General features: G+C 39.4%; 180 protein-coding genes and 23 tRNA genes (2 of these 203 only partly in view). 89 read left to right on the top strand and 114 right to left on the bottom strand.

Annotated elements, in window-relative coordinates; all coding sequences use genetic code 11:
* Positions 1-1,520, bottom strand: the 5' portion of a protein-coding gene (locus R3E32_07895; protein ID MEZ4884630.1) for a CRTAC1 family protein. It extends 739 nt beyond the left edge of the window; the window shows 1,520 of its 2,259 coding nt (coding positions 1-1,520); its start codon is at positions 1,518-1,520; the stop codon falls past the left edge of the window.
* A 374-nt stretch (positions 1,521-1,894) separates the two neighbouring features.
* On the opposite strand from R3E32_07895, the gene R3E32_07890 reads away from it, so the two are divergent.
* From R3E32_07890 to R3E32_07845, 10 genes are all read left to right on the top strand, one after another.
* The gene (locus R3E32_07890; protein ID MEZ4884629.1) at positions 1,895-2,566 is read left to right on the top strand and encodes an ABC transporter ATP-binding protein; all 672 of its coding nucleotides are present in this window, start codon (positions 1,895-1,897) and stop codon (positions 2,564-2,566) included.
* Positions 2,567-2,939: 373 nt separating this feature from the next.
* A complete protein-coding gene (locus R3E32_07885; GenBank protein MEZ4884628.1) occupies positions 2,940-4,181 on the top strand; it encodes an ABC transporter permease in 1,242 nt (413 codons plus the stop codon).
* A 107-nt stretch (positions 4,182-4,288) separates the two neighbouring features.
* Complete coding sequence (locus tag R3E32_07880) at positions 4,289-5,542, top strand: ABC transporter permease (protein MEZ4884627.1); 1,254 nt, start codon at positions 4,289-4,291, stop codon at positions 5,540-5,542.
* Between the two features lie 84 nt (positions 5,543-5,626).
* Complete coding sequence (locus tag R3E32_07875; GenBank protein ID MEZ4884626.1) at positions 5,627-6,862, top strand: HlyD family efflux transporter periplasmic adaptor subunit; 1,236 nt, start codon at positions 5,627-5,629, stop codon at positions 6,860-6,862.
* A 140-nt stretch (positions 6,863-7,002) separates the two neighbouring features.
* Positions 7,003-7,734 carry a methyltransferase gene (locus R3E32_07870; GenBank protein MEZ4884625.1) on the top strand — a complete coding sequence of 244 codons (732 nt, stop codon included), beginning with the start codon at positions 7,003-7,005 and terminating at the stop codon, positions 7,732-7,734.
* 88 nt (positions 7,735-7,822) lie between these two features.
* Entirely contained in the window at positions 7,823-8,857 is a 1,035-nt protein-coding gene (locus tag R3E32_07865) for a DUF3078 domain-containing protein (GenBank protein MEZ4884624.1), read from the top strand.
* Between the two features lie 243 nt (positions 8,858-9,100).
* Positions 9,101-10,351, top strand: a complete 1,251-nt coding sequence (locus tag R3E32_07860) for a glucosaminidase domain-containing protein (GenBank protein MEZ4884623.1) — start codon at positions 9,101-9,103, stop codon at positions 10,349-10,351.
* Between the two features lie 6 nt (positions 10,352-10,357).
* Positions 10,358-10,891 (top strand): hypoxanthine phosphoribosyltransferase, encoded by a 534-nt coding sequence (hpt, locus tag R3E32_07855; protein MEZ4884622.1) that lies wholly within the window; start codon positions 10,358-10,360, stop codon positions 10,889-10,891.
* A 46-nt stretch (positions 10,892-10,937) separates the two neighbouring features.
* A complete protein-coding gene (locus tag R3E32_07850; protein ID MEZ4884621.1) occupies positions 10,938-11,729 on the top strand; it encodes a prolyl oligopeptidase family serine peptidase in 792 nt (263 codons plus the stop codon).
* A gap of 219 nt (positions 11,730-11,948) precedes the next feature.
* Positions 11,949-12,326, top strand: a complete 378-nt coding sequence (locus R3E32_07845; protein ID MEZ4884620.1) for a DoxX family membrane protein — start codon at positions 11,949-11,951, stop codon at positions 12,324-12,326.
* A gap of 88 nt (positions 12,327-12,414) precedes the next feature.
* Here R3E32_07845 and R3E32_07840 read toward each other — a convergent pair whose 3' ends face one another.
* Positions 12,415-13,830, bottom strand: coding sequence for an MBL fold metallo-hydrolase (locus R3E32_07840; GenBank protein MEZ4884619.1), 1,416 nt, complete (start codon positions 13,828-13,830; stop codon positions 12,415-12,417).
* A gap of 169 nt (positions 13,831-13,999) precedes the next feature.
* Here R3E32_07840 and R3E32_07835 point away from each other — a divergent pair, with 169 nt between their 5' ends.
* The 3 genes from R3E32_07835 (at position 14,000) to R3E32_07825 (ending at position 17,336) form a co-directional block, all read left to right on the top strand.
* Positions 14,000-14,548 carry a 3'-5' exonuclease gene (locus R3E32_07835; protein ID MEZ4884618.1) on the top strand — a complete coding sequence of 183 codons (549 nt, stop codon included), beginning with the start codon at positions 14,000-14,002 and terminating at the stop codon, positions 14,546-14,548.
* Between the two features lie 142 nt (positions 14,549-14,690).
* Positions 14,691-15,806 carry an aminotransferase class V-fold PLP-dependent enzyme gene (locus R3E32_07830; protein MEZ4884617.1) on the top strand — a complete coding sequence of 372 codons (1,116 nt, stop codon included), beginning with the start codon at positions 14,691-14,693 and terminating at the stop codon, positions 15,804-15,806.
* 198 nt (positions 15,807-16,004) lie between these two features.
* On the top strand, positions 16,005-17,336 hold the full coding sequence (locus tag R3E32_07825) for an MATE family efflux transporter (GenBank protein ID MEZ4884616.1): 1,332 nt from the start codon (positions 16,005-16,007) through the stop codon (positions 17,334-17,336).
* Positions 17,337-17,744: 408 nt separating this feature from the next.
* Here R3E32_07825 and R3E32_07820 read toward each other — a convergent pair whose 3' ends face one another.
* From R3E32_07820 to R3E32_07810, 3 genes are all read right to left on the bottom strand, one after another.
* On the bottom strand, positions 17,745-18,830 hold the full coding sequence (locus R3E32_07820) for a DUF3667 domain-containing protein (protein ID MEZ4884615.1): 1,086 nt from the start codon (positions 18,828-18,830) through the stop codon (positions 17,745-17,747).
* A 191-nt stretch (positions 18,831-19,021) separates the two neighbouring features.
* A complete protein-coding gene (locus tag R3E32_07815; GenBank protein MEZ4884614.1) occupies positions 19,022-19,735 on the bottom strand; it encodes a lytic transglycosylase domain-containing protein in 714 nt (237 codons plus the stop codon).
* Between the two features lie 449 nt (positions 19,736-20,184).
* Positions 20,185-21,243: a type III polyketide synthase gene (locus tag R3E32_07810; protein ID MEZ4884613.1), complete on the bottom strand. Its 1,059-nt coding sequence runs from the start codon at positions 21,241-21,243 to the stop codon at positions 20,185-20,187.
* 185 nt (positions 21,244-21,428) lie between these two features.
* Here R3E32_07810 and R3E32_07805 point away from each other — a divergent pair, with 185 nt between their 5' ends.
* The 3 genes from R3E32_07805 to R3E32_07795 all read left to right on the top strand — a co-directional run bounded on the left by R3E32_07805 (position 21,429) and on the right by R3E32_07795 (position 24,402).
* Positions 21,429-22,544, top strand: coding sequence for a DNA alkylation repair protein (locus tag R3E32_07805; GenBank protein ID MEZ4884612.1), 1,116 nt, complete (start codon positions 21,429-21,431; stop codon positions 22,542-22,544).
* Positions 22,545-22,624: 80 nt separating this feature from the next.
* The gene (locus R3E32_07800; protein ID MEZ4884611.1) at positions 22,625-22,930 is read left to right on the top strand and encodes a hypothetical protein; all 306 of its coding nucleotides are present in this window, start codon (positions 22,625-22,627) and stop codon (positions 22,928-22,930) included.
* A 2-nt stretch (positions 22,931-22,932) separates the two neighbouring features.
* On the top strand, positions 22,933-24,402 hold the full coding sequence (locus tag R3E32_07795) for a hypothetical protein (GenBank protein ID MEZ4884610.1): 1,470 nt from the start codon (positions 22,933-22,935) through the stop codon (positions 24,400-24,402).
* Here R3E32_07795 and R3E32_07790 read toward each other — a convergent pair.
* Complete coding sequence (locus tag R3E32_07790) at positions 24,399-24,884, bottom strand: hypothetical protein (protein ID MEZ4884609.1); 486 nt, start codon at positions 24,882-24,884, stop codon at positions 24,399-24,401. The two genes, R3E32_07795 and R3E32_07790, sit on opposite strands and share 4 nt — an antisense overlap.
* Positions 24,885-25,049: 165 nt before the next feature.
* On the opposite strand from R3E32_07790, the gene R3E32_07785 reads away from it, so the two are divergent.
* Together R3E32_07785 and R3E32_07780 are read left to right on the top strand one after the other, a co-directional pair.
* The gene (locus R3E32_07785; protein MEZ4884608.1) at positions 25,050-25,415 is read left to right on the top strand and encodes a hypothetical protein; all 366 of its coding nucleotides are present in this window, start codon (positions 25,050-25,052) and stop codon (positions 25,413-25,415) included.
* A gap of 163 nt (positions 25,416-25,578) precedes the next feature.
* Positions 25,579-26,025, top strand: coding sequence for a type I restriction enzyme HsdR N-terminal domain-containing protein (locus tag R3E32_07780; GenBank protein ID MEZ4884607.1), 447 nt, complete (start codon positions 25,579-25,581; stop codon positions 26,023-26,025).
* 75 nt (positions 26,026-26,100) lie between these two features.
* Here the strand turns inward: R3E32_07780 and R3E32_07775 are convergent, their stop codons facing one another.
* The gene (locus tag R3E32_07775) at positions 26,101-27,042 is read right to left on the bottom strand and encodes an FKBP-type peptidyl-prolyl cis-trans isomerase (GenBank protein MEZ4884606.1); all 942 of its coding nucleotides are present in this window, start codon (positions 27,040-27,042) and stop codon (positions 26,101-26,103) included.
* 35 nt (positions 27,043-27,077) lie between these two features.
* The gene (locus R3E32_07770; GenBank protein ID MEZ4884605.1) at positions 27,078-27,962 is read right to left on the bottom strand and encodes an MBL fold metallo-hydrolase; all 885 of its coding nucleotides are present in this window, start codon (positions 27,960-27,962) and stop codon (positions 27,078-27,080) included.
* Between the two features lie 215 nt (positions 27,963-28,177).
* Here R3E32_07770 and R3E32_07765 point away from each other — a divergent pair, with 215 nt between their 5' ends.
* Positions 28,178-28,552 carry a hypothetical protein gene (locus R3E32_07765; GenBank protein MEZ4884604.1) on the top strand — a complete coding sequence of 125 codons (375 nt, stop codon included), beginning with the start codon at positions 28,178-28,180 and terminating at the stop codon, positions 28,550-28,552.
* A 198-nt stretch (positions 28,553-28,750) separates the two neighbouring features.
* Here R3E32_07765 and gcvH read toward each other — a convergent pair whose 3' ends face one another.
* The 10 genes from gcvH to R3E32_07715 form a co-directional block, all read right to left on the bottom strand.
* Complete coding sequence (gene gcvH, locus R3E32_07760; protein MEZ4884603.1) at positions 28,751-29,134, bottom strand: glycine cleavage system protein GcvH; 384 nt, start codon at positions 29,132-29,134, stop codon at positions 28,751-28,753.
* A gap of 158 nt (positions 29,135-29,292) precedes the next feature.
* Entirely contained in the window at positions 29,293-29,757 is a 465-nt protein-coding gene (locus R3E32_07755) for a hypothetical protein (GenBank protein MEZ4884602.1), read from the bottom strand.
* Positions 29,758-30,071: 314 nt separating this feature from the next.
* On the bottom strand, positions 30,072-31,157 hold the full coding sequence (locus tag R3E32_07750; GenBank protein ID MEZ4884601.1) for a glycosyltransferase family 4 protein: 1,086 nt from the start codon (positions 31,155-31,157) through the stop codon (positions 30,072-30,074).
* Between the two features lie 57 nt (positions 31,158-31,214).
* Complete coding sequence (locus tag R3E32_07745) at positions 31,215-32,018, bottom strand: DUF6683 family protein (protein MEZ4884600.1); 804 nt, start codon at positions 32,016-32,018, stop codon at positions 31,215-31,217.
* A gap of 121 nt (positions 32,019-32,139) precedes the next feature.
* The gene (trpB, locus tag R3E32_07740; protein ID MEZ4884599.1) at positions 32,140-33,381 is read right to left on the bottom strand and encodes a tryptophan synthase subunit beta; all 1,242 of its coding nucleotides are present in this window, start codon (positions 33,379-33,381) and stop codon (positions 32,140-32,142) included.
* A complete protein-coding gene (locus tag R3E32_07735) occupies positions 33,382-33,987 on the bottom strand; it encodes a phosphoribosylanthranilate isomerase (protein MEZ4884598.1) in 606 nt (201 codons plus the stop codon).
* A gap of 17 nt (positions 33,988-34,004) precedes the next feature.
* The gene (locus R3E32_07730; GenBank protein MEZ4884597.1) at positions 34,005-36,149 is read right to left on the bottom strand and encodes a Tex family protein; all 2,145 of its coding nucleotides are present in this window, start codon (positions 36,147-36,149) and stop codon (positions 34,005-34,007) included.
* 346 nt (positions 36,150-36,495) lie between these two features.
* The gene (locus tag R3E32_07725; GenBank protein MEZ4884596.1) at positions 36,496-38,418 is read right to left on the bottom strand and encodes a transglycosylase SLT domain-containing protein; all 1,923 of its coding nucleotides are present in this window, start codon (positions 38,416-38,418) and stop codon (positions 36,496-36,498) included.
* Between the two features lie 69 nt (positions 38,419-38,487).
* Positions 38,488-40,491 (bottom strand): T9SS type A sorting domain-containing protein, encoded by a 2,004-nt coding sequence (locus R3E32_07720; GenBank protein MEZ4884595.1) that lies wholly within the window; start codon positions 40,489-40,491, stop codon positions 38,488-38,490.
* Positions 40,492-40,574: 83 nt separating this feature from the next.
* Positions 40,575-41,186 carry a hypothetical protein gene (locus R3E32_07715; protein MEZ4884594.1) on the bottom strand — a complete coding sequence of 204 codons (612 nt, stop codon included), beginning with the start codon at positions 41,184-41,186 and terminating at the stop codon, positions 40,575-40,577.
* A gap of 228 nt (positions 41,187-41,414) precedes the next feature.
* Here R3E32_07715 and R3E32_07710 point away from each other — a divergent pair, with 228 nt between their 5' ends.
* Positions 41,415-42,638, top strand: a complete 1,224-nt coding sequence (locus R3E32_07710; protein ID MEZ4884593.1) for a glucosaminidase domain-containing protein — start codon at positions 41,415-41,417, stop codon at positions 42,636-42,638.
* Between the two features lie 176 nt (positions 42,639-42,814).
* Here the strand turns inward: R3E32_07710 and ccsA are convergent, their stop codons facing one another.
* The 4 genes from ccsA to R3E32_07690 form a co-directional block, all read right to left on the bottom strand.
* A complete protein-coding gene (ccsA, locus tag R3E32_07705; protein ID MEZ4884592.1) occupies positions 42,815-45,343 on the bottom strand; it encodes a cytochrome c biogenesis protein CcsA in 2,529 nt (842 codons plus the stop codon).
* Between the two features lie 176 nt (positions 45,344-45,519).
* A complete protein-coding gene (locus R3E32_07700; GenBank protein ID MEZ4884591.1) occupies positions 45,520-45,942 on the bottom strand; it encodes a cytochrome c maturation protein CcmE in 423 nt (140 codons plus the stop codon).
* Between the two features lie 357 nt (positions 45,943-46,299).
* Positions 46,300-46,854: an IPTL-CTERM sorting domain-containing protein gene (locus R3E32_07695; protein MEZ4884590.1), complete on the bottom strand. Its 555-nt coding sequence runs from the start codon at positions 46,852-46,854 to the stop codon at positions 46,300-46,302.
* A gap of 460 nt (positions 46,855-47,314) precedes the next feature.
* Positions 47,315-49,336 carry an OmpA family protein gene (locus R3E32_07690; protein MEZ4884589.1) on the bottom strand — a complete coding sequence of 674 codons (2,022 nt, stop codon included), beginning with the start codon at positions 49,334-49,336 and terminating at the stop codon, positions 47,315-47,317.
* A gap of 157 nt (positions 49,337-49,493) precedes the next feature.
* On the opposite strand from R3E32_07690, the gene R3E32_07685 reads away from it, so the two are divergent.
* Complete coding sequence (locus R3E32_07685; protein ID MEZ4884588.1) at positions 49,494-49,724, top strand: PspC family transcriptional regulator; 231 nt, start codon at positions 49,494-49,496, stop codon at positions 49,722-49,724.
* Between the two features lie 115 nt (positions 49,725-49,839).
* Here the strand turns inward: R3E32_07685 and R3E32_07680 are convergent, their stop codons facing one another.
* On the bottom strand, positions 49,840-50,481 hold the full coding sequence (locus R3E32_07680; protein MEZ4884587.1) for an O-methyltransferase: 642 nt from the start codon (positions 50,479-50,481) through the stop codon (positions 49,840-49,842).
* A 43-nt stretch (positions 50,482-50,524) separates the two neighbouring features.
* Positions 50,525-51,082: a PD-(D/E)XK nuclease domain-containing protein gene (locus R3E32_07675; protein ID MEZ4884586.1), complete on the bottom strand. Its 558-nt coding sequence runs from the start codon at positions 51,080-51,082 to the stop codon at positions 50,525-50,527.
* A 58-nt stretch (positions 51,083-51,140) separates the two neighbouring features.
* On the opposite strand from R3E32_07675, the gene R3E32_07670 reads away from it, so the two are divergent.
* The 3 genes from R3E32_07670 to R3E32_07660 all read left to right on the top strand — a co-directional run bounded on the left by R3E32_07670 (position 51,141) and on the right by R3E32_07660 (position 52,378).
* On the top strand, positions 51,141-51,374 hold the full coding sequence (locus tag R3E32_07670) for a hypothetical protein (protein ID MEZ4884585.1): 234 nt from the start codon (positions 51,141-51,143) through the stop codon (positions 51,372-51,374).
* On the top strand, positions 51,364-51,897 hold the full coding sequence (locus R3E32_07665; protein ID MEZ4884584.1) for a hypothetical protein: 534 nt from the start codon (positions 51,364-51,366) through the stop codon (positions 51,895-51,897). The genes R3E32_07670 and R3E32_07665 overlap by 11 nt, the downstream gene beginning before the upstream one ends.
* A gap of 250 nt (positions 51,898-52,147) precedes the next feature.
* Entirely contained in the window at positions 52,148-52,378 is a 231-nt protein-coding gene (locus tag R3E32_07660) for a hypothetical protein (protein MEZ4884583.1), read from the top strand.
* 142 nt (positions 52,379-52,520) lie between these two features.
* On the opposite strand, the gene R3E32_07655 is transcribed toward R3E32_07660, so the two are convergent.
* From R3E32_07655 to R3E32_07645, 3 genes are read right to left on the bottom strand one after another with little or no spacing between them, the layout of a single operon-like run.
* Positions 52,521-53,180, bottom strand: coding sequence for a hypothetical protein (locus tag R3E32_07655; GenBank protein MEZ4884582.1), 660 nt, complete (start codon positions 53,178-53,180; stop codon positions 52,521-52,523).
* Positions 53,143-53,760 (bottom strand): hypothetical protein, encoded by a 618-nt coding sequence (locus tag R3E32_07650; GenBank protein ID MEZ4884581.1) that lies wholly within the window; start codon positions 53,758-53,760, stop codon positions 53,143-53,145. The genes R3E32_07655 and R3E32_07650 overlap by 38 nt, the downstream gene beginning before the upstream one ends.
* A 27-nt stretch (positions 53,761-53,787) precedes the next feature.
* On the bottom strand, positions 53,788-54,594 hold the full coding sequence (locus R3E32_07645; protein MEZ4884580.1) for an NRDE family protein: 807 nt from the start codon (positions 54,592-54,594) through the stop codon (positions 53,788-53,790).
* 890 nt (positions 54,595-55,484) lie between these two features.
* Between R3E32_07645 and R3E32_07640 the strand changes: the two genes are divergently transcribed.
* A complete protein-coding gene (locus R3E32_07640) occupies positions 55,485-56,042 on the top strand; it encodes a bifunctional nuclease family protein (GenBank protein ID MEZ4884579.1) in 558 nt (185 codons plus the stop codon).
* A 39-nt stretch (positions 56,043-56,081) separates the two neighbouring features.
* On the opposite strand, the gene R3E32_07635 is transcribed toward R3E32_07640, so the two are convergent.
* Positions 56,082-57,308: a DUF4419 domain-containing protein gene (locus tag R3E32_07635; protein MEZ4884578.1), complete on the bottom strand. Its 1,227-nt coding sequence runs from the start codon at positions 57,306-57,308 to the stop codon at positions 56,082-56,084.
* 223 nt (positions 57,309-57,531) lie between these two features.
* On the opposite strand from R3E32_07635, the gene R3E32_07630 reads away from it, so the two are divergent.
* The 5 genes from R3E32_07630 to R3E32_07610 all read left to right on the top strand — a co-directional run bounded on the left by R3E32_07630 (position 57,532) and on the right by R3E32_07610 (position 66,226).
* Positions 57,532-60,816, top strand: coding sequence for a hypothetical protein (locus R3E32_07630; GenBank protein MEZ4884577.1), 3,285 nt, complete (start codon positions 57,532-57,534; stop codon positions 60,814-60,816).
* A gap of 156 nt (positions 60,817-60,972) precedes the next feature.
* Positions 60,973-62,109 (top strand): TRAP transporter substrate-binding protein, encoded by a 1,137-nt coding sequence (locus tag R3E32_07625; protein ID MEZ4884576.1) that lies wholly within the window; start codon positions 60,973-60,975, stop codon positions 62,107-62,109.
* 67 nt (positions 62,110-62,176) lie between these two features.
* On the top strand, positions 62,177-63,292 hold the full coding sequence (locus tag R3E32_07620; protein MEZ4884575.1) for an AAA family ATPase: 1,116 nt from the start codon (positions 62,177-62,179) through the stop codon (positions 63,290-63,292).
* A 61-nt stretch (positions 63,293-63,353) separates the two neighbouring features.
* Positions 63,354-64,595, top strand: a complete 1,242-nt coding sequence (locus R3E32_07615) for a hypothetical protein (protein ID MEZ4884574.1) — start codon at positions 63,354-63,356, stop codon at positions 64,593-64,595.
* 38 nt (positions 64,596-64,633) lie between these two features.
* Complete coding sequence (locus tag R3E32_07610; protein MEZ4884573.1) at positions 64,634-66,226, top strand: GMC family oxidoreductase N-terminal domain-containing protein; 1,593 nt, start codon at positions 64,634-64,636, stop codon at positions 66,224-66,226.
* Between the two features lie 126 nt (positions 66,227-66,352).
* Here R3E32_07610 and R3E32_07605 read toward each other — a convergent pair.
* A tRNA-Met gene (locus R3E32_07605) sits at positions 66,353-66,426 on the bottom strand.
* Between the two features lie 1,149 nt (positions 66,427-67,575).
* Between R3E32_07605 and R3E32_07600 the strand changes: the two genes are divergently transcribed.
* Entirely contained in the window at positions 67,576-68,385 is an 810-nt protein-coding gene (locus tag R3E32_07600; protein ID MEZ4884572.1) for a T9SS type A sorting domain-containing protein, read from the top strand.
* A 189-nt stretch (positions 68,386-68,574) separates the two neighbouring features.
* Positions 68,575-74,367, top strand: coding sequence for a fibronectin type III domain-containing protein (locus tag R3E32_07595; GenBank protein ID MEZ4884571.1), 5,793 nt, complete (start codon positions 68,575-68,577; stop codon positions 74,365-74,367).
* A 70-nt stretch (positions 74,368-74,437) separates the two neighbouring features.
* On the opposite strand, the gene R3E32_07590 is transcribed toward R3E32_07595, so the two are convergent.
* The 5 genes from R3E32_07590 to R3E32_07570 all read right to left on the bottom strand — a co-directional run bounded on the left by R3E32_07590 (position 74,438) and on the right by R3E32_07570 (position 78,438).
* The gene (locus tag R3E32_07590) at positions 74,438-75,019 is read right to left on the bottom strand and encodes a hypothetical protein (GenBank protein MEZ4884570.1); all 582 of its coding nucleotides are present in this window, start codon (positions 75,017-75,019) and stop codon (positions 74,438-74,440) included.
* A 4-nt stretch (positions 75,020-75,023) separates the two neighbouring features.
* Positions 75,024-76,154 (bottom strand): hypothetical protein, encoded by a 1,131-nt coding sequence (locus tag R3E32_07585; protein ID MEZ4884569.1) that lies wholly within the window; start codon positions 76,152-76,154, stop codon positions 75,024-75,026.
* Positions 76,151-77,464, bottom strand: a complete 1,314-nt coding sequence (locus R3E32_07580) for a hypothetical protein (protein ID MEZ4884568.1) — start codon at positions 77,462-77,464, stop codon at positions 76,151-76,153. Before R3E32_07580 ends, R3E32_07585 begins: the two co-directional genes overlap by 4 nt.
* A 406-nt stretch (positions 77,465-77,870) precedes the next feature.
* Positions 77,871-78,236, bottom strand: a complete 366-nt coding sequence (locus tag R3E32_07575; GenBank protein ID MEZ4884567.1) for a hypothetical protein — start codon at positions 78,234-78,236, stop codon at positions 77,871-77,873.
* The gene (locus R3E32_07570) at positions 78,202-78,438 is read right to left on the bottom strand and encodes a hypothetical protein (protein ID MEZ4884566.1); all 237 of its coding nucleotides are present in this window, start codon (positions 78,436-78,438) and stop codon (positions 78,202-78,204) included. Before R3E32_07570 ends, R3E32_07575 begins: the two co-directional genes overlap by 35 nt.
* Before the next feature lie 259 nt (positions 78,439-78,697).
* On the opposite strand from R3E32_07570, the gene R3E32_07565 reads away from it, so the two are divergent.
* Both R3E32_07565 and R3E32_07560 read left to right on the top strand, forming a co-directional pair.
* Positions 78,698-78,931 (top strand): hypothetical protein, encoded by a 234-nt coding sequence (locus tag R3E32_07565; protein MEZ4884565.1) that lies wholly within the window; start codon positions 78,698-78,700, stop codon positions 78,929-78,931.
* Positions 78,932-78,936: 5 nt separating this feature from the next.
* Positions 78,937-79,344, top strand: a complete 408-nt coding sequence (locus R3E32_07560; protein MEZ4884564.1) for a putative toxin-antitoxin system toxin component, PIN family — start codon at positions 78,937-78,939, stop codon at positions 79,342-79,344.
* 150 nt (positions 79,345-79,494) lie between these two features.
* Here the strand turns inward: R3E32_07560 and R3E32_07555 are convergent, their stop codons facing one another.
* The 5 genes from R3E32_07555 to R3E32_07535 all read right to left on the bottom strand — a co-directional run bounded on the left by R3E32_07555 (position 79,495) and on the right by R3E32_07535 (position 85,305).
* Positions 79,495-80,175, bottom strand: coding sequence for a hypothetical protein (locus R3E32_07555; GenBank protein MEZ4884563.1), 681 nt, complete (start codon positions 80,173-80,175; stop codon positions 79,495-79,497).
* 148 nt (positions 80,176-80,323) lie between these two features.
* Positions 80,324-80,863: a hypothetical protein gene (locus tag R3E32_07550; GenBank protein MEZ4884562.1), complete on the bottom strand. Its 540-nt coding sequence runs from the start codon at positions 80,861-80,863 to the stop codon at positions 80,324-80,326.
* A 154-nt stretch (positions 80,864-81,017) separates the two neighbouring features.
* The gene (locus R3E32_07545; protein MEZ4884561.1) at positions 81,018-81,215 is read right to left on the bottom strand and encodes a hypothetical protein; all 198 of its coding nucleotides are present in this window, start codon (positions 81,213-81,215) and stop codon (positions 81,018-81,020) included.
* Between the two features lie 119 nt (positions 81,216-81,334).
* Positions 81,335-82,312 carry a tetratricopeptide repeat protein gene (locus R3E32_07540; protein ID MEZ4884560.1) on the bottom strand — a complete coding sequence of 326 codons (978 nt, stop codon included), beginning with the start codon at positions 82,310-82,312 and terminating at the stop codon, positions 81,335-81,337.
* Positions 82,231-85,305: a CHAT domain-containing protein gene (locus R3E32_07535; protein ID MEZ4884559.1), complete on the bottom strand. Its 3,075-nt coding sequence runs from the start codon at positions 85,303-85,305 to the stop codon at positions 82,231-82,233. Before R3E32_07535 ends, R3E32_07540 begins: the two co-directional genes overlap by 82 nt.
* Before the next feature lie 128 nt (positions 85,306-85,433).
* On the opposite strand from R3E32_07535, the gene R3E32_07530 reads away from it, so the two are divergent.
* Entirely contained in the window at positions 85,434-85,592 is a 159-nt protein-coding gene (locus R3E32_07530) for a hypothetical protein (GenBank protein ID MEZ4884558.1), read from the top strand.
* Positions 85,593-86,003: 411 nt separating this feature from the next.
* Here the strand turns inward: R3E32_07530 and R3E32_07525 are convergent, their stop codons facing one another.
* The 10 genes from R3E32_07525 to R3E32_07480 all read right to left on the bottom strand — a co-directional run bounded on the left by R3E32_07525 (position 86,004) and on the right by R3E32_07480 (position 93,452).
* The gene (locus R3E32_07525) at positions 86,004-86,816 is read right to left on the bottom strand and encodes a DUF6544 family protein (protein ID MEZ4884557.1); all 813 of its coding nucleotides are present in this window, start codon (positions 86,814-86,816) and stop codon (positions 86,004-86,006) included.
* A gap of 139 nt (positions 86,817-86,955) precedes the next feature.
* Positions 86,956-87,477, bottom strand: coding sequence for a hypothetical protein (locus R3E32_07520; protein ID MEZ4884556.1), 522 nt, complete (start codon positions 87,475-87,477; stop codon positions 86,956-86,958).
* A gap of 174 nt (positions 87,478-87,651) precedes the next feature.
* On the bottom strand, positions 87,652-88,344 hold the full coding sequence (locus R3E32_07515) for an ABC transporter ATP-binding protein (protein ID MEZ4884555.1): 693 nt from the start codon (positions 88,342-88,344) through the stop codon (positions 87,652-87,654).
* Position 88,345: 1 nt separating this feature from the next.
* A complete protein-coding gene (locus tag R3E32_07510; protein MEZ4884554.1) occupies positions 88,346-89,605 on the bottom strand; it encodes an FtsX-like permease family protein in 1,260 nt (419 codons plus the stop codon).
* Positions 89,602-90,678, bottom strand: a complete 1,077-nt coding sequence (locus tag R3E32_07505; protein MEZ4884553.1) for an efflux RND transporter periplasmic adaptor subunit — start codon at positions 90,676-90,678, stop codon at positions 89,602-89,604. The genes R3E32_07510 and R3E32_07505 overlap by 4 nt, the downstream gene beginning before the upstream one ends.
* Positions 90,679-90,859: 181 nt before the next feature.
* Entirely contained in the window at positions 90,860-91,240 is a 381-nt protein-coding gene (locus R3E32_07500) for a hypothetical protein (protein MEZ4884552.1), read from the bottom strand.
* A 471-nt stretch (positions 91,241-91,711) separates the two neighbouring features.
* A complete protein-coding gene (locus R3E32_07495; protein MEZ4884551.1) occupies positions 91,712-92,212 on the bottom strand; it encodes a hypothetical protein in 501 nt (166 codons plus the stop codon).
* Between the two features lie 68 nt (positions 92,213-92,280).
* Positions 92,281-92,568 (bottom strand): hypothetical protein, encoded by a 288-nt coding sequence (locus R3E32_07490; GenBank protein MEZ4884550.1) that lies wholly within the window; start codon positions 92,566-92,568, stop codon positions 92,281-92,283.
* A 12-nt stretch (positions 92,569-92,580) separates the two neighbouring features.
* Complete coding sequence (locus R3E32_07485) at positions 92,581-92,970, bottom strand: DUF302 domain-containing protein (protein ID MEZ4884549.1); 390 nt, start codon at positions 92,968-92,970, stop codon at positions 92,581-92,583.
* 35 nt (positions 92,971-93,005) lie between these two features.
* Complete coding sequence (locus R3E32_07480; protein MEZ4884548.1) at positions 93,006-93,452, bottom strand: ferritin family protein; 447 nt, start codon at positions 93,450-93,452, stop codon at positions 93,006-93,008.
* A gap of 598 nt (positions 93,453-94,050) precedes the next feature.
* Between R3E32_07480 and R3E32_07475 the strand changes: the two genes are divergently transcribed.
* Both R3E32_07475 and R3E32_07470 read left to right on the top strand, forming a co-directional pair.
* A complete protein-coding gene (locus R3E32_07475) occupies positions 94,051-94,236 on the top strand; it encodes a hypothetical protein (GenBank protein MEZ4884547.1) in 186 nt (61 codons plus the stop codon).
* A 38-nt stretch (positions 94,237-94,274) separates the two neighbouring features.
* On the top strand, positions 94,275-95,291 hold the full coding sequence (locus tag R3E32_07470) for a hypothetical protein (protein ID MEZ4884546.1): 1,017 nt from the start codon (positions 94,275-94,277) through the stop codon (positions 95,289-95,291).
* Between the two features lie 812 nt (positions 95,292-96,103).
* Here the strand turns inward: R3E32_07470 and R3E32_07465 are convergent.
* A complete protein-coding gene (locus tag R3E32_07465) occupies positions 96,104-96,880 on the bottom strand; it encodes a hypothetical protein (GenBank protein ID MEZ4884545.1) in 777 nt (258 codons plus the stop codon).
* A gap of 353 nt (positions 96,881-97,233) precedes the next feature.
* Here R3E32_07465 and R3E32_07460 point away from each other — a divergent pair, with 353 nt between their 5' ends.
* Positions 97,234-104,133 carry a gliding motility-associated C-terminal domain-containing protein gene (locus R3E32_07460; protein ID MEZ4884544.1) on the top strand — a complete coding sequence of 2,300 codons (6,900 nt, stop codon included), beginning with the start codon at positions 97,234-97,236 and terminating at the stop codon, positions 104,131-104,133.
* A 308-nt stretch (positions 104,134-104,441) separates the two neighbouring features.
* The gene (locus R3E32_07455; protein MEZ4884543.1) at positions 104,442-105,218 is read left to right on the top strand and encodes an IPTL-CTERM sorting domain-containing protein; all 777 of its coding nucleotides are present in this window, start codon (positions 104,442-104,444) and stop codon (positions 105,216-105,218) included.
* Between the two features lie 162 nt (positions 105,219-105,380).
* On the opposite strand, the gene R3E32_07450 is transcribed toward R3E32_07455, so the two are convergent.
* Positions 105,381-105,848: a nuclear transport factor 2 family protein gene (locus R3E32_07450; GenBank protein MEZ4884542.1), complete on the bottom strand. Its 468-nt coding sequence runs from the start codon at positions 105,846-105,848 to the stop codon at positions 105,381-105,383.
* 84 nt (positions 105,849-105,932) lie between these two features.
* Positions 105,933-108,269: an acyl-CoA dehydrogenase gene (locus tag R3E32_07445; protein ID MEZ4884541.1), complete on the bottom strand. Its 2,337-nt coding sequence runs from the start codon at positions 108,267-108,269 to the stop codon at positions 105,933-105,935.
* Between the two features lie 314 nt (positions 108,270-108,583).
* On the opposite strand from R3E32_07445, the gene R3E32_07440 reads away from it, so the two are divergent.
* Complete coding sequence (locus tag R3E32_07440) at positions 108,584-109,144, top strand: type 1 glutamine amidotransferase domain-containing protein (protein MEZ4884540.1); 561 nt, start codon at positions 108,584-108,586, stop codon at positions 109,142-109,144.
* A 244-nt stretch (positions 109,145-109,388) separates the two neighbouring features.
* On the opposite strand, the gene R3E32_07435 is transcribed toward R3E32_07440, so the two are convergent.
* From R3E32_07435 to R3E32_07425, 3 genes are read right to left on the bottom strand one after another with little or no spacing between them, the layout of a single operon-like run.
* A complete protein-coding gene (locus R3E32_07435) occupies positions 109,389-111,590 on the bottom strand; it encodes a von Willebrand factor type A domain-containing protein (protein ID MEZ4884539.1) in 2,202 nt (733 codons plus the stop codon).
* Positions 111,591-111,648: 58 nt separating this feature from the next.
* Positions 111,649-112,242 (bottom strand): carboxypeptidase-like regulatory domain-containing protein, encoded by a 594-nt coding sequence (locus R3E32_07430; protein MEZ4884538.1) that lies wholly within the window; start codon positions 112,240-112,242, stop codon positions 111,649-111,651.
* Positions 112,243-112,253: 11 nt separating this feature from the next.
* On the bottom strand, positions 112,254-112,715 hold the full coding sequence (locus tag R3E32_07425; GenBank protein MEZ4884537.1) for a carboxypeptidase-like regulatory domain-containing protein: 462 nt from the start codon (positions 112,713-112,715) through the stop codon (positions 112,254-112,256).
* Between the two features lie 305 nt (positions 112,716-113,020).
* On the opposite strand from R3E32_07425, the gene bshC reads away from it, so the two are divergent.
* Entirely contained in the window at positions 113,021-114,664 is a 1,644-nt protein-coding gene (bshC, locus tag R3E32_07420; protein ID MEZ4884536.1) for a bacillithiol biosynthesis cysteine-adding enzyme BshC, read from the top strand.
* Positions 114,665-114,931: 267 nt separating this feature from the next.
* Positions 114,932-115,354 carry a VOC family protein gene (locus tag R3E32_07415; protein ID MEZ4884535.1) on the top strand — a complete coding sequence of 141 codons (423 nt, stop codon included), beginning with the start codon at positions 114,932-114,934 and terminating at the stop codon, positions 115,352-115,354.
* A gap of 19 nt (positions 115,355-115,373) precedes the next feature.
* Here R3E32_07415 and R3E32_07410 read toward each other — a convergent pair whose 3' ends face one another.
* Positions 115,374-116,633 (bottom strand): ABC transporter permease, encoded by a 1,260-nt coding sequence (locus tag R3E32_07410; GenBank protein ID MEZ4884534.1) that lies wholly within the window; start codon positions 116,631-116,633, stop codon positions 115,374-115,376.
* A 100-nt stretch (positions 116,634-116,733) separates the two neighbouring features.
* Here R3E32_07410 and queA point away from each other — a divergent pair, with 100 nt between their 5' ends.
* A complete protein-coding gene (gene queA / locus R3E32_07405) occupies positions 116,734-117,783 on the top strand; it encodes a tRNA preQ1(34) S-adenosylmethionine ribosyltransferase-isomerase QueA (GenBank protein ID MEZ4884533.1) in 1,050 nt (349 codons plus the stop codon).
* 82 nt (positions 117,784-117,865) lie between these two features.
* Here queA and R3E32_07400 read toward each other — a convergent pair whose 3' ends face one another.
* Positions 117,866-118,405, bottom strand: a complete 540-nt coding sequence (locus R3E32_07400; GenBank protein MEZ4884532.1) for a cob(I)yrinic acid a,c-diamide adenosyltransferase — start codon at positions 118,403-118,405, stop codon at positions 117,866-117,868.
* 529 nt (positions 118,406-118,934) lie between these two features.
* Here R3E32_07400 and R3E32_07395 point away from each other — a divergent pair.
* The 8 genes from R3E32_07395 (at position 118,935) to R3E32_07360 (ending at position 133,047) form a co-directional block, all read left to right on the top strand.
* The gene (locus tag R3E32_07395) at positions 118,935-119,693 is read left to right on the top strand and encodes an SUMF1/EgtB/PvdO family nonheme iron enzyme (protein ID MEZ4884531.1); all 759 of its coding nucleotides are present in this window, start codon (positions 118,935-118,937) and stop codon (positions 119,691-119,693) included.
* 107 nt (positions 119,694-119,800) lie between these two features.
* The gene (locus R3E32_07390; protein ID MEZ4884530.1) at positions 119,801-120,550 is read left to right on the top strand and encodes an SUMF1/EgtB/PvdO family nonheme iron enzyme; all 750 of its coding nucleotides are present in this window, start codon (positions 119,801-119,803) and stop codon (positions 120,548-120,550) included.
* Between the two features lie 212 nt (positions 120,551-120,762).
* Positions 120,763-123,963: a COR domain-containing protein gene (locus tag R3E32_07385; protein MEZ4884529.1), complete on the top strand. Its 3,201-nt coding sequence runs from the start codon at positions 120,763-120,765 to the stop codon at positions 123,961-123,963.
* The gene (locus tag R3E32_07380; GenBank protein ID MEZ4884528.1) at positions 123,960-124,760 is read left to right on the top strand and encodes a hypothetical protein; all 801 of its coding nucleotides are present in this window, start codon (positions 123,960-123,962) and stop codon (positions 124,758-124,760) included. Before R3E32_07385 ends, R3E32_07380 begins: the two co-directional genes overlap by 4 nt.
* A gap of 171 nt (positions 124,761-124,931) precedes the next feature.
* Entirely contained in the window at positions 124,932-125,738 is an 807-nt protein-coding gene (locus tag R3E32_07375) for a formylglycine-generating enzyme family protein (protein ID MEZ4884527.1), read from the top strand.
* 574 nt (positions 125,739-126,312) lie between these two features.
* Entirely contained in the window at positions 126,313-128,661 is a 2,349-nt protein-coding gene (locus R3E32_07370) for a class I SAM-dependent DNA methyltransferase (protein ID MEZ4884526.1), read from the top strand.
* The gene (locus R3E32_07365) at positions 128,661-129,530 is read left to right on the top strand and encodes a restriction endonuclease subunit S (GenBank protein ID MEZ4884525.1); all 870 of its coding nucleotides are present in this window, start codon (positions 128,661-128,663) and stop codon (positions 129,528-129,530) included. The genes R3E32_07370 and R3E32_07365 overlap by 1 nt, the downstream gene beginning before the upstream one ends.
* 472 nt (positions 129,531-130,002) lie before the next feature.
* Entirely contained in the window at positions 130,003-133,047 is a 3,045-nt protein-coding gene (locus R3E32_07360; protein ID MEZ4884524.1) for a DEAD/DEAH box helicase family protein, read from the top strand.
* A gap of 390 nt (positions 133,048-133,437) precedes the next feature.
* Here R3E32_07360 and R3E32_07355 read toward each other — a convergent pair.
* Positions 133,438-133,511, bottom strand: a tRNA-Arg gene (locus R3E32_07355).
* 134 nt (positions 133,512-133,645) lie between these two features.
* On the opposite strand from R3E32_07355, the gene R3E32_07350 reads away from it, so the two are divergent.
* Positions 133,646-134,179, top strand: a complete 534-nt coding sequence (locus R3E32_07350) for an NlpC/P60 family protein (GenBank protein MEZ4884523.1) — start codon at positions 133,646-133,648, stop codon at positions 134,177-134,179.
* 5 nt (positions 134,180-134,184) lie between these two features.
* Here R3E32_07350 and floA read toward each other — a convergent pair whose 3' ends face one another.
* Together floA and R3E32_07340 are read right to left on the bottom strand one after the other, a co-directional pair.
* Positions 134,185-135,183: a flotillin-like protein FloA gene (floA, locus tag R3E32_07345; protein ID MEZ4884522.1), complete on the bottom strand. Its 999-nt coding sequence runs from the start codon at positions 135,181-135,183 to the stop codon at positions 134,185-134,187.
* 12 nt (positions 135,184-135,195) lie between these two features.
* Positions 135,196-135,744, bottom strand: coding sequence for a hypothetical protein (locus tag R3E32_07340; protein MEZ4884521.1), 549 nt, complete (start codon positions 135,742-135,744; stop codon positions 135,196-135,198).
* 95 nt (positions 135,745-135,839) lie between these two features.
* Here R3E32_07340 and rlmH point away from each other — a divergent pair, with 95 nt between their 5' ends.
* The 8 genes from rlmH to R3E32_07300 all read left to right on the top strand — a co-directional run bounded on the left by rlmH (position 135,840) and on the right by R3E32_07300 (position 148,005).
* Positions 135,840-136,313 carry a 23S rRNA (pseudouridine(1915)-N(3))-methyltransferase RlmH gene (rlmH, locus tag R3E32_07335; GenBank protein ID MEZ4884520.1) on the top strand — a complete coding sequence of 158 codons (474 nt, stop codon included), beginning with the start codon at positions 135,840-135,842 and terminating at the stop codon, positions 136,311-136,313.
* Between the two features lie 29 nt (positions 136,314-136,342).
* Positions 136,343-137,560 carry a hypothetical protein gene (locus tag R3E32_07330; protein ID MEZ4884519.1) on the top strand — a complete coding sequence of 406 codons (1,218 nt, stop codon included), beginning with the start codon at positions 136,343-136,345 and terminating at the stop codon, positions 137,558-137,560.
* Between the two features lie 236 nt (positions 137,561-137,796).
* Positions 137,797-141,066 (top strand): two-component regulator propeller domain-containing protein, encoded by a 3,270-nt coding sequence (locus R3E32_07325; protein MEZ4884518.1) that lies wholly within the window; start codon positions 137,797-137,799, stop codon positions 141,064-141,066.
* Between the two features lie 9 nt (positions 141,067-141,075).
* Positions 141,076-142,218 carry an FIST N-terminal domain-containing protein gene (locus tag R3E32_07320; protein ID MEZ4884517.1) on the top strand — a complete coding sequence of 381 codons (1,143 nt, stop codon included), beginning with the start codon at positions 141,076-141,078 and terminating at the stop codon, positions 142,216-142,218.
* Positions 142,219-142,222: 4 nt separating this feature from the next.
* Positions 142,223-144,364 (top strand): PAS domain S-box protein, encoded by a 2,142-nt coding sequence (locus R3E32_07315; protein MEZ4884516.1) that lies wholly within the window; start codon positions 142,223-142,225, stop codon positions 144,362-144,364.
* 80 nt (positions 144,365-144,444) lie between these two features.
* A complete protein-coding gene (locus R3E32_07310; GenBank protein MEZ4884515.1) occupies positions 144,445-146,247 on the top strand; it encodes a hypothetical protein in 1,803 nt (600 codons plus the stop codon).
* 139 nt (positions 146,248-146,386) lie between these two features.
* Positions 146,387-146,698: a hypothetical protein gene (locus R3E32_07305; GenBank protein MEZ4884514.1), complete on the top strand. Its 312-nt coding sequence runs from the start codon at positions 146,387-146,389 to the stop codon at positions 146,696-146,698.
* 50 nt (positions 146,699-146,748) lie between these two features.
* Positions 146,749-148,005 carry a transposase gene (locus R3E32_07300; GenBank protein MEZ4884513.1) on the top strand — a complete coding sequence of 419 codons (1,257 nt, stop codon included), beginning with the start codon at positions 146,749-146,751 and terminating at the stop codon, positions 148,003-148,005.
* 123 nt (positions 148,006-148,128) lie between these two features.
* On the opposite strand, the gene R3E32_07295 is transcribed toward R3E32_07300, so the two are convergent.
* The 41 genes from R3E32_07295 to R3E32_07095 all read right to left on the bottom strand — a co-directional run bounded on the left by R3E32_07295 (position 148,129) and on the right by R3E32_07095 (position 171,792).
* A complete protein-coding gene (locus tag R3E32_07295; GenBank protein ID MEZ4884512.1) occupies positions 148,129-149,007 on the bottom strand; it encodes a hypothetical protein in 879 nt (292 codons plus the stop codon).
* 127 nt (positions 149,008-149,134) lie between these two features.
* Positions 149,135-149,207 (bottom strand) — tRNA-Gln (locus tag R3E32_07290).
* Positions 149,208-149,258: 51 nt separating this feature from the next.
* Positions 149,259-149,331, bottom strand: a tRNA-Phe gene (locus tag R3E32_07285).
* Positions 149,332-149,456: 125 nt separating this feature from the next.
* On the bottom strand, positions 149,457-149,603 hold the full coding sequence (locus tag R3E32_07280) for a hypothetical protein (GenBank protein ID MEZ4884511.1): 147 nt from the start codon (positions 149,601-149,603) through the stop codon (positions 149,457-149,459).
* Between the two features lie 10 nt (positions 149,604-149,613).
* Positions 149,614-149,696: transfer RNA gene (locus tag R3E32_07275), tRNA-Ser, on the bottom strand.
* Between the two features lie 77 nt (positions 149,697-149,773).
* Positions 149,774-149,859, bottom strand: a tRNA-Tyr gene (locus R3E32_07270).
* Between the two features lie 98 nt (positions 149,860-149,957).
* Positions 149,958-150,953 carry a phosphotransferase gene (locus tag R3E32_07265; protein ID MEZ4884510.1) on the bottom strand — a complete coding sequence of 332 codons (996 nt, stop codon included), beginning with the start codon at positions 150,951-150,953 and terminating at the stop codon, positions 149,958-149,960.
* A gap of 80 nt (positions 150,954-151,033) precedes the next feature.
* Complete coding sequence (locus R3E32_07260) at positions 151,034-151,384, bottom strand: type II toxin-antitoxin system VapC family toxin (GenBank protein MEZ4884509.1); 351 nt, start codon at positions 151,382-151,384, stop codon at positions 151,034-151,036.
* Positions 151,381-151,629 (bottom strand): hypothetical protein, encoded by a 249-nt coding sequence (locus tag R3E32_07255; GenBank protein ID MEZ4884508.1) that lies wholly within the window; start codon positions 151,627-151,629, stop codon positions 151,381-151,383. Before R3E32_07255 ends, R3E32_07260 begins: the two co-directional genes overlap by 4 nt.
* A 126-nt stretch (positions 151,630-151,755) precedes the next feature.
* Positions 151,756-151,842: transfer RNA gene (locus R3E32_07250), tRNA-Ser, on the bottom strand.
* A gap of 165 nt (positions 151,843-152,007) precedes the next feature.
* On the bottom strand, positions 152,008-153,456 hold the full coding sequence (locus tag R3E32_07245; GenBank protein MEZ4884507.1) for a hypothetical protein: 1,449 nt from the start codon (positions 153,454-153,456) through the stop codon (positions 152,008-152,010).
* Between the two features lie 75 nt (positions 153,457-153,531).
* Positions 153,532-154,413, bottom strand: coding sequence for a VWA domain-containing protein (locus R3E32_07240; GenBank protein MEZ4884506.1), 882 nt, complete (start codon positions 154,411-154,413; stop codon positions 153,532-153,534).
* A 72-nt stretch (positions 154,414-154,485) separates the two neighbouring features.
* Positions 154,486-154,558: transfer RNA gene (locus tag R3E32_07235), tRNA-Lys, on the bottom strand.
* A gap of 67 nt (positions 154,559-154,625) precedes the next feature.
* Positions 154,626-154,701, bottom strand: a tRNA-Ile gene (locus R3E32_07230).
* 78 nt (positions 154,702-154,779) lie between these two features.
* Positions 154,780-154,853 (bottom strand) — tRNA-Leu (locus tag R3E32_07225).
* Positions 154,854-154,933: 80 nt separating this feature from the next.
* Positions 154,934-155,007: transfer RNA gene (locus R3E32_07220), tRNA-Tyr, on the bottom strand.
* Between the two features lie 52 nt (positions 155,008-155,059).
* Positions 155,060-155,133, bottom strand: a tRNA-Lys gene (locus R3E32_07215).
* A 53-nt stretch (positions 155,134-155,186) separates the two neighbouring features.
* Positions 155,187-155,259: transfer RNA gene (locus tag R3E32_07210), tRNA-Glu, on the bottom strand.
* A 57-nt stretch (positions 155,260-155,316) separates the two neighbouring features.
* Positions 155,317-155,390 (bottom strand) — tRNA-Gly (locus R3E32_07205).
* A gap of 59 nt (positions 155,391-155,449) precedes the next feature.
* A tRNA-Val gene (locus R3E32_07200) sits at positions 155,450-155,527 on the bottom strand.
* 122 nt (positions 155,528-155,649) lie between these two features.
* Positions 155,650-155,716, bottom strand: a tRNA-Pro gene (locus R3E32_07195).
* A gap of 93 nt (positions 155,717-155,809) precedes the next feature.
* A complete protein-coding gene (locus R3E32_07190) occupies positions 155,810-156,637 on the bottom strand; it encodes a hypothetical protein (protein MEZ4884505.1) in 828 nt (275 codons plus the stop codon).
* Between the two features lie 93 nt (positions 156,638-156,730).
* Complete coding sequence (locus R3E32_07185; GenBank protein MEZ4884504.1) at positions 156,731-156,895, bottom strand: hypothetical protein; 165 nt, start codon at positions 156,893-156,895, stop codon at positions 156,731-156,733.
* Positions 156,896-156,931: 36 nt separating this feature from the next.
* Positions 156,932-157,005, bottom strand: a tRNA-Pro gene (locus R3E32_07180).
* A 111-nt stretch (positions 157,006-157,116) separates the two neighbouring features.
* A tRNA-Cys gene (locus tag R3E32_07175) sits at positions 157,117-157,194 on the bottom strand.
* 45 nt (positions 157,195-157,239) lie between these two features.
* Positions 157,240-157,314, bottom strand: a tRNA-Met gene (locus R3E32_07170).
* An 88-nt stretch (positions 157,315-157,402) separates the two neighbouring features.
* A tRNA-Asp gene (locus R3E32_07165) sits at positions 157,403-157,476 on the bottom strand.
* A 430-nt stretch (positions 157,477-157,906) separates the two neighbouring features.
* A tRNA-Phe gene (locus R3E32_07160) sits at positions 157,907-157,977 on the bottom strand.
* A 312-nt stretch (positions 157,978-158,289) separates the two neighbouring features.
* Positions 158,290-158,424, bottom strand: coding sequence for a hypothetical protein (locus tag R3E32_07155; protein ID MEZ4884503.1), 135 nt, complete (start codon positions 158,422-158,424; stop codon positions 158,290-158,292).
* Positions 158,425-158,494: 70 nt separating this feature from the next.
* Positions 158,495-158,695, bottom strand: coding sequence for a hypothetical protein (locus R3E32_07150; GenBank protein MEZ4884502.1), 201 nt, complete (start codon positions 158,693-158,695; stop codon positions 158,495-158,497).
* A gap of 121 nt (positions 158,696-158,816) precedes the next feature.
* Positions 158,817-158,957: a hypothetical protein gene (locus R3E32_07145; protein MEZ4884501.1), complete on the bottom strand. Its 141-nt coding sequence runs from the start codon at positions 158,955-158,957 to the stop codon at positions 158,817-158,819.
* A 248-nt stretch (positions 158,958-159,205) separates the two neighbouring features.
* A complete protein-coding gene (locus tag R3E32_07140) occupies positions 159,206-160,294 on the bottom strand; it encodes a CaiB/BaiF CoA-transferase family protein (GenBank protein ID MEZ4884500.1) in 1,089 nt (362 codons plus the stop codon).
* A gap of 4 nt (positions 160,295-160,298) precedes the next feature.
* Positions 160,299-161,183: a tetratricopeptide repeat protein gene (locus tag R3E32_07135; GenBank protein ID MEZ4884499.1), complete on the bottom strand. Its 885-nt coding sequence runs from the start codon at positions 161,181-161,183 to the stop codon at positions 160,299-160,301.
* A gap of 104 nt (positions 161,184-161,287) precedes the next feature.
* Positions 161,288-162,424 (bottom strand): 2Fe-2S iron-sulfur cluster-binding protein, encoded by a 1,137-nt coding sequence (locus tag R3E32_07130; GenBank protein ID MEZ4884498.1) that lies wholly within the window; start codon positions 162,422-162,424, stop codon positions 161,288-161,290.
* Between the two features lie 113 nt (positions 162,425-162,537).
* Positions 162,538-163,599: a ketol-acid reductoisomerase gene (ilvC, locus tag R3E32_07125; protein MEZ4884497.1), complete on the bottom strand. Its 1,062-nt coding sequence runs from the start codon at positions 163,597-163,599 to the stop codon at positions 162,538-162,540.
* A gap of 157 nt (positions 163,600-163,756) precedes the next feature.
* The gene (locus R3E32_07120; protein ID MEZ4884496.1) at positions 163,757-164,275 is read right to left on the bottom strand and encodes an N-acetyltransferase family protein; all 519 of its coding nucleotides are present in this window, start codon (positions 164,273-164,275) and stop codon (positions 163,757-163,759) included.
* A 14-nt stretch (positions 164,276-164,289) separates the two neighbouring features.
* A complete protein-coding gene (ilvN, locus tag R3E32_07115; protein ID MEZ4884495.1) occupies positions 164,290-164,892 on the bottom strand; it encodes an acetolactate synthase small subunit in 603 nt (200 codons plus the stop codon).
* A 230-nt stretch (positions 164,893-165,122) separates the two neighbouring features.
* Entirely contained in the window at positions 165,123-166,904 is a 1,782-nt protein-coding gene (ilvB, locus tag R3E32_07110) for a biosynthetic-type acetolactate synthase large subunit (protein MEZ4884494.1), read from the bottom strand.
* 86 nt (positions 166,905-166,990) lie between these two features.
* On the bottom strand, positions 166,991-168,667 hold the full coding sequence (ilvD, locus tag R3E32_07105; protein ID MEZ4884493.1) for a dihydroxy-acid dehydratase: 1,677 nt from the start codon (positions 168,665-168,667) through the stop codon (positions 166,991-166,993).
* 112 nt (positions 168,668-168,779) lie between these two features.
* On the bottom strand, positions 168,780-169,667 hold the full coding sequence (locus tag R3E32_07100) for a branched-chain amino acid transaminase (GenBank protein ID MEZ4884492.1): 888 nt from the start codon (positions 169,665-169,667) through the stop codon (positions 168,780-168,782).
* Between the two features lie 502 nt (positions 169,668-170,169).
* Positions 170,170-171,792 (bottom strand): 3'-5' exonuclease, encoded by a 1,623-nt coding sequence (locus R3E32_07095; GenBank protein MEZ4884491.1) that lies wholly within the window; start codon positions 171,790-171,792, stop codon positions 170,170-170,172.
* A 166-nt stretch (positions 171,793-171,958) separates the two neighbouring features.
* Here R3E32_07095 and R3E32_07090 point away from each other — a divergent pair, with 166 nt between their 5' ends.
* The gene (locus R3E32_07090) at positions 171,959-172,843 is read left to right on the top strand and encodes a restriction endonuclease (GenBank protein MEZ4884490.1); all 885 of its coding nucleotides are present in this window, start codon (positions 171,959-171,961) and stop codon (positions 172,841-172,843) included.
* A gap of 10 nt (positions 172,844-172,853) precedes the next feature.
* Here R3E32_07090 and R3E32_07085 read toward each other — a convergent pair whose 3' ends face one another.
* Positions 172,854-173,777, bottom strand: coding sequence for a homoserine kinase (locus tag R3E32_07085; GenBank protein ID MEZ4884489.1), 924 nt, complete (start codon positions 173,775-173,777; stop codon positions 172,854-172,856).
* An 18-nt stretch (positions 173,778-173,795) separates the two neighbouring features.
* A complete protein-coding gene (gene thrA / locus R3E32_07080) occupies positions 173,796-176,249 on the bottom strand; it encodes a bifunctional aspartate kinase/homoserine dehydrogenase I (GenBank protein ID MEZ4884488.1) in 2,454 nt (817 codons plus the stop codon).
* Between the two features lie 366 nt (positions 176,250-176,615).
* Here thrA and R3E32_07075 point away from each other — a divergent pair, with 366 nt between their 5' ends.
* The 3 genes from R3E32_07075 to R3E32_07065 all read left to right on the top strand — a co-directional run bounded on the left by R3E32_07075 (position 176,616) and on the right by R3E32_07065 (position 179,331).
* On the top strand, positions 176,616-177,401 hold the full coding sequence (locus R3E32_07075; protein MEZ4884487.1) for a carboxypeptidase-like regulatory domain-containing protein: 786 nt from the start codon (positions 176,616-176,618) through the stop codon (positions 177,399-177,401).
* A gap of 87 nt (positions 177,402-177,488) precedes the next feature.
* Positions 177,489-179,096 (top strand): S41 family peptidase, encoded by a 1,608-nt coding sequence (locus R3E32_07070; protein ID MEZ4884486.1) that lies wholly within the window; start codon positions 177,489-177,491, stop codon positions 179,094-179,096.
* Positions 179,097-179,243: 147 nt separating this feature from the next.
* Positions 179,244-179,331, top strand: a tRNA-Ser gene (locus tag R3E32_07065).
* 157 nt (positions 179,332-179,488) lie between these two features.
* Here the strand turns inward: R3E32_07065 and R3E32_07060 are convergent.
* From R3E32_07060 to R3E32_07030, 7 genes are all read right to left on the bottom strand, one after another.
* On the bottom strand, positions 179,489-180,127 hold the full coding sequence (locus R3E32_07060; protein ID MEZ4884485.1) for a toxin-antitoxin system YwqK family antitoxin: 639 nt from the start codon (positions 180,125-180,127) through the stop codon (positions 179,489-179,491).
* Between the two features lie 198 nt (positions 180,128-180,325).
* Positions 180,326-180,793, bottom strand: coding sequence for a redoxin domain-containing protein (locus R3E32_07055; protein ID MEZ4884484.1), 468 nt, complete (start codon positions 180,791-180,793; stop codon positions 180,326-180,328).
* Positions 180,794-180,986: 193 nt separating this feature from the next.
* Entirely contained in the window at positions 180,987-181,592 is a 606-nt protein-coding gene (locus tag R3E32_07050) for a YceI family protein (GenBank protein MEZ4884483.1), read from the bottom strand.
* Between the two features lie 131 nt (positions 181,593-181,723).
* Positions 181,724-182,188: a MarR family transcriptional regulator gene (locus R3E32_07045; protein ID MEZ4884482.1), complete on the bottom strand. Its 465-nt coding sequence runs from the start codon at positions 182,186-182,188 to the stop codon at positions 181,724-181,726.
* Between the two features lie 344 nt (positions 182,189-182,532).
* Entirely contained in the window at positions 182,533-183,615 is a 1,083-nt protein-coding gene (locus tag R3E32_07040; GenBank protein ID MEZ4884481.1) for a T9SS type A sorting domain-containing protein, read from the bottom strand.
* The gene (locus tag R3E32_07035) at positions 183,612-184,364 is read right to left on the bottom strand and encodes a hypothetical protein (protein ID MEZ4884480.1); all 753 of its coding nucleotides are present in this window, start codon (positions 184,362-184,364) and stop codon (positions 183,612-183,614) included. The genes R3E32_07040 and R3E32_07035 overlap by 4 nt, the downstream gene beginning before the upstream one ends.
* 95 nt (positions 184,365-184,459) lie before the next feature.
* Positions 184,460-186,064 (bottom strand): PKD domain-containing protein, encoded by a 1,605-nt coding sequence (locus tag R3E32_07030; GenBank protein MEZ4884479.1) that lies wholly within the window; start codon positions 186,062-186,064, stop codon positions 184,460-184,462.
* Positions 186,065-186,366: 302 nt separating this feature from the next.
* Between R3E32_07030 and R3E32_07025 the strand changes: the two genes are divergently transcribed.
* From R3E32_07025 to R3E32_07005, 5 genes are all read left to right on the top strand, one after another.
* Positions 186,367-188,037, top strand: coding sequence for a serine/threonine-protein kinase (locus tag R3E32_07025; GenBank protein MEZ4884478.1), 1,671 nt, complete (start codon positions 186,367-186,369; stop codon positions 188,035-188,037).
* Complete coding sequence (locus tag R3E32_07020; protein ID MEZ4884477.1) at positions 188,018-189,148, top strand: serine/threonine-protein kinase; 1,131 nt, start codon at positions 188,018-188,020, stop codon at positions 189,146-189,148. Before R3E32_07025 ends, R3E32_07020 begins: the two co-directional genes overlap by 20 nt.
* Positions 189,149-189,318: 170 nt before the next feature.
* Positions 189,319-190,707, top strand: coding sequence for a serine/threonine-protein kinase (locus R3E32_07015; GenBank protein ID MEZ4884476.1), 1,389 nt, complete (start codon positions 189,319-189,321; stop codon positions 190,705-190,707).
* Between the two features lie 55 nt (positions 190,708-190,762).
* Positions 190,763-191,515, top strand: a complete 753-nt coding sequence (locus R3E32_07010; GenBank protein MEZ4884475.1) for an FHA domain-containing protein — start codon at positions 190,763-190,765, stop codon at positions 191,513-191,515.
* Between the two features lie 34 nt (positions 191,516-191,549).
* On the top strand, positions 191,550-192,302 hold the full coding sequence (locus tag R3E32_07005) for a MotA/TolQ/ExbB proton channel family protein (GenBank protein ID MEZ4884474.1): 753 nt from the start codon (positions 191,550-191,552) through the stop codon (positions 192,300-192,302).
* A 498-nt stretch (positions 192,303-192,800) separates the two neighbouring features.
* Here R3E32_07005 and R3E32_07000 read toward each other — a convergent pair whose 3' ends face one another.
* A complete protein-coding gene (locus tag R3E32_07000) occupies positions 192,801-193,973 on the bottom strand; it encodes a glycoside hydrolase family 3 protein (protein MEZ4884473.1) in 1,173 nt (390 codons plus the stop codon).
* A gap of 282 nt (positions 193,974-194,255) precedes the next feature.
* Here R3E32_07000 and R3E32_06995 point away from each other — a divergent pair, with 282 nt between their 5' ends.
* From R3E32_06995 to R3E32_06975, 5 genes are all read left to right on the top strand, one after another.
* Positions 194,256-195,068: a rhamnogalacturonan acetylesterase gene (locus R3E32_06995; protein ID MEZ4884472.1), complete on the top strand. Its 813-nt coding sequence runs from the start codon at positions 194,256-194,258 to the stop codon at positions 195,066-195,068.
* A gap of 633 nt (positions 195,069-195,701) precedes the next feature.
* Positions 195,702-196,436 (top strand): pyridoxine 5'-phosphate synthase, encoded by a 735-nt coding sequence (locus tag R3E32_06990; protein ID MEZ4884471.1) that lies wholly within the window; start codon positions 195,702-195,704, stop codon positions 196,434-196,436.
* A gap of 56 nt (positions 196,437-196,492) precedes the next feature.
* On the top strand, positions 196,493-197,023 hold the full coding sequence (locus R3E32_06985; GenBank protein MEZ4884470.1) for a DUF4199 domain-containing protein: 531 nt from the start codon (positions 196,493-196,495) through the stop codon (positions 197,021-197,023).
* Between the two features lie 112 nt (positions 197,024-197,135).
* Positions 197,136-198,104, top strand: coding sequence for a glycosyltransferase family 2 protein (locus R3E32_06980; protein ID MEZ4884469.1), 969 nt, complete (start codon positions 197,136-197,138; stop codon positions 198,102-198,104).
* 22 nt (positions 198,105-198,126) lie between these two features.
* Positions 198,127-198,708, top strand: a complete 582-nt coding sequence (locus R3E32_06975) for a D-sedoheptulose 7-phosphate isomerase (protein MEZ4884468.1) — start codon at positions 198,127-198,129, stop codon at positions 198,706-198,708.
* A 253-nt stretch (positions 198,709-198,961) separates the two neighbouring features.
* Here the strand turns inward: R3E32_06975 and R3E32_06970 are convergent, their stop codons facing one another.
* Positions 198,962-201,721, bottom strand: a complete 2,760-nt coding sequence (locus R3E32_06970) for a T9SS type A sorting domain-containing protein (GenBank protein MEZ4884467.1) — start codon at positions 201,719-201,721, stop codon at positions 198,962-198,964.
* Between the two features lie 431 nt (positions 201,722-202,152).
* On the opposite strand from R3E32_06970, the gene R3E32_06965 reads away from it, so the two are divergent.
* From R3E32_06965 to R3E32_06945, 5 genes are all read left to right on the top strand, one after another.
* A tRNA-Pro gene (locus R3E32_06965) sits at positions 202,153-202,228 on the top strand.
* Between the two features lie 382 nt (positions 202,229-202,610).
* Complete coding sequence (locus tag R3E32_06960; protein MEZ4884466.1) at positions 202,611-203,447, top strand: metallophosphoesterase family protein; 837 nt, start codon at positions 202,611-202,613, stop codon at positions 203,445-203,447.
* A 74-nt stretch (positions 203,448-203,521) separates the two neighbouring features.
* Positions 203,522-205,945 carry a glycoside hydrolase family 2 TIM barrel-domain containing protein gene (locus tag R3E32_06955; GenBank protein MEZ4884465.1) on the top strand — a complete coding sequence of 808 codons (2,424 nt, stop codon included), beginning with the start codon at positions 203,522-203,524 and terminating at the stop codon, positions 205,943-205,945.
* A 13-nt stretch (positions 205,946-205,958) separates the two neighbouring features.
* Positions 205,959-207,098, top strand: a complete 1,140-nt coding sequence (locus R3E32_06950; protein ID MEZ4884464.1) for a VWA domain-containing protein — start codon at positions 205,959-205,961, stop codon at positions 207,096-207,098.
* Between the two features lie 51 nt (positions 207,099-207,149).
* Positions 207,150-207,944 carry an SDR family oxidoreductase gene (locus tag R3E32_06945; protein ID MEZ4884463.1) on the top strand — a complete coding sequence of 265 codons (795 nt, stop codon included), beginning with the start codon at positions 207,150-207,152 and terminating at the stop codon, positions 207,942-207,944.
* 3 nt (positions 207,945-207,947) lie between these two features.
* Here R3E32_06945 and R3E32_06940 read toward each other — a convergent pair whose 3' ends face one another.
* Entirely contained in the window at positions 207,948-208,895 is a 948-nt protein-coding gene (locus tag R3E32_06940; GenBank protein MEZ4884462.1) for a CHAT domain-containing protein, read from the bottom strand.
* 320 nt (positions 208,896-209,215) lie between these two features.
* Here R3E32_06940 and R3E32_06935 point away from each other — a divergent pair, with 320 nt between their 5' ends.
* The 7 genes from R3E32_06935 (at position 209,216) to R3E32_06905 (ending at position 222,494) form a co-directional block, all read left to right on the top strand.
* The gene (locus R3E32_06935; GenBank protein ID MEZ4884461.1) at positions 209,216-211,132 is read left to right on the top strand and encodes a DEAD/DEAH box helicase; all 1,917 of its coding nucleotides are present in this window, start codon (positions 209,216-209,218) and stop codon (positions 211,130-211,132) included.
* A gap of 134 nt (positions 211,133-211,266) precedes the next feature.
* Complete coding sequence (locus R3E32_06930) at positions 211,267-212,796, top strand: DASS family sodium-coupled anion symporter (protein ID MEZ4884460.1); 1,530 nt, start codon at positions 211,267-211,269, stop codon at positions 212,794-212,796.
* An 86-nt stretch (positions 212,797-212,882) separates the two neighbouring features.
* Entirely contained in the window at positions 212,883-213,194 is a 312-nt protein-coding gene (locus R3E32_06925) for a DUF6660 family protein (protein MEZ4884459.1), read from the top strand.
* Positions 213,195-213,702: 508 nt separating this feature from the next.
* A complete protein-coding gene (locus R3E32_06920; GenBank protein ID MEZ4884458.1) occupies positions 213,703-218,022 on the top strand; it encodes a CusA/CzcA family heavy metal efflux RND transporter in 4,320 nt (1,439 codons plus the stop codon).
* A gap of 140 nt (positions 218,023-218,162) precedes the next feature.
* Positions 218,163-219,410: an efflux RND transporter periplasmic adaptor subunit gene (locus R3E32_06915; GenBank protein ID MEZ4884457.1), complete on the top strand. Its 1,248-nt coding sequence runs from the start codon at positions 218,163-218,165 to the stop codon at positions 219,408-219,410.
* A gap of 18 nt (positions 219,411-219,428) precedes the next feature.
* On the top strand, positions 219,429-220,388 hold the full coding sequence (locus R3E32_06910; protein MEZ4884456.1) for a metal-dependent hydrolase: 960 nt from the start codon (positions 219,429-219,431) through the stop codon (positions 220,386-220,388).
* 99 nt (positions 220,389-220,487) lie between these two features.
* Positions 220,488-222,494 (top strand): heavy metal translocating P-type ATPase, encoded by a 2,007-nt coding sequence (locus R3E32_06905; protein MEZ4884455.1) that lies wholly within the window; start codon positions 220,488-220,490, stop codon positions 222,492-222,494.
* Positions 222,495-222,624: 130 nt separating this feature from the next.
* Here R3E32_06905 and R3E32_06900 read toward each other — a convergent pair whose 3' ends face one another.
* Positions 222,625-223,047, bottom strand: a complete 423-nt coding sequence (locus R3E32_06900; protein ID MEZ4884454.1) for a hypothetical protein — start codon at positions 223,045-223,047, stop codon at positions 222,625-222,627.
* Positions 223,048-223,618: 571 nt separating this feature from the next.
* Between R3E32_06900 and R3E32_06895 the strand changes: the two genes are divergently transcribed.
* The 3 genes from R3E32_06895 to R3E32_06885 form a co-directional block, all read left to right on the top strand.
* Positions 223,619-224,101 carry a hypothetical protein gene (locus R3E32_06895; GenBank protein MEZ4884453.1) on the top strand — a complete coding sequence of 161 codons (483 nt, stop codon included), beginning with the start codon at positions 223,619-223,621 and terminating at the stop codon, positions 224,099-224,101.
* A gap of 118 nt (positions 224,102-224,219) precedes the next feature.
* Entirely contained in the window at positions 224,220-226,133 is a 1,914-nt protein-coding gene (locus R3E32_06890) for a RecQ family ATP-dependent DNA helicase (GenBank protein ID MEZ4884452.1), read from the top strand.
* Between the two features lie 26 nt (positions 226,134-226,159).
* Positions 226,160-230,686 carry the 5' portion of a gliding motility-associated C-terminal domain-containing protein gene (locus R3E32_06885; protein ID MEZ4884451.1) on the top strand. 1,389 nt of this gene lie beyond the right edge of the window, so the window shows 4,527 of its 5,916 coding nt (coding positions 1-4,527); its start codon is at positions 226,160-226,162; the stop codon falls past the right edge of the window.

Below are 230,686 nucleotides of genomic sequence, written 5' to 3'. Positions count from 1 at the left end.
GTTTTGAAGGGCACTCCCAAATAATCGGCAGCTACTTCACCTCCCTGATTTTTGTAGGCTGTCATATCAAATGGAAATACAAAAATATCTTCAAATCCATCGTTGTTGAAGTCGTAAAACCATGAGGGAAAACTGTGTATAGGATTCTGAACTCCCGCTTTCGCACCTATTTCTTCAAAACGCCAATTCTCCAAACTACTGCCTCCTTTGTTGAGATACAGTTGGTTGGCACTTGTCAATGACGAAATGTAAATATCAGGAAGACCATCTTTGTTAATGTCTGCACTGCTGACTCCTTTGGAATAAGTCACCACATCCATTCCGATTTTTGACGCAATGTCGGTGAAAGTGCCATCCCCATTGTTGGCAAACAACTCGCAGGGAAAACGGCTTTTTCCTTCAATGGATTCGTTTCCAACAAACAAATCCAACCATCCATCGGCATTGAAGTCGAGCCAAACGGCTGTTTTGCAGGGGCGAACGCTGTACATTCCTGCTACAATCGTGACATCTGTAAAAGTGCCATCGCCATTGTTTTGAATCAGTGAATTGGGTAAAATTCCCCATTCTGGTAGGTATTTCCAACCACCTCGTAATATGGCAAAATCCACAAAACCATCGTTGTTGAAGTCACCTTGTGTGAGGTTCAGTCCTCCTGTAATTCCTTTTAAGCCAGAGGTTTCGGTTTGTTCAGCAAAAGTGCCATCTCCCTTGTTTCGAAAAAACCGAATCTGATCCAACATTCCCCAAGATGAAACCATAAGGTCTATAAAACCATCATTGTCAAAATCTTCTGCAATCACTCCTCCTGCCAATGCGTCAATGTCCAAACCCAAACCCATTGCCACATTCCTAAATGCAGGAAAATTGGCGGTTTCTTTCGTAGCCAATCCAGGGACCAACCATTGTTTGGGTACTTCGTTGGGATATTTACCTAAGGTCATGTAGGCAATGTTTAGCAACCAACGGCTTTGAAGGTCATCGGGATAAACCGCCAAAATCTTTTCATAGACTTCAATCGCACTTGTTGAGCCTTCTTTTTTAAGATGAATTCCTTTACCTTGAATGGGCATAATGCAAGATTCTTCGGAGTGGTTTTCGATACAGTTTTCTTGTTCTGCTTTTCGCAGGCAGCTGATTGCCAACATTTCATACAGCTCCTTATTTTGGTCGTTTACTTCATCGGAATTGGATGTTACCTGAATCAATTTGGTGAGATTTGCCACTGCCTTCGTTGTTTCACCAGCATTCAACAAGGTTCGGGCATATTCAAAAACCTGTTGTTGTACCAATTTTCCACCTGCCGCTTTTATTTCGGCTTCAATCAATACTACTTTTTTAGCAGCCTCATAAGGATGGTTTCGAAAATCGGTGTGGGCATAAATTGCTTGTATGCTGTCTGCCATTTGCTGCGTAGAGTTGGCAGCAGTAACTGAGTGGGATTTAGAAGATGGAGCTTCGGTTTGTTGACAAGCCACGCATACTACTACTATTAGGAAGATAATCGTCCATTTAATCATTGTGTTTTTTGTTGTGTATTCTAAAAAATAAGTTGCCTTAAATGTCGCAATTAAAATAAAGTTCACAAAGCATTAACATTATTTAACACGGCTTATCTTGTCACTTTGTCTTCAAAACAATACCTTAGTAATGTGGATATTGAACGGGCAAATTCAAAAAAGATGTCATTTTACCCATAGAAAAATACCGAGTAGAAGGAATCTTTTGCGACATAAGTTCGTTATCTATTAAAATTTACGGTACTTGGTGTTGCATAGTACCTTATTGAATTCAAAATACAACTTTACCTTCAAATTAACTGTAACTTTGAGGGTGACTTAGACGACTAACACAATCAAACCCATTTTAGCTTTATCAACCACCATCACTAAACATGATTGAACTCAAAAAAATCAGCAAGTCCTATCAAATTGGTCAAAATAAATTGCAGGTTCTCAAAAGTTTAGACCTGAGTATTCAACAAGGTGAGTTTGTTTCTATTATGGGGCCTTCTGGTTCGGGAAAATCTACTTTATTGAATATCATGGGTATTTTGGATGATTACGATGAAGGAGAATACATTTTGTCGGATACCTTGATTAAAAACCTCAGTCAAAAAAAAGCTGCCTACTACCGCAATCAATTCCTCGGTTTTGTGTTTCAGAGTTTCAACCTCTTACACTTCAAAAATGCCATGGAGAACGTGGCTCTTCCACTTTATTACCAAAATGTCAATCGCAAAAAACGCAATGAAATCGCCTTGGAGTACCTCGACAAAGTGGGCTTGAAGGACTGGGCGGAGCATACTCCTTCCGAAATGTCGGGCGGTCAACAGCAGCGTGTGGCGATAGCAAGGGCATTGATATCCAAACCAAAAGTGATTTTTGCAGATGAACCTACGGGTGCTTTGGATACACAGACTTCTAATGAGGTAATGGATTTGTTTAAATCGGTACATCAAGAGGGAATTACAGTCATCATTGTGACGCATGAGGACGAAATTTCGGAAATGACGGATCGGGTGATTCGGTTGAGGGATGGGGTGATAGAGAGTTATGGATATTGAATGTTGTTTTGATGTTTTGAGGTGTTGATGTGTTAATGTGCTGGAGCGTTGAGTAATGTGTAACGTAAGTTTCTTTATATTTCAGCAGCATCGCTGCGAGACTATTTGAAGGAATAATAATAAAATAGATTCTCAAGAGGGACGTAGCCTCGACACCTTAAAAACCAGTTATTTATACGTGCCGAAGCTACGCTCATAGGTTTCTATCCTTACAGATTTTCCCTACAAATAGGGTCGGGGCTACGCCCTTATAATTGTCAAATAACTTTCTTATGAAGTTATACGATGATAAAAACCACCAAAATTTCAATACAAAAAAACATTAACACTTTAATACAATAAAAACACATACCCCTAAACACAATTAAAAGAAATGTTCGACTTCGACAAATGGCAAGAAATTATTGAAACCATCCGCAGGCACAAACTGCGAACGGCACTGACTGCCTTTGGAGTTTTCTGGGGCATCTTCATGTTGGTATTGCTATTGGGTGCGGGAAATGGACTGCAAAATGGGGTGGAATATGATTTTCGAGACGATGCAATCAACAGTATTTGGATGCGACAAGGAAGAACAAGTATGCCCTATAAAGGCATGAAACCTGGTCGTCAAATACAGTTTACCTTCGATGATTTTCAGAGTATCAATGCACAAATTGAAGGAATAGAATACAGTACGCCTCGCAACTATATTCGTGGTGATTACTCTGTTGTTTACAAGAATAAAGGGTATTCCTTCAATGTTCGTTGTACCTATCCAGGACACCGCTATGTCGAAAATACCTTGGTTTCTCAAGGACGTTTTTTGAATGACAAAGACATTGAAGAGGAGCGAAAAGTGGCGGCAATTGGGGACTTGGTGGCAGAAACGATATATGAAAAAGGAATGGATCCGCTTGGCACTTACATCGAAATAAAAGGTATTCCCTTCAAAGTAATCGGTGTTTTCAAAGATACTGGTGGACCGAACGAAATGAAGAACATTTACATTCCGTGGAGTACGGGCAATCAAGTGTTTCACCAGAAAAATTATGTGAACCAGATGATGGTCACAACAGGTGATTTGCCAATTGAAGTGACCGAAAAAATGACTCGTCAAATTGAACAACTGTTGGCAGATAGGCACCAATTTGCGATTGAAGACAAACAAGCAATTCACGTTTTCAACAACAACGAACGCTTTCAAAGTATTTTGGATCTTTTTGCAGGGATTAGAGGGCTTGTAGGGTTTGTAGGAATCGGTACTTTGTTGGCGGGAATTATTGGAGTGGGCAATATTATGTTGATTGTTGTGAGTGAACGAACTAAGGAGATTGGATTGCGAAAAGCTTTGGGAGCTACACCCAATTCGATTATCAGTATGGTGTTGATGGAGTCCATTTTTATCACGAGTATTGCAGGATACATGGGTTTGTTGTGTGGAGTAGGTTTGTTGGAATTGATGAATATGGCGATGGGCCCTGAGGGGGCGGGGATGTTTCGACAGCCCGAAATTGACATCAGTTTGGCACTCGGTGCAACGGCAATGTTGGTGGTTTTTGGCGGTTTAGCGGGTTATCTTCCTGCTCGAAAAGCAGCAGCGATTAATCCGATTGAGGCATTGCGTGAAGAATAATGATGAAATGGTGCTGATAATCAATATAAAAGTTTGTAAAAGAAACATAGGAAATAATTTTTTGGCAACTTTAACACCCTAATACAAAACACATCAACACAAAAAAGATGTTTGATATTGACAAATGGCAAGAAATATTCGCTTCGATAAGTAGGCACAAACTGAGGACGGCTCTCACCGCATTTGGCGTGTTTTGGGGTATCTTTATGTTGATGCTATTGTTGGGTGCGGGGGCAGGTCTGGAGAAAGGTGTGACGGGAATGTTTGGCGGAATGTCAAAAAATGCAGCTTTCGTTTGGACTCGAAAAACAACGGTTGCCTACAAAGGAATGCAACCTGGTCGCCGTTTTTACATCAATGAAACGGACATCCAATATTTGAAGCAAAATATTTCGAATATCGAATATATCTGTCCTCGCTTGAATCTGGTAGGTCAATTTGTGATTTCTCACAACGACAAATCGGGTAGTTTTGAAGTGACTGGCGATGCACCCGATTATATCAATGTAGAATCAAGACGATTTGTAAAAGGAAGATTTCTGAATGATTTGGACATTGTAGAAAAACGAAAAGTAGCGGTAATCGGCAAACGGGTAGCGGAATTACTTTTTGAAGAAGATGAACCGATTGTCAATCAATACATTGATATCAAGGGCAGTTATTTCAAGGTGATTGGCGTAGTGAAAAGCATGAAAACAGGTGAAGGTGTGGGGGATGATGAGCAGTCTATTCACATTCCATACACGACTACTCAACAAATGAACAATTGGGGCAACAATATCGGTTGGTTTGCTTTCACGGTGCCTGCAAATATGAATGTGGAAAACGTAGAAGGGCAAGTTCGACATCTGCTTTCTGAACGTCACAAGGTTTCTCCTGACGACAAAGATGCGATTGGCTCATGGAATACCCAAAAAGAGTTCCAACAGTTTCAAGGCGTTTTTACAGGTATCAACTTGTTCACTTGGGCAGTTGGCATCGGTACATTGATTGCTGGAATTGTGGGAGTTAGCAACATCATGCTGATAGCAGTGAAAGAACGTACGAGAGAATTTGGATTGCGGAAAGCTCTGGGAGCTACGCCTTTTTCGATTATTTCGTTGGTGATTCAAGAGTCGGTTTTGTTGACGGCCGTGGCAGGTTATATGGGCTTGGTGGTAGCCGTTGGGCTGATTGAAGGAGTAAGTTATTTGATGACTGCCTTCAATGTACAACTGGAATATTTCGGCAATCCTGAAATCAATTTCAAGGCTGCAATTGCAGCAACAAGTATTTTGATTATCACAGGCGCAATTGCAGGTTTGATTCCCGCTTCACAAGCTGCAATGATTAAACCGATTGAGGCATTGAGGGCGAAATAGGGAACGAATTAAAATGAAAATGAAAATGAAAAACGCCAACACCTTAAAAACCAACACTTCAACACAAAAAACACAAAAGAAAAAATGACTAAATACTTCGTTTTCATTGGTATCATCATAGTAGCATTTTTAGGCACTGCTTGGTTTTTGTATCAAAAAGGTCAAGAAAAACCTGTGGTGTATGAATCAGTAGCACCTGAAACTATTAACATTGTGAAAAAAACCGTTGCGACAGGTTCGATACTTCCTGTCAAGGAAGTGGCACTAAAATCGCAAGTACCAGGTGTCATCAAGGAAATATATGTGGAAGCAGGTGAACAAGTGACAGTAGGTCAAAAAATCGCTAAAATTCAATTGATTCCCTCCCCGGCAAATATTAATAACGCTCAAGCAAGTATCGAACAATTGCAAATTCGAGTGAAAGAAGCCGAACAAGAATTGAGTCGACAAAAAAGTTTGAACACCTCAGGTAATGATGTGAGAGATGCACAGGCAGCTTATGACCAGGCAATTAGAGAACGGGATCAACAGAAACCTTTGTTTGATGAAGGCATCATTTCTAAACAAGAATACGACCGACTCTCAACGGCTGTCGAACAGGCACGGGCAACCTTGGAACAGTCAAAAGTGGGTGCAAGTAGGAATGTGAACAGTTACTCTACGGACTTGGAAATTCGAAGAGCAGAACTAAAATCTGCCAAAGACAACCTTCAAATTTTGCGAGAAGGTGCGGCAAGTCGCTCCAAAGAGGTGTCGAATGTGATTACTTCAACGATGACGGGGATGGTTTTGGATATCCCATTGAAGGAAGGAAGTTTTGTGATTGAAGCCAATTCATTTAATGAGGGTTCTACAATTGCGTCTATTGCAGATATGAATGAACTGGAATTTCAAGGACAAGTAGCAGAATCTGAAGTGGGTAAATTGAAGGAGGGAATTCCTTTGGAGATTACCATTGGAGCGATTGAAGGGAAAAAATTTGATGCAGTCTTGAATTATATTTCTCCAAAAGGCATTGAAGTAGATGGCAGTATTCAGTTCGAAATCAAAGCAACTGTCCAAACTCCAAAGGATGATTTTATTCGAGCGGGTTACAGTGCCAACGCTGATATTATTCTCGATAAAAGAGATAGTGTCTTGGCCATCAATGAGCGGGATCTTTTGTTCAGTAATGATTCGACTTTTGTGGAGAAGGAAATGGGTGAACAGGAATTTGAAAAAGTGTATATCGAAACGGGCTTGTCGGATGGAATCAACATTGAAGTGAAATCGGGGATTGGTAAAACTGATAAAATCAAAAAACAGGAGCAAGGAGGTTAGTAAAGTGACTGGTGATTAGTTTTTAAAACTATTAATTGTCAGTTCTTTGCGCAAAAAAACAAGTTGTCATTTATTTGGTTTATGCTGTAATAGAAACTTCAAATCCGAAAAACAAATTCAATTAATTTTTATTCTGCAATTTGCCGAACACTTACTTCAATTTCAAGCAATTCACCATCCATCAAGAACGCTGTGCCATGAAAGTTGGCACAGACGGTGTATTGTTGGGAGCATGGACGAAAGTAGAAGACACAGCAAAACGCATTTTAGACATCGGTACAGGAACGGGACTTTTGGCATTGATGATGGCGCAAAAGTCCCCAACAGCGTTGATTGATGCCGTTGAAATAGATCATCAAGCATTTCTACAAGCAAGCGAAAACTTTGCCGCATCTCTCTGGGCAAATCGCCTCAAAATCTATCCATCTTCCATCCAAAAGTTTGCCCAAATTGTTCCTTACAAATACGATTCAATTATCACCAACCCTCCCTATTTTCATAACTCTCACAAAGCCAAAACACAAGCTCGCACACAAGCACGACATTCCGATACGCTTTCTCCCGAAGAATTGTTGGATGCAGTTCGGAAATTATTGCAGCCAAAAGGCAGTTTTCATTTAATCTTACCTCCCACAGAAGCACTTCAATTTCAGCAAATGGCAAGCCAATATGACTTTCACTGTCACCGAATCTTACACTTCAAACCCAAACCAGACAAACCCGTAAAACGCTTGTTGATGGCATTTTACCTATTTCCCAAAAAAGATGCCATTGAAGTTTCAGAACTGATAGGAAGGGGGCAAGACAACCTACATACGACTGCCTATCGACAATTGACGAGTGATTTTTATTTAGACACTGCTTTTTCATGACATTTTGATGGCGTTTAAAAAAACTCCTAACTTTGCATTTATCACTTAAATATAGGATTGTTTACATTGATAAAAAAAAGTTATTCTTATGAAAAAAATGTTGTTATTATTGCTACTGTGTATTGTAAGTAGTTGGAATGTATCGGTTTTGGCTCAGGAAAAAGTTGAAGAGGTAGAAGACGATGGTTGGAAAAGAGGTCTAAGTTTTGGGATGGATTTTGCACAATTGCTGCAAATCAATCCCAAAGTTGGAGCAGGAGAAGATAAATTGGGTATTGGTGGAACAGTAGGAGTATTTGGCAATTACAAAAAAGACAAACTGCTGTGGAACAATACAGTTTCATTGCTTTTTGGCATCCAACGACTTGGGAGTGGCCTGTCTGTCATCAATCCCACGATTGACAATCCTTTTCAAAAAAGCATTGATGAACTGCGCTTTAGTTCCAAAATTGGTACGCAAGTCAAAGATGATTCTAAGTGGGCGTATGCGGCCGAGCTGACTTTTGTGAGTCAAATAACTCCGACTTATCCCGGCAACTTTTTGACGGATGTAACCGATACGGGTGCAAGCCCTATCGCTAAATTGTTTTCTCCAGCAACTCTTACACTCTCTCCTGGTATTGATTACAAAGCCAACAAAAAATTGAGTTTCTTTTTTGCGCCATTTTCATGGAAAGCCATTTTTGTATTGGAGGATGCGATTGCTGCCTTGCCTGCTTCTACAAAGGAGGATAATACCAAAGGAATACATGGCAATGATTGGAGAAGTCCTACTGATTTTGACAATACTTTTCATCAATTGGGAGCAACGCTCAAAGGGATTTACCAAGACAAATTTTTGGAAGGCAAAGGCGCTTTCAAAAGTGAGTTGACTCTTTTTTCCAATTATTTAGAAAATCCTCAAAACTTAGATGTTGATTGGCGCAACGAAATAGCAATGAATATTTGGAAAGGATTGCAGTTAAGCCTGACCGTCAATGTGGTTTACGATCACGATGTGAAAGTACAAATCACAGATTACAGTGCATCAGGAGGAGTTCAACAAACTGAAAATGGACCTGCATTGGGTCGCAGGGCAAGCATCACCGAACAGTTGTTGATTAAATACAATGTCGTTTTTTAGCCATCAAATAAAAATTTTAAAATCTTATGACAAAAAAAAGTCAATTAGTAGATGATTTGATAATTCTTGGCATAAGGTTTGCTTATTGATTACTGGTTTTAGATTTTTATGGTTAAGTAAATTAGTGGTTAATTTTGAGGCAACGGCTGGTAACCGTTGCCTTTTTTTATTATACTACAACTCGAATAAGATAATATTCTTATTTTTGCCCATTCTTTACCAATCCATCTAAAAATCAGACCTATGCACCTTTTCAAATACCCAATCTTCCTGATTAGCCTTTTATTTGGCATCTGTCAATTGTCTTTCGCACAAGAAATAAGCATCCAAGAATACATTGATGAATACAAAGCATTGGCCGTTGCAGAAATGAAACGGGTAGGTATTCCTGCAAGTATCACGATGGCACAAGGAATTTTGGAGTCCAGAAACGGCAACAGTTATTTGGCCACAGTGGGTAACAATCATTTTGGGGTGAAATGCCACGATGATTGGACAGGTAAAAAAATTCACTTAGACGATGATGCTCCAAATGAGTGTTTCCGCAAGTACAAAAGTGTGTATGAATCGTTTATAGACCACTCCAATTTTTTGAGCCGCAGAGGTCGTTACAGTGCGCTCTACGAATTAGATCCGCTTGATTACAAAAGTTGGTCAAAAGGATTGAAGGATGCAGGTTATGCGACCGACCCACAATATGCCAACAAACTAATTACCCTCATAGAGCGATACGAACTCTTCAAATTTGACTTGCCAGGAGGCATTGATTGTGACAATATTGTACTTGATTTGCCAGCCATCACCTACTACAACCGCATCAAAACGGTTATTTTCACTTGTGATATTACCATTGCACAAGTCGCAAGGGCGTATGGAATGGAGGAAAAAAGCCTGAGAAAATACAATGATTTTGACTCAGAGGTAGTTCCTGCCAACAACAAAGTCTATTTTCAACCCAAACGAAACAAAGGCCCTTTTGGCTTGAAAACACACATTGTGCAAAGAGGAGAATCCATGGTTTCTATCTCACAACTGTATGGGATCAAACTCAAATGTCTCTATGACCGCAATCGAATGGACATGGGTAAAGAACAACAAGCTGCTGCTGGTCAAGAACTTCAATTGAGAGGTAAACGCAAATCTCCGCCTGTATTGTCCAATACTCCAATTGTGAAACCACCCGTAGGCCAACCCAATAATCCTCCTATATTCATACCAAACCCTTCAACCGATGACAGTTCTGACGAGGAAGATCTCAATGATTTTGAAATTACCCCTCCAGTAATCAATCCACCTGTGATAAAAATACCTCCTGTCAATCCTTCAACCGATGACAAAGATACGCCGACAAGCATTACACATATCGTAAAAAAAGGCGATACGCTCTACAGCATTTCTCAACAATATGGCGTTACGGTAGAAACAATAAAAGCTACCAATGGCCTGACTTCAAATGATTTGAATATTGGGCAACGTTTGAAAATCAAAAAATAAATACCAGTGATTAAGATACACGACAAGACATTTCAACTGTATATTTCCGAATCGGAGATACAAGCAGCTGTTAAGCAGTTGGCAAAAAAAATAGATGCAGACCTAAGAAATCAGAATCCGCTGTTCATTGCCATTCTAAACGGAGCATTTGTTTTTGCAGCTGATTTGATGCGTGCCATCAGTTTTGATGCACCCATTAACTTCATCAAAACTCAGTCTTATGTCGGTACAACTTCTTCTGGAACAGTACAAACTGTATTGGGATTGAATGAAAGTATTGAAGGGCGAACAGTAGTGATTGTGGAAGATATTGTAGATACAGGACATACTTTGAAGAGATTGCTGCAAATTTTGACCGAAAAAGGTGCTGATTCCATCAAAATCGCTGCTTTCCTTCAAAAACCTGAAGCACTACAACATCCTGACTTAATAGCTGATTATGTGGGTATTGAAATTCCCGATAAATTTGTGGTGGGTTATGGTTTGGATTATGATGGATTGGGAAGAGGATTGGCGGATATTTACCAGTTGCAGGAGTAAATTCTCTGCCTAAAAAATGTTATTTTTAGCTTCAAAAATTCCCACTATGAAACAGCTTTCAATGCTCTTTATGTTACTTTTCTTGACCATTACAATTTTTGCACAAGATCTAAGCGAATTTCAAAAAGAAATTTATATCAACGAAACAGAAGATTCCCTACCTTACCGAATTCTGTATCCTATTGACTACGAAAAAGATACTTCTCAAAACTATCCTTTGGTCTTATTTCTGCATGGAGCAGGTGAGCGAGGCAATGACAACGAAATACAATTGGTTCATGGTGCAAAACTATTTGCAGATAAAGCCAACCGCACAGAATATCCTGCTATTGTAGTTTTTCCACAGTGCGCCACAGACAATTATTGGGCAAGGGTTGATAGAACAGAAATAGACGGCAAACGTTCCTTCGATTTTCCGTTTTACGAACAACCCAATATTCCGATGCAAATGGTGATAGAACTTGTTGAACAACTCCTTGAAAACGAGAAGATAGACACAAGCCGATTGTATGTTGCAGGACTTTCGATGGGTGGAATGGGAACATTTGAACTTTTGGCACGAATGCCTGAAACTTTTGCAGCAGCCATACCAATTTGTGGTGGCAGCAATCCTTTGCTTGCCCCTTTGTATGCACCACATACCAGTATGTGGATTTTTCATGGCGCAGATGATAGTGTCGTACCTGTCCAATTTTCACAAAAAATGTATCATACGTTGCAGCAAGCGGGTGCAGAGGTGAAATACTCCGAATATCCTGGGGTCAATCACAATAGTTGGGACAATGCCTTTGCTGAACCTGATTTTTTGAAGTGGTTGTTTTCTTGGAAGAAACTTTAGGGAGAAATGGAAAAGGATTTTGTAAACAGGAGTAATTGCAAATCAAACTATAATCTATAACAACGTCTGTAAATTGTCATATTTGTCGTATAAATTGCAATAAAAGTGCTGACAGGAAACAATATTTTGAAAAGTCCTTTTTTTTCGTCATATTTATAGCCTCACCAATGAAGACCGATACACGGTTTTTCGTTTTTTTTCACCTAAAACAAATTGTATATGGACACATTTAATACCATTCTTAGAGTATTGTTGGGTATTGTCTTCCTTGTTTTTGGGGCCAACAAAATTGTTCCTTTTTTACCTCCACCCGAAATAAGTGGTGTGGGGGCAGATTTTTTGAGTAATATTTTGGGTAGCAACTTCAAATATGTATTGGCTACTTTTGAAATTACATGCGGGATTATGTTGTTACTCAATAAGTATGTCAATCTTGCTCTCGCCATTTTAGCTCCGATTGCCATTAATATTTTGATTTTTCACTTGCTGATAGACCAAGATATTGTGAATGGATTGCCTGGTTTCTTTGTTTTCTTTGCTACTTTTTGGCTGTTTTGGGGGCGCAAGGAAGCTTTTGAAGGCATATTGAAGCCGTAAAAGAAGTTTTAAGTTCAAAATACAAACTCAATTTCAAAGTTTACCAAAATCATCTTTTTGAGTTTGTATTTTGAATTTGCCTAATCGCTTAGTTATCTTCAAATTGAAACTCATCCTTCAATCTCGGAATCGCCACTTTTTCAAACCCCGCCTCCTTCAATGCCGATTTGAAATCCTTTTGACGAGGATAATCACCATGCACCAAAAAAACTTGCTTTAATTTTTTGCGGTCTTGATTGTCGAGGTATTCCAGCATTTCGGATTGGTCTCCATGTGCGCTGAATGAATCCATCACTTCCACCCTTGCATTCACTCTTTTCAATGCTCCAAAAATTTTGATACTTTCTGCTCCTGCTCTCAACTGCCCGCCAATGGTATGTGGTGGTGCAAAACCCACTATCAAAACTGTGCAGCGAGGGTCCTCTATGTTGTTGAATATGTGATGTTTGATGCGCCCTGCTGTAATCATGCCTGATGCACTGATGATAATACAAGGGTCCTTGCTTTCATTGAGTTTTTTGGAAATTGTTACACTTCGGATGTAGTGTAAGTCATTGAAACCAAAAGGATTTGGGTCTTCAATCATGTAGGCCAATATTTCACTGTCGAAACATTCAGGATGCCATTGAAAAATATCGGTTGCGTTGATAGCCAATGGGCTATCAACATAAACAGGGATTTTGGGGAGTTTGCCTTCGTTTTCGAGTTGATCGAGGATATAGACTATTTCTTGTGTACGCCCCACACTGAAAGCTGGGATGAGGAGTTTGCCTTGATTTTCGACACACGTTTCGTGAATGATTCGCAGCAATTTTGCTTTTTCGTCGGGATGACTATCGTGTGAACGTCCACCATAAGTAGATTCACAAATCAAATAATCGCATAGAGGCATAGGAACAGGGTCTCGCAAAATTGGTCGTTCAGGACGACCAATATCGCCTGTAAATCCGAAAGTAATGGTTTTGTATTCGTTTTTCTGGATGCGTAAAGTCACGCTGGCACTTCCCAAAATATGTCCGCTGTCTCGAAACTGTACCTCTAAGCCTTCTGCAATGGTGTTCCATTTGCCATAGCCAAATGTAGTGAAAGCATTGATACATGGCGCAACGTCTTTGGGCGTATAGAGCGGGCGGTCGGTTTTTCCGTCGTTTCGTTCGTCTTTTTGTTTGTTGAGAAATTCGGCATCTCTAACTTGAATGTAAGCACTGTCCATCAACATAATGGCGCACAAATCACGTGTGGCATCGGTGGCATAAATAGGCCCTGTGTAGCCATCTTTGACCAGTTGCGGTAGTCTTCCACTATGGTCAATGTGGGCATGTGACAAAATCACACAGTCGATATCAGATGGTTTGAAGTTCCAAGTTTGATTGAAGTCTTCGAATTTATCTTCAATTCCCTGATACAAACCACAATCTAGTAAAATTGTATAGCCATTGTTCAGCGTCAATAAATGTGAACTTCCTGTGACCGTTTGAGCTGCTCCGCAGAATTTGATTCTCATAAGCGATAATTGAATTGATGAATGAATAGTGAAAATGGAACTTTTTTAGTGAAAAAACAACTTTAAAGCAGAGATTGTGGGATTTAAACTTCAAAACTTCACTGGATTTTGAGTTTTGAAAATTAATACCCAAACATATTAACATCTCAAAACATTAACACACAAAAAAATGAGATACATTATAGTAGATTTAGAAGCGACTTGTTGGAAGACGAGGAGCGAAAACAGTCCGAATGAAATCATCGAGATTGGAGCTGTGATGGTAAATGAATCAGGTGAAAGCCTTTCCGAGTTTTGCCAATTCATCAAACCTCTGAAGCATCCGATATTGTCTGATTTCTGCAAAGAATTGACGAGTATTACACAAGCACAAGTAGATAATGCCCAACATTTTCCAGAGGTTTTGAAGGCTTTTCAGGAATGGATAGGCATAGACGAACACGAATATGTTTTGTGTTCGTGGGGTTTTTATGATGCAAGTCAGTTCAAGAAAGATTGCCAACTTTGGGGCTTGGAAAAGTCATGGCTCAAACCGCATATTAGCGTTAAGCACCAATATACGGTGGTCAAAGATTTGTCGAAGCATCAAGGCATGTCCGGAGCTTTGGATTTGGAGGAGATTCCATTGGAGGGAACGCATCACCGAGGCATTGACGATGCCAGAAACATTGCCAAGATTTTTGTGCGGTATTTGGATAAATGGCGGTTTCCAAAATAATTCTATCCTATTTTTGAGTTGAGAACTTCAAAAGTATAAGCAGTTTCCATTTTTAGTATCATTTTAAATTTCAGGTCAAATTGATTGAAATAAAAGAGAAATAGTTGGAAATTAGCTGTTTCAATTCACAAAATTCGATAGTATGCAAACTCCAAATTGGCAACAAATTCGCCAAAACTATCCTGCCTTTCAAAAAATGACCTACTTCGACACTGCCCGCTGTGGGATTTTATCGAAGCAAACAGCAGAACTGGGGCATCGTTTTTACCAACAATATTTGGAAGAAGGGCCTCCTGCTCGTGAACGGTGGATTGCTGAAATACCGATTGTGCGTCAAAAAGTAGCGGATTGTTTGGGCGCAAAACCGCATGAAATGACACTGCTTCCAAATTGTGCTACGGGCATTAATTATGCAGCACAGATGTTGCGGAGTCACCACAAGAAAGTTTTGTTATTATCTGAAGATTATCTTACGGTAAGGTTTCCATGGTTGGTGAATCATTACGAAATCTTTGATTTTCTGCAATTGCCGAATGGTTCGGTGGATATAGAGGCATTGCAAGAAAGGATATTGAAGGAAAAAATTGAAGTGGTGGCGGTAAGTTATGTGCAGTTTAGCTCGGGCTACAAGATAGATTTGAAGACTTTGGGCGCATTTTGCAGGGAAAATGGGGTGGTTTTGGTGGTAGATGCAACGCAGGCTTTTGGGGCGATGCCGATAGATGTGGAGGTATTGAAGGTAGATATTTTGGTGGCGAGTACTTTTAAGTGGGCCTGTGCGGGCTTCGGAACGGGGTTTATGTATGTGCGAGCAGTGTTTTTTGAAGTCTATGATCCACCAGTAATGGGTGCAGAAAGTCAAGGTATTGCAGTGAAAATCAAACATATTTCAGAGATTGATTTTTCGGGTTATACTTTCCAAACGGGTAATTATGACTATAAGAGTGTGATGGTTTTGGGAACGGCTATTGACCAACTCCTTGCAGTTGGCTTGGCGCAGATAAAAGAACGCATCGCAGCACTTCAAGCATATCTTTTGCTGCAATTGCAGAAAATAGATATTTCGCTCGTTTCAGATTATGGTTCGGATAATCGAGCTGGAATTACTATTATTGAAGGTAATCAAGCACTGTGGGATTTTATGAAGTCGCATGGAGTCTTGCTTTCGCTTCGTGGAAAGGGCATCCGAATCAGTCCACATTTTTACAATACTTTTGAAGAAATAGATGCTCTGTGCGACTTATTTCAGCGATTTTAAAAAAGTAACTAAAAAGAACTATTTTTGCATGGGTTATAATGGCATGAAAATAAACTATTTCCTTCTAAAAATAGTTTATTTTTTTATTGTCACCAGCCATCACTTCAACCTTCAAGATTCCAAATCGAATGAACACAAATAGTAAACTGTTTGTGCTTCGTAAAGGATTTTCAAATTAGCAATGCAAAATCGTTCTCTATGCAGTTAAAAGCAACATACGGAAGTATCTGGAACATCGCCTATCCTATTATTTTGGGAAGTTTAGCTCCCAACATTATTGGTTTGATGGATACGATTTTTTTGGGGAGAGTAGGAGAAATAGAGCAAGGGGCTTGCGGATTGATTTCGTTGTATTATTTGATTCCTGTGATGTTGGGCTTGGGCTTGTCTCGTGGTGCTCAGATATTGATTGCTCGAAGAGCGGGTGAGAAAAGGGATGAAAGAATTGGGATTGTCGCCAGCAATTTGCTTTATATGGAAATGTTTGGGGCGGTAGTTCTGTTTGTTATAGTGAACTTGTTTACACCCTATATTCTCTATATACTGATCAGTTCGCAAGCGGTTTATGATGCAAGTTTGGTTTATTTGAAGTATCGGGTATATGGCCTTCCATTCAGCTTTTTTGCTTTTGTGGCGATGGCCTTGTATATGGGAATAGGTCGTACGTATATTATTGCGTGGGTAATGGGTATTTCTTGTATTGTGAATGTGTTTTTGGACTATGCCTTGATATTTGGAACTTTTGGGTTTCCTGAAATGGGTATTGCAGGTGCGGGTTTGGCTTCAACAATTGCAGAAGTGGTGGCTACGATGTTTGCATTGGCGTATATGTTGTACGACAAAAACATTAAGAGATTCAACATTTTTGAATTTCGAAAACCGCAGTTTCCACTGATTCGACATATTGCAGTGATTTCTTCTCCTTTGATGGTGCAATATCTGATTGGTATGGGAGGATGGTTCATATTCCTTTCTCTTATCGAAAAAATGGGTGAACGTGCCTTGGCTATTTCGGTGGTTCTCAAAATTATCTATACCTTTTACAGTGCGCCTGCTTGGGGTTTTGCCTCGGCTGCCAACTCACTGGTCAGCAATATCATAGGTCAGCGAAAATACAAGCAGGTTCTTGTGGCCATCAATCGCTCTACCATTCTGAGCTTTGTCACTACGGTCGTTCCATGCGCTACCTTAGTTTTTTTCCCCGAACTTATTTTATCCATTTTTACCAAAGACCTCGAAGTGATTTTAGGAGCAAAATCTGTTATTTTGGTGTTGATAATGATTATTTTAGCTTGTTCTATCTCCAATGTTATCTTCAATGGTATTATGGGAACGGGTGCAACATTCTTTTCGCTCGTCACTGAGACTTTCTCGATGTTCGTTTATTTGGGCTATGCCTATATTATCGTCAATGCTTTGGATTTAGGTTTGAAGTTTGTTTGGGGGTCAGAATTTATCTATTGGCTGTTGTTGGTAATTATTGGAGTGGCTTATTTGAAGTCTGGAAAATGGAAGAAAGTGACGGTTTGATAAGAGGATGCATATTGTACTCAAAATGTATTTTAATTCTAATTAGTTTGTAACCTTTACTTGACTACATCGTACAATCGGAGGTAAGTTTTGTATAAAATCGTTCTTGAAAATTGGAGATATAAAGCAATGTCATACAAGCGTAAAAATAAATATTTTTTACTATATTATTTTTTTCGTGTAGTCAAGCTTAAAAAATCTTATATATTTGTATAACAAAGCTTTAAGTATCAGGACTTCAAAAAAGCAAATATTTTACCAAAGGTTCGACAGAATATTTGGTTTTACAATACAAATTTTTTGCATAAATTTACGATAGTTTTTTTCATGGCCTTAGTTTTTATGGGGACGATCAGGGAAAGGTTGTCCCCTTCTTTATGCCTACTCACTTCACAAAATAGCCTCCTTTCAAAACATCAAAAAGGCTGTAATCGCCGTCACAGATACTGCAATGGTCAAACATATTGGATAAAAAATGCAAAACATCATTCCCTTCAAAAAACTTTTGGCCCAGCCTTGTTGATAGACTTTTCGGATAGCTACCAAAAAATAAATGAATATCATACCCAATAACAAAACGATATACATCTCAGAGAGAAAATCACTGGTCCACAACAGCAAGGTCAAAACAACATAAAGGAAAGCATGAAAGTGAAGTAGAAAAACAATGTGTTCTATATAGTGGCGTTTTCGTCTGATGTAGAGTATCTTAAATATGAAGGCAAAAATTGGAATCGTCAAAAGCATCATAATCGGCAAACGGGCAAAAAAATAAGAGGCCAATTTTTCGGGACCTTGATGGTATATTCTTAGCAGTTGGCGTGTACCTTTGGTAAACAGTGTATTTCGTGTAAAAATACTGTTTTCTTTTTTCAGAGAATCTATTGTGGCTTCAATGCCGTATTTTTTGGAAAGTAAGACTATTCGCCTTATTTGTTCTTCTCGAATCAAACTCCCGTCTTCTTCTGGAAAACTAAACTGGATATTGTAATCCTTATTGGGAACCTTCAGTATTTTCCTATTGTATTCATTGGTTGTATCTTCTTCTATCACAATGTTCTTCTCCAAAAGTTCCTTTTGCAGTATCTCATTTGAAATACTATCTTTTAGATGCAAAATACTGTCCATTTTTTCTTGCTGTGTTATTTGGATTTCTCCACCATCTAAATTTTTGAATTGAGCTGCAAAAAAAGTAAAATACACAACACTCATAAAAAGGTACAGGCGAATCGGTCTAAGGTATGTGATGCGTTTGCCTTTATTGAATGCGTTGGTCAAAAAACCAGGAAAAAACAACAGACGAGGTAGCGTGCGAAATAATTTGGAATCCAACGATAAATAGTTGCTGACGAAATCGCCCAAAAGTTCGCCAAAGGAAACATTGCTATCTACATTCTCTTGTCCACAATCGGGACAAAAGTTGTTGGCTGTATTTTCTGCAAAAATATGGCCACAATTGGGGCAAATCAGATGTTTTCGTTTTTCTTTAGGCATAAAACACTCGGATTATTCCCTTTTTGGTGATAAAGCACTATTTTTAAAAACAGAATAACTGCTTGATTATAAGCACTATTCGTAGCCCATGAATTAATTCATGGGCTACGAAGGGGAATAATTTTTAGCGAAATATCGTCATAAAAGGATTAGTTTCACACCCTGCAAAATACCATTTTATAGCGTCATTCTCAACTTCCAAAAGAGTTAATTTGCAAATCCTTGGAAACCAAGGCAGATTCTTCAGCAGCACGTTTTTGTGTATCATCCACATTTATAAAGGCTTCGGGATAACGCTTCCGCAGCTTTTTTTCAATGTCGTTGATGGTCACTTTACCGTCTTGATTCAAATCCAAACCTTCATTGAGTTCATATTCTCTTGAAGGATAGGAATACAAAGCATAAGATTTGTTTTTACTTCTTTTGAGTGCTTTGGGATACAATACAGCCAGATACAAATCTGTCAAACTATTATAACCGCCAGCCAATCGTTTCATTTTGTTGAAATACTGATAGACATAATCCAATTGTTCGAGGTGGGTAGATTCTTCCAAATCTTTCGCACTAATGCCATATTCTCCAATTGTTCGAGGCATCCACTGCAATAAACCTATCGCTTCGCTACCTGCATTATTGGAGGCGCATCGGTCAAACTTGGATTCGGTGTGGATTACTGCCATTAACCATTCAGGTGCTATTTGAAGTTTTTGGCTAATTGAGCGTATTTTGGTTTCAAAGGAAGAAATATCACTAATAAAAATTTCCGCTTTGTCAATCAGATAGAGCTTTTGAGTCTTTTTTTGAGATGGAGGGATAGGAGGGGATTTACTTAGATGGGTAGATAAAAAAGTACCTACGCCGAGTGTGCAAAGTAGCAGAACAAGTAAAGAAGTTCGAGAACTCAAGATTGTATTCTGCTTACTTATTGGTTTCAATAAGTAATACATGAGTTGGTAAATGTTTGTTAAAATATGAGTTAGAGTGATTTGGGTACATTTTAACAATCATAATTTCATTTTTATTGGGTAGTGTATAGTGGTTTCTGTTCTCACCCATCAATCACTTGACATTTTTCATGTCGAATCATAGTAATAGGTGGAGGCTTCTTTTTCGTGCCGCAAAATTAGCAAACGAAAGGCAATTATTTTTTATAATCAACAAAAAAATTACATTATCTTGACTATTCAAGTTTATTTTTCTGCCTATTTTTTCATTAAAAAATTACAAAAAACAAATATCATCTCACTACTAAACAATTATTTACACAAACAATAATTTTACACTATTATCCTAAATGTCAAAATCTAAAAAATCTACATAATTTGAAACCTTTTTAGTGTTTATTCGTAATAAATCACTTCCACTCCAACAAAACCGCCTGTGCCGAAAACCCAGGCCCAAAACTCAACATCAGTCCTTTTTGTCCTGCTTCAATCTCAGTCTGCAAAATATAATCTAGCACATACAGCACCGTAGCACTCGACATATTGCCGTATTCTCGTAATATATGTTTGGTCGCATTGAGGTTTTTACCCATTTCATTGAAGAGTTGTTCTGCTATTTGGATGATTTTTTTGCCGCCAGGGTGAAAAATAAGGTGGTCAATATCTTCCATTGTCCAACCATTTCGCTCCACAAAAGGAAAAAGAATGTCGTGAAAATGTTCTTCAATTCGATTCGGCACTTTGGGGTCTAAGACCATTTTGAATCCCGAATTTTTGAGGTCAAAACCCATCATGTCCGTTTCGTCAAAAAAGTGGTACATATTAGTATCTACAATTGCAGGCGCAATTTTGGAATCATCGCTGCCCAAAATTACACAAGCCGCTCCATCTCCAAAAATAGCCGCACTCACCATATTAGTCATCGAAAAATCATCCCATTGAAAGGTACTCATCGGAGATTCTACTGCAATGATTGCCGCTTTTTTGCCAGGGTTTGCCTTCAAAAAATTGTTGGCATAAATCATGGCTGAAACACCAGCCGCACAGCCCATTTCCGTAACAGGCAGTCGCACAATGTCTTGGCGCATCTGCAAACGGTTGATTAAATAGGCATCTACCGAAGGAATCATAAATCCTGTACAACTCGTGGTGATGATATAGTCAATATCGGTCGGCTGCAAATTGGCATTGTTGAGGGCTTTTCGAAGCACTTTTTCGGAGAGTTCAATGACATTTTTGATATAATAATCGTTCTTTTCTTCAAACGATAACGAACCCAATACTCTGTCTGCATCCATAATCGAATACCTCCTGTCGACTTGTGCATACTTAAAAATTCGTGATACTTTGCGTCTAAGTCTTTCGGGCTGCTCGGCCAAATGTCCTTCAAAGTCTTCAATGATTTCATCAGTGGTCTTGGTGTATAAAGGTAATTCAATGGCGGTTGCCAACACTTTTGGTTGATGCATATTTTGAAATGTGTTTATGTTGATAGCTTGTAGAGACACTTTACTAAAACGTATCTACGTGCATGTTTTGAATCTTGGATTTTTCAATTCCCCAACTGTAAGGAACAAAGTCTATAATTTGTTTAAATTTGTTGGTCATGTTGTGCAACAAAGCTACCTTTTAATTTTGATTTCAATTAAAAACCATGTCTTACGAACTCAAAACCATCTTCTACAATCCAACATACTATAAACGTCTTTGTGATTTTATTGAAGAGGTCTATCCTTCATTTGACTCCAAAGGTTTCACCACCAAAATATTTGATGAAGCTTGGGATGAGCGTTCATTGAAGGAAAGAACCCGACATACGACTTTGACATTGAAGGATTTTTTACCTCCAATATACCCCGATGCGCTTGAAATATTGAAGCAAACGGCAACGAATTGGCTGCCCAAAAGTCAAAAAGGAGAAGACTATTCCAACACCATCTTCCCAGATTTTGTAGCCGTATTTGGTCTAGAGCATCCCGATATTTCGATTCCAGCCTTGGCGCATTTTACCCAGTTGGCAAGTTCCGAATTTGGCGTGCGCCCGTATATTGTGCGCTACCCCAAACAGATGATGAACACGATGCTCGAATGGACAAAGCATGAAAACCACCACATTCGGCGTTTGGCGAGTGAAGGCTGTCGCTCTCGATTGCCGTGGGGAATGGCACTCACTGCCTTCAAAAAAGACGCTGCTCCGATTCTTCCTATCCTTGAAGCCCTCAAAACTGACCCCGAAAGATACGTCCAAAGAAGCGTAGCCAACAACCTCAATGACATCTCTAAAGACCATCCCGAATTGGCTTTGCAGATGGCAGAACGATGGCTACAAGAACAAAATCCGATTACGGATTGGATTGTGAAACACGCTTTGAGGGGCCTCTTGAAGCGAGGAAATACGACTGCCCTGCAATTGTTCAACTTTGGCAGCCCCGAAAAGGTGGAGATTTCTAATTTGGCGATTGAAAACACAGAAATACCGATTGGAGAATTCACGTATTTTTCTTTTGACTTGAAGAACAACAGTCCCAAAGCTGCAAAAATTAGATTGGAATTTGGAGTCGACTACATGAAATCGAACGGCAAACAGAACCGCAAAATTTTCCAAATCAGTGAACGAATCTACCAACCCAATGAAACGGCGAGTTTCAGACGTAAACAACACTTCAAAAACCTGACGACTCGCAAGCATTACGCAGGTCAGCATCACTTGGCGGTTGTGGTGAATGGGGTGGAGAAGAGGAAGGTTGGGTTTGATTTGATTTTTAATTAAAAGTGTTATTTTCTTTTATGATATAACTTATTTGTTTTGTATCTTTGAAAGTGAAATAGAGAGTTGTAAAACATACACACATGAATAGTAAAAATAAAACAATAGTTATTATAGTTAATTTGATATGCTTGGCATTATCAATTTTTTGGTTATTTAATTCAAAAGCTAATTTAGAGCCATTAATATTAATTATATCTTTTATAGGAACTTTAATAATTACATTAATTTACAAACCCAAAGGAGCTACTTTTTCAATAGAAAATAAAGCAATTATAAGAGGTAATAATAACGAAATTGGTCAGTCTATTACTAACAGTGATCAAACTAAATCTAATAAATTAGAAATAGAAGGTAATGATAATAAATCAACCCAATTAAATAAATAATATTGTTTTCCACAAAAAAAATCAACTTAAATAAAATAGAGAAAAGTTCTTTAATGGATAACTATGTTAATGGTACTTCTCATGAATTAAGACAGAGGTCTCATTGTATTATTTTAAGAAACAAATCGTTTTCTATTAATGATATTGCTCTTATTTTAGAGAAAAATACTCTTGAAATTGTTTTGTATATAAAAGGGTGGAATTATTTAAAAGAAAATAGTCTCTACCTAAACCTATCTGAATTAGAAAGAGAGATTATTAATATAGAAAGAAGAAAGTTTACATTATTTTCTTTCTTTGTATGGATATTAAATTATTTCATCAATATCATTAGCTTTATTTATAAAAAAATAGAAAATGTAGTTAAAACTCTATATATAGGCATAATTAATTTGCTATATATTTTATATAAGGCATTGAATTATGTATTTGGAAAAATATTAAATACAATAATTTTTTTATCAGAAAAATTTTGGTTGTGTATTGTTGCGGTTATAGGAATTGGAATGTTTTTCGTTATTAAAATAGGGAATATACCATTTAAAAAATATTATTCCGATGCTAAGACGAAATTTTTTGCAAAAAATTTCTTAAAAATAACAAAAAGTAATAATAATATTATTTTCCAAATAATTAACTACAATTATAATAATAAGGAAAAAAACAACGAAAAAGAAGAGGTCATTGAAGATTATTCTGCAGTTTCAATGAAAGAAACTAAAGAAATATTTACAAAACTTTTTAATTCAAAGAAAGACTACCTTAACACGGATAAAATTCTTTCATTAGCTTTTGCTGTTAATGAAAAAATTCAATCAATTCAGAATGAAGAAAGACGGAAAAGATATCTAAGTATATTAGTTACATCTATTGCTTTTTATGTCTTCTATAATACATCTATAAAAAGCAGCATTCTAGCTCTTTCCATGTTAGTAACAAGTATTACATTTAGTGCTATAGATTATAATTTTAATAATAATATTGATACAACTTCCTACACCATTGACACAACAGTAATAAAAGTTGATTCCATTGCAGTTGACTCAGCAAGAATAAAGATTGATTCCATACAAAAAAAATTAATCAAAAAAGCTATTCCAGTTTTTGAAGGAGTATCTTTATGTCAAAACCTTACTGAATTAGGATATAAGCAATTAGAATATATTAATTTAGATAGGAAAAATTATTTAGAAGAGAATTATTATAAATATTATCCAGACAATAGACTATATGTTCAAGTTGCAGTATATCAAGATATTAGGCATGCTTCATTTCAAAGGTTAAATTTATTAAATGAAGGTTTTCTGAACTCAAAAATAATAAGATTTATAAAAGAAAGGATTGTATATTACTCAGTATCAATCAATGACTATAATATAGAAGAGTACAATAAAGTCTGTTCAGAAATAGATAAATGGAACTTTTCATGCCATATTGAAAAAAGTAAGGCCAGAATTTTATATAATTATTAATCATATTTTGTTTTAATCACCTCCCTCAAAACCTTCTCAATCGCCCCTTTCTCCTTCGCTCGATAAGCAATTTTGTAGGACTTCCCTGCTGCACTTATCCAACCCGAACCCATTTCCCGCTTCTCAATATGGGCAGCCGTATTTTCGATAGCTGCCTGCATTGCAGCTTGAATAGCAGCGTATTGGGTTTCGTCAATATCCTTGGTGACAGGTTCACCCCCATCATAATCTCCACTCGAACTCATCATTTTGTCAATCGGTTGGTAGTCTATGCTTGTTGGCGTAATCACATAGGTATTGTTGCTGCCATCCACATAGCGGTAGTTTGGTTTTTCGTTGTTTTTTGTGTCTATTTGTTCTTGATTCTCGTCTTTGTCTTTGTCCATTGCTGTTGTTTTTTGTTGGGTTTCTGATGTTTGTTGATTGGTGTCCGCACATTGCAGCCACAAAGAAAGCATCGCTAAAAAGAGTAGGTATTTCATTGAACCAATTTATTGAAAATGAAGTTAGTGATAATATAAATGATTTCCAAAAATATGAATTCTTCTACAAAAAAAACAGCATTGGTGATTGGCGCAACGGGTTTGATTGGTCGTCAATGTGTGGCTGCTTTGCTGCAAAATGAGTAATATGAGAAAGTAACCACTTTGGGGCGTTGCCTTAGCGGAACAACACACCCAAATCTGGACGAACAAATTATTGATTTTGAAAAATTGGAGGACTATGCCCATTTGATGAAAGCGGATGATGTATTTTGCTGTATGGGAACGACCATTAAAAAAGCTCGCAGCAAGGAACGCTTCAAAAAAGTGGACTATGAATACCCGCTTCGTGTGGCTGAAATGGCTTTGCAGCAAGGGGCGAAACAATACTTGATAGTCACTGCAATGGGCGCTGCCAAAAAATCACCTTTTTTCTACAATCAAGTGAAGGGCGAAAATGCCATTTCACAAATTCTCGTACCACACTTTTGTCCGACAACTCGTACAACTCCGCACCAACGGAATAGCTAAATTTGTCTGATAAATAATCTTGGACTACCTTGCGTTTTAGGTTTTCTGGGTACTTGCGATAGTCCTTCACTAATTTACTCTTTTTTGTCATTTTTCAATGGTTTTTTGTAAACCTGTTGTAGGACTAGTCACTTGATAAGACTTCAATTTCAAACTTCAAAAAATGCAGCTTAATTTCCCTGAATACCCCATTTCTCTCAAAACAGTAGGCAACAAAAATTATATCATGGGTCTTGTTCGCAAAAAGTATCTTTTGTGGACTCCCGAAGAATGGGTTCGACAGCATGTTCTTCACTTCATGGTCAAAGATAGAGCTTATCCGAAGAGTTTCTTGGCGGTAGAAAAGGCATTGAGAGTAAATACATTATTACGTCGAACTGATATTGTGGCGTATGATAGCAAGGGGCAGCCTGTGTTGATTGTAGAATGTAAGGCTCCAAATGTGAAAATCACTCAACAAGTTTTCGATCAAATTGCAGCCTACAATATCAGCTTGAAAGTAGAATATCTATTCGTAACCAATGGTTTAGAGCATTATTGCTGCAAAATTGACTATGAAGCCAATAGTTATGCTTTTATTGAAGATTTGCCACATTTTGAGGATTTGTAATCAAAACCACATAAAAAAGGCGAAAGAATAATTCAATTCTTTCGCCTTTCGTTTTAATTACTATTTATTAAGTCATTATTTTTCTGTGTCTTCCGGTGCTTCTGGCTTCACAATCTCCAACAACTCTACTTCAAAAACCAAAGCTTCATTTGGTCCAATATCACCACCTGCGCCACGCTCACCATAAGCCAAATCAGCAGGGATAAATAGTTTCCATTTGGAACCAACAGGCATCAATTGAAGGGCTTCTACCCATCCTCTGATTACGCCGCCAACAGGGAAAGAAGCGGGTTCGCCACGATCTACTGAACTGTCAAATACCTTACCGTCAATCAATGTACCGTGGTAGTGAACCTTCACATTGTCTTCAGCAGTAGGGATTGGCCCAGTACCTTCGGTGATGATTTCGTATTGCAAACCACTATCAGTAGTAGTCACTCCTTCACGAGCTTTGTTTGCAGTCAAAAATTCTTCGCCTTTCACCTTGTTTTCGGCACCTTTTTTAGCTTGTAAAGCCGAAAATTCTTTTTGGATAAGAGCAGTAGCATCTTCTGCGGCAATCATCAATTTGGTTTTGTCTCCTGCCATTGAAGTTTTGACAGCATTCTCAAAAGCAGCAGTATTGAAATCCGTTAAACCGCTTTTTTGAAGGTTTTTACCATAGTCAATACCGAAAGCATATGCAATTTTTTCATCGCTGATGTTTTTATCTTCAGGAGTCGCTTCTGGACTACGCATTTTGCTCACAAAATCACGAACTTGTTGAGCAACTTCCGTTTCTGATACTTCCAATTCTTTTCCTGCCAAAACATCGTTCAGTGCTTTAGAGAAAGCATCTGTATTCAGTCCTTTGATTTCTGCTCCCTCCAAACTTGCAGCATAATCAACACCCAAGCTATAAGCGAGTGAATCTTGCGAAGTTTTTAGAGCTGTTGCAGCACTACCACCTTTTCCATTGCAGGAGCTTACCAATGCTGCCACGATCAATAAAGAAAAGAGCAAATTTTTAAAAATCATTTGATTACTTTTTAAATAAATGAAAATATGTTTTTTTAAACTGTTTTTTTATGCCAATAACGCATCAGACCTGCTACACTCATCCAAGAAGGGTTGGCCGCTTCATACCTTGCACATCCTTCTGCGTCAATACCGAAATCCACCAATTGCTGATGGGCGTAGGCTTCAAAAAGTGGAGTGATTTCCGCTGCACTTTTGCCGCTTTCCCAATAGGGTTTGATCCAATTTGCCCAATCCCAAAGACAATCTACTAAGTGATTGAGGTGATTTTCAATATCCCGAACTGCACCAAAATGCACCAAATACAAGCAGTCAACATCCAAAGATTGGATGAGTTTAATCGAATCTTGCCAGTCTTCCAAATTGATATCGGGAGGAGGACAAGGAGGCACAACTTTTCCTCCTTCAATTTTCACTCCTGCCACATCTCCTGTAAACAAGTTCTTGCCCACCTGCCAAGCAATGTGATGCACCGCATGACCAGGTGTATGCCACGCTTTGAAGGTGGTGTCTCCAATGGTAAACTCATCTTCGTTTTCAACTGCTACCAACTGACTCTCGGCAATGGGTTTCATGTCTCCCCAAAGTTTTTGCATTTCATCTTGGTAAATACGCTTCGCCGAATGTAAAAGTTTCTCGGGATGAGCTAAATGGGGGTATCCAAAAGGGTGAACATAGATGGTAGCACCTTGTTCTGCAAACCACCAAGCTGCTCCAGCATGGTCTAAGTGAATGTGGGTGAGGAATACGTGTTGAATGTCTTCAAGTCGATATCCTTTGGCTGCCAGACCTTTTTGAAGGTTAGGCAATACAGAATGTGGGCCTGTTTCGATTAGTACAGGGCCTTCAGATGTCTCTACTAAGTAAGAAGCTATAGAATGACTATGCCCCAAAAAATGCAAGTCAATGGTATGAATCATGAATACAGTTTGGTTTAAGCTGTCAAAGGTACTAGCAATAAGCGTAAAATGGAAAAATGTGAGAAGGTAAGATTTTATAAAGTAGAGGAGAGTCTTGCGTTTGATAGAAGAACACAACTATAAGGTATGTTTGGATGTTCTATATAGAGTCGGAAAACCAACGAATAATTGGATGAATTAGGTTGGTTTTCAAGTGTCTAATAATTAAAAATCCTATGAAACATTTTTCTTTACATTTATACTGTTTCAGTTTTTTCATTTTCACTGCAATTTCTTGCAATGCCCAAACTTTTACTGAACCTAAGCTTCAGACACCTACTTATCATCGGCTCATAAATACTTCAAATTTTACTACCGCTGCAATTCAACTCACCTTGCTTGATTCAAGTCCTATCTCATATATGCAAGAAATTCCTTCAAAAGATGCTGGCTATGTTCCCAATTTAGATAAGAAGATGGATTTATGGAAGGTAAGTACTATTTCTCCTACACATTACGCTGATACTCACAACGCTTTCTTTTGTAGATTAGAGCGAAAAGTGAATAAAAAATTTATAATGCCTGTTAGAGTGCGTCTGGAGGGGTTTTGAATGAGAGCTTTTGGAGGTTTATATATCGGTTATTTGACAAAATCTGTGAAATGAGACTTCGGTAGTTTATCTTTTGAAAAGATAACATAGGTATTTTATTGAACCTTAATTTTTTACGAAACTATCGAGGTTTTTATAGACTCCACAAAAATTGCCAAAAAACCAACATTCATTAGACGAAGAATCCAAATAGCAATCTTATGCTCCTATTAGGTCTCTATAACTATTGGAGTCCATCATATTCTCTGTCTGCTCAGGATTGCTCATCTTTATTTTTACCATCCAACCCTCACCAAAAGGCTCATTGTTGACAAGTTCTGGGCCATCTTCCAATGCTTCATTGATTTCAACTATTTCACCACTTAGCGGTGCAAATATCTCTGATACAGCTTTGACCGATTCAACAGTACCGAGTTCATCTCCTACATCGAAAGAATCTCCTACATCAGGAAGTTCTACATATACAACCTCACCCAACTCGCTTTGAGCATGATCGGTAATGCCCACAGTAGCGATATCGCCATCAATTTTAACCCATTCATGGTCTTCTGTGTAAAGTAAATCACTAAGAATTTTGCTCATGTTGTTGTTATTTTTTCGCAATATAGTGCATTGACAGAAAAATAAATAATTTTTTGAGGCAAGGTTACAATTTAATTTCCATTACGAGGTAAAAACAAAAAACAGGTGAGAATATTACCCACCTGTTTTGTACAGAAAGTGTTTTATAAATTTGATTATCAAGGAGTTTGTATTAATTCGAGTAAGTCTTTCATTGGTGTTGTCAAGACTTCTTCTTGGCTATAAGCTATTACCTTTGCATGACGGTATCCTTTAGCTTTCAAGCTTTCACAGTGTGATTCTGCTCTTTTATATTCCCTGAAAGCTCCAATGGCATAACGTACTGTTCCTTGTGTCGTCTTTTCGATGGTTAAGTCATCCCGTACTTTTCGCAAGAAACTACATTCGATATCTAAAGGTTCGACAAAGTTTCCAATCACTACTTTAAAAATCAAATCTTTAGGTAATTCACTCCTCATTGTATTCTCCTGTGAAGTAAGATGGGTTGGTGTACCTAAAGGAATGTTTGCACAGCTTGTATTGCAGTTCGATTGTAAGGTAGTAGAATTATAATTGCTGGCATACCCTACATTCACAACAAAACAGGCAGCAATCATCCCAAAAAAAAGTGTTCGTTTTAACATGGCAATTCATAGCATTTGTCCTACACATACTCAATACAGAAATCCTGTGATTGAGAGGCTTAGGGTATAGGGGTTAAACAATTAAGAATGGGTTTCAGATAATTTTGTGGACTTGTGAATGAGTAGCAGGATACTACTAAGAGGGGCTATCAAAAGCAGGCTGATTAATATGAATCAAAATCTTTGCCAAAAAAGGTAACAAAAGAAAATTTTTATCGTATAAGCTAAATTTTCATTTGTGATTTACACTTTTTGACTTCAATTCATGCAGTCACCTGTATGTTTTGAAGATGATAAAATGAAGTAAGTATCTGTTAATTAAATACTTTCGAAAAGGCATCTAAATATTTATGTTTATTTGCTTCAATAGAGTAATAATCTTGTACTCTTTGCCTTGCTTTTACTCCAATTTCTTTTCTCAGAGATGGATTGTCTAACAATTGTTGTAAAACTTTCAGCCATTCCTCATTTTTTTGTACCAAAAAACCAGAAACACCGTCTTCTATTACCCTAAAGTTTGCACCAATTGCAGTAGCCACTGTAGGTATTCCTAAGGTCATATACTGCAAAGCCTTCAATCCGCTTTTACCATATACCCACTCTTCATCAGGAAGAGGATATACACCAATATCTATGCGTTGCAAATTTTGTACCTCTGTTGCGGACTCCCATTTGATTGCCTCCAAATCTATACCTTCCATTTCAAAATGTGGATCACCAATCACCAACAATTTGAAGGAATGTGTTTTTTGAAGTTCTAAAAACACATCTTTCAACAAGTACAAATATTTTGAAGTGCTATGACTGCCACTCCAACCAATTGTGAGTGCCTGAAGGTCATTAGAATAAGTGTTGATTGGCAGGTATGTTTGCGTATTGATTGTTGAAGAAATATCCGTTGTATTTGGGTTGTATTGCTGCACAAATTGATTGAGTAGGGGAGTGCAAACGATGATATGTTTTGCCTTTTTCATCAAATAAATAGGCTTCGCTCGCCCCTTAAATACCTCCATAAAACGATTGGCACTACTACTGTGCCGCAAAAAAACCATATCGTCAATGTCATAAATCACCTTTGCATTGAAGAAAACAAAAAGCCTTTCGAAAATCGGCGGGCCAAAAGGCGTAACCCACAAAAATATATATATACCATCATAGAATGGCAATCGAAACAAATCGCCTACACGTCGTAAGTACCCCATCAAAGTCCAAAAAACCTTTTGCAGAAAATAACCTTTTTTATAGACTATATTCCAAAAGGGGAGGGTCATAAATGGCGAAATATCAATGTCATATCCCTCCGACCGCAAATAGGTCAAATATTGCTCATACTTCAATCGCTGCCCAGGAGCTGTATCTTCAGGATGTGGGCAAATCAGCAGAATTTTTTTGCGTTTCATCCACAAAAAAAACACTTTTTATTGAAAATGGATAGGGTACAACAAAATGAATCTTTGTTACTCAAAACTCATCCCTGTATAACCTACCTTCAGTTTGTCCACATCTGCGTTTTCTCCCAGCAACATCTTCAAATTGTTATAAGCTGTTTTCTGAATTTCGGGATAAGCAGAAGTGTCTTTGGTTTTCAAATAGTCGGCATACAACATCCAAAGCATTCCCGTAGTGACCGCTAGAGATTCAGCCACTTCTTGTTTTTGGGCATTGGTCATATTTTTGAAGTGATCATTTCCTTCAATAAATTGTTGAAATTGACGGTGAATAGAGCGTTCATACGCCACATCTAGTTGGGTTTGTTGTTGCCTTGCCATTTCCCATACAACTGCCATTGGGTCGTTTGGATTGACTTCGGGTTGGTAGTATAAGTTGTGGTAAATGATGTAGTTGTGAATCAGGTAATAATTCAGTGCATATGCCATATCATTGGGTATAAAACCATCTTTGTGTGCCACATTTTCATAATTACACAATACGTGTTCATATAGCTCCTTAGTGGTTTGGTCTTGTACTTCTTTGGTGACTATGCGTTGAGTAGAGGCTTCAAAGACACTTATGGGTTTTGGAGTTGCTTTGGGTGCTGTGGAATTGATAGTACTGCCATCTTTGCGGAGCATATCGTTTGCTCTCATATTGTTAAAAACTCTATTGGAAAGCATACTGCGTTCGATGTTGTGGCGAATCACTAAGTTGGTGAAGGAGTTACTACCACCATATTGAGCTTTTGCAGAAAAAGAAAAGCAAGTCATTCCTAATAAAAGGCTAAAGGTAAAAGCTGCTAAATGATTGACTTTGAAAATGTTCATATAATAAGGATTTTGAAGTGAACAAATTACTAAGAGCGGAAGTAGCTATTGGGTTGTGAGTATTTTAACGTTTATTGTAGGTAATTATTTTTGTCATCGAGAATATGAAATCATACACAATTTACTCAGCCATCCCTCTATCAATGTAAGTCTGCAAATCTTTATCGCCCCGCCCAGATACATTCACAACCACCACATCACTCGCTTCAAAAGTCATTTTCTCCAATACTGCAAAAGCGTGTGCCGTTTCCAAAGCGGGGATAATTCCCTCCAAACGGCTCAAAAATTGCCCCGCCTTCAATGCCTCTTCGTCCGTAGCACTGTAAAAAGAAGCCCGTGTCGTATCGTACAAATGTGCGTGAACAGGGCCAATGCCAGGGTAATCCAACCCTGCCGAAATCGAGTAAGGTTCAACCACTTGTCCATCTTTCGTTTGCATCAAGAGCGTTTTGCTTCCATGCAAAATTCCCGATTTTCCCAACTGTGTAGTCGCTGCAGACTCACCCGAATACAAGCCCAGACCAGCCGCTTCTACTGCAATCAATTTCACATCTTCCGCTTCCAGATAATGGTAAAAAGCCCCCATCGCATTGCTGCCACCACCCACACAAGCGAGAATGTAATCAGGATTTTCACTACCCGTTTTTTCCTTCAATTGCCACTTCATTTCCGCACTGATAACCGACTGAAAACGAGCCACCATATCTGGATAAGGATGTGGGCCAACGACCGAACCGATGATGTAATGCGTATCCGTAGGATTGTTGATCCAATGTCGCATCGCCTCATTCGTTGCATCCTTCAAGGTTTGACTGCCCGAAGTAGCCGCCACCACTTTTGCGCCCAATAGTTTCATGCGCTCCACATTGGGTTTTTGGCGTTTGATGTCCACCGCACCCATATACACAATACAATCCATTCCCATCAAAGCACAAACCGTTGCAGTTGCCACACCATGCTGACCCGCACCCGTTTCTGCAATGATTTTTTGCTTACCCAAGCGTTTTGCCAACAAAATCTGCCCCAAAGTATTGTTAACCTTGTGCGCCCCTGTATGATTGAGGTCTTCCCGTTTGAGGTAAATATTGGTATCGTAGTGATTCGACAACCTCTGTGCAAAATAAAGCGGAGAAGGTCGCCCCACATAGTCCTTCAAAAGGCTGTGAAATTCTTCTTGAAATGCCGCTTCGCCGATGATTTGTAGGTAATTCTCCCGCAATTCCTCCACATTCGGGTACAACATCTCGGGAATATATGCCCCACCAAATTTGCCATAATAACCCTGATGATTGACGTGGTATTTGGATTCTTTTGCTGCTGCAATAGAATCCAATGGAGGATGGGTATAGGTTGTATGTTGCATTTAGTGTTTCTTTAATTGTTTGGTCAATTTCTTCAATTTCGATACATCTTTCACTGCAGGATTCACTTCAAATCGGCTATTTACATCTACTGCATACAGTTGTGGAAGCTGCAATTTTGAAAGTAAAGGTAATTCTTCTAAGCCAATGCCACCGCTTAGAAAAAACGGTTTTTCGGAAGGATAGTTCGCCAATACCTCCCAATTGAAGGTCACACCATTGCCGCCATGCTCTTTTCCTTTGGTATCAAACAAAAAGTAATCACAACAATTTTCAAAAACCTTCAATTCTGCAAAATCAAAATCCTCACCTACCGAAAAAACCTTAATGACTTCAATGCCTATTTGCTGCAAACGCTTACACAATTCAGGTGATTCTCCTCCATGTAGTTGCACACATTGCAGCCCATATTTCGCTACTTTTGAAGTGATATAGTCAAAATCTGCATTGACAAAAACACCGACTTTTTGAATCATTGAAGGAAGTGCTACAGTAATGTCTGCATCAAAATTTTCCCCTACAAAACGTTTTGATTTTTCGTAAAAAATAAAACCCATATAGTCAGGCTGCAATACCGCAACTGCTGCAATGCTATCGGCGTATTTCATGCCGCAGATTTTTAGTTTCATATTGATTCCTCCACATCCTTCATGCTCAAATTGATGCGCTTTCTTTCCACATCTACGGTCATTACCTTCACCTTCACTTTTTGATTCACTTTCACCACCTGTTTGGGATCACGAATAAAGCGGTTGGTAATTTGGCTGATATGCACCAACCCATCTTGATGCACACCAATGTCGACAAACGCTCCAAAATTGGTAACGTTGGTAATGATGCCCGACAAAATCATACCTTCCTCCAAATCTTCAATGCTGTTGATGCCTTCCTTAAATTGCAGATGTTCAAACTGTTGGCGAGGGTCACGACCAGGTTTGGCGAGTTCTTGCAGAATATCGGTCAGTGTAGGCAAACCAACTGTTTCGGTTACATATTTTTGAGGCTGTATTTGTTTGCGGAGGTCTTCTTTTTGCACCAAATCCAAAACCGTAGCATTTACGTCTTTTGCCATTTGCTCCACAATTCCGTAGCTTTCAGGGTGTACAGCACTTGCATCAAGAGGATTTTTGGCATCACGGATGCGGATAAAACCTGCGGATTGTTCAAACGCTTTTGGTCCTAAACCTGCCACTTTCTTCAATTGATTTTTGCTTTTGAAAGCCCCGTTTTCATTGCGGAAATCCACGATGTTTTGTGCCAATTTAGGGCCGATGCCCGAAAGGTAGGTCAGCAATTGTTTGCTTGCCGTATTCACTTCGACACCCACATTGTTCACACAACTGATGACGGTATCGTCCAAACTTTGCCGCAAAAGTTTTTGATCCACATCGTGTTGGTACTGACCTACTCCAATAGATTTTGGGTCGATTTTGACCAATTCCGCCAAAGGATCCATCAAGCGGCGACCAATCGAAACAGAACCTCTAACGGTAAGGTCGTGGTCTGGAAATTCGTCCCTTGCGACTTCCGAAGCTGAGTAAATCGAAGCCCCACTTTCGTTGACCATCACCAAAACGATGTTTTCTAAATGTATTTTTTTGACGAACTCCATCGTTTCCCTCCCTGCTGTGCCATTGCCGATGGCGATTGCTTCAATTTTGTAGCGCTCACAAAGTTTTTCGATTTCACTCACTGCATCAAACCGTCGAGTGCTTGTGCGGTCGTGCGGAAAAATGGTGGTATATTGAAGTAACTGACCTTGTTTGTCCAAACAAACGACTTTGCAGCCTGTGCGAAAGCCTGGGTCAATTGCCATTACATTTTTTTGCCCCAAAGGAGGCGACAAGAGCAGTTCTCGCAGGTTGGTTGTGAACACCTGTATCGCATCGGCATCCGCTTTCGCTTTGGCTTCGTTGCGAATTTCGGTTTCGATAGAAGGTTTTATCAAGCGTTTGTAGGCATCGGTAATCGCCTCCTGTACTTGTTCAGCCGCTTCGTTGTCGGTTTTTAAAAAGGTATCGTCCAACAATTCCAAGGCATCGTCTTGGTCGGGAGCAATACTCAACCTCAAAAAACCTTCATTGCTGCCCCTCAAAATGGCCAGCAATCGGTGAGAGGGAACTCTATTCAATGGTTCATTCCAATCAAAATAGTCGCTAAATTTTTCGGCTTCTTTTTCCTTGCCTTTCACCAATTTGGCCTGAACAATGGCTTTTCGCTCAAACAAACGCCGCACTTTCGCCCTTGTTTTGGGATCTTCGTTCACCCATTCTGCAATGATATCTCTCGCTCCTGCAAGGGCTTCCTCCTCATCTTTCACCTCTTTTTTGACATCTACAAACTTTGCAGCCGCTTCGTCGACATCCATATTTTTTTGGCTCATCAACATTTCGGCTAATGGTTCTAAGCCTTTCTCTTTGGCTATTGTAGCCCTTGTTCTGCGTTTGCTTTTGAATGGCAAATACAAATCTTCTAAAAGGGTCATGGTTTCTGCCTGCAAGATTTGTTTCTGCAATTGTGGAGTTAGTTTTCCTTGTTCTTCAATGGCCTTCAAGATACTTTCCCTTCGTTTTTCCAAATCTTGCATTTTGGTCATGCCATCTCGAATTGCGGTTATTTGCACTTCATCGAGGCTGTTGGTCATTTCCTTTCGATAGCGGGCAATGAAAGGCACAGTTGCTCCGCCTTCAAAAAGCAACAAGACGGCTTTTACCTGATTTTCGGAAAGACGTAGTTCTTTGGAAAGTTTGCTGATCAATTGAAGGTTCATAGGAACGGTGATTTTTTGTGCTTGAACTTGAAAAAGGAGGTAAATTTAGAAGAAAATCATCAAACTTCAAGAGTCGTTACGAAAAGAAGCATAAAAAAGACCCTTTGATTGCGTATTTCAAAGGGTCTATTAAATGTAATATTTGTTCCCATTAATTATTTCGGCAAAAATAATATAATTATGGGATATTGTTGTAAAAAACAGTCTTTGATGTTAGGATTTTATGGAAAATAAAAATCGAAAATTAATTTCAATTGTAATAATTAATTGATAATAAAACAATTGAAATTAATTTCACAATCATTATTTTGTGTTAATTTTTTCACACACAAATTATAGGTTTTTGTTATGGAGTATATATTTTCAATAATACGCCTGGCATCAACTTATGACTTTTGCTCAATCTGTTTAATTTACGTAGGCTTTCAATTGAATTGCCTGGATTGTTTTGAGCAATGAGCCACAGAGAATCTCCTTGTTTTACTTCATATTTTTTGACATTGTTATCCGAAGTTGTATTGTTCTTATCCGAGTTAGCAACTTTTGCAGTAGTGTTTGAAGATACAACACCTGTTTCAGCAAATTTTTGTTTTTCGCTAAAAGTCATACTGTTAACTGTCTGATATTTATGTGCTATGGATTTATCTTTATAAATCACCAGTTTTTGACCTACTCTTATGGTGTGACTGCTGTTATTCCACCTACGAACTTGACTCAATCCGCAGTCGTACCATTCTGCGATATATCCCAGGTTGTCACCTTTTCGGACGGTATAAACCAGCTTTGTCATATTGGAGGTAGCAGGTTTGGGAGGGGTAATTTTTGCAGGAGGAGTATAGGTAGGTGTTGTTGATGGTTGATTATAAGTGGTGGTATTGTTGTATGTTGTAGGGTTTGAAGAATAGCCAACACTGTTGTAAACAGAACTTGCTGCGGTGTTGCTATTGACAGGAATCATACTTCCATCTGCTGCTTTTGTGTATGTCGCAGAGATACGTGGATCAGAAGGAGGAGTTTCTATTGTATTTGTAGAACTATTGTAGTAGCTTGTAGATGTAGTAGGAGCAGGAACAATACTGCTATTGGGGGGGATTGCAGAAGATGGCATCACATTGGCACTGGGCATGTAGGCGATTTGACTATTGAGTGAACTTCTATTGGCTTCAAAGGCAGCCACATAGCTCATAGGTAAGCGAAGGTCGAAGCGTTGGCCTGTTGGAAGGTAGCGTTTTTTGAGGCTGGCGTTCAAGTGTTCCAATTCAAAAATGCTTGCACCCGTTACGGAGGCCACATCTTGTAGGTTTAGTGGCCCATAAACAGGAACTGTTTGGGCATTGGCGTATAGAGTTCCATAAGGGGCAGGTTCTGCTTGTAGGTAGTGGTCGTAGTAATAATTGATGAAATAAACACAAGCAATATAGGAAGGTACATATCCTCTGGTTTCGCGTGGAAGATAACGGCGAATTTCCCAATAGGTACGTCTTCCTGTTCTTCGCATGGCTTTGTTCACATTTCCAGGTCCACAGTTGTAGGCTGCAATGACCAAAAACCAATCTCCATATTTGTTGTATAGTTTCTTAAAAAATCGGGCAGCCGCTACGGTAGATTTGTAGGGGTCGAGGCGCTCATCAATAGTAGAATTGACAATCAATCCATTTTCACGCCCTGTTGCAGACATGAACTGCCACAAGCCAACTGCACCCGCTCTTGATACAGCATGTTGATTGAGTGCAGATTCAGTAGCAGCCAAATATTTTAGATCTAATGGCAGCCCTTCTTCCAAAAAGATTTTTTCGATGATGGGAAAGTAAATGTTTGTTTTTCCCAATATGCGGCTCGATACATCCCGTTTTTTATGAGTATATACTTCGATGAAGGTGCGTACATATTGGTTGTAGGTAATGGGCAATTGACAATGCTGTGCCAGATTATTAATTCGACTGCGATAATGTTCGTCTGAATAATACTGAAAAGGGTTGATGATACCATAGCTACTAGTAGTCGTATAATTTTGAGAAGGGTAGTAGTTAGATGATTGGTAGCTAGGACTTGGAATGTTTGTGTTGGGTGGTGGCTGAATGTTTACGTTTGGATCACTCGAAAAACTGATATTACCTGTATAGACCTTTTCAGTTTCCACACTTGAACTCGGAATAGGATTCGTTTCATCGGTTTTCAATGAGTCTGTTTGCGCTGAAAGGGTAGGCATACAGATTACATGAGTAATGAGCATTACTACTAAGCAGATGTTTAATATTTGTTTTTTCATAGTGTGGCTAAAATAGGTAAAAGGTCAGAATTATGTAAGGAAAAAAATAATTTTTTCAAAAAAAACTATTCACTTAACCAATTTCACCATTTCTTTATTGCCTTTTTCTCCCTTCAAAACCACCCAATAGACACCTGATACCCAATCACTGGTATTCAAAAATAGTTGGTTATCACCATTTTGAATTAAATAATTTTGGGTAAATATTGTCCGCCCCAACACATCAAAAACTACCAAGTCTAATTGCAGCTTTTGGCTCAAGTTCATCTCCAAAACCAAATAATCTTGCATAGGATTGGGGTACAATTTCCATTCATTCAAGCCTCCAATGGCATAAATTCCAACGCCTGTGTCATTTATAATTTGTATGGAATCGTTTGCAGAGCAGCCCTGTTGGTTTGTTACGGTCACTGAATAAACGCCTGTTTCCGACACACTGATTGTCTGTGCTGTTGCGCCTGTTGACCACAAGAAAGTAGCTCCAGTATTTCCTGCGTTCAACACAATGGTTTGTCCTTCGGCTAAAATTTGGCTACTACCCAAATCTACTACAGGAACATTGACGGGAGCAAGGGTGAAAGACTGCGTAAACGTACAACCTTCACTATCCAATACAACCAGATTGTACTGACCTCCTATCAAATCCACATTTTCTTCCCCAGTCACTCCATTGCTCCAACTATAGAAATAATCTCCCGAACCTCCAGATGCCAGTGCAGTAAGGCTTCCGTCATTGCCTTCGCAGCTTGGCGCAATGCTTTCTACTTCAACCTCAATCACCGATTCGACTTCAAAAACCACTTCAACCGCTTCGCTTTCACACACTTTATTTACCGTCACCACTTCAAAAACATGGGTGCCTACATTTTCAGCAAAAGCCTTCAAATCTGCAACGTCGTTGTTTTGTGTTTCACCTTCATAGACCAATTCACCATTCCCCGCATAGATATTGAAGGTAACTGGGCAATTGCAGAATTTAGGATTTCCAGTCATTTCCACCAACATTCCTTCAGATGCACATACTACTTGTGGCTCATAAACAACTTGAGGAGCTTCTGGTACATTATATACATTGACAACATGGGTTTCCGCTTGCCCACAATTTGCGCCGCCACCTTCATACGTTACCGAGAAAGAACCATGATCGGCATTTTCTATGTCTGCATTGAAAAACACCTGACCATCTTGTTCTACAATGTTGGAGTTGATGTCAGTCGTCCATGAACCGCCCATCATGTTAGACTTCAATTGAAGAGGTAAATCGCTTTCGCAAATGGTTAGTAATCCGTTTGAAGTTGTCCAATGTGGATTAAAAATGTCAATGACCTGCAATTCAATGGTTTGTTTGTCCGTGCAGAAATTGGTGTTAACCACTTCATACGTTACCGCAAATGTTCCCGTTTCAGTAGGTGTCCAACTATTTCCCAATAAAGGTGTTTCGTTGATGAAAAAAGTACCTCCTTCAACACCCAATACTTCGAAGGTCACTGCTCCATCACTCAAACAAACGAGTTTTTCGGGAGCATAAAAACTGGCATCAGGCGTAGGTGTTACTTCAATGGTAGCGAATAAAGGATTGCATCCTTCTACAATATACATCAACCCTGCTATGCCAGATTCCACTTCAATGGGGCGGAATACATAGCCTTCTGCTTCTAAATGCACGCCTATTCCTGTCCATATTCCTTCTTCGTGCAACAACTCCAATACAACAGGCTCGTCTTTGCTGCAAACAAATGCAGGGATATCGAAAGCAACATGGTTTTGTGCAGCTATCTTTACGCTACCTTCGACCGTGCAGTTTTGGGAATCAGTGACAAGGACAGTATAAGTACCTTCTGCCAATTGGGTGTTTGAAGCGGCTGTCACTCCATTGTTCCACTCATACGTATAGGGTGGAAAACCTCCTTCTGTAAATACTTCGGCAGTGCCTGTTGCTAAACCACATATTGTTTCTTGTGATTCGATGCTGATCTTTAGTGTTTCGCAATTATCGGATTGTGCGAAATTGCGTTGGAGGGAGCTTAAAAAAAACAGAGAGAGTGCGAAACTTAGGTTTAGAAGTTTTTTCATTGTTAATGGTTTTGAAGTAAAATAGATGTTCTCCTAAATATAACGAAAAACACAGAAAAGGTAAACTCATTTCACAATCAATGTTACTTATCCAAATAACCCATCCATTTTTTGTGAAGTTCTTCGGCAGGAACTACCACATGGTCTATCCAAAAATCAATCAGTAAGTTTTCGGGATGAATGTTTCTGCTGACCCAATAATATACCAAGCCAAACAGCCCCAAACAAGCTCCCAAACCTATCAGCGCATATTTTGCAGCTTGTGTATCGGGGGGATGTCCAACCCAATCAAAGCCCAGAATGTGTTGGACAAAGTAAAGTATTAAAGTTGCTAAGGAGATAAAACCGACAAAAAAAGCAACAGGGCCTATGATAAACTGCAAAATGAGTGCAGGAATCGTCAGTATGAGCAATAATAAATTAACCAAGGTCATGAATAAGTAGCCACTCCAAAGAATGAAAAAATTTTTAAACGTCAATCGGTAACGACTTTGCAGAAAATCAATGATAGTAGCCAAAAGTTGCGCCCCAACATAGAGTACAAGAAAAAAGAAGAAAGTCCTCAAAATGGGGGAGATATTCCAAGTAGCCAACCAATCACTGAAAGCAAAAAAACTCAGCAAACCTGCCATAAATAAGGCAATCGTAGCAATTTCGCCAGTTCCTGTTGCAGATTTTTTAACTTTATTGTTCATTAAATGGCTTGTTTTTTGATTACTTAAAGATAATTTTGTTTTTTGCAGTCGTGTTCAAAATAATTCAACCTTGACTATTTTGACACAAAAATTACAAAATACATAAATTAAAAGGCGTATTTTTAACGCACCTTAAATAACTACAATCACCAACTCATATCCAAACCTGACTAACCTAACCATAAGTTCGTTTTTTTAAACACATACCAAACCACACAAATTGTGCAGATGATAAATGTCTATCGTATTGAGAGGTTGTTATTTTTTAAGTTGTCTTTCTTGTTATTGGTTTCTTGTTTATGCTGCAATGCCTGTATTGAAGCAGATGAAATGAAAGCTCGATTGTATATCGAGGATTTCAAAATGTTGGCGATTGAGGAAATGCAAAGGATGGGTGTGCCTGCAAGTATCAAGTTGGCACAGGCCATGTTGGAGTCGGATTATGGAAACAGTCGCTTGGCCTATGAAGGTAAAAACCATTTTGGTATCAAATGCAAAGCAGAATGGCTGGGAGATCGCATTTACCACACCGATGATGCACCTGACGAATGTTTTCGAAAATACCATAGTGTATATGAATCCTACTTAGACCATTCGGAATTTTTGCGATTCCATAAATTCAACTATTACGATGATTTATTTTTGTTGGATAAAACGGACTACCGAGGATGGGCCTATGGATTGAAGAAAGCTGGCTATGCCACCAATCCCCGCTATGCCGAATTGTTGATTGCATTGATAGAAAGGTATAGATTGTATGAATACGACAATGCGATAGTGAGTAGATTGGATGGAAATGGGTCTCCAGTTATTTTGTATGGTGCAGCAGCAAATACCATTATTTTTTCTAATTACCAACAAAATGCTTTAAAGCAAAAGCCATCGTTGGCATCTGCAAAGACTTTGATTGACAAATCTTTTGTAGAGTTCAAAGACAACAATCCTCCAAAGGATATGCCAGCAGAGTTGGCGGTGTTGGAAGCAATGGCGGGTACAGAAACGAATTCTAATTCGTCTGATAAGGAAGAAAATCAATTAGATGAAAACGTGGACATTGTTGCAAAAGAAGAGCGAATTGTTCCGCATTATCAGCAGATGGTGGTAAATGGTAAAAGAGCAGTTACCTCCAATGTACCTTTGATGCCTGCCTTTGTATCACACACCTACAATGTGCCTTTATCCAAATTGTATGACTACAATGACTTGTTAGTGGGGCAAAAATTCAAACCAGATACACCGATTTTTTTCCAGAAAAAGAAGAGCAAATCGGATACGAAAGCAGAACATATCGTAATGGAAGGGGAAACAATGCATGATATTTCGCAACATTACGGTGTGAAGTTATTGAAGTTGTATCGCCGCAATAAGCTACCATTGAACGCCAATCCTATTGAAGGTGAGATTGTTCAGTTGCAGAAAAAGGTGAAGGAATCACCTAAATATCGGTTGTAGATGCAAAATATTGAGTTATGAGGCGAAGACTTTTGAAGTTTACTCTTTGAAGAACTTTGTTTTTCATTACAATCGAGAATCTTTGAAAAAAAACTTCAAAAGTCTAAATCGGGAAGTTATTTTATTGATGTTTCTTAGCGAATTATCGTCATAAAGGGAATAGCACATCACTTATATCAATCTTTATTCCGCAAAACAGGCTGCATCCCACCGACTGATGATGTTTCAGTAGTTTTTGCCTGCTTCTTTTGCAGTACTTCCGCCAGTTTTTTCCCTTCCTTATTGCGGTGTAAAATACTAATAATGAAACCCATGACCATCACAAAACACCCTATCCAAAGCACACCAATATAAGGAAAAACCACCGCTTTCATGATGATCCAATCCATAGGGTCTTCTCGGTCGAGAATGCTCAATTTGATTTTGTTCTTCTCAGGATAGATTTTGTCAAAACGAATCGTCATATTCAATTCATCAACAGTAGCTTCTACGTTCATTTCTTGATTGTCACGAATGTAGTAAATGGGATTGGCTTCATACTGCGTGTTGTCTTTCGCAACAATAGATAGTTCTGCACCTGCTGCAATGTCACCATCCAAAGGCATATACAACAAACCGCCATCGGGTTGAGGATTGATGCGTTGAAGCCGAATCATAACACCCGAAACAAGAGCCGTTTCGCCTACACCTACTTCAATTTCAGTCAATTGCTCACCTTGTTCCTCCTTTTGAAGTTCCTTGTCCGTTGCTGCCGAAATGTGTGTAAAGATGTCTTTGCTAAGGTAATGTTTGGTAGAAGGATTGGCAATTAAGCCCATATTGGGATTTTTCTGGGCATTGGGATAAAGGGTAAAAGATTCAGTTGGCACATCCGATTCATTCTTTTTCTTGGCATAATGCACCATATAGTAGGTATTGGGTGCGGCAACAGAGTCACCCCGATAGGTTACCCAATATTCCCCCATTTGAATCGGTTTGTCTTTGTAGAGCAGCACATTCTCCAGTTTATTCTCAGGAGTCCATTCTTCACCATAGTCTATGCCCAAGGTGTTTAGTGAAATAACTTCCTGTTTGCCAAATGCAAAAATAGCTCCCGCCAAAATCAATCCAAAACCAATGTGCGCCACAGATCCTCCTGCAATGTTCAACTGCCCATTCAAACCTGCAAAAATATAGTTGGCATTGGCAATGATGGCATAAAAAGCGGTAAATAGCAGTAAAACATTGGGTAAATAATTGATTTCGACTAAAATTGCAGTGACTGCTGTTGCTACAATAGCTGCGATTGCAGTAAATGCCACCGAGCGCATCAATTTGTTAAGTGGTTGGAGTTTATATCTAAAGTATTGAACCAGTGCGCTAAAAAGAGCAATGAAAATACCAAACCAAACAGAATAACGATTGTAGTGTGGAATCGGATCGGTAATGACCCTATTTGTGCCAAACAATTTGTTGATAACAGGCCAAGAAGTATCAACCGTTATCAGCACCGCCAACATCGCCATTATCAAAGACCCTACAAACATCCAAAACTCACGACTGTAAGCACTCTCTTCTTTTTTTGGTGAAGGCATAGCGTTCCATCTTGTGACAATGAGGAAAGTAGAGATAAAGATGAAGGAAAGCATGAATGCCAATAATTGACCTGACATTCCCAAATCGGTGAAAGAGTGAACCGAAGTATCACCTAAAATTCCGCTTCTTGTCAAAAAAGTAGAATACAATATCAACCACAAAGTCAGAGTCATAAAGATGGCAGTAGCTTTGAGTGCATGCCCTGTATTCTTGAAAGCCAGTAATGTATGTAGTCCTGCAAGGAGGGTAATCCATGGAACCAAGGAGGCATTTTCGACGGGATCCCAAGCCCAAAAACCACCAAAACTCAATGCTTCGTAGGCCCATGCGCCGCCCATCAAAACACCTGTACCCAATACTGCTGCTGCAAAAAGTGACCATTTGAGGGTGGGTTGAATCCAGTCTTTTCCAAAATCACGTTTCCACAAACCTGTCATGACAAAAGCAAATGGAACCAAACAAGCGGCAAATCCCAAAAATAGGGTAGGAGGGTGAATGACCATCCAATAATTTTGCAGTAAAGGGTTCAGACCTGTTCCATCTTTGATAAATTCGAGGTAGTTGGCTCGCATGAAAAGCGGTGCATTTGCATTGGAGGGGTCATCTCGCAAAAGCATAAAAGGATCGCTACCAATTTTGTAGCCAAAAAAGTAAATTCCCAACAACATTGCAGCTAAGAATATTTGCATCAGGGTCATGAAGGTCATTACAGGAGCTTCCCATTTTCGAGCCGTTGCAATCAGTACCAAACCTAAGACAGCTATCCAAAACGCCCACAATAGAAAACTGCCTTCTTGACCTTCCCAAAAACAGGAAATCATGTAGTAAACAGGGAGATCAACGGAGGAGTGTTGCCAGACATATTTGAATTCAAAACGGTGATTGAGAATGAGTAAAAACATGATGACAATAATTCCCAAAACGGCAATGCCATTGACATAAAAACTTGTACGAGCAAGCCGTTTCCATGAGTCACTTTTCTGCAAATCCCGTTCTTGCCATTGACTTGCTGTAAAGTAAGCAATGGCTGATAAGAGGGCTGCTATCATTGCAGTAATGGCACATAAATGGCCTAATTGCTCTGCCCAATTCCACTCACCAATATATTGAATATCTAATATTTCTTGCATTTCTTACTTGCTAAATTGTGTGATAAGGGACGCTGCAAAAATGAATTTACAAGGGTATTTTTCTATTCATTGGATGAAGGTTTTGAAGAGTTTGGTTTATAACAACTTCATTTTCAGTTCTCATCCGATGAATTTTACGAATAACCAGTCCTAGTAATTAATCACTATGCTACGATTCAAAGCCCTGCCGCTTCGTATTCTTTTTCTTCGAGTTCACCACCTTCAACCCCTTCTTCAATGTATTTAGAAGGGCATTTCAATAATATTTTCTCTGCCATGAATTCTTCATCACCCATTTTACCCGTCAAAACTATTTGCTCAGAACGTTCAAAATCTTGTGGTTTTGGGCCACGATAGACGACTTTACGTTCCTCGTCATTTTTGTCTTTCATGTAGAAAGTAAAGTAGTTGGCATCTTTTTCAGGATCATAGTGCAGCGGTTTGTCTGCTGACAACAAGCCTACTACCTGAAAGTTTTTGCCCGAATTGGAATGAGCCGTTGAAAAAGTTTCGTAGGTACTATAACTGGAGGAGGTGCTGATAATAAAAGCAATCAGTCCGCCAATAGCCAATAAAGCAATAATATGTGATTTCTTCATCTGTTTATGATTTAACTCACCTTTAACGAAAAGGCAAAATTAAGAAAAAGTGGCTTATCTTGGTTGATAAACGCACTTTTGTAAAATTTAGGCATGATTATTATCACTTAAAGCTATGACAAATTATTAAGGTAAATGCTTAAGTTTCTTTCTAAAATCATCCCTACTGATATACCAATTTCATACCACAAGGGGGTTCATCAATATATCTTCTACAACAAAACCTGAGAAGTGTAGTATTGTTTTCACGGCATATGTTGGGTATTCACTTACTATTACTACTCACAGACTTGTTGCACTGGCTGAATGGTGATTTGATAAGTAGCCCATCTTACAAAACATTGTTTTATTTGCATCTCAAGTTGCGGATTGCCAACGTATAGCTAAAACTCCTGTGATAAGCAATAATATAGAGAAAATGATAAGTCCCCATTGATTCAAAGTAGGAATGCAATCCTGAAATCCAATAAATACGTCCTCAGTGGGACCACAATCTCTTATAAGCCTGAAAGAGGATGTCGTTGTGCCAGGAGCTGATGTAAATATACCTGTGGTCGTGTTTAGGCTTCCGCCTGTACCCGTTAGCTGAGACCAAACATCCCCTGGTACAGTAGTGACACCTGTGAGGAAGTCGTTTAGATCTATTGTTTGATTATCATTACTACAGAATGTAGCCATTGCGGTTAGTTCTGCTACTGCTATGGAGAGTCTAGCTGTCACGCCTTTGAATCCATCTACTACAGCATAGTACTGCTCATATGGTTTGGCCTGTAGAAGTTGTTTTGCGCCAGTACCATTCATCCACATCTTTGCTGATTTCTCATCATTAGGGTCTGTAAGTATGAATATATCTACTTCCAAATCTGGAATCCTGCTGTCTTCATCTATGTAGATAAGATAGTTGCCATCCATTCTGGGCAAGGCATATATCATTTCTCCACCCTCAAAGCTGTATTCTGGTCTTACTGGATAGTTTTGTAAGACATTTACCCCGCCACTGTTGGATATGGTGATATACTTATCAGGATTTTCTATGGGGGCATCTATTTTTAGATCATCATGACTAAGGGAAATTATACGGGGATGGGAAGTAGCTGCGGATATAGAGGTTATCCACAAAGCGCATAGAGCGATTATCAGTGTTTTCATTTTGTAACTGTTGTAGTGTGTTTAAAAATTCAAGTTTTTTGCGATATAGTAATTAGTATGAGTGTATATGAGTTTAGCGGATTAATCAGTCTATTTGTAGTTTCCTTTTGAGAGCATACTGATTTTCAAACATTCCATATCTTTAAGAATAAACTACAAAAGTCTCATTCCACTAAAATCTTCGATGAACCACTTTTTATTTTACTCTCCCCAAATTGACAACTTAATTTACACCCTGTTTCTTTAATTGTTTGATACTCTTATCACTTCGTTTGTCTCCCTCATAAGCAACTACCTCCGTTTTTTCAGCACCATTGTTGATGGCCAATGTTTGGTATTCTTCTGCCTTGGCAATGCTCTCATAAGGGCCCAAAACAATCATCATTCCAGCTTCGGTATATTCCAAATCCAAAGCCGTATTCAAATTTGAAAAACTATAGTAAGTGTTGTTGTCTACACTTCGATAGGGGCCAATCAATACTTTGAAGGTCAAATCGGCAGCCGTATTTTTTGCAATATTGAGGCTTTTGCCGTTGTTGTCGTTCATATAGGCGGTATAAGGGTCGTTGTTGATTCCTTCAATGGACAAGACCCGCACGTCAATGCGGTTGTTGATTTCGTGTTCGTCTTCATCGCAACTTCTCACCGTCAAGCAATCGTTCAATATTTGGGATTCACCATAACCTCTTGCTACAACTCGCTGGGGTGGAACTCCTCTAGAGACTACATAATCTCTTGCTGATTTTGAGCGGTGTGCGCTGAGGTCGAGATTGTTGAAGTCATCACCACGAATATCGGTGTGGGAACTTAGCTCAACGGTTACTTCTGGATTTTTTTGAAGGAAAAAAGCCAATTTATCCAACTCCTTTGCGGCATCGGGCAAAATTTCAAAGTCACCTCTTTTGAAGCGAACATTACCCATGCCAATGCTTTGATTGATAATGGTATTGGAAATTGGAGGCTGTTCTACGGCTTTTACCCGTTTATCAGAACTAATCAGAGAAAAGCTGTAGATGTCATCGCTACCAAATCCACCAGTTCTATTGGAAGAAAAATAACCCTTTGTTTTTGGGGTATTCATGGTAATGCTAAAGTCGTCTCGGCTTGAATTGAAGGGTGCACCCAGATTTTTGGGTTGGGTCCATAATCCATCCTTGTTTTGGGTAGTGAATATGTCCAATCCGCCCAATCCTGGATGTCCATTGGAGGCAAAATACAACATGCCATCAGAGTGAACATAAGGAAAAGCCTCATTACCAGGTGTATTGACCGTTTTTCCCAAATTGACGGGTTTGCTCCAAATCTCGCCCATGCGTATGCAGGTATATAAATCAGTACCGCCATAACCGTCTGGCATATTGGAGGCAAAGTAGAGTGTTTTGCCATCAGGACTTATTGCCGCATGAGCTATACTGAAAGTAGGATTGTTGTGCATAAAGGGTTTGATTTCGCCCCATTTGTCATTATTCGATTTGACGGTAAAAAGAGAAAGATTGATGGCTGCTTGATCGTCGTTTTGGATTTTGCCGTCTTCACCAATAGTGGCATTGCGGCTAAAAAACAATTCATTGGTAAGACTGCAAAAGGAGGCTGGACCATCATTCAAGCGACTGTTTACACTACCTGCTACTTTTTGGGGAGGCGAAAAAGAATTGTTTAATTTTGTATCAGCATAATACAAATCCATGAATGTGCGGTCTTTCTCGCTTGAGTTATTGCCATTGCTGCAAAAGATAATGCCGTTTTTGAAGTAAATAGCTCCAAAATCAGAACCTTCAGAGTTGATGGGTAGTAGAAGCAACTCATATTTGTTATCCGTTTGAATTAATGTTTCAACGTTTTGACAACCGTTGGCTAATTTTTCACCCCAAACATCATATTTTCCATATTCCATAAACCATTTGTAGGCTTCTTCGTATTTCTCGTTACTTTGCAACATTTGTGCAAAATATAGTTTGTATTGGGGTTGGTTAGGGACAATGTTGACCAATTGTCCATACCAATATTCTGCTTTGTCGTAGTCATTGGTGAGACGATAACAATCAGCCAATTTTGTTTTGGCAACCAGAGAGTTATCTGTAATTAGCACATCTCTATATACAGGAATCGCCATTTCATAGGCCTGAGCATCATAAAAAGCATCTGCTTTTTTCATTAGTGCTTTGGAATTTTGTCCAAAACTGCTCATGCTGAAAAAAAGTAAGAAAAGGCAGATTATTACGTTTTTAGAATTTGTTTGTTTCATCTCGCTAAGTTTTTACAAAAATAAAGACTTCATCGGTATAAGGTATCTGAAAAATAGTAAAAATAATAACCTCGAACAATATTGTTCAAGTATTATTTTTGTATCTTTATTGAAGTTGTGTTTTTACTTTGTTTGTAAAATTTTATAGAATCCCGTTATGGATAAAATCTTGAATTATATTCGCAACTTGTTTGAAGTGAGGGTTTTTGGTGTATGTACATATCTCGGAGAAAAACTTGGAATACCGTATCACCGCATCCGATTGTTCTTTGTATATACACTATTTATCGCCAATTGGTCACCGATTATTGTCTATCTCAGCTTGGCTTTTATTGTAAATATCCGAAAATATATTAAGATTGGCAAGCGACGGGTGTGGAATAGTTGAGGAGTACAAAAACTTATAATTCCAAAACTATTGATTAAAATTTGAAAGTTCAGGTAGAAAGGCAATTATTGAAGTAAGGGTCGTCATTCTTATACCGTCAAGCATCTACTGCAAATTATTTCTTCCTAATCAACATCATTCCATCTTTCACTGTCAATAGTACATTCTCTACTCGTTCATCAACTTGTACCAAGTTATTGAAGTTTTTGACACCCATTGTATATTTGTCAGTTTCTGATTCTTCCAATACTTTTCCGTTCCACAACACATTGTCCGCAATGATAAAACCACCTTTTCTAACTTTTTCGATGACCAGTTCAAAATATTCTGGATAGTTGGCTTTGTCCGCATCAATAAATATCAAGTCGAAAGTTTCGTCCAGTTGAGGAATAACTTCTAAAGCATTGCCGATGTGAATTTGTATTTTTTCCTGCAATCCTGCTGCTTCAAAATATTTGCGCTGTATGTCCTCCAATTCTTCGTTGATTTCGATGGTGTGCAATACGCCATTTTCCTGCAATCCTTCTGCCAAACATATTGCTGCATATCCTGTGTAAGTACCTATTTCTAAAATTCTTTGGGGACGAATCATCTGACTGATCATCCTCAAAAATATTCCTTGCAAATTTTCTGTAATGTTTCTTGCTCGAATTACTTTAAGATTGGTTTCTCTATAGAGTTGCTTCAAAAGGGGAGTAGGAGGGCTTGTGTGGGCTTCAGTGTAGGCTGCAATGTTGTGGGGTACAAGGTCTTTCATTTGGAATGTATTGGAGTTTTGATGTGTTGGTGTATTTTGAAGGTCATTGACTTACTTCAACAACTTCCGCTTTGTTGCCCACAAAAATAACCACATAAGCAATTAAATCCTTCAAATCTTTGATTTTATCATCCTTCAAATACTCCTGCAATTGCTCAACAGCCTCTTTTTTTACTTCCTTCAAACGGTTTGGTGTTGCCTTCTTCAAGTACTTCAATTCAAAAATGAACTGATAGGGAACATCTGCTTCAAAAGGCGGTCTTCGGGTAAGCAACAAGTCAATTCTGCCCTTTTCGTTGTTGTCGTTCTTCTTTTCGACTTCCAATTCGCTGTAAATATTGTAGAAACGAGCGACATAAAACCAAGAAGCAAAAATTGCTTTGGGGTGGGTTTCATTGAAGGCAGCCTTGTCATGGTGAACCGATAGTTTGGACAAAACAGATTCGGTCAATTCGATAATTGGCTTGATATTGTTGTATTTAGCCAATTCGACAACCTTCCTATGTACATCAATTTGAGAAGTATTCAAATGTGCATCGTCTAAGGTAAGCCTCATAAAAAACTGAAAATACAATTCACGAATCACAAAATTGGGGTGCATCCCAAATTGTCGCAGAAGCTAAAAAAAGCTATTTTTGAGGCACTAAATCAATAAAAATATGACAAAGGAAGAATATTTAGAATTGGCTTTATCTTATTGGGCATCATTTGAATCTTTGAAAAAAGAAGAAAGTTTTTATGACTATGAAAAGGGGTTTGAGGGAGTGATACTGAAATTTGGACAAGATTTATTAGAAAGTAGTATAAGTAAACCAGAGAAGACCGTCGTAAAAAAAAACAATAGCAAGTCGATTTGGCTCTATCTCTATCGCCAAAACGCATATGTGGAGTAATGGTATCAATGGCTTTCAAGTAAGCCCTTATCTTCAAGAGTTACAAGCTTATGCTGGTCAATCGGATAACTATAGCGCAGCGGTGTGTGACTTAGAAAAATATCTACGTATAGAAACGAATCGTAGTCAAACAGAGCGAGTTACGAAGTATTACGCATCAGAACTTCAAAGTGTGAAACCTGTTTTACCAGTTGCTCAAAGAAAACTAAGTGAGTCTCTAAAAGAGAGTGTTGAACAAGAGGGGCTTGTCTATTCTATGATAGATGGGGGTATGCTTCAAACTCGTGAAGGAGAAAAAGGGAATGATTGGAAAGAAGTAAAGTTAGGGCGTATATTTACAGACCTTGACCACTATGAATTAGATAAGAATCATTGTTGGCTAAAGCAATCTATCTATGCTGCACATTTGGGTAGTCATAAAGATTTCCTGTGTAAATTTGAGCCATTAGTAGATATATTATCGCCGATAAATGAACGACTTGTTTTTGTTGCAGATGGAGACCTTGGATTTGGAATTGGGTAGAAGAGTCTTATCCTAAAGCTACACAAATCCTTGATTTTTATCATGCAGCAGAGCATTTAAGTAAATTTGCTAAACTGTATTACAAAACAATAAAAGAGCAAAAAAATTGGTTGAACAAACAAAAAAATGCTTTACTCAATGATGAAATTAGTGTCGTTATAAAAGGGATTGAAGAGTTAGAAAAACGCGACAAAAATCTGAAAAAGAACGAAATAGCCTGCTAAACTATTTGAGAAACAATGAGTTTCGCATGATGTATAAAACTTTTAGAGACACAGGTTTATTTATAGGTTCGGGAGCAATCGAATCTGCTCACCGAACAGTTATTCAAAAAAGATTGAAACAATCGGGACAAAGATGGACTTTAGATGGTGCGCAGAAAATTATTGATTTGAGACTTATGAATATGAATCAACAATGGCATGAACTTATAAAATTGATACAAGCAAAGGAACTTGAATTATATAAAAAACAAGCATAAGGCGACAATTTGGGATGCACCCCAAAATTGGGAATCGTAAATATCAAGCCGTCAAGACTACTTCCTTTGATGGTCAAAAATCCCAAATAATACAACAAACTCACAAAATGTTCCTCTCGCCAATCTACTTCAAAATTGCTGATTATAACGGATTGCTGTGATTTCGATATCCTCCTAACGAAGCCGCGATTAACAAATTCTGTAACCAGTCATGATGATAGACAAATCCGTTGAGTCTTGCCGCAGGACTGATTAAGACAGCTGATTCATCCCAAGCCTGTAAACAAGAGGGTGAAAAATTATGAAGAAGGGCAAAAGCTCTGAAATTATGAGTAGTGCTAAGTATATCTCCATGAAACATTTGGGAGTTGTTGGCATGTCTATTCATTGCCCTCATGGATCTATCTATCATGTTGGAGGTTTTGTGTGCTTTGGGAAAGTCAAAATGTGCTAACCACTTGTTTTTCTTTTTACAGAGTTTAAGAATATTATCTTTCATGGGGCAGGAAGGCACATTCTTAGCTGTCCATTCCCGAAGCCTTCTTATATGTTGTGCGAATTGTCTTTTTGAAGTAGTTCGATAAGCCTTCCACACCTTATCTGCTGCTGTATTGAAATAGTCTTGAATCTTTTTTGTAGCTCTGTCTCTAATTTTTAGAAAGGCGTGTAAGAAACATTCAATGACTTGAATATTTGGATAGAGTTTTTGCCATGCGTTCTGTGTAGCTGTCCACCCATCTGTATTTACTGTATTAGGTTGGTAGTCAGATGACACATCCTCTGCTTTGTTTGAATACACCATAAGCTTCTTCCAAAGAATCCGCATCTGCGCCAGAAGAAACTTCCATACCTAAAAAACAGTTTTGTCCCACAGTTGTAGCCACATAAGCTTTTTTACCTTGTATTTTTACATGGTGTTCATCTGCTAAAATATCGGAAGGTAATTTTTCTGGGTCATGGATGGTTGTGCCTACAATGCTATAATCACTAAAACAATTATAGAGGCGAATGCACCACATCGCATTGTATCCAAAAGCAAATGCCAATGCCCAGAAAGGAACACCGAACCGCTTTAAGAACAAGCCTTTAGAAGCTATATACGTCTTCGCTCTGCAATAAGGCAGAATGAAACTTGGGCGTATTTGATAATTTTGTCCCGCTACTTTTATTTTTCGCATTTGGATATTCATTTTTTTCGACGGCCGAGTTTTGCCGTTAAGCACATAACCTTTAGTCATTTGTGCAGGAAATAACTCGGGGCTTGTTGCCCATATTTCGCTAATTATTTGGCGAGCTATTTTTGGGTCGTTTAAAAATGAATCGTATTTATTTTCCAAAATCGGTAATACAATCGTACAATTTTTGTTAATTTGAGATGCCATTGAATTTGCACTTGTTTGGTTCGTACTTTAAACATAAGCTTTTTCAGTGGCTTTTTTATTATCACAGCAAAACGTTACAATCAGAACTTCAAAAACCTCCCCCTCACCTTCTTCTCCATACACCCTCTCTTCAAATCGAATACGCCCCTCTACATCCACCAAAACCACTGTGGAACATCGAGTTCCGTACTTTGGACTTTGGATATACAAAGGAGATAATAAGCGTTCCAATTCGATTCCAACGCCTGTATCGGGCAGTTCCTTATCGTTTGGTTTGTTTGTATTTTTTAGATAGTCAAACGCTTTTTCTACTTCAAAGATATCAGAATTTTGTGTCAATAAATCCTTCAAAAAAGCTTTGCCGTTCTCCACTTTGGGCCAGGGTGTATCCAACAAGGCATTGCTGACCCCATAAATCCCTGCCTTCAATTGTCGACTTTCACCACTGACATTGGAGTGCCAAAAAAGTTTTTCGTTTTCGTACAACAGCAAATTATAGCCATTGTAGGCTTCATCGTTCGGTATAGAATGAAGGTATTCCATTGCAGATACATCGTCGTTTACCAAAAAATCTGTCACCAAAGCACCACGAGTCGGCGCATCGGTTCGGATATGTTGTAGGTCTCGGTAATTGGTCAATGCCGCAAATCTACCTGACTTCGATACCCCCAACCATGTTCCTCCACCTTTCAAGTCTTTGCCTGCCAATAGATTGGGATGTGATTCCCACCAATGAGCTTTGGCAGTCGGACGCTCATAAAACTCATCACGGTTGGCAGAAATGATAAGTGGATATTTTGGATGTACTTTGTAAGCAAAAATGATTAGGCACATAAAATATGAAAATTTATTGGATGCAATATTATTGTATTTTTTGGTGATTTTGGTATTAGCAACAACGAAAAAATAACTTCCTAAATTGATACGAAGACTTTGGACGAAGGAGCAAAGATGCAAGAAGTAAGAAGTAAGAAGTAAGAAGTAAGAAGTAAGAAGTAAGAATTTAATTAATTAATATCCAATTATTTGCACCCAATCATGTCAATGAGTTAAAATTTTGATTATCAAATTTTTATATCTTGCATCTTACTTCCTACTTCTTTCGTCCAAAGTCTAAATACATTTGGTTCTTTGACAAAATCTGTGATTTGAGACTTCGGAAGTTTGCCGCTTACAAAATCAAAAACTATTTCGCTAAAAATTAACTTCTTATAAAATGAAACATCCGAAGTCTTTATTGCTTCCACAAAAATTGTCACAGAACCATACATTTTTACAATGAAACTACAAAAGTCTAAATCGGGAACTTATTTTTTATGCGTTCCTTATCTAACCATTCAACACATATTTTTACCAAAAAACTACCAACAACCAAAACATTCAAATGGGTTTGATTGTATTCACTTACTTGCTTTGAAACGCTGCAAAAAGTAAGTGTGTAATTTGGGGTTTTTCTATTCATCAGATGAAGGCTTTTAAGAATTTGGTTTATACTGACTTAGTTTCAACGTTTATCCAATGGATGATGAATTTTATGACTTGAGTTAGCTTATATCAAAAGACTTCTCAATTTTTTCCCTTAATCACTTCAATATTTAAGTGTAACTTCGCAATCAAGAAAACTAATTTTGCAATGAATGAAAAATTTAGACTTCAAAAGTTACCACCTCAAATGTGGTATTTATTTTGTTGGCAATCCTTATTAAATCGGACATACAATCACAATGAAAAAAATTGAACTAAATATCGTTGCTTTAGCAAATAGTGAATCCAATCATGGCAATTTTGCCATTATTTTGGAAGCATCGAATGATTTACGACGTTTACCCATCATCATTGGGCCTTTTGAAGCACAGGCTATTGCGTCTTCGCTCCAACAAAGACAACCGAGCCGACCGATGACACATGACTTGTTCAAAAATACGCTTGATGCTGCGGGGGTGAGGTTAACCGAAGTTTTTATTTCTAAAATGGAAAGCGGAGTGTTCCACGCTACTTTGATAGGTAGAAAATCGGATGAAAGTGTCTTAGAGATTGATGCACGATCTTCAGATGCTATTGCGATGGCAGTGCGTTTTGCCTGTCCAATTTTCACTACTGAAGCCATCCTACAAGAAGCGGGCATAGAATTGGAAATTGCAGACAGCATTTCTTCTAATAAAGAAAAAGAGCTGTCCGACTACTCAATTGCAGAACTGAATCAAATACTTGAAGAGGTCTTAGAAAACGAGGATTATGAAATGGCGGCGAAAATTAAGGAGGCGATTGATAGCAAAAAATAAATCGCAGATTGAGGGGATTACGCAGATGAATATGCTGTTTTACTTATTCCTACTCTTATCTGACAATTCCTCCGATGTCGGTTCTCGACCACTATCTACCACACCCCAATTGATTTCGGGTCGAAGGGTCTTGGTTACCGCATCTTGACCAATCCCCACAAAACCCGCCAAAAATTCCATTTTGCTTTTGTCTCCATTGTTGTTCAATACAAAATCAGCTTTGGAGAGTCCTTGCGGAAAATCAGACAATTCCAATACCACTTGACCAGATTGATATTCTTTCTGATTGGAGATTTGCTCACTGTATTTTCCCAAATCCATTCCTATCAAGGAGTTTTTGCTATCATCATTCAAGTAAGGGAAAAACTTCACCATCCAACCTGTTATAGAACCATTTGGACTACCGCACATCCCCCTCTCAAAATGTCGGTAGTCGTATATTTTACCCCAAAATTCTTTGTCCACTTCCCCTTTTGCAGCTTGGGTGAATTGGTGTAAAATAGGCATCAAATCATTGACCCACCACTCCAAATCATATTCCGCCAATTGCTCAAAATCCCGTTCCACCTTTTCCCAATCTTCTACCGTGCCCTCCAAAGTCACCGAAGGAATACCGCAGGTAATGCCCACACTGTAATCGAAATAGCTGCTCATAGCATCCATCAAGGTGACTTCAAAAGCAGTTGTTTCAATTGAACTCGTCGTCGAAAAGTGATTGGTAGCCAAGTCATGCATTTTGGTACCTACATGGTTTCGGATAGAATCGCTGAACTCCGCCAAAATGTTTTCCCAATAACCCACACTATTTGCCATCAAGTAGTTACGTTTTATGTTGATGTTTTTCTTGCCTTCGTGCCTCACAAAATGGTGCCGCAATGCTTCGCTATTCAAATCCACATGCTTAGCAAAACCTTGACAAATCAACATCCAAACCATATCGGGTGAAAAAGTCAATGGACGGTGTTGGGCATACGCCAACTGTATAGCTGCCGCAAAGGGATGGTTGTAGCTGGTTATCAAGGACTCACTTCTCTGTGGAAACGCCAACAATTCACGATTTAAGTCTTGTTTGAAGCGGTCCTCTTTACTTAGGATATTCCTGTTTTCCACCATTCGAGCTTTCATGATTTCATGATAGCTTCTTTCAGGCAACAATTCTTCTGCCAATTCCACATCACACACTTCAAAGGTAGTTTGCGCCGAAATCGGCAATTGAAGGAGCAAAGTGAGAAAAAAAATGATGGTAGCAACGGAGTGAATTTTCATTTAGATAGGTTTGTTGATTGATTTTTTTCAAAAATAAAAGAAGGTTTATATATTTCTTCTACGTTGTGTCTATTTGATGGTTTCCAGTCGGTATTGTTTAATTTTCTATAGAAATCATTTGACTGATAATATTAGCACAAAAAACCAAACTTCTCTCCTGCCTCAATTCCCTTCAATTACCTATCTTTGAAGCCATTTTCCAAAAACAAGCAATTACCAAACTATGCGATTTATTTTACTCTCTTTACTATTCATAGTAACTCTCTTCTCATCAGAAATCCAAGCCCAAAAAATTGACATCAAAAAACAATTGAAGGGTATGAAAATGAGGAGTATCGGCCCCGCAGGTATGAGCGGACGGGTCACTTCAATAGATGTGGATTTGAACAATCCCAACACCATTTTCATTGGCACAGCCTCAGGAGGCGTTTGGAAATCCGAAAGTAATGGCATTCATTGGCAGCCTGTTTTTGACGACCAACCCGTACAATCCATTGGGGCAGTAGCCATTGACCAAACCAATACAGGCGTTATTTGGGCAGGAACAGGAGAAGGGAATCCCCGAAACTCCCTCAACAGCGGCAACGGTATTTACAAAAGTTTGGATGGCGGCAAAAACTGGAAACACCTCGGTTTGGAAAACACCAAACTCATTCACCGCATCCTCATTGACCCCAACAATTCCGACATCGTGTATGTCGCAGCTTTGGGTTCGGCTTGGGGCGAAAACAAGGAAAGAGGTGTTTATAAAACCACCGATGGTGGCAAAAACTGGAAACAAATCTTGTATGTCGATGAAAAAACGGGCTGTGCAGATTTGGTCATTGACCCATCCAATCCCAACAAACTCGTAGCTGCAATGTGGGAATATGGCCGCAAACCATGGACTTTCAATTCGGGCGGCAAGGGTTCGGGACTGTACATCACCTTCGATGGCGGCAACACTTGGAAAAAACGCACAGATGAAGACGGACTTCCAAAAGGTGATTTGGGTAGAATCGGTTTGGCAATTGCGCCCTCCAATCCCAAAATCATCTATGCACTCGTTGAAGCCAAAAAAAATGCCCTCTACATAAGCGAAGATGGCGGCTTCAAATGGAAAGAAATAGGCACGAAAAATATAGGCAATCGCCCGTTTTACTATGCCGACATCTTTGTCGATCCCAAAAATGAAAACCGAATTTACAGCATTCATTCAGTAGTCACCAAGAGCGAAGATGGAGGTAAGTCCTTTGAAACCCTGATTCCTTACAACGATGTTCACCCCGATTACCACGCTTTTTGGGTCAATCCCAACAACCCACAACACTTGATGGTCGGCAATGATGGCGGTATGGCGATTTCGCAAGACCGAGGCGACAATTGGCGTTTTGTCGAAAATTTACCTTTGGCACAATTTTACCACATCAATTATGACATGGACATTCCCTACAATATTTATGGCGGAATGCAAGACAATGGTTCATGGGTTGGCCCTGCTTATGCCTGGAAATCAGGCGGTATTCGCAACAGTGATTGGAGAGAATTGGTATTTGGAGATGGTTTTGATGTCGTGCCAAGACCCGACAACAACCGCTATGGTTATGCCATGTATCAAGGCGGCAATGTATATTACTATGACCGAGAAACGGGATTTGATACCTATATCCAACCCAATCACCCCGATGGCAAAGAACTCCGCTTCAATTGGAACGCAGGTATTGCCCAAAACCCCTTCCATGATTGCGGTGTGTATTTTGGAAGTCAATTCCTCCACAAAAGTTTGGATTGCGGCAAAACGTGGGAAATTATTTCTCCCGATTTGACCACCAACGACACGACCAAACAGCAACAAGCCAAAAGCGGTGGTTTAACAATTGACGCTACCCGTGCCGAAAATTTCACCACCATTATTGCCATTGCGCCCAGTCCTGTGGACGAAAAAGTGATTTGGGTAGGCACGGACGATGGCAACCTTCAATTGACGAAAGATGGCGGTAAAAACTGGACAAATTTGGCGAGCCGTTTGACGGAATTGCCGAAAGGTAGCTGGATTCCACAAATTGAAGTGTCAAAGAAAAATGCTGGTGAGGCTTTTGTTGTAGCCAACGATTACCGCCGAAACAATTGGAAGCCTTATGTTTACCATACTACTGACTACGGCAGTTCTTGGAGAAGAATTGTAAACGAAAACAAGGTAGAAGGTCATGCCATTTCGATTGTACAAGACCCTATTGAACCCAAATTATTGTTTTTGGGAACAGATTATGGTTTGTATGTTTCGATTGACGGTGGTGCAATTTGGAACAAATGGATGCACGATTATCCTTCCGTTTCGACAGCCGATTTGAAGATTCACCCACGCGAACATGACCTTATTATCGGTACTTTTGGACGGGCTGCTTATATTTTGGACGACATTCGACCACTTCGAGAATTGGCACAAAACAATGCAAACATCTTCAACAAAGACTTCCACGTTTTTGAAGCTCCTGATGCATATATGGTCAGTTTTCGTTCGGTGGATGGTGTGCGTTTTGGTGCTGATGCTCATTACCGAGGAAAAAACAAAAGTAATGGAGCAATGATTAGTTTTTGGGCAAATGTGAAGGAAACCAAAAAAGAGGATAAAAGTGAAGCTGAAAAAAGCAAGAATAACAAAGTCAAAGATAAAAAAGCCAAAAGCTCCACTTCAAAAATGGATATGGCTGATGCAAATCCTGAAAAAGAGGAGGAGGATTCTTTGAAAACAGATAAAAAACGAGACGACAAAAAAGTATATATTGCTATTTTTGATGAAAATGGGGATACTGTCCGCAACTATTCTGCAAAAATTGACACGGGCTTGAACCGTATTTTTTGGGGCTTCAATGAGAATGGCGTGCATTTTCCTTCAAGGGAAGACACCAAACCTGATGCCGATCCTCCAAGCGGTGGAAGGGTACTGCCGGGTAGTTACAAAGTCATTCTGTCCTGGAAAGACTACAAGGATTCTACTTCGGTCAATGTGAAATTAGACCCAAGAGGTACAACAACTTTGGAGCAGGTAACCGCACAAAAAGCAGCAGAAAAAGATTTTATTCCGTGGATTGAAAAAGCAACCAAAGGTTTTAATCAATTGAAACAAGCCGAGAAAACGATGAATATGGTGGCCAAACAATTGAAGTTTGCAGAAGTGGTCGATACACTCCAAAAAAATATTGGCAAGAAAGCAAAGGTTGTGAAAGACAGCATTTCCAACATGATGAAGGTATATATGTTGCCAACAGATTTGAAGGGGATTCATGGGGCTACACCTACACTACAAAATGAATTGTATAGAGCCTTGTCTTTTATCGGGAATGCAAATGGTGCGCCTCAATCCAATGCATTGTATGCCGTTGATAAAACCAAAAAGGAAATTACCGCAATTATTGAGCGTATCAATGCCTTTTTTGGAGAGTCAGGTTTGTGGAAAGAATATCAAGCGGAAGTGGATAAGGTGGAATATAGTTTGTTTAAGAAAGTGGAAGAGATTGAGTTGGAGTAGTTCACGGCTGACGGTCGCTTTGTTGGATGGTGGACGATGAACGGAATTGTTGGTAGAGGTTAGTGTAACCTTTGCCAACAATTTTTAAAAAAGATTCTTTACACTTGAATTTTTGACTAAAAAGTTCCAACTTCCATCTTCTAAGATATACAAAACATGAACCGAAAAACTTTCCTTCAAAAAAGCACCTTACTCGCACTCGGTGCTTCAACTTTACTATCCTCTTCCTGCTCTGACGATGATAACAAAAATCCATCAAATACAACCGTCATCGCCCCAAACGTTCACACTTCCAAAAGCAAATCGTACAAGTGGAAAATGGTCACAACTTTTCCGCCCAATTTTCCGATTTTGGGGGAGTCGGCAAACCTATTTGCAGAATGGGTGAAGGTTTTGACCGATGGAAGAATCGACATCAAGGTATATGGGGCAGGTGAATTGGTACCTGCTTTGGAGGTGTTTGATGCCGTATCAAGTGGAACGGTGGAGATGGGTAATGGGACTTCCTTTTTTTGGTCGGGAAAATTGGCGGCGGCTCCTTTTTTTACGGCAGTTCCGTTTGGGATGAACGCCCAGCAGATGCAGTCTTGGCTCATCAATAGTGATGGTTATGAATTGTGGAAGGAGGCATACTCACCTTTCAATCTGATTCCATTTCTGGGCGGTAGTACAGGCGTACAAATGGGCGGTTGGTTTCGGAAAGAAATCAACTCAATTGCCGACATCAAAGGCTTGAAGATGCGGATGCCTGGACTGGGCGGCAAGGTTTTGGAAAAGGCGGGAGCAACTGCAATGGTAACAGCTGGCAGCGAGATCTACACCAATTTAGAAAAGGGAGTCATTGACGCTACCGAATGGGTCGGTCCTTACCACGATTATTTGATGGGTTTCCACAAGATTGCGCCTTACTACTATTCTCCTGGTTGGCACGAACCGAGTGGTCAAACCGAATTTACGATACACAAACCTACTTACGAACAACTTCCCACTGACTTGCAAGAGGCTTTGTTTACGGCTTCGATGCGGATTCAGGCGTGGATGTTGGGAGAATTTGACCGACAAAATAGCTTGTATTTAGCTAAGATTTTGCAGGAAGGAAAGGTGAAAATGCGGACTTTTCCGAAGGATGTGCTGGACCAATTTAGGGTTTTGGCGAAAGAAGTGGTAGAAGAAGTTGTTGAAGGAGATGCAATGAGTAGGAAGGTTTATGACAGTTACCAAGCATTTCAGAAATTGACGAATCCGTGGTACGATTTGACTGAAGGGGCTTATCATGGGTTGATTAAAGGTTAAAATTAAATTGACCATTTTGAAAAAAATACCTATCTTTCTACTTCAATCTCTAAACCTAAAGCTTCAAATGAAGAAAGTACCTTATGGCAGCGTAGGCAGTTTTGACGACTTGGTATCACAGGGTTATTTTTACATTGACCGAACCAATTACCTCGAAAAATTGGAGGGCATGAGTGAGAAACATTTGTTTTTTTTGCGTCCTCGCCGATTTGGAAAGAGCTTGTTTGTGTCTATCTTACAGCACTACTATGGTTTGGAACATGCCGATAAATTTGACCGACTTTTTGGAGATTTTTATGCAGGGAAACACCCTACTGCTTTGAAAAACAGCTATTTGATATTAAAGTTTAATTTTTCGGGTATCAATACAACTACTAATGAAATCTCCTACAGAGGCTTTTTAAACAGTGTTCGTTATAGTGTAGAAGATTTTCTAACGACTTATAAAGCTTTTTTTAACTCTGAGCATTTAAAAACATTGATCAATATAGCTTCACCAGAAGACATAATGAAACAATTGTGGAATTGGGTCAAAAGTGAAGGAAAAGGGAAAAAAATATATGTATTGATAGACGAGTACGACCAATTCACCAATGAATTGATTGCCTATCGGTTTGAAGAATTTAAGAAAATTGTAAGCATAAATGGTTGGGTGCGAAAATTTTATGAAACCTTGAAAATTGGGGCAGATAAAGGTATCATTGACCGAACTTTCATTACAGGGGTTACACCCATTACTTTTGATAGCTTGACGAGTGGTTTTAGCAATGCTACGGATGTGAGTACAGATTTGGAACTTTCTGGGATGATGGGTTTTACGGACGAGGAAGTTCGAGGGTTGTTGCAGAATTTGGGATTGAAGGAGGAGAAATTAGAGCAGGCAATGCAAGATTTGAAGCAGTGGTATGATGGTTATGTATTTAGTGAAGATGCGAAAACAGCTATTTATAACTCCGAAATGGTTTTATATTTTATAAAGGAATTTGTCAAAAGAAATGATTATCCTCAAAATTTATTAGCTCCGAGTGTCGCTACGGATTACCACAAGATTCAATCCATGTTTAGGATTGCTCACAAAGAGAAAGAGAACCTCGTGACGCTCAAAAAAATATTGACAGATGATGAGGTCACTTCGTTTTTGGTACAAAAATTCAATTTTGCTGATTGTAACGTTTTGCTGTGATAATAAAAAAGCCACTGAAAAAGCTTATGTTTAAAGTACGAACCAAACAAGTGCAAATTCAATGGCATCTCAAATTAACAAAAATTGTACGATTGTATTACCGATTTTGGAAAATAAATACGATTCATTTTTAAACGACCCAAAAATAGCTCGCCAAATAATTAGCGAAATATGGGCAACAAGCCCCGAGTTATTTCCTGCACAAATGACTAAAGGTTATGTGCTTAACGGCAAAACTCGGCCGTCGAAAAAAATGAATATCCAAATGCGAAAAATAAAAGTAGCGGGACAAAATTATCAAATACGCCCAAGTTTCATTCTGCCTTATTGCAGAGCGAAGACGTATATAGCTTCTAAAGGCTTGTTCTTAAAGCGGTTCGGTGTTCCTTTCTGGGCATTGGCATTTGCTTTTGGATACAATGCGATGTGGTGGTACCGCCTCTATAATTGTTTTAGTGATTATAGCATTGTAGGCACAACCATCCATGACCCAGAAAAATTACCTTCCGATATTTTAGCAGATGAACACCATGTAAAAATACAAGGTAAAAAAGCTTATGTGGCTACAACTGTGGGACAAAACTGTTTTTTAGGTATGGAAGTTTCTTCTGGCGCAGATGCGGATTCTTTGGAAGAAGCTTATGGTGTATTCAAACAAGAAGCAGAGGATGTGTCATCTGACTACCAACCTAATACAGTAAATACAGATGGGTGGACAGCTACACAGAACGCATGGCAAAAACTCTATCCAAATATTCAAGTCATTGAATGTTTCTTACACGCCTTTCTAAAAATTAGAGACAGAGCTACAAAAAAGATTCAAGACTATTTCAATACAGCAGCAGATAAGGTGTGGAAGGCTTATCGAACTACTTCAAAAAGACAATTCGCACAACATATAAGAAGGCTTCGGGAATGGACAGCTAAGAATGTGCCTTCCTGCCCCATGAAAGATAATATTCTTAAACTCTGTAAAAAGAAAAACAAGTGGTTAGCACATTTTGACTTTCCCAAAGCACACAAAACCTCCAACATGATAGATAGATCCATGAGGGCAATGAATAGACATGCCAACAACTCCCAAATGTTTCATGGAGATATACTTAGCACTACTCATAATTTCAGAGCTTTTGCCCTTCTTCATAATTTTTCACCCTCTTGTTTACAGGCTTGGGATGAATCAGCTGTCTTAATCAGTCCTGCGGCAAGACTCAACGGATTTGTCTATCATCATGACTGGTTACAGAATTTGTTAATCGCGGCTTCGTTAGGAGGATATCGAAATCACAGCAATCCGTTATAATCAGGAAGTTTGATATTGGATTTTTAAAACAGAAAATCATGTTTACATACATCATCATAGGTGCAGGCTCAGCAGGTTGCGTGTTGGCGAATCGCTTGTCTGCCAATCCAAACCACAAGGTATTGCTACTAGAAGCAGGTAAAAAGGACAACTCACCCGATATTTTGCTTCCTGCAAGCTATTCCAAACTCTTCAAATCGGAATTTGACTGGGCCTTTGAAACCATAGTCCAAAGCCATGTCGACAACCGTTGTTTGTTTGTGCCGAGAGGAAAAGTATTGGGCGGTTCGAGCAGCATCAATGCCATGATTTATATGCGTGGAAATCGTTTGGACTATGATTATTGGGAAGAATTGGGGGCAAAAGGTTGGAACTACGAATCTGTTTTGCCCTACTTCAAAAAAGCAGAACACCAAGAAAATGGCGGCAATGAGTACCACGGCACAAATGGCCCGCTTTCGGTCTGCAATTTGCGCTCGCCCTTCAAAATTTCAACCGTGCTTGTTGAAGCGGCAAAAGAATTGGGTTTTGTACACAATACCGATTTCAATGGAGTAACACAAGAGGGTTTTGGCTTGTATCAAGTGACCCAAAAAAACAGTGAACGCCACAGCACAGCCGCAGCTTATTTGCACCCTATTGCACATCGCTCTAATTTAGAAGTGCTTACAGAAGCCCTCGTTCACAAGATTTTGATTGAAAATGTCCAGCGAGAAGGTTTTAAGGCAGTCGGTGTTCAATATGAAAAGGACGGACAATTGCATACCGTAAAAGCTGCAAAAGAGGTCATTTTGTGCGGAGGAGCGATTGCAAGCCCTCAGATTTTGATGCTTTCAGGAGTGGGACATCAACAGCACCTGCACGACAAAGGCATCACCTGTATCAAACACCTGCCAGGAGTTGGGCAAAACCTACAAGACCATTTGCTGGTTCCAATCGTTGCCGAATTGAAGGGAAGCATGCGTACTTTTGACAGTGCGGGAACGTGGCTCGACCATAGACGTTACGAGCATTTCGGTACAGGCCCTTTGAGCAGCAATACTTCGGAAGCGGGTGGTTTTGTCAAAACACATCCCGATTTGGAAGCACCTGATTTGCAGTTTCACTTCAGCCCTGCGTTTTATTACCAACACAGTTTTGTCCGTCCCAAAGGCAAAGGTTGTACACTTGCGCCTACTTTATTGCAGCCCAAAAGTATTGGCGAAATTCTTTTGGATACACCCAACTCCAAAGATGCGCCACTGATTGACCCTCGTTATTTGAGTCACGAACAAGATTTGCAGACCATGATAGAAGGGGTAAAATTGGCGTATCGCTTGCTGCAAACAAGCCCTTTTCGACGCTACTTCAAAGGGTACCACCTACCCAATTCTTTCCTTCAAACGGATGAGGCCATTGCAGACCATATTCGAGCCTACATGAAAACGGTGTATCATTCGTGTGGAACCTGCAAAATGGGCGTGGATACGATGTCGGTGGTCAATCCTCAATTACAAGTACATGGTATTCCGAATCTGAGGGTTATAGATGCTTCTGTTATGCCGAATGTGCCGAGGGGAAATACCAATGCCGCAGCTATCATGATAGGAGAGAAGGGGGCGGATATGGTGGTTGGTGGGAGTGGAAAATGAAGTATTGGTGTCTAAAATATCTCTTTTCAATCGGAGCAGCGAGGTGCTATGATAAAGCTTTGTGTACGCCCAATAAAAAACGCCCTTATAATACATTGATTATAAGGGCACTGCAAAATAAATTCGTGGCGAGAGAGAGATTTGAACTCTCGACCTCCGGGTTATGAATCCGACGCTCTAACCAACTGAGCTACCTCGCCAAAAGCGGGTGCAAATATAGTATTTTTTCTAAGAGTGGTAATAAAAAATACAATTTTTATAGAAAAAATGCCATTTGTTCATCGAAGCAATCAAACCGACCATTGAAGGATATGAACCATATATCATGCAGTGTCACAAAAAAGTAATTTTTTTTGCCACAAACTGTAACACTTTTTAAATACATAGCGTAAAACTAAGCGAACGTTGAGAGAAATACATGCGTTTTTTAACCAATCGCATTCTCGAAGTGACGATCCACCAACACCCTAAGATTTTGGTGAATAGTAGCCAGATAAAAATTTAGACGAAGTATTTATTAGCCCATTTACTTTTTCAATGTTTTTATCACAGCCAACCAACACCAATAATCTGCCCATTCGCTAACCACGAACGAACCTAACCTAATTGCTACATTTATACACCATGAAATTTTAATTTTCATCCAGTGTACTGTCTGATTTTCAAGCCCACAGATAGTACTTTTTAGAAACGATGAACCAATTAAAAGCCCAATTTCATGAAATGCTGACCATCAGCAATTCTTGATTTTCTTTTAATTTTCATTTTGATTCTTTTGGATGCTGGTAAACCTATTTGTGTAGGTTGATAAGCCGTTTTAATGTGCGAAAGGACGTTTATTATACAAGGCACAATTCATGTTTTGAACCTGAATTTGAGCTATGTATTTGAATACTTTCTTCTCTCATTAAGACTGGGTTAGCTGGCATGAAACCCTCTCTCGATGGGCTTGACACAATCCACCCCCAATCTTTGTAGAGCGTTTTCATAAGCCTTCAAATCAAGCAATTGTCGCTTGGTTACTACCCATCTTTTATCCAATCACACCCTATATTTTTACCAAATCTCTACTTGTATTTTCCTCAAACTAAGGGAGAATGTAAGAAGAAAAAGGTATGCCTTGTGCGGAGAGAAGACAAGCCCAATATTCGACTCCATACACTCGGCAATGCCTTTTTAGAAAAGACAATTACACCATATAGTAAGAAACACAAAACTGAGAAAAACAGAGAAAAGTGCCATTTAAGCCCGAAGTCCAATTGGTATTTATGGATTTTGCAAGCCCAACAAATGATGGGATTGCTATACCCATAAGCACCTCATTTCACCACCCAAAATCATAATTTATCATGTTTAGAACAATAACATTATTAATGCTTTTTGTACTGCCTGTGTGGATAGGCGGAACCATCTTTTCAACAACCAAAGCTCAAACTACAAGCCCTATTCTCCAAAATAGCCCCGTAGTAGCTTGGTATGGCAATGACAATTTTAGTTTTGCAGCAAACGAAGACATTTTGAAGGTCAGTATGGACAAACATCCTTTTGAAGGCTTTACCCTTCAATTAGCCGACTTAGATTTAGATCTAAAAGACGAACTATTGGTCAGTGTAAAAGTGAAAACTGCCAAACAAATTGATATGCGAATTGATTTGCACGATGGTACGTATTCTACTGCAAGTGATGTCAATGTGATTCAAACAGTCGTCAGCAATGAAAAATTTGCGACCATTACCTACGATTTCAGCTCGATTATAGATAAACTTCAAACAGGTGAAATACCCTATATGTTATTTTGTGTCAATCCTGGCTTCAATTACGAAGGTGAAGTTTACTTGAAGGATTTGAGTATCAGCACTGGCTCAGAAGATGTAAGTGTAGGAATAGATGCACTGGTCAATAATGGTATGGTAACAAATGAATTAAGTGTTTTTCCCAATCCCGCTTCTGAGTTTACCAACATTCAATTACCTGCAAATCACGCTTTCAAAGAACTCATTTTGCAGAACATCACAGGTAAAACCATTCTTCATCAAGACATTCCCGAAGGCTTGACCACCATGCAGTTGAAGAACTTAGGGCGTATCGAAAAAGGCTTGTACCTTCTCTCAGTCTATGGCGAAACAGAAGTTTTGACCACTAAACTTTCTATTTACTAATCTTTGACGATTGACGATTTTTGACATGCTCTTTTGATGGATTTTGACGACTGATGAATAAACAAGGTAAGCGAACGAATTACTCGTTTAATATTTATCCTATTTTGTCCACCGTTCCTCGTCCACCGTCCACTGTCCCAAAAGCCCACTATTTCCATTTTCCAAATCCCATAAATAAAATAAGTGACCATGAAATCACATAATAAAAATATACATACTCTAAATAATTTCTTTTCTAATCCATATCAAAGCACAGACATTACAGGCGAACTTACAGCCAATAACCTAAGCAGCAGTGCCTTTATCACAACTGCCCCTACACACAGTATCGAATTACCAACAGGCAATGCCATCTTTTTGCAGCAAAAAGTGACCATAGGTAGCCTCAAATTAGACACCATTGGAACAAAAAAACAAGACATAACCAGTCTCCGTTCCAATCTTTACCGTATAGGCATAACCGTATTATTGAGCGATTATGTATTGAAAATTGCCAGCACCTTGTTACTTTTATTGCTGCTCAATTTTTCGCTTCAAGCCCAAACAAACGTTGAACGAATAGAACTTTCTACTGCAATGGTAACAAACGAAACCGACAATGGCGATGCCCGTTTGTTGGTGGACGAACAAGAATTTGCAGGCGATCCATTGAATGGCATGGGAGGAGTTCCAACAACCATCTGGTTTCCAGGATGGAATCCAGTCTTTTACCCAGCAAGTGCTTACATTGATTTAGGCAAAAAGTACGATTTGAAGTACATTTACCTATTCGATGTAAACAACAGCGGCAATATCACAGTTGAATATGGTTATCCAGGCAATTGGATGCCCTTATTTACTGATGTGCTTTCTACTTACCTTCAATGGAGACAGCACGAAACAGATATTACCACCCGTTATATCCGCATCACCCGTGAATCATCTGCCTCCAATGCTTCCGAAATATTGCTATACGGACAAGAAGCAAATGCCAACAGCGATGACGACAAAAGCCCCGCACAAATTGTTGATTTGCAAGTCAAACAAACCACTGCTACCACTGCCACAATAGAATGGACAGCCGTTGGAGACGATGCAAACGAAGGCACAGCCAAACAATACGACATTCGATACAGCCTTTTCCCTATCACCAATGCCAACTTTACCAATGCTGTTGTCTATTCCCAAACTTTGCAGCCCAAAGAAGCAGGAAACAGACAAAGCATTACCTTACTCAATTTGTCAGAAGGAACAGAATATCACTTTGCAGTGAAAGCCATCGATGAAGCCTTCAATGTGTCGCCTTTGTCCAACATTGCCACAGGCAAAACCCTGGGAGAGAGTAGCTTTTTTGGTAAGATAGAAATGGCGAATGCCATAGCCATCAATGAAGTAGGAGAAGGTGATGCCAGTATGTTGATAGACGAACAAGATATTTCAGGCGACCCCTTCAATGAATTTGGAGGCGAACCCGAAACCGTATGGTTTCCAGGTTGGAACAGCGATTTGTATCCTGCAAACGTGTATTTAGACTTGGGAAAAACCTACGAATTGGAGGAAATCTTTTTGTTTGATACACATGGCGTAGGCGATGTGACGATAGAATACGGCGCACCAGGCAGTTGGATTTATTTGACTGAAGAACCCTTGAACAACTACCTTCAATGGAAACAACACAGCATCAACATCAAAACACGCTACCTTCGATTCACCCGCAGTTCTGCAAATGCCAATTTTTCGGAAGTCGTCTTGTACGGACGCATCACCAACGGATCAGGCGAAGGAGATGGCGAAATCAACATTGACATCAAAGCCCCTGCTGCCATTGCAGATTTGGAAGCAAGCGACATCACCGAAACCACTTTGACCCTCAATTGGAGAGCAACAGGTGACGACGGTTCGGACGGAACAGCAGCAGCGTATGAGGTTCGATATAGTGAAAATCCAATCACTGCGGCCAATTTCATGAATGCAATGGAAATCAGCCAAAACTTGACTCCAAAATTGGCTGGTGAATCAGAAAGCCTTGCAGTAAGCGGATTGCAGCCCGACACCCGCTACTATTTTGCATTGAAGGCAATGGACGAAGTACCCAATATTTCTGCCATTTCCAATATTGCAGTAGCCAACACCCAAGCAGAAATCATTGACGAAGAAGAAACAGATTCCATTGCGCCAGCAGCAATTGCAGACTTGAATATCAACGAAGTAGGCGAAACAAATCTTTGGCTCAATTGGACGGCAACAGGTGATGACGGTATAGAAGGAACAGCCAAAAGCTATGAAATTCGATACAGTATTAGCCCCATCACAGCCGCCAATTTTGCAAATGCCACTGTGGTCAGTAACCCGATTACACCCCTTGCCGCAGGTAGTTTTCAGGGAATGGAAATCAAAGGTTTGCAGCCCAATACCCGTTATTATTTCGCATTGAAGGTAAAAGACGAGATGCAAAATGTTTCCCCTATTTCCAACATTGCAGAAGCCCGAACCAAAGAAATCATTGACAATGGAAATGGAGAAGAGGAAGATTACAGCAATGCGCCAACGACCATCACCGATTTGCAGGCTTCCAATACTACCGCTTTTTCTACTCAATTGAGTTGGACAGTAAGCAGCACTGCCGAGCAATACGACATCCGATACAGCACTTCCAACATCACGACTGCCAACTTCAACAGCGCATTGAAAGTAAAAAACCTTTTGTTACCTGCAAAAGGGGGTTCGAAGCAAATGATTTTGGTGAACGAATTGCAGCCCAATCAAACACTTTATTTCGCCATCAAAACTTCGGATGAAAACGGCAATGTGACAGGATTTTCTAACACCACTTCAACGACTACAAAAGCCATTGGAGCAGTTGCCAAAATGACTTTGACCCCTTCAATGGTGACAGACGAAAGTGGATTTGGCAACCCTCGTGAGTTGGTGGACGAACAAAATTTGGCAGGCAACGTATTGAACAGTGTGGGCGGAGTGCCATTGACAACTTGGATGACAGGTTGGGGGCCCAACATCAAACACCCTGCTCATGCGTACATTGACTTGAAGGAAGCCTTCGAAATCACCCAAATATTCTTGTACGATGGCAGCAATACGGGCGATTTGCGAATTTCTTACGGTTATCCAGGAAATTGGACCGAATTATTGACCGATAATCTCACAGGCTACTTATCTTGGACACAACACAATACACAGGTCTATACACGCTATCTCCGCATCAGCAAAATGGAAGCAGGTAGCAATGTATCAGAAATTGTCTTGTACGGGAAAAAAGCCCATTCCCAAACTATTGACACCACTTTGCCAGGAGCCATCACCGACCTTGAAGCTACCCATTCGACAACTTCAACGGTAGAACTCAGTTGGACGGCTCCAGGTGAAGATGGCAACAATGGCAAATCCACCTATTACCTCCTTCGATACAGTGCCTCACCCATCAACGCCAAAAACCTCAAAGATGCTACGATGTACCACGGTATGTTGGCCCCAACAAATCAGGGCGTAAAACAATCCGTCGTAGTCAAAGAATTGGGCGACAATGTGAACTACTACTTTGTGCTGCAAGGCGTGGATGAAAACTTCAATTTGGGCGCACTCTCCAACATGGCAGAAGGCAAAACGGACTTAATCGTAGGCGGCCCACACAAGAAAATCAGCTTGACCCCAGCCATGATTCTCAACGAATCGGTGCAAGGTGATGCTACACAACTCGTTGATGAACAACTATTGGTAGGCGACCCAGAAAAAGGCGATGGTGAAGCACCTGTCAACTACTGGACAATGGGCGGCAATCCTTGGCTCTACTCTGGCTTTGCACTCATCGACTTAGGCACAGAGTACGAAATCTCGAAAATATTCCTCTACAATGACGGCAACAAAACCACTGCAACGCCCAACGAACCCATCAATGTGTTTGTAGGAACACCCTTCAATTGGACACCGCTCTTTACCGACGAAATGAACAAGCCCGACCAGTGGAGTAAACACGACTACTCCAACAACCCGATTACTACCCGTTACATCCGATTAGAAATCACAGCCCCAGCCACAAGGATGTCGGAAATAGTGCTGTACGGTGCTGCTCAAAGTCCCATCACCGAAACAGTGCCAGCTCCTACTAAACATGAACTGCCAGCAGTGAACGAATTTATCGGCATCAACGCATTCATTGACGATCCGAATGGCAATATGGAAGTAGCGGGTTTTATTCGGGAATACCACCAATGGTTGTGGGACGAAGGAAACCAAGATGTGAACTATGTCGGCTATCCCAACAACGAATGTGCCTTCAATCCTGGCGCAGTCAATTGGAACTTCGATAGATACTACCAAAACCTACTAAACGCAGACATCACCGTAGCTCCTTCATTGTTGCGCTCAACGCTCTTCATGACAGGCTACGAAGAATGGAAACTGGACGAAAAACCTGTGAGAGAAGGCAAAGATGCCACCGACCCACATTCTTACATCGAACACGCAGACTATATGTATCAGTTCGCTGCAAGATTTGGACACACACAAGTAGCCGACAACAAATTGAAATTGAGAGCCGACCAACCGAGAGTCAGCGGTTTGGGAGTCCTGAAATACTTTGAGAATTGGAACGAGCAAGATGCTTGGTGGATGAACCGCAAAGCCTACTTTACCCCCTACGAATATGCTGCAATGACGAGCGCAGATGCAGACGGACACTTGGGCGCATTGGGCCCGAACAAAGGCATCAAGGCGGCCGACCCTACTGCAAAAGTGGTGATGAGCGGTGTCGCTGTTCCACATCTCGACCACGTTCGCACCCTCAAATTTTGGAGCGACTACCACAGAGGCGGTGACTTCCCAGTAGATGTCATCAACGTGCATCACTACTGCAATGACGGCGAAGCACAACGCAGCTTAGGCTCAAAAGGCATCAGCCCAGAAGACGATGATTTGAAAGGAGTAATGAAACAGTTTGTGGACTACCGTGACCGTTATTTGCCAGGTGTGGAAGTGTGGATTACCGAATTTGGCTATGACTCCAATTCTGAATCTATACAAGGTGCGCCTTCTATTGGTTCTTACGACAGCGAAGAAGTACAAGGTCAATGGATGATTCGTTCTTACTTGGCTTTAGCAGCCGCAGGGGTTGATAAAGCAGCCATGTATATGCTCCGTGATGTAGCCACCAACTCCCCTTACTTGTTTCAAACATGCGGATTGATGGGACCCAAAGGTGACTGGACTCCAAAACCAAGTTGGTACTACGTTTACACCATGAAAAACCGCTTTACAGGTATGGCTTTTGAGAAGGAAATCCCGAGCGGCAACCCGAATGTATGGATTTACCAATTCCGCCACAAACAAAACGGAGATGTATTGTACGCTGTTTGGTCGCCTACAAGTGATGGCACTACGGTAAACAACTACAGCCTTCAATTGAATGGTGAAAGCAATGCTTACTTGGTAGAAATGCAGCATGGTGACAAAGATGGTGTTGTGAATCAACTGTCTATCTCCAACAACCGAGTGAACATCAATGTGAGTGAACGCCCTGTTTTTGTGATGGCTGGAAATTATAATGAATTGCCTATCCGCCACACTTTGGATGAAAAAATGACTTTGACTCCTTCAATGGTCGTAAACGAATCGGGCAAAGGAAATGCTCAACTCCTTGTAGATGAACAAACTGTTGCTGGTTTCCCTGCCAACAAAGGTGGTACTCCTACGACTATCTGGCGACCTTCTACGGATGGCAATGTTTCTTACCCTGCTCATGCCTATATTGACTTGGGCGAGGAAACGGACTTGACCAAATTCTATATCCGTGATATGGACAGCAAGGGCGACATCACTATTTCGGTTGGTGAACCTGGTGATTGGACTCCTCTTTTTAGCGACCATTTGGAGAGTTATGGGCTTTGGAAAGGTGTTGTGGAGCATGTGCGGACGAGGTATGTGCGGGTGACTTTGGAGAGTTCGGAGAGTAATGTTTCGGAGGTTGTGTTGTATCGGAGGTTGTTTTAAATAGCTGAACATTAGAGTTTTGATAATGGGATATTGATTGGTGAGTTTTGACTGGTCAATATTCCATTTTTTATTGGTTAGACCCACATTTATTGTTTTCACAATTGTAAATCTCGTGATACAATTCATTTAGTTTTTGTTCAATATTTTTACCATTATGTTTTTCTATTAATGTAATTGCATTTTTTAAAACAATTAATTTAATGTCATTAATATCATCTTTTTCAAAACGATGAACACAAGATTTCAACTTATAGGAACTTGAAAAAAACCCAAATCGCCCTCCTTCAATATACCTAATATTTAAATATATAGGTATGCAAATAGGTGTAAAGCCATTTGGATAATTGTCTTTTTTCTTTTTTATTATTCTTTCCAAGAAATTTATATTTAAGGTAAATTGATTATCAGTTTTCGTCATTTCATAGTTCGTTTTGTACTTGGCTTCCATAAAAGCACTAGGAAAGGTACAATAAACATTTTCTATGTAAATATTAGGAGTTATATTCTCTATTACTATTTCCCAATTCTCATCATCTAAATTCCGAATTATCGGACTGAAATTAGGTTGATTACGCATAAATGCAAAAATAGCAAGAATACACATTATAATTGTTATTGGAATAGAAATTAACGGTAATTTATTTTTCATATTTTTAATCTTTAAATAAATCTTTACATCTTTTCTTACTATTTCTTAATTCACTCTCCATTTTTTGTGCCCAGTTTTCAAAATATTTATTAAGTGCGTTATTAATATGAATTCTAATTTCAACTTTTCTGAATGTACCTATTTTATCTGATTTATTGTGATGAAATGCGCTCAACAATATAGGGTTGGTAGTCATGTTTTTTAGAATATCCTTAGCCAAATGAGCTCTTGCAAGAGATAACTCTTCATTATTATATATATAGTTACTTATTTCTTTTTGCAGAATTTTATCATTTATAGTTTTTCCGTTTTTATTTGTAAAATTGTATTTTATTCCTTTAGGAATAATGGTATAATCTTTATAAGGATACTTAGGTTGATTATCAAATCGAGTGCTATCGGCATGTCCTGTAATTTCAATATTAACTTCACGTTTATCTACCTCATGATTTGCTAAAATATCTTCTACATACTCGACTATTCTCTTATATATGGAAGTGTGTCCTAAATGACCTAATCCAAATTTATCTTTTTTTGCTTCAAACACTGATTTAACATTGTTACAATTTTTAAATTTGATAGGAACTGATATATCCATAGTTATCTTTAAGTTTTCCCTTCTAACTTTAACTTCTACTTCATTACCTTCACATGGATTATATTGATTATATTTTTTTTCAATGCTATCAACTACAGCATCTAAACATTTTTTTTCAAATTTGCCTGTTTTTTCTTGTACTCCTATATTAAAAGTGTCAAGTAATATTTGATAGCCTTCATTAACAAGGTTTGTTCTTTCATAATCTTTTAAATTTTGATTGAACAAACATTCCGCCATTTCTTTATAGTAAATAGCATTTTTAATGTCACAATTATGAGCATAATAAAACGCTGATATTAAAGCGTATTTTACTCTTGTTTTTTCATAAAGAGAAGGAGCATCGATTATTCTAGGTGGCTTACTAATATGTTTGACAAAGGAATCATCAAGTTTGCAATCCTCCCACAAATTATTAATTGTTAATTTTTGTTCGTCCATATTCTTCTTTCTATCATCATCTTTCTGACCAAATAGATTAAATGGAATTAAAAAATAACCTGCTAAGATTATGAATAATATACAATACTTTTTCATGTTCTTATTTTTAATTCAAAAATAATATTTATTTCATTGTGTTTTTTCGGCTTTTTAGTATTGATTGATAATTCATAATCAATATTTTTATCTTTGAAGTATACATTCAAGATTTTTTTTATTTTATAAATAGAAAGAAATTTATTTTTCAAATCATCTATTTTAGTATTTGTAGATATTGCCATTTCTTTTCTTATTCCGTTATGATAATATTCTATGTAATTTATTACTCCTATTTCACCATTATATTCCCAATTATTCTCTTTAAAGTTTTCATTTGTGAAAGCATTTATTTTTATTAAACTTAACTCTGAATTAAAATCATTCTCAATAGCAATTATTATATTTTTTATAATAGATAAAACCTGATAAGGGGATTTATCCTTATGGTAAAAATTATTATAATAAATTTCTTTTTCATAATTAACATCTATTATTAAAGAGTTATTTTCTTTTGTATATACCTTAATTGTTGCTCTATTAGGTAAGTGTTTAGTATTAAAATATTTAATGCTATCATTTAGTAATTGTGTCATTGAATCGCTAAATAATTCCCAAGAAGGAGTTAATATTAATTCATTATGAGGTTCATTTTTAATTGGAGGATTTTCTTCTATTGTCTTTGAAGTATTTATTATTGAACTATCACTTATTGTTTTAGAAGTGTCTTTCTTTCCTAGAACTTCTCCGTTTTGAAGAAAGTTAAAAAGACTATCCACTAAAAGATTATCGCTTAGTATCTTTCCAATTAATTCATTATGTATTGAGTATAAAAATTTCTGCTTGTGACTTTCTCTATCATCAGATTCTATATGCTTATTAGATTTTTGTAAAAAATATTGAACACTATCCCATTGGTGTTTTTTTGAATAATTATAGGCATTTTTCCAATAAGTAATTAAATAAGAGTTTTCTATAGGGATAATATTTTCATTTATTATATCTTCTATTGTATGAATTCTTAATTTTGGTTTGCTTAAATTATATGGATTAATAAAAGAACTGTCACCAATGGTTTGTGAAATCAGAAAGCAAATAATGAAAATAAGAAGGAAGTAAAATATTTTTTTGTAGGGATTAGATAGTTCTTTATCCTCATTTGGAGTTGGTTCTACATCATCCTCATTTGGAGTTGGTTCTACATCATCCTCATTTGGAGTTGGTTCTACATCATCCTCATTTGGAGTTGGTTCTACATCATCCTCATTTGGAGTTGGTTCTACATCATCCTCATTTGGAGTTGGTTCTACATCACCTTTTTCGGGAGGAGTTACTTCTCTTTCTTCTTTGGGTATTTTTTTTTCTTCCATAATAAGGTATTATAACAAGATGAACTTAGCATAAAAATATAAAAATTCTCTTTTATTTGAAAGATTTAGTTTATTTTTTACAGCAAAAAAACAAATACCTTCATTTATATCTTCGTTTTTTTTAAAGTTACAACTTATCCAATATCACCTCAACAGGAAACTTCATACCTCTGATACAATATTTCCCATGGCAGATATTGGGGTGAGGGTGATACGGTTTAGGAAGTTAGTGGCCATAAGAATAGATTATTTGGATTTACCTCACATCTGACTTTCCCTCGGTTTATGAAGCCGAACATTCCGCTTAGAAATATTTGATTTTTTTGGTATTTGGATTGTTGGCTGCAATCAAATTAGATTGTAAGTCTGACAGTGGAGAAAGCAGTTGGAAGAAGTCGATGCTTTTTTAATCGTCAGACTTGATGTTTTTTATCATTTGAAGGATTTCTGATTTGGCAACACTTTCTGTATTAGATTTATCGTAGATTACCAACAAATAAACATCGCAGTGTTCCTCTTCCTCATTTTCAAGAACAATGATTTCCATTTCAACATAAGTAATGACTCGCAAACCGCCACTTTTGCCTCTTCCTTTGCTTTTAACTGCCAATCGAATTTTGTAGGCATCATTGCCCAATGCAGTTCCCAAATGTGGATTGGTGAGTAGTTTCTCCTCCAAAACGTCAAAATCATCTAACAGAGAACGGTATTTGCGGTGCAGTTTTTTGAAGGCTCGCTCAAAGTTCGGTGTTGTTATTATCTCGACATTCATTCAAAAATTGTTTTAAAGTTTTGCCTTTTCTTTTACCTTTTTTGATTTCTTTTACTTCTTCGACTGCCTGTTGAAGTCCCTTCAAAACTTCTAATTTGTTTTTGATTTTTAGATTTTGAAGCTCGTATTTTTTCCACTCTTGGTAGGGAATAACTACTGATTGTGGTGTGCCTGTTGGGTCTTTGATGATTTGAATATTCATACCAAAACGTTTATTAAGGTGATTGTTTCTTCTTTGGGAATAACCATTTGGGGTGAGATTTGGTTTCAATTTTAAACACATAAGGAAACAAGTGTACCTGAAATCCCAATTCCATTTGTTCGTAAACCTATGAAACTAAATGATAAGTTCCAACGTTTTTGAAATAAAGTGGCATTTCTTATAATAACATTTCAGATAGAATGAGCCAGTGTTTCCAAAAGAAGTTTTCTATCTTTGAAAAAGAAAAACAAACAAAGCAATGAATACATTATCATCCCCTCTCAATCCCCTTCAGTTGGAGATATTACAATTGTTTTCCAGAGACTTAGAAGAAAAAGACTTGTTGGCAATCAAGCGAATGATTGTACGTTATTTGGCAGATAAAGCTACCCAAATGGCAAATCAAGTATGGGAAGAAAAATCTTGGACAAATGAAGATATGGAACGATTGGCACATACCCATATCAGAACTCCTTATAACTCTAAAAAGTGACGAAAATGCGTGTAGTGATTGATACAAATATCCTCTTGGTGTCTATATCCCAAAAGTCGGCTTATCGTTGGGTTTTTGACAATTTCTTGGAGGAGAAATATACATTGTGTGTGACAACCGAAATATTGATGGAATATGAGGAGATTTTGAGCAGACACATGGGAGAACAAGTTGCTTCTGTTATTTTACAAATCATTGAAAATGCACCCAATGTAGAACTGATTACCCGATATTTTAAGTGGAACTTGATTACTGTCGACCCTGACGACAATAAATTTGTGGATTGTGCCATAGCAGCAGGGGCGAAATATTTGGTGACACATGATAAGCATTTTGATATTCTATCTAATGTAGATTTTCCGAAAGTAGATGTAATTGCAGCGGAAGAATTTAAAGAAATACTGGATAATTAAATTTCCCGAACCCAGCATATCCAAAACCACCTCAATAGGAAATCTCATGCCTCTAATACAAGCTTTTCCGTGGCAGATATTGGGGTGGGAGGAACGAAAACTTTGCCAACAATTTCCGATTTTGGCAACAGTTCGAGTGGTCAAGTCGATTTAGTCAAAATCAATACACCAATCTTCCAAACCATCCAATTCTTGAACCTTATTGTGAAGTTCGATATACTGTTCCTTTCCTCCAAACCAATCCAAAACCTCCTTTCGCATCAATTGGGTTTTACCCTTGGAAAGAAAGGAGTGATAGGAAGAATGAGGATATTCTCGGAAATCTTTGACAAAACCGTGTTTTTGAGGGTTTCGATGGATGTAGTAAATGGCGTTCACAAAATAGGATTCGGTAGTAATTTTGACTCGTTGAAAGGGTTTTTCAAAAAGACCACCTGTTCGTTTTTTCTCACCTGACTTAAAATCTGCATTGATGCCTTGTGCATATCCGTTGCACAAATGAGCGATTTGATAACTTGGGTCGAGATATTTGTAAGTCATGTATTTTCCTCTGACTTTGTGGGCTTTCGGACTGACATCTAGCACCTTTTGGTACTTTTCAAAGTAGGCTTCTTGTTCTTCTCTTGTTTTGATGCGAACCAATAAGTGAAAGTGATTTTTTAGGAGGCAATAGGCGTAGGTGTCCATAACAGGCGGAATGTGTTGGGCGTATTTTTTGAGGAAAAAGAGGTAGTTCTTCTCTTTTTTGAAAATGTTTTCACCGTTGATGCCTCTGTTGTAGATGTGGTAAAAATATCCTTCCTCCAATTTTTCATAGTAGTAGGAACTCATGGTGGCAGTGGTTTGTTTTGTGTGAGTTACAAATTTACGAATGTAGCAAGAACTTTGGCAACAATTTTCAATTTTGCCAACAGTTCGAGCGAGGGTGGGGTCGTTCAACTGTTGGCAAGGTTTTCAACCGTTGCCAAAGTTTCACTAACTACAAACCCTTCAAAAACACCCCTCCCAAAATCACCAAACCCATTACAAACGCAACCGTAGCGACCATCAAACAAAACTTCTTGGTGCGAACGATTTTTCGATTGGCAGCCTCGACGGTTTGGGCGGAATGTTGGGAGTAGGGATAGGTGAAGGGGAAAAAGACGAAGAAGGAGAAGAGGACGGAAATCAACCACACAACAACGGCAGTGCCGAGCCATGCTTTCATGTCGGTAGCGGCAAAGGCGTTTTCATTGATTTTGAGGAAGAGGGTCAAGCAGATGGACACCAAACCCGACAAAAACTTGGCGGCACTCTCGAAGTGTTCGGGAGCAGATTGCTGCATTTTGAGAGCGTGTTCCCGCCAGCTTTTTTCGGAGGGGCTTTCTCCCCGTGTCAATTGTGCCGCAACGATGGTAGGCCTAGGTTCTTGGGATTCGGGTGTATTTTGTGTTGGATTGGGATTGCTCATAGTAGTAGGTTTGGTTTTGGTGTTGAATAATTGAAGCAAATACTTCTGAAATCCCCATTCGTAGCCCATGAATTAATTCATGGGCTACGAATGGACGCTATTTTTAGGGATTGTCCATACAATAAAATCTCGATTTAGACTTTGGAAGTTTATCCCTAAAGATATGGAATGTTTGAAAATCAGTCTGTTATCAAAAGGAAACTTCCAAAGTCTTTTGCTAATCTCAATTGTCTCCTCTGTGAACAGTCCCATACTTATCAATATCCCCCTCGACATCAAAAGAATAAAATTTGTCGCAAAAATCGCAATAAACCTGAACAGTCGTCTTGTCTGCTCCGCCTGATTCCGATTGCAGGGAATATTGTTTTTTGATGAGGTGGTTTTTGGGGCAAGTGAAATGGTATTCAATGATTTTGGACATGTTGTTTGGTTTTTTGAATGAATGTATGAATAAAATCGAATAATCTGAACAAAACTACTCGCTATCGAATGCTCACTAAGGGAGGGTTTCGAAACCCTCCCTTAGTGAGCAAACCCTGATTATCCCGCTTCCATAATCTCCCGAAAACGCTGTTCGCCTATCTTTCCAACCAAAGCATTCAGCCATTGTTCTACTGTCTGAGCATTGGGCGAACCAATCTGTCGAAAAATCTGATATGCCTCCAACAAAGGTAAAACAGCGTGGTCAAATTTTCTTATATCAAAATACAAGGCTCCGATATTGGTTTGAGAAACTGCAATTCCATTCATATCTCCAATTTGTTGCTGAATGGCGAGGGATTTTTTGAGGTAGTCCAAAGCGGTGTCATAGTCACCTCTGGCTTTGAAAATTTGACTGATATTATTGAGCGTCGTTCCTTCCCCGCTTTTATCTCCAATTTGTTGCTGAATGGCGAGGGATTTTTTGAGGTAGTCCAAAGCGGTGTCATAGTCACCTTTGGCATGAGCAGTTGTCGCTAAATTATTGAGCGTCGTTCCTTCCCCGCTTTTATCTCCAATTTGTTGCCTTATGGCGAGGGATTTTTTGAGGTAGTCCAAAGCGGTGTCATAGTCACCTCTGGCTTTGAAAATTTGACTGATATTATTGAGCGTCGTTCCTTCCCCGCTTTTATCTCCAATTTGTTGCTGAATGGCGAGGGATTTTTTGAGGTAGTCCAAAGCGGTGTCATAGTCACCTCTGGCTTTGAAAATTTGACTGATATTATTGAGCGTCGTTCCTTCCCCGCTTTTATCTCCAATTTGTTGCCTTATGGCGAGGGATTTTTTGAGGTAGTCCAAAGCGGTGTCATAGTCACCTTTGGCATGAGCAGTTGTCGCTAAATTATTGAGCGTCGTTCCTTCCCCGCTTTTATCTCCAATTTGTTGCTGAATGGCGAGGGATTTTTTGAGGTAGTCCAAAGCGGTGTCATAGTCACCTTTGGCATGAGCAGTTGTCGCTAAATTATTGAGCGTCGTTCCTTCCCCGCTTTTATCTCCAATTTGTTGCTGAATGGCGAGGGATTTTTTGAGGTAGTCCAAAGCGGTGTCATAGTCACCTCTGGAATCATAGATTTGACTGATATTATTGAGCGTCGTTCCTTCCCCGCTTTTATCTCCAATTTGTTGCTGAATGGCGAGGGATTTTTGAGGTAGTCCAAAGCGGTGTCATAGTCACCTTTGGCATGAGCAGTTGTCGCTAAATTATTGAGCGTCGTTCCTTCCCCGCTTTTATCTCCAATTTGTTGCCTTATGGCGAGGGATTTTTTGAGGTAGTCCAAAGCGGTGTCATAGTCACCTCTGGAATCATAGATTTGACTGATATTATTGAGCGTCGTTCCTTCCCCGCTTTTATCTCCAATTTGTTGCTGAATGGCGAGGGATTTTTTGAGGTAGTCCAAAGCGGTGTCATAGTCACCTTTGGCATGAGCAGTTGTCGCTAAATTATTGAGCGTCGTTCCTTCCCCGCTTTTATCTCCAATTTGTTGCTGAATGGCGAGATTGCGTTGATACAAGTTCATTGCTTTGTCATTCTCCCCAAATACCCTATAAATCAATCCAATTCGATTGCCCACTTCTGTATCCAAACTTTCGGCTGCGATTGCTTCAATGGATTCAGCATAATGCAAAGCCTTGCGGAAGGCAGATTGACCATAGTAGTAGTTCAGCACCTTGCCGCCGAGTTCATTGACCCTTTCGGCATATTGGGCTTTGAGGTAGTGTTGCAGCCCTGCTTCGATTTCGCCCATTGTCACCTCATGGAAGTTGTGGTAGCGGGCGTAGTAGTAGTTGCCCGCTTGTCGGTCGGAGAAAAGGGGGGTGGGTGGGCGGGCGGGGCTGTTTTTTTGCAGCAGTTCTTTGGTCAGCGGATTCACATAGTAGTAGGTTTGAGCCTGTTCTACCAAGGTCAGTGATTGCAGTTTTTGCAGGTTTTTTTCGTAGGGCAGTTCTTGGTTTTGCAGCTCTAAGGCGCGCTGTTCAACGGGGGTTTGGAAGTGCGCCAACAAGTGCAGGCTGTCACTTTCGCTTTCGTCCAACAATTGCAGCAACTGCCCAAATGCCAAATCAGTGGTCATTTTTCGCAGGGTTTCCTCAGTAGCAGTGCGGTATTTTTCCTTCAATTCATTGAGGCTTTGGATGCTCGCTGCAATACCTTTGGGCGCATTTTGGAACTGCTCGTCGAACCACTCCAATGCCCGAAAATTGCCCCCAAAGGTCTCGTAGAGCCAATTCACTACGGCTTTGTAGGTCAGTTGGTTTTCGCTGTTGGGGTGTATGTTTTGTTGCTGTTGGAGTAGGTGTTGCCGCAGTTGATTGATGCTGAGGTAGCGGATTTTTTTCCAAAAGTCGTTCAGTCCCACATGCTTGAGGTTCACTGTGGCGATGTCGGGACATTCTGCCACCTCATAGCGGCAGGTCAGCAGGAGGGGTGTTTTTTGGTTTTTGTAGAGAAAGACAATAATCTCAGCAATATCACTTTTTTTGTCTAAAAACGGTTTGTTTGGTTTACTTTGCAAAGTTTCCAAATTGTCGAATACAAAAATAGGGAAACAGTATTTTTTGAGTGTTTTCAAAAGAAACTTGAACTTGCTGATTCCTTTGTCAATTTTCTCCAATTTCTCTTGAAAATCAAAGTCGTCGTATTCATCCTCCAATGCTTCCGACATACTGTCCAAGACCGTCTCCATAGTAGCATATTGGTCGAACAGAAAAGGAACGCTGCGGTTGTTGAAGGCAATCATGCGCTGCACCAAATATTCTGCCATCGTGGTTTTGCCCATACCGCCCTGCCCTTTGAGCAATAATGCCTTGCCCTTCAAAAAAATCGGCACAGCATCCCGTTTGTCCTTGCGTCTGCCCACAAAATAGTGCTGTGCGGATAGGCTGCGCTTCAATATCATTTTTTCCTGCCCCGACACAAAGCGAAAACTTTTGAGCTTCACCTTGTCCATTGGAGCCGACCAATCCACCAAATGCGTCACGATTTGTCGTTGGTAGAGTTGCGGCATTAGCCATTGAAAAGGGCGAATCAGATCCGCCGCTCCTGCTTTTCGCCACATTTCGGCTTCTTGCTCTCGGATGTGTAGGAGTGCGCTGCGGAAAGCTCGGTGCAAGGGTTCTCGCTGGGCGATTTGCCGATAGAGTTCCGCCGCAAACTGAATGGCATAACTGTCTAAAATACTCCAACCCATCGCTACCACTGCAGGAATGCCTTGATGCAGCAGGTAATTGGTCATGCCACTGAGTTGGTCGTCGGCAGTGCCTCTTGCGGTCAGACAAGAACTCAACAGCACCAAAGCAGGGCGGTGTTCGGGCTTCCGATTCAGCACCTCCGCAAAATCAGCCGCTTTCACCAACTTGCTGTTCATGCTCAGGTGGTCTTCCAATTCCAAATAACCGACTCCGTCTTGATAGGTGCCGTGTCCCGAAAAATGCAATATGTGGTAGGGATTGTCCCGCAGTTTTTCGGCAAGGGATTCGAGCGAACCGACATCGGTGAAATCTATCTGCACCTGTCCATGCTCAAACAAAGGCTCAAATGCCTCCAATAATTGCCGCTCTTCGGCTTCGTAGTCCAATAGTTTGTCCACTGCCGAATTTTCAGGACTCGAAATCATCACCAATATCTTCAAAGGCAGGGGATTGTTGGCTTTGAAGGCAGTTGTGGAAGGGTGATTTTTCAGTTGATTGGCGAGAAACAGATGGGGAATGTCTGCCAGCAACTCTTTTGTTGTTGGACTTTGTGCCATGCGCCAAAATTGGTTCAACAAAAAATTGCTGTCGCTTTCCAATTGCAGCAATTGATGTTCGGCTGTGCTGTGCAATTGCCCGAAAAATTGCAGCCAATGGTCGCCCGTTGCCAAAATTTCGTTGAGGCTTTGTTGAAATTTTTCGGCTAAATGGGCGGGAAGGTAGAAAGGTTTTTGCAGCGACCTACATTCCTTCAAATACGCTTCGAGTTGTTCTTGAAGCGTGTTTAGGTTTTGTTGGGCTTCTTTGGAGATTTGCAGGGAGAGGGAATGGCTTGGAATCATTTTCGGAATTGGTTTATTACGGTAGTGGAATGTTTGCAATATACATGAATTAGTGGGGATTTGCCAAATGAAGGAGAATTTTCTGAACGAACAGAAACTTTGCCAACAGTCGAAGACTTTGGCAACAGTTGGAGTGGTGGTGCTTGTATGCCGTTCAACTGTTGGCAAGGTTGTTAACCGTTGCCAAAGTTTCACTCCCTTGTCAAAATCACTTCAACAGGAAATCTCATGCCTCTGATGCAGGGTTTTCCGTGGCAGATATGGGGGTGGGAGGTGATGCGGTTTAGGAAGTTAGTGGCCATAAGAATAGATTATTTGGATTTACCTCACATCTGACTTTCCCTCGGTTTATGAAGCCGAACATTCCGCTTAGAAATACTTGATTTTTTGGTATTTGGATTGTTGGCTGCAATCAAATTGGATTGTAAGTCTGATAGTGGAGAAAGCAGTTGGAAGAAGTCGATGTTTTGCTGAAAGTGAAATCCAAAAGGAATCTGTATTGTTTTTGAGGTAGAATAGGATTTACAAGGGTTTCCGTGGTATGACGTATAAAAATCACAAAAAAAACCTATGTGATTCTTTTGCTTTTATGTATAGCATCAACTTTTTTAATGTTGTTCTTTGAGATTGTTTATTTCTGCTTTCGAGCGGAGGTAGTACAATATTTTTTTGCTGCTTATCCCTCGCTTTAGTAACGGTTAGAATTTTTCAGGTTTATCGTACTCCACTTCTGTGATATTAAATTTCGCATAACTAAAATCACCTTTGTCTAATCGCCATAACACATCAAAGGCTGTCGGTATAAATACATTATTCATTTTCTTGTAGTTTGTTGCTTTGATCACCCAAGTTTCCAGATTGTTTTCGCCCATATATCGTTGCGTTTCCATCTCGGTTATTTCTCCAAGTTCATTAAAAGTAAATTTAAAAAATAGGGAAAGTCCATTGTAATTAAAGGTAAGTTTTGCGGTATTGGAATCAATCGGAAACCATTGAAGTCTATTGCTCGGTAATAAGTTCGTCGGATACAAAACGCTTTCTCCAAGCCAACGAAGGAGTTCGCCTTCATTGTATTTTTCGCCTTTTGCATCCGCAACATTATATACTGAAAAAAGGGTAGCAATCAGTCTTCCCTGGTCTGAAATATACATGTCTCGTGCAACAAACATGGCTGTTGTGCCTTTCCAAATAAAGCCTGGTTTCGCCGTTGTTGCGTATTGTTCTCCTGTTATATCTATCCAATCTTTGTTAAGGTCTGTTTTAAATTGTCCATCATGTTTAATTCTTGCATAACTGATGTAGGATTGACCTTCTTTTAAAATATGGTTAAAATACCGTTGTACAGGTTCTGGCAAACTGTCGATTTGGTTTTTATGATAGGTCTGGTTGGAGATATTTTTTGATTGAGCAAAAAGCGCTTTGACTTGTTTGCTGAATTTTATGGACAAATTTATTTTGCCAATAATTAGGATTGATAAGAGAAGTCCAATGAGGGTGATTGTAATTATCATAAGTTTGTTGTGTTTCATCTCTTACAAATAGTTCTTAATGAGGAAGTAGAGTGATAATATTTCTTGCTGTTGTCAGGTTAAGCATCATTGATTTAAGGTGATATGAAAGCGTTAAGAGTTTTTTACTACTTACATATTTTTAAACTGTATTTTTACTCATTAAATAACCACCCAAACCTGTTAACCAAAGCATTAGTGGATATGCCACCCACCTTTCTGTACCACCCATACCAATAAAAGGCAGGAGTAGTGAAGGTGAAAAAACCGCAATACCCCAAGTAGTTAAAGCAATTGCCCCAAACAATATTCCTATGTATTTAAAAGGAGATAGGGTAGTAAATCGAAGTCCAGCCCGGTATCCCGTCTCTTCAATATCAATATTTGTGTTACCAAATAACTTATCGGTACTGAATTTGCTCCAACCCCGGCCTGTATAAACGGCTAATTTTGGAAGGAATTGATAGGCAATTGTTGCTTCACCACCGAAACCCGTTTTTAAGGTAGCATTTCCCATTTTTTTTGTTGGAAAATCGACTGCGCCTCTAAAGGTTAAGTTCCAATTGTTTTGAGCCATGATTGGGTTCAAAAAAAGCAATAGTAAAAGCCCGATTGTAACCCTTAATTTCTTAATGTGCTTTGCACGTATTACAGTATTTTTCATGATAATTTTTTTATTAAAAATTTGAAAAAATTAAGTGTGAAAGCATTTTCACAACAATTCAAAGATAGGGTGAGATTGAAGAAATGCGTTATATTATTCTAAAATAGAATTGTATAATTTTTACATTCAGATAACATCTATTGTGAAATACCTCAAATCACATTTAGGGGAATTTTAGATTAAGCCAGTGCTGATTATTTTCCCATCTTCCATGGTGATGGTCCTATGGGTCTTCGCTGCAAAATCCAGATCGTGGGTAACAATCAATAAAGACTGGTGGTATTCTTCTGCCAGCTCCTTGAAAATATTAAACACCACATTGCTATTTTTTTTGTCCAAATTACCCGTAGGTTCATCTCCCATGATAATCAAGGGTTCATTAATCAATGCCCGAGCAATAGCTACACGCTGTTTTTGACCACCGCTAAGCTGATTAGGGTATTTTAGTGCCTCCTTTTCTATCCCCAGAATCTTTAATTTCTCATAGGCATTGTGTTCCAATTTTTTGGGTGTGAGTTTTGCTAGTTTGAGTCCAGGCAGCATCACGTTTTTAAGGTTGGTGAATTCATTGAGTAAATAATGGAATTGAAATACGAAACCGATTTTTTCATTTCGCACCTTGGCCAAGGCTGCATCCTTTTTGTCTTTCATGCTGATGCCGTCCAGCAATAGCTCACCTTCGTAGCTGGTATCCATGGTAGATAAAATGTAGAGTAAGGTTGATTTGCCACAACCTGATTTCCCCACAATAGAAACAAACTCACCCGTATTGATAGAAAAACTCACATCAGTTAGGACTTTCACGGTGATGGGATCATGAAATGATTTGCTAATGCTTACAGCTTCTATAACTTTCTTCTTTTCCATGCTATTTTCCTCGAATGATATCCACAGGATCAATTCTGCTTGCTTTTTTAGATGGAAAGTATCCCGCCAAATAAGTGGTAATGATTGAAAAAACCGCCCCTATCAAATAGAAGTTCGGATTGTAGCTGATAGGATAGGTTTTTACCGTAGGCAAGGAAGCGGTATTGAAGGGTATTTCGCCAATCAAGGCAGACAGCCCCAATCCAAAGACCAATCCAAGTGCGCCACCTACCAAACCAATCGTCAGGGCAATGGTGATAAAAATGGCATTGACATCTTTGCCCGAAAAACCAGTAGCTTTTAGAATCGCAATGGAATCCATTTTCTCATAAATCATCATATTCAGGATATTGTAAATCCCAAATCCAGCCACAATCAGCAAGGTGATGCCCACCGCATAAGAAATCAGCGTCCGCACCGAACTTCCTGTTTCAAATTGGGCATTGGCGGTTTGAATGTCGATGGCTTCTGTTTCAAACAACTTATGGTATTTTTTAGCAAGAGCTGGCGCAATCGTCATATCAGAAATTTTGATTTGAATATCGGTGACATAACTTGCAGGTTTTCCAAGCATTTTTTGAGTTGTTGCAAGGGTTGTATAGCTCTGAACTTTGTCTATCTCATCTATACCAGATTGAAAGAATCCAACTACTTTCAACGGAAATCGAGTGCCATTGCTGGTCGTTACTTGGATGTTATCCCCCATCTGAACGAGCATTTTCTTTGCGGCTCCAATGCCCAATATGATGCTGTTGGGCGTATTTTTCAAGTCTATGGTTTTCCCCTGTACCACATAATCCTGAAAGGTGAAAAGTCTGTTTTCTGCATCTACGTCAATGCCGTTGATTACCCCCGTTAGATTAATGGCACCTACATTGTAAAAAATGGGAATGGTGGTTTTGGGAGCAACACCTCGGACATTGGGATCATTTTTTAGTGCATTGATGATGGCTGCACTGTTACGAATTTCCAGCAATTCATTTCTGGGTTTTACATGCTTCACAAAATGGTAGGCTCCAGAAAATGCAGTAGATCTGGCAATGGGCTGAATCTTGGAAGGCAAGATTTCATTGTAGAGTCTCACATGGGGAGTCCGGTTCAGAATTAGATTGTCGAGCAAATCGTTTAGACCTGCCATAAAACTGAGTAGCGTGATGAACATAGTGATGCTGAAGGTGACACCAAAGGCAGCAACCATCGTTTGTTTTAGTCGGGCGGTGAGCAAAGCCACTGAAATCTGTGTGATGAGTTTAATTTTCATTGTTCAGGGAGGATAAGTTCTTCATTCACATCTATATTCGATATAATTTCTACCATTTGGTAATCCTTCAAACCAGTTTTTACCATTAGTTGTTTCCCTGACTTGTTCACCACAATCGAGTCGTTGAGCAGGTAGTTTCTTGGTATGAGCAAAGCGTCTTTTTTTGTGCTGATCAACACATTGGCTTCCAGAGAAATATTTGGATACAGGACATTCGGTGGTCGCACAAATTCCGCTTCTATGGTGAAGGTCTTGCTTTGTAAATTCATGATGGGATTGATCTTAGACACTACGGCATTAAAAACCGAATCCTGATAGCTATTCAGCACCACCAAGACGGGCATACCCAATTGGATAATCACGATATCATATTCATCAATCTGCATTTCGAGCAGGTATTTTTCATCATCACCTATAATGGCAATCGGAATTTGAGGAGTGACAATTTCTCCCTTGGTGAGGTTCATCTGATAAACCTTCCCTTTTACTTTACTTTTTACGAGGTAATCGCTGGTGGTTTTGTTGCTGATCAAAAGATTATTTTGGGCTTGCTTAGAGAGATACTTCAATTGCCTTTCAAGCTCCTCCAACTTTTCCTTGGCAGATTTATGGTTGGAGGTTGAGCTTTTGTATGCCAGTTCTTTTTGTTCTAATGTCACTCTGGCTCCGATGTTCTGAGCCCAAAGTCTTCTTTGTCTTTCAAGCATGGATAAATCGTTTTCCATTTGGCTCTTCGTCAAATCCACCAAAGTCCTGACTTCATCGAGTTTGCCACGATTGACATTCAAGGCGTTGAATTCATTGGATAACCGAGCATTTTCCGCCATCAATTTTTGAGCATCATCCACAATAGACAGTATAGGCGAGCCGATTTCCACACTTGTTCCCTCGTCCACAAATACCTCCTCGACAATTCCGCTTACCGTTGCAAAAGCCTCGTATTGATTGTTACTTTTTATAACACCAGAGGCATAGACCGATTCCGTGATGTTTTGAATTACTGGTCGTATTGTTTTCTGGTCGGACTTGCAGCCAGCCAATAAAATCAATGAAAATAGAAAAGCATTTTTCATAGAGTATCATAGTTTCAGTATGTACTAAGATTTCCTAAGGAACATCAATAAAATAATTTCCCGATTTAGACTTTTGAAGTTTTGCTTCAAAGGTTCTCTATTGCAGTGAAAATCAATGTTTTTCAAAGAGTAAACTTCAAAAGCCGTCACCTCAAATGTGGTGTTTATTTTGTTGGCAACCCTATTGGTTATCGAAATGCTTTCTTACAAATGCGAATTGTTCGTTCTCTGTCATCTTATCTGCTGACTCAATGTCAATTTTTATATCCTTAAAATGTAAATCCTTATTCAGGTAATTATGCAGTTCTAACCTTGCATTTGTAGGGCCAAATAAGAGTACATGATCATACTTCAAAATCTCATCTGCTATTTCTTTATAATAGGCTTCATTCATTTGTTCCTCTTTGTTATGCATAATATATTCACTTCTATTTAATACTTCTTCTTTTGTATTATGTGTAAATTGTGAACTTATCGAATGATTGCTTTTTTTAGTATTTACATCTATCAAATTTGCAGTCGAATGATCCATCCAAATGCCTAAGTTCTTTTTTGTATTCATTTTTTGGTATTTATTTTTTAAAAAACTGAAATCGTTTTGGTTGATTCATCTTCAATGCATGAATCGAATTGGAAATTTCCTTAGCTATAATATTTTTGGACTTTGGAGGAAAGAAGTCGGAAGCAAGAGGTGAAATATAAAAACTTGATAATCAAACTCTCCTTTTATTGATGTAAATGGGCGTAAAAAAATAATTATCAGGCAGTTAAATTTATATTTCTGTCGTCTTTACTCCTTCATCTAAAGTCTAAAAAAATTAAATAAAAACTTTTGCTACAAAACTTCTAGTACAGCTAAAAGTAAATAAACGGTAACTCATAAGTCCGTTTCCGATTTCTTCGGAACAGGTATCCCTTGAATATTTGTAGAAAATAGTGCAAGCAATTACAGAACTCCATTCCGATTCATCATCGGAACAGGTTTCCGTTCAACCCAAATACAATAAGCAAATACTGATGTGGTACATAATCATCAGTCATCATCTTCTCCTTCACGTTCACTATTTTGGTTTATATTACTATTATTTATGCCATCTACTCTAATTTCGGTATGTCTAATTTCTCCACCGGTGGTTCCAGTTTGTTTGGCATAGAATAAACCGACCAATGACAGTGCTATTGTTACGAATACGATGGAATTAGAAAAGGACTTTCCTTTCCAATTGGCCCATAATCCGATTAGGGAAATAGCTCCCAAGACATAGAGTATTATTGAAAAAACTTCAGCGATTTCTTCGTGCACTTTAATATAGCGCTCATCTATACCTTGAATTCCTTCAATCACCTCTTCAGCACCCTCACCCGTTGAGAAAGCAGCTATTGCTGTAATTGCACCTAAAATGAAAATACTGTATGCGGCCCGCTTTAAAATTTCTGATTTAATCAATAAACCTCCAATCATCACAAGCAAACCAACCATCGGGATGATAATGGGTAAATGATTGAGTACTAAATGCCAGTGTGCTCCATTCATAATTTAAAATTTGAAAATTTGACCAAATACATGCTTACAATCCAACATCACTCTCGGAAATGACTGCACTATTTGAAAAGTATAAGTTGGCTGTTTGTGATAGCATTTAGCCAATGTTTTATCATTGGTGCGATGCTAACATAGTCGCCCGACAATAATGATTCTTTCATCCCCTTTTCATTTTCAAAGACTACTTCTCCGATAATACAAATCAAGAGTGCTGGAACTTTGGTGACGTGTTCTTTCAATTGTTCGCCCTCCAAAATTTGAATAACCGTGACAGTTGCCTGTTCTGATCTAAGAAGCACCGCTGTTGAAACAGCTTTATCTTGAGGGAGCAAATCTTTAATGTTCATTTTTATTGGCTTTTAAATGTTTTCTAAAACCTTATTTAATTTATCGCTTACCTCCTTGGCATACACTTCAATAGCAGGGCTTCCAATTGCCTTCATTGCTTCTAAAGGGTCAATCATTGCCACTTCAATTTCTTCATTTCCCAACGCACGAATAGACACATTACAGGGCAGCATCAAACTGATATGTTGATCTACAGAAAGTACTTTGTCTGCAAAAACAGGATTGCAGGCACCCCAAATAAGATGAGGTAAATAATCCTTATCCAATTTTTTCTTCATGGTTGCCTGAATATCAATTTCCGTCAGTACGCCAAATCCTTCCGTTTTTAACGCATCTTCAACTTTTGGGCGAATTGCAGTTACCGATGTTCTTGTAAATTCTTTTGAAATAAAATAGCTCATATTGGTTGTTAATTTTTAGAAATTCGTCTAAACTTTTATAAACTCGTCACCTTAATAAACAACTTTGAATCTGTCATAGAAATTTCGCAACGAGCAGGCGCAGTAGTTGCATAGGTATTTCCACAAGTAGGGCATAAGTAGTAAATTTTTGCAAGGGTATTGTCTGTACCTGCTTCAAGAGCTGCCAAAGCTTCCATATAAAAATCCCGATGCTTTTGCTCTACTTTATACGCATACGTCAAACTTATCTGAGCCATATAATTTCCAGCAGCATTTGCATTTTTAATAAACTCTGGATACATCGTATTGAACTCATAACTCTCTCCGTCAATTGATTCTTTTAAATTCTCAATGGTCGATTTTACCGAAAATTCAGGCGTAATTTGAGGTATGCTTTCCCCCATTCTGACTAAAACTACTTTGTGATTATTAGCGTGAATTAATTCAGCGCCAGAAGCAGCTTTATTGGTTTCCGCATTGATTGTTTATATTACTTAAACCCACCCCTTACCCCTCCCAAGAGGGGAATTTCCCACTTGGGACAAGTATTCCCCTCCTTGGAGGGGCAGGGGTAGGTTGCGATTTATTCCTTTTTAATGTGAAGACCTATAGTTTCTGTAATTGGTTTTTCCAATAGCACTTCCCCCAATTCTACGGATTTATAGGCTATACCTAACTTCTCCAACTCCGACTTGACCATCATCTTGCAACGCAGACTTACCATATTTTGAATATATATTTTCATTTTCTACAACTTTTTTGATAAGTGTTTTTAGGTGATTGGACAGAATTAAATGTGGTGTTCTCGTGATGGCTTGAATTTTTTCGAAGTCTTCACCTTATTTAAAATAACAAAAATGGCATTAAAGTTTATATATATGTTTATTTTAGAGTAGGGAGGAGCAAACTGAAAAGATGGATAAAGCACCGTGAAATTGTTTGAGGTAGCTCATAAATAATGACAGGAAAAAACCAAGTGTAAAAAATTGATATGATTGAGAGCAGAGCCAGAAAGGGTGCATCCCAAATTGTCGCAGAAGCTAAAAAAAGCTATTTTTGAGGCACTAAATCAATAAAAATATGACAAAGGAAGAATATTTAGAATTGGCTTTATCTTATTGGGCATCATTTGAATCTTTGAAAAAAGAAGAAAGTTTTTATGACTATGAAAAGGGGTTTGAGGGAGTGATACTGAAATTTGGACAAGATTTATTAGAAAGTAGTATAAGTAAACCAGGAGAAGACCGTCGTAAAAAAAAACAATAGCAAGTCGATTTGGCTCTATCGCTATCGCCAAAACGCATATGTGGAGTAATGGTATCAATGGCTTTCAAGTAAGCCCTTATCTTCAAGAGTTACAAGCTTATGCTGGTCAATCGGATAACTATAGCGCAGCGGTGTGTGACTTAGAAAAATATCTACGTATAGAAACGAATCGTAGTCAAACAGAGCGAGTTACGAAGTATTACGCATCAGAACTTCAAAGTGTGAAACCTGTTTTACCAGTTGCTCAAAGAAAACTAAGTGAGTCTCTAAAAGAGAGTGTTGAACAAGAGGGGCTTGTCTATTCTATGATAGATGGGGGTATGCTTCAAACTCGTGAAGGAGAAAAAGGGAATGATTGGAAAGAAGTAAAGTTAGGGCGTATATTTACAGACCTTGACCACTATGAATTAGATAAGAATCATTGTTGGCTAAAGCAATCTATCTATGCTGCACATTTGGGTAGTCATAAAGATTTCCTGTGTAAATTTGAGCCATTAGTAGATATATTATCGCCGATAAATGAACGACTTGTTTTTGTTGCAGATGGAGCACCTTGGATTTGGAATTGGGTAGAAGAGTCTTATCCTAAAGCTACACAAATCCTTGATTTTTATCATGCAGCAGAGCATTTAAGTAAATTTGCTAAACTGTATTACAAAACAATAGAAGAGCAAAAAAATTGGTTGAACAAACAAAAAAATGCTTTACTCAATGATGAAATTAGTGTCGTTATAAAAGGGATTGAAGAGTTAGAAAAACGTGCACAAAAATCTGAAAAAGAACGAAATAGCCTGCTAAACTATTTGAGAAACAATGAGTTTCGCATGATGTATAAAACTTTTAGAGACACAGGTTTATTTATAGGTTCGGGAGCAATCGAATCTGCTCACCGAACAGTTATTCAAAAAAGATTGAAACAATCGGGACAAAGATGGACTTTAGATGGTGCACAGAAAATTATTGATTTGAGACTTATGAATATGAATCAACAATGGCATGAACTTATAAAATTGATACAAGCAAAGGAACTTGAATTATATAAAAAACAAGCATAAGGCGACAATTTGGGATGCACCCGCCAGAAATGATATAAACTTGGAGTCGTCTAAGAATGTAAGGATGGCGCATTGCCCAAAGCAGGATACTTGGCAATAGCTATCATTCTCAACCAATTGAAGGCGAGGGATTATGAAAGTTTGGTGCACCATGATTACCACATTCAATATCAAAAAGCTCATTATCAACTTTTATATCCATTTAGTTTTTATTGAGGAAATGAGCAATGATAGGAGTGGTCTTAGGAATTAAATATCTTGTTAAAAGACCTATTCGAATGAGTAGGCTAAGAACGATTATAGGCTCGCACATTGACCGCTTATATTACTCAAACCCACCCCAACCCCTCTGAGGAGGGGAATCTCGTACGAAGTGGAAAATTCCCTTCTTGGGAGGGGCAGGAGGGGCGATATATTCCTGTTTAATGCAGAGACCTATAATGTTATTTTCTTTCTTTTTATTCAATGAGCTACAAAGGTGTTGTATATGCGTTGTGACGAGTTTTTGCTGGTGATTGACTGGGAATGTATTGTTCGCTTCCGTATTCTTTTTTTAATTTGATTTAGGGTTGCCGACAGAACAAATACCACATTTGGGGTGGAGACTTTTGAAGTTTAACCTTTGAAGAATATTGATTTTCATTGCAATAGAGAACTTTTGAAGCAAAACTACAAAAGTCTAAATCGGGAAATTATTCTATTGAGGCTTCTTGGCAGTTCCTGAAATTCATTCGACACTATTCCTTTTATGACGATATTTCGCTAAAAATTGTTCCCATTCGTAGCCCCATTGCTGTCAAGTTAAGGTATAATTAAGCAGCCTTAGCTATATATTTTGTTTGTTTGACCTCCTTTACATTGTCTTTTTTATTAATGTTTTTTAATATTATCATAGGTGTTTGTTTACCCTTCTTGGCTTCTTTTTTACAGCATAGTTTCGCCAATCGATACAGCTTTTTTAATAAAGTGAGTAGCTTAGATTTTTTAGGGTGAAAAATTGCAGTTATAAAATTTTCTGCAAACTGTAACTTGAACAAGTTAAATAACTTATATTCACTTGCTTCTATGCTATTGGACTCATCTTCTAAGCTAAACAACATATATTCTAAGTGCCACTTATAACCTGAATTGCCTGTCTCTTTTCCCCCCTTTTTACCAGTGCCTGGAAACAATTCACCCATACAATCAGGCAATTTTATATAGGTAGAGTAGTCTAATAATTGAATGTCTTTAAAAGGTAAATCCAATTGAACGCTTGAAATTACACTATTTAATTGAAGAGCTAATAATCTATTAATCAATGCCTTAAAAAAGCCAATGCTCTGTTCATTAAAACGCTGATTGATACCTTCTTCGGTTATATCAATACCCTGATTATTCTTGAGTTTTTCCTTATAATCAGTTAAACTCACAAGGGGCAGAGATTTCGTAAACATTTTTAACAATAGTTGGCAAAATACAAAGCCCATCAATTTAGAGTTTCGACGTACAAAACAAGTTTCTCGGGCAATTTCTTCAATGGAGGATTCACTAAAAAAAGTTGCCATTTTTTCACTAACTTCGTTCATGTAAGGCAGTAAGTTCTTCATATAGTTTTTTTTGTTTATTAATTTATATATGAAAAAACTAACTGCCTTATTTTGTTTATAGAAACCCTCTCATTTATTCTTAATCTTATTTTCATTCTAATAGGTATTGTTAATTCCTAAACTTGATGGCTATGATTTTATGAAAATGTAAATTAAAAGCTATATTATTTGTTTAACAACATATCAAACTTTAAAAATACTAATTTTACACCATTCCCTGAGAAAATTAAAATTCTTTTGATGTGAAAAAATATTGTACAACCTTAAATATTTTGGAAAGAATATATTTTTTAGATATAAGCCCAGTTTTTTTGTATAGAAGAATCTTGACATTCATTTTTTTCTTCAATGGGATGAATCTATATTTAAGCGCACAAACAGATTTAGAGCCAGGTGATTTGGCGGTAATGGCTGTTAATACCAACCAGTTTGATTGTATCGGAGTGACAGATGATGAGGTGAGTTTTGTCTGTTTCAAAGACATTGAAGTAGGAACAGTAATCGATTTTACTGACAATGGTTGGGAAAGATCCAATGCCAATCAATGGGGAGATACAGAAGGTACAATCAGAGCTGTACGCACCAGTTCAACTATTGCAGCAGGCACAGTAATTACATTTCAACTGTCTAATTCACTTGGGATTAATCCTATTTGCATTAGCCCTGATAACAATTGGACTTTCTCTTTTCTGAATGGCACTTCAGCAGTAAATTTTAATTCATCTGGCGACCAAATCTATTTTATGACAGATGGAACGTGGAACAACAATGGAGGGGTAGGTGGACACAATGCAACTTATAGTGGAGAAATATTATTCGGATTCAATACAAAAAATGCTTGGACTTCACTTGCAAACACTTCTTCTGATTCAGGATTACACCCCGATGTCGACCCTTGCTACAACATGGCACCTAGCTCTTCTTCTACATATATCAAATATACAGGCCTCGCATCCGCTGCAACACAATTGGAGTGGATAAACCGTATTCAAAACCCTTCAAACTGGACATCTTATGCAGATTGTGCAACATACAATAGTTCTATCCCCAATTATTCAGGAGGGTACTCTATTCTTATCAATACCAGTGGAATGAGTATTGACGGAACAACCACTATTTGTAATGGCGAAAATGCAATTTTAACCTTCGATTTACCAAGCATCAATGGCCCTTTTGATGTTGTTTACACAAATGGCACAACGAATTTTACGTTGTTGGATATCGTAAATGGACATACTGTTTCGGTTTCACCCTCTACCACCACTACCTATTCATTTTTATCAGTTGAAGACAATATAGATTGTCCATTGTATTCAAACTTTGATGGAGAAGCTGTGATTACTGTTAACCCAAGCCCTTTGATAGATATTGAAAACAATTCAGGAACCAATCTGCTCACTTTGTGTGAGGATGAAACGACTTTTTTGGATGCCTTTCAATCAGGTAACGGCCCATATATCTACCAATGGTCGAACGGTTCCAATAGCAATGGTATTACATTAGAAGGCCCTATATTGGGGCCAGGCACTTACACCTACACAGTCACCGTCACAAATGGAAATGGCTGTACTGGCACAGATGATGCAAGTGTATTCATAGAACCATTTCCTACCTTTGGAGGGCTCATCATCAATGTATGCGAAGATACTGCAGGTTCAGGTATTGCAACAAATATAGACCTCACAACTTACGATGACCTTATCAATAGTGACTCGAACAATTTCATTGATTGGTACGATGGTGATTTGAGTAATTTCATTTACATCAATGATCCAACCGATGTAGATTTACCTCCGTCTAACAATGCACTTTCAGTGAACATTAATTCTCCTAACTGCATTAATTCCTTTATTATTCCCTACAATATTATTAGCCTTCCAACCGTCACCCTCAATGGTAGTGACTTCTGTACAGGCAGCAGCAGTACCCTTTCGGTCGTGGAAAGTTTTACCAACTACAATTGGTCAAATGGTGATACAGGTCAAAATATTAGCGTTGGTATTACAGGCACTTACACTGTCACCGCTTCAAATGCCACTGGCTGTTCTGGAACTGCACAAATCACCATCAACGAACTTCCTCCATCAAACCCAACCATCAGTGGCAGTGATTTTTGCAATGGTCAAAGTAGCGTTTTATCAGTAATAGAAATCTTCAATAGTTATGTTTGGTCGACTACCGAAACAACCGAGCAAATAACCATCAGTACATCAGGCACTTACACTGTCACAGTTTCCGATGTGAATGGTTGTACAGGCACTGCAATGACCACAATTATAGAAAATTCAAACCCAACTCCAACTATTACAGGTAGCCTTAGTTATTGCACAGGCAGCAACACAACCATAGATGCAGGGTCGGGCTACAACAGCTACATTTGGTCCAATACTGAAACGACCGATCAAATAACCATCAGCACAACAGGTACTTACACTGTCACGGTTTCCGATGTGAATGGTTGCACAGGCACAGACGAAGTATCGGTGAGCGAAAATGCAAGTTTAACCCCAAACATTACAGGCAGCCTTAGTTATTGCACAGGCAGCAATACGACCATAGATGCAGGGTCAGGCTTCAATAGTTATATTTGGTCTAATACTGAAACAACCGAGCAAATAACCATCAGTACATCAGGTACTTACACTGTCACAGTTTCCGATGTGAATGGTTGCACAGGCACTGCAATGACCACAATTATAGAAAATTCAAACCCAACTCCAACTATTACAGGCAGCCTTAGTTACTGCACAGGCAGCAGCACAACCGTAGATGCAGGGTCAGGCTTCAATAGTTATGTTTGGTCGACTACCGAAACAACCGAGCAAATAACCATCAGCACATCAGGTACTTACACCGTCACGGTTTCCGATGTGAATGGTTGCACAGGCACAGACGAAGTATCGGTGAGCGAAAATGCAAGTTTAACACCAAACATTACAGGCAGCCTTAGTTATTGCACAGGCAGCAACACAACCATAGATGCAGGGTCGGGCTACAACAGCTACATTTGGTCCAATACTGAAACGACCGAGCAAATAACCATCAGCACAACAGGTACTTACACTGTCACAGTTTCCGATGTGAATGGCTGTACAGGCACTGCAATGACCACAATTATAGAAAATTCAAACCCAACTCCAACTATTACAGGCAGCCTTAGTTACTGCACAGGCAGCAGCACAACCGTAGATGCAGGGTCAGGCTTCAATAGTTATATTTGGTCTAATACTGAAACAACCGAGCAAATAACCATCAGTACATCAGGTACTTACACTGTCACAGTTTCCGATGTGAATGGTTGCACAGGCACAGACGAAGTATCGGTGAGCGAAAATTCGAGTTTAACCCCAAACATTACAGGCAGCCTTAGTTATTGCACAGGTAGCAATACAACGGTAGATGCAGGGTCAGGCTTCAATAGTTATATTTGGTCCAATACTGAAACAACCGAGCAAATAACCATCAGCACATCAGGTACTTACACCGTCACGGTTTCCGATGCAAATGGTTGTAGCAGCAGTGCAAGTGCAAACATCAATGCTTACATCTTACCAACTTTAAACATTGGAGGAGGCCTGAGTTTTTGTGAAGGAGGAAATACCACTTTGGATGCAGGAGTAGGATTTACAAATTATACTTGGTCTAACAACCAATTCACCCAACAAATCATGGTATCTGATGGAGGAGTTTATACTGTAACAGTTGAAGATAGCAATGGATGTACCAATACTGGGAGTGTAAATGTTAGTCAAGGAAATCAACTAACTCCTTCTTTGATAGGCAATAATAGTTTTTGTGCCAATGCTTCTACCACCATCAATGCCGGAAGTGGATTTTTGACATATCTATGGTCAACAGGAAATGTCACACAAATAATTGAAGTATCGGTAGCAGGTATTTATACAGTTACAGTAAGCAACGGCGGAATATGTAGTGGTACAGCCAGCATTAATATCATTGAAAATCCAATTCCTAAAGTCGATATTTTAGGTGATTTATTCTATTGTGAAAACGATGCATCAACAATTGCATCAAGTTCAGATTTTGAAAGTTATCATTGGTCAAATGGTCAAACTACCAAAGCAATAGAAGTAACTGCTGGTATTTATGCTCTAACCGTAACCGATATTAATGGATGTACAGCAATTTCAATGGTTGAAGTAAATGAAAATTCAAATCCAATTCCTTCAATTTCAGGTGATCTGACCTTTTGTTCAGGCGGCAGCACTACTTTGACGGCAAGTGGAGGTTTTATAGCCTATACTTGGTCAAATGGGCAAAATACTTTGGACATTGAAGTAAGTACGGCAGGGCTTTATTCTGTTGTGGTCACAAATACAATGGGTTGTACAGCAAGTGAAGAAGTGGAGGTTTTTGAGAACGATATTGCCGAGCCAACAATTGCAGGATTGACAACGGTTTGTGAAGGAGGAACAACGGTATTGAGTGTCAATGAAAGTTTTACAAGTTATCTTTGGTCAAATGGTTTGGTGGCTTCAATGATTGAAGTAGGAGCAGGAACATACACAGTGACGGTTTTTGATAGCAATGATTGCAGCAGTTCGGCATCTATGACTGTTTCGGAAATGCCAAATTTGCAGCCGACTATCAATGGTAGCAATACATTCTGTTCGGGAGGCACTACAACTTTGACCGCAAATTTTGGATTTACGAGTTATGCTTGGTCAAATGGTGAAACGACTGCACAGATAGAAGTTGGTACAGCAGGGGTTTATACGGTGACAGTCGAAAACGCAAATGGCTGTTCGGGAACAGCATCTACGACCATTTCAGAGGGTAGCCAACTGAATTTCACAATCTATGGCGAAATAACATTTTGTGAAGGTGCTTCAACGGCATTGAGTGTTGGCGGTGGATTCGATACTTATGAATGGTCAACGGGGGTAACTGAAAACGAAATAAATGTTTCGCAAACAGGTATTTACAGTGTTACAGTTTCAAATGGATTGGGCTGTAGTGGTTCGGCGGATATTGCAGTGAGTGAGCAAACTGCTCCAATAGTAATTATTTCGGGTGATTTAACTTTTTGTCCAGATGGTAGCACAACATTGTTCACAAGTACAAGTTTTGCGGAATATAGTTGGTCGAATGGACAGAATACTTTGGAAATTGAAGTAAGTACGGCAGGGCTTTATTCTGTTGTGGTCACAAATATAGGAGGCTGTACGGGTAGTGATGAAGTGAAGGTTTTTGAAAATAATATTGTGAATCCAACAATTACAGGAATAGCTAACGTTTGTGAAGGTAGTTTAACTTCATTAACTGTCAATGAGAATTTTACAAGTTATCTTTGGTCGAATGGACTGACATCTTCTAGTATTGAAGTGGGTGGAGGAACTTATACGGTTACGGTATTTGATGGAAACGATTGCAGCAGTTCCGCTTCCATCTCCGTTGGCGAAAAGCCCAATCCAACTCCTGTTATTATCGGGAGTGAATCGTTTTGTTCGGGAGGCACTACGACCTTGACCGCAAATTTTGGATTTACGAGTTATGCTTGGTCAAATGGTGAAACGATGGCACAGATAGAAGTCGGTATAGCAGGGGTTTATACGGTGACAGTCGAAAACACAAATGGCTGTTCGGGAACGGCATCTACGACCATTTCAGAGGGTAGCCAATTGAATTTCACCATCAACGGTGAATCGACATTTTGTGAAGGTGCTTCAACGGCATTGAGTGTTGGCGGTGGATTCGATACTTATGAATGGTCAACGGGGGTAACTGAAAACGAAATAAATGTTTCGCAAACAGGTATTTACAGTGTTACAGTTTCAAATGGATTGGGCTGTAGTGGTTCGGCGGATATTGCAGTGAGTGAACAAAGTGCTCCAATCGTGACGATTTCAGGTGATTTAACCTTTTGTTCAGGCGGCAGCACTACTTTGACGGCAAGTGGAGGTTTTGCATCTTACAATTGGTCAAATGGGCAAAATACTTTGGGCATTGAAGCATTTATATCAGGAGTTTATACCGTTACTGTCACAAATACAATGGGTTGTACAGCAAGTGAAGAAGTGGAGGTTTTTGAGAACGATATTGCCGAGCCAACAATTGCAGGATTGACAACGGTTTGTGAAGGAGATTTTACTTCATTATCTGTCAATGAAAGTTTTACAAGTTATCTTTGGTCAAATGGTTTGGCGGCTTCAATGATTGAAGTGGGAGCAGGAACTTACACGGTGACGGTTTTTGATGGAAACGATTGCAGCAGTTCGGCATCTATGACTGTTTCGGAAATGCCAAATTTGCAGCCGACTATCAATGGTAGCAATACATTCTGTTCGGGAGGCACTACGACCTTGACCGCAAATTTTGGATTTACGAGTTATGCTTGGTCAAATGGTGAAACGACTGCACAGATAGAAGTTGGTACAGCAGGGGTTTATACGGTGACGGTTTCGATGGGTGTGGACTGTAGTGGTATTAGCAGTGTAGAGGTGAACGAATTGACATTGCCAACAGGGGGCATCACTACCATTAGCCCTGTTTGTGAAGGGGAGAGTGTGGAATTGCATTTTGAATTGCAGGGTACACCTCCTTTTGAGTTTACTTACTCCGATGGAATCAACAACTTTACGGAAACCAATGTGGAGAATGCTGACTATAGTGTTTTGGTATTTCCAACGAATACCACGGTTTATGAGTTGTTGAGTGTGGAGGATCAGTATTGTATGAATGAGCTGACTGAAAGTGTGGAAGTAGAGGTATTGTCTGCTGCATTTTTGGCTATTACTGCCCCTTCAAATGTAGTGCAGGAAGGGGAGGAGTTGAAGCTAAATGCGAGTGGAGGAGAGGATTATGTTTGGTTTTTGGAGTCAGGAGAATTGCTGGATTGTGAGAATTGCTCAGAAATTACCGTGAACCCATTGCAGACAACTACCTACTTTTTGACCAGCAATAGTGCATGTACAGACACAACTGCACTTACCATCACAGTGCAACCCGAAATTTTTCAAACATTGATTGTTCCTTCTGCTTTTTCTCCCAATCAAGATGGGGTCAATGATTTATTTCGACCTCTCTCTCGTGGTTTGTTGTTGGAATATGAATTGAAAATTTACAACCGCTGGGGGAAATTGGTTTTTTCTACCCAAGATAGTACAGTAGGATGGGATGGATGGTATAAGGAAGAAGCTCAAAATATAGGAGTGTATGCCTACTATATTTTTTACCGTTTTGAAGGAGAGCGCATCAAACGCTTAAACGGTAATTTTACTTTAATTCGCTAAGGATAAAAGAAATGGAAAGTAGGTTTTAAAGATATGATATTGCAGAGGCTGTCAGTTTTTTACTATATTGTTGTATTTGCGAATGAACATTTGATAAAGAAGGGAGGTTTAATAGGAGCAATGCTGACCACACAAATATGAAATAAACTTTGTTTAATTATTTTCCAATGATTAAATTTTTGAAAAAATTGCTGATAACTAATAAATTGTTAAAAGTATTTCTGTAATTTTATGCTTTGAATTATATTTTTTATATATTAATTTCTATTATTTAACCAATATTTTTTTAACCTTTAAACGTTTTTGCTATGAAACGATTGTTACTTTTTTTTACTTTTTGTTTGTTCTTTGTATTGAAGGTGAATGCTCAAGAAGCTTTGCCTTTTTCTCAAGATTGGACGAATCCTGCTTTGATAACTATGGATGATAATTGGAGTGGTGTTGCAGGAATCATAGGGTATAGAGGCGATGGTTTGACAGGATCAACAGGCACAGACCCACAGACTATTCTTGTTGACGGAACTGCTACTCCTGTTGATATTATAGCAAATCAAGGTTCTACAACTGGAATAGCTACGGGTGGTAATATTGAGTTAGACGGATTAGTGAACCCTACTGTTGCATTTCAAGGTTCTGGTACTGCAAATGCTCCTTTTCTACTAATATCTGTAAATACAACCAATTTTACTGGAATTACAGTGCAGTATAATCTGCGTGAACTTGATGCTGATAATTCAATCCAACAAGTAGCACTACATTATAGGGTAGGCAGTTCAGGAAACTTTACAAATGTGGCAGCTGGTTATGTAGCGGATGCGTCAAATGGTAGCGCACAAGTAACTCCTATTAATGTTGTATTACCTGTTGCAGCAGAAAATCAAAGTGAAGTTCAAATTCGTATATTAACCACCAATGCTGCTGGCGTAGATAGCCTCATTGGAATAGATGATATTAGTGTCACGGGAACTCCTCCTCCTCCAAATGTTCCGACCCTTTCCCAATGGGGCTTAATCATCCTTGCTTTGATGTTCATGACTTTAGGAACACTCTATATCAGCCAAGCAAAAGTATCCTTTGAAGAATAAATAAAAAAAGTGCTCTCATAAACCTAAAGCCCTTAAAGAATTGTATTTCTTTGGGGCTTTTTACTTTTAGGTTTTAGACTAAAAAAGCAAAAAATATCTCGCCTCCTTCGTTCAAATAATAGACTTAAAGGTATTCCACAGAATTAGTTAGAATAAGAAAAATCAAACAATCTTTTCTTCAAACTTTTTCAACATCCCATTCGTCTGCTCATTCAGTTTTTTCTTAAAAAACGGAGTCCAACCCAGCAGCCAACCCTGCAAACCCAAAGCCTGTTTCGACCAATTGTAGAGATTGAAGTGGTCAGTATGACGAATGATTTTTCCATCCTTGAACTCAAATTCAGCGTCAATTATGTTGTGGACTTTTCTGTTCGTTTTGCTGAAAGTGTAGTGCGCCTCCCAGTGTGCTGAACCTTTGTCTTTCAAGGTGTTCACATCAGAATACTCGACCACAAAGTTTTGACCTTTTTGAGATTGACACAACATTCGCCACATATTTTTCGCTTTTTCGCCCTTCAAAACTCCAAATGCAGGGTCTTCAAATACGATATTATCGTGGTAACAAGCCGCCATTCCGTCCCCGTCAAGGTTGGTGAAGGCAGTGTAGAATTGTTCGATTAGGTTGTTCATTTTTTTTAATGATAGTTCTACAAATAGTGTCGCAGCGATACTACTGAAATAAATAATTTGTTGATTTATTTGATTATCAAATATCTAATCCACCAATTCTCCCAAACTCTGCTCAGGCACACCAAAAGCGGCCACCAAATCCAGCGCATTGTCTCGAACCTGCAAACACAAAGCATCTACCTCCCGACGAATTGCCTTCGATTTACCACTTTCGATATAGCCCTGTTCTTGGTACCAAGCACTATGTTTTTCAATCGTTTGCAGCGCATACAGTTTACAAACTTGCTTCAACGCTTCACGAGTAGGTTCATCCTTGCAAGCATACACTTTTTCGATGAATTGCTCCAAAACCACTCGGTCAATATACGCTTTTGCCATGGTAATCAAGTGCGTTTGACATTCAATAAACGCATCATAAGAATTCATGCCACTGTCTATGCGCCGCTTCAACCTTTGCGCCACCGAACGCACCAAATCCTCTTCTCGAAAGCGAAAAGCTTGCAAGTGAAATTTGGAACTGCGTAGGTGTTTGGAGTCTGTATTTCGAGTAGTCAGTGGGCTGAAACCCAAATAGTCGGCAATGGCATTGGAGGTAAAAAACTTCACCAACGTAAACCAATTCATGTCGTGAAACTGCTGCTTAAATTCGGACAAACGACCCTTTGCCACCAATTGCAGCAAAACGGTGTTGTCACCTTCAAAGGTGGTGAAAATATCGGAATCGGACTTCAATGCTGCAAAGCGATTTTCAGCCATATATCCTTGTCCTCCACAGGCTTCTCGACACTCTTGTATGGTAGCCGTTGTGTTCCAAGTCACCACGGCTTTGAATCCAGCCGCCAAAGCTTCAATCTCTCGTGCATCATCTTCGCTGCGATTCACAAACCGCTTGGTCAAATATTGCAGCGCAAACGTATAGGCATAAGCATTGGCGAGATAGGGCAGTAGTCGGCGTTGGTGACTGCGATAATCGAGCAACAAAGTTTCCGCTTCATTTGCCGCCCCAAATTGCCGCCTTTTCAAGGCATATTTAATGGCAATGGTCAAAGCAGTTTTGGTGGCACTCAAAGCCGTTTTGGGTACGCCAATTCGACCGCCAACGAGTGTGCCGAGCATGGTAAAAAACCGCTTGGATTCACTCGCTATTGGGCTGCTATATGTTCCGTCTTCTGCCACATCCCCAAAGCGATTCAGCAAATTTTGACGGGGAACACGCACATGGTCAAACCAAATTTTGCCATTGTCCACGCCATTCAATCCCAGCTTCAAACCGTTGTCTTCAATGCGTATTCCTTCCAACACCTTGCCGTTTTTGTCTCGAATCGGTACTACAAAGGCGTGAACGCCATAGCGTTCGCCATTGGTTTCGAGCTGTGCAAATACGGTTGCCATTTCACCATGTACTGCCGCATTACCGATGTAGGTTTTGAAGGCATCGGGCGTAGCAGTATGGATGACAAATTCTTGATTTGCAGCATCATAAGTTGCAGTTGTTTCTATTTCTCGCACATTGGAGCCGTGTCCATTTTCGGTCATTGCAAAGCAGCCAGGGATTTCTAATGTGCCGATTTTTTTCGATAGCCATTTGTGGTGAAATTTTGTACCCAACCACTGAACACTGCCACCCCAAAGCCCAAACTGGACTCCAAACTTGATAGCAAGACTCAAATCGTGGTAGCCCATCGTTTCGAAGACTGCAAAATATTGTTCTATATCGTCCTGACCACCGTATTTTTTGGGATAAGCCAATGCGCCCCAACCTTGGTCTGCTAATAGCTTAGACCAAACCAAGGTCTGTTCTCTAAAAGCTTCTTTGTCTTGCTCTACCGTCAAAGCAAAAGCAGGGTCGTTCAGTATTTTTCGTGCTTTCATTCGGAGGCTGTGGTAGTCACCATCGAGTATTTGTTGTAGCAGTTCGACATTGAAGGGAGCAGAAGGTTCTTTTATCGTGGAGACATTTGTAGGACTGTGTTGGGGGTCTGTTGCAGACATCATTTCATCAAACGCTTCTTGACTGACAACGCCCAATGCCTCTTCAATTTGACACAAAGCAAGGTTGGCTTTGGAGTCAGAACAAGCCGATACTTCTTCTTGAAAACCATTTAGTCGGGCGATGTCAATCCCAAAATTTGCCAAAGTTTGTTTGGCATGGGGCTGAATGTTGGGTGCAGACTCTTTGATGATGTTGAGCCACTCCTTCAATTCTCTAGGAGAAGGTGGATTTGCAGGGTCCAACCATTTCTTCAAAATGGCTTTGGTCGGTTCGTTTAGCCATCCTTGAGCTTCAATTTTGGTGCGAATCAAATTGATTTCGGAGGGAGTCAATACGGCATCTGCCCACGCTACATAGAGCATGGGGAGGAAAGGGAGTAGGGCAGGGAGTTCGGAGAATTGTCGAGGAAGCATGGGGTTTTGGTTCATAGCAGCAAAATTTGAACACGGAGTATGAAAGTAGAAAGTAGCTTGGGTTTTAACCAAGCATTTTGCAGTGAAAGAAATAATTCCATTCTACTTTGTGAACTCAGATGAATACAAAAAGTTCAGATTCGTTGAAATAAAAATGAAAGTAGTAGTTTTCTTTTGATACAATCCGTTGTGCTATCTCAGTTGATTATTGGATTCACATTGAAGTTGGACAAGAATTGAGGGAAATACGGAGACAGTAAACATTTTTCCTTTTTTTTTGTTTAATTACTACTATACCAATTGATTAATAACCTTAAAAATTTAAAAGAATGAAAGATTTAAGCAATAAAAGAGTGGCGATATTGGCTACAAATGGTTTTGAAGAGAGCGAATTGAGAGAGCCTAAAAAGGCATTAGAAGATGCTAATGCAACGGTACATATTGTATCACCAGAAAGCGGCAGCATCAAGTCTTGGGCTACCGATAACTGGGGGAAATCGTACAGTGTGGATAGAAAACTATCGGATGTGAGTTCTGATGATTATGATGCGCTTGTATTACCAGGAGGAGTCATCAATCCCGACCAGCTTCGCATGAACAAAGATGCAATTGAATTTATTCGTAGTTTTTTTGAAGCCCATAAGCCTGTTGCTGCTATATGTCATGCTCCTCAACTTTTGACCGAAGCAGGTGTGGTAGAAGGTAGAAGACTGACTTCTTATGATTCTATCAAAACCGACCTGAAAAATGCAGGTGCTATTTGGGTAGATGAAGAAGTGGTAGTAGATAATGGTTTGGTTACGAGTAGAAATCCCAATGATTTACCAGCCTTTAATGCCAAAATGATTGAAGAAATCAAAGAAGGGAAACACGCTGAACAAATGGTCTAATTATTATATTCAGATTTTTAAATTTAGCCATATAGCCTCGTCCAAAGACGGGGCTTTTTTGGTTTCAGTTTGTATGAGTGATTGCAAACAATAAGAATAAAAAAACAGAGGTGTACCTTATGATACAAACCTCTGTATTATGGTATGATAACAGACTCTTAACTTGTGAGAAAAATTAGCCAGTATTGCTTATCTGAAAATATCATAAATAAGCCATAGTGATTTGATTGTGTTTTATTATGCGTTATTGTTCAGCCGTTTTCTCCGCTTGTTTGGTCAATGCTTTCGCTTTCTGAATCATGTCAATCGCCTCTTTTCGGTAGCTATTTTTATCACTGCCCATTGCTTTTCTCGCTATTTTCAAAACATCCTCATAGTCCAAATCATTTTGCAGTTCATTGTTTTGCAGCAACATCCCGAAAGCACTCATAGCGGAAGCCCATTGCATATTTTCGGAAGTTGCTTCAAAAAGTGTGTGTGCGTTTTTGGTCAATACTTTTTCGGTTTTGGTGCTGGTGTCAGAAGTTGGAGCTTTGTAGCGGATTTTGACCGTCAAAATCTCACCACTATTGGCGGCATTGCTGGTTTTTTCAGCTTTTTGTTTTTGGTACTTCAGCGGGTCGATAGTTGAAGTAGAGTCTTCAAAAGCAACTCCCACAGGAACGATTTCATACAAAGCTGTCACCGAATGACCTGCGCCCATTTCTCCTGCATCTTTGGTATCATCGTTGAAGTCTTCGTCTGCCAATCTTCGATTGGTGTAACCTATCAAACGGTAGCCCTGTACTTCTTTGGGATTGAACTCAACCTGCAATTTGACATCTTTGGCGATGGTGAACAAAGTGCCACTCAATTCATTGATTAAGGTTTTTCGGGCTTCTTTGAAGTTGTCAATATAGGCATAGTTTCCATTGCCGTGATTGGAAAGTTTTTCCATTTTGCTGTCTTGGTAATTACCCATTCCAAAACCCAAAACGGTCAGAAAAATACCCGTTTTTCGCTTTTCTTCAATGAGCCGCACCAATTCATCATCCGAAGAAGTGCCTACATTGAAGTCGCCATCGGTTGCCAAAATCACCCGATTGTTGCCGCCCGATTCAAAGTTTTGGTACGCCAAATCGTAAGCCAATTCAATGCCTGCGCCTCCTGCTGTTGAGCCACCTGCTTCGAGTTTTCCAAGTGCATCCAAAATGGTGGTTTTTTGGTCGCCGTTGGTCGGATTCAACACCACACCTGCTGCCCCTGCATAGACCACAATCGCCACTTTGTCTTGTGGTCGCAACTGTCCGACCAACAATCGGAAAGCACTTTTGAGCAAAGGCAATTTGTTTTCGCTGCTCATTGAACCCGATACATCCATCAAAAAAACCAAATTTTGAGGCGGAACTTGCTGCATTTCTATTTCCCGACCTTGCAGCCCAATCAAAGCTAGTTGGTGGTTCGGATTCCACGGACAATCCGTTAGTTCTGTGGTAATCGAAAAGGGTACTTCTGTTTGTGGTTGTGGGTATTCGTAGTCAAAATAGTTGATCATTTCTTCAATGCGGACATCATGGGGATAAGGCAAGGCATTGGCATTGAGCGTGCTTCGGAGGTAGCTATACGCTGCTTTATCCACATCAATCGAAAAGGTAGAAAGAGGAGCGTTTTGGATGTGGAGGAATGGATTTTCTACAACGACATTTTTGTAGGGGTAAGGATTGGCGTTGTAGCTTTGTTGTGCTTCTATCTCCTCTGGTTTTTCTATTTGAGGATTACGCATAAAACGCTCTTCTTTGGTCTGATTGTGGTAGTCTTCCGCATTTTCATATTTTGCAGGAATACCTCCTATTATTACGGGAGTTTGTTCAATTGCAGTATTTGGGAATTGGTTGGAATCCCTTACTTTGATTCCGTCAATGTGGTACTCTGTTGCTTGATTTCTTGCACCTTTTACATTGACATTGCTGCTTCGGTCTGCTTGATATACTCCTGCAGCACTTCCTGCAATGGGATTTACATTGCGAGTAGGCATGGATTGAATTTGTTCCGAGGTAACGGTTTGACCTGTTGAAGTTTGGTCAGAACGCAAAAGCGGAACTTTGTATTCCACTACTTCAACGATGTCCAATAGTTCCCCACTTATAGATAATTGAGCATTTAAAAAAGTAGTTTTGTTAGCATTGACTTGTACTTTTTCTATTTGCTTGGTGTGATAGCCTACATAGCTAAATGTAACGGTATAAAGCCCTGGGCGAACAGAGGTGAGACTGTAAATACCGTCAAAATCAGTTGTTGTTCCCCCTAAATTGCCGCTTATATCTATTGACACATTCACAAAAGGAATGGTTTCTCCTGTTTCGACATTGGTTACTTTTCCTTGTATCTCACCCGTTTGGGCGTAGAGATTTGTGAACAAACAGATTTGAAGGAAGACGAAAAGAATGTAAATTATTGCGTTTTTCATATTGATGGATTTTGGTTTGGTTTGTGAATTTATTTGCAATTTAAAGTAAATTTGAAACTCATTGTTTTTCTTTTTTGCGCTCCATTCTTTTAGCTTTACGTTGCATTTTTTTTAGCTTCCATAAGGGTATTTCGGGTACTCCTTGGCAAAGATTCCTTGTTGTTAGTTTTGCATCTAAAAAGGTTGTCTTGTCTTTATGTACTTCAATGCTGTCAATTTTTAGCGGGTCATAACCAACAGAACTAAACGTTACCGTATAAAATCCGACAAAAACAGAATCCAATTTATACATACCATCAAAATCAGTTGATGTTCCGACCGTGTTTCCATTTACTTCAATCGTAACATTGACAAATGGCGTGCTTTTCCCCGTTTCAGCATCGGTTACTTTACCTTTTATGTTACCTAATGATTTTTGATTGGTTTTGAATGAATTATTTGTAATGGTGTTATTTTTACGCATCGGCAATAATTTCATTGGATGGGTGATGATTGTATAACCAGATGTAGTAAGGTTAGAATCCAATACAGGAACTTGGTAGTCTATCACTTCAATAGCATCCAATATTTTTATTTGAATAATATCAGTTTGTGCATAAGTACTTAGAAATAGTCCAATTTGAAGCAATAGTAATAAGTATAAGCGTTTCATAAAAGTAGAATTTACCGAATATTAAAATAATCAAAATGACCTCTGCTGTTTTGGATGATGGTAATGCCTGACCTTCCTTCGTCAGAACTCATGAGCCGAGGATTCCAAAAGCGACAATTAGTGATTGACTCACAACCTTCAATAATTTTGTTGAGTGATAGTTGTATGTCTATTTCTTTGGCTAATGATTGGCTTACTTCAATATTTTCAATTGAGATTCTTTCGTAACAGAGATATCCAAAGGTAATTGTGTATGTGCCGTAGGGAATTGAATTTAGACTATACACTCCATCAAAATCCGTCGTTGTATTTATCAAACTTCCATTGATGTCAATGGATACATTCACAAAAGGCAAGGTTTCCCCTGTTTCGGCATCGGTTACTTTCCCCTGTATTTCACCCGTTTGGGCGTAGAGATTTGTGAACAAACAATATTGAAGAAATAAAAACAAAGGAAAATAGTAAGTTTTCATATTGATGGATTTTTGTTAAGATGATGAAACAAAGATCAATGAAAATAGCAGTTTTGGCAAATACATTTGGAAGGCTTTATCATATCGTATTTGCAGAAATACCCAAAGATATTAACGAATTGAAGGATAAGTTAAAATATGTTAATTGGTTGAAAAATAGGAATTTATAGATGCTTGAGTTGAAAAGACAAAAAAAGAGGAAAATCGCTTCAAAACTTAAATTCTTGGATATGCTAAACAATTTCCCCTCCCTTCAATGTTATTGCTTTGTTTTTCTTATTCGATAAATACAACCACAACAATTCATGACAGCGAATCCAACCGCCTCACCACTTATTATCGTACAAAAGCATTTACTTGATTTCGAAAAGACAGGTTATTTTTCTGGACTCATAGTAGATTATTTGGCAGAAAATGAATCACTTAAACCCTTCTACAAATATCCTTTTGAATTGGCAGCCTTCAAAGAAGTCATCGAAAATACGGCTGCAAAAGACTACGATAGGGAAAACCTCAAAGCTGTTTTTGAAAAGCAATACGCCGATTTGGATTGTACTTCAAAAGTAGCCGAGAACATCGCTGCAATGGCAGACTCCAACACCTTTACCATCATTACAGGACACCAAACCAACTTATTTACAGGTCCTTTGTACTTTGTTCACAAAATATTGAGTACGATTGTGTTGGCAGAGCAATTGCAGGCAACCTATCCCGATTTTCGTTTTGTGCCAGTATATTGGATGGGGAGCGAAGACCACGATTTTGCAGAAATCAACCACATCAATTTGTTTGGAAACAAAATCGTTTGGGAAGATGTGGAGGGCAAAGACTCGGCAATGGGGCGCATTTCTACAGAAAGTTTGCAGGGCGCTTTTGACCAAGTAGCTGAGATTTTGGGCGATAGCGATAGGGCAGGGGCTACGCTTCAATTGTTTCGCCGAGCGTATTTGGAGCAGCCGACTTTGGGGAAAGCGACTCAATTTATTGTCAACGAGTTGTTTGGGAAATATGGTTTATTGGTGATTGACCAAGATGATGCCCAACTTCGCAAGACCTTTGTGCCAATCATTGAAGAAGAACTGTTGAAGCGACCTTCAAAGGCTTTGGTGGAGGCTACGAATGTACAATTGGAGGAAAAAGGCTATCACGGTCAGGCTTTTGCGAGGGATATCAATTTCTTTTACTTAACCGATGAATTGCGGCAGCGCATCGAGTGGAACGCTGAAATGGAACGCTTTGAAGTGGTGGACACTGACATTCGTTTTACTGAAGCCGAGATATTGGAGGAGGTGAAAGTGCGTCCCGAAAGGTTCAGCCCCAATGTGATTTTAAGACCTGTCTATCAACAAAAAGTGCTGCCTTGTTTGGCGTATATTGGCGGTGGCGGAGAAGTGGCGTATTGGCTGCAATTGCAGGGGGTTTTTGACCATTATGGGGTGAATTATCCGATGTTGGTGCTGCGAAATTCGGTGCTGTGGATTGACAAAGGCAATGCCAATCGGATGGAAAAATCGGGTTTGGATGTGGTTAATTTGTTTCGGAATACGGAGAAATTGGTGGTGGAATATGTGAAAGAAAATTCTGAGAATCAACTGAATGTTTACACCGAAAAGCAAAAGGTGGAATGTGCTTTTGAGAGTATTTTGAAGAAGGCGGTGGAGATTGACCAAAGTTTGCAGTCGGCTGTGGTGGGAGAAATGAAGAAAACCATCAATGCGATGGAGCGTTTGGAAGCCAAATTGTTGCGTGCCGAAAAACGAAATTTCGACATTGCGACTGGACAAATTCGCACCTTGAAGGACAACTTGTTTCCAAGTGATTCATTGCAGGAGCGAAAGGATAATTTGATTGCTTTTCACTTCAAATATGGAGATGCGTTTATCGAGACTTTGAAGGAAAATTTGGATTCTCCGTTGGAGAAAAAATTTACGGTTTTGGTGGATACGTAGGGTATTTAGTGACTGGTGATTGGTCGCTAAAACTATTAAGTTGCCAATTTATTCCTTGTCGTGTTTTCAAAACAAAATCAAACTTCCTAAATCATGTAGGATTAGGATGTACGATAGACGATATTTGAAGTTTGATTTGTTCAATACGATGTTCATAAGAACTACGGTCACTGAATTTTGTCCATCGAATCCACAAAATGCTTTCAGCAGAACAGAAAAAACAACAATCAAACCATTTAACAATCAAACCATTTAACAATTTCAACCATGAATATACCCCCTTTCCACATTGCCGTACCTGTTCACGATTTGCAGGCAGCGAGGAGTTTTTACGGCGACTTATTGGGCTGCGAAGAAGGACGATCTTCGGAGCATTGGATAGACTTCAATTTGTATGGGCATCAATTTGTGGCACATTTGAAGCCCAAAGACCAAATCGCCAGTTTGCACTTCAATCCTGTGGACGGTCATGATGTACCTGTACCGCATTACGGCGTAGTGTTGTCGTGGAAAGATTGGGAAAAGTTGGCGGACAAATTGAAGGAAAACGACACGAAGTTTATCATTGAGCCTTACATTCGCTTCAAAGGTCAGGTAGGGGAGCAGGCTACGATGTTTTTCTTAGACCCTTCTGGTAATGCCTTGGAATTTAAGGCGTTTAAAGATATTGGCCAGTTGTTTGCGAAATAGGCATTTGTCTATTTTTTTCCTAAAAGTTTTGTCGAATGGCTTCAACGGGATTCATGAGAGATGCTTTAATGGCAGGAATCAGTCCAGACACGACACCAATACCGAGTGAAAGACCCAATGCAATACCAATGTTTTGAGAACTGACAACCAACTCGAAAGAGTCTGTAACTGCATTTCCTATTGCAGCCAATCCATAGACCAAAAGTAGTCCTGCCAATCCTCCTACCAAACAGAGGCAAATGGCTTCCACCAAAAATTCAAACAAAATATAGTGGTTTTTAGCACCCAATGATTTTTTGATGCCGATGATGCCTGTGCGTTCTTTGACCGATACAAACATGATGTTGGCAATGCCAAAGCCACCCACGAGAATAGAGAAAATACCTATGAGCCAGCCAGCACCGTTGATGTAGTTGAAAATATTGTCAATAAAACCGAGCAAAATACTCATTTGGTTCATCGCAAAATCGTCGTCCTCTTTGGGCTTCAAACGCCTTTTAGCCCGCAGTACACCTCTAATTTCCTCCTTCAATTGCAGGGTAGGAACGCCCTCTTTTGCTTTCACACAAATAGCAGGAGTCACTCTTTTGCTATTGATGTCAATGTATCGACGCATATAATTGTAGGGTAAAATCGCTACTTCGTCCATCCCATCCCCCAACAAACTTTTGCCTTCTTCCTTCAATACGCCGACAATGGAAAGTTTTCGACCCATTATTTTCACCTCTTTGCCAGTAGGGTCGTCTATATTGGGAAACAGTTCTTGGGCAATGGTGTGACCGACAATCACCTTATTGTTGCCGAGTTGTGATTCTAACATTGAAAAATACCGTCCTCTCTCAAACTCCATATTGAAAATATCTCCAAATTCGTGAGAACCTGCCACCATGACCACATTTTCGAGCGTATTGTTTTTGTATTTGATGTCCTTGCCCTGAATGACAATCCGAATGGCGGTTGCTTCAGCTCCAATTACTTTTTCTTGTATAGCTTTGAATTCGTTGTAGTTTGGGAAAGGGCGGCGAATGTATTTCCACCAATTTTCGGCAGGATTTTCGTCCCAAGGTTCACGCATGATATAAACAATGTCATCACCCAATTTTTCAAAAGAGCCTTTGACATTGCGTTCTACACTATCTACGACCATCAAGACAGAAACGACACAAAAAATACCAATAGTAATCCCCAATGTAGATAAAAAGGAGCGCATTTTGCTCGCCCACAATTCTTGTAAGGCTAAGCGAATACCTTCAATAAAAATTCTAATGACCGTAAGCATAATTTCTTTGTAACAAATATAGGGATTTTTTTGTTAGACAATCAGCATTAAAAATTTTACCTTTGCAGGTCTAATCAAAAAGTGAGAGAAATTGGCAAAAATGAAACTATCTGCTTTTAACTTCGATTTACCAGAGAAGTTAATAGCAAAAGAACCGACAGAGTACCGTGATGGCTCAAAATTAATGGTTGTTCACAAGGATACGGGAGAAATAGAGCATCGACATTTTAGAGATATTGTTGAATATTTTGGAGAAGACGATGCATTTATATTGAACAATACAAAAGTATTTCCAGCTCGTCTGTTTGGAAGAAAAGAAAAAACAGGAGCAAAGATAGAAGTATTTTTGTTGAGGGAGTTGAACACAGAAGTTCGCCTTTGGGACGTATTGGTCGACCCTGCTCGAAAAATAAGAGTAGGCAATAAATTGTATTTCGGCGATGACGATATGTTAGTGGCGGAAGTAGTAGATAATACAACTTCAAGAGGACGTACCATTCGTTTCCTATTTGATGGCACCAATGAAGAATTTAGAAAAATTCTTAAAAGCCTTGGGCAAACACCACTTCCTAAGTACATTAAGCGAGAACCTACGGCATTAGATGATGAGCGTTATCAAACGATTTATGCTAGAGAGGAAGGCGCAGTTGCTGCACCTACAGCTGGTTTGCATTTCAGTCAAGAGGTGATGACTCGACTTGAAATCAAGGGAGTACATTTTGCAGAAGTAACCTTACACATTGGTTTAGGTACTTTTAGAAGTATTGAAGTGGAAGATTTATCGAAGCACAAAATGGATGCGGAATATTTCAGAATAGGGCCTGAAGCCGTTGAAGTTGTGAACAAAGCAAAAAAACTCAACAAGCGAGTTTGTGCAGTTGGAACAACGACCATGCGAACCATAGAATCTTCTGTATCAGCAGAAAGCTTGTTGAAAACTTCTGAAGGATGGACAAATTTGTTTATTTACCCGCCTCATAAATTCCATATTGCAGACTCTATGATTACCAACTTTCATTTGCCAAAGTCTAGTCTTATCATCATGGTTTCTGCCTTTTTGGGTTATGACAGAACTATAAAAGTTTACAAAGAAGCCATCAAACATGGTTATCGCTTTTACACTTATGGCGATGCGATGTTGATTATTTGATAGAATGATTGTTGAGCAATAGCGAAAATGGTGTGATAGTGAGATAGTTCACAGTCACACCATTTTATAATTAGGAATCTTCCTATTTCCAAACAATTTCTTCTGCTCCCAATTCTGCCCCAATTTTTCGAGCCAATACAAACAAGTAATCCGAAAGACGGTTGAGGTATTGAACAAGAATCGCTGCAACAGGTGATTGTTCCGCCAATGCTACACACAAACGCTCGCTTCTTCTGCAAACACAACGCGCTAGGTGACAAAAGGAAACAGTAGTATGTCCGCCTGGTAAGATGAAGTTTTTCAATGCTGGAAGCACCTCATCCATCGCATCCATTTCCCTCTCTAACAAAGCTATGTCCTCCTCTGTAATATCGGGCGTTTTGACTTTATTTTTTTCGGGATTTGTAGCCAAATTTGCACCAATCGTAAACAAGGCATCTTGTATTTGCTTCAATATTTGGCGGTGATGCTCAGAAATCGCTTGGTCTCTAACCAAACCAATATAAGAGTTCAATTCATCTACGGTGCCATAAGCTTCAATGCGTAAATGGTGTTTGGGAACTCTTCCTCCGCCAAACAACATAGTCGTTCCGTCATCTCCTGTTTTTGTATAAATTTTCATGTATCTCTTTGCGGGTTAGGTAAATGAGTGAAAATAGGATTTACTTATCTGCAGAACAAAGGTACACCTAAATGGACTCATTAGGCAACATATAAGTTCTTACTTTCCTCAATAACAGTAAATAGTTCCCATAGTTGAAAAATATCTTTTTATTATTGGTTTCCGCATTGATTGTTTATATTACTTAAACCCACCCCTACCCCTCCCAAGAGGGGAATTTCCCACTTGGTACAAGTATTCCCCTCCTTGGAGGGGCAGGGGTGGGTTGCGATTTATTCCTTTTTAATGTGAAGACCTATACTATCACATCGCCAAAAATGCAGTAACGAATGAACTCTGGAAAGTAGTCATGGGCAAAGCGAACTAAGATAGTTCTTGTCTGAAATTTACGACCACAACACAATGGATTTTTTCTTTTTTTCGGCAAAAAAATGGGTATGTAAACACCAAAAACTCCTATTGTAAACATTCTGTAAACCAATGTTTACAACAAAAAGGAGAATTTGCGATAATTTATTATCTTGCTGCCATGACAACCACAACAATCCCCATCGTCACCAAAACCTTCCACGCCAACGGCATCCCCATCGAAATGGTACACATCGAAGCGGGCAGCTACCAAATGGGCTATGGTCAATATGACGACCCAATTCCCATTACCTTCAAAGAAGACTACCACATCGCCCAATATCCCGTCACGAACGAACTATGGAAAGCGGTGATGGGCGAAGCGAATGAACACAGTGCTTTTACAGGGTCAAAACATCCCGTAGAGCGAGTGAGTTGGGATGATATATGCGAAAAGGAAGGGTTCTTGGACACACTCAATGCCCTTCCTGCAATAGCGGAGCGCAATGCCGCTTCAGGCAAACGCTTTCGCCTACCGACCGAAAGCCAATGGGAGTATGCGGCACGAGGGGGTAAATATTGGCAGCAATATCCCTATCGCTATGCAGGGAGCAACCACCTAAAAGAAGTGGGTTGGTATGACAAAAACAGCCACAATTCTACTCAGCCAGTAGGTATAAAAATGCCGAATGTTTTGGGCTTGTACGACATGAGTGGCAATGTATGGGAATGGTGTGAGGATATTTGGAATGATGACCGTAGTAAAATTCCGATGGATGGAACAGCTTGTAAGTTGGAGGATGAACGTTACAAAAATCGCCGCTTGGTTCGTGGCGGGTCTTGGGACTACATTGACGACTTCTGCCGTGTGGCTTTCCGCTACTGGAGCTTCCACTACAATCGCTACATCAGCCTCGGATGTCGTTTCTCCTGGTACTAATTACCCTTTGCCCTCTTACGCTCTTACCCTTTTTCTTTTTTTTTTTTTTACCGCCGAAGGCGGTCGAAATTTTTTTTGAAACTGCAATAAATTGTTAATTTCACCCCATGACCACAACAACAATCCCCATCGTCACCAAAACCTTCCACGCCAACGGCATCCCCATCGAAATGGTACACATCGAAGCGGGTAGCTACGAAATGGGCTATGGAGAGGAAAAAAGCCCCATCACGATTACCTTCAAAGAGGACTACCACATCGCCCAATATCCCGTCACGAACGAACTATGGAAAGCGGTGATGGGCGAAGCGAATGAACACAGTGCTTTTACAGGGTCAAAACATCCCGTAGAGCGAGTGAGTTGGGATGATATATGCGAAAAGGGAGGGTTCTTGGACACACTCAATGCCCTTCCTGCAATAGCGGAGCGCAACGCTGCCACAGGCAAACGCTTTCGCCTACCGACCGAAAGCCAATGGGAGTATGCGGCAAGAGGGGGTAAATATTGGGAACAATACCCCTATCAATATGCAGGGAGCAACCATTTGAAGGAAGTGGCTTGGTATGATAAAAACAGTCATGGCTCAACTCAGCCAGTGGGTTTAAAAATGCCGAATGTTTTGGGCTTGTACGATATGAGTGGGAATGTATTTGAATGGTGTGAGGACATTTACAATAACGACCGCAGTAAAATTCCGACAGATGGAACGGCTTGTCAGGATGGGGACGCTAACCGCCGCTTGGTTCGTGGCGGGTCTTGGCTCAACCTTGGCGACGGCTGCCGTGTGGCTTACCGCTTCGGGAGCTACCACGACATTCGGGACAACTACCTCGGATGTCGTTTATCCTGGTACTAATTACCCTTTGCCCTCTTACGCTTTTACCCTTTTTCTTTTTTTTCTTTACCGCCGAAGGCGGTCGAAATTTTTTGGAAATGGTTTTTGGGTATGGGGTATTTTTTTGATATTTTAGGGGAACAAAAAATATTTTGATTACCTTCGTACACAAGGGCGGACGCTTAGGTATTCGCTCCATCCTACATCCATAAAATGCAAACCAAAGAGTCCATATGACACACGAACAACTACTCAAACAGTTATTTGGAGAAGATACAACTTTCAAACAACAAGCAAATCTACAAGACCTTAGAGGAGAACACCATCCTCAGAGTTATGTCTGCAACGATGCGGGAGAAATCATTGGTTTGATTGCGAGAGAATTGGAGGGACTAATCAATATTGAATTGGAGGATGCGTTTTATGAATTGCAATACCTCAATTTGAGCGATAATCCAAGCTTGCAGACCGTCCAAATAAAAACATCCTTGCCACATCTAATCCATTTGGATTGTAGCGATAGTCGGCTGAAAAAGCTATCCTTAGCGACCAATTTTGAATCCCTTCAAACGCTGGATGTCAGTCGCAATCAATTGGAGAAAATCACTTTCAAAGGAAATTTTCCAAAGTTGGAGCTGATAGACCTGAGTGGAAATCAATTGCAGCAGTTCACCGCACCTTCAGGAACAACCAAACTCCAACACCTGTATTTGAACAACAATCAATTTACTAGTTTTCATCTCCAAAAACCACTGCCACATCTGATTACATTGGGCTTGAAAAACAACCAATTTACAAACGTTCCACTTGATTTTCTAAAACCCTTTCCTTCCATCGAAAGTCTGCATTTGTACGGCAATCAACTACCGCCTGCTCTGCAAGGGAATATTGAAAGTAGTGAGTACAAGAATAATTTGGCGTTCATACAGCGATACTTTCGAGAGATGGGCGGCAATCCACAACAAGACAACGAGTGCAAAGTCTTGCTCTTAGGCAATGGAAATGTAGGCAAAACCACCTTTGCAGAAAGACTTATATACAACCGCTTCAAAGAAGTGAGGGAGACTACCCATGCTATTGATGTCAAATTAGACCCTTATTTATTTGACGGTAATCAACTGAATATATGGGATTTTGGAGGGCAGGATATTTACCATGCCACACACCGCCTGTTTATGCAGTCCAATGCCATTTACCTCCTATTTTGGGATATGGTCACAGAGGACAAACCCCAAGACGAGCGAAAAGAAGGCGGTGAAATTCGCTGTTACGACAATCACTCCAAATCCTATTGGTTGCATTATGCCAATCTTCTTGGAAAGGAAAGTCCTGTGGTATTGATACAAACCAAAACCGAAAAGAAAGGACATCAATTTCACTATCCACAAGCCGAATATGATGAATTTCACCATTTGTTCCCCTACTTTGATGCACTGGACTTCAAAGCCAGTATAGAGGATTGGAACAAAAATGGACTGAACAAAATACTGGCATCTATCAAAGCTGCGATAGAATACACCAAAGGAAAAGCAAAGATTCCCGAAGCTTACTACAAGCTGAGAAAAGCCATCAGAGAGCGACAGAAAAACGACGAAAAGTATCTGAGCATTGAAGACTATCTAAAAGATGTCAAAAAAATCAACAGTGAAGTAGCAGCCCCCATTGAAGACCCAATGGATGTATTAGAGAATTGGTTGAGCAAAACGGGAGTGGTACTTTTCAAAAAGGGCTTGTTTCACAACCGAATCATCCTCAACCAATCAGAAGTCATTGAAGCGGTTTATACTTTGTTTAAACCAGGCACAGAATTTTACAAAGACATTCAGGCGAAAGATGGACAATTTTCGGGCAAAGATTTAGAGAAAGCATGGAAAAAGGAGCATCCCGATAGAGCAGAGCAAGATTTGCTCCTCAGTTTGATGCTCACCTGCGAACTGTGCTTTGAAACCACACCCGAACAAAAAGACCGACATTTTGCCGAATTTGAAAACCGTACTTTCATCACTCCTCAATTTCTGCCTACCAAGAAGCCAGAACGATTGGAGGACATTGAAGCCATGTTGAGCGAAAAAAACGTTCAGTACCATGTTCGCTACCAATATCCGATGTTGCACTATGGTTTGATACAAAGTTTCATTGTGCAAAGTTTCATTCTTCCCGACAAGTCCATCGCAAAAGAAAACAATCTTTGGAGGTATGGAATCTATCTAAGGAGTGACAGTCAAAGAGCATTTGTAGAAGCCCATTTGGACGATAACAGCATCACCGTAAAAGTATCGGAAGAAGGAAAACCTCTTTTGGATGCCATCCAAAACCTGCTCGAAAAATTGCAGGATGGGAAAGGAACAGTGAGTGTGAGTGTGGATGGGAAATATTTTGTGGACTTAGAAAAAGTGATGAATTATCCCAGTGAAGAAGGCTTTATTGAAGCACAAAATCATCCCAATCAATTTATCTATATCAAAGACCTTCAAATCTTCAAAAACAGAGACAAAGAACTTCCATTTGGACGAGGTGAAAAAAGCCGTATGGAGGAAAAAATTGTTCCTTATATGGACTTACCCGACAACATCACCCGACATCAGATAGAATATTGGATACAGCATTACCCCCAAAAAGCCTATGCCATACTCAAGCAGATGTTAACAGAAGAACAACTTGAAGAATTAGGTTTAAGTCAAAAAGGACAGGATGAGTCATCAGACATCCATATAAACATCGTAGAGAAAATTGCAACAGACGAAAATCTCCAAAAGCGAACAAAAACCTCTGAGAAACCGCTAAAAGAGAAAAAGCGGGTTTTGTTCATCTGTTCGAGTCCAAAGGGTAAAAATTCTCTTGATTTTGGAAAAGAGTTGAAAATCCTCAAAACTTCCTTGAAAAGTGCAGATAATCGGGATGAATTTGAGGAAATCAAAGTAGAAACCAAAGTCGAGTTTGACAATCTGATACGGCTTTTGCGAACCCATCAACCCAACTATTTGCATTTGATGATGCACGGCTCGAAAAGAAATGGGTTCTACTTTGAAGATGAAGCAGGAGAGGAAGATGCCGTTTCCAGTGAAGATTTTGCAGCTACCCTAAAACTGTATTGTCGAAAATACCAAATAGATTATTTGTTGTTGAGTGCTTGCAATTCCCACAACCATGCAGTATCAGCCCTTCCATACATTCAAAAAGGAGTAGTAGGAACGAAAGACTTTATTTCAGAATATGCAGCCAATTTGTATGCTGAGAAACTCTATGAATTGGTTTTTGACGGAGAAGATTTTGACTTTGCCCACGAAACTGCTTTAAGGGCTTTAGGGCGGAAAGCAAAGAAAGAAATACAACAGAACGTTTCAGAAGACCAACGCTTATATACTTCTGCCGACCAAAAACTTCCTACATCCGAAGTCATCACATTACTCACCAATAAAAACAAACAACCATGAACAACACCATCCAGAACCTACTAAAATCCAAAGGTTATGGCTTAGTAGCCTATCCCAAAGCCCAAATCAAACCCTTGGACTTGCACATCAAAGCAGACCATCACTACGAATCTTTGGATTCTTCTTTGGTATTGTTGTTTGAGCCAGACGAAGCACCCCGTCCGAGAGTAAATGAAGAAGCTGCAAGCATCAGTGGACAAGAAATGTTCAAGATGGAAGCAAGTGCAGGCATCAACTTTTTGGAGGGAATTTTCCAAAAACTAAAACTGAGCGATACGAAAATACTGTTTCATGCAGCAGCCAATAAAAACCTTCAATTGGTCTATCAGTTCAACAATGTCTTGGAGGACAAAGTAGAGCATTTGGATTTGGACAACTACCTAAGTGGAGCGATTCCTTTGGAAAATGAGTTTCGGACTTACATGAAGAAGCTAAAGAACAGTGAACTCTATGTATTGACGGCAGTTTTGAAATCCAATTCCATGACCATACATTTGGAGGATAACAATGGTCAGCAAGTCCAACTCGAAGGAGCATTTTCGGAGTTGGCAAAAGCGAATGTACATTTCAAAAGAGACAAACAGTTCGGCTATACCCTTCAAAGTCCCGAAGGAATCCCCTTAGTGTTTGCCTACAAAGCTGTTCAAATCCTCTACAACCAAAAAAAGTGGTTTGAATTTTGGAAATCCGAAGATGCCCATTTCACCATCAACAATCAAACAGGGCCAGTCATAAGAGGTATGGACGATTTTCCTGTGAAAGATTTGGAAGCAGGTGACGAATTGGTAGAATTTTAACCCTATTCTCCAAGACTTTGATGGCCTCCAATTCTAAAAAATCCTGACTCATGGATATTTTAGTGGAGCAGTCAAAGACTTTTGTAGTTTCGTTTTGAGAGCATACTGATTTTCAAACATTCCATATCTTTAGGAATAAACTACAAAAGTCTCCTACCAATAAAATCTTCGATGAATAGCAAACTGAACAGAACCTATATGTCTCTAAAACAAAATTATCCCTTTGAAATTTTCAAACACCTACCCCACACCCAAATGCTATTCATTGAAGGCACAGGCGATACCCCCTTCAATATGGGTGACGAATATGGGGATGTCCGTGATAGGGGGAATGTACGTCAAGTTCACCCTGTGCACTTATCCGATTTTTATTTGGCTCAATATCCCGTCACACAAGCCCTATGGTATGAGGTCATGAAAGGTACAGAACTTGCCGAACCTTCCGCTTTCAAAAGCAAAAACCGCCCCGTAGAGCAGGTCAGTTGGGATGATATTTGTGGAGAAGGCGGATTTTTGGAACGACTGAACCAAATTCCCCACATTCGAGCATTGAACGAAAAATACGAAAAGCAGTTTCGGCTACCCACCGAAGCCCAATGGGAATATGCCGCAAGAGGGGGCAAAAACCGCCACACCCATTCCTACAAATATGCTGGCAGCAACCACCTCAAAGAAGTCGGATGGTACGATACCAACAGTCATCAATCAACGCAGCCTGTGGGCTTAAAAATGCCGAATAGCTTGGACTTATACGACATGAGTGGAAATGTGAGGGAGTGGTGTACCGACCATTGGCACGGCTATTCAGAAGGGCTAAAAAACGGAGACAAAGCCGTAGAAAAGGAAGGTGAAAGAAGGCGCTTGGTTCGTGGCGGGTCTTGGGACTACTTTGACGACTTCTGCCGTGTGGCTATCCGCTTCAGGAACTACCTCAGCGATCGTAACTACTACTACGGATGTCGTTTATCCTGGTACTAATTACCCTTTGCCCTTTTACACTTTTACCCTTTTTCTTTTTTTTCTTTACCGCCGAAGGCGGTCGAAATTTTTTGAAAATGGGTATTTGTGTTTTTGATGGGCTTCTTTATTTGAATAAAGGCTTCTTTATTTGAATAAAATGAGTGTAAGCAGTGCTGTTTTTTTCCTTCAAAAATTTGGTGATGCAGCGTTTACAATTTCGTGGATGGGTTGTAAACGCTGTTTTTTATAGGTCTTCGCATTAAAAAGGAATAAATCGCAACCCACCCCTGCCCCTCCCAAGAGGGGAATTTCCCACTTGGTACAAGTATTCCCCTCTTGGGAGGAGGGGTAAGGGGTGGGTTTGAGTAATATAAGCGGTGTCAATGCGGAAACCAATATTAGGTAAAATTTACTGCTCCAAACAAAACCCATTTTTTCTCTTTTTGGAGTCGTAACATACAGATGTAAACAGTCCAAATCCACCTTGTAAACATTCTGTAAACCAATGTTTACACAGATAGTACAATATATCTATTCTTTTGTTATTTTTGCCACAAACAAAGCACCTTCAACCACAAAAGAATAAGAAAACATGAACCAATCCGTCCACAACAAACTCGTTTCTTTCATTTGGTCAATAGCAGACGACTGCCTACGAGATGTCTATGTCAGAGGAAAATACCGTGATGTCATACTGCCGATGGTCGTTTTGAGGCGATTAGATGCCCTGCTCGAACCTACCAAAGATAAGGTGATGGAAGAATTGGCGTTTCAGAAAAATGAAATGGAATTTACCGAATGGGATGAAAGAGGATTGAAGGATGCAAGCGGATATGTATTCTACAATATCAGCGAATGGACGCTCCAAAGGCTCAAAGATACCGCAAGCAACAGCCAACAAATTCTGCAAGCCAATTTTGACGAATACCTCAAAGGATTCAGCCCCAATGTCAAGGAAATCATAGACAAATTCAAGCTCCAAAGCCAAGTCAAACACATGGCGAACAAGGATGTATTGTTGGACGTATTGGAGAAATTCACCTCTACCCACATCAACCTTACCCCCTTTGAAAAAGAAGACCCCGAAGGCAGAAAACTCCCACCGCTTTCCAATTTGGGCATGGGCTATGTCTTTGAAGAACTGATACGCAAATTCAACGAAGAAAACAACGAGGAAGCAGGGGAACATTTCACCCCAAGAGAAGTCATTGACCTTATGACACACATCGTTTTTGAGCCTGTCAAGGACAATTTGCCGCCTGTCATGACCATTTATGACCCCGCTTGCGGTTCGGGAGGGATGCTCACCGAATCCCAAAACTTTGTGAAGGACGAAGAAGGCACGATTCAAGCCACAGGAGATGTCTATTTGTACGGCAAGGAAATCAACGATGAAACTTACGCCATCTGCAAATCCGACATGATGATAAAAGGCAACAGCCCCGAAAACATCCGTGTGGGTTCTACGCTTTCTACTGATGAATTTTCGGGTTCGACCTTCGATTTTATGCTCTCCAATCCGCCTTATGGCAAGTCTTGGAGCAGTGAATTGAAGTACATCAAGGATGGCAAAGACATCATAGACCCACGCTTTATCGTCACCCTCAATGATTATTGGGGCAATGCCCAAGAAGAAGATGCCACGCCCCGTTCTTCCGATGGTCAGTTGCTGTTTTTGATGGAAATGGTCAGCAAAATGAAGCCTTTGAGCCAAAGCCCTTATGGTTCTCGCATTGCATCGGTTCACAACGGTTCGAGCCTATTCACAGGCGATGCGGGAGGTGGCGAAAGCAATATCAGGCGGTATTTGATTGAAAATGACCTGCTCGACTGCATCATCCAAATGCCCAACAACTTGTTCTACAACACTGGCATTACGACCTATATTTGGATAGTGAGCAACAACAAAACGCCCAAGCGCAAGGGCAAAGTGCTGCTGATAGATGCCTCTCAACGCTATGCCAAATTGCGGAAAAATCTCGGCAACAAAAACTGTGAATTTACGCCCGACCATATCCGTGAAATCCTCAACGCCTACACCGCTTTTGAAAATGTGGAACGGCAAGGCGAAGACGGTTTGGCAGCAAAGGTGTTTGACAATGCCGACTTTGGTTACTTCAAGGTGAGCATTGACCGCCCCCAACGCCTCAAAGCCCAATTCACCCAAGAACGCATAGCCGAACTCCGCTACGACAAATACCTGCGTGAACCGATGATGCACGCCTACACTAGCTACGGCGAAAAAGTCTATACCGAACTCAAAACCATTGAAAAGGAACTCCTCCAATGGTGTGAGCAAAACGACATCGAACTCAATGCCAAAAAACGCAAAACCCTCACTGCCACAGCGACTTGGAAAAAACAAAAAAACCTGCTCGACATCGCTACCCTACTACTGCAATCCATTGGCACAGCCGAATACAGCGACTTCAATGTGTTTGCCGACTTGGTGGACAAAGCACTGAAAACCCAAAAAATAAAAGTGTCTGCTTCCGAAAAAAATGCCATCTTCAATGCCGTCACTTGGTACGATGAAACAGCCGAAAAGGTCATTAAAAAGAAACAAAAACTCACAGGCGACAAGCTCTCCGAACTGCTGCAACACCTCAACGCAACAGCCGAACAATTGCCCGATTATGGCTATTATCCAAGCGGCAAAAAGGACGAATACATCCTCTATGAAAGCGAAAGCAGCCTCCGAGACAATGAAAACATTCCATTGAAGGAAAATATACACGACTATTTTTTGAGAGAAGTCAAACCGCACGTAGCAGAGGCATGGATTGATTTGGACAAAACCAAAATCGGCTACGAAATCAGCTTCAACAAATATTTCTACCAACATCAGCCCCTGCGCTCCTTAGAGGTGGTGAGCCGTGAAATTTTGGAATTGGAGCAAGAGAGTGAAGGATTGATTATGGACATTTTAAATTTGGTATAATGGAAACGGCAACAAAAAAACAGACTTTTCAAAAGTATGAGGTGTATAAAGATTCGGGGGTGGAATGGTTGGGAGAGATTCCTGAAGGGTGGGATATTATTAGAATCAAAAATTTATTTAGAGAGAAGATAATTCGCTCAGAAGATGGTAAAGGCGAGTTACTTTCCATGAGTAAATTTTATGGAGTTATTCCCAGAAAAGAACTAACAAATAAAGTGGAACCTGCTAATAGTTTGATTGGCTACAAAATATGTCACAAAGGAGATTTAATTATGAATAAGTTACAAGCATGGAATGGTATGCTTGATATTTCAAAATATGCTGGTTTGGTTAGCCCAGATTACTCTGTATTCCAAGCAATTAATGCCATTTCTTCAAAATATTTCATGTATTTATTTAAGACATCCTCATACATTGCCGAGTTTACTAGGAATTCAAGCGGAGTTGGAGAAGGTTTTTTTAGATTATACACCAATAAGTTTTATGCTATTTCTTCAATTTTTCCCCCAATCTCCGAACAAACCGCCATCGCCCATTTCCTCGACACCAAAACCTCCAAAATAGACACCGCAATTGCCCAAAAAGAAAAGATGATTGCCCTACTCCAAGAACGCCAACAAATCATCATCCAAAATGCCGTCACCAAAGGCTTAGACCCCACTGCCAAAATGAAAGATTCGGGTGTGGAATGGATTGGGGAGATTCCTGAGGGGTGGGAGGTTACAAAGTTGAAACAAATATGTAAGGTTTTTGGAAGAATTGGATTTCGAGGATATACTACATCTGATTTGGTAGCTAAAGGAGAAGGAGCTATAACTATAAGCCCATCTAATATTCAAGGTGATGATTATAACTTTGATGAAAAATAGCTATTTAAAGTTGGAATAAATATTTAGAATCACCCGAAATTCAAATATTTGAAAACGATGTTTTATTGGGTGAAGACTGGTTCACTTTTGGCAAAGTCGGATTCGTAAAAAAAACGGATTAAAAGAAAAAGCTACAATAAATCCACAATTTATTAGTTTTGCAAACAAATAACTTTGAAAATGAATTTTTGTACAAATATTAACTTCTATTGCTCTTCAAGTTCAAAAATAAGAAGTTATAGGTAACGATTTCAAACTATATCTGAAAACAAAAATATAAATATGAAAGCTTGCAGCAAAAACAAATCAAAAAATTGAAGGAATACAAAGCCACTTTGATAGACAGTGCGGTGACAGGGAAAATAAGGGTAGAGACGTTTTACTAAAACGTCTCCAAACTCCAAACATAGACTGATTAAAACATAGACGTTTTGGTAAAACGTCTCTACATCAGTCCAAATGACCAACAATTATGCAAAGCAAAACCAACGAACAAGCCTTAGAAGCAGCCATAGAAAAAGCCTTGACAGGCACAAGCATTGAAGCATTGAAAGCTGCCAATCAAACCCTTGCAGAAGCCCCTGCCTTTTACCGTTCAGGCAATGGCTATTATATGGGAGCAAGCCAAGATTTTAATGCCAAATATGCGATAGACGAAACCCGTTTTTGGCATTTTTTGGAAACGACCCAAGCCGAAGAATTAGAAAAACTCCAACGCTCTGCCGATTGGAAATTGAAGATATTGCAGCGATACGACCGCATGGTCAAAAAATACGGTTTGCTGCGATTGCTCCGCAAAGGATTGGAAGTAGAAGACGCACATTTCACGCTTTTGTACCAATTGCCGATGGCGAGCAGCAGTCAAGCGGTGAAAGACAATTTTGAAAAAAACGAATTCAGCGTCACCCGACAAGTCCAATACAATGTGGACAATCCAAGAGAAAAAATAGACATGGTGTTGTTTGTGAACGGTTTAGCCATTATCACCCTCGAACTCAAAAACCCCTGGACAGGACAAACCGCCAAAGTACACGGCATCAAACAATACAAATACGACAGAGACCCCCGACAGCCCTTGCTTCAATTTGGTCGAGCATTGGTGCATTTTGCCTTAGACCCCGATGAAGTCTATATGACCACCAAATTGGCAGGCGACAAAACCTTTTTTCTGCCCTTCAACAAAGGACACCATCACGGCAAAGGCAATCCCCCGAACCCCTTCGGACACAAAACCGACTATGTGTGGAACGAGGTATTGACCCGTGAAAGTTTGGCAAACATCCTCCAACATTTCATGCGCTTCGATGGCAAACCCACAGACGCATTGAGCAAGCGCACCCTATTTTTTCCACGCTACCATCAATTAGATGTCGTCCGCAAAATCTTGAAACACGCTGCCACAAATGGGCTTGGACAAACCTATTTGATACAGCACTCCGCAGGGTCTGGCAAGTCCAATTCTATCACTTGGGCAGCCTACCAACTCATAGAAACCTATCCCGAAACGCCAAACATTCGAGGCGCAAAAAGCATAGACCGCCCTTTGTTTGATTCGGTGATTGTGGTGACAGACAGGCGATTGTTGGACAAACAATTGCGGGAAAACATCAAGGAGTTTTCGCAGGTCAAAAACATTGTAGCCCCTGCCTATTCCTCCAGAGACCTGCAAAGCAGCTTGGAGCAAGGCAAAAAAATCATCATCACCACCATCCAAAAATTCCCCTTCATCATAGATGGCATTGCCGATTTGAGCGACAAACGTTTTGCAGTCGTCATTGACGAAGCCCACAGTTCGCAAAGCGGTTCGGCAGCAGGCAACATGAACAAGGCGATGGGAATGGCACAAGAGGAAGTAGAAGATGGGCAAGACATCATATTGAAGGCAATGAAAGCCCGAAAAATGAAAGGCAATGCTTCCTATTTGGCTTTCACCGCCACGCCCAAAAACGCCACTTTGGAGAAGTTCGGCACAAAACAAACCGATGGCACTTTCGAGCCTTTCCACCTCTATTCGATGAAACAAGCCATTGAAGAAGGCTTTATTTTGGATGTGTTGGCAAATTACACAACCTACAAAAGCTACTACGAAATCGAAAAATCCATTGAAGAAAATCCCCTTTTCGACACCCGAAAAGCCCAAAAGAAACTCCGTGCCTATGTAGAACAGCACAAAAGCACAATTGCAACCAAAGCCGAAATCATTTCCGAGCATTTCATCGGCAAAGTGTTTCGCACCAAAAAACTGAAAGGCAAAGCCAAGGGAATGGTTTTGACCCAAAACATCGAATCTGCCATCCGCTACTACTTAGCCCTCAACAAAATATTGACCGAAAGAGGCAATCCTTTCAAAATCGCCATTGCATTTTCGGGCGAAAAAACGGTGGACGGCATCAAGTACACCGAAGGGAGCATCAACGGTTTTGCAGAAAAAGACACCAAAGAAAAATTCGATTCAGACGACTACCGCCTATTGGTGGTCGCCAACAAATACCTGACAGGCTTCGACCAACCCAAGCTATGCACCATGTATGTGGACAAAAAACTGCAAGGCGTTTTAGCCGTTCAAGCCCTTTCTCGCCTCAATCGTTCTGCCAACAAGCTCGGCAAAAAAACGGAAGACCTGTTCATTTTGGACTTCTTCAATACGGTAGAGGACATCAAAACCTCTTTCGACCCCTTCTATACTGCAACTTCATTGAGTCGTGCAACGGATGTGAATGTACTGCACGAACTGAAAGGCACTTTGGACGATGTGGGCGTATATGAATGGGCAGAAGTAGAAAACTTTATCGAAAAATACTTCAAGGGGGTAGATGCTCAACTCCTGAGCTCCATCATTGACACAGCCGCCAACCGCTTCAATGCCGAATTGGAATTGTCGGACGAGGCGAAAGCCGACTTCAAAATCAAAGCCAAGCAGTTTGTCAAAATCTACGGACAAATGGCTGCCATCATGCCTTATGAAATAGTGGCTTGGGAAAAGCTATTTTGGTTCTTGAAGTTTTTGATACCTAAGCTAATTATCAGAACGAAGGAGGACGAATTGATAGACGACCTATTGAACTCCGTAGATTTATCCACCTACGGTTTGGAGCGTACCCGATTAAGTCACAACATTGAACTGGACGATGAAGAATCCAAATTAGACCCACAAAACCCCAATCCAAGAAGCGCACACGGAGGCGAAGAGGAAGTTGATGTATTGGATGCAATCATTCAAGCCTTTAACGAAAGATGGTTTCACAGTTGGGAAACTACCCCCGAAGACCAACGCATCAAATTTGTGCAAGTTTTTAAGAAAGTGATGGCGCATTCAGATTTCAAGGAAAAATACCAAAACAACAAGGATGCCCAAAATAGAAACATCGCATTTGACAAGATTTTAAAGGATGTATTGACTCAACAACGGCGACAGGAATTGGAGTTATATAGGTTGACTTCTAAAGACGAATCCTTTTACCAAGCATTTTACGATACAATGAAAAAAATGGTGGACAATCCGAATATTGGGTTGTGACCGATGTGGTGCGCCCATGAAATTGAGATTGCGAAAAGCTGCTCCGACTAAGTATTTTTTGGGATGCTCAACTTATCCGAAGTGTGGGTTTATGGTGACGGAGTGATATTTTCCCAATCATTTAGCGAGCTTCAAGGAACATCCCAAGAATTATGTAGGGCATAAAGTGAAAGTAACAGGAATGATGGCTATTTTCAAAGGGAATGTTCAGATAATTGTGGATAGTGAGGACGAAATTGAGGTGGTGGAGTAGGCTTTTTTGTCGTGGGATTGACATTATTTATAGGTTTTAGCCCCAAATCGGTTTTTGCAAACTGTACGTTATCTGTACGTTGGTAAAAGAAAAACCCTGCAAATGCTTGATTTGCAGGGTTTATGAAAATCGTTATGTGAACCCGAAGAGGTTCGAACTCCTAGTCTCCTGATCCGTAGTCAGGTGCTTTATCCAGTTAAGCTACGGGTCCAACACATAAGTGAACTTTTTAAAGGTTTTAAACCTTTTATAGTAACGCCACTCTTATTTTAGCGGTTGCAAAGATACATTTTTTATCTAAATATTGTATTTCAAAACGCATTTTTTTTCACTAAAGTTCCTATTATGAAGTTAAATTCATTGCTTTTTTGGACAGTTTTTGTGAGTTGGTGCTTTATTTTATATGGTGCTGCCAATAGCAATTCTACATCCAAACCCAGTTATATAGAAGAAACATTGGAGCATGCCCCTCCTGCAAAGGTAAACGACTTATTAGAGTTTGCAGAGAAACATTTGGGTACGCCCTATCATTATGGAGGTTATTCTCCTAAAGGTTTTGATTGTTCGGGTTTTACTTATTATTGTTACCAACAACAAGGCATTCAAATACCTCGAAGTTCTAGAGAACAAATCAATGCGGGCATCGAAATTCCGTATGAACAAGCTCGTGAAGGAGATTTGATTGTTTTCACAGGTACAAATGTCAAAAAACGAGAACCAGGTCATGTAGGGATAGTTATTTCTAATAACTCCGAAGGACTCACTTTCATTCATGCTTCCTCTTCCAAAAAAAGAAATGGCGTTGTTTACAATACGATTCCTGTTGAGGAAGAATCTTTTTACAAAGATCGTTTTTTGCAGATAAGACGTGTTTTTTAACTATCCTATCCGTTTTTCATTTTATCCTCTTTCGGTCGATCATCTGTTGAGTGAGCAATAGACTCACGCATTTCGGTATCTGCTTTGACATTGCGGTAGTGATAATAGTCCATAATACCAAGATGTCCATTACGAAAAGCCTCTGCAATGGCCATAGGAATTTCGGCCTCTGCCTGAATTACCAAAGCACGAGCTTCTTCCGCTTTCGCTTTCATTTCTTGCTCATACGCAATTGCCATCGCCCTTCTTTTCTCAGCTTCAGCCTGTGCAATGTTTTTGTCTGCATTCGCCTGATCTATTTGCAGTTCTGCACCAATGTTTTTTCCGATGTCCACATCTGCAATGTCAATAGACAGGATTTCAAAAGCAGTTCCTGAGTCCAGACCTTTTGCCAATACCAATTTGGAGATAGAATCGGGATTTTCCAACACTTTTTTGTGACTTTCGGCAGAACCAATTGAAGTTACAATTCCTTCACCTACCCTTGCAATAATGGTATCTTCACCAGCACCTCCTACTAATTGTTTGATATTCGCCCTTACTGTCACCCTTGCTTTCACAATCAGCTGAATACCGTCTTTGGCTACGGCTGCTACGGAAGGAGTGTTGATTACTCTTGGGTTTACAGATACTTGTACAGCATCAAATACATCACGACCCGCCAAATCAATCGCCGTAGCAGATTTAAAGTCAAGGTCAATGTTGGCTTTATCAGCCGAAATCAAGGCATTGACCACCGAATTGACCCGTCCCCCTGCGAGGTAATGTGCTTCAAGGTCATTTCGAGTCAGATGAACACCTGCTTTTGTAGCATTGATTAGGGCATTTACAATGATGGCTGGCGGTACTTTACGAACACGCATCAATACCAACTGAATCAATGAAATACGAACGCCTGAAACGACCGCAGAAAGCCATAAGCCTAACGGCACATAGTAGAAAAAAACCAATAAGCCAATCAGCAAAATAATGCCGAAAAATAGAAGCTGAATTCCGATACCCATATTTTTAGTAGTTTATACTTGTTTTACAGTGATTTGATTGCGGTGAATACCTATGATTTCAATTTTTGCATTGTCGGGAATAAATTCTCCATTGGTGCGGACATTGTAAATCTTATGTTTGAAAATGGCTTTTCCCGTAGGCTTAACGTCACCATACGCCATACCTGTGTCACTTATTACCAAATCAAAATCATCATCTAAGGTATTCATTTTTCCTGTCAATTCCTTATCCAATGCAACTCCTTTTGAATTTAATGTTTTATATCCAATAACAAAAAGTAAAATACTGATAATTAGAGAAATAAATAAGCTCAAATTACCTGCCGCTATTCCCAAGTTGGCATAAGATAGAGACACACCAACAATCATAATAATGGTGCCTATAACTCCTGCAACGGTTGTTCCTGGTAATAAAAAAACTTCTATTACTAAAAGAAAAATTCCCAATGTGATGATACCAATAATTGCAATGCCGCTCATTAATTGATGGTTTTGAAGGTAAAAATAGGCAAGGGAAATTTCAAAAGCAAATTTACTTTCTACAATCCATTTATATTTCACTCTCAAAAATCAAAATTTTGAAAGGAAAGGATTAATTTAGCTTTTGAGTTTGTTTTGTCAAACTTACCTTTTCTAATATTGAACAATTCATTTTTATGAAAATTAGTTTCCTTTTGATAGGAAAAACCCAAATTAAATACCTGCAAGAAGGTATTGCAGACTATCAAAAAAGATTGCAACATTATCATTCTTTTGAAATTAAGGTAATCCCTACCCTCAAAAAAAGCAAAAATCTGGCAATTACAGCGATGAAAAATAAAGAAGGGGAGTTGATATTGCAGCAATTTTTGCCAGGTGATTTTGTGGTATTGTTGGACGAATCGGGGAAATCATATACTTCAATGGCTTTTGCTGATTTTCTTCAAAGTTTGTTCAACCGACACATTCGTCAATTGTATTTTGTAGTTGGGGGAGCGTATGGTTTTAGTCCAGAAGTGTATGCTCGTGCCGATGCTCGATTGTCGCTTTCTTCGATGACCTTTTCTCATCAGATGGTGAGACTTATTTTCGTAGAGCAGTTGTATAGGGCTTTCACCATTTTGAAGGGAGAACCGTATCACCATGAATAAAGAATCCATTTTTTAATGCCTTTCTGAATATGAAAACAGCCTCTATTGAAAAATATCATTTGAGTAAACTAACGGAAGTTTTTCAAAAACTGCTGACCATTAGAGATACTGTTGATGTAGAAGGTATTATTGCAGTGGGATTGTTTCACAAAGCCGAACAGCAATTGGGTTATTTGTACCAATTGGAGGAACCGTCTTCTGTGCAAATCAAATCTTTAGAAAATGACCTTATTCTATTGAAGCGTTATATCCAACATTTTGAGGAGTATAGTCAAATTACCAAACAATTCTTTCAGAAAGATAGCCAACAAATAGATGTTTCTATCCTGCAATCTTCTTACCCTTTTTTGGTGGCACAAAAAATAGCTCGACAGCTATTCAGTGATTTTATTGAAGGGCATTATTTTGATATAGGTTTGCAGAAAAGTATTGACCAATTGAAGCATTTTATAGCCTTGTTTTGGCGACAAATCCCTTCATCAAAACCTAAAATTCCTATCAATGAATTGGAGATTTTTCAGGACACTGGAGATGCGGATTTTGATTTGAAAACGTATTTATCCGAACGTATTGATACAACGCCCAATAAGATTTCATCTACTCGTATCAAACAAATAAAAGAAGGTTATTATTTTCTTTATCAAAAGTCATTGATTTATCAAATTCAAGGAAAAGAGTACAAGCTAGCAAAGCGTATAAAATTTTTGGGAGCGGGCTTACGCAAACAAAATGAGGAAGTTATTTATAAAGCACTTCGTCTTATTCAACAATTGGTACAGCCAACAGCCATTACCAGTCCGACTAATTATACTAACACACAGCAGAAACTCATCCGACTTGCAGGTACTTCCGAACCAGATTCGATCATTATATTGATAATCAATGACCAGAGACCTATTAAAATATTGGTTGATAAAAACGGAGATTTCGCTTTTGATGACATCGAGCTGGTATTTGGTGATAACATATTGATTTGTTACAACCATGATTTTCTATTTATTGACAATCATAAGTACCACATTCATATTCATCTTGAGCGTCACTACCCATTTATAGGGATGCACGATCCATTGACTCAAAAAGGTTTTCAAGAAAACGAAGCTCAGATTATTGTGCGATGTACTACCTGCAAGAATTATGAATACGATTTTTCGGTAGAAGAAAACAATAATCGGTGTGTCTTTCCAAAGTGTGAAGGTCAAGAATTTTGGAATTGGGAGGATAGAGAATATTGGATGGAAATGTAATCATGGCATTTTTTTTGTGTGATATTGATAACCTTATAATTGAGTTTTTTAAAAAAAACACCCTAATAACATTCATCTACATGGTCTTCCCAATCAAAAAAATATTATATATTGGGATATTTATGGCTATTGTCTATTGGAGCTCTGTTAAAGTATGGGCACAATATTCAAACTATCCAATTTATCCAAATTTATATTTTGACTGTATTTCTACTGAAAAAGGACTTTCCTCCAATATGACGAAAGATATTATTCAAGATAGAGAAGGGTTTATTTGGGTAGGTACTTCTAATGGTTTAAATAGGTTTGATGGTAAAAATTTTAGAATATTCAAACAGGAATCAAACAATCCCCAAAGTATTAGTGACAGCTATGTCAATTGTTTATTCGAAGATAGCAAAGGTACTCTGTGGGTTGGTACTGTGAAAGGAGGATTGTGTAGATATCGTAATGATGGTATTTTTGATATTTTCAAGCATAATCCAAATATTCCGACTACGATAAGTAACAATCATATACGTTGTATTTATGAAGATAGCAAAGGTATGTTGTGGATTGGTACTCAAAATGGATTGAACAAATTTGATACCAAAACAGAACAGTTTGAAAGTTATTTACCTGATCCTAATAGCGATATTTCTCTCCCACAACAATCTGTCATTAGCATTTTAGAGGACTCACATGAGCGATTGTGGGTTGGAACTGAGGCAGGCGGTATAGCGTTGTATATCCCCCCAAACACAATTGAAGGAAGGGGAGAGGGTTCGTTTTTGAACATCAATAAGGGAAAGGGAGTGCAATTGAAAAGTAACAATATTGGTTCATTATTGGAAGACAAGGAAGGTAGAATATGGGTTGGAGTTTTTGACGGAGGTCTTCATATACTTATTCCTCCATCTGATTGTGAAGAGTATGCACATTGTAGTCCAGAAGATTTTAAATTTATAAAAATTGAACACCACAATTCAAATGGCAAAGGTTCAGATGTAATTTTGTCCTTGTTATTAGATGCCTCAAATACTCTTTGGGTAGGGGATATTTATGGAATAAACAAAATGTCACTCGAACCATTTGAAGGAAAATCCATACAGATGATAAACGAAGAAGTTGAATTCGATTATCTTCCCTTCAATATGATTCAGACAGTTGGCACCACAAATCTAAATATCAATAAAATTTTTCAAGACAAAAGTGGACTATTGTGGTTCGCAAGCACCAAGGGTATATACCAGTATTATGGACATCAGCTGAAGTTCAAAATTTTTTTAAATGAATATACCACTGAAAATGAACTTTCAATTATTTCTTTTTTAGAAGACAAAGACGGAGTGCATGTATGGTTGGGAACTTCAAAAAAAGACTTGCTTCGATACAATAAGAAAAATGGGAAGATTGACAAATATTCATTTTCTACTTCAAATGGTCAAGTTTTGGGATTTGCCTCATCCTTATTTGAAGACAAAAGTGGAACACTTTGGGTAGGTACTTGGTATGGAGAGCTTTTTAGCATCAAAAATCGCAATGACACGCCAGAATATGATTATCACCCTTTGCCTGAACTGTCAAAATTGGATGCAATTGATGTTATTTGGAAAATCATTCAAGATAAGAAGGGCAATTTATGGATATGTTCTCACAGCGGCCTGATTAGATATGATATAGCTACCAAACAAGATGTTTCTTTCTTTTCCGACCTTGCCAACCCCAATAGTTTGCATGGAGAAAATGTTTTCGATATTATAGAGGACAAAAATGGCATTTTTTGGATAGCAACTGGTGGAGGTGGTTTGAATCGGTTGGACTGGAAGAGTGATAAAAACTTTACATTCACACATTATGAAACTGATCCACAAAATCCGAATAGCATTAATAGCAATTTTTTGTATGACATCGAATTGATTGGAAACAGTATTTGGGCTGGCTTACAATCAGGTATTCAAGAATACAATATGGAGCAGGATTCCTTTTACCAGAATAGAACCTTGAATGATGATATAAGTGGTGAAATATTAGGAATCACTCTTGACAATCAAAAACGTGTATGGTTTACCACCAATGACGGATTATATTCCTATGACCCGACCAAAGATGTTTTGTCGCAATATTACCGTAAACAAGGATTGGTCAATAATTTTGAGTTTCGAGGAATCTATTCTGCACCCAATGGAAAAATGTATTTTGGTGGTATTGACGGTTTTAATAGTTTTCATGGGAGTGATATAATTGAAGATACATTTTCTAACATACTTCAAATCACAGATTTTAAAATAGCCAATAAATCAGTGATTGTAGGTGTAAAAGATAAAGATTTAAGTAAACCCATTCTTACGAGGTGTATCAACCATACTAAGGAGATTATGCTTTCTTATAAGCATCAATTGATTACGTTTGAATATGCAGTATTGGATTTTATGTCCTTTGAACATTATGAATACGCTTATCAATTGGAAGGCTTTGACGATGATTGCATGAATATAGGGGAACGCAATAGTGTGACATACACAAATTTAGCCCCTAATACATATACTTTTAAAGTAAAAGCTAAAAACAATGCAGGTGTTTGGAGTCAGCCTACGGTACTCAAAATCAACATTAAACCTCCAATATGGCAGACTTGGTGGTTTATTTTATTGATGGTTTTAGCAGTATGGTTAGGGCTTTTCCTAATTCAGAGCCGAAGAGAAATTTTCATACGCAGACGAAATGATGAATTGGAACAAAAGATAAAAGAACGAACCAAAGAATTAAATAAAAACATCACTCAACTTCAAGAAAAAGAAGTCATATTGGAGGAAAAAAATAATGAACTAAAAAGATACATTGCTTCTAATAGTGACTTGGAAAATTTCGCCTATATTGCTGCTCATGACTTACGCACACCATTGGCAAATATCATGGGGCTGACAGAAATATTGAAAATGAGTATAGACCAGAAACTGAATGAGGAAGAGCTAGAGATATTGGAACATATTAACTTTTCTGCCGCAAATATGAAGCGACTAACAGAAGATTTACTGACTTACTCTCGAGTGAATACTCAAAAACAAAACATTGAAGTAGTAGAACTTAAGAAATTATTGGAATTATTGCTTCAGGAACTCAATATAAGCATAGAAGTAAAAGATGCAACTATTGAATTACATAATATACCAGAATTGATTAGAGGAGATTATTCTCAAATCCGTCAATTATTTCAAAATCTTATTTCCAATGCGATTAAATTTGCTGGCTCAAAATCGCCTCCCAAAGTAATAATCACTGCCAAGTTTGAGAAAGATAATTGGTTATTTGCAGTTAAAGATAATGGCATTGGTATTTCTGAGGTTTCGTTAAAAAAGATTTTTTTGCTGTTCGAAAAACTACACAACAATTCTGAATATGAAGGTACAGGTATTGGTTTGGCGATGTGCAAAACAATTGTGGAAAGACATGATGGTAAAATTTGGGTACATTCAAAACCTCATGAAGGGAGTACTTTCTATTTCACCATTTCCAAAAACCTATAAATCCTATATATGCAATCAAAATCAATAGCAGTATCCAGCATTGAAGAATTGAAGACAACTCTGGCAAACATTCGAAGTGAGGACTTTCAACCTACTGTCGCTATTGCATTTAGTTCACCAGACTTTGATTTTCACAATATAAACGCTATCTTCAGAGACAACAATATTGAATTGATTGGTTGTACCAGTGCGGGTGAAATCTCAAACAATACTACCTTAATCAATAGTCTATCAATTTTATTTTTGGAAATGGATCTTGCTCACTTCAAAGTTTTTGAGCAAGCATATGAAAATAAAAAAGCCGATAGAGCTGCTGCTGCATTGGGGGAGATGGCAAAAAATACATTCACAAATCCAGGTATCCTTGTTTATTCCAGCGGTGTTACCATTGATGGAGAAAGCATAGTAAACAATATCAAGCGAATAATGAAAAGAGATATCCCGATTTATGGTGGTTTGGCAGCAGATAATTTTCGGCAGATAGCAACCCACACTTACACCTCCGATAGTTTGAGGCCTTTTGGGATTGTTGCCTTGATAATTGACACAGATGCTATTGAGATAAAAGGACTTGCTTTTAGTGGTTGGAATGAATTGGGTAAATGGCACACTGTCACCAAAGCAGATGCCAATGTATTGTTTGAAATTGATGGCAAACCTGCCTTAGATATGTTTAGAAGGTATTTTGGCAATCTTGAATTCCAAGCCAAAGAAGGAGGTGAAGAATTGTTCACCATTCCGGGACAGTATCCACTCAAAATAACCCGTCCAGATGGCAATGTAATAATGCGTTCAACATTGATTTATGACTTCAAAAACAGTGCATTGATTTTGGCAGGAGCTGTAAGAGAAGGAGATATCTTTAAATTTTGTCCTACACCCAATTTTCAAGTAGTTGATAAAACTATTGAAGAATATCAAAAATTTTCGAAAGAAGTAGCACAAGTTGATGCCTTAATTATGACTTCATGTGCAGGAAGACAATATTCATTCGGGCCTATGTTTGATGATGAAGTTGAGGGAATTTATAACATCTGGAAAAAACCCATGGTCGGATATATGTCTTATGGTGAAATTGGGAGTGCTGATGAACGAAATATTTGTGAATTTCACAATGAAACCTGTTCTTTAGTAACCTTGAAGGAAAAATAAAGAAATGGATTTTTTAAAAAGCTTAAGAGATTTACTCAATGGACTTTCCATTCCTGATTCTATTGAAAGCCAGATTAATGCAGAGTTGCAAGAGCTGGAAAAACAATGGAAGAGGAAAAGTTTTGCTGTTGAACGACTTCAAAAAGATAAGGGTATTACCGAAGAATTTCTCAATATCACCATTCAAGAATTAGAGAAAAGCAATGAACAATTGAAAGAATACCAACAAAAAGAGTTGGAGGAAAAAGAAAAAAAGATAAAAAATCAGGAAGCTCAATTGAAGGATATCACCGATGCAATGCCCTTTAGTTTGGCTTATGTAGATAGGAATTATTGCTATCAAATCAATAATTCACGGTACAATGAATGGTTTGGAAGAACAGCCAATAATTTAAAAGGAAAACACATTAAGAGTATTTTAGGAACAGATCTCTTCAATAATATTGTAAAATCTATGATTGACAGAGTTTTTGAGGGCGAAATTATTCAATATGAATTAGCCTATACCAACAAAGAAGGCAAAGATGTAAACTGTAATATAACCTATACGCCAGCCTACAATGACGAAGGGGAAAATATAGGTGCTTATATTTTTGGTGAAGATATTACACTGCTTAGAGAACAGCAAAAAGCATTGGCACTATCTAAAAAAACACTGACTGATCTGTTTGACAATGTTTATGAAGCAATACTTGAATGGGATAATAAAGGATACATTACCAATTACAACAAAGTGGCGGCAAAGCTTCTTGGAATAAAAGAAGGTGAGCCATTTTTTATTCCTTCAGTCATAGGTAGTGATGATAAAGAAAGGAGCAAACACTTCCTCAAACAGTTAAAAGAACAAGGTTTTGTAAAAAACTTTCGACAACGAATTACCAAACCAGACGGTAGCATTTATTATGTAGAGATAAGCGCAGTGGCAAAATATGATGAAAAAGGGAAGTTTATTGGTTCACGTGATATTATAAGGGATATTACAGAAGAAATAAAAGTTGAACAGGCCTTAAAACAATCGGAAGCTAAGTACAAATCTCTGGTAGAAAACAATCATTTTGGCATCATACAAACCGATATGAATGGAATCATTACCTATTCTTCTCCTCGATCCAATGAGCTTACAGGTTTCATCACAGATATATCTCCTATCGGAACTAGTTTTGCCAACTACATCGCTCCCGAAGATTTGCCTGAAGTAATGAAGCAGTTCGAAAAACTCATTACAGGGAAAATTCCCTATGACATTTTTAGGAGAAGAATAGTCCGAAAAGATGGTAGTTTTTTGTTTGTAGAAGGTACCTCTATCATTTTGAAGGACGAAAACAATCAGCCTTATGGCATCAACGCCGTTTACAATGATGCTACCGAAAAAGTAAAAGCCGAGCAGGAAATTGCCCAAAAAAATCAAGAACTGCAAAAGTACATAGAAAGCAATATGCAACTCGAAAATTTTGCACGCCTTGCTTCCCATGATTTGAGAGAACCTTTACTCAATATTCTTGCTTTTTCAGATTTGCTGAAAGAAGAATTTGAAAGTGATATTAGCGAACAAGCACATGCTTACGTTGATTATATACAAGAATCTTCCAAACACATGGAGCGTTTGATAAATGATTTACTCAACTATTCAACCATCGGAAAATATTCTAATCCAAAACTCACCAATTTGAATGATTTAATGAGAGATATAGTTGTGGATTATTCTGTGGTCATAAAAAAGAAAAATGCCATTATTTCATTTGATAACTTGCCGATTGTCAAAGGGCATCAAACCGAACTGAGAAGTCTCTTTCAAAACCTCATCAGCAATGCGCTCAAATATCAGAAACCCAATATTCCGCCTAGCATTACCATTGGCTTCAATGCTGAAAAAGATCATTGGCAATTTTCTGTGTCCGATAATGGGATTGGAATCGCTTCTGAGCACCACGAACAGATTTTTGTCATTTATAAACGGCTAAATAACCGCCATCAACACGAAAGAAGCACAGGCATAGGTTTGGCACATTGCAAAAAAGTAGTAGAATTGCATGGAGGTAAAATATGGGTGACATCAGTGCTTGGAGAAGGCGCAACCGTCCATTTTACTATTAGCAAACATTTAAAAAAGTTCAAAAAAAATCCAAAAGAATTGAGTTCGATATAAGTTGAGTAAATGTTGATGAATGAAAGGGATGTATTAACTTTGACTTTGTTCTTCAACGTCAATTCTTAATGACCAACTTCATGAAAGCAATAGTCTTTATTATATTTTTAATCCATCTTCCATTTACAGGTTGTCAAAGCGATAAACAATCCATTCCTTCAATTGAAAACAGTGTCAGCTCCAGTTTCATTCCCCAAAAAATAGCTACTACGGTTATTCCCATACCCCAATTATTGAAGGAAACAACACATTACCGATTCATGTGCGTAGATACTGTCTTTCAGGCTACTAAGTTAGATAGTTTGATTATCGAAATGGAAACCACCTTTGAACAGATAGAAAATTTTGTAGGCCAAAAAAATACATTGCAGAAAATCAACTGCTACCTCTATTCGTCTGCCGAAATCAAAGGTTTGTCTATCCAAAATACAGACCAAAATTCGATTGATTTTCAAACAAATACCGCACACATTGTCTTCAATGAAGTTTATGATAACAATTTTTTGCAGTTAGAAAACCAACTATTACTTCGGCACTCATTAGGCGAACCCAAAACAAAAGCATTGGAAACAGGTTTGGGTATCTATTTCTCTAATCATTGGCAAATAAACGGTTACGAATATTGGGCAAGCAAACTCCATCTTTCGGGCAATATGCTATCTCTGGAAAGTTTGCTGCAAAACGATGTCTTTGAGCAACAATCACCTGTGGTGATGGGCGCAATGTCTGGAGCGTTTGCAGCCTTTTTATTGCAGCATTGGGGAAAAGCGGATTTTTTGAAGCAATACGCCAAAGTCCAGTTTGGAGCAGAAGAAATAGCTCCATTAGAAATCGAATGGCTAGAATTTTTAACCCAATTAAGTACAAAATATCTACCTCAAATAACAGAAAATCAACAAGTCAAAAAAACAAAAACTCTTCCTTACTTCAAAGGCTTCAATTTTGCACATGAAGGCTACAATATCTACGATGGCTACGGTTCGCAACAAGCAACAGAAGCACTAAAGGCTTTGCGGCGATTGGGTAGCAATACTGTTGCGATTGTTCCCTACTCAGGTATTAGAAACCCCAATTCCTTGCAGCCTACGGATATGCGTTTGTGGCGAAGACCAGGTACTGAGAATGATGAAAGTGTGGTTCACGCTGCTTTTCAATCCAAAAAACTGGGCATGGCAACTGTTTTGAAGCCCCAAATTTGGGTGAGAGGAAGTTGGCCTGGTGATGTCGACTTCAATACACAAGAAGAATGGGATATTTTTTTTGAACGGTATTACCATTGGATGCTGCACTATGCAATGTTGGCAGAAATCCATGATTTTGAAGTGCTTTGTGTCGGGGTTGAGTTTGCAAAAGCAACTTTGAAGCACCCCGAAAAATGGCGAACCATGATTCATCAAATCAAGCAATTCTACAATGGATCCGTTACCTATGCTGCAAATTGGGGTGAGGAGTTTGAAAATACGGTTATTTGGGATGCGGTGGACTTTATTGGCATCAATTGTTATTACCCTTTGAGCAAACAAGAAAATCCGAGCAAACAGGAACTTCAAAAGGGTTTTGAAACGGCTTTGAGTAGGATAGAAGCGGTCGCCAAAAAATACGATAAAAAGGTGGCTTTCACCGAAATTGGATTCAGAAGTATCGAAAAACCTTGGATCAATCCGCATCACTACGAATGGGGAGATAAACCGAACTATATGGAAGAAGATCAACACCGATGCTATCAAGTAGTCATGGAGGCATTGCAGAATAGGGAATGGTGTCGAGGTATTTTGTGGTGGAAATGGCCTTCGTATCTGTCACATAGTCAGGAAGATAAAACAGAATTTGCGCCAAATGGTAAAATGGCGGAAAGGGTAGTGGAGAAGTGGTTTAAGGAATGATTGTAGTTTTTTTTTTCATTTGTGTTGATAATTCGCAAATTAATGTAGAAAAAATAGTCCTACTTGCAACTAAGTGCAGTTTAAAGCACCTCTCTTTAACAGGAATACTATTGTATTTTAACCAAAAGTCAACATACAAATGCCTCGCACTATTTTACCTGTATTTCTCCTAATACTCACATTTTGGATAACATCTTGTAGCGAAACCAATCAAACTCCAATACCAACTACTTCAGAACTTTCTACAAAAGCGAAAGAACAAGTCCATCCATTGATGGGTTCATGGGAAATGAAAGAAATCCATTGGAAAACGCCTGATACCACCTATTCTATTCAAGAAGCCCATCCAGGTATTTTTATGATTAATTCAACAAAACAGCTAAAGGATTCCCCCACTATACCGAAGGTTAGTGGAGGGAGGAATTTAGCTACGTCATTATTGACCTTGTGATTGGATGTATTTTTTAATAACATCTATTTTATGTAAATTTACACCATCTTATGCTAATCACCAAAACATACAAATACCGAATTTATCCTACCCAAAAACAAGAAAGTAGGATGACTAACCACATGAATATGAGTCGGTATGTTTGGAATTGGCATTTAGGCGGAATGATGAAGCAGTACAAGGATAGCAAAACCTTTCCTTCGATGATTGAACAACAAAACCTACTGCCTAAACTAAAGGAAGAAAAGCCGTGGTTTAAGAATGTTTATTCCATGGTGCTGCAAGACGCCAATAGAAGACTACACAAAGCACTCATTACATTTTTTAAATCCAAGAAAGAGGGAAACACCGATACAGGATTTCCTAAATACAAGAAAAAAGGACAGTGGAATAGCTTGAACTATACCGATTACGGCAGAAATATGCCAAGTTACTTTTCTACCATGAATCGCAAAATCGGTAAAGAAAAAGCGAATAACCATATCCCTGTTCCAAAAATAGGCTTTGTCAAAATAAAACGGCACCGAGAACTCCCCAAAGGAGCAGTCGTGAAAACCATGTCCATCATCAAGGATGGATGCAAGTGGTTTACCTGTTTCACCTTTCAGTTTGAAAAAGCTGTTAAAGAAGTGCCTAAACAGGACTTGCTAACACATTCAGTAGGAATAGACATGGGTTTGAATGATTTTGTTTATACCAGTGGCGGTTTATCAGAACCACTACCCAAGTTTTACCGAAAACGAGAAAAGCATTTGGCTAAGGTGCAGCGCAAGTTATCCAAGGCTAAGAAACGAAGCGCAAGATATTACAAACTACTTAAAGCGGTTCAGAAAGCGCATTACCGTGTCAAAATGCAACGGCAAGAGTTTCATCATCAAGTAGCGAATTGGTTGTTAAAACACTATGATTTGATAGCTATTGAAGATTTGGCTATTAAAAACATGATTCGCAAAGCCAAGCCTAAGCAAGACGAAGAAGGTAATTTTACTCGCAACGGCAGAAAAGCGAAATCGGGACTTAGTAAATCTATTGCAAATGCAGGTTGGTACTCCTTTCGTGTAATCTTGGAAAATAAGGCTAAGGAACTTGGAAAGGTAGTCGTAGCTATTGCGCCACAGTACACAAGTCAGAAGTGTAGTGGTTGTGGCGCAACAGTAAAGAAAGCCTTATCAGTTAGAACACATAGCTGCAATGAGTGTGGTTTTACGGCAAACCGTGACCACAATGCAGCCATAAACATATTGACTCTCGGACTGGAGAGTTTAGGGCTATATGCCTATGATGCCCCCACTATACCGTTAGGTTAGTGGCGGGAGCAGTCACAGACGAAGAATGAAAATAGTGCTGCAAAAAGCACATTTAAAAAAATAAGACCCCTTCAAAGATTGTTCCTTGAAAGGGTTGAAATATTTATTCATTATTAAAGATTATCAGCTCGTTATCCAATCCTTTACCGTGTCCAACAAGCCCACTTTTCCCTGCAATTTCACCTTATCTTTTGTTGCCAATACACACAACTGCGCCATCAACTCTGTAGCCGTAGCTGCACTTTGCACATTGGCGAAATTCACCTCATCCAAGTCAAACTTTGCAGCCGAAGCCACTTGTGCAATGCCATCCACACTCAGTTTCATCCCTGCCTTCAAAAAATCCCTTGAAGGTCCCGTATGCCGAACCGTTGGCGCATGGCTATTTTTTGCCCAAAAGTGACCAATCGCATGGAAAACATGCCCTTCCTCCCAATCAAAACGAACCGCCACCACAGGCGCATCGTATTTGACCAACAAATCATGACTTGCCGCTTCAATTTTCACCTTTTCGTGGTTCAAAACTTCAATCGGGTGACTTCCCCACAACCACCACTGAGGATCCGCCCCCAGCACCACAATATCCGACCAAAGACTGTCCATAGTAGGCTCAACAGAAATCACTTCCGTCCCCGTATTCTTCCGATTCCAACGTACCATGCCCTCGAATTTCGTTTCCAAAATCTTGTCCAAAGCCCAATCAGAACTCACCAACCAACCACCTTGTCGTACAAAAGCTTCAATATTATTCAGCAAAACTTCATCATACTTACCCGAACAGTTCACAAAAGCAATATCGGCTTTCATCAATCCATTTTTGTTAGGGTTCACCTCAGTAGGAATTTTCAGTACTTCCAACACCTTTTCGGCTTGGTCGTAATCTCCCGAAAACACCACTACTTGCCCCTTCCGAATCCGCTTCAATACCTCTAAGTATTCAGGCTGATGCTCCGCAAAACGTTGTTTCACAGATAGAGCCGCTATTTTGTATGCCTTTTCCATTTTGATTTGGTAATTTTAAACAAGAATTTGTGGATTTGGAGGAATAAAAATTCCAAACGAGAATTGCTTTTATCCACTATAAATGAGCAATTCCTCCGAAACCCAAAATTCCTGTTGCTGTTATAAGTCGCCCCACAGAGCATCGAACTCTGAACTCAAGCTTCAAAGGCTCGTATGTTAGCCATTTACACCACAGGGCAAGATTGGATATTGGATACTCAAAAATATCTATTATCCAATATCCGATTTTGTGGAGAGAGTCGGTACCGAGCCGACCACCTTTTGTGCTTCAAACAAACGCTCTACCATCTGAGCTATCCCTCCATTTTTTTTTGTGTTTAGGTGTTTAAGTCATACTTCCTACTTCTTAAAAAAAAAATCGTGCAAGTTATCAGAGCGAAGCGTGCATCAATTTGAGGCTTCTCTGCGGGTGCGTTATTACACGTTCTTTAAAGGATGGCTACCTTCAAGCCCACCTTCCCGACTCTTCTGTCGCCCAAACCTTCTCGCCCGTCCTTTGAGTTGAGTTTTTCAACCCCAAAACGGTACTGTTCCTCTCGTACTAAATGTATGTAAGCTCTAAAATGTTGGGTCACGATTTTGTTGCAGAAGGTGGAGGAGTCGAACCCCTATCCGTAAAGATACCCTGGTGTTCAAGACCAGTTACAGACCAACCTGTGGCACCTTCTTTTTTTTTTAGAAGACAGAATAGAGAAGTGGGAAGTGAGATATTCTCTCCCGATTCTCTAATCTCGCTTCCAAATAGTGGGAATGATAGGACTCGAACCTACTAAACCTTGTGAGTGCTGGTTTTACAGACCAGTGCGACACAACCATCGTCGCCGCATTCCCAGAAACAATCAAAATGTAAATTGAAATAAAAATGAAATCACCTATTCCCCCAACAGACATTCAAAGCATCACCCAAACATCAATAGCACCTAAAGAATCTAAAAAAACAGTTTATCCTCTTCCTCCACCTCTCTCCGAAGCCTCTCCATCCATTCCAACTCATTCTCGTTCAACTCTTTCCCTTTCCAAATCAAATGATAAACAGACAAAAACAATGCACGCCTTTTTCGTACAAAAAGCGGTAACTTTTGCAGCCAGAAATCATCTAAAGTATTCTCTTTTAAATACCCTTCCATCAAGTTCGTCAAAATGAAATCTGCACTTTCCTTTTTGTCTTTCTGCAAAAAACCAAACTTATTGTTTTGCAGTAAATGATACATCACAATCGCAATGTCGTTTATAAAGTGATGATACTCACAGTCATCAAAATCAAAAGGAATGATTTTCTTCTGCTCGTTTATAAAAAAATTACTCTGATGCAAGTCACCGTGAATCAATCCATAACCGTCTTTCGCTGTTGGCAAAGCAGCAATCTGCTCCAACAAAACATCCATCACTTCCAATGCCTTTTCATGTTTTGCATCCGTAGGAATGTATTTTCTTCGATTCGCAAACATATCATCCTCCCACCATTCCTGTCGTTTGTATTTGGGTTTTGAAGGCGTGAAATCTTTGGTCAAACGGTGCATTTGTCCCAAAACTCTGCCCCATTCTTGCAGCAAATCTGCACTCCAATCCTTTACTTCAATCAACCTTCCCTCCGCTTTCTCAAACGTATAAGCCAAAAAATAACCTTCCTTTGCTTCAATCATTTCAATCAACTCTCCATTCACAGAAGAAATCGCAGCAGGTGTTTGTACGCCATTGACTGCCAAATAATTGACAAACTCCAATTCTCCCATCAGATAGTCTTTCGTTCGGCGAACACTGTGGGTAATTTTCATAATAAATTGCTGTCCATCTCCTCGTTCTATCTCATACACAAAACTTTCAAAACCGCCTAAGTCTTTTGTTTGCTGCATGGAGCTCCCAAAGCGTTTTGCAGCTTCGGTGAGGATTTGGTCGTTGTAGAGTTTTTGAGTTGCTGGAATCATTTATTGCAGATTTTATTTGAACCTACAATTTCATTAATTTTCATTTAATATTGAAGGATGGCTCTCAGAATTAGCAAATTTTATTTGGGAACCAATACCAAATCATTATCAATAGCTATCCCTGCTATCATCACATCATTATGCCCAATCGGTTTTCCTGTTTTTCTTAGATTCGCATAAATACCTGCTGCCACTTTTGCCGATGTCAATGTAAGAGGAATTACATTGTTTAACCGCACAAATCGTTCAAATTTTGCCAGTTGTCTTCTTGCATCCTTATACATCAAACCGTTCATTATTTCGTAATAAGTCACTACACTTATATGAACAAATCCATGCTCAACCAAATATGTATCAATTTTCTCAATTACCTTTGTATGGTCACGAAAATAATAAGAAACCGTATCTGTATCTAATATTGCTTGTTTCATAGCTCTACTTCTCTATTAAACAACTCATTACCTGAATCTTTAGCAATATTCAAATAGTCTTCAAAGTCCGTTTCACTCATATCTGACCATGCCCCAGCTAATTGAAGAATAGCATTGCGGTTTTTCTCTTTATTTTTAATTCCCTCCTGAATATCAGTCAAATAATTATCTATCTGTTGCAGATAATCTATTGGAATCAAACTTAACTTATGTAGAACAGATTGATATAATTCTGCTTGTACCATAATTGTGTTCAAAATTTTGTTGAAAAAAGAAAACAAATATAACCATTCCTTGGTTTTCAATCCTCAAAATCAAAGAACTAAATCATTCAAAATTCACCATTATACCTATACAAAATTATAAAAAAGCGGAGAGTGAGAGATTCGAACTCTCGACACAATTACTCGTGCATCTCATTAGCAGTGAGACTCCATAGACCACTCGGACAACTCTCCTGTTATATCAATATTTTTATTTTTTGTCTCGCTTCTCGCCTCTTACTTCTTGCTTCCAAATTGAAAAATAACCCCCAAAACCAACCGACTTCGAGGGTCTTTAACAAACTATCTAATCAACATTCAACTATGCGTTTTTTTGGGTGCAAAACTTTGGCAACGGCTTCACGCCTTGCCAACAGTTGCAGCAGGACGCTCAGGCAATTCCATTTCCAAAATCTCCATCAACAATTCCAAACGAGATGGACGATTCAAAAACGGAATCAAGTTCGGCAATGAGTAGTAATCCCCACCGAAAGTAAACGTATCAACAGGCAATTGCTTCGCTTTCATTTGCTTCTCGATATAGCCACTCGCATGACCGACCTTCACCAAAATCACATTCGCATCCGTCTTCAATTCTTGCATATACTTTTCGTAGGTCTTAGTGAAATAAGGAGCCGCATTCTCACCCTCATCCGTCACGATAATGATTTGTTCCACTCTTATCTTTTTCACTCTCAAAGCCTCCAAAGGTGCGCCAATACTCGTAGAACCACCTGCTCGAATCAAACGAAACGCCTTTTCCCAGTCGGTCAATTCCTCGCCACGAGCCTTGACTTCATAAGGCATAGAATCAAACGCATATACATGCAAATCCGATTCACTAATCCCCGAAATCATCGCAGCCAAACGCTTACCAATCTCAATCGCACTTTCCATCGAACCCGACTTGTCCACAAACAAAGCCGTTGACTTCAGAATCTTACCCTTGCGCTTGATTTGTTCGTTGGTGATGTTCTCCAACTTTTCGGTAGTTTCGGCATCCATTTTCGTTGCATCAGAAGCCACTCGTGCCTTGAAAGCAGAAACCCGATTCGACTTTGCAGCCTCCTCCAATTTGCTATCAATCAAAGCCTTGACTTCTGGGTGTTCCATCGCCCCTCTGGTTTTCAATGACTTCAAATTGTTAATCACCTCTTGTGGCGACATCACCCCAATCAAAGCCACCAAAACCGTAGGAGTCAGCTTGTTCACCGTACCGACCGCCACTGTATAAGGAATGTTGTATTCCACAATCATTTGCGCTTGTTCAGTAGCAGATTGCGCCTTCGCCAACTGCTTCACCATGTAGGGCAAACTTCCCTTTGGTGGGTCGTTCTTGAACAAAATCGCATCGGCTCGCTTTGAAGGCTTGATGTGCAGACCCGCATACAATTGCTTCATTGCCTTACGTCCACGCACGACCGTTTTATCGAAAAATTGGTCTTTTCCTTCTCGCTTACGCAGGTAATATTTCACCGCAGTTCGAGCAGAACGAGGCACTTTGTTGTTGAATTTCTTCATAAAATCCACCACTCTCGCCACTTGGTAAGGCGGCAATTCTTGCAACAGCGCAAAACCTGCATCTCGAAAAACGGACTCATCACTTGTCAGCAAGTTGGCAATGAACACTTCTTTGTGGTCACGAACATCGCCGTTGTATTGATACCAAACCGCCAAGTGACCGTAAAACAATGGATCTAATTCGAGCATATCGCTGTGCAATTCTGCTACTTTCCCCAAATCACGGTGAGGTGTAGTCAACAGACTGTTTAGCATATCCAATCGCAAATCTCGTTCATTTTTAGTCATCTGTGTCATTGCTTTAAAAATTGTTTTATTGTTAAATTGTTGTATTGCTAAGAGTTTGAAGTGACATCTTACTATCTAAGAAAGAAAACCACGTTTCCCCAACCTCGAAACCGAAGCCACCACATCATTCACCGCCACCTCCAATCTCTCCGCCAAACCTTCCACTTCAAAATCATTATCATCCGTTTCCATTGCAGTCAGCACTTCCAAAACTTTTTGATCAAAATAAATGTGGTCAAACTCACCCTTCAATATCGCTTCAATCTTTTGAATCACTCCATCCCCTCGATTGTTCAAAAAACACTCGCCACCCGTCATTTTTGCCATCACTTCAAAAGGCACTTGAGCAGCAGGTGTGGTCATGGCAAGGCCATAGACTTTCACCCGATTTTCCTCCGCAGCAGCTGTCACCGAATACACATCCAAACCACTTGGACACTGATTCGCCCAACTATCTCCATGACTCGCAAAACTTTCCGCACCACCCGTCACCTCCTTCAGCCAAGCTGCAAAAGCGTGAGGCGGAGCATCACCAACCAAAAGGGCAAAACGGCAACTGTGTGTACGCCATTGCATCTTTTTGCAGGCATCAAAAACACCTTGATACACCGCTTCGGGCGCATCTCCACCGCCACTTGGCTGCAATTTGTTGATGTTCATTTGCATCTTTTTCAAGTCAGCAGTCAATGGGTAAATACGGGTCACAAAACTTTTGTCTTGTGGCGGATGGTCTCGATATTCAACCAAACCAATTTGCAGATTAATGTCGTTGTTTGCCGACAATCGTTCCAACACCTTCAATAACTGCGCTTTGGCTGCATTGATAAAACCGCCCATGCTTCCCGTTGTGTCAATCACAAAACAGACATCTACTTGATTCAATTGTGCTTCAAGACTGTTGTCAGCCATTGCAGTGGATGCCGTCGCTTTGTCTTTATTTTTGAAGAAGTTGAACATGGATGATAGTTTTTTTGGTTTATCAGAAGATTACAATAGTTTTCAAAATTTTTGGAAACTATTGTGATTTAGTTAGCTCGGTAGGATTCGAACCTACAACCCGCTGATTAAGAGTCAGCTGCTCTGCCGATTAAGCTACGAGCCAATTTTAAGCACTTCAAATTAGACTACAAAAGTTTTGGAAACTTTTGTAGTCTGAATCGGATATGAAGTAGGTAAGATTGGACTCGAACCAATGACCTTCGCCTTATCAGAGCGATGCGCTAACCAAAACTGTGCTACTTACCTATTTTTTGTAGTTGGCGATTGATGACTAGCTTTTTCAAAACCATTCACTAATCACCATTCAACTATTCACAAAATCAGTACTCTGAGTGGGATTCGAACCCACACTGGTACGGGTCTAAGCCGTATGCCTCTGCCGATTGGGCTACCAGAGCATTTTTTGAAAATTCAAATTCAAGGTTCAAATTCAATTTTATAAAAATAAGTCGCATAAGTGGGTAAAGCGTGTGACACTTATCAGTAGATGGGATTCGAACCCACAATCTTTCCAAATACTTGGAACGGACTCTCCAATTGTCCTACTACCGCCCTGTAGTATGTATGCTTTATCGGTTGGGATGCGACTATTTCCTTGATTTTGTGGGCGTAGTAGGGCTCGAACCTACGACTCGCTGATTAAAAGTCAGCTACTCTAGCCATCTGAGTTATACACCCTTGAAATTGGATATTGAGATATTTAAACGCCAATATCTTAATATCTAATCTTGAACTCCCGACGGGACTCGAACCCGCAATAACTGCATAGAAAGTGCAGTGGCTTAACCATTTGCCCACAGGAGCATTCCTTCAAAACTTTGACAACGGTTGCAAACCTTGTCAGCAGTTACTACTAAAAATTGGAGCAGGTAGAGAGAATCGAACTCTCCTCCTAGGTGTGGAAGACCTTCACATTACCGATATGCTATACCTGCTTTTTTGATTGTTTTTAACTGTTGGCAAAGTTGAAAACTGTTGCCAAAGTTCTAAAACATGGTAGGCAAGATAGGATTCGAACCTATGACCTTCGCCGTGTAAAGACGTTGCTCTGAACCGACTGAGCTACTCACCTATTTTGTTGTGTTTGTAGAGACGTTTTACTAAAACGTCTCTACGTATCTGTGCATTTATCAGGGTTATCTGATAAATTTATGATAAAAGAAAAACATCACGCAAGTTGGTAAAGCCGTGTTGTTAAACACAGGGATTGAACCTGTAACCTTCAGAACCCAATTCTGACGCTCTAACCAGTTGAGCTAGTATGTATGCTTTGCAGCGTTGGGGCGCGATGTTTTTGGTTATTGTTTCTTCAACTATTGACAAAGCCTGAGCCATTGTCAAAGTTTTATCAGGACTAATCCAAGAAAGCCAAACTTCCAGAACGTGCCTCCGTATTCATGGCAACTTGATGCCAACATGGAAGGTAAATTGTAGCGTGGTCAAGGTGTTTGACCGTTCCACGAGCATAAACACCTGGATTTCTACGCATTACTGTCCAACTCCATTTCTTTGCCTCTGGATTGGTTTGCAGGTAGGCTCGGTATTCTTTTTCAAGCAAACCTTCTCGAAATTTGTAACAAACATAGACTTGTGTTCCACCAGTTCGGAAAACCTCTTGAATGATGTGTGGTTTTCCACCCCCTGCACGTCTCAAAGGTTCATTTTTCAAAACCATAAATGTTTCTTCTTTTCGCAGCACCATCTTAGGCTGTGGAATGAAAAACCATTCACCTTGTCGAATAAATGCTTTGTTATGTCGCTTGTTGCGATTTTGGAGTTTCACCCCTTTTCGCTTCAATGCTTGCGTTACCATTGCAGGTTTGAGGCCGTCCATTGCTTGATGTACTTTGGTAATATTATTGCTTACCGAAGCTGCAAACCAATGACGCTCATCGTGTCCGCAAAGAAATTTCTGAACATCGTTGTCTTTTGGATTGATGTTAGTGTTTTCATTGACTCCTACCAAAATCAAGTGTCGCAGTTTGGGCTGAATATCAGTGGCATAAATCACCAATTCTTTGTCCTTTTCTGCCTGAACGACTTGCAGTTTGAAATATTCCTTTCGGGTATTTTCTACAATGTCAAGCGTAAAAGAAGATTCTACACCTTTCTCCTTTTGGACATCTATTTGAAGGTTTGCTCCAATTCGGGCAAACTGTTTTTGTAAATTTTGTGTGTTCATGATTGAAGGTTTTTAGGAGGCAAGATGTAGGAAGCAGGAGGTAAGACAAATTTCTTACTTCTTGCCCCTTTGCTCTTGCTTACCATCTAAATTTTATAAAAGCATATTGATTTGCTGCAATGCTTTCCATTTGGCTCGTTCTTGTTTGTAAGCCTCTTTTTCTTTGTGTCCTGCTTCCCATTCTTTGAATTCACCTTTGGGGTGGGATGCAAGCAGTGCTTTGAATTTTTCCCAAAGTTGAAGTAGTAATGTTTTCATAGTCAAATGATTTTGTAGTGATGAATGTTATTATTGTAGCAGAGATAGGATTCGAACCTACGGCCCTCTGGGTCCAGACCAGATGCGCTAACCAGCTGCGCTACTCCACTATTTTTTTTGTGTTTAGGTTGATAATTGTATTTGTGTGTTTATAGTTACGTTCTGTATCTAATAACTAGTCATTAAAATAAAATCATTGTATAAGTCAGAAAAGCGTGTGTTGTTACGTGGGATTCGAACCCACAATGAACTTTCGTTCAACAGATTTGCAGTCCGTCGCCTATACCAGTTTGGCAAGTATGTATGCTTTACATGTTGGGATACAATAATTTATTTTCTTCAATTGGTAGCGGAGGTGGGACTCGAACCCACGACCTTTTGCTTATGAGACAAACGAACTGCCGCTGCTCTACCCCGCTATCTTTTTTGTTGTGTTAGGGTGTTGGTGTTTTAGTGTGTTAAAGTGTTTTTTTGTATGGTTATAAAATGGATTATCGATTTACTTAGCGGGTCCTACGGGATTCGAACCCGTGTCGCCTGATAGACAGTCAGGCAGGATGTCCTGGCTACCACAAGAACCCTTTTTTACGATGGACGACTGACGAAAAACGGCAGACGGTTTCGCACTATGCTATTTGTCATATTTTTGAAAAAAACAGCCTTTCGCACAAGTTGTTAAAGCGTTGTTACTAAGTGCTCTACCACTGAGCTACAGTCCCTTTTTCATTGATGACGTATCCTGTCGCTGGCTTGTAGGGTTTTGTTATGTGTTTTCCCTACAAGGAGAAAACGAGGATGCGCCTTTCTTACTTTTTGTGGAACTGGTAGGAATCGAACCTACGACCTCTCGATTAAAAGTCGAAACAGTATGTAAGCTTTGACGGTGAGGGTGCGAAGCCGTTTTTATTTTGAAGTAGAGACGTTTTACTAAAACGTCTTTACATCTTTATATTGATAAATGTGTTACTGTATATTTGATAAAAATTACCGCATAAGTCGTAAAAGCGTTCGTGTCATACGCAGGGATCGAACCTGCGACAAACGGATCTTCAATCCATTGCTCTACCAATTGAGCTAGTATGTAAGCTTTGACTGTTGGGATGCGGTAAAATATCTTGGAAAAAACAACGTCTCGCACAAGTTGTAAAAGCGGTTTTACTAAGTGCTCTACCTGCTGAGCTACAACTCCATACCTTAATTTATACTTCAGCTATTACCAAAGCTATAAGCTGTTGGCAAAGTTTTTAACAAATGGTGGAGTTGGCAGGATTCGAACCTGCGACACCTTGATTTTCAGTCAAAAAGTATGTAAGCTTTGACGATTGGGGTGCGATGTTGTTTTTTAATTTTATCTTTTGTATTCAAAGAACTCGTTGTTATGAGGTGTTCAAAATCTAAGCCTCATTTATTGTTATTTTTTCTAAAAAAGGTATTGGCTGTGCTTTTCCATGATTTTCTTCCATTATTGCCAAGGTTAGTTTTATGGGGTTGCCAATACCTATATTGATGATTACTAAATATTTTTGCATGGTTGTATAGTTGTATGGTTAGGGGATTTAGAAATCTGACTTCCCAATTCTCTCCTCTCACTTCCCAATACTATCCATACACGGCTTCAGGTCGGACGATGATATCACCGCTGGGTCGAAAATCTACTACATAACCTTGCAGTTTATCTGCACCTACTTCAAGGTATTGAGCAACAGCTTGTTTGATTGCAGTAGTCGATAAGTTGCCGTTTAGGTTAAGGTTTTGACGATTGATATCGTAAGATTGACCATTGTATCGAACGTGAATCATGATTGTTTTTGTTTTTAAAGGTTAAACAATTGACTTTTAGTTTTTAGTGGACACAAAAAAACCCACTTTGCTATTTTTGCTCAGTGGGTCGTGTTTGTTCATCAAATTGATTGTATGATTGTCAATTGAGTTGATGTTTGAACCCACCTATACTTGTATCTCTTCCTCCATTATCACTGCCCACAAAACTCCCTGCTTCCGATTTTATCGGTTGGGGTAGTTCGTTTTTGAGGCATACGATATGTTGAGGAAATAAGATCATGTTTGATTGTTTTATGTTTTTTAGGTTGTTGTTTGTGTAATACGTGTTGATAAACTGCAAGAGGGCGGATATAGTTCCATCGTGAGTATTTTTTTTGAAGAAAATTAAAAAATGATTGAATTGACTGTAAGAGAAACAGGCTTAACTATCTGATAATCAATTTAATTGAAGCAAAATAAAAATTTTCAAGAAAATACATTCTTTACCGAATCAATTTTTCAAACAGCCAATGGGTAAAATAAGCCTGATTATTCAATCCCCCACTCCTTCAAAATCTCCTCCGTATGTTCTCCCGAAGCAGGGGCACCCGATTGTACCTCTGAATGGGTTCGGCTAAATCTTGGAGCAGGAGCAGGTTGCATCATTCCATTTACATCAATATAAGTATTGCGCTCCACATTGTGAGGATGTTGTTGGGCTTCCATAAAATCCAGCACAGGTGCAAAACAAACATCTGTACCCTCCATGATTTCACACCATTCATCCCTTGTTTTTGCTTTGAAAACCACCTCCAACTGTTCTTTCATTGAAGGCCAATTTTTCCTATTCATCTGTGCGCCAAAAATTGCAGGGTCGAGTTTGGCTTTCTCCATGAGTAGTGCATAAAATTGGGGTTCAAGTGAGCCTATCGAAATATGTTTTCCATCTTTTGTTTCATATGTATCATAGAAAGGTGCACCCGAATCGAGTAAATTAACTCCCCTTTTAGGCGACCACATTCCCATGGCATGAAGCGAGTTGAACATCGCCATCAAGACCGCCGAACCATCGGTCATTGCAGCATCTATAACTTGACCCTTGCCTGATTTTTGTACTTCAAGGAGTGCTGCCAAAATACCCATCACCAAAAACATTCCACCTCCCCCATAATCACCCACCAAATTAAGCGGAGGCACGGGTTTTTCGTGCGCTCGACCAGTTGCAAACAGCGCACCTGTGAGCGAAATATAATTGATATCATGCCCAGCAGCCTGCGCCAACGGGCCCGTTTGTCCCCAACCTGTCATGCGTCCATAGACCAATTTAGGATTTCTCGACATACATACATCAGGTCCAATTCCCAAACGCTCCATCACTCCAGGACGAAAGCCTTCAAACAATACATCGGCTTTCTCCACCAGTTGCAGCAAAGTTTCGATACCTTTTGGGTCTTTGAGATTCAAGGCAATAGAGCGTTTCCCTCTACGGCTGCAATCAGGCATTCGCCTCATTTTGGGGTCGATTTTTCGTTCTACTAAAATCACTTCTGCTCCCATATCGGCCAGCAACATTCCTGCGAAAGGGCCTGGCCCAAGTCCACCCATTTCAATGATTTTGATTCCTTTAAGAGGTCCCATGTTGTTATATTAATTTTTCTGCCAATTCCTTCATCCTTTCCATTCTTGCCTTTTCGTTCGCCATCATCCACGGGTCTTGTGAAAGTTTGTCGTAAGCTAATTTAAAATAAGGCTTTGCTTTCTCTTTTTGCTGCAATGTCCAGTAACATTCTGCAATTTCCTCCCAAATATAACCCGATGAATCCACACCCTTCGATTTTGCCAATGCCTTTTGCTGCAATTGTAGTGCATCTTCCACACGCCCCAAAGAACGGTAAGCTCTCGCAATACACCATTTGGCAATACCTACACTTCGCTCATTTCCATATTCTTGTTGCCACTCCAATGCTTTTTCAAATAAGCTCAATGCCTTTTCATACGCTTTTTTATCGTGGTAAGACCAACCCATGTTGTTGTAGAGCGAACCCAACCAAAGTTTTGTTCTTTTGTCCTGCGATTTTTCAGCCAATGCCATTGCTTTTTCTTCCCACTTCAATTTTTCATCAGGGCGAGCAATTTCTGCAAAAGCAATCATGTGCAGTGCATCTACAGCATAATAATCTTCTGCAACCGATTCTGCCAATTGCCATGCTTCGGTAAACAAAGGAATTGCTTTTTCTGGTTGGTTTGAAGAGTTGAAAACCCTCCCTCTTTCGAGTAAATAACGAATTTTTACCCTGTGTTCCTCTCCATGGTTTTGCAGCCATGCTTCAATACCATCTAAGGTCAAATGCGCTGCTTCAAATTTACGCTGTAAACCTTGTGTGCGAGCGATTTGGGTAAGCAACTCAGCCTCGTAAGCCTCATTTTTTGCAGCCTCTGCTTGTGGAATAAGCTCACGAAATTTGGCTTCCGTTTCTTGCGGATTGCTGTAATTCCAGAGTTTGTTAAAATCAGGTAGTTCTATCATTTGATTGAAATTTTAATCATTTAAGTGAAATGTTTAGCAGGACTTTTGAAGATTTATTCTCAAAAATAAGTGATTTTCAGGTATAAACTTCAAAAGCCTTCATTTCATATATCAAAATTCACCGAAACACTTGTAGAAACGGGTATGGCTTGACAAGTCAAAATATACCCTTCTTTTATTTCGCTTTCGGTCAGCGCATAATCTACCTTCATGTCCACTTGTCCTTCTAATAAGGAAGCCCTACAAGTCGTACAAACACCTGATTCACACATAAAAGGCACATCCAAATCTTGTTTCAAACAAGCGGCCAAAATGGTTTCTCTTTTTTGAATCGGCACATGATGAGGTTGTCCATTCAAAACGACCATTGCAGGGATTACTTCCTCATCATCCAAACTGATTTTTGCAGGAATGTTAAGTTTTTCAGCAGCATTTTCCAAGTGTTTGCGGTGAGCAGCCATTTCTTGGGCTTGTTTACTCATATCAAAGTATTCAACGTGGATTTGATTGAAGTCAATTCCTAAATTTTTCAACAATGCACTTTCAACGGTTTGCATCATTGCAGTAGGACCACAAATAAAATGTTCGGAATCCTTCAATTGTCCATCATAGTTTTGCTGCAAAAAAGTAGTGTAATCACTTGGTTTGTAAAAATTTCGCAATCCTTTCCAGTTTTTTGTTGCTTTGGTGAAAATGGGATAGAAGACAAATTTTTCTCCAAACTGATACTGCAATTGCTGCAATTCATCCCAATAAATCGCCAGTTGTTGGTTTCGGTTGGTATAGAATAATGTGATTTTATGCGCTGTATTTTGTGTTAACAAACACTTCAAAATCGAAATAATGGGGGTGATGCCGCTGCCTGCTGCATATAAAAAATAGTTTTTCGGCTGTAATGTTTGGCTTGGACTGAAATCTCCTAATGGCGGAAAAACTTCCAGTTCATCTCCTTTTCGCAGCGTATCTACCAAAAAACCAGATACCAAGCCGCCTACTTTTCGTTTGATGCAAATGCGAAAATAATTATCTGTTGCCGAGCAACTTGATAAGGAATATGACCGCAAGATGAACCGTCCCAATATGCGTATTCGCAAGGTGATGTATTGACCTGCTTTGTAGGTAAAAATGCTTTGTAAATGTTCAGGAATCTCAAAATAAACCGAAATTGCGTGCCGGTTTTCTTGGGCGATATTTGAGATTTTGAGGGTGTGGAATTGTGGTTGTTTGTTGGATGTGGACATTGTATTGTTTTTCTTCTAATTGGTAAAGGTAAGGATTGAAGTAGAAAAACAAAAAGCCCCAACGGTATTTTACCATTGGGGCTTTTTTATTTCAAGAATATCGAATATCCAACTTACGCCACCGTTTCTTCCTGACGCTCAGGGCGCAAAGAACGAACCGCACGACCAGCTGTCCACATTTCAGAATTGTGAATTTCATCCAATTCCACTTGCAGTTTTTCACGGTAGTCCGCTTTGCTGTTTGCTTCAATGGTAATCTTCGCTTCATTACCAGAAGCCACACTTTCGTACAAAGCCTTGAACACAGGAGCAGTCGCATCACGGAAACGGTCTTTCCAATCCAAAGCACCCCGTTGAGCCGTAGTTGAGCAGTTGGCATACATCCAATCCATGCCATTTTCACCCACCAAACGAATCAAACTTTGGGTCAATTCCTCAACTGTTTCATTGAAAGCCTCACTTGGAGAATGTCCATTTTTGCGGAGTTCATTGTATTGTGCTTCCATGATACCTGCAACAGCACCCATCAAAACACCCCTTTCGCCTACCAAATCACTCGTCACCTCTTTTTTGAAAGTCGTTTCAAACAAGTAACCAGAACCAACGCCAATACCCAGTGCAATTACCCTCTCATAAGCTCTGCCAGTCGCATCTTGGTGAATCGCAAAGCTCGAATTGATACCTTGACCAGCCACAAACAAACGGCGCACACTCGTACCCGAACCTTTTGGGGCAACCAAGATAACATCCACACCTTCAGGAGCTTCAACGCCTGTTTGGTCTTTGTAAGTAATCGCAAAACCGTGTGAAAAGTACAAGGCTTTGCCTGGAGTCAAGTAGGGCTTCATTGTAGGCCAAACAGCGATTTGACCAGCATCTGACAAGAGACTTTGAATCACTGTACCTTGCCGGCAAGCCTCTTCAATTTCAAACAAAGTTTCGCCTTCTACCCAGCCGTCGGCCAAAGCTTTGTCCCAAGTTTTAGACCCTTTTCGTTGTCCAACGATTACATTGAAGCCATTGTCTCGCAAGTTCAAAGCCTGTGCAGGTCCTTGAACTCCATAACCAATAATTGCAATAACTTCATCTTTTAGCACTTCTCGTGCTTTCTCTAAAGGAAATTCTTCACGGGTGACAACGTTTTCTACCGTTCCACCAAAGTTAATTTTAGCCATTTTTAAAAATTGTTATTATTGTTGAATTGCTAAATTGTTGTTAATGTTAGTATTGTTAAATTGTTCTTTTCAAAAAAATCTGTGTCTCAGTGCCTCTGTGTTCAATTGAATCAAAAAAGCATCTGCGAAATCTGCACCAACCCCAAAAATCTACGGTTCAGAACTCATTTTCCACAGGCTTTACATCCTTCAATATCAACTGCATAATGGTGACATCTATCCATTTACCATTCAAATAGCCGACCTCTTTTTGTGTACCGACCATCTCATAACCAAGCTTTAGATTGTATTCGATGCTTGCGGTATTCGTTGACCAGATTTTAGCGACTAAATGATGGTATTTCAATTCTTTGCAAATTTCGATAATTAGCTTTTTCATCTTCGTACCATAACCTTTTCCTATTTCACTATTTTTGAAGTAAACAGCTGTTTCACAGGTTGTTCGATAGCCCACTCGGTCACTATATTTTTTGATAATGCCCCATCCCACTACTTTTCCCTCTACTTCTGCTACTTTCATCAATTCTCGTTCACCAAATTTGTGGTACCAACCTTCAATATCTTCTGTAGTTCGCCGAACAGCATCCATTGTAGCCGTATAAGCCAAAGTATGCTCATTGTAAATATCGGCTACTGCCTGAGCATCCGATAATTCAAAGGCTCGTATGGTGATCATATTAGTTGTTTTTATTAATGATTGCCATTTATTTTTGCCACAAAATCCTCCAGTTGTTCATGGTGTTCCATGCTGTAATCTTCTTCGTAGTTGTTCATGGTTGGCAATTGTGGTATGATTTCTCGAAGTGGAATACTTCTCACTGTTAAGGCTACTCGCCCAGAACGTGCATATTCTACCTCACCAAAGCTGCTGAGTTCTCCCAAAAATGCCTCCAACGCTTCTCGGTTGCCTGTTTTTTCGAAGACAATCATGTTACCAGAACGTGCCAATTCTCTTGCAGCATATTTTGCAGCCAGCATCCGCACATTGTTGGCATATTGTTCTTCAATCATTTCTATTTTGAATAGACCTAATTGCGTAGAAACGAGCATGTTGTCTGTGTGGAAATCTGCATGAATGACCTCTATAATTTTGCGAATTTGTTTCACCACTTTGTTTACCATATCTTCTGTTTCACGAACAACTATGGTGAAACGAAAAACACCTTTTTTCTCTGTTTCTGAGACGTTTAGGGTTTGGATGCTGATGTGGCGGCGGGTAAAAATTGCAGTGATACGGCTTAATAAACCAACTGTGTTTTCTGTATAAGCCGTGATGGTATATATATTTTTCATTTTAAAATGGATATTTAGATATTGGATAATAGGATATTGAGAAAGTACAAATTTCAAGTATCAAATCCAAATATAATTTTGAAGTTGATGGTTCATCTATGTTTTTAGTGGAATGACTAAGATTTTTGAAGTTTTCTTTTAATAAAAAACTGATTTTCAAATACTTTTTATTTTTAAGAATAAACTTCAAAAGTCTCCTGCCACCAAAATTTCCCATGAACTTTTGAATTTTATTGCGGTCTCTCCAATATGATTTCAAAAACTGCCTTACCAGAAGGTACCATTGGAAATACATTTTCCTCTTTTTCGACCACAACTTCCAACAAGAACGATTCTTTACTGTCCAACATTTCTTGAAGAGCTGCATCTAAATCTTCTCTTTGTGTCACCTTTTTGGCTTCAATGCCAAAACCTTTGGTAATTGCAATGAAATCAGGGTTTTGCAGTTCGACAAAAGAATATCGGTTTTCAAAAAACAATTGTTGCCATTGACGCACCATTCCTAAATATCCATTGTTCAAAATAACGATTTTGACTGGCAGACCTGATTGGTGAATCGTTCCGAGTTCTTGAATAGTCATTTGAAAACAACCATCTCCAATGATGGCAATGACCTCTCTATCTTTGTCCGCAAATTTGCAGCCCAAAGACGCAGGCAGTGCATAACCCATTGTACCTAAGCCGCCAGAAGTTGCCCACCCGTCGGTTTTGGTGTATTTGTAGTAGCGAGCAGTCGCCATTTGATGTTGTCCAACATCGGGAACAATGATGGCTTCTCCTTTCGTTTTTTCGGAAATACGGCGGATTACTTCACCCATTTTGATACCTCCTTCGGTTGGATACAAGCAGTTTTTGATGACTTTCTCGTATTCGATTCGATCACATTCATGGTACTTCGCTAACCATTCAGGATGTTTTTGTTTGTGAATCAGAGGAATCAATTTTTCGAGCGCATCTTTGGCATCGGCATTGATAGCCACTGTTGTCTTCACATTTTTGTCAATCTCAGATGGGTCAATTTCGATGTGTATCACCTTTGCTTGTGTCGCAAAACGGCTAACATCGCCTGTGATTCGATCGTCAAACCTCATTCCTATGGCAATCAACACATCACATTCGGCACTCAATAAATTGGGGCCATAATTACCATGCATTCCTGGCATTCCTACATTGAGAGGGTGATCAGTGTCCAAACAAGAAAGCCCTTGAAGTGTGCAAGCTGTTGGAATACCTGCTTTTTCGATAAATGTCTTCAATTCTTTTTGTGCGCCTGAAATCAACACACCTTGTCCCGCCAACAAATAAGGTCGCTTACATTCGTTGATGAGTTTTGCAGCTGCTTCCAAATGCGACAGTTTTGCTTTGGGTTTGGGCCAATAGGTCTTGATTTTTGGAGCTTTGTTGTATTCAAATTCCAAAGTTTCCAACTGAGCATTTTTGGTTATATCAATCATTACGGGGCCTGGGCGGCCTGTACTCGCAATGTAAAAAGCCTTTGCCATCACTTCTGGAATTTCTGAAGCCTTGGTGATTTGATAGCTCCATTTGGTGACAGGCATCGTCACACCTACTACATCTGTTTCTTGAAAAGCATCTGTACCTAACAAATCTTTAGATACTTGTCCACTAATACATACAAGTGGCGTGGAATCCATGAGTGCATCCGCCAAACCTGTCACCAAATTGGTAGCTCCTGGCCCAGAAGTCACCAAACATACGCCCGGCTTGTGTTTGATACGGGCATAACCTTCTGCTGCATGAGAAGCTCCCTGCTCGTGTCGCACCAAAACGTGCAAAATTTGTTCTTGATAATGGTACAAGGCATCGTAAACAGGCATGATGGCACCTCCAGGATAGCCAAACATGACATCTACTCCTTCTTCAATCAAGCATAAAATCAAGGCCTCTGCGCCTGAAACGATTTTTTTCTGCTTTGGTTGAGGTTCTTTTCCAACTGCCAATTTTTTTGAAGCAGTTGTTTGTTTCTTATCTTTATTTGTTAATTGCTTCATGCCGTTTATTTTTAAATGTTTTTTTTTGTTTTAGTGTTCTAAAGTGTTGGGGTGTTTGAGTTTTACATTTGCATTTTAAATTTTCCTCACTCCCCATCTGTCACACATCCCTCTGATGCAGACGAAACGAGTTTGTAATATTTATATAAAATCCCATGTTTCACATTTGGTTCAGGCTGCTGCCAATTCGCTTTTCTTGCTGCAATTTCTTCATCCGACAAATGGGCTTCAATGACATTGTTCACCGCATCAATCGTGATTTTGTCGCCATCTTTCAGTAAACCCAACAAACCACCAATATGCGCTTCGGGAGTGATGTGTCCTACCACAAAACCATGTGTGCCTCCCGAAAAACGACCATCTGTAATCAATGCCACATCTTTACCAAGACCAGCACCCATAATTGCAGCAGTTGGTTTCAACATTTCGGGCATACCTGGAGAACCTTTAGGTCCTTCAAAACGAATCACAATCACATTGCCCTTTTTCACCTCGCCAGCTTGAATCCCTTCAATCGCATCTTCCTCACAGTCATACACCTTTGCAGTTCCTTCAAATTTTTCGCCTTCTTTACCTGTGATTTTCGCCACTGAACCACCTTCAGCCAAGTTACCATACAAGATTTGCAGGTGTCCAGATGGTTTCAATGGGTTGTCAAAAGCGTGAATGATGTCTTGATTTGCAGGGAAATCAGGTAAATCCGCCACGTTTTCTGCCAAAGTTTTGCCTGTCACGGTCAAACAATCACCGTGTAAATATCCTTCCTTCAACAACATTTTCATCACCGCAGGTACTCCTCCAATTAGGTGCAAATCCTCCATCAAATATTTACCGCTTGGCTTCAAATCTGCCAAATAAGGTGTTTTGTCACTGATTCGCTGCACATCTTTGATTGTCAGAGGAATATTTGCAGATTTTGCCATTGCGATAAGGTGTAAAACCGCATTGGTCGAGCCACCTAAAACCATTACCATTGTCAGCGCATTTTCAAAGGCTTCAAAGGTCATAATGTCGCTCGGTTTGATGTCTCTTTCGAGCAACAAACGCATGGCAGCCCCCGCATCCAAACATTCTTTTTGTTTTTCGATACTCAAAGCAGGATTGGAGGAACTATATGGAAGGCTCATTCCCAAGGCTTCAATTGCCGAACTCATCGTATTGGCGGTGTACATTCCGCCACATGCTCCTGCACCTGGACAAGCATTTTGGATCACCCCTTTGAAGTCTTCGGGGGTAATTGTATCTGCAAATTTTTCACCCAAAGCTTCAAAAGCCGACACAATGTCTAATGTGCGGGTTTTCCACTTTCCAGAGTGAATCGTACCTCCATAGACCATGATGGACGGGCGATTGATGCGTCCCATTGCCATCACCGAACCTGGCATATTTTTGTCGCAACCTACTACTGCAATCAAACCATCATACCACTGTGCATTTACCACCACTTCAATTGAATCTGCAATAATATCTCTCGAAGGAAGAGAATAGTGCATCCCATCTGTTCCCATCGAAATCCCATCACTTACGCCAATACTGTGAAAAATCAACCCTACTAAATCACTCGATACCACGCCTTTTTTCACTTCTTTCGCCAAATCATTGAGGTGCATATTGCAGGTATTTCCCTCATAACCTGTGCTGACGATTCCGACTTGTGCTTTCTTCATGTCCTCTTCCGTCAAGCCAATACCGTAAAGCATGGCTTGTGCTGCGGGTTGTCCTTCATCTTGTGTGATTCGTTTGCTGTATTTGTTCAGTTGCATATTTTTTTTGTGTTGGTGTTTTGAGGTGTTGGTGTTTTAATATTTTAGGTTTTGTTGATTACTTGAATTTACCCTACATGGTAGTGCTACAATTTCGCCATTTCATAATATTTTAAAAATAGATAATCTCTGGCTCTTGCATATTGACCAATTTTCGGTAATTGTTTGCCAACATTTTACCCATGGTGTGGTCAAAATCTTCTGTCATTTTATTTCCTTCAATAGATTGAATAGGTACAACTTCAACAGCTGTTCCTGTCAGAAAGGCTCCTTTCACCCCCTCCAATTCTTCTGGTTTGAATTTTCCTTCTACTACTTCAATGCCAATTTCTTTTGCCAATTGAATAATGGTTTTTCGGGTAATCCCTGGTAGAATATTGCCTTTCTCGGGGGTATAGAGTTTGTCGTTTTTTTCAAAGAAAAAATTGGAACTGGGTCCTTGTGCAATGTAACCTTCATCGTCTAACATCAATGCTTCGTCATAGCCTGCTGCTTTTGCTTTTCGAGTGGCCAAAATCGAATTGACATAATAACCACTGATTTTCCCGTCTCCGTGAAAAGCAGGTTGCTTCAATCGGTGATAAGGTGAAATGTGTAGGTTCAGATGTGGAGCATGGTAATATTTTTTCCATTTGAAGGCCACAATCAATACTTTGGGTTCTTGACTCGGAACCAAACCCATTTGGTCGCCTCCATATACCAAAGGTCGGACATAGGCATCTGTCAAGTTGTTGCGGTGCAGGAGTTCGTGACTTGCTTCAATTAGCTCTTCGTACGAATAGGGGATTTCTAAATCCAATGCCTCTGCTGAGCGAAAAAAGCGTTTGAAATGCTCTTTTGCCTTAAAAAGTACAATACCATGTTCGGTGCCGTAGGCTCTGATTCCTTCAAAAGCGGCATATCCATAATGCAGTGCTTGTGAATAAAAACTTGCTCCATTGTTTTTTGCTTTTAGAAAAGCACCATTGTGAAAAACGTAATTTTTGTCGGTAGTGTACATGTTGTTTGTCGTTTTCTTGGTTAAAGTTCAGTTTTGTAAATATTCTATTTTTTTTAAATTCGCTATTGTATAAAATCATGCTAAAAAAAAAGCCATCCTCGTTAATCAGGGATGGCTGTTATGAATACTTTAAATTCTATCAAATTTGGTTCACATACCTACCCCTGAAATGGTTCGCTGACGACAACGATGACCACAATAACAGAAGTGATGAGTATGTTAAAAAAAGAGTTCATCAATTTTTTATGATTTTTTTGAACTGATAAAACAAAGGTAAAGCATATTTTTAAATTATCCGCAATTTATTTAAGCATTTTTTGCGAATTTTTCATTTATTGTTTTACTTTGAAAAGTTGCTAATATTTCAGAACATATTAAGTAATCTTAAAGATACGACCATTTTTTTTATTTCTCAAAACTTAGAAATGGTCAAAATTAGAATCCCAATGAATAAAGAATAAAGTCCGAAAACTCTGATTGAAAAGTGTTTTTTATTCGTTACTTAGTCTTCCATTTCTCCATTATCCCAACTTCTTTTACTTCGAGATCTTCTGGCACTCCATTTTTTACCGAACTCCAAATCTTTATCCCAAGTTTCAAACATATTTGGTCGCTCCACAAATAACGGCTTTTGAATCACATTCACCTTACTTTGAGGCATCAATTCTTCGGGAATGTGGAGGAGGTTTTTGGTACGGGTGACAGCTACATACAAAACGTTGATTTCCTCCAATAGTTTTTGTTTCGGTAAATCACTTTCCTTGCTTTCTTTCATTATTTTCAACAAAGTCGCTTCGTTCAAAAAATCGTTTTCGAGTGTCACCACATCGTATTCCATGCCTTTGCAGCGGTGAACGGTCGAAAAAACCATATCGGCATTGTGTTTTTCCTCATCCACAAGGTGCATATTCTTAATCGTTTGAATGTGTGTTGGCAAAGAATTACGGTATTTTTTGACCACATCCACCACCATTTTCATGCTCCTATCTTCCGTTTTTTCGATGTAATCTTCCAGTTCCGACATGCTGTTCATGCTCTTAATCAGTTTGTCTCGAATCCCTTTGCGGCGACCATTGTAGAGACTCAACACATCGTAAATCGAAGCCCCTTCATCAGCGTAAGTATAACTGTTGATATTGCCTTCAAAGTACAAGTTTTTGATTTCCTTTTCTTCTACTGCCAACTCGATTGCCTTGACCAATAAAGCCAAATTGCTGCGTGCCAAAGTTGCCTGTGTTTTCACTGCATCATTGTTGCCAATTCCTTTGATATCAATATCTTGGTAGTTGGTGAGGTATTTTTTCCATTGCAGAATTTTACCCGCCAAACTCGCTACATCTGCTTCAAATCGAAAACTGTTGCTCAGATTGAAGGAAGGATAATCCACTTTTTCCAAAGAATTGACGGCATACCGCCATCCATAGATTTGTTGATGTGTGTCGCCCACAATGACCTTGGTGCCTTTTTGCTTCAAAAATACTTCGAGCATGGCAGAAGATGCGTCTTGGCCTTCGTCAAATAGAATGTAATTGTAGGGTAGAACGGGCTGCGATAACTGAAATTTTTTGAGGTAAAAATCGTGGGTAATGTCTATTTCTCCTCGCTCCATTTTTGCCAAAAATAAGCGTGTGTATTGCAGAATATCATCGTAGAAGTTTTGGACAAAAACCCTTGCTTTTGGTTCAGCAATGACATCTAAGTAGTTGAGATTTTTGACTTTTTTGGCGGTGCTATTGCAGAAATAACTGACAAATTGTTGGACGTGATTGGCAATGACGTATTCGGTATGTTTTTCTTTGTAGCCTTTGATTTCGAGCAAATCTTTGATTTCGTGGGTCTTGTAGCCTGGGGCATTGATATTGTAGCCGCTGTTTTTGACAATGTGGTGGTAGGCAAGCGAATGGGCAGTTTCGACCTGTACGTTGTTGAGTCCTTTGTCGGTAAACTTTTGGATGGCCTCCAATTTGACCGATTTGTTGAAGGCTAAGTACAAAATACGGCTTTGCTTCGGGCGACTTCGGGCGTATTCTATTACCGTTGTCGTTTTGCCCGAACCCGCCACAGCATTTATTTTGATATTGCCTGTGCTGTGTATGATGGCTTGTTGTTCGTTGGTTAGGTTCATATTGGAGGGATAAAATTAACCAATTCTTTTACATTTTGTCGAGATTGTAAAAGAAATGGTGGTGATGAAAATTCCGTATTAAGATTTGAATATTATTTAAAAACATTTAGGATATTTGGGTCATTAAAAACAATCAATTTGCTCATTAAGAAAAACAAACTATAAAATGCCGAGAAAGAAGAAGAATGATATTGTTCCTTCATATGATAAATTACTAATGCCGACTTTAAAAGCACTTAAAGAACTTGGAGGCTCAGGCTCTATTGAAGAAATAAATGAGCAAGTGTATGAAATAATAGAGTTGAGTGAGGATATTCTTCAAATGCCTCACGATGATAATGGAGTGCAAACAGAAATTGAATATAGGCTTGCTTGGGCAAGGACATACCTAAAAAAATATGGCTTAATTAATAACTCTTCAAGGGGTATCTGGGCAATAATTGATGCAGAAATAGACATTAAAAATCTTACTTCTAATGAAATAGTTAGGGCCGTTAGAGCCTCAAGTAAAAAGAAATTATCTGAAAATAAGCCATTAAAAGACCATAAAAAAGTTGAAAATGAAATAGAAGAAGATTTAGAAGAAGAGATTGAATGGAAAGAAGAATTGCTGGATGTTCTTCAAAATATTGATCCAAGTGCTTTTGAAAGGCTGTGTCAGAGATTATTACGAGAAAGTGGGTTTACACAAGTTGAAGTAACAGGTAAAGTTGGAGATGGTGGAATTGACGGAAAAGGCATTGTACGTATAAGCGGGTTTTTAAGTTTTCATGTTATATTTCAATGTAAAAGATACAAAGGGAGCATTACTTCAAGTCAAATAAGAGATTTCCGTGGGGCTATGCAGGGTAGAGCTGATAAAGGTTTATTCATCACGACAGGTGTGTTTACTAGAGATGCCATAAAAGAAGCCACAAGAGATGGTGCTCCCCCAATAGATTTAATTGAGGGAGAATTACTTTGCGAAAAATTGAAAGAATTTGGATTGGGAGTAAAAACTGAACTAATTGAAAAAATAACAATTACTGAAGATTGGTTCAAAAAAATCTAATGAATCATCCTCACCACATCACCGAAGCCCCCTTCTGATTGATTTTCGAGATAAACACTTTGCAGTCAATCCCTTTGTTTGTCAAGGTTTTCGCCATCAAATCACCTACTTGATGTGCTTTACTTTCGTTGTCTGAAAACGCAAACATGGAAGGACCCGAACCTGAAATTCCAAAAGCAAATGCGCCCGCATACATAGCGGCATTGCGAACACTCTGAAAGCCTGGAATGAGGGAAGAACGGTAAGGTTCCGCCAGCACATCTACCATGCTGCGCCCCAACAATGCCAAATCATTTTGGTACAATCCTGCAATGAATCCACCCAAATTTCCCGTTTGGGTAATCGCTGTCTTCATGCTCACCTCTTTCGGAAGGATTTCACGAGCAGCTTTGGTGAGAATCTCTACATGAGGATGCACGACCGTACAGTAAAGGCTATCAGGTACAGGTAGTTCGATGATGTCTATGGGGGCATAACTCCGAATCAATACCACGCCTCCCAACAAGCAAGGCGCAACATTGTCGGCATGACGGGCACCACTCGCAACGGCTTCACCGTCTATCGCAAAGTCGAGCAGTTCTTTTTTGGTTAACGGCATCCCAATCAAATGATTTGCAGCGACTACGGCTGCTACGGCACTTGCAGCACTTGATCCCAAGCCACTGCCAAAAGGCATTTTTTTGTGGATAATAATGTCTATTCCTTTTTCATAGTTGAGGTGTTGTACCAAAGACAATACTGCTTTGCTTGCTGTATTGAGTTCTACTTCAAAAGGCAATTTTCCTTCATCTCCTGTGATTTCTACGATTCGTACTTCTCCAATCTCATTGAATTGTACGCTGACTTCGTCGCCTGGCGCATCGACTGCCAATCCTAATACATCGAATCCGCAACTGACATTGGCTATTGAAGCGGGGGCATAAGCTGTGACCATCTTTTTTTGTGTTAATGTTTATGATAGATAATTACTAATAGCGATAATCTCCGCAAAAACCCCCGCAGCAGTCACTTCCGCACCCGCACCAGGCCCTTTCACCACAAGCGGACGCTCCTTGTAGCGTTCAGTGGTGAACACAATCATGTTGTCGCTACCCGAAAGACCGTAAAAAGGATTGCTGCTGTCGACTGATTTCAGAGAAACCTTTGCGCCCTCTTCGGTGATAGTCGCCAAAAATCGGAGTACTTTCCCTTCCTTTGCAGCAACATCCCGCATATTAGAAAAATGAGCTTCATTTTCCTCCAACGCTTCAAAAAATTCTGGCACCGTCACCGCATCAACACAGGCTTGCGGCAAAATATTCTCTACTTCAATCTCCTCCATTTCGATTTCCATCCCAATTTCACGTGCTAAGATAAGGGCTTTTCTCGCCACATCCTTACCACTCAAATCATCTCGTGGATCGGGTTCGGTATAACCACGTTCTTTGGCTTCTCTGACGACTTCAGTAAATACGGCATCTCCCACAAACGAATTGAAGATAAACGAAAGAGAACCAGATAATACAGCTTCAATTTGCAGCACCTTGTCGCCGCTTTTCAACAAATCACCCAAAGTGCTAATAACAGGTAAACCTGCGCCCACATTGGTTTCGTACAAAAACTGAACACCATACTTGTTCGCCAACGCCTTGTATTCTACATAGTTGTTGTATTGGCTTGAATTGGCGATTTTGTTGGGAGTGACAATCGAAACACTTGCACCCAAAATGGTTTTGTAGTGCTGAATCGGGTTGGGGCTTGCAGTACAGTCAATGAAAATGCTGTTGGGCAAATTCATCGCAATCATCTGTTGAACAAAGCCATTCAAATCCGCTTTTTCACCCATTTCCTGCAAATGCTCCTGCCAATTGGCAAACTCAATTCCTTCCTCGTCAAACAACATTTTGCGGGTATTGGTCGCTGCTGCCAACTTCAATTCGATGGATTGCGTATTGCGTAAGTAAGTTGCTTGTCGTTGGATTTGCTGCACAAGTGTTGCGCCAATCAAACCCGTTCCGACCAAAAATAGGTGAATGGATTTGGTATCCGATAAAAAGAAGGCACTGTGTAAAGCGTTGAGAGTCTTGGCATCGTCTTCTTGCGAAACGACCACTGAAATGTTCAACTCCGAAGAACCCTGTGCAATCGCTCGTGCGTTGATACCGTTTTTGGCCAATGCCGAAAACATACGCCCTGCTATGCCAATGGTATTTTTCATATTGGAGCCAATAACCGCTACAATACACAAATTCTTTTCCACTTTCACCTCGTCAATTTGATGCAAGCGCATTTCATAAGCAAAAGCCGTTTCAATGGCTTTTTTTGCAGCATCTGCTTGTATTGGCTTGACAGCAAAACAAATAGAATGTTCGGAAGATGCTTGGGTAATCAAAATGATGTTGATGTTGTGCTGCGCCAAAACGGTGAACAAACGCCCTGCCATGCCTGTCACCCCAATCAATCCGCTTCCTTCCACACTTATCAAAGCCACATTGCCGATAGACGAAATTCCTTTGACGGGTCGTTTGTCTTTTGAAGTGAAGCCAATCAAAGTACCAGAGAAAGTAGGATTGAAGGTATTGCGAATCCGAATCGGAATGCGTTTGTCGAGAGCAGGTTGAACTGTTGGAGGATGGATTACCTTTGCGCCAAAATGCGACATTTCGAGTGCCTCCTCATAGGTCATTTCTTGTAGCGAAAATGCTTTTTTCACCTTTCGAGGGTCGGCGGTCATCACACCGTCCACATCCGTCCAGATTTCCAATTCGCCTGCCCCCAAGCCTGCTGCCATGATGGAAGCTGTATAGTCTGAACCGCCTCTGCCAAGGGTTGTAGTGATGTTTTTGTCGTTGGAGGCAATGAAACCGCCCATTACAAACACGCCTTTTTTGTCGCCAATTGCCGATTGAATATTGGCATTGGTTTGGTCAAAATCTACTTTGGCATTCGTAAAGTCGCTATCGGTTTTGATGATGCTGCGGCTGTCCAAAAAAGTAGTACTGCCCATCGTTTCCTGCAAAAAGTGGGCAATCATGTAGGAAGAAAGCAACTCACCAAAACTTGCCACATAGTCTTTGATGCGTGGGGAAAGCTCTTTGATGAGGTACAAGCCCTGCAACATATTTTCGAGATTGCGGGTCTGTGCCTTCAAAAAGGGCAAGAAATTTCGCAAACCTTTATCAGAAAACAAACCTTCGGCTGCTCTTCGATGTCGGTACCGTAGTTCGTCAATTTGCTCTCTAAACTCCTCATTTCCTGCGGCTGCCATCGTTGCCATATCCAACAATGCATCCGTTGAACCACCCAAAGCAGATACAACGACTACAATGGTTTCACTTCGCTCTAAGGTGTTCTGAATGATTGTTTTGACCTGTTTGATTCTATCTGCATTGGCAACCGAAGTGCCTCCAAATTTTAAGACTATCATGTGCTTGGTAATGAAAATTAAAATATGAATGAAAATGAAAAGTTACACTTTGCGTATTCATTTCTCTTAAAAAGAAAAATACCATTTTTTCAAAAAAATGGTATTTCGTTGATTGAATCCGCAAAAATAGCAGCAATTTGTTGGAATCTGCAAATTTGGGTTGAAGATTTGTCAAATGGGTTTAGATTATTCAACAAACAAATCTGATTAGTTATTAGCCAAATCTATACAAAAATTTATAGATCTGGCTACTTATAGCGTTTTTTGAAGGATATTAGTAAAATATAGGCTTACTTTACGCAACATATTCTACTGTAAATCCGTCTTTCATAAAACCTATTTTGCAATCTGCCAAAATGTTCCTTTATGTCTTTCTTCAAAAACAAAATGCGTCCTTTAGAAATACCCAACCCTTGCGAAGAGTCATGGTCTGAAATGACCCCTGTTGAGCAAGGCAAATTCTGCAACAGTTGCCAAAAATGTGTAACCGACTTCACTTCAATGACTACAGCCGAAATAAAGGCTTACTTTCAAGAGAAGCAGGGTGCTGTTTGCGGTAGAATTGGTGTAAAACAGTTGGAAGCCCTCAATCAATCCCTTCAATCGGTTTCGTCTTGGCACAAGTGGAAATTGGCTGCGGCAACTTTGACGGGTCTGACTTTGGCCGTCCCTTCAATGGGACAAACGACAAGTGATGTTCCTTCAAAACCAGTGCAAAAAATCGAGTATAAAGGTTATTTTCATGCGCCTGAACAAGTGGAGAAAGTGCAGGTGGAGGTTGAAGAGAAGCAAAAACAGGCAGAAAAGTGGATTGTCGGGAAAATCGTGGATGCTGATACAAAGGAGACAGTGCCTTTTGTAAACGTTCACATAGTAGGAACAGATATTGGAACTACTTGCGATTTTGATGGGATATTTTCATTGACATTGAACGAGGAGAAGTTTTTCTATGATGCTCCAATCATTCTTCGTTTTGAATCTATTGGGTACGAAACTAGAGATTTAGAACTTAAAAAAATGCCCAATCAAGAATTAGAAGTGGCAATTTATTTAGACCCTATAATGATGGGTGATATGATTTCTTACAGAAAACCCAATATTTTCTCCCGCACTTGGTTCGGCATCAAAAACATATTTCGCAAAAAACATTAAAACTTTTACATTTACCGATTGTTCCAAAAGCACCAAACAATTAATTCACATAACTATATGAAAGCACCTCAAAATTTGAATGTATATATGCCCTTGATATTTGCCGTTGTGTTGATATTGGGGATGCAGTTGGGCTTCAAAATGTATGAAAAACTGCACGGGCAAGCTCCAAAAATGACCAACATGAGTGGTATTTCTGAATTGCAGGAGGTGTTCAATTACATAGATGCTAAATATGTAGATGGTGTGAACGATGGAAAGTTGGCGGAGTCTGCGATTGAAGCGGCATTGAAGGAGTTGGATCCTCACTCCAACTACATTTCACCCGAAGATTTGCAGGCGGTCAATGAGGATTTGCAGGGGAATTTTGAAGGAATTGGCGTAGAGTTTTCGATTGTAAATGATACCATAATGGTGGTAACGGCTATTGCAGGTGGACCTTCTGACAAATTGGGGATTCAATCGGGCGACCAGATTGTTGCGATTGAAGACAGTACGATTGCAGGGATTGGCATGACGAATGATAGAGTGGTCAAAAAACTGCGGGGTAATAAAGGTACGAGCGTAAATGTGAGCATCAAACGAAAGGGAGTCAATGATTTGTTGAAGTTTGACATCGAGCGAGACGACATTCCTTTGTACAGTGTGGATGTGAGTTATATGATGGACAACGAAACGGGTTATGTCAAAATCAACCGCTTTAGTCGAGATACCTACAATGAGTTTATGGATGCACTGTCGGTATTGAAGGAAAAGGGCATGGGAAAATTGATTTTGGACCTTCGCCAAAATCCTGGGGGGTACTTAACTGCTGCGGTGGACATTGCAGATGAATTTATTGACGGTCAAAAACTGCTGGTATATATGCAGGGACAACACTACAAGCGCAAGGAATACCGAGCAAAGCGAGCGGGATTGTTTGAGAGTGGTGATTTGGTGGTCTTGGTGGATGAAGGATCGGCTTCGGCAAGTGAAATCGTGTCGGGGGCGGTGCAGGATTGGGATAGAGGGATGATTTTGGGGCGACGTTCGTTTGGCAAAGGTTTGGTGCAGGAACAGTACGACCTTTCTAATGGCGGCGCACTCCGATTGACCGTGGCTCGCTACTATACGCCTACGGGTAGAAGTATTCAAAAGTCGTATGAGGGAGGTGTGGATGCTTACCGCAATGAAATCGTGGAACGTTATGAACATGGCGAATTGCAGAGTGCTGACAGTGTGAAGGTTCAGAATGATTCTTTGGTCTTCAAAACCTTGATTGACAAGCGCACAGTGTATGGCGGTGGAGGCATCATGCCTGATACTTTTGTGCCTTTGGATACTGCTCAAAACGAGGTATTTGTGATTGAAGTGCGGAGTAAAATTCCCGAATTTGCCTACGAACATTTCAGTAACAACCAATCTTACTACCGTGCTTTCAAATCGGTGAGTGAATACCGCAGCAATTATAGCGTTGACGAGGCTTTGTACGCTACGTTCAAAAGGTATATCAAGGAATCAAAATTGGAGTCGGATTATGATGAACTGGCGATGAATCGGGATAAGGAAATGTTCAAAACGTATATTAAAGCCTACATTGCCCGTCAGTTGTGGCACAACGATGGTTTCTATCCGATTGTGCATGAACTGGACGAAACGCTGAAAGAGGCTTACCAAAAAATTCACGGTACGGAAATGGCGAGTTATGGGTTTTGATTTGAATGAATTAGGAGAATTGTAGGTTGGTCTATATTCTTGGTTCTTAATTGTTTTTATGCACCGCAAGCCAAAAAAACATTTCATTTTTAAAAAAAAAGTGAAGGATGTTATTTGCAGTCTAAAAAGACTTCGTATATTTGCATCGGAGAGTTGGCAGAGCGGTCGAATGCGGTGGTCTTGAAAACCATTGTCTGTAACAGGACCAGGGGTTCGAATCCCTTACTCTCCGCCAAAAAATACAAAAGCTTGGAAGTCATATTGATTTCCAAGCTTTTTTTTGCTCTATTTTGAAGTTTATTCTTACAAGATGTGTCATGGAAAATTTGAAAACCAGAAAACTTCAAAAATATAGGTTTCTTAACTAAAAATCTATTTGAGCCAGATTTAGACTACTTGCCACCTTCTTCTTTGGCAGGTTTTGTACCCGTTGCCGTATTTTGTCCTATTTTTTCACCGTTTTTGTATTGGTATTCAATGGTCACATTTCCATCTTGATCATACCAACGAGCGTAACCATCTCTTTTACCATTTTTGAAAGTACCCGCTTCTTGAAGCTGCAAATTGCTGTAGTAGCGTTTGCGTTCTCCATCAATCTGGCCATTTTTATAATCGGTTTCTTCGCTGATACGTCCTCTGTCATACACAAAGACACGACCTTCCAAGTTGCCGTTTACATAAAAACCTTTTTCGGTGATATTTCCTCTGTCATCCATTACTAAGAAAAGTCCGTGCTTCACTCCATTTCTATAATTGGTAACACTTTCGAGCAAATGACTTTTCACACCTTTGTGGTATGTTGCCCAAGTGCCTTCACGTTGACCATTGAGTAGATCTCCTTCTTCTTCAATGTTTTCCTGAGCACCCACCTTGACGGCTTTCTGCATACCCGCCATGCCTGAATAGGGAGTTAGTGCATAATCACCTGCCTGAACTGCAGCGGGTTTTGGGGCAGCAGTGTTCGATCCTCCTCCGCAGGCGGTTAGTAAGCTTATAACCAAACAGAAACTTATAATTAAATTATTTTTCATAAGAAAATATATTTTGAAAGTTTGTTAAGAAATTGTTGGAATATCGCAGATTTTTTACTTAAAAAATTTTAAATATACTATTGCTATAATAACAATTATGAGCAATACCCGAAAAACCATCAATTGTTTTGTATTCATAACGATAATAATATAAATAGACTCTTTAAAGAGTATCAAAGAACCTAATAATTGCTATAATTATAAATTGCTTAATGTTGATTGAATTGCATCAAAGTTTGGCAAATCGCCCGCCGAAGCCAATACCTCAGCATATTGAACGACTCCGCTGCTATCTACTACAAAGGCAGAACGTTTGGCAACACCTTTCATACCCAATACAAATTCTTCATAAATGGTATCGTAAGCCGTTGCAGTGCTTTTGTTGAAGTCAGACAAAAGTGGGAAATTGATGTCGTTTTCGGCTTTGAATTTTTCTAAGGTGAACAGTGAATCTACAGAAATGCCTATTACCTCGGCATTGGCATTGTTGTAAAAATCCAATCCTCCGCTAACAGAACACAATTCAGTAGTACATACACCTGTGAATGCCAATGGGAAGAACAAAATTACCAAGTTTTTGCCTTTGTAATCAGCAAGAGATACTTCTTTCTTCTCGGTATTGTATAATGTAAAATTAGGGGCTTTATCGCCAACTTGTATAGCCATGATATTTTGTTTTTAAAAAAGTGAGTTGCAAATTTACTATTTTGATTGATTGCAGCAAAACGTGAATTGTAAAGGAATGTTAAAATGAAAAATCGGATAATTGCCAAAGCAGTTACCCGATTTTTAGTTCACTTTGATTAAGTCAAAGTTGAGTTTATTGGTTTCAACGAATACTTACCATTCTAAGCTAAGCTTATTTAGTTGCCACCAATTTGATACTCAAATCAAATTCGTCGTAAATGGTTTTGTCGCCCAATCCGTCAAAAAAGCTGCCTGAACCGTATTTTACATTGAAGTCAGAACGGTCAATAGTTGCATCTGTTGTTGCAGTCATTTCGCCTTCCTCTCCTTCGGTTAATTGAGCTTTTAGTTTAATTGATTTGGTGGTTTCTTTGATGGTCAGGTCACCGATTATTTTGTAATCGCCTTCTGTACCTCTTGAAACAACGCTGGTAATCACAAATTTAGCAGTAGGATAAGTGGCTACACCAAAAAAGTCGTCAGATGATAAATGACCTACCAATTTGTCTGCCCATTCTCCTTCCAAATCAGAACAAGAGATACTTGTCATATCAATTTCAAAGCTGCCACCGGTCAATGCCCCTTCGGTAAATTCGAGATTACCGTTTTTTACTGCAATGGTTCCTGTGTGAGAACCCAAAACTTTATACCCTTTCCACACTACTTCGCTTGCTTCGGTATCTACGGCATAGCTTGTAGATTCGGTTGGGGTGGTGTAAGAAGAACCCAAAAATGTGAAAAGAGTCAATAAAATGCTGAATGCAAATGTGTTTTTCATCTTAAAATGATTTTTTTAAAAAAAATGTTGAAAATTAATAAAATATTAAATTGATGAATCAGTAAATTCAATTGGCTCTTTTACAAATAATTATTTGCATTTGAGTTTTTTAATTTGAATTTTACTTAGTGTTATTCGCCTGATGTACCTCTCATTTTGTCAAGTAAGCCATTCAATGTTTGGGCTTCTTCAATGCTTAGGTTTTGTAAATGTTGAGTCAGATGTTCGTCAATTGCAGCAGATGCCAATTCAAGCAGTGTCATACCTTCTGCGGTCAACACTATGTCCACTCTTCTGCGGTCTTTTGGACATTCTTGGCGAATCACCAAGTTTTTTTTCCGAAGTTTTTCCACCAACCTCGAAGCATTTGACATTTTATCAATCATCCTTTTTTGCAGAAGTTTAACCGTGACCGCTTTCGGATGTTGCCCTTTGATTATTCGCAAAATGTTGAATTGTTGCCAAGTAATGTCATATTCTTTGAGCGATTGTGTGACTTCTTGTGAAAGCCATGCAGCAGTGAACAGAATGTTGATATGTGCTTTTTGATATTCACTTTTGAAGTGCCGTTGTTGTATTGCTTGTTCAATGTTCATTTTTTGCTACAAATTTGATGTAAATACAATTGATGTAGCAACATTGTTTATTTTTTTTGAAAAAAAAATCTAAATATGCACTTACTTTGTTGAATTGAGAGCGTTAGAGGTAGGAACAGGTTGTTCTGTATGAAGAAATTATAAGGTGATGCAGGGTCATTCAAAAGATTCACGAAATAAATGACAAATAGAATCGCTTAGGCAAATTCAAACAATACTTTGTAAGCAAGCGAATTAAATTTTGAAAGTGCCTAATTTAAAATTTTAGTTTGCCTTACAGACATTTGATAGCAATAGAATGGTACAGTTTAATTAAATTGCGTGAGGTAATTCACAAATACAAGTTATTTCTTAATAAACGAAAAAGTATGTTTTTCATTTATATTTTCAACAGATAGAATATAGTATCCTTCTGGAAAATTAGATACATCTATTTCCGCATTTTTAGTAACAAGAGGTTTTTGCAAAATTCTCTGACCTAAACAATTATAAATTGATAGAGAATTTTTATTTAAAAAGTTTAAACTCGTCTCTATTTTTAAACTTTTTTCTACTATTGTTGGATAAACTTTGATGGGAGAAGAGTCCAAAGTTTCTTCGATAGCTACAATTGAAGGTTCAAACTGATATACTGCTCTATTAGCGGGTAGAACCATTGGTGGTAAAGTTTGAGCATATAAATCAGAAAAGGAACTTACTGTTTTTATAATAGGATTGGTGTAGTCCGTAGTAAGAACAAATTTATTTTCTAAATCTTCTAAAGTGAAGTAGTCTGTGCAGTCTGTTGAATAATTTATTCCTATTATTGGCCCATCTACTACGAACCATTTAGCTGCATCAGCAGTATCTTCAATATACTTTTCCCCATATCGAAATTCAATGATTTGACTTGCTTCATGTAGCCATACTTGGAAACTGATGTATTCTTCATCACTCACACTCGCCCAAAAACCTGCTTTGTGCCATTCAATCTTAAAAATGCGATTTCCCACTTCTCCTTCAGTGAGATAGTGAATACGCGAACCTGGAGGTATTTCGTCTATATCATCCCAAAGTTCATTCAAATCGTCCATATCGGCATGAAAAGCGTATAGACTCGGAGCATAGGAATATTCTTTGTCCTCTCCTTCGTCCAATCCACAATTGGTGTAAAATTCTAAAATCCCCGAATAATCTATTGCTATGGAGTCGAATTTTTTTCCAGCTATTTCAAAGTTAAATCCTATGCTGGCAAAAATGAAGTATTCTATTGGCACTACATCATCCCATGACTTATTGTAAAATGCTGTAGTGCTTATCGTACTGTCAAGCGGTATGTACTCCTCAGTGAAATACTTAAAATCATATTCTATATCTTGGCAATATAAATTATAGTTAGAAACTAAACATATAATTATTATCCATAAGGGAAGTATCATTTTATTCATAATCTCGATATTTTAAATCTAATAGGCAAACGATAGGTAAGGTAAGTTCTCCAAACATCTTCTGTTATATTTCGCTGAATATTGCCTATTGTAGCTAAGTTCATATCGTGTTTTGTAATTACATAGTTCATATTGAAGGTATAACTATCTCCCAAACGTTTATACTTCCCTACACCAAAAACAATTTGACCCCATTTGCCAAAATCATTTTCAAGACCAATATCAAAACCTGCACTCACATTGGTAGTAGGGGACCAGAACTGGATAGCATATTCAACAGATTTATTATTTTGCTCTGTAAAATGTTTGTTGCTACGAATTCTTTCTGGCAAATCTATACCTATATTCACAGAACCTAATAACTTAATATTCTTATTTAAAGGAATTCTTCTTGTATAACGCAGAGGAATAGAAATAATGTTTATTGGAAATTGTATCCCCCCACCTATATAATCATTTGAAGTACCTACTCGATACCTTACAGGGATATTCCTTCGTATCATTGTTAAACCACTCCCCCAAGACACTTTGTTATTTCTTACATTATAGTCCAACTGAAAGGAGTAAAACATGGGATTACGTCCAAAATCGACTATTATATCACCTTGGTGTTGAGTCATTATGCCATTACTACTGAAATATTGAAAATTCAGTCCATTAGAATACGAAAAGGCAAGACTCACATTATTTTGAGCATTTAAGATGCTAATATTAAATAAAAACAGACAGTAGATGATTATTTTTTTCATAGATTTAATTGTTGAAATAGAAAAAATACACTTGCTGTATATTGCATCATACAGCAAGTATATTTTTTTAATTAAATAAATATCATAATGAGTAATTAGTCACAGGTAGTGTCATTTTCATACGTAATATGATAATTATACCCATTTTGATTAAAATTCTCATCCTCGATATAATAATCCGCATCCCACTCAAAATTTTCTTTCATTCGAATGTGATTGTCTTTATTAAATGAACCAGGATTACACCATTTAGCATCGAGATTCTTTTTTCTGCCATTAGTTGAATTAGTATTACCAGTAATATCTTCAGGGCTACTACATATACATTCGTTCTCATCTATTTTAAAAACTTCGCCTATAAAAGTTATTCTCATTCTACGTCTATCTGTTTTCCAACCATTTCCATTATTTTTCGGTTTATAGGCCTTCATTTTAGCTTTCACACAATGCTCCAATAGCCAGTTACGTTGAGCAGTTTTATATTTAAAATATCTAGGTTCTCCATCAAATGTATAATCATGGTTTTTCCAATCCTTATCAAAACTTTTCTCACAGCATACATCTGATTCTACCTTTATAGTTTTCTCAACCGTATATTGTTGATTGTCACTACAAGTAATGGTTAATCGCGCATCATAATTTCCGTTACAAGGATAGGTATGTGTAGGATTTTGCTCTGTACTTGTTTGTCCGTCCCCAAAGGTCCATAGCCAAGATACAACAGTTAGTGGATTTTGAGAAGTACTCAAATCCGTAAAGTTAACAATGGCATTTTGTCCTAGCGTAAAATCAAAATCTGCATTACAACCATCTCCCAATACGACAGACTTACATTGTCTATCTGAACACATATCATCCATACCTCCTGTACCCCCACCAGGTTCTACTTGAACTACTACTACACAAATCGAATAAACACCAGCAGTATTATATGTAAAAGTTTTAACTTCACCTGGGGTATTACTAGTAATCCCGTCCGCTGTCCAATAAATTTCTGTGTTAGGATCAGTAATAGTGTTATCTCCTGTATAGGAAACATTCACATTCCATCCAGTAATTATGGTATTAGTAGGGTCTAAAGGGTCGTATAATGGAGTTACACCATATTCAAAAGAAGCATCACAATTCAATACACTATTCAATTCTTCCACTCCTACATTTTCATGTCCATAGGGATCACCTCCATTTTCTAAGTCAGCTAGAGTTGTTTCATTGCCATCATATACCATATAGGCATAATTTTCATTGGGCAAATAAATAATAGTATCTCCGACCTGTATTATATTTTGAGGATTGAAAAAAGTCTGTGTCAAATCGTCTAATATAAATCCTTCTGGAATATCTATTGGATGAACTCCTTGGTCTAACAAAGTTAATTCTTGTACCTCTAAATGAGCTCTTAATGAAGAAAAATTAAGGTCGGCTTCAAAAGTCCTTAGTTCTATATCTTCATCAATAGTATCAACAGAGTTATTGTGAAGTTGTTCTAATTGAGTCTTTATTCTATGGAAGGTTGGAAAATCATCAAAAACTAAACGATTGTTAATATTTTGGACACCAATATATGTTTTTGAACTGCTCTTAATAGTTTTAGGAGGGAAAGACTGTTCATTTACTTGGTCTTCTTTCGTACAACTATAAGTTATAACAGCACACACACACACAACTATGCTAACAAATAATTTTAATTTTATGGTCATTTTTTATATAGTTTAAGATTAGAAATTATAATAAAAGTTTTTGTAGCTAAAAAAACATATTGTCTGCAAGGTACTATAAAAATGTAAATAAAGAAAACTTTATACTAAAAAAAATAAAATTATATTGAAGTTACTTACCGAATCAAATCTCTCGTTTTGTATTTCATCCTTAATTTTTTGAAAAATACATCTATTCATTATCAGAGGCCCATTTCTTTTTCAAAATTTTCCTATATTGGACGGTCGTTGGCTTTGCAACACATACACTAAACTTTGGTAGCTTGGTTAGCGTCTAAAATGGAATGAAAATCAACATCAAACACCACAATTCAGCTACTAAGGTTTTTTTAGAACCAAGACCACAAGCATCTATCATGATAACGGTTAGTAAAAACTACGAATTTGACCCTGAAAAAGACCTTATAGGACAAGGTGGATTTGGGAAAGTATATCGAGCGAGGGATACGAACTTGGGTATGGAAGTAGCTATTAAGAAATATGCTGGAAATCTTCCTGCCAAATACAGTTTGTTTGGAGAAATCAAAAGAGCCATTCATTTGAACCACCCCAATTTGGTGCGTTATTACGATGCCTTTGAGTTAGAAGACAGCTCGGCTTTTGGCGACAAGATTCAGATTGGCGTATTGGAATTCATCAATGGAGGTGATTTTACCAGTTTGCTGCGCACACGCCCTGGCTTTGATGTCTTGCGAAAGGCATTTATCGGCATTATGGAGGGTTTAAAATATTTACATGCCAAAGGTATTATTCACCGAGATTTGAAGCCCGAAAATATATTAATCCAAAAAGAAGGAGGGGAGATTATTCCCAAAATTGCAGATTTTGGTATTAGTAAAGTCATTGAAGATGGTGGTTCAGGAGCTTCTTCCATGATTATAGGATCCATCGAATACATGGCTCCAGAACAGTTCAATGTGGTGCGATATGGCAAAGAAAACCAATTGCACACCAACTTGGATTTGTGGTCTTTGGGTACGATTATATATGAAGCTTTTACTGGTTCTGCGCCTTTTGGCAAAACCAAACAAGGGGTTTCTCGTGACGAAATCATGCGAAATATTTTGGAGAAAAACCTAACCGAAATCCAAAAAGTACCCGAACCATTTCGCCAAGTAGTTCGAGCTTGTTTGATTCGAGATGCCAGCAAACGTGCTCAGACGGTCGACCAACTGTTCGACCTTATGTATAGTTACGAACACGGTTCTACTCGCCGTATCGACAAGACTCAACCCAATTATGAAGGAAACATAGAAACAATCAAGGGTGGAGGAACGAGCATTTTGGAAAAAAATACACCTAAGCCTCCAATATCTATCACAGATGATTCTTCTGATGGCGCAAACACTCCGCAAAATATAGCTTCAACAGCTTCAAAAACTACAGATAGTACGGAATTTAGTTTTGCGATGATTGTTCCCTTTGTAACAGCTTTTTTGGCCTATGCTTTTTTTGAAAGTAAAAAAACACTATTTGGATGGGATACTCCAGTAAGCAGTTACATTATTTATCCTGCTTTGGTGTGTGCTGCAATGGGATTGGTCAATATTTTCACGATTTTCTTTAGAGACATAAGACGTGCAGAAATACCTGCTTACCTTTTCTCCTTTTTGGTGTTGGTGTATTTTTTAACCCGAAGTTTGCTTACACATCACTACACCAATTCAGGGATTCAAGGTCTTAGTTTTGATTTCACTTCTCATCCTTTTGCACTCTACTATCCCTATTTAGGTATTGGTATTGTGTTGGTTAGTCTATTGGCATCCCTCAGCCGTATTCGATGGTTTGAATTAATTGCACATTACGGGAGCATTGCATTTTTACTGTATATACTTATTGACGTGAGTATTGAAGCATCTACTGCATGGAACATTATACGTATTTTAGGAGTTGTTGCAATAGCAATAGGCATTTTCCTTTGGAACAAACAGAAGCATGACCTTAAAGGAGTTTAGACAACGGTACATATACAACCCCGAAGTAGATACTTTGGGAGAGGGAGGCTTTGCAAAAGTATATAAAGCCTACGATACGTTGATGAAACGAACCGTAGCACTCAAGTTTTACCGTGGTGATTTTGGAGATAAATACAGTGTGTTGGCAGAGATAAAGCGTTCCATGTCTTTCAACCATCCCAACCTGATTCGATATTATGATGCCATTCAAATCCAAGTTCCCTCTAGTTATGATGCTAGTAGTATGCTACAAGTAGGAATTATGGAATATGCCAATGCGGGTGACCTCAATGATTTTATGAAGACTTTTCCTTCTTTGATGGACATCAAAGGAGTTATTGGTGGTATATTGAAGGGTTTGGCGTACTTACATCAACATGGAGTTGTACATAGAGATATCAAACCTCAAAACCTATTGGTGAATAAAGAGGCTGATGGAAGTTGGGTAAGCAAGATTGCAGATTTTGGACTTGCCAAAAAACTTTCGGAGCATAAAGAACTTTCTTCGCAGTTGTTGGGTACTATGGAATACATGGCTCCCGAACAGTTCAATCCTGAAAAATATGGTATCAGCGGAATATTGGGTACAAACATTGATTTATGGGGCTTTGGGGTGATTTTGTTTGAAACCTTCACTGGTGAATTGCCTTTTGGTAGTCGCACAGATGGAGATAGTCATGAGCAGGTGATGTACAATATCATGCGAAAAGATCTGGGTGAAGGATTGGTGGAAGTGATGCAGCCTTACCGATCTATTATTGAGTGGTGTTTGGTGAAAAATGCCAATCTAAGAGTGCAGAAAGCAGAGGATTTGTTGGATTTGTTGGACGGCAAAGAGGAGGCATTGCAGCAGGTAAAAGAGCATACGGATACGGTGATGAATAGCCAAATTAGTTTGGATGAAGACCAAAAACGCTTATTATTTGTTGGTAATATTGTACTTTCGCCGTTGTTGGGCGTTTTACTATTTTTTATATGGAAAGGAAAATACCCGCTAAAAGCTCGCCAGACACTCAACTTGGCTTGGTGGTCATTGGCAGCATGGTTGGGTTTGTTGTTGGTAATTGTAGTTGGAATGATTTTTATGGAAACTAACTTAGTAACGAATTAAAATTAAAATGAAAAAACCACTTCTAAATCAGATTGTTAGAATAGACCAAGTGATGAACGAAAAATCCAAGACATCTACTTCAATATTTGTTAACAACAGCACTATTTAAACTAACTTTGGCTGATCAATAGCCCTAAATATTTTTTGTAGGAATAATACCTAATTTGTAGATGAAATTCAGAGAACGATATACATTTGATTCTAATAAAGACTTTATCGGTAAAGGAGGGTTTTCGAGGGTTTACAAGGCTTTTGACAACATCCGTAAACGTTATGTAGCACTGAAGTTTTACAAAGGCAATGTTTCTGATAAATACGACATTATCAGCGAAATCAACCGAATGGATGATTTGATTCATCCCAACCTTATCCGATACTACGATGCCAACATTATTGATTCGGTCAATGCGATTGGAGAAACGGAACACATACAGGTAGGGATTATGGAGTATGCAAATGCTGGTGATATTAGCACTTTTTTTAAAGTAAAAAGAAGTCCAGAAGTTATCAGTGCAATCGTCAAAGACATCCTAAAAGGATTGGCTTATTTGCACAAAAATGGTATTGCTCACCGAGATTTGAAGCCCAAAAATATCTTGTTGACTCAGAATAAAAAGGGAAAATACATTGCCAAAATTGCAGATTTTGGTATTAGTAAGCGTATTGATGTCGATGATGCTACCATGTCTTCGCAACTGATGGGAAGTGTGGAATATATGGCTCCTGAGCAATTTGCACCTGCCATGTTCGGTATCAATCAAAAGCTGGCAACCAATGTGGATTTGTGGTCTTTGGGCATTATCATCTATGAGTTTTATGCTCAAAATCTTCCTTTCGGAAGCCGTACGGCAGGGATTAATTACGAACAAATTCTCAACAATATTCTCTTCAATGACCTCAATATTGACTACAGCATAGTTTCTGAACCACACCGAACCATCATTCGCAAATGTTTGGTGAAAAAAGCATCTGAACGTGCCAAGGATGCAACTGAACTATTGGAAATATTGGAGGGTAAAAAGACGGATAAAAAAAATAAAAAGGAACCGAAAGAGGCGAATAACCCTAAAAATGAAGGCACTAAAACGGCCATCCTTACAGGGTTAAAAATACCAACCGAATCTACTGACAATGATAAGAAAGAAACTAGAGAAATTGAGAATCAAAAAGAGGTAAAGCCAATCCAAAAAGAACCTTCGTTCCAAGAAAATAAAGAAAAAACAACGATTCCTATTACGAAAACCAATGATTCTCCGAAAGTAGAAAAAGAAAGACCCATTAGACCGTTGAACAACAAATCTGTATCCAATGAAATAAATGTTGGAAAAAATTTGTTTAAATTGGGGAATTACACAGAAAGTTTCAAAATTTTAGATCTTTACCAAGACCATCCTGCTTTTGACACAGAGGCCAAGTTTTTCTTGGGCTATATGTACTACAATGGCAACTGTGGAGGGGCTTATGATGAGGTGATAGGACGAAAATTCATGAATGAAGCCAAACTACAAGACCGTAGTTTGGTAATTGAATTGATGTTGAAATATGTGTTGAATAAGTGAGGATTTATTTGAAGATTTATAGATTTTAAATGATATTTGTCCAAAAATAGCGTATATGGCAAAAGTTCAGTGTTATAACTGCAAAAAGACTACGCCCGTAGTGGCACCTCGATATAGATGTAAATACTGCAATTACCCTCTCAATAAGTATGTGGAACAAGAGGACGAACCTGAGGAGGAAATCATTATCGAAAAATTGAAGCAAGATGTTCCTGAATCGGTGACAATTCATGATTTGTACCGTGATGAAGTGCCTGAATCTCAAAAAGGTATTGAAGAGGTTTTAGAAAAACTAAAACCAGATGAAACAGTTCAAAAAACGATGACAGGGCCTGTTATCATCAAAAAGAACCTCAATCCCGAAAAAGATGGTAAAATCATTGCAGGTTGGTTGGTTGTTCACACAGAAGGCAGACTACCTGTTACTTATGAGCTTTTTGAAGGAACAAATGTCATTGGTCGTCCCGATGGCCCGCATCATGTTGACATTCGGGTTGAAGACGATGAATATGTGAGCAGGATTCACAGCATCATTACCATCAAAAAAGACTTTCTTCATAGATTTTACTATGAATTGACCGATAATGGCAAACTAAGACGAGGCAATCCGAGTACAAATGGTACGTACATCAATGGTCGGACCGAAAGATTGTCTAAAAACAGTGTAGTGCATCTTCGAGACAACGATACCATTCAAGTGGGGACAACCAAATTGGTATTCAAAAATATTGACAATTCAGATAACCTCGAATCAGCAGCACACAGTGTCATCGAAACAGACTTCACCAGTACTGTAGCCATTAGATAATCAACAAAATATCACAAACTAATCAACCAATAATATGACGTCTAGAGGGAAGAATTTATTATTAGCATTGATTTTCTCTTTCATTTTAATGGTAGTCGTTGTAGCAGGTTACAACATCATACCTGAACCTACACTAAAGCGTTTCTTTCAAATGTTAGGAGGCAGTTTGCCGGGAGGACTCATACAGTTTTTTACCTACATTGCTTTCTTTTGGGGCATATTCGAAATCCGTGCTCGTATGCACCGTCTTCAATTTGAAGAAGCAGGACTCAAAATGGGGTTGCTTCCAGAAAAAGAGCAATGGGTTCTTTCACCAAACGATGTGAATGACCTCAAGCTAAAAATGATTGAAAAAGAACAAGAGCGCAAGTTGTTAATCACAGATGTAATCAAAAAAGCGAGTACAAAATTTCGAGCAAACCGCAATATCTCGGATGTAATGGGCATCGTTTCGGCTCAAATCAAAATCAATATGTCCAAAGCGGAAAGTGCACAGTCAATTATCCGTTACCTCGCATGGGCTATGCCTTCGATTGGTTTCATCGGTACGATTATGGGGATTGCACAGGCTTTGGGAGTATCGGATAAAGTGGCAGATGACCCCGAAATGTTGGGTCAAGTGACAGCGTATATGTATGTTGCGTTTGACACTACACTGATTGCCTTGTTTCTCAGCATTATTATGATGTGGTATTTCCATAGTTTGCAGGAAAGAGAAGAAGATCTTCACTCAGAGATGGAGGAATATGTGATGGAAAACTTGGTGAATAGGATACATTTGGAGTAATTTCTTTGTTTCTATCTTCCAATCAACACGTACCCTGCTTAATCTTCCGATTTTTGAAGTTTTGCCTTGTAATAATCCTAATTATAATGTTTTGCTGTGACAATAAAAAGCCACTGAAACTGCTTATGTTTAAAATACAACCTAAACATAAGCAGTTTCAATGGTATCTAAAGTCAAGAGAAAATTGTACGATTGTATTAAACATCTTGGAAAATAAATAGAATTTATTTGTAAACGATTCAAAAATAGCTCACCAAATGCAATATGGATTCTTGCAAACGATTAAGAATAGTACAATAAGGTTGGCCATCTAATTTTAGGTAAAGTGATTGGCTATGAATACCCTGAATTTGATGAACATAATAATATTTTTGAAGGACATTTAATCCTGAAAACATTATCATACTACAAATCAAATTTAAGTATTCAATCATTATTTGATTATGACTAATATTCAAGAAGGGGCTTCTGATGCTACTATATCTTCTTCCCTGTTCTTCAAAGCTTACCCTTCAACGCCATGATTCTTTGGTAAGATTCATCGATTCTTTGTTCTGGTATTTTGCCTTCCTGCACCAACTTTTTGAGTGCATCAAAAGCTTTTTGCGGCAAATTTGGGTCATATACTTCGCTGTTGTTTCCAAAACACAAAATATCCACGCCTGCATTTATAGCGAGTTCTATACCTTTTTCAAAACCATAGTGTTGTGTAATTGCTCCCATATTCATATCGTCCGAAATAATTACTCCATCGTAGTTCATTCCTTTTCGCAATCCATCGGTAATCACTTTTTTAGATAGTGTTGCAGGATACAGACTATCCAAGTGTGTATTGAAAACATGTGCGGTCATAATCGCATCTACCAATTTTGCATTGATCAAATTTTGATAAGGTATCGCTTCTTCAGCGTTCCAAGTATTGGTCACATCCACCAGTCCCAGATGAGAATCGGCTGTCGAGCTACCATGTCCAGGAAAATGCTTCAAACAAGTGAGTACCTTTTGTTTGTGGTGGGCATTGATGTAGTAATAAGCGTGTTTGAACACTTCGGCAGGGTCGCTCGAAAAGCTACGCTCCAATTTACCAATAATCGGATTGTCAGGATTTACGTTCACATCTACCACAGGCGCAAGGTTCATATTGAAACCCAGTTTTTGAAGGGCAGAAGCCAAGATAGTAGTATGATAGAAAGTGCTATCTGTATTGTTTAACTCTCCCAAATATTGATGTGAAACTGTTTTCGGAAAACCGTCTTTTTCCTTCAATCGGCGGATGATACCTCCTTCTTGGTCAACCGTTACCAATAGCGGTATTTCAGCATAAGACTGCAAATCTTCAATCAGTTTTTTGACCTGAATAGGCGATTCTATATTCCGCAAAGGTTCGGTTTGGCGGGTTGGAACGTGAAGGTCAAATAGTACGACACCGCCTAAATGTAAATACTTGATAGCTTGTACTATGGGAGCATCATCAGATACGGTTAGACCACGAAAACCCATGATAAGCATTTGACCGAGTTTGACATCGAGCGACACTGAATTTTCTTTTGTGTTTTCTTGTACGGCCGTTTGAGCAGTATCGTTTGTTGAAGAACTAGGTGATTTTGATTGGCAACTACTTAATAAGCAGATGAATAGTAAAAAAGATAAATAAGGAATAGATGATTTCATTTTTTGTAGTACGTTTTTTATTCCAGAAAAGCCTTTGAAGTAATTTCCTTCAAAAGTTGCGGTAAGATAGAAGGAACTTGGAAAATCAAACGTCTTTCTGACAAAAAATTGTATAAAATTTACTTCAAGAGGGAATCAACTCAACTTTTGGCGGAAAGAAATTGATTGGAATTTGTGATGGCTTCAACTTTTGGGGATAGTGTTGTTTAGGATTTTATTGGAGAATGGCTTATATTTGGAGGGTAAGTTGTAAACAAAAATTAGAAAGCAAATATAGGAAAAATGAAAATTAATGTTAACATGATCTCCGCTCATCAATATGTTTTTGTATTGATTTTATTTCTTTATAGTTTTACCTTGACACAGCAAAAAACCGTAGTTATTTACCTAATTGGAGATTCAACAGTGGCTAATTATGCAGATAATTACGATGAAGGTAAAGACTATTACAAAACAAGATTTCCTGTGACAGGTTGGGGACAGGTTTTTCAAGAACAATTCACTGGAGTGGATTTAGCTGACTTCAAAAATATTTTTGATGCGGATAGTGTTATCATTGATGACCGTGCAAGAGGAGGAAGAAGTACACGGACTTTTTTTCAGGAAGGAAGATGGAGATCCGTTTACGACAGTCTCAAAAAAGGGGATGTTGTAATGATGCAATTTGGGCATAATGATGCCGCAGAAAACAAACCAGAGCGGTATGTTGATATTGAAGGATACAAAGAGTTTATAAGATTGTTTACGTCCCAAACTAGAGAAAAGGGAGGTGTACCAATTATTCTTACTCCTGTCTGTAGAAATTATCCATGGGAAGACAATCATCTATCAAATGTGCATGGTCAATATCCTAATGCAGCATTAGAAGTAGCAAAAGAAATGGATGTTTATTTTATTGATTTAAATCAATTATCTATGGATACATTCAGCGAGGTCGGTATGGATTATGTAACCAATAACTATTTCATGAACTTACCATCTGGAGTATATGAAGCCTATCCTGATGGACAATCTGATAATACGCATTTTCAACCAGAAGGAGCGAAAGTTGTGGCAGAGCTGGTTTTTGAAGCAATGAAAACTTTAGAGAAATAAGTTTCTGAAAATTACTTCTTGCATTCAAGATAGAGCTGCAAATTAAATGTAAAAAAACAAAAAAGGATATACAAAAAATTATAAATGAAGAATATCGAAAAATGTGGAAAGTCAATATAAAAATGACAGAAAACCCATGAATGAACATAGGCTACTCAATTTAGAATTTGGACGAAAGATTAAAGACATAAGATAAAAAGTTTTAAATTATTGACAGTAAAAGAGTTAAGTAAAATTGAATTGAAAATGCAATTTGCTAATAACCAAAAATTTACTTCTTATGTCTTTCATTCAAAGTCCAAACTCAATGAAGACTACAAAAGTTGTTTGACTTTTGAAGGAAGCTCACCTTATTTGAAGTGGATTCAAAAGGATATTTCCACTTACGTTGAATGTTATTTTTCTCCTAAAAAATAAAACAAGCCTTCCACAATCATTGCAAAACAACTTATATCGATGATTTATCGTAGTTGTTTCTTTTAATTGAAATAATAATTGGACTACTGAAAAAGCGAAAATTGGTTGCTTTTGATAGTCCAGAAATGGATTATTTTTGCCGCATTATTTTTCACCATCTGCAAAGTGGTGTTTTTTATTTACTGCCATCTACAAGGTGGTGTCAATGTGAAAATTATGACAGTTACAAAAGCTCGATTGAGCGTAAATATCAACAAAGTGGCTTGGCTGCGAAATGCAAGAGGTGGAAATATGCCCAACTTACTACAAGTCGCTCAGGATTGCGAACGATTTGGTGCGGAGGGAATTACCGTACACCCCCGCCCTGATGAACGACACATCAAATACCAAGATGTGTATGACTTGAAGCCTTTGGTGACAACGGAGTTCAACATTGAGGGGTATCCAAATGAACGTTTTATGCAATTGGTGAAGGAAATCAAGCCTGAGCAATGTACGCTTGTGCCTGATCCTCCTGGAGCGATTACTTCAAATGCAGGTTGGGATACGGTTAAGCACCACAATTTTTTGAAAAAAATAATTGCATCTTTGCAGGGTGATGGTATTCGGGTATCGCTTTTTGCTGAACCTCACAAACACATCATGGAAGGAGCTTCAAAAGTAGGAGCGGATAGAGTCGAATTTTATACAGGACCTTATGCTGAACGCTATCATGAAGACCGTGTAGAAGCAATTGCGCCTTATTTAGCGGCAGCAGATTATGCAGTAGAATTGGGTTTGGGTATCAATGCGGGGCATGATTTGAATTTGGACAATCTTCGGTATTTGAGGCAAAGTATGAATGGTTTATTGGAAGTTTCGATTGGTCATGCACTGATTAGTGATGCACTTTATTTCGGCTTAGAAAACACGATTCAGTTGTATTTGAGGCAATTGCAGGAAGATGTATAGGAAATGAAAATCAAAATCAAAATGAAAAATATTTGATTTTCAAAATTTTATATAAAATGCAGAAAACCAATATTGGATTTAGGTATGGTTTGATAGCTGGCTTGGCGATGATTGTGGCCTATTTGGGTTTGTTTTTTTTCGCACCCGATTTGCTATTTAGGAGAATGGGCTTATTGGCGTTTGCTATATTGTTGGTGGTGATGATAGGGGCGGGGGGTAGTGCGAAACGTCAATTTGGTGAGGAAGAGTTGTTGTTTCGAGAACTTGTTCGGCCTATATTTACCGTTTTTGTGGTTAGCATGATGTTGGTGATGCTGGTACATTATATAGTGTACAATTTTTTGGACTTCAATATGGAACAAATCACGAAGGAATGGTTCATTGGAGAAGCCAAACGACAAATGGAATTGGCGAATCAATCACCTGAGCTTGTGGAGAAGGAACTGCAAATATTGGAGAATGGCGATTATAGTTATGGTATCTTCAAGGCGATGCAAACTTATGTATTGAGCTTGGTGTTTGGTTTTTTGATGGCTGCTTCGATTGCAGTTGGATTGATGTATGCGAGGCTGTTCGGTAAAAGATGATTTTAAATGAATTACTTTCACATATTCTCAGACTGAATTTTTAAATGCTTTGTTAAATTTATAAAAAGTGAACAATTACTAATCACGAGTAACTAATCACTAATTTAATTCTATGGACATATCTGTTGTTATACCTCTTTTGAATGAAGAAGAATCCCTTCCTGAATTGGTCGCATGGATTCAAAAGGTAATGAAAGCGTATCAATTTAGTTATGAAATCATATTGGTCGATGATGGAAGTACAGATAAATCTTGGCACGTGATTCAACAACTGGGTGCAGAATTGGAGGAGGTGAAAGGCATCAAGTTTCGGCGAAATTATGGTAAATCGGCTGCCCTCAATGAAGGTTTTTCGCTGGCGAAAGGTGAAGTTGTGGTTACAATGGATGCAGATTTGCAAGACAGTCCTGATGAAATTCCTGAACTCCGCAAAATGATTGTGGAAGATGGTTTTGACCTCGTTTCGGGTTGGAAAAAAGAACGACACGACCCGATTTCTAAAACGATTCCTACCAAAATTTATAATGCCGTAACTCGATGGGTAACAGGTGTGAAATTGCACGATATGAATTGTGGTTTGAAGGCCTACCGCAATACAGTGGTCAAAAGCATCGAAGTGTATGGCGAAATGCACCGCTACATTCCTGTGATTGCAAAATCAGCGGGATTTAACCACATCGGTGAGAAAGTGGTGAAACATCAAGCACGTAAATATGGCACTACAAAGTTTGGTTTGGAGCGGTTTGTGAATGGGTTTTTGGATTTGATGACAATTGTGTTTATGTCTCGTTTTGGTAAACGTCCGATGCACTTTTTTGGATTGTGGGGTACGGTGATTACCCTAATTGGTTTTAGCATCATTACTTATTTGGCGATTGCTCGATTGGGTTTCGATCAATACAAAATGACCGAGAGGCCTTTGTTTTTTTATGGTCTGATTATGTTGATTGTAGGTATGCAATTGTTTATGACTGGTTTTTTGGGTGAAATGATTGGACGCTCTGCTTCGGATAGGAATGTGTATCAGGTGGAAGATACTATTTTAGACAAAAGACGAAAGACAAAAGACGAAAGAGAATAATTATTGGGTTATACGTATTTTTATGAATAAAATAAAATCTGTTATTGCAGCTTCAATTGAAGTGAAAAAAAAGGTGCTGGAGGATGAGTTTTTGCTGCAAACTATTGCTGCAATTAGTGAACAGATAATTCAAGCATTTCGCAGGGATAACAAAATTTGGTTTTGCGGCAATGGTGGAAGTGCGGCGGATGCTCAACACATTGCAGCAGAATTATCGGGTAGGTTTTATTTTGACCGTCCTCCTCTTTTTGCAGAGGCGTTGCATGTGAATACTTCTTACCTTACGGCAGTAGCGAATGATTATGGTTTTGATCAAGTGTATGCGAGACTTATTGAAGGTTTTGGGAGTAAAGGTGATATTTTGGTCAGTCTTTCTACTTCGGGAAATTCTCCAAATGTCATTAAGGCGATGGAGCAGGCTAAAAAACAAGGACTTATCAATGTGGCTTTGACGGGGCAAACGGGTGGAAAATTGAAGGAAATGGGTCTGACTGATTATTTGGTGAATGTTCCTTCAATAGATACGCCTCGTATTCAGGAGGTACATATTTTGGTTGGACACATTGTTTGTGAGTTGGTGGAAAAGGAGTTGTTTTCTAAGTGAGTTTTGGGCAATGTAGATTCTAAATACTGTAGAACAGAAATTTCTTAATATTTTGAGCAGCATCACTGCGACTCTCTTTGTAGCAATAAGTCTAAATAGTGCCTGGGCTATGCCCTTTTGAGTGTCAAATAGCTTTTGTTACAGTGCGCTAAGCAATCAAAAAAAGGGCTTGAATCCATTGGATTCAAGCCCTTTTTTTGATTGTCAACGCTAACCATATTTCGTCAGTCGTCCACCGTCAGTCGTAAAAAACTTATTGTACCAACAATTTTTTGGTTACTTGTTTATTACCTGCATTCAACATTACGATGTAAGTACCTGCTACCAAGCTACCTTTTTCGATATCAAATGAATGTGTACGTGCTGCCAATTCTCCCAAAGGCTGATTGCGAACTACACGACCTTGAAGGTCAAATATTCGAAGTGTCAAATCAGTAGCTTCTAAAAGTGTGATTTTCAAGGTGCTTTGTGCTACCATTGGGTTAGGGAACAACTCAATTTGAGAAATTCTATCGCTAAGGTCTTCAATAACCGTAGGCAATTCGTAGGAAGGGAAAGCCAGTTCTGTATCACAACCTAGTAGAGTAAAGTTAGTGCTACGGTACATTCCACGACCATGCGTGCCGGCATACAATACATTACAACCAATATTTCCCATTTGCTCAAAACGTAAACTATGAACAGGTACTCTGCCCATGATACCGTTCTCCTCTGTCCAAGTTTTAGAAACTGCGTCATACAACCAAACGCCTAGCTCTGTACCTGCAACGATTCGATTTGGATTGAACTCATCAATCGCCACACTATACACAGGCATTAAAGGAAGGTTGTGTTGCATAGAGGTAAATGTCGGATTGACCGAGTTGGCATTGAAGGATTCCACTATATTTTGGTCTTGACCGTAGTTTCCAAGACCCACTATAATGTGTGCAGGATTGAAGTCAACATCAATGCTTGCAATATACTGACCTTGTGCCCCTGTTACAACAAATTCTCTCGTTGTAGGAACATCTCTATCTAAATTGGTTATACGCATCATTCTACCATCATTTGTACCAGCATAAACTGTTTTGCCGTCGTTGGATACTGCCACAGCACTGATACAGCGTGAGGCGGCGAATTTTCCGAGTTGTTTCCAATCAGGTATAGCACTAAAATTGAGTGCGCCTTCTGTTCCCCATACACGACCGTCACATGCACCTGTCACAAATAAGGATTTTTCTTGGGTAGGGTCAATGAGATTGCCTATTCCATCCTCCCACAAAATGAAAGGGGTAATAAAGAGTGGATTTCCGTCCAATTGACCATCAGGATTACAACCCCCTTCAGGTGTAGTAGGTGCACAGTCAGCATTTTCGTCAAAAAATGCACTCAATGGAGGAGTTGCGCTACCTGTACGTACAATCGCACCATTTTGTGATTCTGCAAAAATAGCCAAAGGGTTGATTTTGGAAATGTCGCAAAAGCCACCGTCACCACCTGTGATGAAAGCTCCTTCTAGTACAGAACTACCGTCTAAGGTAACAAAGATAGTCGAGTTATCTTGTGTGCCACCTACTACACGTCCATCTCTACCTGCTGCCATACCGTAAAATTGGGTGACAATGTAGTTTTTGTTGATTGCTGAGAAAGTAGGGAACACATTTTGAGCATCCAAACTGCGTGCAACTCCACCGTCTGAACCGACAAACATGATATTTGGATTGGTAGGATGGAAGACAATGGTGTGTTTGTCAGCATGAACACTATAAGGAGGTGCGCCACCGTCCAACTGATTCCAACTATCACGAGCGGACCAAGACCATAAAGTGATACCTCCCATGATAATACGCTCTTTGTTGGCAGGGTCAACGGTTACACATAGGTCATACCAACCTTGGCAACCTTCACCAGCACCTTGGCTCATAGGGTCAAAGAAATTACTGCTACCTTCTCCAATGATGATCCAAGTATCTCCACCATTTTTGGTTTGCCATACTTTTCTTAGACAACCTCCACTAGTGACTGTAACAATGTACAAGTAATTGTTGTCAGTTGGTGACATAGACAATACTTTGTTTCCTGATGAAATTTCAAATTGCCCAGATGTAGTACCTGTGAAGCCATCTTCAAAATTTAAACCATCATTGGCTCTGTAGTATTTGCTACCTGCTACAATATGTGCAGTACCGTCCGATGCTACTGCTACATCATAGGCCACAGAAGTAGTAGGAACACCCTCTGCTTTAGCCCAAGTAGCACCACCATCTTGGCTTATTTGCAATCCTCTGCTTGTTGAAGCATAAACACGATTAGCATTTGTAGGACTAACTTCAACGTCTTGAATCGCTGCCCAGTCAACATTATATAGATTGCTCCCTGTAAGCGTAGGCTGGGTTGATTCTAATAGTTGGAAAGATACACCTCTATCAGTAGATTTGTAAATACCATTACCAGGCAACACTGAATTTCCAAGTTTGCCTTCACCATAAGAACGTCCGTCAAAGTTTTCGCCAGTTCCTACATAAATATCGCCATTCGGTGCTTGGGCAATAGCTGAAATAGAAAGTGTACCAAGTTCTGTGTTTTGTGGATGATCATTCCAGCTCAAACCGCCATTGTCGGAGGTGAAAATACCACCTGATACACCACCAATCACCATTCTTTTGGGATTGTCTTTGTCAGCTAAAATTGCACGGGTACGTCCACCAACATTGTTGGGACCCATAAATTGCCAGTCAATTTGAGCAGATTTGGTTGTTCTGCTTTCAGCAGCTTTGTCAGCAGTTTGTCGGGCATTGATGACATCTGCCATATCAATACGTCCTGTTTCAGGGTTTGCTTTCATCTGCATAAGGTACTCAAAAGCACCAATGAAAGACTGTGTTTTTTTCTCAACTTTGCTGATAGATTCTTTGTTATCAGTCAATTGTGTTTTTGCAACAAGTACCAACTCATTTGTCTGCTGCATATACATATACCCACTAGCCACCACGGCGAGTAAGCAAAAAATAGAAATTATAAATCTTTTCATACGTATAAAATTTATCATTAATTTGAGTAATTTTTTGGATTGATGAATGATTGCTTATTTAGCATAGTTATATCTCTTTATTAGACGAACAACAGGTCGAATATCCATATTGTTGAAAAAAACAGCAAATATTTATTTTGAGGTTTATCGCTTCAAATGAACACTTTTTATTTGAAGGAGGTTATTCTTCAATGAGTTATAAAAAATACAATAAATTGAAAGCCAAGTATTAATTTTTATTTTCTAAGATTTAGAAATATCGCACAAAATAAGTTAAATCTTGTGTAAATGTAGTGTTGTTTGGCTGACTTTATCGGTAAAATAGTGATTTTCCTTCTTTTGATGAACTATTCAAAAAAATCGTTGGTTGATAATAACTGATTACGTAACTTTGCAGTCCATTTATAAAAATGGCTTTTTTATTCAAAGTTCGGGGTGTAGCTCAGCTCGGTTTAGAGTACACGTCTGGGGGGCGTGGGGTCGCTGGTTCGAATCCAGTCACCCCGACAATTGAAAAACAAGCAGTTATGGTAAATTTTCGTAACTGCTTTTTTTGTTGGTTAAAACATAGTTTAAACATTTTTCCCAACACTTCATTTTGTTTAAACCTCCTTTACACTCTATTTTTTCACTGTAAGATTTTTTTAGGACGACTCAGTAGCTTATTTTTGGAGACATCCTCCGCCCAAACCCAACTCCCAACCCTCACCCCAATAGACCCCAACAACAGCCATACCCACAGCCTGTATGCCTTTCGGGAAATGTTGACCGAACTTTTAGTTCGTACAACATCATTTTAAAAAGGAAAATCAAAAGTCTTGGTTTATTCACTAATTTACCGATGTGAACCAGAAATGATTTGCCAAAAATACAAAACAGATGGATTGAGATGGATAGAATCAAAACAACCAAAGATATTGGAGTACTCAAAGGAAAAACCTTGGTTTTCGGTGGAGTGTATAGCAATTTACAGGCATTGGAGCGAATGATAGCGATTGCGGAGGAACTGCAAATTGCGCCTCAAAATATTATCTGTACAGGGGATGTAGTGGCATATTGCGCTCAGCCAGAAGAATGTGTACAAAAAGTGATGGATTGGGGAATTCACACCATTGCAGGAAATGTGGAGATTCAATTGCGAGAAGGAGAGGAGGACTGTGGATGTAATTTTGATGAGGGGAGTCGCTGTAATTTATTTTCGGGGCAATGGTATCCTTTTGCCAAAAGGCGATTGAGTGAGGCATGTATTGATTGGATGTGGGAATTGCCTGATTTCATTAGCTTTGAATTAGCAGGGCTGCAAGGTTTGGTGGTACATGGATCATTGCAGGAGACTGCGGAGTTTGTGTTTAAATCCACCTCTTGGGAGGTAAAGGCTGCAAATTTGGAGCAGGGAAAGGTAGATATAGTTTTGGCTGGGCATTGTGGCTTGCCTTTTCACGATGTCCGAAATGGGCAGTATTGGCTAAATGCTGGAGTAATCGGAATGCCTGCCAATGATGGCACAACGAGGGTTTGGTACATGGTTTTGGAAGCGGAAAAGGAGAGAAGCCTTGCTTTTTCTCACCATTCATTTGACTACAATTGCGAAGAAACTGCCCGTTTGATGGGACTTTATAGCCTTACACCTGAATACGCCAAAACTTTGGTGACAGGGCTTTGGGACAATTGTGAGGTTTTGCCAGACTCGGAGACGAAATTGCAGGGAATAGAAATTTGTTTTTAAGTTGAATTTTGGTAGAAGCCTTGGGTTATCCAGTTTAATTGTTATTTTTATTCTTTACTAAATACTACCAAATATTGAAAATCATACAATTTCTTTTTATCCTATTTTTCCCCCTATTCGTCCTTGCTCAAACGAGAGCCGTTACCGAGCTTCAAACAGAGTGGAAATTTGCCAAAGGCGCAAATGAAATGGCACACCAAACCGACTTCAATGATGCCGATTGGGCGACAGTTAGTGTGCCACACGATTGGGCGGTAGAAGAAGGTTTTGAAGTAGAGGGTGATGGCAATACGGGTAAACTACCGTGGAAAGCAGAAGCGTGGTATCGGAGGAATTTGGATATTTCACCCAGCGACAAAGGCAAAATCTTGTACCTCTTGTTGGATGGAATCATGGCTTTTCCTAGCGTGTACTTGAATGGAAAATTGGTGGGGAAATGGGATTATGGCTACAATTCTTTCTATCTGGACATCACCGATTTTGTCAATTTTGAAGGAACGAACACGCTTGCCATTCATGTAGATACCCGACAACACGACAGCCGATGGTATCCCGGAGCAGGCATTTACCGAAAGGTGCAATTGATTGCCGTTCAGCCCATTCACGTAGCGATTTGGGGAACGTATATCACCACGCCAATTGTGAAGCCTCATTATGCAGATGTCCAAATAGCGACCACACTTAACAATACTTTGGATGCAGCACAAGAGGTACGAATCAAACACAAAATTTTTACTGTTGACAGAAAACAAGTAGCGGAACAAGAACTAGCTGCAACGCTCTCAGCTCAAAAAAGCAAAAGAATAGAAACCACTTTCACCCTCTCCAATCCCCGAAAATGGGACATAGAACATCCACATTTATACACCGTTGAAACAGAGATTTACAAAGAAGGTAAAAAAATAGACGATTATTCTTCAACTTTTGGCGTGCGAACCATTGAATTCACTGCCAACAACGGTTTTTTATTGAACGACAAACGAGTGCAATTGAAGGGAGTCAACATGCACCACGATCACGGCCCATTGGGTACAGCCTTCAATAAGCGAGCAATGGAAAGACAATTGCAAATCATGAAAGACATGGGCTGCAATGCCATCAGAACGAGTCACAATGTCGCTGCCCCCGAACTTTTGGATTTATGTGATGAAGTGGGAATGTTGGTCTTCAACGAAGTATTTGATAAGTACGATGGCAAAGCAGATATAGTGGATACCACCGATTTTGATAATTTTGCCCATCGAAATATCCGGAATTTTGTGGTGAGAGACAGAAACCATCCTTCCATATTTTTGTGGAGTGTGGGCAATGAGATTGGAGATGTACAGTGGAACAAAGACAATGGTTTTCACCGATTGAAGACCATGATCAACTATTTGGAGAAATACGATCCGACTCGCCCCAACACTTTGGTTTGTGATAGCTACGAAAGTGCCAAATTGCGGCATTTTGATTTCTACGATGTGCACAGTTGGAACTATGGACGCAGGTATCGTTTGGCCCGTCAATTAGAGCCGAACAAAGCGGTAATTATCAGTGAATCAGCTTCAACGCTCAGTACGAGAGGTTTTTATGAATTGCCTCTGCCCGAAGATAAAACCGCCTTTACCACATCTCTGCAGGTAAGCTCCTACGATATGAACGCTCCTTATTGGGCAGAATTGGCGGACGATGATTTCATGTGGCAGCAAGAAGAACCCTACATTGCAGGAGAATTTATTTGGACGGGTTTTGACTATTTGGGCGAACCGACTCCCTACAACAACGATTGGACAAAGGAAAACGGAATGACCGACAAAGAAGCTTCTAGAAGTTCCTATTTTGGTGTAGTCGACTTGTGTGGAATTCCCAAAGATCGTTTTTACCTCTACAAAAGTTATTGGAAACCAGACGAAACCACCATTCACATTCTACCACATTGGAACTGGAAAGATCGAATCGGCAAGGAAGTTCCTGTATTTGTGTACACCAACGGCGAATGTGCCGAACTGTTTTTGAACGGCAAATCGCTCGGCAAAAAATGCAAAAATCCAAAATCCGAAAATTCAACCGAACGCTTTAGATTGATGTGGAAAGAAGTCATTTATGAAGAGGGCGAACTCAAAGCAGTTGCCTACAAAGAAGGTGCAAAAATCGGTGAACAAAGTTTAAAAACTGCAAAAGAACCCTACCAAATCAAACTGACTCCAGACCGCAAAACCATTCAGGCAGATGGCAAAGATTTGTCTTACGTATTGATTGAAGCCATTGATAAAGAAGGAAATGTTTGTCCTTTAGCCAATCATGAAATCACCATTCAACTCAAGGGAAACGCCAAAATTGCAGGAGTCGGCAATGGCAATCCTCAATCTTTTACTCCCTTCAAATCCAATATGGTGAATTTATTTTATGGCAAAGCGATGTTGATTGTAGGTTCAGAATTTACCAAAGGAGAGGTGACGATTGAAGCTACTGCAAAAGGATTGAAGACAGGAAAAACCAGTGTTTCAGTAAGATAAATTTGTAAAAATAATGACCAACCGCCAAACCCAACTCTCCGCCAACATTGTAGCCTTCTGTCGTTTTCTACGCAAAAACGGCTTCAATATCGGCATTGCAGAAGAAAAAGATGCCCTGCAAGCCATGGAAATCATACAACCCTACGAGTCACCCGAACAACTGCAATTGTGCCTTCAAACTGCTCTTTGCCGCACTCCCCTGCAATTGCAGAAATTTCCCAAATTGTACCATCAATATTGGCGAGAATTGGATAGAGCAGTGGACAGCAAAATAAAGGAAGTATTAGAGGAAAAGGAAAAGCCAAAACCTTCTAACCAGCAGAAAATCAGTTTTCAAGCCTTGAAAAATTGGCTGAACGGCAATCGAAACGAGGAAGAAGAGGAGGTAGCAAGTTACTCCAATGTGGAAGCAAAAGGAGGAGGAGAGTTCCCAGATTTTGACGAAGATGAATTGAAAGAAGTCTTCAAATGGGTGAAAAAGCTGGTCGACAAAATCGCCAATCGCAGAAGCCGCCGCTTCCAAACAACCCATCAAAAGGAACAAATTGACCTCAAAAAAACCATCCGCCAAAACATTGTACGGCAAGCAGAAATAGTGAACATTGCGTATCGCAAAAAGAAAAAAAATGAACTGAAGGTAGTTGTTTTGTGTGATGTCAGTCGTTCGATGGCACTGTACAGTCAATTTTTTATACAGTTCATGTTTGCCTTCCAGAAGCTTTTCCCCAAAGTTCAGACCTTTGCATTCAGCACAAAATTGTATCCTATTTCCAAAGAATTGACCCAGCAATCTTTGCAAAAATCGGTCAAAGATGTAATCCAAAAAGTAGATACTTGGTCGGGGGGTACCAAAATTGGTGCATCTTTGCAGCAATTCAATCAGGAGTTTTCCCACAAAATGCTCGATTCCAAAACTTTGGTCATCATTCTCAGCGATGGATGGGATACAGGTGATTCTGAATTGGTCAGCGAAAATATGCGTTTTTTGCATCGCAAGGCACTAAAGGTATTGTGGCTCAATCCATTGGCAGGTAGTTCGGATTGGACTCCCGAAGTTGTTGGTATGAAAGCCGCTATGCCTTATATTGACCTTTTGTTGCCTTTTCACAATTTGGAGAGTTTGGAAAGAGTGGTGAAAGAAATGCGGTTTTGAAAATGCTTTTTTGGTAGCTTTGTTTTCTATTTTTTACTTCAATAATAACCCATGCAATACTTCAAAGAGAAAACCATCTGGATTACAGGAGCTTCCGAAGGAATAGGGAAAGCTTTAGCCCTTCAATTAGCTGAGGAAGGAGCAAGCATCATTTTGACTGCTCGGAATGTAGCAAAGTTGCAGGAAGTTCAGGCAGAATTGAAAGGCGAAGGACACCTTATATGGCCGATGGATTTGTTGGAAACGGACAAAATTGGAGCAGCCGTTGAAGAAGTGCTGCAAAAAGTGAATTCCATTGACATCTTGATTAATAATGCAGGTATTTCGCAGCGTTCTTTGGTGAAAGACACCCGTTTGGAGGTGGATCGAAAAATCATGGAACTGGATTATTTTTCGGTTATCACCTTGACCAAAGCCCTTTTACCCCATTTCTTACAGCGAAAAAGTGGGCATATTGTCACGCTTAGCAGCATTGCAGGGAAATTAGGAACTCCGATGCGAAGTGCTTATTGTGCTGCAAAACATGCGGTTATTGGATTTATGGATAGTTTGCGAGCCGAAGTTCATGGAGATAACATTCAAGTTTTGGTGATCACGCCTGGTTCTGTTCAAACCAATATTTCAAAAAATGCTTTGGAGGGAGATGGCAAAAAACATGGCGTAACGGATAAAGCCATTGCGAATGGTATTGCAGTAGAAAAATGTGCTGCAATGATTGTAAAATCCATAAAATCAAATGATTCAGAATTGTTGATTGCAGGTGGAAAAGAGAAAATGGCGGCGTATTTGAGGCGATTTGCACCCAGTTTGTTGTTTAAGATGATGAGGAGTGTGAAGACGACTTGAAACTCAAATATCCAACAAAACTCCGTCTTTCCAAACTTTCGGTAAATCCGCAAATTGAGGATGTTTGACTTCAATAATGATCATCGCATCATCATAAGCCGTTTCAACATCTTTCCCTTCACTCAAACCAATATACACACCCGATGCAAAGTCCAAAGCCGCATCGTCCTCAGCTGCCTTGCTCATGCCAATGACATACATGCCCAATTCTGACAAAACTTTTGCTTGAGATTCAGAATAACAGGCATTCAACAAAATCATTTGGATGCCCTCTTTGTGCTGTCGAAACAAACGGCTAAGAGCTCTAGTCGGCATGAGTTGTGGATTGTTTTGGTCGTTGGTGATGATGATACCCGATTGTTCGCCATGTCCTGCAAAATGCACTATATGAGGTTTTTGGTTCATCGCAATGACCAAATTTTCGATGGTAAGCGCAAATTGAGGATGCAAAAGTTCATAGTGCTCGTTTCGTCTCATGCGCTCACTGATGATGCGGTACTCCTTATCAGTCTGTAAGCTCGCTTGATTGCTGGGATTGGCAGCAAGAAAAAGGATTTTTTGTTTGATTTTTTCATCTTTTTTACCAAAGTTGATTTGACTGCTGCCTATGTCTTGTATCACAATGTTGTCATTCCCTGTCACCTCACTTCGATTCTTGATAGCGTCTTCGTAAGAAGAAAGATGCAAATTGGGATAATCCTCTTCCATTTCGTCCAACTCAGATTGCAGTGAAAAGGTGATGCGAGCCGACTCTATATTGTAGTCATTTTGACCCAAAATCCCCTTATTGTGGCTATCTTCATTTCTATGGTTTCGAGCAGAGATAGAAATGAGATTTTGAGTATGTCTATTTTCTTGTGTTTGTTCGGCAATAGCCAAAGCACATTCAATGGCTTTATTCAATTTCCCTTTGGCCAATAAATTTCGTACATCTTGGTAAGTGCTACACATAGAATGGGGTTTGTTTTGTAATGAATGTTCAATGATACGCTTTTTCTGCAATTCTGCCAAACTCCAGTGGATGGGTTTAGCAAAAAACAACTAACATAACAACCAACTCAATCGTAGGCATGTAGAAAAAAACAATAGTTTCTCTTTTTTCCGTACCTTTGCCATCTTAAAGAATAGGACAAATAGAAAAAATGTCCATTTGGGTTATAATGATTTGGTATTGGCAAGTTTAGAGATTCGTCTTCAAAAAAAACAATCAAGCAGGCTTTGCGGTCATCATAATTCAGAATTTACAATTAACGTTTATTAATTTTTATTGCATGATGACTTTTGAAGAACTGGGCTTGAAATCGGAAATAATAAAGGCGGTCTCTGATTTGGGTTTTGAAACGCCCACGCCTATACAAGAAGAAGCAATCCCCTATATTTTATCTTCTGACAACGACCTGTTAGCGTTTGCCCAAACAGGTACTGGAAAAACGGCTGCATTTGGGCTACCTGTAATTCACAAAATAGACGATTCCTCTCGTAAGACACAGGCATTGGTATTGTGTCCTACTCGTGAATTGTGCCTTCAAATTTCCAAAGACCTCCAAACATTTATCAAATACCTACCCGATGTAAGCGTAATGGCAGTATATGGTGGGGAAAGAATAGACATACAATTGAGAGGATTGAAGGCAGGTGTTCAGATAGTGGTAGGAACGCCAGGGCGTACATTGGATTTGATTCGCCGCAAAAAACTACACATTCAAAACATCGGATGGTTGATTTTGGACGAAGCAGATGAAATGTTGAGTATGGGCTTCAAAGATGAATTGGATGCGATTTTGGCCGAGACACCTGAAGAAAAACAAATCTTGCTTTTTTCGGCAACCAAACAAAGCGGCATTAATTCGATGGTGAAAAATTTCATGCATCAACCGCATGAAATTCAAATGGGTACGACCAATGAAGGTGCTGCAAATTTAGACCATCACTACTACATGGTTCACTCCAAAAACAAATTTGAAGCACTCAAAAGAATCGTTGATTTAAGCTCCGACATTTACGGTATTATTTTTTGCAGAACAAGAAGAGATACCCAAGAAATTGCCGACAAATTGAGTCAAGATGGCTATAATGCAGAAGCCTTGCACGGTGATTTATCACAATCACAAAGAGATTATGTGATGAAACGTTTCAGAAAAGGAACACTGCAATTGTTGGTTGCAACAGATGTGGCGGCACGTGGATTGGATGTAGATGACCTCACACACGTAATCAACTACCACCTACCTGACAATATGGAAACCTACATTCACCGAAGCGGTCGAACAGGTAGAGCAGGAAAAAGTGGTATTGCCATTGCGCTCATCAACTCAAAGGAAAGAGGTAAAATTTCGCAGCTCGAAAGAAAACTTAGCAAGAAGATTGAGCGCAAAATGATTCCAACGGTTGAAGACATCAACAAGGAGCAACTTTCTGCTTATATGAGTAAAGTGGAAAACACTGAGGTCAATGAATCTTCGATTACACCACACTTGGAAATGATTTACGAACGATTCGAAAGTCTGAGTCGAGAAGAATTGATACAGAAATTTTTGTCCATCGAACTCAATCGCCTTTTCGACTACTACAAAGGTTCTTACGACATCAACATTTATTCCAAAGACAGAAATAGAGATAGGGAGAAAAAAACAAGGACTTCGAAAGCCGAATTAGCAGAAAGAACACCACGGTCAGAAAGATCCGATAGACCTGAAAGAAAGCCAAGGTCAGAAAGAACGGAAAGGTCAGAAAGAACGTCACGTTCTGGTGAGTTTTCAGATTCTGGATCTATTTCTATGAAGCGTTTTTACCTCAATGTCGGCAAGAAAAACCATCTTACTCCGTTGAATCTAATTGAGTTAATCAATGATTCTATCGGTAGAACAGATGCCGAAATTGGCAAGATAGAAATCCTCCGCAACTTTTCCTTTTTTGAATTGGACGCTAAGTATGAGCAAGAATTATTGTTGGGAATGCAAGGAAAAACCCACGGTAATGATGACTTGGTTGTAGAACCCACTGTTACCAATAAACAAAGTAATTTTGGCATGGATGAAGGTCCAAGAGACAATGCTTGGAAAGGGAAAAAACGAAAAAAGACAAAGGATACAACGAGCAGAGGAAGCAGTAGAAATGGAGGCGGAAGCAGTATTAAAAGTGAATGGAAACGAAAAGGAAAGAAAGACAAAAAGGCTAGAAAGGTGTAATGTTCTAACAAAATGAAATAGAAAATGTATCTTAACTTCAAAAATAAGATATACTGCATAATCGGTACATGGATTAAACAATCTATGTACCGATTTTTTGTAAAAAATCTTTTGTCAATTGAAAATCTAAAAATATGGAAAGCATAGACTCCAAAAAAATAGGCTTACTACTTGGGCCAACACTCTTTCTATTAACCCTTCAATTCTTCCATCCCGAAGGAATGAGTAAAGAAGCAAACGCCATTCTTGCCTCCACTTTGTGGATAGCAGTTTGGTGGATTACCGAAGCCATACCCATTGCTGTTACCTCACTTTTGCCTATCATTTTGTTTCCACTCACAGGTGGTCTGAGTCTAAGTGATACAACTGCCTCCTTCGGACACAAATACGTCTTTTTATACATAGGAGGTTTTATTTTGGCTATTGCTATTGAACGCTGGAATTTACACAAACGCATCGCCCTCAATATCATCAACTTTATTGGAACCAACATCAAAAGTATCATTTTGGGTTTTATGGTGGCCACTGCATTTCTATCAATGTGGATTTCCAATACAGCGACTTCCGTGATGATGTTGCCAATCGGTATGGCAATTGTTGCCCAATTGAGAGACAATCCCAATACCAACGAAAACGAAAACTTGATATTTGGCAAAGCCCTTATGTTGGGAATAGCTTACAGCGCTTCCATAGGTGGAATGGCAACCCTAATTGGTACACCTCCCAATTTGGTTTTGGCAGGTATTGTACAAGAAATGTATGGCATTGAAATCACCTTCTCCAAATGGATTGTATTTGGCTTGCCCATTTCGATTAGTTTACTATTTTTGTGCTGGAAATACTTGACCACTTTTGCCTTCAAATTCACCCAAACTTCCTTCCCCGGCGGCAAAGCAGAAATCAAAAGACAACTGCAAAAACTGGGTAGAATCAGCTATGAAGAAAAAACCGTTCTGGTGGTTTTTGTAGCAACTGCTATAGCATGGATTGGACGTTCACCACTTCAAAATTTTATCCAATCCACTTATTCAGATGCAGACATTGAATTGTATCAAAATACGGCTCTTGCACAAATAGACGACACCATTATTGCTATCATTGCAGGGATAGTCCTTTTTTTATTACCTGCTTCAAAAGACAAAAAAAGAACTATTCTTACATGGGAAGAAGCAGTGAAATTGCCGTGGGGTATTTTGTTGCTATTTGGAGGAGGATTGGCTTTGGCAGAAGGTTTCAAAAGCAGCGGTTTGGCACTTTGGATAGGCAATCAAATGACCTTGTTGGAACACGTGCCATTGTTTTTACTCTTGTTGGTATTGGTGGCTGCGGTCAATTTTCTCACCGAAATCACCTCCAATCTTGCCACAACTGCCATGATTTTGCCTGTCTTAGCTTCAATGGCAGTGATTATTGGCGTACACCCCTACATATTGATGGTAGGTGCAACGGTCGCCGCTTCTTGTGCCTTTATGTTACCTGTTGCGACTCCACCCAATGCAGTAGTTTTTGGTTCGGGTTATTTGACGATTCCAGACATGGTGCGAGCAGGCATTTGGATGAATGTTCTTTCGATTATATTATTGACAATTATTACCTACTTCATACTGCCTTATTTGTGGGATTTCAACCCTTCAAGTTTTCCATTGGAGTGGATGACGAAATGATAACAAAGCAAAGGCTTGCTAGAATGAACACCTGCAACCCAATTGCACAAAAAATGTCCTACATTTGTAGTATCCAATAATAACAAATGAAATACCTATCCATCATATTATCCTTCTTTTTACTCACATTATCTGTGTTGCCTTGCACAGATGTATATGCGTGTGAAGAGAACAATATGATGGAATCCCATATGTCACACGACCATTCAGAAAACGAACAAGACCATTGTCCGCCTTTTTGTCTGTGTTCTTGTTGCGGAATTACCTTCACGACTGAAAACCTTCAAGTAAGTTGTGAAACAGCACCTCCTGTGCAAAATCAAGGATATAGTTTTTTCTATTCCTTCAATTACGTTTTTTCCTTTATCTCCAATATCTGGCATCCGCCAGCCTTGTGATACCTCATTTTTTTGTGGGAAAAGTCTGTCTAATAAAGACTTCGGTAGTTTCGTTTCGTAAATAATTAATCTTTCATAAAATACCTTTACAACCTTTCAGAGGATAACCTACCGTAGTCTCATTTCACAATATTTGTCAAAAAAACAGACTTTTAAAGTATTAGACTTTGGACGAAAGAAGTAGGAAGTAAGATGCAAGATATAAAAAGTTGATAATCAAAATTTTAACTCATTGACGTGATTGGGTGCAAATAATTGGTTATTAATCAATTAAGCTCTTACTTCTTGCATCTTTGCTCCTTCGTCCAAAGTCCAATTAAAGTAGAATGAAATCAAAATAATCACAAAAAAATTATTGGGTAGAGTAAATATCTCAACTCCAATAGGACTTGAATATCAGCAATGTTAAATATAAAAACCTTTTCATACCCAAAACTCCAATAATTTTTTAGGGAAAGTTGGCTTCAAAGTGAAGCGAAAAAGTCAACTCAATCAAAAAATAAAATAAATGTTTGATAAAATAATTGCTTATTCCATCCACAATAAGCTGATAATTATATTGTTAGTTGCAGCTCTTATTTTGTGGGGTTTGTATTCTATACAGCAGCTACCACTTGACGCAGTACCTGATATTACTAACAATCAAGTACAAGTCATCACCACTTCGCCCTCTTTAGCGACCCAAGAAATAGAACAATTTATCACCACACCCATCGAATTGTCGCTGCAAAACATACAGCAATTGGAGGAAATTCGCTCAATATCTCGTTTTGGATTATCGGTTGTCACAGTGGTATTTGAAGAAAAAATGGATGTGTATCTCGCTCGTCAATTGGTCAGTGAACACCTCAAACAAGCCGAAGAAAACATTCCTCAAGGTTTAGGAACACCTGAAATGTCTCCAATTTCTACCGGCTTGGGCGAAATTTACCAATACGTTGTTAGACCCAAAACAGGCTATGAAGGCCGATATTCGCCAACCGAATTGCGGAGCATCCAAGATTGGATAGTCAAGCGGCAATTATCTGGTATTGAGGGAGTCGTAGAAGTTAACACATTAGGAGGCTATTTGAAACAATACGAAGTAGCCGTGAATCCAAGTATGCTCAAATCGATGAACATCACCATAGCAGCCGTTTTTGAAGCCCTCGAAAACAGTAATGAAAATACAGGTGGAGCTTACATCGAAAAAAATCCAAACACTTATTACATCCGCACCAACGGACTTGCCAAGTCCTTGACCGACATCGAAAACATAGTGGTAATGGTACGAGATGGCAGGTCAATTTTGGTCAAAGACATAGCAACTGTCCAATTTGGGAAAGCACCTCGATACGGTGCGCTTACCCGTGACGGACAGGAAGTTGTCGGAGGAACAGTCATGATGCTCAAAGGCGCAAACTCAGCAGTTGTTACCGAACGAATCAAAGAAAGAGTTGTACAAGTACAAAAATCACTGCCTGAAGGTGTGGTAATAGAGCCGTATTTGGTTCGAGACAAGTTGATTTCTACTGCAATAGGTACAGTCAAAACCAACCTGATTGAAGGAGGCTTGATTGTCATTTTCATTTTGGTTTTGCTGCTCGGCAATTGGCGGGCGGGTTTGATTGTGGCATCGGTTATTCCTTTAGCGATGTTGTTTGCCGTTTCGATGATGAATGTTTTGGGCATTTCTGCTAATTTGATGAGCCTCGGAGCGATAGATTTTGGGTTGATTGTAGATGGAGCCGTTATCATTGTAGAAGCCATTGTCCACCGCCTAAAAGTCGGTTTTTCAGGGCAGCAACTCACCCAAAATGAGATGGATAGACAAGTTCAAACAGCTTCTATAAACATCAGAAGTTCGGCAGCTTTTGGCGAAATCATCATTTTGATGGTCTATATTCCCATTCTGGCCTTAGTAGGAATTGAAGGAAAAATGTTCAAACCGATGGCGCAGACGGTCATGTTGGCAATTGGCGGCGCATTGATACTTTCTTTGACCTATGTACCGATGATGGCGGCTTTGTTTTTAAACAAAAAAGTCGCTGACAGACAAACTTTTGCAGACCGAATGATGGCATTTTTTCAAAAGTTATACGAGCCAGTCCTTCAATTAGCACTTCAATTGAAAACCTTTTTTGTATTGGCTACCATTGTTTTATTTGCAGTCAGTTTCTATGTATTCACCCAAATGGGAGGAGAGTTTATACCCACATTGGAGGAAGGAGATTTGGCATTGCACCAGATTTTGCCGCCAGGAAGTTCGCTCACCCAAAGTGTCGAAACCTCCAAAATTATTCAGAAAAAATTGATGGCAGAATTTCCCGAAATTGAAGACATTGTGACCAAAATTGGCTCGGCAGAAATTCCCACTGACCCTATGCCCATCGAAACAGGTGATATCATGGTCATCATGAAACCCAAATCCGAGTGGACGAGTGCCAAAACCCGTCAAGCGATGTTTGACAAAATGGAACATTCGCTGGAGGGAATTCCTGGGGTGAAATACGAATTTTCGCAGCCTATTCAGATGCGCTTCAATGAGTTGATGACAGGTTCGAGAGCAGATATTGCCATCAAATTGTATGGCGATGATTTGGATATTTTGTTTGAAAAAGCAAAAGAAGCCGAAAAAATCATTGGCAACATCAAAGGGGCAGGAACTGTCAAGGTCGACCAAAGTGTGGGAATGCCGCAGGTGATGATTGACTTCAAATATGATAAAATGGCGCAGTACGGCTTACAGGTCAAGGAGGTCAATCGGGTGATAAAGAGTGCTTTTGCAGGTGAAAAAGCGGGAGTAGTTTATGAAGGCGAAAAACGGTTTGACTTGGTCGTGAGGCTTGATGAAAGTTACCGAAGCGATATTAGTCAAGTTGAAAGTTTATACATTCCGCTTCAAAATGGCACGCAAGTTCCCCTGCAAGCGATTGCAGAGGTTAAATTGGTCGATGCACCCATGCAGATTACGAGAGAAAACACCAATCGAAGTATCGTTATTGGTGTAAATGTTGGTGATTCGGATGTCGAAACCTTGGTGGAGAATATTCAGGCAGAATTGGACGAAAAACTCACCTTGCCAACGGGTTATTACTTCACCTATGGGGGGCAGTTTGAAAACCTCAAAGCCGCTTCAGCCCGTTTAGCAGTTGCAGTACCCCTCGCATTGGCATTGATTTTTATTTTGTTGTATTTTACTTTTGGTTCTATATCGCAGGCATTGCTGATTTTTACGGCCATTCCTATGTCTGCCATTGGAGGTATTTGGGCATTGCAGTTGAGGGGAATGCCCTTTAGTATTTCGGCAGGGATTGGTTTTATTGCCTTATTTGGTGTAGCCGTTTTGAATGGAATCGTGCTGATTGGCTACTTCAATCAATTGAAGAAAGAGGGCATGACCAACATTCGAGAGCGCATTTTGCAGGGAACAAAAGTGCGGCTTCGACCCGTTTTGATGACAGCCTTGGTTGCATCTTTGGGTTTTTTACCGATGGCATTGTCCAATTCTGGCGGAGCAGAAGTGCAGCGACCTTTGGCAACGGTAGTCATTGGAGGTTTGATAACTGCCACATTCTTAACCCTTATTCTATTGCCGATTTTGTACAGTTGGCTGGCTAATTGGGAAGAAAAAAAAGAACACTCACCTTTGAAGACTATTCCAAAAATAGCCATGTTGTGGGGATTTTGCTTGTTTTTTGGAAACACTGCAATGGCACAGCAAAAGGCTATCACCATGGAAGAAGCGGTGAACATGGCTCTTCAAAACCACCCTTCTATGCAGGCTTCAAAGCTGCAAGTAAAACAGAATCAAGCACTGCAAAATTTGCCCTACAGTCCTGGTGCAACCAATATCAGCTATCAAGGTGATGCTATATTGGGTAGGAGTGGACAAAGTTTGAATCAATTTTGGATTACCCAAAATTTTCCAAGTCCCGCCAAAACCAAAGCCCAAAATGTGCTGCAAAATGAACGGTTCAATCTAAGTAATCTTCAAAAACAACTGACAGAGAAGGAACTGCAATGGAAGGTGTCACAAGTGTATCTTGATTTGCAGCAGCGCAAAACATTGCATGAATTGTACAAAAGTCTTATTCAGACCTATCAATCCTACTACGATGTGGCGAAAATTAGGGCAGATTTGGGTGAAACCAATCGAATGGAAATGTTGTCTATTCAGTCGTCAATGAATGAATACAGGCTTTGGGAGAATCAAGTGACGCTCGAAATTACCAGCCTTGAAAAACAATTGACCAATCTTCTTTGTACGGAGGAGGAGGTCACTTCAATGGATACCTTGAAGTTAATTCCTTATATTCCAATAGATAGTGTTCGTTCTCTTCAATTGCAATTGGCACAACAAAACATTTTGACGCAAAAAGCGAATACCGCTATTATTGAAGCAAATACAAAGCCCGACTTCAATGTCGGTTATGCCGCCCAAAACTTTTTTGAAGGAGGATGGGAGAGTGGTTTGCAGGCTGGTATACAAATTCCTTTGTTCAAAAAACAAATCAAACAAAAAATCCAAGCCCAAGAAATACAAGTTGAAGTAGCACAGGCAACATATAAAACGGCACAAGTGACCTATAATCAACAACTTTTGGAAGTGGAATCGGTAATTCAGCAATACAAGGTTGCAGCTGATTATTACCGAGCGCAACTCGACATTATCAACCCTGAAATGGAACGCATTGCTCGACTCAATTACCAAGCGGGTGAAATTTCCTACCTCGAACTGCTCAATGTTCTCAACCTTGTGGCTCAAAATAACAAGCATTTTTGGGAGCAAGTTTTGGGGCATAATCAGGCGGTGTTGATGTATCGGTTTTTGACGGCAGACGATTGACGTTAAGTTGTATGTCATTTTGTAAAAATCTTGTGTTGAACTCCTAATGGAGTTTTGTTATTACTTTCTTGGTTTTTCTACAAATATTCAATTCTTAACGGGATTGTTCATTACTGAAAAAAATAAAAATTATAAATCAAATGCAAATCATAAATAATTCAATCTTATCACTTTGTTTAATCATCGCTACCCTACTTCTGTTTTCATGTAGTCATGACCACGACCATGCAGAAGGCGATGGGCACAATCATGGTGCTACCGCAGTTCATTCGGAGGAGGATGGACACGATCATGAAGACGAAGAACACGAACCTCACGAAGAAGGCGAAATTCACCTCTCCAAAGAACAAATCAAAACGATGGATATCCAATTTGGTGATTTTTCGGAGGTGAAAATTAATGACTTCGTAAGTGCAACAGGTACTTTGGGTTTGCCGCCCAATGCCTATTCATCGGTTAGTGCTAAATCAAGCGGATTCATCAAAAACAGCAATCAGTACATTGAAGGTAGTTATGTCAAAAAGGGAGTTGTAATGGCATATTTGGAAAATTCTGAATTTATTACGTTGCAGCAAGAATACCTTGAAGTGGCTTCAGAAATGGTTTTCTTGCGCCAAGAATTGCAGCGAAAACAAGAACTGGTCAATGCCAATGCAGGTGTTCCCAAAGACTTGCAAAAAGTTCAATCACAGGTGAATCGGAACAATGCAACATTGAAGGGAATTGCCAAACAACTCGAATATTTGGGTATTTCTGTTGCTAATTTATCTACTGACAACATTGCAGAGCGAATAGCTATTGTCTCACCGATGGCAGGGTACATTACTTCTATCAAAATGCACAACGGCATGTATGTTGAACCGAATATAGAATTGATGGAAATTGTAAATGAAAGTCACTTGCACCTTGAGTTGGATGTGTTTGAGAAGGACATTGCGAAAATCAAAGAGGGGCAGAAAATCAGCTATACCGTTCCTGCAATGGAAAATGAAAGCTATGAAGGAGAAGTGCATGTGATTGGTAAAGAGTTCAATACCGAAAACAAAACGGTGCGGATACATGGACATTTGGAGAAGAAGCGACCTCGATTCATCAAAGATTTATTTATTGAAGCCAAAATCTGGTTGAATGACCAAACGGTTCAAGCTTTGCCCGAATCGGCGATTGTCAAAGACGGTGCTTCGTCTTTTATCTACGTGGGCAATCCAGAAACGGAGGCAGATGAGGTGGAATTTGAGCAGGTGATGGTCATGCCGAGTTTGACGGATAAGGGATTTACCGCAGTCAAAGTGATTGGTGAAATACCTGATGGAAAGCAGATTGTGACAGTTGGAGCGTATTATGTATATGCTCAATCGAAGGTGGGAAGTTTGGAGCATAGTCATTAAAAAACAAAATCAAAAACAATGGATAGTTTGACCCAAGCTGCTTTAGGGGCGGCAATAGGAGAAGCGATTTTGGGAAAGAAAATTGGCGACAAAGGAGCAATTCTTGGAGCTATTGTAGCCACGATTCCCGATTTGGATGTCGTCTTACATCTTTTCTACGATTCGTTTGATATGTTGAGTATTCACAGGGGATTCAGTCATTCGATTTTGTTTAGCATATTGGGGGCTTTTTTGATAGCGTTTGTGCTGCAAAGAGCAAAGTGGACAACTGCAATAAACTATTGGAGGCTTTGGATATTTACTTGGTTGTCATTGTTTACCCACAGTTTGTTGGATGCGTTTACGGCTTATGGCACACAGTTATTTTTGCCTTTTTCTGACCAAAGAGTAGGCTTTGACAGCATCAATGTGGTGGATCCAGTTTATACAATTCCCTTATTGATAGGATTGATTTGCAGCTTGTTCCTTTACAAAAACAAACCTTCAAGAGCCACCTTCAATTATATAGGAATCGTGGTCAGCACTCTTTATTTGTTGGGGACTTTAGGTGTCAAAAATCAGGTTATCCAACATTTTGAAGCGGAATTAGCGGCACAAAACATTGCCTATCACTCCTTGCTGACCATGCCTGTTGGCATTGCAAATGTGAATTGGTATGGAGTGGCGAAAACAGAGGATGGACTGTATATGCACAAATATTCTATCCTTAACGACCAACACCTGCCTTTTGTATATTTTCCTTCAAATGATTCTCTTTTGATAGACGTAAATTCAGCTTTGGTGGAGAGAATGAAATGGTTTGCAAAGGGATTCTATACGGTTGAAAAAGAAGGGGATAAACTGCGGTTTTACAATTTACAGGTGGATATGAGGGGAATCGTTGATAAGGAGAATGTTAAAGCTCCAACGGTTGGATATTTTGTAATTACACCGCTTTTGGATGGAGGTTTTGAGTTTTCTTCGGGGAGGCACAAGTAAGATTCAAAAGCATAGGAAAGAAGAAAAAGCACCTGTTCATCTGCAACTCAATTGCGTCCATTTTTCGGTAAATTTGTAAAAATAACTAAAAAGAATATCATGTTAGAAACTTCAAAAGATACAGTCATTCCTTATCAATCTTCCTGCAAAACAGGTTGTTGCAATGACGAAGAACCTATTGTAGAAGAAGTACATTCCGATGGTGATGGACATGACCACAATCACAACCATGCACAAACATCAGGATGGAAAGTCTATCTACCAGCCATCATCAGTTTTGTGTTATTGGTATTGGGTTTAGCGATGGAGCATTTACTACAAGTCTTGTTTTTTGAAGGATGGATAAAGTTGTTGTGGTTCGCCATAGCCTACATTCCTGTGGGTTGGCCTGTGTTGAAGGAAGCTTTTGAAGCAGGGCGAAGTGGCGAAATATTTACCGAGTTTTCGTTGATGTCAATTGCAACAATTGGAGCTTTTGCGATTGGAGAATATCCCGAAGGTGTGGCAGTAATGTTGTTTTATGCAATAGGAGAATTGTTTCAAGGAGCTGCTGTACGACGAGCAAAGGGCAATATTAAAGCCTTGTTGGATGTGCGTCCAAAAACTGCAACGGTTTGGCGGAATGGCACTTATGAAAACGTATTGCCTCAATCTGTAGCGATTGGAGAAAAAATACAGGTAAAAGTAGGGGAGAAAATACCTTTGGATGGAACCTTGACTTCTGAAAAAGCGGTATTGAATACATCGGCTTTGACAGGGGAAAGCAAGCCACAAACTGCAATAAATGGTGAGCAAGTGTTGGCGGGGTCTATTAATTTGGAAGGGGTGATTGACCTCAAAGTAGAGAAATTGTTCAAGGATAGTTCGATTGCTCGGATTTTGGAATTGGTGCAAAATGCTACTGCTCGTAAGTCCAAAACAGAATTGTTAATCAGGCGATTGGCGAAGGTTTATACGCCAATTGTAGCTTATTTGGCTATGGCTATTTGTTTGTTGCCCTACTTTTTTGTGGAGCAGTATGTGTTCAGTGAATGGCTGTATCGGGCATTGGTCTTTTTGGTTATTTCTTGTCCTTGTGCTTTGGTCATTTCGATTCCTTTGGGTTACTTTGGCGGTTTGGGGGCCGCTTCCAAAAATGGTTTACTCTTCAAAGGCGCAACTTTTCTCGACCAATTGACGAAGGTGAATACTTTGGTGATGGACAAAACGGGTACGGTGACGAAAGGAGTTTTCAAAATCAAAGAAATTGCAGTAGAAAATACTTGGAGTGAGAAGGATTTTATGAATCTATTGATGGCTATTGAAGCGAAGTCAACACATCCGATTGCTAAAGCGATAATGGAATATCCCTCCAATGGTGTGTTTTTGGAGGCAACTGATATTGAAGAAATTGCGGGGAAAGGACTGAAGGGAAAAGTAAATGGGAAACAATTATTGGTAGGAAATAAGGCATTGATGCAGCAATTTGACATTGCTGTTCCTTCAAAAACGGATGACATTGTTGAGAGTATGGTTTTGTTTGCTGTGGATGGTGAATTTGCGGGATATTTGACCATTGCAGATGAATTGAAGGAGGATGCCAAACAGAGCATTGAACGAATAAAAAAAGCGGGTATTAATCATTTGGTGATGCTTTCTGGCGACAAAAATTCGATTACCCAGCTTATAGCCAAAGACTTGGGGATTGAGGAGGCGAAAGGCGGATTGTTGCCCGAAGACAAATTGAAGGAGGTAGAACGTATCAAAAAAGACCCTAAAAAAGTTGTGGCGTTTGTAGGTGATGGTATCAATGATGCCCCTGTTTTGGCAATCAGTGATGTCGGGATTGCGATGGGCGGATTGGGGAGTGATGTGGCAATCGAAACGGCAGACATCATCATTCAAACCGATCAGCCTTCAAAAATTGTGACAGGTATTCAAATTGCAAAATCTACACAGTACATTATTTGGCAAAATATTTTTCTTGCTTTTGGCGTGAAAACCATAGTGTTGGTGATGGGAGCAGTAGGTTTGGCAACAATGTGGGCAGCCGTTTTTGCAGATGTAGGGGTGGCAATGTTGGCGATTTTGAATGCGGTGCGATTGCAGGGGATGGAGTGGAAGTGAATGAAATGCTTACATTTTAAATGATTGACTACGAATTTAATAAAAGGCAAGTGGTCTTTGTTTTGGTAAATGAAAACCGCTTGCCTTTGGTTTTAAAAGTCATTGAATCCAACTAAATTCTCATTTTTCATTAACCCGCTATTTCACCTCTGCCAAGTATCCAGCCAATTGCAGCCCCTGCCAAAGCACCCATTAAAGCAAAAACAAATGGGTCGACCAATGTAGCTATAAGTGTAGTCATATTGGTCATGCTATAAAATACTAGGTCATACGATAAGGCCATTAAAAAGCAGATAATGGCTCCTGCCTTTGCGCCACTGACTGCTGTTTTGATACCTGCCCAGCGACTAAAAATAAGTGATAACAACAACCCAGAGAAGAGATTCCCTAAAACCAATGCCCATAAGATGGGTTCTTCTCGATTGAGTCCTTGAATAGGACCTAATTGTGATTGAAAAAAATCTGCGAGGAGTAAGCCATAAAAAATTCCTCCAGTAAAGAAGAAAACAAGGCCTCCAACGAGTGTACTGATAGCTAATTTTTTGAAGTCCATAGTGTTTGTGTTTAGGAGTGATAAAATAAAGAATTGAGGGCTATCCGTCTAAAGTTAGACAGATACTTATATTGCTTGAACTGTGGAGATTCCTTTAGGAATCAAATATTTATAGAAGCAGAATAAAGAGGTAAGGCCAACTCCGTTAGGAGTTGAACGGAAACTTGTCCCGATGGTGAATCGGGATGGAGTTCTGAAATGCTGACTCACTTGTTCTATAAATATTTAAGTCCTACGGACTTACAAGGTCTGCTGAACTGTCCAACCTTAGAAATATAGCCGAATTGAGAAAAAATTGGTGTAATCCAACCTTACAATATAGAATTTTTTGACTGATTTATCAAGATTGTACCAAAAAAATAGTGAAACATTAAACAAAAACAGTTTTTGAAATAGTCCATTGAAGATAAATGGAAAGAGAAAGAAACGCTGAGAATTGTATAAATCAAAAAAGTGGTTATTGAGCATAGGAAGGGACTTTTTGGCTTTAAAAATGTTTAACTTTGCAAGGTCAAACTCCTCATTCTATTATTACTTTTCATTTTTACATACATTTTAATTCTAATTTACCATGGAGCCTACACAAATGATTCTCTTAGCCGTAGCTGCCATTGCAGCTTTCTGGATATTCACCAAAATTGCAGGAGCGATTCTCAAAGTATTGCTTTTTGCAGCATTTCTATTGTTTGGTTATCTATACTTTTTTGGAGGAAGCATCGAAGATGTCGTTGAGCCAGGACTTGAGCAAATGTTCAAAAATAATACTCTTGACGAATTGATGGTCAAACACTGCGACCCTGAAAAAATGGATGCCTTGAAGTGCCAATGTGTGATAACTCCCGTATATGAAGATCTCCACAAACGCTTCAATGTAGAACAATTGGAAGAACTCAATCGTGATCAAGAGCGCATGACTGAAGAAGTATTGCGGAGTTTTGGCAATACAAAAGACGATATGACAACCTGTGCAAAAGACAAACAAAGTGGCTTGTTGAAAGTATTTGGTGTATTGAAGAACATCATCCAGGGATTTATGGGTAGTGATGGTCAATAATTGAGAAACCTTTTCAGTTCACATAGAGTTGTACTGAAATGGCTCAAGGCTTTTGAAGTTTATTGTTTGAATAACCTTCAATAAATCAATTTTTCTTTATTTTCAATCCTTCAAAAAATTGACGATCAACGAAATACTGAAAAAATACTGGGGCTACTCTGAGTTTCGCCCTTTGCAGGAAGACATCATCAACTCTGTCTTACAAGGACATGATACCCTTGCACTGATGCCAACAGGAGGTGGTAAATCCATCTGTTTTCAAGTACCTGCTTTGGTACAAGAAGGCGTATGTTTGGTTATTTCACCACTCATCGCCTTGATGAAAGACCAAGTATATAACCTCCGAAAACGCAATATTACAGCCGCCGCCATTTTTTCAGGTATGACCAAAACCGAAATCGAACGAACGCTCGATAATTGCGCCTACGGCAATACCAAATTCCTCTATCTTTCACCCGAACGCCTTCAAACAGAACTCTTCAAAGCCCGTTTGGACAAACTCAATGTCAGTTTATTGGCCATTGACGAAGCCCACTGTATTTCACAATGGGGTTATGATTTTCGCCCACCTTATCTTCAAATTGCAGATATTCGAGAACTGCTCCCTGACATACCTATATTGGCATTGACGGCAACGGCAACTAAACAAGTTCAAAAAGACATTCAAGAAAAATTGGCTTTTAGAGGAGGTAATGTTTTTGAAAAAAGTTTCACCCGCTCTAATCTCTCTTACTCTGTTTTTTTTGAAGAAGATAAAACCAAAAAACTACTGCAAATCCTTCAAAACGTGCCTGGTACGGGTATTGTCTATGTTCGCAGTCGCAAGAAAACCAAAGACATTGCCTATTTTCTGCAAAAAAATGGCATCAGTGCCGACTTTTACCACGCAGGTCTTGATGCCAAAACACGCTCCGATAAACAAGACAAATGGATCAAAAACCAACGTAGAATTATTGTATGTACCAATGCTTTTGGAATGGGGATTGATAAACCCGATGTGCGGGTAGTTGTGCATATTGACCTCCCGGAAAGCCTTGAAGCCTACTATCAAGAAGCAGGTCGTGCAGGGCGGGACGGCAAAAAATCGTATGCGGCACTGCTCTACCACAAATCCGATATTTTCTCCTTAGACGAACAACTCGAAAACCGCTACCCTTCGCTCGACATCATCCGCAAAACCTATCAGTCACTCGGCAATCATTTTCAGATAGCTATTGGAGCAGGCTTAGACCAAAGTTTTGATTTTGACATGATTGAATTTGTCAAAAAATTTCAAATCAAACCCATACAAGCCTTCAATGCCCTCCGCATCTTAGAACAAGATGGTTACATTCATCTAAGTGAAGCAGTATATTTGCCTTCAAGGGTGGTAATCCGCCTCAATAAAGAAGATTTTTACAAATACAAAGTAGCCAATCGACGGGTAGAACCCTATCTTGATGCCCTCCTTCGATTGTATGGTGGCACACTCTACGACCATTTTCGACCCATCAATGAAAGGCAATTGGCGCAAGTTTTGCGTACTTCTGATGAATATGTCAAAAATGCTCTCAGCCACCTCAACGACCACAAAGTGATTTACTATGTACCACAAACCAATAAGCCCCAACTGACTTTTATGCGTGAGCGCACACCTGCCGATCAACTGTCAATCGATCGAAAACGGTTAGATTTCAGAAGACAAGTACAGCACGGCAATGTGAATATGGTAGTAAAATATGTGACCAATCAGGAAATGTGTCGAAGCCAGCAACTAGTACGTTATTTTGGAGAATTAGACAGCGATACATGCGGAGTTTGTGATGTGTGTATCAGCGTCAAAAAACAGAAACAAGAAGAAGAACGCCTTGAAGCTATTAACGAAACAGTCAAAACAATGCTCAATAGCGAAAGCCTTCCTTTTGATTTATTGGTGTCACAAGTTGCACAGCAAACCACAAAATATAAACAGGACGAAATCGTTAAAGTGGTTCGATGGATGATGGACAATGAACAACTCAAAGAAGAAGAAGAAAAGTTAGTTGTTTGTTGATGAACGTTTTAATAAAAACCAAAAGAATGAACCTAAAACCTTTACCCCTATTTTTACTCCTTGTTATCTTCAATCCTTCTTTTTTGTATGCCCAATGTGATGGCAGTTTTTTGCAGACCATACTTTTTGAGTGTGATGCGCCATTTGATATGGACAATCGAACGACCTTCAATGCAGTTGCTGGCACATGGTCAGGAGGGCCGTATATTACCGCCGATGGTATCTTCAATCCCAGTGGATTATCTGCTGGAAATTATACGATTACATTTTCAACAGATCAAGGTCCTTGCAGTCCTTCAACAAACTTTATCGTCACTGTTGAAGCTTCACCCGAAGTATTTCTCACCCAAAACACCTTAGAACTTTGCCAAAATGACCCCAGTGTGGATATGGTAGCCTTTGAAGCTGCTAACAACACCATTCCTGGCTTTTGGGAAGGACCCGGTATTAGCAATAATACCACTTTCAATCCCAGTGGATTAAGTGGAGAGATTGTGGTTAGTTTTATTGCCTATTGCGACAATGACGAACCTACTTCGTGTACACCTCCAGTCGTTCCCAACCCAGTATGTGGCTGCAATGATGTGCTGTACACCAGTCCCTGTGCCGCTGAATTGGAAGGTGTGATTAGTTACACACCATGGATACCCAACTTTCCTCCTTCATGTCCTTCAAATAGCGGATGTGAACCAGCTGTGAAGACATTTACCATCACGGTATATCCTTCAACCAATGCTGTGCTGACAACGAACAGCCTTCAACTTTGTGACAATGATGCCCCCATCAATCTGAATAATTATGTTGCGCCTTCATCCAGTCCTGGTACTTGGAATGTACCCAACATCTTCAATCCTGCTGCATCTGGTGCAGGCAATTACTTTTTTGAATTTACAACAGGGGTAGGTGATTGTGATGACAGCGCCACATTGAGTATCTCTGTTGAAGAAGGGTTGGATGTAATACTAACCCAACAGAGTTTAGTCGTCTGTTCTGATCAAGGAACCGTCAACCTAAACAACTACGTAGCTGCCAATTCTGATTCGGGAACATGGAATGGAACAGGGGTCAATCCTGCTACAGGGATTTTTACCATCACCACCCCAGGCACCAAAACTCTTTCGTTTAGTACAGGTTTTGATACTTGTGACGATCTCGAAACCTTTGTGATAGTCGTAAGCCAAGCCACCGATGCCATACTTACGACCAACGCTGTCACTATTTGTTCCAACAATGGCCCACTAAATTTGAGCCAATTTGTCGCCCCTTCATCGAGTTCTGGAGCTTGGACAGGTGTGGGTGTCAGCAATGGCATCTTCAATACCGCAGCAGGTTCACAAACTTTGACTTTTGCGACTCCTCCAGGGACTTGCGACGACAGTGCCACACTAAGCATCACGGTTGTGCCTACTCCCAACGCCATTCTCCTTACCCATCTTGTTGAAGTATGTTTTTCAGACGGCATACTCAATCTATCTGCTTATGTAGCAGCCAACTCTGCCAACGGAATTTGGGCAGGTCAAGGTGTTACTTCTACCACCAGTCAGTTTGACGTGAGCGCAGGAACTCAAACGATTACCTTTACCGCCATCAATGGAAATTGTCAGGATGTAGAAAACTTAACGATTGTTGTGCATCCTAGTCCAACAGCAGCACTTACCCAAAACAACCTATCTGTTTGCAGTACAGAGACAGCGATAGATTTATCCGCTTTTCTAACACCCAATACCGATAGCGGTAATTGGACAGGAGTTGGGATTTTAGGAAATATATTTGATGTCAGTTTTGGTAGTCAAACACTTACCTATACAACCAACTTGGGTATTTGTGATGAAAGCGTACAATTGAACATTGAAGTGGACAATGCCCCCGATGTTTCAACTATTCCTCCATTCAATAGTCAATTATGTACCAATCAAGGGGATGGTTTTATACAAATCTTAAATCTAAACGATTTATTGACAGGAGATAATGGCGGAACTTGGACGTATAGCCCAGTCGTCAATGGCTTCAATCCCATAAGCGTCAATACCTTCAATGCCAACGGACTACCAGAAGCAACTTATACGCTAACCTACTCCATTGATGCAGGTGCGCCTTGTGGTATTTTATCGAGCAGCCAAACTGTTGAAGTGATTGATTGCCAACTCAATTGCACAGCGGATGCCAGTTTCAATATTCCCTCCGACCTGTGTGGCGAAGCGAACAACACGCTCGATTTGAACACTTTAGTTACAGGCAACAGTGGAGGTGTATGGACAACTTCTGCTCCAATAGGCACACTCACTGGAAGTTCCTTGAATCCAACAGGTTTGTCTGGGAGTTTCACCATTACCTATACGGTTGTAGATGCCATCGCAGACTGTCCCAATGCTGTCCAAACTGCTAACATCAGCATCATTGCACCACCAGTAGTGGCCACAAATCCTCCGTCTAATAATTTTTGCATCACAGACACGGGCTTCAATTTGTTTGAATTGGTACAAACCAATCCAAACGGTGTATGGAGCAGCATAGATGCACCCAATGCCATCGACAATACTGGTTTTTTTAGCTTCAATGGACTTACGGCAGGTCAATATGAAGTCACTTATACCGTTGCTGCTCAAGCACCTTGTACTGAAGATGCGGTAAGCTCAGAAATCCTAATCCTTCAATCAAATGACGACACAGCAGGTACAGATGCCGCTTTTTGCAGTCTAAGCACTTCCTTGAGTGCAGTCAGTTCAGAAGCTGGTTTTTGGTCTGTTGCCAGCACGCCTTCTGCCTTTGCAATGGCAATTTTTGATGATGAAAACAATCCACAATCCAATGTAAGTGTCAATGAAGGTGGTACATACATTTTTGTTTGGGCGCACATTGACCCTAACGCCAATGCGTGTTTTGACGAAGACGAAGTGAGCATTTTTTTTGCAGACCCATTGGAGGTAAACACAGAACTTATTTGTGCAGCAGACAATCTCACATACAATGTATCGCTTTTGTTATCAGGAGGTTTTGCGCCTTACATAGTAGATGGCAATGAAATAGCTGGTAGTATTTACACCTTGAACGTCAATGACGGCGAAGCTTATAGTTTGACCGTTGATGATTCGGGAAATTGTGATGAAATTGAAGTGAATGGCACGTTTACCTGTTTTTGTCCGCCTCCTGCCAATCCAACGGCAGTTGCGAACAACCTCACTTTTTGCGAAGGGACAAGCATTCCTACTTTTAGCGCAGTTGACAATGGTACAGATACTTACAACTGGTACATCAACCAAACGGACACTGAACCCATTGCAGTAGGTATCAATTTTACACCTTCAATAGCAGGCACTTATTGGCTCGAAGCGGTTTCACCAGAAGGTTGTGCTAGCGAAAATCGGATTTCTGTGGTCTTAGAAGAAATCCCCAGCCCCGACCCACCACAAACATTGCCATTTAGTACATTTATTGTTCAAAATCAATATTTTATTGTAGAAGGAATTTCGAGTGGAGGAGGTACTCTCAATTGGTACAATGATGCAGGGGAATTGGTTCATACTGGATTGACCTATCAACTTCTAAGCGAAATGGTTGGAAATTTTATCATATACGTTACGGAAACCATCAATGGTTGTGAAAGTGAACCAACGGCTTTTAACTATACCGTGAATCCATTTGACATTGAAGAATGTCCAAATATAAACAACCTCAATATTCCCAATCCTTTGCACATCTGCTCAGGTTCAGAAATCAACCTTTCGTTTTTACACGATGATATTTCCAATTATTTGAGAGGAGAGTGGACAGATTTGGACGGCAACGTATTGAGCAACGACAAAACACTACTTGTATCGGAAACGGTGACAGGTTGCAACCCAGTAACCGTTCAATACATTGCTCATACTTATTGTGTTATCAATCCTGTAGAGCCTTTTGACACCGATACAGCGACCATCATATTTTACCCCTTTCCCCAAAGTGCGACCATTGTAACAGGTAATAGCGGTTGTTCAGTTCAAATTTTTCCACAGCCACCATGCCCTAATTTCAGCGTTTATACGGATGAGGATGAGTTAGTTGAAGGTATATTTGATTTGCCTTTGGGAAGTGGTACAGCAAGTTTTATATTGGCAAATGATGATGCAGATGCCCAAGGTTTGTTTGATTGTGCGGGAATGATTGAGTACGGCTACAATTGTACAAGTAGTGATTGTCCGATTATCAGCACCATCAATGGCCCATTAACCGCATGTAGTGGAGAAGAAGTTAACCTAACTCCAGTCATTGATGACCCTAACAATCAACTGGATAGAGTCGAATGGCTCTTGCCTGATGGCAGCACTATGACTGGTACAGCTTTGACCATAAATGAAACTGTGACAGGTTGCGATGCACAAATTTTTAGCTACGAATTGCGACTTTATTGCAGTCAAAACCCCAATGCAATTTTTGATAGTAGAGTTATCAATATTTCTATTTTCCCCGATTTTGATATTGATTTACTGACACTTACCAGCGATGAGTGCATGGTTCCTATGCTTACGATTGCTTGCGATATTTACACTATTGAAGCCGTAAGCGTACCGACA

The sequence above is a fragment of the Chitinophagales bacterium genome, from assembly GCA_041392475.1.
Taxonomy (GTDB): Bacteria; Bacteroidota; Bacteroidia; order Chitinophagales; family UBA2359; genus JAUHXA01.
The sequence above is the reverse complement of the archived record's forward strand: the minus strand, read 5'-3'. Positions and strand labels throughout refer to the sequence as shown.

Bases quoted from the DNA above. Each gene is read 5' to 3' on its own strand.
- R3E32_07890 (MEZ4884629.1), top strand. From the start codon at position 1,895: ATGATTGAACTCAAAAAAATCAGCAAGTCCTATCAAATTGGTCAAAAT.
- R3E32_07885 (MEZ4884628.1), top strand. From the start codon at position 2,940: ATGTTCGACTTCGACAAATGGCAAGAAATTATTGAAACCATCCGCAGG.
- R3E32_07880 (MEZ4884627.1), top strand. From the start codon at position 4,289: ATGTTTGATATTGACAAATGGCAAGAAATATTCGCTTCGATAAGTAGG.
- R3E32_07875 (MEZ4884626.1), top strand. From the start codon at position 5,627: ATGACTAAATACTTCGTTTTCATTGGTATCATCATAGTAGCATTTTTA.
- R3E32_07865 (MEZ4884624.1), top strand. From the start codon at position 7,823: ATGAAAAAAATGTTGTTATTATTGCTACTGTGTATTGTAAGTAGTTGG.
- R3E32_07860 (MEZ4884623.1), top strand. From the start codon at position 9,101: ATGCACCTTTTCAAATACCCAATCTTCCTGATTAGCCTTTTATTTGGC.
- R3E32_07850 (MEZ4884621.1), top strand. From the start codon at position 10,938: ATGAAACAGCTTTCAATGCTCTTTATGTTACTTTTCTTGACCATTACA.
- R3E32_07845 (MEZ4884620.1), top strand. From the start codon at position 11,949: ATGGACACATTTAATACCATTCTTAGAGTATTGTTGGGTATTGTCTTC.
- R3E32_07840 (MEZ4884619.1), bottom strand. From the start codon at position 13,830: ATGAGAATCAAATTCTGCGGAGCAGCTCAAACGGTCACAGGAAGTTCA.
- R3E32_07835 (MEZ4884618.1), top strand. From the start codon at position 14,000: ATGAGATACATTATAGTAGATTTAGAAGCGACTTGTTGGAAGACGAGG.
- R3E32_07830 (MEZ4884617.1), top strand. From the start codon at position 14,691: ATGCAAACTCCAAATTGGCAACAAATTCGCCAAAACTATCCTGCCTTT.
- R3E32_07825 (MEZ4884616.1), top strand. From the start codon at position 16,005: ATGCAGTTAAAAGCAACATACGGAAGTATCTGGAACATCGCCTATCCT.
- R3E32_07820 (MEZ4884615.1), bottom strand. From the start codon at position 18,830: ATGCCTAAAGAAAAACGAAAACATCTGATTTGCCCCAATTGTGGCCAT.
- R3E32_07810 (MEZ4884613.1), bottom strand. From the start codon at position 21,243: ATGCATCAACCAAAAGTGTTGGCAACCGCCATTGAATTACCTTTATAC.
- R3E32_07805 (MEZ4884612.1), top strand. From the start codon at position 21,429: ATGTCTTACGAACTCAAAACCATCTTCTACAATCCAACATACTATAAA.
- R3E32_07800 (MEZ4884611.1), top strand. From the start codon at position 22,625: ATGAATAGTAAAAATAAAACAATAGTTATTATAGTTAATTTGATATGC.
- R3E32_07790 (MEZ4884609.1), bottom strand. From the start codon at position 24,884: ATGAAATACCTACTCTTTTTAGCGATGCTTTCTTTGTGGCTGCAATGT.
- R3E32_07780 (MEZ4884607.1), top strand. From the start codon at position 25,579: ATGCAGCTTAATTTCCCTGAATACCCCATTTCTCTCAAAACAGTAGGC.
- R3E32_07775 (MEZ4884606.1), bottom strand. From the start codon at position 27,042: ATGATTTTTAAAAATTTGCTCTTTTCTTTATTGATCGTGGCAGCATTG.
- R3E32_07770 (MEZ4884605.1), bottom strand. From the start codon at position 27,962: ATGATTCATACCATTGACTTGCATTTTTTGGGGCATAGTCATTCTATA.
- R3E32_07765 (MEZ4884604.1), top strand. From the start codon at position 28,178: ATGAAACATTTTTCTTTACATTTATACTGTTTCAGTTTTTTCATTTTC.
- gcvH (MEZ4884603.1), bottom strand. From the start codon at position 29,134: ATGAGCAAAATTCTTAGTGATTTACTTTACACAGAAGACCATGAATGG.
- R3E32_07755 (MEZ4884602.1), bottom strand. From the start codon at position 29,757: ATGTTAAAACGAACACTTTTTTTTGGGATGATTGCTGCCTGTTTTGTT.
- R3E32_07750 (MEZ4884601.1), bottom strand. From the start codon at position 31,157: ATGAAACGCAAAAAAATTCTGCTGATTTGCCCACATCCTGAAGATACA.
- R3E32_07745 (MEZ4884600.1), bottom strand. From the start codon at position 32,018: ATGAACATTTTCAAAGTCAATCATTTAGCAGCTTTTACCTTTAGCCTT.
- trpB (MEZ4884599.1), bottom strand. From the start codon at position 33,381: ATGCAACATACAACCTATACCCATCCTCCATTGGATTCTATTGCAGCA.
- R3E32_07735 (MEZ4884598.1), bottom strand. From the start codon at position 33,987: ATGAAATACGCCGATAGCATTGCAGCAGTTGCGGTATTGCAGCCTGAC.
- R3E32_07730 (MEZ4884597.1), bottom strand. From the start codon at position 36,149: ATGAACCTTCAATTGATCAGCAAACTTTCCAAAGAACTACGTCTTTCC.
- R3E32_07725 (MEZ4884596.1), bottom strand. From the start codon at position 38,418: ATGAAAAAACAAATATTAAACATCTGCTTAGTAGTAATGCTCATTACT.
- R3E32_07720 (MEZ4884595.1), bottom strand. From the start codon at position 40,491: ATGAAAAAACTTCTAAACCTAAGTTTCGCACTCTCTCTGTTTTTTTTA.
- R3E32_07715 (MEZ4884594.1), bottom strand. From the start codon at position 41,186: ATGAACAATAAAGTTAAAAAATCTGCAACAGGAACTGGCGAAATTGCT.
- R3E32_07710 (MEZ4884593.1), top strand. From the start codon at position 41,415: ATGATAAATGTCTATCGTATTGAGAGGTTGTTATTTTTTAAGTTGTCT.
- ccsA (MEZ4884592.1), bottom strand. From the start codon at position 45,343: ATGCAAGAAATATTAGATATTCAATATATTGGTGAGTGGAATTGGGCA.
- R3E32_07700 (MEZ4884591.1), bottom strand. From the start codon at position 45,942: ATGAAGAAATCACATATTATTGCTTTATTGGCTATTGGCGGACTGATT.
- R3E32_07695 (MEZ4884590.1), bottom strand. From the start codon at position 46,854: ATGGATGGCAACTATCTTATCTACATAGATGAAGACAGCAGGATTCCA.
- R3E32_07690 (MEZ4884589.1), bottom strand. From the start codon at position 49,336: ATGAAACAAACAAATTCTAAAAACGTAATAATCTGCCTTTTCTTACTT.
- R3E32_07685 (MEZ4884588.1), top strand. From the start codon at position 49,494: ATGGATAAAATCTTGAATTATATTCGCAACTTGTTTGAAGTGAGGGTT.
- R3E32_07680 (MEZ4884587.1), bottom strand. From the start codon at position 50,481: ATGAAAGACCTTGTACCCCACAACATTGCAGCCTACACTGAAGCCCAC.
- R3E32_07675 (MEZ4884586.1), bottom strand. From the start codon at position 51,082: ATGCACCCCAATTTTGTGATTCGTGAATTGTATTTTCAGTTTTTTATG.
- R3E32_07670 (MEZ4884585.1), top strand. From the start codon at position 51,141: ATGACAAAGGAAGAATATTTAGAATTGGCTTTATCTTATTGGGCATCA.
- R3E32_07665 (MEZ4884584.1), top strand. From the start codon at position 51,364: ATGTGGAGTAATGGTATCAATGGCTTTCAAGTAAGCCCTTATCTTCAA.
- R3E32_07660 (MEZ4884583.1), top strand. From the start codon at position 52,148: ATGATGTATAAAACTTTTAGAGACACAGGTTTATTTATAGGTTCGGGA.
- R3E32_07655 (MEZ4884582.1), bottom strand. From the start codon at position 53,180: ATGGTGTATTCAAACAAAGCAGAGGATGTGTCATCTGACTACCAACCT.
- R3E32_07650 (MEZ4884581.1), bottom strand. From the start codon at position 53,760: ATGGCATCTCAAATTAACAAAAATTGTACGATTGTATTACCGATTTTG.
- R3E32_07645 (MEZ4884580.1), bottom strand. From the start codon at position 54,594: ATGTGCCTAATCATTTTTGCTTACAAAGTACATCCAAAATATCCACTT.
- R3E32_07640 (MEZ4884579.1), top strand. From the start codon at position 55,485: ATGAAAAAAATTGAACTAAATATCGTTGCTTTAGCAAATAGTGAATCC.
- R3E32_07635 (MEZ4884578.1), bottom strand. From the start codon at position 57,308: ATGAAAATTCACTCCGTTGCTACCATCATTTTTTTTCTCACTTTGCTC.
- R3E32_07630 (MEZ4884577.1), top strand. From the start codon at position 57,532: ATGCGATTTATTTTACTCTCTTTACTATTCATAGTAACTCTCTTCTCA.
- R3E32_07625 (MEZ4884576.1), top strand. From the start codon at position 60,973: ATGAACCGAAAAACTTTCCTTCAAAAAAGCACCTTACTCGCACTCGGT.
- R3E32_07620 (MEZ4884575.1), top strand. From the start codon at position 62,177: ATGAAGAAAGTACCTTATGGCAGCGTAGGCAGTTTTGACGACTTGGTA.
- R3E32_07615 (MEZ4884574.1), top strand. From the start codon at position 63,354: ATGGCATCTCAAATTAACAAAAATTGTACGATTGTATTACCGATTTTG.
- R3E32_07610 (MEZ4884573.1), top strand. From the start codon at position 64,634: ATGTTTACATACATCATCATAGGTGCAGGCTCAGCAGGTTGCGTGTTG.
- R3E32_07600 (MEZ4884572.1), top strand. From the start codon at position 67,576: ATGTTTAGAACAATAACATTATTAATGCTTTTTGTACTGCCTGTGTGG.
- R3E32_07595 (MEZ4884571.1), top strand. From the start codon at position 68,575: ATGAAATCACATAATAAAAATATACATACTCTAAATAATTTCTTTTCT.
- R3E32_07590 (MEZ4884570.1), bottom strand. From the start codon at position 75,019: ATGAAAAATAAATTACCGTTAATTTCTATTCCAATAACAATTATAATG.
- R3E32_07585 (MEZ4884569.1), bottom strand. From the start codon at position 76,154: ATGAAAAAGTATTGTATATTATTCATAATCTTAGCAGGTTATTTTTTA.
- R3E32_07580 (MEZ4884568.1), bottom strand. From the start codon at position 77,464: ATGGAAGAAAAAAAAATACCCAAAGAAGAAAGAGAAGTAACTCCTCCC.
- R3E32_07575 (MEZ4884567.1), bottom strand. From the start codon at position 78,236: ATGAATGTCGAGATAATAACAACACCGAACTTTGAGCGAGCCTTCAAA.
- R3E32_07570 (MEZ4884566.1), bottom strand. From the start codon at position 78,438: ATGAATATTCAAATCATCAAAGACCCAACAGGCACACCACAATCAGTA.
- R3E32_07565 (MEZ4884565.1), top strand. From the start codon at position 78,698: ATGAATACATTATCATCCCCTCTCAATCCCCTTCAGTTGGAGATATTA.
- R3E32_07560 (MEZ4884564.1), top strand. From the start codon at position 78,937: ATGCGTGTAGTGATTGATACAAATATCCTCTTGGTGTCTATATCCCAA.
- R3E32_07555 (MEZ4884563.1), bottom strand. From the start codon at position 80,175: ATGAGTTCCTACTACTATGAAAAATTGGAGGAAGGATATTTTTACCAC.
- R3E32_07550 (MEZ4884562.1), bottom strand. From the start codon at position 80,863: ATGGGCTACGAATGGGGATTTCAGAAGTATTTGCTTCAATTATTCAAC.
- R3E32_07545 (MEZ4884561.1), bottom strand. From the start codon at position 81,215: ATGTCCAAAATCATTGAATACCATTTCACTTGCCCCAAAAACCACCTC.
- R3E32_07535 (MEZ4884559.1), bottom strand. From the start codon at position 85,305: ATGATTCCAAGCCATTCCCTCTCCCTGCAAATCTCCAAAGAAGCCCAA.
- R3E32_07525 (MEZ4884557.1), bottom strand. From the start codon at position 86,816: ATGATAATTACAATCACCCTCATTGGACTTCTCTTATCAATCCTAATT.
- R3E32_07520 (MEZ4884556.1), bottom strand. From the start codon at position 87,477: ATGAAAAATACTGTAATACGTGCAAAGCACATTAAGAAATTAAGGGTT.
- R3E32_07515 (MEZ4884555.1), bottom strand. From the start codon at position 88,344: ATGGAAAAGAAGAAAGTTATAGAAGCTGTAAGCATTAGCAAATCATTT.
- R3E32_07510 (MEZ4884554.1), bottom strand. From the start codon at position 89,605: ATGAAAATTAAACTCATCACACAGATTTCAGTGGCTTTGCTCACCGCC.
- R3E32_07505 (MEZ4884553.1), bottom strand. From the start codon at position 90,678: ATGAAAAATGCTTTTCTATTTTCATTGATTTTATTGGCTGGCTGCAAG.
- R3E32_07500 (MEZ4884552.1), bottom strand. From the start codon at position 91,240: ATGAATACAAAAAAGAACTTAGGCATTTGGATGGATCATTCGACTGCA.
- R3E32_07495 (MEZ4884551.1), bottom strand. From the start codon at position 92,212: ATGAATGGAGCACACTGGCATTTAGTACTCAATCATTTACCCATTATC.
- R3E32_07490 (MEZ4884550.1), bottom strand. From the start codon at position 92,568: ATGAACATTAAAGATTTGCTCCCTCAAGATAAAGCTGTTTCAACAGCG.
- R3E32_07485 (MEZ4884549.1), bottom strand. From the start codon at position 92,970: ATGAGCTATTTTATTTCAAAAGAATTTACAAGAACATCGGTAACTGCA.
- R3E32_07475 (MEZ4884547.1), top strand. From the start codon at position 94,051: ATGACAAAGGAAGAATATTTAGAATTGGCTTTATCTTATTGGGCATCA.
- R3E32_07470 (MEZ4884546.1), top strand. From the start codon at position 94,275: ATGTGGAGTAATGGTATCAATGGCTTTCAAGTAAGCCCTTATCTTCAA.
- R3E32_07465 (MEZ4884545.1), bottom strand. From the start codon at position 96,880: ATGAAGAACTTACTGCCTTACATGAACGAAGTTAGTGAAAAAATGGCA.
- R3E32_07460 (MEZ4884544.1), top strand. From the start codon at position 97,234: ATGAATCTATATTTAAGCGCACAAACAGATTTAGAGCCAGGTGATTTG.
- R3E32_07455 (MEZ4884543.1), top strand. From the start codon at position 104,442: ATGAAACGATTGTTACTTTTTTTTACTTTTTGTTTGTTCTTTGTATTG.
- R3E32_07450 (MEZ4884542.1), bottom strand. From the start codon at position 105,848: ATGAACAACCTAATCGAACAATTCTACACTGCCTTCACCAACCTTGAC.
- R3E32_07445 (MEZ4884541.1), bottom strand. From the start codon at position 108,269: ATGAACCAAAACCCCATGCTTCCTCGACAATTCTCCGAACTCCCTGCC.
- R3E32_07440 (MEZ4884540.1), top strand. From the start codon at position 108,584: ATGAAAGATTTAAGCAATAAAAGAGTGGCGATATTGGCTACAAATGGT.
- R3E32_07435 (MEZ4884539.1), bottom strand. From the start codon at position 111,590: ATGAAAAACGCAATAATTTACATTCTTTTCGTCTTCCTTCAAATCTGT.
- R3E32_07430 (MEZ4884538.1), bottom strand. From the start codon at position 112,242: ATGAAACGCTTATACTTATTACTATTGCTTCAAATTGGACTATTTCTA.
- R3E32_07425 (MEZ4884537.1), bottom strand. From the start codon at position 112,715: ATGAAAACTTACTATTTTCCTTTGTTTTTATTTCTTCAATATTGTTTG.
- bshC (MEZ4884536.1), top strand. From the start codon at position 113,021: ATGACAGCGAATCCAACCGCCTCACCACTTATTATCGTACAAAAGCAT.
- R3E32_07415 (MEZ4884535.1), top strand. From the start codon at position 114,932: ATGAATATACCCCCTTTCCACATTGCCGTACCTGTTCACGATTTGCAG.
- R3E32_07410 (MEZ4884534.1), bottom strand. From the start codon at position 116,633: ATGCTTACGGTCATTAGAATTTTTATTGAAGGTATTCGCTTAGCCTTA.
- queA (MEZ4884533.1), top strand. From the start codon at position 116,734: ATGAAACTATCTGCTTTTAACTTCGATTTACCAGAGAAGTTAATAGCA.
- R3E32_07400 (MEZ4884532.1), bottom strand. From the start codon at position 118,405: ATGAAAATTTATACAAAAACAGGAGATGACGGAACGACTATGTTGTTT.
- R3E32_07395 (MEZ4884531.1), top strand. From the start codon at position 118,935: ATGACAACCACAACAATCCCCATCGTCACCAAAACCTTCCACGCCAAC.
- R3E32_07390 (MEZ4884530.1), top strand. From the start codon at position 119,801: ATGACCACAACAACAATCCCCATCGTCACCAAAACCTTCCACGCCAAC.
- R3E32_07385 (MEZ4884529.1), top strand. From the start codon at position 120,763: ATGACACACGAACAACTACTCAAACAGTTATTTGGAGAAGATACAACT.
- R3E32_07380 (MEZ4884528.1), top strand. From the start codon at position 123,960: ATGAACAACACCATCCAGAACCTACTAAAATCCAAAGGTTATGGCTTA.
- R3E32_07375 (MEZ4884527.1), top strand. From the start codon at position 124,932: ATGAATAGCAAACTGAACAGAACCTATATGTCTCTAAAACAAAATTAT.
- R3E32_07370 (MEZ4884526.1), top strand. From the start codon at position 126,313: ATGAACCAATCCGTCCACAACAAACTCGTTTCTTTCATTTGGTCAATA.
- R3E32_07365 (MEZ4884525.1), top strand. From the start codon at position 128,661: ATGGAAACGGCAACAAAAAAACAGACTTTTCAAAAGTATGAGGTGTAT.
- R3E32_07360 (MEZ4884524.1), top strand. From the start codon at position 130,003: ATGCAAAGCAAAACCAACGAACAAGCCTTAGAAGCAGCCATAGAAAAA.
- R3E32_07350 (MEZ4884523.1), top strand. From the start codon at position 133,646: ATGAAGTTAAATTCATTGCTTTTTTGGACAGTTTTTGTGAGTTGGTGC.
- floA (MEZ4884522.1), bottom strand. From the start codon at position 135,183: ATGGGTATCGGAATTCAGCTTCTATTTTTCGGCATTATTTTGCTGATT.
- rlmH (MEZ4884520.1), top strand. From the start codon at position 135,840: ATGAAAATTAGTTTCCTTTTGATAGGAAAAACCCAAATTAAATACCTG.
- R3E32_07330 (MEZ4884519.1), top strand. From the start codon at position 136,343: ATGAAAACAGCCTCTATTGAAAAATATCATTTGAGTAAACTAACGGAA.
- R3E32_07325 (MEZ4884518.1), top strand. From the start codon at position 137,797: ATGACGAAAGATATTATTCAAGATAGAGAAGGGTTTATTTGGGTAGGT.
- R3E32_07320 (MEZ4884517.1), top strand. From the start codon at position 141,076: ATGCAATCAAAATCAATAGCAGTATCCAGCATTGAAGAATTGAAGACA.
- R3E32_07315 (MEZ4884516.1), top strand. From the start codon at position 142,223: ATGGATTTTTTAAAAAGCTTAAGAGATTTACTCAATGGACTTTCCATT.
- R3E32_07310 (MEZ4884515.1), top strand. From the start codon at position 144,445: ATGAAAGCAATAGTCTTTATTATATTTTTAATCCATCTTCCATTTACA.
- R3E32_07305 (MEZ4884514.1), top strand. From the start codon at position 146,387: ATGCCTCGCACTATTTTACCTGTATTTCTCCTAATACTCACATTTTGG.
- R3E32_07300 (MEZ4884513.1), top strand. From the start codon at position 146,749: ATGCTAATCACCAAAACATACAAATACCGAATTTATCCTACCCAAAAA.
- R3E32_07295 (MEZ4884512.1), bottom strand. From the start codon at position 149,007: ATGGAAAAGGCATACAAAATAGCGGCTCTATCTGTGAAACAACGTTTT.
- R3E32_07265 (MEZ4884510.1), bottom strand. From the start codon at position 150,953: ATGATTCCAGCAACTCAAAAACTCTACAACGACCAAATCCTCACCGAA.
- R3E32_07260 (MEZ4884509.1), bottom strand. From the start codon at position 151,384: ATGAAACAAGCAATATTAGATACAGATACGGTTTCTTATTATTTTCGT.
- R3E32_07255 (MEZ4884508.1), bottom strand. From the start codon at position 151,629: ATGGTACAAGCAGAATTATATCAATCTGTTCTACATAAGTTAAGTTTG.
- R3E32_07245 (MEZ4884507.1), bottom strand. From the start codon at position 153,456: ATGACTAAAAATGAACGAGATTTGCGATTGGATATGCTAAACAGTCTG.
- R3E32_07240 (MEZ4884506.1), bottom strand. From the start codon at position 154,413: ATGTTCAACTTCTTCAAAAATAAAGACAAAGCGACGGCATCCACTGCA.
- R3E32_07190 (MEZ4884505.1), bottom strand. From the start codon at position 156,637: ATGAACACACAAAATTTACAAAAACAGTTTGCCCGAATTGGAGCAAAC.
- R3E32_07185 (MEZ4884504.1), bottom strand. From the start codon at position 156,895: ATGAAAACATTACTACTTCAACTTTGGGAAAAATTCAAAGCACTGCTT.
- R3E32_07155 (MEZ4884503.1), bottom strand. From the start codon at position 158,424: ATGCAAAAATATTTAGTAATCATCAATATAGGTATTGGCAACCCCATA.
- R3E32_07150 (MEZ4884502.1), bottom strand. From the start codon at position 158,695: ATGATTCACGTTCGATACAATGGTCAATCTTACGATATCAATCGTCAA.
- R3E32_07145 (MEZ4884501.1), bottom strand. From the start codon at position 158,957: ATGATCTTATTTCCTCAACATATCGTATGCCTCAAAAACGAACTACCC.
- R3E32_07140 (MEZ4884500.1), bottom strand. From the start codon at position 160,294: ATGGGACCTCTTAAAGGAATCAAAATCATTGAAATGGGTGGACTTGGG.
- R3E32_07135 (MEZ4884499.1), bottom strand. From the start codon at position 161,183: ATGATAGAACTACCTGATTTTAACAAACTCTGGAATTACAGCAATCCG.
- R3E32_07130 (MEZ4884498.1), bottom strand. From the start codon at position 162,424: ATGTCCACATCCAACAAACAACCACAATTCCACACCCTCAAAATCTCA.
- ilvC (MEZ4884497.1), bottom strand. From the start codon at position 163,599: ATGGCTAAAATTAACTTTGGTGGAACGGTAGAAAACGTTGTCACCCGT.
- R3E32_07120 (MEZ4884496.1), bottom strand. From the start codon at position 164,275: ATGATCACCATACGAGCCTTTGAATTATCGGATGCTCAGGCAGTAGCC.
- ilvN (MEZ4884495.1), bottom strand. From the start codon at position 164,892: ATGAAAAATATATATACCATCACGGCTTATACAGAAAACACAGTTGGT.
- ilvB (MEZ4884494.1), bottom strand. From the start codon at position 166,904: ATGAAGCAATTAACAAATAAAGATAAGAAACAAACAACTGCTTCAAAA.
- ilvD (MEZ4884493.1), bottom strand. From the start codon at position 168,667: ATGCAACTGAACAAATACAGCAAACGAATCACACAAGATGAAGGACAA.
- R3E32_07100 (MEZ4884492.1), bottom strand. From the start codon at position 169,667: ATGTACACTACCGACAAAAATTACGTTTTTCACAATGGTGCTTTTCTA.
- R3E32_07095 (MEZ4884491.1), bottom strand. From the start codon at position 171,792: ATGAACCTAACCAACGAACAACAAGCCATCATACACAGCACAGGCAAT.
- R3E32_07090 (MEZ4884490.1), top strand. From the start codon at position 171,959: ATGCCGAGAAAGAAGAAGAATGATATTGTTCCTTCATATGATAAATTA.
- R3E32_07085 (MEZ4884489.1), bottom strand. From the start codon at position 173,777: ATGGTCACAGCTTATGCCCCCGCTTCAATAGCCAATGTCAGTTGCGGA.
- thrA (MEZ4884488.1), bottom strand. From the start codon at position 176,249: ATGATAGTCTTAAAATTTGGAGGCACTTCGGTTGCCAATGCAGATAGA.
- R3E32_07075 (MEZ4884487.1), top strand. From the start codon at position 176,616: ATGTCTTTCTTCAAAAACAAAATGCGTCCTTTAGAAATACCCAACCCT.
- R3E32_07070 (MEZ4884486.1), top strand. From the start codon at position 177,489: ATGCCCTTGATATTTGCCGTTGTGTTGATATTGGGGATGCAGTTGGGC.
- R3E32_07060 (MEZ4884485.1), bottom strand. From the start codon at position 180,127: ATGAAAAATAATTTAATTATAAGTTTCTGTTTGGTTATAAGCTTACTA.
- R3E32_07055 (MEZ4884484.1), bottom strand. From the start codon at position 180,793: ATGGCTATACAAGTTGGCGATAAAGCCCCTAATTTTACATTATACAAT.
- R3E32_07050 (MEZ4884483.1), bottom strand. From the start codon at position 181,592: ATGAAAAACACATTTGCATTCAGCATTTTATTGACTCTTTTCACATTT.
- R3E32_07045 (MEZ4884482.1), bottom strand. From the start codon at position 182,188: ATGAACATTGAACAAGCAATACAACAACGGCACTTCAAAAGTGAATAT.
- R3E32_07040 (MEZ4884481.1), bottom strand. From the start codon at position 183,615: ATGAATAAAATGATACTTCCCTTATGGATAATAATTATATGTTTAGTT.
- R3E32_07035 (MEZ4884480.1), bottom strand. From the start codon at position 184,364: ATGAAAAAAATAATCATCTACTGTCTGTTTTTATTTAATATTAGCATC.
- R3E32_07030 (MEZ4884479.1), bottom strand. From the start codon at position 186,064: ATGACCATAAAATTAAAATTATTTGTTAGCATAGTTGTGTGTGTGTGT.
- R3E32_07025 (MEZ4884478.1), top strand. From the start codon at position 186,367: ATGAAAATCAACATCAAACACCACAATTCAGCTACTAAGGTTTTTTTA.
- R3E32_07020 (MEZ4884477.1), top strand. From the start codon at position 188,018: ATGACCTTAAAGGAGTTTAGACAACGGTACATATACAACCCCGAAGTA.
- R3E32_07015 (MEZ4884476.1), top strand. From the start codon at position 189,319: ATGAAATTCAGAGAACGATATACATTTGATTCTAATAAAGACTTTATC.
- R3E32_07010 (MEZ4884475.1), top strand. From the start codon at position 190,763: ATGGCAAAAGTTCAGTGTTATAACTGCAAAAAGACTACGCCCGTAGTG.
- R3E32_07005 (MEZ4884474.1), top strand. From the start codon at position 191,550: ATGACGTCTAGAGGGAAGAATTTATTATTAGCATTGATTTTCTCTTTC.
- R3E32_07000 (MEZ4884473.1), bottom strand. From the start codon at position 193,973: ATGAAATCATCTATTCCTTATTTATCTTTTTTACTATTCATCTGCTTA.
- R3E32_06995 (MEZ4884472.1), top strand. From the start codon at position 194,256: ATGAAAATTAATGTTAACATGATCTCCGCTCATCAATATGTTTTTGTA.
- R3E32_06990 (MEZ4884471.1), top strand. From the start codon at position 195,702: ATGACAGTTACAAAAGCTCGATTGAGCGTAAATATCAACAAAGTGGCT.
- R3E32_06985 (MEZ4884470.1), top strand. From the start codon at position 196,493: ATGCAGAAAACCAATATTGGATTTAGGTATGGTTTGATAGCTGGCTTG.
- R3E32_06980 (MEZ4884469.1), top strand. From the start codon at position 197,136: ATGGACATATCTGTTGTTATACCTCTTTTGAATGAAGAAGAATCCCTT.
- R3E32_06975 (MEZ4884468.1), top strand. From the start codon at position 198,127: ATGAATAAAATAAAATCTGTTATTGCAGCTTCAATTGAAGTGAAAAAA.
- R3E32_06970 (MEZ4884467.1), bottom strand. From the start codon at position 201,721: ATGAAAAGATTTATAATTTCTATTTTTTGCTTACTCGCCGTGGTGGCT.
- R3E32_06960 (MEZ4884466.1), top strand. From the start codon at position 202,611: ATGGATAGAATCAAAACAACCAAAGATATTGGAGTACTCAAAGGAAAA.
- R3E32_06950 (MEZ4884464.1), top strand. From the start codon at position 205,959: ATGACCAACCGCCAAACCCAACTCTCCGCCAACATTGTAGCCTTCTGT.
- R3E32_06945 (MEZ4884463.1), top strand. From the start codon at position 207,150: ATGCAATACTTCAAAGAGAAAACCATCTGGATTACAGGAGCTTCCGAA.
- R3E32_06940 (MEZ4884462.1), bottom strand. From the start codon at position 208,895: ATGTGTAGCACTTACCAAGATGTACGAAATTTATTGGCCAAAGGGAAA.
- R3E32_06935 (MEZ4884461.1), top strand. From the start codon at position 209,216: ATGATGACTTTTGAAGAACTGGGCTTGAAATCGGAAATAATAAAGGCG.
- R3E32_06930 (MEZ4884460.1), top strand. From the start codon at position 211,267: ATGGAAAGCATAGACTCCAAAAAAATAGGCTTACTACTTGGGCCAACA.
- R3E32_06925 (MEZ4884459.1), top strand. From the start codon at position 212,883: ATGAAATACCTATCCATCATATTATCCTTCTTTTTACTCACATTATCT.
- R3E32_06920 (MEZ4884458.1), top strand. From the start codon at position 213,703: ATGTTTGATAAAATAATTGCTTATTCCATCCACAATAAGCTGATAATT.
- R3E32_06915 (MEZ4884457.1), top strand. From the start codon at position 218,163: ATGCAAATCATAAATAATTCAATCTTATCACTTTGTTTAATCATCGCT.
- R3E32_06910 (MEZ4884456.1), top strand. From the start codon at position 219,429: ATGGATAGTTTGACCCAAGCTGCTTTAGGGGCGGCAATAGGAGAAGCG.
- R3E32_06905 (MEZ4884455.1), top strand. From the start codon at position 220,488: ATGTTAGAAACTTCAAAAGATACAGTCATTCCTTATCAATCTTCCTGC.
- R3E32_06900 (MEZ4884454.1), bottom strand. From the start codon at position 223,047: ATGGACTTCAAAAAATTAGCTATCAGTACACTCGTTGGAGGCCTTGTT.
- R3E32_06895 (MEZ4884453.1), top strand. From the start codon at position 223,619: ATGGAGCCTACACAAATGATTCTCTTAGCCGTAGCTGCCATTGCAGCT.